210 protein-coding genes and 2 pseudogenes (2 of these 212 only partly in view) are annotated in these 227,783 nt (G+C 70.5%); 78 read left to right on the forward strand and 134 right to left on the reverse strand.

The annotated features are described in order from the left end of the window. Positions 1–586, forward strand: partial view of a histidine kinase gene (locus AB0A65_RS02145; protein ID WP_359944806.1) — the 3' portion only. It extends 428 nt beyond the left edge of the window; only the last 586 of its 1,014 coding nucleotides appear in the window; the start codon falls outside the window, past its left edge; the stop codon is at positions 584–586. Further along, positions 583–1,233 (forward strand): response regulator transcription factor, encoded by a 651-nt coding sequence (locus AB0A65_RS02150; RefSeq protein WP_359944809.1) that lies wholly within the window; start codon positions 583–585, stop codon positions 1,231–1,233. Before AB0A65_RS02145 ends, AB0A65_RS02150 begins: the two co-directional genes overlap by 4 nt. Positions 1,234–1,274: 41 nt before the next feature. On the opposite strand, the gene AB0A65_RS02155 is transcribed toward AB0A65_RS02150, so the two are convergent. Genes AB0A65_RS02155 through AB0A65_RS02175 form a run of 5 tightly spaced genes read right to left on the reverse strand, consistent with a single transcriptional unit; the run spans position 1,275 to position 3,710 of the window. Continuing rightward, positions 1,275–1,745 (reverse strand): hypothetical protein, encoded by a 471-nt coding sequence (locus AB0A65_RS02155; protein WP_359944812.1) that lies wholly within the window; start codon positions 1,743–1,745, stop codon positions 1,275–1,277. Beyond that, the gene (locus AB0A65_RS02160; protein WP_359944815.1) at positions 1,742–2,479 is read right to left on the reverse strand and encodes a hypothetical protein; all 738 of its coding nucleotides are present in this window, start codon (positions 2,477–2,479) and stop codon (positions 1,742–1,744) included. The genes AB0A65_RS02155 and AB0A65_RS02160 overlap by 4 nt, the downstream gene beginning before the upstream one ends. Next, a complete protein-coding gene (locus AB0A65_RS02165) occupies positions 2,469–2,966 on the reverse strand; it encodes a hypothetical protein (RefSeq protein WP_359944818.1) in 498 nt (165 codons plus the stop codon). The genes AB0A65_RS02160 and AB0A65_RS02165 overlap by 11 nt, the downstream gene beginning before the upstream one ends. A gap of 34 nt (positions 2,967–3,000) precedes the next feature. Beyond that, positions 3,001–3,327: a type VII secretion target gene (locus AB0A65_RS02170; protein ID WP_359944821.1), complete on the reverse strand. Its 327-nt coding sequence runs from the start codon at positions 3,325–3,327 to the stop codon at positions 3,001–3,003. Then, positions 3,324–3,710, reverse strand: a complete 387-nt coding sequence (locus AB0A65_RS02175; RefSeq protein ID WP_359944824.1) for a hypothetical protein — start codon at positions 3,708–3,710, stop codon at positions 3,324–3,326. The genes AB0A65_RS02170 and AB0A65_RS02175 overlap by 4 nt, the downstream gene beginning before the upstream one ends. 127 nt (positions 3,711–3,837) lie before the next feature. On the opposite strand from AB0A65_RS02175, the gene nucS reads away from it, so the two are divergent. Continuing rightward, positions 3,838–4,503: an endonuclease NucS gene (nucS, locus tag AB0A65_RS02180; RefSeq protein ID WP_359944827.1), complete on the forward strand. Its 666-nt coding sequence runs from the start codon at positions 3,838–3,840 to the stop codon at positions 4,501–4,503. A gap of 66 nt (positions 4,504–4,569) precedes the next feature. Here the strand turns inward: nucS and AB0A65_RS02185 are convergent, their stop codons facing one another. Continuing rightward, positions 4,570–4,983, reverse strand: a complete 414-nt coding sequence (locus AB0A65_RS02185) for a hypothetical protein (protein ID WP_359944830.1) — start codon at positions 4,981–4,983, stop codon at positions 4,570–4,572. A gap of 181 nt (positions 4,984–5,164) precedes the next feature. Further along, positions 5,165–7,240, reverse strand: coding sequence for an alpha-galactosidase (locus AB0A65_RS02190; RefSeq protein ID WP_359944833.1), 2,076 nt, complete (start codon positions 7,238–7,240; stop codon positions 5,165–5,167). A gap of 185 nt (positions 7,241–7,425) precedes the next feature. Between AB0A65_RS02190 and AB0A65_RS02195 the strand changes: the two genes are divergently transcribed. The 3 genes and pseudogenes from AB0A65_RS02195 to AB0A65_RS02205 form a co-directional block, all read left to right on the forward strand. After that, positions 7,426–8,514: a sugar phosphate nucleotidyltransferase gene (locus tag AB0A65_RS02195; RefSeq protein ID WP_359944836.1), complete on the forward strand. Its 1,089-nt coding sequence runs from the start codon at positions 7,426–7,428 to the stop codon at positions 8,512–8,514. Then, positions 8,514–9,026 (forward strand): hypothetical protein, encoded by a 513-nt coding sequence (locus tag AB0A65_RS02200; protein WP_359944839.1) that lies wholly within the window; start codon positions 8,514–8,516, stop codon positions 9,024–9,026. Before AB0A65_RS02195 ends, AB0A65_RS02200 begins: the two co-directional genes overlap by 1 nt. A gap of 335 nt (positions 9,027–9,361) precedes the next feature. Next, a pseudogene (locus AB0A65_RS02205) lies at positions 9,362–9,613 on the forward strand (WhiB family transcriptional regulator); the annotation flags it as partial. Positions 9,614–10,032: 419 nt separating this feature from the next. Here AB0A65_RS02205 and AB0A65_RS02210 read toward each other — a convergent pair. Continuing rightward, positions 10,033–10,464 carry a metallopeptidase family protein gene (locus tag AB0A65_RS02210; RefSeq protein WP_359944842.1) on the reverse strand — a complete coding sequence of 144 codons (432 nt, stop codon included), beginning with the start codon at positions 10,462–10,464 and terminating at the stop codon, positions 10,033–10,035. A gap of 121 nt (positions 10,465–10,585) precedes the next feature. Here AB0A65_RS02210 and AB0A65_RS02215 point away from each other — a divergent pair, with 121 nt between their 5' ends. From AB0A65_RS02215 to manA, 5 genes are all read left to right on the forward strand, one after another. Then, a complete protein-coding gene (locus AB0A65_RS02215; RefSeq protein ID WP_359944845.1) occupies positions 10,586–11,026 on the forward strand; it encodes a DUF3499 domain-containing protein in 441 nt (146 codons plus the stop codon). A gap of 102 nt (positions 11,027–11,128) precedes the next feature. Next, positions 11,129–12,508 (forward strand): phosphomannomutase/phosphoglucomutase, encoded by a 1,380-nt coding sequence (locus tag AB0A65_RS02220; RefSeq protein WP_359944847.1) that lies wholly within the window; start codon positions 11,129–11,131, stop codon positions 12,506–12,508. Between the two features lie 3 nt (positions 12,509–12,511). Beyond that, positions 12,512–12,688, forward strand: a complete 177-nt coding sequence (locus tag AB0A65_RS02225) for a Trm112 family protein (RefSeq protein WP_359944850.1) — start codon at positions 12,512–12,514, stop codon at positions 12,686–12,688. 111 nt (positions 12,689–12,799) lie between these two features. Further along, on the forward strand, positions 12,800–13,996 hold the full coding sequence (locus tag AB0A65_RS02230; protein WP_359944853.1) for an SIS domain-containing protein: 1,197 nt from the start codon (positions 12,800–12,802) through the stop codon (positions 13,994–13,996). A gap of 151 nt (positions 13,997–14,147) precedes the next feature. Next, a complete protein-coding gene (gene manA, locus AB0A65_RS02235; protein WP_359944856.1) occupies positions 14,148–15,296 on the forward strand; it encodes a mannose-6-phosphate isomerase, class I in 1,149 nt (382 codons plus the stop codon). A 68-nt stretch (positions 15,297–15,364) separates the two neighbouring features. On the opposite strand, the gene AB0A65_RS02240 is transcribed toward manA, so the two are convergent. Then, positions 15,365–16,399: a GNAT family N-acetyltransferase gene (locus tag AB0A65_RS02240; RefSeq protein WP_359944859.1), complete on the reverse strand. Its 1,035-nt coding sequence runs from the start codon at positions 16,397–16,399 to the stop codon at positions 15,365–15,367. Positions 16,400–16,764: 365 nt separating this feature from the next. On the opposite strand from AB0A65_RS02240, the gene ahcY reads away from it, so the two are divergent. Beyond that, a complete protein-coding gene (gene ahcY, locus AB0A65_RS02245; RefSeq protein WP_359944862.1) occupies positions 16,765–18,210 on the forward strand; it encodes an adenosylhomocysteinase in 1,446 nt (481 codons plus the stop codon). Between the two features lie 48 nt (positions 18,211–18,258). On the opposite strand, the gene AB0A65_RS02250 is transcribed toward ahcY, so the two are convergent. From AB0A65_RS02250 to AB0A65_RS02265, 4 genes are all read right to left on the reverse strand, one after another. After that, positions 18,259–19,140: a hypothetical protein gene (locus AB0A65_RS02250; protein WP_359944865.1), complete on the reverse strand. Its 882-nt coding sequence runs from the start codon at positions 19,138–19,140 to the stop codon at positions 18,259–18,261. Positions 19,141–19,152: 12 nt separating this feature from the next. Next, the gene (locus AB0A65_RS02255) at positions 19,153–20,043 is read right to left on the reverse strand and encodes a hypothetical protein (protein WP_359944868.1); all 891 of its coding nucleotides are present in this window, start codon (positions 20,041–20,043) and stop codon (positions 19,153–19,155) included. 153 nt (positions 20,044–20,196) lie between these two features. After that, positions 20,197–21,375, reverse strand: a complete 1,179-nt coding sequence (moeZ, locus tag AB0A65_RS02260) for an adenylyltransferase/sulfurtransferase MoeZ (protein ID WP_359944871.1) — start codon at positions 21,373–21,375, stop codon at positions 20,197–20,199. 119 nt (positions 21,376–21,494) lie between these two features. Then, entirely contained in the window at positions 21,495–22,337 is an 843-nt protein-coding gene (locus tag AB0A65_RS02265; protein ID WP_359944874.1) for a DUF3152 domain-containing protein, read from the reverse strand. An 84-nt stretch (positions 22,338–22,421) separates the two neighbouring features. On the opposite strand from AB0A65_RS02265, the gene AB0A65_RS02270 reads away from it, so the two are divergent. After that, positions 22,422–23,795: a transposase gene (locus AB0A65_RS02270; RefSeq protein WP_359944877.1), complete on the forward strand. Its 1,374-nt coding sequence runs from the start codon at positions 22,422–22,424 to the stop codon at positions 23,793–23,795. Positions 23,796–23,829: 34 nt separating this feature from the next. Here the strand turns inward: AB0A65_RS02270 and AB0A65_RS02275 are convergent, their stop codons facing one another. Both AB0A65_RS02275 and AB0A65_RS02280 read right to left on the reverse strand, forming a co-directional pair. Then, positions 23,830–24,819 (reverse strand): alpha/beta fold hydrolase, encoded by a 990-nt coding sequence (locus AB0A65_RS02275; RefSeq protein WP_359944880.1) that lies wholly within the window; start codon positions 24,817–24,819, stop codon positions 23,830–23,832. Between the two features lie 5 nt (positions 24,820–24,824). Beyond that, complete coding sequence (locus tag AB0A65_RS02280; protein WP_359944883.1) at positions 24,825–26,600, reverse strand: hypothetical protein; 1,776 nt, start codon at positions 26,598–26,600, stop codon at positions 24,825–24,827. Positions 26,601–26,912: 312 nt separating this feature from the next. Between AB0A65_RS02280 and AB0A65_RS02285 the strand changes: the two genes are divergently transcribed. Beyond that, positions 26,913–27,530 (forward strand): TetR/AcrR family transcriptional regulator, encoded by a 618-nt coding sequence (locus tag AB0A65_RS02285; RefSeq protein WP_359944886.1) that lies wholly within the window; start codon positions 26,913–26,915, stop codon positions 27,528–27,530. A 139-nt stretch (positions 27,531–27,669) separates the two neighbouring features. Beyond that, positions 27,670–27,897: a DUF3107 domain-containing protein gene (locus AB0A65_RS02290; RefSeq protein ID WP_359944889.1), complete on the forward strand. Its 228-nt coding sequence runs from the start codon at positions 27,670–27,672 to the stop codon at positions 27,895–27,897. A 57-nt stretch (positions 27,898–27,954) separates the two neighbouring features. Here the strand turns inward: AB0A65_RS02290 and AB0A65_RS02295 are convergent, their stop codons facing one another. The 17 genes from AB0A65_RS02295 to pruA all read right to left on the reverse strand — a co-directional run bounded on the left by AB0A65_RS02295 (position 27,955) and on the right by pruA (position 47,045). Beyond that, entirely contained in the window at positions 27,955–29,682 is a 1,728-nt protein-coding gene (locus AB0A65_RS02295; RefSeq protein WP_359944892.1) for an LpqB family beta-propeller domain-containing protein, read from the reverse strand. After that, complete coding sequence (gene mtrB, locus AB0A65_RS02300) at positions 29,666–31,309, reverse strand: MtrAB system histidine kinase MtrB (RefSeq protein ID WP_359944895.1); 1,644 nt, start codon at positions 31,307–31,309, stop codon at positions 29,666–29,668. Before mtrB ends, AB0A65_RS02295 begins: the two co-directional genes overlap by 17 nt. 3 nt (positions 31,310–31,312) lie before the next feature. Further along, on the reverse strand, positions 31,313–32,002 hold the full coding sequence (gene mtrA, locus AB0A65_RS02305; RefSeq protein ID WP_153026654.1) for an MtrAB system response regulator MtrA: 690 nt from the start codon (positions 32,000–32,002) through the stop codon (positions 31,313–31,315). Positions 32,003–32,075: 73 nt separating this feature from the next. After that, on the reverse strand, positions 32,076–33,461 hold the full coding sequence (locus AB0A65_RS02310; protein WP_359945564.1) for an FAD-dependent oxidoreductase: 1,386 nt from the start codon (positions 33,459–33,461) through the stop codon (positions 32,076–32,078). Between the two features lie 11 nt (positions 33,462–33,472). Next, positions 33,473–34,090 (reverse strand): hypothetical protein, encoded by a 618-nt coding sequence (locus AB0A65_RS02315; protein ID WP_359944899.1) that lies wholly within the window; start codon positions 34,088–34,090, stop codon positions 33,473–33,475. Positions 34,091–34,118: 28 nt separating this feature from the next. Next, positions 34,119–35,483, reverse strand: a complete 1,365-nt coding sequence (locus AB0A65_RS02320; protein ID WP_359944902.1) for a DUF58 domain-containing protein — start codon at positions 35,481–35,483, stop codon at positions 34,119–34,121. Then, complete coding sequence (locus AB0A65_RS02325; protein ID WP_359944905.1) at positions 35,480–36,478, reverse strand: MoxR family ATPase; 999 nt, start codon at positions 36,476–36,478, stop codon at positions 35,480–35,482. Before AB0A65_RS02325 ends, AB0A65_RS02320 begins: the two co-directional genes overlap by 4 nt. Next, a complete protein-coding gene (locus AB0A65_RS02330; protein ID WP_359944908.1) occupies positions 36,479–37,018 on the reverse strand; it encodes a hypothetical protein in 540 nt (179 codons plus the stop codon). After that, positions 37,015–37,734, reverse strand: a complete 720-nt coding sequence (locus tag AB0A65_RS02335) for a DUF4129 domain-containing protein (protein ID WP_359944910.1) — start codon at positions 37,732–37,734, stop codon at positions 37,015–37,017. Before AB0A65_RS02335 ends, AB0A65_RS02330 begins: the two co-directional genes overlap by 4 nt. A gap of 87 nt (positions 37,735–37,821) precedes the next feature. Then, complete coding sequence (locus tag AB0A65_RS02340) at positions 37,822–38,247, reverse strand: protein-tyrosine phosphatase family protein (protein WP_359944913.1); 426 nt, start codon at positions 38,245–38,247, stop codon at positions 37,822–37,824. Between the two features lie 25 nt (positions 38,248–38,272). Next, entirely contained in the window at positions 38,273–39,511 is a 1,239-nt protein-coding gene (locus tag AB0A65_RS02345; protein ID WP_359944916.1) for an MFS transporter, read from the reverse strand. Between the two features lie 38 nt (positions 39,512–39,549). Then, a complete protein-coding gene (locus AB0A65_RS02350) occupies positions 39,550–41,886 on the reverse strand; it encodes a CHAT domain-containing tetratricopeptide repeat protein (RefSeq protein WP_359944919.1) in 2,337 nt (778 codons plus the stop codon). A 187-nt stretch (positions 41,887–42,073) separates the two neighbouring features. Next, on the reverse strand, positions 42,074–42,604 hold the full coding sequence (locus AB0A65_RS02355) for a carboxypeptidase regulatory-like domain-containing protein (protein WP_359944922.1): 531 nt from the start codon (positions 42,602–42,604) through the stop codon (positions 42,074–42,076). Beyond that, a complete protein-coding gene (locus tag AB0A65_RS02360; RefSeq protein ID WP_359944924.1) occupies positions 42,594–43,208 on the reverse strand; it encodes a sigma-70 family RNA polymerase sigma factor in 615 nt (204 codons plus the stop codon). Before AB0A65_RS02360 ends, AB0A65_RS02355 begins: the two co-directional genes overlap by 11 nt. A gap of 9 nt (positions 43,209–43,217) precedes the next feature. Beyond that, complete coding sequence (locus AB0A65_RS02365; RefSeq protein WP_359944927.1) at positions 43,218–44,762, reverse strand: S8/S53 family peptidase; 1,545 nt, start codon at positions 44,760–44,762, stop codon at positions 43,218–43,220. 307 nt (positions 44,763–45,069) lie between these two features. Continuing rightward, a complete protein-coding gene (locus AB0A65_RS02370; RefSeq protein WP_359944930.1) occupies positions 45,070–45,363 on the reverse strand; it encodes a DUF397 domain-containing protein in 294 nt (97 codons plus the stop codon). Positions 45,364–45,419: 56 nt separating this feature from the next. Beyond that, positions 45,420–47,045: an L-glutamate gamma-semialdehyde dehydrogenase gene (gene pruA, locus AB0A65_RS02375; protein WP_359944933.1), complete on the reverse strand. Its 1,626-nt coding sequence runs from the start codon at positions 47,043–47,045 to the stop codon at positions 45,420–45,422. 203 nt (positions 47,046–47,248) lie between these two features. On the opposite strand from pruA, the gene AB0A65_RS02380 reads away from it, so the two are divergent. Further along, the gene (locus tag AB0A65_RS02380) at positions 47,249–48,169 is read left to right on the forward strand and encodes a hypothetical protein (protein ID WP_359944936.1); all 921 of its coding nucleotides are present in this window, start codon (positions 47,249–47,251) and stop codon (positions 48,167–48,169) included. Here the strand turns inward: AB0A65_RS02380 and AB0A65_RS02385 are convergent. The 3 genes from AB0A65_RS02385 to AB0A65_RS02395 are packed head-to-tail and all read right to left on the reverse strand — an operon-like array spanning position 48,142 to position 52,893. Next, entirely contained in the window at positions 48,142–48,597 is a 456-nt protein-coding gene (locus AB0A65_RS02385) for a hypothetical protein (RefSeq protein WP_359944939.1), read from the reverse strand. The two genes, AB0A65_RS02380 and AB0A65_RS02385, sit on opposite strands and share 28 nt — an antisense overlap. A gap of 4 nt (positions 48,598–48,601) precedes the next feature. Further along, positions 48,602–51,508: a preprotein translocase subunit SecA gene (secA, locus tag AB0A65_RS02390; RefSeq protein WP_359944942.1), complete on the reverse strand. Its 2,907-nt coding sequence runs from the start codon at positions 51,506–51,508 to the stop codon at positions 48,602–48,604. A 56-nt stretch (positions 51,509–51,564) separates the two neighbouring features. Further along, complete coding sequence (locus AB0A65_RS02395; protein ID WP_359944945.1) at positions 51,565–52,893, reverse strand: transposase; 1,329 nt, start codon at positions 52,891–52,893, stop codon at positions 51,565–51,567. Between the two features lie 28 nt (positions 52,894–52,921). Between AB0A65_RS02395 and AB0A65_RS02400 the strand changes: the two genes are divergently transcribed. The 4 genes from AB0A65_RS02400 to AB0A65_RS02415 all read left to right on the forward strand — a co-directional run bounded on the left by AB0A65_RS02400 (position 52,922) and on the right by AB0A65_RS02415 (position 56,527). After that, positions 52,922–53,074, forward strand: a complete 153-nt coding sequence (locus AB0A65_RS02400; RefSeq protein WP_359944948.1) for an Arc family DNA-binding protein — start codon at positions 52,922–52,924, stop codon at positions 53,072–53,074. Between the two features lie 62 nt (positions 53,075–53,136). Next, positions 53,137–54,258 (forward strand): GNAT family N-acetyltransferase, encoded by a 1,122-nt coding sequence (locus AB0A65_RS02405; RefSeq protein ID WP_359944951.1) that lies wholly within the window; start codon positions 53,137–53,139, stop codon positions 54,256–54,258. Positions 54,259–54,331: 73 nt separating this feature from the next. Then, positions 54,332–55,300 carry a GNAT family N-acetyltransferase gene (locus tag AB0A65_RS02410; protein ID WP_359944954.1) on the forward strand — a complete coding sequence of 323 codons (969 nt, stop codon included), beginning with the start codon at positions 54,332–54,334 and terminating at the stop codon, positions 55,298–55,300. A gap of 75 nt (positions 55,301–55,375) precedes the next feature. After that, positions 55,376–56,527: an Ig-like domain-containing protein gene (locus AB0A65_RS02415; RefSeq protein ID WP_359944957.1), complete on the forward strand. Its 1,152-nt coding sequence runs from the start codon at positions 55,376–55,378 to the stop codon at positions 56,525–56,527. A gap of 55 nt (positions 56,528–56,582) precedes the next feature. Here AB0A65_RS02415 and raiA read toward each other — a convergent pair whose 3' ends face one another. The 5 genes from raiA to AB0A65_RS02440 form a co-directional block, all read right to left on the reverse strand. Beyond that, on the reverse strand, positions 56,583–57,257 hold the full coding sequence (raiA, locus tag AB0A65_RS02420) for a ribosome-associated translation inhibitor RaiA (RefSeq protein WP_359944960.1): 675 nt from the start codon (positions 57,255–57,257) through the stop codon (positions 56,583–56,585). Positions 57,258–57,651: 394 nt separating this feature from the next. Next, positions 57,652–58,299 carry a ComF family protein gene (locus tag AB0A65_RS02425; protein WP_359944962.1) on the reverse strand — a complete coding sequence of 216 codons (648 nt, stop codon included), beginning with the start codon at positions 58,297–58,299 and terminating at the stop codon, positions 57,652–57,654. 17 nt (positions 58,300–58,316) lie between these two features. Beyond that, positions 58,317–59,681, reverse strand: coding sequence for an ABC transporter permease (locus AB0A65_RS02430; protein ID WP_359944965.1), 1,365 nt, complete (start codon positions 59,679–59,681; stop codon positions 58,317–58,319). Then, positions 59,681–60,946 carry a hypothetical protein gene (locus AB0A65_RS02435; protein ID WP_359944967.1) on the reverse strand — a complete coding sequence of 422 codons (1,266 nt, stop codon included), beginning with the start codon at positions 60,944–60,946 and terminating at the stop codon, positions 59,681–59,683. Before AB0A65_RS02435 ends, AB0A65_RS02430 begins: the two co-directional genes overlap by 1 nt. Positions 60,947–61,059: 113 nt before the next feature. Continuing rightward, positions 61,060–61,743: a ferritin-like fold-containing protein gene (locus AB0A65_RS02440; RefSeq protein ID WP_359944970.1), complete on the reverse strand. Its 684-nt coding sequence runs from the start codon at positions 61,741–61,743 to the stop codon at positions 61,060–61,062. A 368-nt stretch (positions 61,744–62,111) separates the two neighbouring features. Here AB0A65_RS02440 and AB0A65_RS02445 point away from each other — a divergent pair, with 368 nt between their 5' ends. Beyond that, the gene (locus AB0A65_RS02445; RefSeq protein ID WP_359944973.1) at positions 62,112–63,794 is read left to right on the forward strand and encodes a DEAD/DEAH box helicase; all 1,683 of its coding nucleotides are present in this window, start codon (positions 62,112–62,114) and stop codon (positions 63,792–63,794) included. Between the two features lie 221 nt (positions 63,795–64,015). Next, positions 64,016–64,243: a hypothetical protein gene (locus AB0A65_RS02450; RefSeq protein ID WP_359944976.1), complete on the forward strand. Its 228-nt coding sequence runs from the start codon at positions 64,016–64,018 to the stop codon at positions 64,241–64,243. A 52-nt stretch (positions 64,244–64,295) separates the two neighbouring features. Here AB0A65_RS02450 and AB0A65_RS02455 read toward each other — a convergent pair whose 3' ends face one another. The 9 genes from AB0A65_RS02455 to AB0A65_RS02495 form a co-directional block, all read right to left on the reverse strand. Continuing rightward, entirely contained in the window at positions 64,296–64,850 is a 555-nt protein-coding gene (locus tag AB0A65_RS02455) for a hypothetical protein (RefSeq protein WP_359944979.1), read from the reverse strand. Positions 64,851–64,873: 23 nt separating this feature from the next. Next, complete coding sequence (locus tag AB0A65_RS02460; protein WP_359944981.1) at positions 64,874–65,506, reverse strand: MarC family protein; 633 nt, start codon at positions 65,504–65,506, stop codon at positions 64,874–64,876. A gap of 75 nt (positions 65,507–65,581) precedes the next feature. After that, positions 65,582–66,763, reverse strand: coding sequence for a hypothetical protein (locus AB0A65_RS02465; protein WP_359944983.1), 1,182 nt, complete (start codon positions 66,761–66,763; stop codon positions 65,582–65,584). Next, on the reverse strand, positions 66,760–67,305 hold the full coding sequence (locus AB0A65_RS02470; RefSeq protein WP_106363998.1) for a SigE family RNA polymerase sigma factor: 546 nt from the start codon (positions 67,303–67,305) through the stop codon (positions 66,760–66,762). Before AB0A65_RS02470 ends, AB0A65_RS02465 begins: the two co-directional genes overlap by 4 nt. A 244-nt stretch (positions 67,306–67,549) precedes the next feature. Then, positions 67,550–68,386, reverse strand: coding sequence for a PH domain-containing protein (locus AB0A65_RS02475; protein ID WP_359944986.1), 837 nt, complete (start codon positions 68,384–68,386; stop codon positions 67,550–67,552). A gap of 13 nt (positions 68,387–68,399) precedes the next feature. Continuing rightward, a complete protein-coding gene (locus AB0A65_RS02480; RefSeq protein ID WP_176953298.1) occupies positions 68,400–68,558 on the reverse strand; it encodes a hypothetical protein in 159 nt (52 codons plus the stop codon). Between the two features lie 323 nt (positions 68,559–68,881). After that, positions 68,882–69,517: an RNA methyltransferase gene (locus AB0A65_RS02485; RefSeq protein ID WP_359944989.1), complete on the reverse strand. Its 636-nt coding sequence runs from the start codon at positions 69,515–69,517 to the stop codon at positions 68,882–68,884. Positions 69,518–69,741: 224 nt separating this feature from the next. Continuing rightward, a complete protein-coding gene (locus AB0A65_RS02490; protein ID WP_359944992.1) occupies positions 69,742–71,670 on the reverse strand; it encodes an acetoacetate--CoA ligase in 1,929 nt (642 codons plus the stop codon). Positions 71,671–71,768: 98 nt separating this feature from the next. Next, complete coding sequence (locus AB0A65_RS02495; protein WP_359944995.1) at positions 71,769–73,088, reverse strand: MFS transporter; 1,320 nt, start codon at positions 73,086–73,088, stop codon at positions 71,769–71,771. Between the two features lie 301 nt (positions 73,089–73,389). Here AB0A65_RS02495 and AB0A65_RS02500 point away from each other — a divergent pair, with 301 nt between their 5' ends. From AB0A65_RS02500 to AB0A65_RS02510, 3 genes are all read left to right on the forward strand, one after another. Continuing rightward, positions 73,390–74,058 (forward strand): FadR/GntR family transcriptional regulator, encoded by a 669-nt coding sequence (locus tag AB0A65_RS02500; RefSeq protein ID WP_359944998.1) that lies wholly within the window; start codon positions 73,390–73,392, stop codon positions 74,056–74,058. A gap of 101 nt (positions 74,059–74,159) precedes the next feature. Beyond that, entirely contained in the window at positions 74,160–74,618 is a 459-nt protein-coding gene (locus tag AB0A65_RS02505) for an Rrf2 family transcriptional regulator (protein ID WP_359945001.1), read from the forward strand. A gap of 37 nt (positions 74,619–74,655) precedes the next feature. Next, on the forward strand, positions 74,656–75,579 hold the full coding sequence (locus AB0A65_RS02510; RefSeq protein WP_359945004.1) for a YihY/virulence factor BrkB family protein: 924 nt from the start codon (positions 74,656–74,658) through the stop codon (positions 75,577–75,579). Between the two features lie 38 nt (positions 75,580–75,617). Here AB0A65_RS02510 and AB0A65_RS02515 read toward each other — a convergent pair whose 3' ends face one another. The 4 genes from AB0A65_RS02515 to AB0A65_RS02530 form a co-directional block, all read right to left on the reverse strand. Next, a complete protein-coding gene (locus AB0A65_RS02515; RefSeq protein WP_359945007.1) occupies positions 75,618–79,340 on the reverse strand; it encodes a cellulose binding domain-containing protein in 3,723 nt (1,240 codons plus the stop codon). A gap of 239 nt (positions 79,341–79,579) precedes the next feature. After that, complete coding sequence (locus AB0A65_RS02520; protein ID WP_359945010.1) at positions 79,580–80,827, reverse strand: RICIN domain-containing protein; 1,248 nt, start codon at positions 80,825–80,827, stop codon at positions 79,580–79,582. A gap of 171 nt (positions 80,828–80,998) precedes the next feature. Beyond that, a complete protein-coding gene (locus tag AB0A65_RS02525) occupies positions 80,999–82,066 on the reverse strand; it encodes a PLP-dependent cysteine synthase family protein (RefSeq protein WP_359945013.1) in 1,068 nt (355 codons plus the stop codon). Next, on the reverse strand, positions 82,053–82,526 hold the full coding sequence (locus AB0A65_RS02530; protein WP_359945016.1) for an Lrp/AsnC family transcriptional regulator: 474 nt from the start codon (positions 82,524–82,526) through the stop codon (positions 82,053–82,055). The genes AB0A65_RS02525 and AB0A65_RS02530 overlap by 14 nt, the downstream gene beginning before the upstream one ends. A 226-nt stretch (positions 82,527–82,752) precedes the next feature. Between AB0A65_RS02530 and AB0A65_RS02535 the strand changes: the two genes are divergently transcribed. The 3 genes from AB0A65_RS02535 (at position 82,753) to AB0A65_RS02545 (ending at position 86,887) form a co-directional block, all read left to right on the forward strand. Next, positions 82,753–82,968 carry a BldC family transcriptional regulator gene (locus AB0A65_RS02535; protein ID WP_359945019.1) on the forward strand — a complete coding sequence of 72 codons (216 nt, stop codon included), beginning with the start codon at positions 82,753–82,755 and terminating at the stop codon, positions 82,966–82,968. A 386-nt stretch (positions 82,969–83,354) separates the two neighbouring features. Continuing rightward, positions 83,355–84,794, forward strand: a complete 1,440-nt coding sequence (locus AB0A65_RS02540; protein ID WP_359945022.1) for a glycoside hydrolase family 6 protein — start codon at positions 83,355–83,357, stop codon at positions 84,792–84,794. 332 nt (positions 84,795–85,126) lie between these two features. Next, positions 85,127–86,887, forward strand: a complete 1,761-nt coding sequence (locus tag AB0A65_RS02545; RefSeq protein WP_359945025.1) for a glycoside hydrolase family 6 protein — start codon at positions 85,127–85,129, stop codon at positions 86,885–86,887. A gap of 180 nt (positions 86,888–87,067) precedes the next feature. On the opposite strand, the gene AB0A65_RS02550 is transcribed toward AB0A65_RS02545, so the two are convergent. Both AB0A65_RS02550 and AB0A65_RS02555 read right to left on the reverse strand, forming a co-directional pair. Continuing rightward, positions 87,068–87,724 (reverse strand): TetR/AcrR family transcriptional regulator, encoded by a 657-nt coding sequence (locus AB0A65_RS02550; protein WP_359945028.1) that lies wholly within the window; start codon positions 87,722–87,724, stop codon positions 87,068–87,070. 14 nt (positions 87,725–87,738) lie between these two features. Further along, positions 87,739–89,343, reverse strand: coding sequence for an MFS transporter (locus AB0A65_RS02555; RefSeq protein WP_359945031.1), 1,605 nt, complete (start codon positions 89,341–89,343; stop codon positions 87,739–87,741). Between the two features lie 333 nt (positions 89,344–89,676). Between AB0A65_RS02555 and AB0A65_RS02560 the strand changes: the two genes are divergently transcribed. Beyond that, positions 89,677–91,146, forward strand: a complete 1,470-nt coding sequence (locus AB0A65_RS02560) for a menaquinone biosynthesis decarboxylase (RefSeq protein ID WP_359945034.1) — start codon at positions 89,677–89,679, stop codon at positions 91,144–91,146. After that, positions 91,139–92,023, forward strand: coding sequence for a menaquinone biosynthesis prenyltransferase MqnP (gene mqnP, locus AB0A65_RS02565; RefSeq protein WP_359945037.1), 885 nt, complete (start codon positions 91,139–91,141; stop codon positions 92,021–92,023). The genes AB0A65_RS02560 and mqnP overlap by 8 nt, the downstream gene beginning before the upstream one ends. Here the strand turns inward: mqnP and AB0A65_RS02570 are convergent. Then, positions 92,020–92,736, reverse strand: a complete 717-nt coding sequence (locus tag AB0A65_RS02570; protein ID WP_359945040.1) for an NAD(P)H-binding protein — start codon at positions 92,734–92,736, stop codon at positions 92,020–92,022. The two genes, mqnP and AB0A65_RS02570, sit on opposite strands and share 4 nt — an antisense overlap. 106 nt (positions 92,737–92,842) lie before the next feature. On the opposite strand from AB0A65_RS02570, the gene AB0A65_RS02575 reads away from it, so the two are divergent. From AB0A65_RS02575 to htpX, 6 genes are all read left to right on the forward strand, one after another. After that, positions 92,843–93,517 carry a TetR/AcrR family transcriptional regulator C-terminal domain-containing protein gene (locus AB0A65_RS02575; RefSeq protein WP_359945043.1) on the forward strand — a complete coding sequence of 225 codons (675 nt, stop codon included), beginning with the start codon at positions 92,843–92,845 and terminating at the stop codon, positions 93,515–93,517. Positions 93,518–93,698: 181 nt separating this feature from the next. Continuing rightward, positions 93,699–94,031, forward strand: a complete 333-nt coding sequence (nuoK, locus tag AB0A65_RS02580; RefSeq protein WP_359945046.1) for an NADH-quinone oxidoreductase subunit NuoK — start codon at positions 93,699–93,701, stop codon at positions 94,029–94,031. Beyond that, positions 94,028–95,812, forward strand: a complete 1,785-nt coding sequence (locus tag AB0A65_RS02585) for an NADH-quinone oxidoreductase subunit L (RefSeq protein WP_359945049.1) — start codon at positions 94,028–94,030, stop codon at positions 95,810–95,812. The genes nuoK and AB0A65_RS02585 overlap by 4 nt, the downstream gene beginning before the upstream one ends. A gap of 202 nt (positions 95,813–96,014) precedes the next feature. Next, entirely contained in the window at positions 96,015–97,769 is a 1,755-nt protein-coding gene (locus tag AB0A65_RS02590) for an NADH-quinone oxidoreductase subunit M (protein WP_359945567.1), read from the forward strand. Next, entirely contained in the window at positions 97,766–99,157 is a 1,392-nt protein-coding gene (locus AB0A65_RS02595; RefSeq protein ID WP_359945570.1) for a proton-conducting transporter membrane subunit, read from the forward strand. The genes AB0A65_RS02590 and AB0A65_RS02595 overlap by 4 nt, the downstream gene beginning before the upstream one ends. Before the next feature lie 73 nt (positions 99,158–99,230). Then, positions 99,231–100,094 (forward strand): zinc metalloprotease HtpX, encoded by an 864-nt coding sequence (gene htpX / locus AB0A65_RS02600; protein ID WP_359945052.1) that lies wholly within the window; start codon positions 99,231–99,233, stop codon positions 100,092–100,094. A gap of 101 nt (positions 100,095–100,195) precedes the next feature. Here the strand turns inward: htpX and AB0A65_RS02605 are convergent, their stop codons facing one another. The 10 genes from AB0A65_RS02605 to AB0A65_RS02650 form a co-directional block, all read right to left on the reverse strand. Then, complete coding sequence (locus AB0A65_RS02605; protein WP_359945055.1) at positions 100,196–100,510, reverse strand: DUF2516 family protein; 315 nt, start codon at positions 100,508–100,510, stop codon at positions 100,196–100,198. A gap of 44 nt (positions 100,511–100,554) precedes the next feature. Next, positions 100,555–100,656 (reverse strand): AURKAIP1/COX24 domain-containing protein, encoded by a 102-nt coding sequence (locus AB0A65_RS02610; protein ID WP_081687713.1) that lies wholly within the window; start codon positions 100,654–100,656, stop codon positions 100,555–100,557. A gap of 145 nt (positions 100,657–100,801) precedes the next feature. Beyond that, complete coding sequence (locus AB0A65_RS02615; RefSeq protein WP_091031906.1) at positions 100,802–101,005, reverse strand: helix-turn-helix domain-containing protein; 204 nt, start codon at positions 101,003–101,005, stop codon at positions 100,802–100,804. 203 nt (positions 101,006–101,208) lie between these two features. Continuing rightward, positions 101,209–102,969, reverse strand: coding sequence for a hypothetical protein (locus AB0A65_RS02620; RefSeq protein ID WP_359945059.1), 1,761 nt, complete (start codon positions 102,967–102,969; stop codon positions 101,209–101,211). Between the two features lie 133 nt (positions 102,970–103,102). Next, positions 103,103–104,023 carry a proline dehydrogenase family protein gene (locus AB0A65_RS02625; RefSeq protein WP_359945062.1) on the reverse strand — a complete coding sequence of 307 codons (921 nt, stop codon included), beginning with the start codon at positions 104,021–104,023 and terminating at the stop codon, positions 103,103–103,105. 159 nt (positions 104,024–104,182) lie between these two features. Beyond that, on the reverse strand, positions 104,183–104,803 hold the full coding sequence (locus AB0A65_RS02630; protein WP_359945065.1) for a hypothetical protein: 621 nt from the start codon (positions 104,801–104,803) through the stop codon (positions 104,183–104,185). Further along, complete coding sequence (locus AB0A65_RS02635) at positions 104,800–106,134, reverse strand: glycosyltransferase (RefSeq protein WP_359945067.1); 1,335 nt, start codon at positions 106,132–106,134, stop codon at positions 104,800–104,802. The genes AB0A65_RS02630 and AB0A65_RS02635 overlap by 4 nt, the downstream gene beginning before the upstream one ends. Next, a complete protein-coding gene (locus AB0A65_RS02640) occupies positions 106,124–106,654 on the reverse strand; it encodes a hypothetical protein (protein ID WP_359945070.1) in 531 nt (176 codons plus the stop codon). Before AB0A65_RS02640 ends, AB0A65_RS02635 begins: the two co-directional genes overlap by 11 nt. Before the next feature lie 5 nt (positions 106,655–106,659). Then, the gene (locus AB0A65_RS02645) at positions 106,660–107,868 is read right to left on the reverse strand and encodes a glycosyltransferase (RefSeq protein ID WP_359945073.1); all 1,209 of its coding nucleotides are present in this window, start codon (positions 107,866–107,868) and stop codon (positions 106,660–106,662) included. 19 nt (positions 107,869–107,887) lie between these two features. Further along, positions 107,888–109,375, reverse strand: coding sequence for a glycosyltransferase family 4 protein (locus AB0A65_RS02650; RefSeq protein ID WP_359945076.1), 1,488 nt, complete (start codon positions 109,373–109,375; stop codon positions 107,888–107,890). Between the two features lie 267 nt (positions 109,376–109,642). On the opposite strand from AB0A65_RS02650, the gene AB0A65_RS02655 reads away from it, so the two are divergent. From AB0A65_RS02655 to wecB, 3 genes are all read left to right on the forward strand, one after another. Beyond that, positions 109,643–111,235, forward strand: a complete 1,593-nt coding sequence (locus AB0A65_RS02655; protein WP_359945079.1) for a glycosyltransferase family 4 protein — start codon at positions 109,643–109,645, stop codon at positions 111,233–111,235. 73 nt (positions 111,236–111,308) lie between these two features. Beyond that, positions 111,309–111,908, forward strand: coding sequence for an acyltransferase (locus AB0A65_RS02660; RefSeq protein ID WP_359945081.1), 600 nt, complete (start codon positions 111,309–111,311; stop codon positions 111,906–111,908). Continuing rightward, complete coding sequence (gene wecB, locus AB0A65_RS02665; RefSeq protein ID WP_359945084.1) at positions 111,905–112,990, forward strand: UDP-N-acetylglucosamine 2-epimerase (non-hydrolyzing); 1,086 nt, start codon at positions 111,905–111,907, stop codon at positions 112,988–112,990. Before AB0A65_RS02660 ends, wecB begins: the two co-directional genes overlap by 4 nt. 3 nt (positions 112,991–112,993) lie before the next feature. Here wecB and AB0A65_RS02670 read toward each other — a convergent pair whose 3' ends face one another. The 7 genes from AB0A65_RS02670 to AB0A65_RS02700 form a co-directional block, all read right to left on the reverse strand. Next, positions 112,994–116,062, reverse strand: coding sequence for a glycosyltransferase (locus AB0A65_RS02670; protein ID WP_359945087.1), 3,069 nt, complete (start codon positions 116,060–116,062; stop codon positions 112,994–112,996). A gap of 29 nt (positions 116,063–116,091) precedes the next feature. Beyond that, positions 116,092–117,375 carry a nucleotide sugar dehydrogenase gene (locus AB0A65_RS02675; protein ID WP_359945090.1) on the reverse strand — a complete coding sequence of 428 codons (1,284 nt, stop codon included), beginning with the start codon at positions 117,373–117,375 and terminating at the stop codon, positions 116,092–116,094. A gap of 135 nt (positions 117,376–117,510) precedes the next feature. Then, positions 117,511–118,977: a glycosyltransferase gene (locus AB0A65_RS02680; protein ID WP_359945093.1), complete on the reverse strand. Its 1,467-nt coding sequence runs from the start codon at positions 118,975–118,977 to the stop codon at positions 117,511–117,513. Continuing rightward, positions 118,974–119,978 (reverse strand): Gfo/Idh/MocA family oxidoreductase, encoded by a 1,005-nt coding sequence (locus AB0A65_RS02685; RefSeq protein WP_359945096.1) that lies wholly within the window; start codon positions 119,976–119,978, stop codon positions 118,974–118,976. Before AB0A65_RS02685 ends, AB0A65_RS02680 begins: the two co-directional genes overlap by 4 nt. 3 nt (positions 119,979–119,981) lie before the next feature. After that, positions 119,982–121,070 (reverse strand): DegT/DnrJ/EryC1/StrS family aminotransferase, encoded by a 1,089-nt coding sequence (locus AB0A65_RS02690; RefSeq protein WP_359945099.1) that lies wholly within the window; start codon positions 121,068–121,070, stop codon positions 119,982–119,984. A 132-nt stretch (positions 121,071–121,202) separates the two neighbouring features. Further along, entirely contained in the window at positions 121,203–122,921 is a 1,719-nt protein-coding gene (locus AB0A65_RS02695) for a stealth family protein (protein ID WP_359945102.1), read from the reverse strand. Positions 122,922–123,067: 146 nt separating this feature from the next. Beyond that, complete coding sequence (locus AB0A65_RS02700) at positions 123,068–123,862, reverse strand: sugar phosphate isomerase/epimerase (protein WP_359945105.1); 795 nt, start codon at positions 123,860–123,862, stop codon at positions 123,068–123,070. Positions 123,863–123,959: 97 nt separating this feature from the next. On the opposite strand from AB0A65_RS02700, the gene AB0A65_RS02705 reads away from it, so the two are divergent. After that, positions 123,960–124,799 carry a hypothetical protein gene (locus AB0A65_RS02705; protein WP_359945108.1) on the forward strand — a complete coding sequence of 280 codons (840 nt, stop codon included), beginning with the start codon at positions 123,960–123,962 and terminating at the stop codon, positions 124,797–124,799. A 48-nt stretch (positions 124,800–124,847) separates the two neighbouring features. Here AB0A65_RS02705 and AB0A65_RS02710 read toward each other — a convergent pair whose 3' ends face one another. The 9 genes from AB0A65_RS02710 to AB0A65_RS02750 all read right to left on the reverse strand — a co-directional run bounded on the left by AB0A65_RS02710 (position 124,848) and on the right by AB0A65_RS02750 (position 137,981). Then, a complete protein-coding gene (locus AB0A65_RS02710) occupies positions 124,848–126,578 on the reverse strand; it encodes a stealth family protein (RefSeq protein WP_359945111.1) in 1,731 nt (576 codons plus the stop codon). Positions 126,579–126,702: 124 nt separating this feature from the next. Next, on the reverse strand, positions 126,703–128,445 hold the full coding sequence (locus tag AB0A65_RS02715; protein ID WP_359945113.1) for a CDP-glycerol glycerophosphotransferase family protein: 1,743 nt from the start codon (positions 128,443–128,445) through the stop codon (positions 126,703–126,705). Between the two features lie 109 nt (positions 128,446–128,554). Continuing rightward, positions 128,555–129,250 carry a phosphocholine cytidylyltransferase family protein gene (locus tag AB0A65_RS02720; RefSeq protein WP_359945116.1) on the reverse strand — a complete coding sequence of 232 codons (696 nt, stop codon included), beginning with the start codon at positions 129,248–129,250 and terminating at the stop codon, positions 128,555–128,557. A gap of 179 nt (positions 129,251–129,429) precedes the next feature. Further along, positions 129,430–130,137 (reverse strand): IspD/TarI family cytidylyltransferase, encoded by a 708-nt coding sequence (locus AB0A65_RS02725; RefSeq protein ID WP_359945119.1) that lies wholly within the window; start codon positions 130,135–130,137, stop codon positions 129,430–129,432. A gap of 61 nt (positions 130,138–130,198) precedes the next feature. Further along, positions 130,199–131,368 carry a glycosyltransferase family 4 protein gene (locus AB0A65_RS02730; protein WP_359945122.1) on the reverse strand — a complete coding sequence of 390 codons (1,170 nt, stop codon included), beginning with the start codon at positions 131,366–131,368 and terminating at the stop codon, positions 130,199–130,201. Between the two features lie 287 nt (positions 131,369–131,655). Next, complete coding sequence (topA, locus tag AB0A65_RS02735; protein ID WP_359945125.1) at positions 131,656–134,421, reverse strand: type I DNA topoisomerase; 2,766 nt, start codon at positions 134,419–134,421, stop codon at positions 131,656–131,658. A gap of 132 nt (positions 134,422–134,553) precedes the next feature. Then, positions 134,554–136,887 carry a sodium-translocating pyrophosphatase gene (locus AB0A65_RS02740; protein ID WP_359945128.1) on the reverse strand — a complete coding sequence of 778 codons (2,334 nt, stop codon included), beginning with the start codon at positions 136,885–136,887 and terminating at the stop codon, positions 134,554–134,556. 216 nt (positions 136,888–137,103) lie between these two features. Then, entirely contained in the window at positions 137,104–137,625 is a 522-nt protein-coding gene (locus AB0A65_RS02745; RefSeq protein ID WP_359945131.1) for an ATP-binding protein, read from the reverse strand. After that, positions 137,622–137,981: an STAS domain-containing protein gene (locus AB0A65_RS02750; protein ID WP_232014141.1), complete on the reverse strand. Its 360-nt coding sequence runs from the start codon at positions 137,979–137,981 to the stop codon at positions 137,622–137,624. The genes AB0A65_RS02745 and AB0A65_RS02750 overlap by 4 nt, the downstream gene beginning before the upstream one ends. Before the next feature lie 146 nt (positions 137,982–138,127). Here AB0A65_RS02750 and AB0A65_RS02755 point away from each other — a divergent pair, with 146 nt between their 5' ends. Then, positions 138,128–140,446, forward strand: a complete 2,319-nt coding sequence (locus tag AB0A65_RS02755) for a DEAD/DEAH box helicase (RefSeq protein WP_359945135.1) — start codon at positions 138,128–138,130, stop codon at positions 140,444–140,446. 5 nt (positions 140,447–140,451) lie between these two features. Here the strand turns inward: AB0A65_RS02755 and AB0A65_RS02760 are convergent, their stop codons facing one another. Beyond that, the gene (locus tag AB0A65_RS02760) at positions 140,452–141,042 is read right to left on the reverse strand and encodes an FABP family protein (RefSeq protein WP_359945138.1); all 591 of its coding nucleotides are present in this window, start codon (positions 141,040–141,042) and stop codon (positions 140,452–140,454) included. A 151-nt stretch (positions 141,043–141,193) separates the two neighbouring features. On the opposite strand from AB0A65_RS02760, the gene AB0A65_RS02765 reads away from it, so the two are divergent. After that, positions 141,194–141,979, forward strand: a complete 786-nt coding sequence (locus AB0A65_RS02765) for an HAD-IIA family hydrolase (protein WP_359945141.1) — start codon at positions 141,194–141,196, stop codon at positions 141,977–141,979. Between the two features lie 23 nt (positions 141,980–142,002). Beyond that, positions 142,003–142,395: a DUF3263 domain-containing protein gene (locus AB0A65_RS02770; RefSeq protein WP_359945144.1), complete on the forward strand. Its 393-nt coding sequence runs from the start codon at positions 142,003–142,005 to the stop codon at positions 142,393–142,395. On the opposite strand, the gene AB0A65_RS02775 is transcribed toward AB0A65_RS02770, so the two are convergent. The 3 genes from AB0A65_RS02775 to mdh form a co-directional block, all read right to left on the reverse strand. After that, positions 142,392–143,639 carry an APC family permease gene (locus tag AB0A65_RS02775; protein ID WP_359945147.1) on the reverse strand — a complete coding sequence of 416 codons (1,248 nt, stop codon included), beginning with the start codon at positions 143,637–143,639 and terminating at the stop codon, positions 142,392–142,394. The two genes, AB0A65_RS02770 and AB0A65_RS02775, sit on opposite strands and share 4 nt — an antisense overlap. Positions 143,640–143,669: 30 nt before the next feature. Continuing rightward, complete coding sequence (locus AB0A65_RS02780; RefSeq protein WP_359945150.1) at positions 143,670–144,449, reverse strand: phosphatase PAP2 family protein; 780 nt, start codon at positions 144,447–144,449, stop codon at positions 143,670–143,672. A gap of 95 nt (positions 144,450–144,544) precedes the next feature. Beyond that, positions 144,545–145,495, reverse strand: a complete 951-nt coding sequence (gene mdh, locus AB0A65_RS02785) for a malate dehydrogenase (protein ID WP_359945153.1) — start codon at positions 145,493–145,495, stop codon at positions 144,545–144,547. Positions 145,496–145,762: 267 nt separating this feature from the next. Here mdh and AB0A65_RS02790 point away from each other — a divergent pair, with 267 nt between their 5' ends. Further along, entirely contained in the window at positions 145,763–146,674 is a 912-nt protein-coding gene (locus AB0A65_RS02790; RefSeq protein WP_359945156.1) for a sulfite exporter TauE/SafE family protein, read from the forward strand. Positions 146,675–146,740: 66 nt separating this feature from the next. Then, positions 146,741–147,334, forward strand: a complete 594-nt coding sequence (locus AB0A65_RS02795; RefSeq protein WP_359945159.1) for an N-acetyltransferase — start codon at positions 146,741–146,743, stop codon at positions 147,332–147,334. A 58-nt stretch (positions 147,335–147,392) separates the two neighbouring features. On the opposite strand, the gene AB0A65_RS02800 is transcribed toward AB0A65_RS02795, so the two are convergent. Beyond that, on the reverse strand, positions 147,393–148,559 hold the full coding sequence (locus AB0A65_RS02800) for an acyl-CoA dehydrogenase family protein (protein WP_359945162.1): 1,167 nt from the start codon (positions 148,557–148,559) through the stop codon (positions 147,393–147,395). A gap of 305 nt (positions 148,560–148,864) precedes the next feature. Between AB0A65_RS02800 and AB0A65_RS02805 the strand changes: the two genes are divergently transcribed. Further along, entirely contained in the window at positions 148,865–150,259 is a 1,395-nt protein-coding gene (locus tag AB0A65_RS02805; RefSeq protein ID WP_359945165.1) for a UDP-glucose/GDP-mannose dehydrogenase family protein, read from the forward strand. Here AB0A65_RS02805 and AB0A65_RS02810 read toward each other — a convergent pair. Then, entirely contained in the window at positions 150,256–150,507 is a 252-nt protein-coding gene (locus AB0A65_RS02810) for a hypothetical protein (RefSeq protein WP_359945168.1), read from the reverse strand. The genes AB0A65_RS02805 and AB0A65_RS02810 overlap by 4 nt on opposite strands. 3 nt (positions 150,508–150,510) lie before the next feature. Then, positions 150,511–151,107, reverse strand: a complete 597-nt coding sequence (locus AB0A65_RS02815) for a UbiX family flavin prenyltransferase (RefSeq protein ID WP_359945171.1) — start codon at positions 151,105–151,107, stop codon at positions 150,511–150,513. 52 nt (positions 151,108–151,159) lie between these two features. Between AB0A65_RS02815 and AB0A65_RS02820 the strand changes: the two genes are divergently transcribed. Further along, entirely contained in the window at positions 151,160–152,065 is a 906-nt protein-coding gene (locus AB0A65_RS02820; protein WP_359945174.1) for a polysaccharide deacetylase family protein, read from the forward strand. A gap of 11 nt (positions 152,066–152,076) precedes the next feature. On the opposite strand, the gene AB0A65_RS02825 is transcribed toward AB0A65_RS02820, so the two are convergent. From AB0A65_RS02825 to AB0A65_RS02845, 5 genes are all read right to left on the reverse strand, one after another. After that, entirely contained in the window at positions 152,077–152,517 is a 441-nt protein-coding gene (locus tag AB0A65_RS02825) for a hypothetical protein (protein ID WP_359945177.1), read from the reverse strand. Between the two features lie 107 nt (positions 152,518–152,624). After that, entirely contained in the window at positions 152,625–154,607 is a 1,983-nt protein-coding gene (locus AB0A65_RS02830) for a CDP-alcohol phosphatidyltransferase family protein (RefSeq protein ID WP_359945180.1), read from the reverse strand. After that, the gene (locus AB0A65_RS02835) at positions 154,604–155,464 is read right to left on the reverse strand and encodes an ABC transporter ATP-binding protein (RefSeq protein WP_359945183.1); all 861 of its coding nucleotides are present in this window, start codon (positions 155,462–155,464) and stop codon (positions 154,604–154,606) included. Before AB0A65_RS02835 ends, AB0A65_RS02830 begins: the two co-directional genes overlap by 4 nt. A gap of 120 nt (positions 155,465–155,584) precedes the next feature. Then, positions 155,585–155,914 carry a hypothetical protein gene (locus AB0A65_RS02840; RefSeq protein WP_359945186.1) on the reverse strand — a complete coding sequence of 110 codons (330 nt, stop codon included), beginning with the start codon at positions 155,912–155,914 and terminating at the stop codon, positions 155,585–155,587. A 14-nt stretch (positions 155,915–155,928) separates the two neighbouring features. Further along, a complete protein-coding gene (locus AB0A65_RS02845) occupies positions 155,929–158,391 on the reverse strand; it encodes a glycosyltransferase (RefSeq protein ID WP_359945189.1) in 2,463 nt (820 codons plus the stop codon). Positions 158,392–158,554: 163 nt separating this feature from the next. Between AB0A65_RS02845 and AB0A65_RS02850 the strand changes: the two genes are divergently transcribed. Together AB0A65_RS02850 and AB0A65_RS02855 are read left to right on the forward strand one after the other, a co-directional pair. Then, positions 158,555–160,054 carry a glycosyltransferase gene (locus AB0A65_RS02850; RefSeq protein ID WP_359945192.1) on the forward strand — a complete coding sequence of 500 codons (1,500 nt, stop codon included), beginning with the start codon at positions 158,555–158,557 and terminating at the stop codon, positions 160,052–160,054. 9 nt (positions 160,055–160,063) lie between these two features. Beyond that, on the forward strand, positions 160,064–161,488 hold the full coding sequence (locus AB0A65_RS02855; RefSeq protein ID WP_359945195.1) for a glycosyltransferase family A protein: 1,425 nt from the start codon (positions 160,064–160,066) through the stop codon (positions 161,486–161,488). On the opposite strand, the gene AB0A65_RS02860 is transcribed toward AB0A65_RS02855, so the two are convergent. Then, a complete protein-coding gene (locus tag AB0A65_RS02860; RefSeq protein WP_359945198.1) occupies positions 161,405–162,508 on the reverse strand; it encodes a glycosyltransferase family 2 protein in 1,104 nt (367 codons plus the stop codon). The two genes, AB0A65_RS02855 and AB0A65_RS02860, sit on opposite strands and share 84 nt — an antisense overlap. Positions 162,509–162,846: 338 nt before the next feature. Here AB0A65_RS02860 and AB0A65_RS02865 point away from each other — a divergent pair, with 338 nt between their 5' ends. Beyond that, positions 162,847–164,133, forward strand: coding sequence for a nucleotide sugar dehydrogenase (locus AB0A65_RS02865; RefSeq protein ID WP_359945201.1), 1,287 nt, complete (start codon positions 162,847–162,849; stop codon positions 164,131–164,133). 59 nt (positions 164,134–164,192) lie between these two features. Here AB0A65_RS02865 and AB0A65_RS02870 read toward each other — a convergent pair whose 3' ends face one another. Beyond that, positions 164,193–164,954, reverse strand: a complete 762-nt coding sequence (locus AB0A65_RS02870) for an ABC transporter permease (RefSeq protein ID WP_359945204.1) — start codon at positions 164,952–164,954, stop codon at positions 164,193–164,195. Between the two features lies 1 nt (position 164,955). Further along, positions 164,956–165,924, reverse strand: coding sequence for an ATP-binding cassette domain-containing protein (locus AB0A65_RS02875; RefSeq protein ID WP_359945207.1), 969 nt, complete (start codon positions 165,922–165,924; stop codon positions 164,956–164,958). Positions 165,925–166,091: 167 nt separating this feature from the next. Between AB0A65_RS02875 and AB0A65_RS02880 the strand changes: the two genes are divergently transcribed. The 3 genes from AB0A65_RS02880 to AB0A65_RS02890 all read left to right on the forward strand — a co-directional run bounded on the left by AB0A65_RS02880 (position 166,092) and on the right by AB0A65_RS02890 (position 170,283). Beyond that, positions 166,092–166,766, forward strand: a complete 675-nt coding sequence (locus tag AB0A65_RS02880; protein ID WP_359945210.1) for a PadR family transcriptional regulator — start codon at positions 166,092–166,094, stop codon at positions 166,764–166,766. A gap of 153 nt (positions 166,767–166,919) precedes the next feature. Continuing rightward, positions 166,920–168,662, forward strand: coding sequence for a biotin carboxylase N-terminal domain-containing protein (locus tag AB0A65_RS02885; RefSeq protein WP_359945213.1), 1,743 nt, complete (start codon positions 166,920–166,922; stop codon positions 168,660–168,662). A 184-nt stretch (positions 168,663–168,846) separates the two neighbouring features. Next, on the forward strand, positions 168,847–170,283 hold the full coding sequence (locus AB0A65_RS02890) for a GuaB1 family IMP dehydrogenase-related protein (RefSeq protein WP_359945216.1): 1,437 nt from the start codon (positions 168,847–168,849) through the stop codon (positions 170,281–170,283). Here the strand turns inward: AB0A65_RS02890 and AB0A65_RS02895 are convergent, their stop codons facing one another. After that, positions 170,284–170,958 (reverse strand): response regulator transcription factor, encoded by a 675-nt coding sequence (locus AB0A65_RS02895; protein WP_359945219.1) that lies wholly within the window; start codon positions 170,956–170,958, stop codon positions 170,284–170,286. Further along, positions 170,955–171,971 carry a histidine kinase gene (locus tag AB0A65_RS02900; RefSeq protein ID WP_359945222.1) on the reverse strand — a complete coding sequence of 339 codons (1,017 nt, stop codon included), beginning with the start codon at positions 171,969–171,971 and terminating at the stop codon, positions 170,955–170,957. Before AB0A65_RS02900 ends, AB0A65_RS02895 begins: the two co-directional genes overlap by 4 nt. A gap of 109 nt (positions 171,972–172,080) precedes the next feature. Between AB0A65_RS02900 and AB0A65_RS02905 the strand changes: the two genes are divergently transcribed. The 3 genes from AB0A65_RS02905 (at position 172,081) to AB0A65_RS02915 (ending at position 174,729) form a co-directional block, all read left to right on the forward strand. After that, entirely contained in the window at positions 172,081–172,812 is a 732-nt protein-coding gene (locus AB0A65_RS02905; RefSeq protein WP_359945225.1) for an ATP-binding cassette domain-containing protein, read from the forward strand. Beyond that, a complete protein-coding gene (locus AB0A65_RS02910) occupies positions 172,809–173,564 on the forward strand; it encodes an ABC transporter permease (protein ID WP_359945228.1) in 756 nt (251 codons plus the stop codon). Before AB0A65_RS02905 ends, AB0A65_RS02910 begins: the two co-directional genes overlap by 4 nt. 157 nt (positions 173,565–173,721) lie before the next feature. Then, complete coding sequence (locus AB0A65_RS02915) at positions 173,722–174,729, forward strand: hypothetical protein (protein ID WP_359945231.1); 1,008 nt, start codon at positions 173,722–173,724, stop codon at positions 174,727–174,729. Between the two features lie 60 nt (positions 174,730–174,789). On the opposite strand, the gene AB0A65_RS02920 is transcribed toward AB0A65_RS02915, so the two are convergent. After that, on the reverse strand, positions 174,790–176,175 hold the full coding sequence (locus tag AB0A65_RS02920; RefSeq protein ID WP_359945234.1) for an NAD(P)H-quinone dehydrogenase: 1,386 nt from the start codon (positions 176,173–176,175) through the stop codon (positions 174,790–174,792). A gap of 63 nt (positions 176,176–176,238) precedes the next feature. Here AB0A65_RS02920 and AB0A65_RS02925 point away from each other — a divergent pair, with 63 nt between their 5' ends. Then, positions 176,239–176,682 carry a gamma-glutamylcyclotransferase family protein gene (locus AB0A65_RS02925; RefSeq protein ID WP_359945237.1) on the forward strand — a complete coding sequence of 148 codons (444 nt, stop codon included), beginning with the start codon at positions 176,239–176,241 and terminating at the stop codon, positions 176,680–176,682. Positions 176,683–176,828: 146 nt separating this feature from the next. Here AB0A65_RS02925 and AB0A65_RS02930 read toward each other — a convergent pair whose 3' ends face one another. Together AB0A65_RS02930 and AB0A65_RS02935 are read right to left on the reverse strand one after the other, a co-directional pair. Then, a complete protein-coding gene (locus AB0A65_RS02930; protein WP_359945240.1) occupies positions 176,829–178,019 on the reverse strand; it encodes an amidohydrolase in 1,191 nt (396 codons plus the stop codon). A gap of 536 nt (positions 178,020–178,555) precedes the next feature. Beyond that, entirely contained in the window at positions 178,556–180,142 is a 1,587-nt protein-coding gene (locus AB0A65_RS02935; RefSeq protein WP_359945243.1) for a methylmalonyl-CoA mutase family protein, read from the reverse strand. A gap of 182 nt (positions 180,143–180,324) precedes the next feature. On the opposite strand from AB0A65_RS02935, the gene AB0A65_RS02940 reads away from it, so the two are divergent. Beyond that, complete coding sequence (locus AB0A65_RS02940; RefSeq protein WP_359945246.1) at positions 180,325–182,274, forward strand: protein kinase; 1,950 nt, start codon at positions 180,325–180,327, stop codon at positions 182,272–182,274. A gap of 56 nt (positions 182,275–182,330) precedes the next feature. Beyond that, entirely contained in the window at positions 182,331–184,004 is a 1,674-nt protein-coding gene (locus AB0A65_RS02945; protein WP_359945249.1) for a phospho-sugar mutase, read from the forward strand. Positions 184,005–184,052: 48 nt separating this feature from the next. On the opposite strand, the gene upp is transcribed toward AB0A65_RS02945, so the two are convergent. Next, complete coding sequence (gene upp / locus AB0A65_RS02950) at positions 184,053–184,685, reverse strand: uracil phosphoribosyltransferase (protein WP_359945252.1); 633 nt, start codon at positions 184,683–184,685, stop codon at positions 184,053–184,055. A 94-nt stretch (positions 184,686–184,779) separates the two neighbouring features. On the opposite strand from upp, the gene deoC reads away from it, so the two are divergent. From deoC to AB0A65_RS02990, 8 genes are all read left to right on the forward strand, one after another. Beyond that, positions 184,780–185,694: a deoxyribose-phosphate aldolase gene (gene deoC, locus AB0A65_RS02955; protein ID WP_359945255.1), complete on the forward strand. Its 915-nt coding sequence runs from the start codon at positions 184,780–184,782 to the stop codon at positions 185,692–185,694. Positions 185,695–185,696: 2 nt separating this feature from the next. Beyond that, positions 185,697–187,115 carry an aldehyde dehydrogenase family protein gene (locus AB0A65_RS02960; RefSeq protein ID WP_359945258.1) on the forward strand — a complete coding sequence of 473 codons (1,419 nt, stop codon included), beginning with the start codon at positions 185,697–185,699 and terminating at the stop codon, positions 187,113–187,115. Next, the gene (locus AB0A65_RS02965; RefSeq protein WP_359945261.1) at positions 187,108–187,980 is read left to right on the forward strand and encodes an aldehyde dehydrogenase family protein; all 873 of its coding nucleotides are present in this window, start codon (positions 187,108–187,110) and stop codon (positions 187,978–187,980) included. Before AB0A65_RS02960 ends, AB0A65_RS02965 begins: the two co-directional genes overlap by 8 nt. A 141-nt stretch (positions 187,981–188,121) precedes the next feature. Beyond that, on the forward strand, positions 188,122–188,931 hold the full coding sequence (locus tag AB0A65_RS02970; protein WP_359945264.1) for a DNA primase: 810 nt from the start codon (positions 188,122–188,124) through the stop codon (positions 188,929–188,931). 311 nt (positions 188,932–189,242) lie between these two features. After that, the gene (locus AB0A65_RS02975; RefSeq protein WP_359945267.1) at positions 189,243–190,778 is read left to right on the forward strand and encodes a hypothetical protein; all 1,536 of its coding nucleotides are present in this window, start codon (positions 189,243–189,245) and stop codon (positions 190,776–190,778) included. Continuing rightward, positions 190,775–191,200 (forward strand): roadblock/LC7 domain-containing protein, encoded by a 426-nt coding sequence (locus AB0A65_RS02980; protein ID WP_091048495.1) that lies wholly within the window; start codon positions 190,775–190,777, stop codon positions 191,198–191,200. The genes AB0A65_RS02975 and AB0A65_RS02980 overlap by 4 nt, the downstream gene beginning before the upstream one ends. 295 nt (positions 191,201–191,495) lie before the next feature. After that, a complete protein-coding gene (locus AB0A65_RS02985) occupies positions 191,496–192,590 on the forward strand; it encodes a DUF222 domain-containing protein (protein ID WP_359945270.1) in 1,095 nt (364 codons plus the stop codon). 90 nt (positions 192,591–192,680) lie between these two features. Continuing rightward, positions 192,681–194,282, forward strand: a complete 1,602-nt coding sequence (locus tag AB0A65_RS02990; protein WP_359945273.1) for a recombinase family protein — start codon at positions 192,681–192,683, stop codon at positions 194,280–194,282. Positions 194,283–194,388: 106 nt separating this feature from the next. Here the strand turns inward: AB0A65_RS02990 and AB0A65_RS02995 are convergent, their stop codons facing one another. The 18 genes from AB0A65_RS02995 to AB0A65_RS03080 all read right to left on the reverse strand — a co-directional run bounded on the left by AB0A65_RS02995 (position 194,389) and on the right by AB0A65_RS03080 (position 206,924). Beyond that, on the reverse strand, positions 194,389–194,535 hold the full coding sequence (locus tag AB0A65_RS02995; RefSeq protein WP_359945276.1) for a hypothetical protein: 147 nt from the start codon (positions 194,533–194,535) through the stop codon (positions 194,389–194,391). Positions 194,536–194,973: 438 nt separating this feature from the next. After that, positions 194,974–195,210, reverse strand: a complete 237-nt coding sequence (locus AB0A65_RS03000) for a holin (protein ID WP_359945279.1) — start codon at positions 195,208–195,210, stop codon at positions 194,974–194,976. 32 nt (positions 195,211–195,242) lie between these two features. After that, on the reverse strand, positions 195,243–195,776 hold the full coding sequence (locus AB0A65_RS03005) for a hypothetical protein (protein WP_359945282.1): 534 nt from the start codon (positions 195,774–195,776) through the stop codon (positions 195,243–195,245). Positions 195,777–195,798: 22 nt separating this feature from the next. Next, positions 195,799–196,338 (reverse strand): hypothetical protein, encoded by a 540-nt coding sequence (locus tag AB0A65_RS03010; protein WP_359945285.1) that lies wholly within the window; start codon positions 196,336–196,338, stop codon positions 195,799–195,801. Continuing rightward, a complete protein-coding gene (locus AB0A65_RS03015) occupies positions 196,331–196,906 on the reverse strand; it encodes a hypothetical protein (RefSeq protein WP_359945288.1) in 576 nt (191 codons plus the stop codon). The genes AB0A65_RS03010 and AB0A65_RS03015 overlap by 8 nt, the downstream gene beginning before the upstream one ends. After that, positions 196,906–197,157 carry a hypothetical protein gene (locus tag AB0A65_RS03020; RefSeq protein ID WP_359945290.1) on the reverse strand — a complete coding sequence of 84 codons (252 nt, stop codon included), beginning with the start codon at positions 197,155–197,157 and terminating at the stop codon, positions 196,906–196,908. The genes AB0A65_RS03015 and AB0A65_RS03020 overlap by 1 nt, the downstream gene beginning before the upstream one ends. Then, positions 197,147–198,280 carry a hypothetical protein gene (locus AB0A65_RS03025; protein WP_359945292.1) on the reverse strand — a complete coding sequence of 378 codons (1,134 nt, stop codon included), beginning with the start codon at positions 198,278–198,280 and terminating at the stop codon, positions 197,147–197,149. Before AB0A65_RS03025 ends, AB0A65_RS03020 begins: the two co-directional genes overlap by 11 nt. Beyond that, positions 198,267–199,124: a hypothetical protein gene (locus tag AB0A65_RS03030; protein WP_359945295.1), complete on the reverse strand. Its 858-nt coding sequence runs from the start codon at positions 199,122–199,124 to the stop codon at positions 198,267–198,269. The genes AB0A65_RS03025 and AB0A65_RS03030 overlap by 14 nt, the downstream gene beginning before the upstream one ends. Further along, positions 199,125–202,217 (reverse strand): tape measure protein, encoded by a 3,093-nt coding sequence (locus AB0A65_RS03035; protein WP_359945298.1) that lies wholly within the window; start codon positions 202,215–202,217, stop codon positions 199,125–199,127. Further along, on the reverse strand, positions 202,217–202,624 hold the full coding sequence (locus tag AB0A65_RS03040; protein WP_359945301.1) for a hypothetical protein: 408 nt from the start codon (positions 202,622–202,624) through the stop codon (positions 202,217–202,219). The genes AB0A65_RS03035 and AB0A65_RS03040 overlap by 1 nt, the downstream gene beginning before the upstream one ends. Further along, a complete protein-coding gene (locus tag AB0A65_RS03045; RefSeq protein WP_359945304.1) occupies positions 202,621–203,001 on the reverse strand; it encodes a hypothetical protein in 381 nt (126 codons plus the stop codon). Before AB0A65_RS03045 ends, AB0A65_RS03040 begins: the two co-directional genes overlap by 4 nt. A gap of 26 nt (positions 203,002–203,027) precedes the next feature. Next, positions 203,028–203,714 (reverse strand): hypothetical protein, encoded by a 687-nt coding sequence (locus tag AB0A65_RS03050; protein WP_359945307.1) that lies wholly within the window; start codon positions 203,712–203,714, stop codon positions 203,028–203,030. A 48-nt stretch (positions 203,715–203,762) separates the two neighbouring features. Further along, positions 203,763–204,182 carry a hypothetical protein gene (locus AB0A65_RS03055; RefSeq protein ID WP_359945310.1) on the reverse strand — a complete coding sequence of 140 codons (420 nt, stop codon included), beginning with the start codon at positions 204,180–204,182 and terminating at the stop codon, positions 203,763–203,765. Then, entirely contained in the window at positions 204,179–204,496 is a 318-nt protein-coding gene (locus tag AB0A65_RS03060; RefSeq protein WP_359945313.1) for a hypothetical protein, read from the reverse strand. Before AB0A65_RS03060 ends, AB0A65_RS03055 begins: the two co-directional genes overlap by 4 nt. Further along, positions 204,496–204,831, reverse strand: a complete 336-nt coding sequence (locus AB0A65_RS03065; RefSeq protein WP_359945316.1) for a hypothetical protein — start codon at positions 204,829–204,831, stop codon at positions 204,496–204,498. Before AB0A65_RS03065 ends, AB0A65_RS03060 begins: the two co-directional genes overlap by 1 nt. Further along, on the reverse strand, positions 204,828–205,259 hold the full coding sequence (locus AB0A65_RS03070; RefSeq protein ID WP_359945319.1) for a hypothetical protein: 432 nt from the start codon (positions 205,257–205,259) through the stop codon (positions 204,828–204,830). Before AB0A65_RS03070 ends, AB0A65_RS03065 begins: the two co-directional genes overlap by 4 nt. A 4-nt stretch (positions 205,260–205,263) precedes the next feature. Continuing rightward, complete coding sequence (locus AB0A65_RS03075; protein WP_359945322.1) at positions 205,264–206,328, reverse strand: hypothetical protein; 1,065 nt, start codon at positions 206,326–206,328, stop codon at positions 205,264–205,266. Positions 206,329–206,396: 68 nt separating this feature from the next. After that, on the reverse strand, positions 206,397–206,924 hold the full coding sequence (locus tag AB0A65_RS03080; RefSeq protein ID WP_359945325.1) for a hypothetical protein: 528 nt from the start codon (positions 206,922–206,924) through the stop codon (positions 206,397–206,399). A gap of 93 nt (positions 206,925–207,017) precedes the next feature. Between AB0A65_RS03080 and AB0A65_RS03085 the strand changes: the two genes are divergently transcribed. Beyond that, positions 207,018–207,647, forward strand: coding sequence for an HNH endonuclease signature motif containing protein (locus tag AB0A65_RS03085; RefSeq protein ID WP_359945328.1), 630 nt, complete (start codon positions 207,018–207,020; stop codon positions 207,645–207,647). On the opposite strand, the gene AB0A65_RS03090 is transcribed toward AB0A65_RS03085, so the two are convergent. The 11 genes and pseudogenes from AB0A65_RS03090 to AB0A65_RS03140 form a co-directional block, all read right to left on the reverse strand. After that, positions 207,623–208,354, reverse strand: a complete 732-nt coding sequence (locus AB0A65_RS03090) for a hypothetical protein (RefSeq protein ID WP_359945331.1) — start codon at positions 208,352–208,354, stop codon at positions 207,623–207,625. The two genes, AB0A65_RS03085 and AB0A65_RS03090, sit on opposite strands and share 25 nt — an antisense overlap. Continuing rightward, positions 208,351–209,850, reverse strand: a complete 1,500-nt coding sequence (locus AB0A65_RS03095) for a phage portal protein (RefSeq protein WP_359945334.1) — start codon at positions 209,848–209,850, stop codon at positions 208,351–208,353. The genes AB0A65_RS03090 and AB0A65_RS03095 overlap by 4 nt, the downstream gene beginning before the upstream one ends. A 503-nt stretch (positions 209,851–210,353) precedes the next feature. Next, positions 210,354–211,994 carry a terminase gene (locus AB0A65_RS03100; protein WP_359945337.1) on the reverse strand — a complete coding sequence of 547 codons (1,641 nt, stop codon included), beginning with the start codon at positions 211,992–211,994 and terminating at the stop codon, positions 210,354–210,356. Positions 211,995–212,015: 21 nt separating this feature from the next. Continuing rightward, positions 212,016–212,441, reverse strand: coding sequence for a hypothetical protein (locus tag AB0A65_RS03105; RefSeq protein ID WP_359945340.1), 426 nt, complete (start codon positions 212,439–212,441; stop codon positions 212,016–212,018). Further along, entirely contained in the window at positions 212,438–212,698 is a 261-nt protein-coding gene (locus AB0A65_RS03110; RefSeq protein WP_359945342.1) for a hypothetical protein, read from the reverse strand. The genes AB0A65_RS03105 and AB0A65_RS03110 overlap by 4 nt, the downstream gene beginning before the upstream one ends. Positions 212,699–212,703: 5 nt before the next feature. Next, on the reverse strand, positions 212,704–213,411 hold the full coding sequence (locus tag AB0A65_RS03115; RefSeq protein WP_359945345.1) for a peptidoglycan-binding domain-containing protein: 708 nt from the start codon (positions 213,409–213,411) through the stop codon (positions 212,704–212,706). Positions 213,412–213,632: 221 nt separating this feature from the next. After that, positions 213,633–213,824 (reverse strand): hypothetical protein, encoded by a 192-nt coding sequence (locus AB0A65_RS03120; protein ID WP_359945573.1) that lies wholly within the window; start codon positions 213,822–213,824, stop codon positions 213,633–213,635. Positions 213,825–213,874: 50 nt separating this feature from the next. Next, positions 213,875–214,225, reverse strand: coding sequence for a hypothetical protein (locus tag AB0A65_RS03125; RefSeq protein WP_359945575.1), 351 nt, complete (start codon positions 214,223–214,225; stop codon positions 213,875–213,877). A 163-nt stretch (positions 214,226–214,388) separates the two neighbouring features. Next, a pseudogene (locus AB0A65_RS03130) lies at positions 214,389–215,108 on the reverse strand (DNA cytosine methyltransferase); the annotation flags it as partial. Beyond that, positions 215,056–215,568, reverse strand: coding sequence for a hypothetical protein (locus AB0A65_RS03135; RefSeq protein WP_359945348.1), 513 nt, complete (start codon positions 215,566–215,568; stop codon positions 215,056–215,058). The gene AB0A65_RS03135 and the pseudogene AB0A65_RS03130, both read right to left, overlap by 53 nt. Before the next feature lie 724 nt (positions 215,569–216,292). Continuing rightward, entirely contained in the window at positions 216,293–216,565 is a 273-nt protein-coding gene (locus tag AB0A65_RS03140) for a hypothetical protein (protein ID WP_359945351.1), read from the reverse strand. 2,586 nt (positions 216,566–219,151) lie between these two features. Between AB0A65_RS03140 and AB0A65_RS03145 the strand changes: the two genes are divergently transcribed. From AB0A65_RS03145 to AB0A65_RS03185, 9 genes are all read left to right on the forward strand, one after another. Further along, positions 219,152–219,526 (forward strand): hypothetical protein, encoded by a 375-nt coding sequence (locus AB0A65_RS03145; protein ID WP_359945354.1) that lies wholly within the window; start codon positions 219,152–219,154, stop codon positions 219,524–219,526. 389 nt (positions 219,527–219,915) lie between these two features. Beyond that, complete coding sequence (locus AB0A65_RS03150; protein ID WP_359945357.1) at positions 219,916–220,245, forward strand: hypothetical protein; 330 nt, start codon at positions 219,916–219,918, stop codon at positions 220,243–220,245. 71 nt (positions 220,246–220,316) lie between these two features. Next, complete coding sequence (locus AB0A65_RS03155; RefSeq protein WP_359945360.1) at positions 220,317–220,757, forward strand: hypothetical protein; 441 nt, start codon at positions 220,317–220,319, stop codon at positions 220,755–220,757. A 72-nt stretch (positions 220,758–220,829) separates the two neighbouring features. Continuing rightward, a complete protein-coding gene (locus AB0A65_RS03160) occupies positions 220,830–221,417 on the forward strand; it encodes a hypothetical protein (RefSeq protein WP_359945362.1) in 588 nt (195 codons plus the stop codon). A gap of 68 nt (positions 221,418–221,485) precedes the next feature. Further along, a complete protein-coding gene (locus tag AB0A65_RS03165; protein WP_359945364.1) occupies positions 221,486–221,995 on the forward strand; it encodes a hypothetical protein in 510 nt (169 codons plus the stop codon). Between the two features lie 1,411 nt (positions 221,996–223,406). After that, positions 223,407–223,925: a hypothetical protein gene (locus tag AB0A65_RS03170; protein ID WP_359945366.1), complete on the forward strand. Its 519-nt coding sequence runs from the start codon at positions 223,407–223,409 to the stop codon at positions 223,923–223,925. 76 nt (positions 223,926–224,001) lie between these two features. After that, on the forward strand, positions 224,002–224,610 hold the full coding sequence (locus AB0A65_RS03175; RefSeq protein ID WP_359945368.1) for a hypothetical protein: 609 nt from the start codon (positions 224,002–224,004) through the stop codon (positions 224,608–224,610). A gap of 18 nt (positions 224,611–224,628) precedes the next feature. Further along, complete coding sequence (locus AB0A65_RS03180) at positions 224,629–225,207, forward strand: hypothetical protein (RefSeq protein ID WP_359945371.1); 579 nt, start codon at positions 224,629–224,631, stop codon at positions 225,205–225,207. 141 nt (positions 225,208–225,348) lie between these two features. Beyond that, entirely contained in the window at positions 225,349–225,855 is a 507-nt protein-coding gene (locus tag AB0A65_RS03185; RefSeq protein ID WP_359945374.1) for a hypothetical protein, read from the forward strand. A 115-nt stretch (positions 225,856–225,970) separates the two neighbouring features. Here the strand turns inward: AB0A65_RS03185 and AB0A65_RS03190 are convergent, their stop codons facing one another. Further along, a complete protein-coding gene (locus tag AB0A65_RS03190) occupies positions 225,971–226,204 on the reverse strand; it encodes a DUF397 domain-containing protein (RefSeq protein ID WP_359945376.1) in 234 nt (77 codons plus the stop codon). Beyond that, entirely contained in the window at positions 226,201–227,172 is a 972-nt protein-coding gene (locus AB0A65_RS03195) for a helix-turn-helix transcriptional regulator (protein WP_359945379.1), read from the reverse strand. Before AB0A65_RS03195 ends, AB0A65_RS03190 begins: the two co-directional genes overlap by 4 nt. Positions 227,173–227,518: 346 nt before the next feature. Between AB0A65_RS03195 and AB0A65_RS03200 the strand changes: the two genes are divergently transcribed. Next, on the forward strand, positions 227,519–227,783 hold the 5' portion of the coding sequence (locus AB0A65_RS03200) for a hypothetical protein (RefSeq protein WP_359945382.1). The gene runs 173 nt beyond the window's last position; the window shows 265 of its 438 coding nt (coding positions 1–265); its start codon is at positions 227,519–227,521; the stop codon falls past the right edge of the window.

A 227,783-nucleotide genomic window follows, 5' to 3' on the forward strand; every position in this document is an offset into this window, starting at 1 on the left:
GCACGACGTCACCGGCATCGTCCTCGACGCCCAGGCCACCCGCGCCGAGGGCGGCGGCGGGGACGCGGCCCTGGAGCGGATCGAGCGGGCCGGGCTGGAGGCGCTCGCGGCGATGGACCGGACCGTGGGGATGCTCCGCGGCGAGGGCACCGGGTCGCCGAGCGCGCGGACCTACGGGGTCGCGGACCTGCCGGAGCTCGCGGACCGGTTCGCCGAGACCGCGCGCGTCCCGGTCCGGTGCGACCTCGATCCCGATGCGGCCGAACGGGTGCCGCGTGAGACGGGCGAGGCGGTGTACCGGCTGGTGGCCGAGGCGCTGACGAACGTCAGGAGGCACGCGCCCGACGCGGCGGGCGTCGCCGTCTCGGTGACGGCCGGGCCCGCGGGCCTGGTGGCGCGCGTGTCCGACACGGGCGCACTGCGATCGGGTCGTTCGCTGCCGCGTTCGGGGGGCCGCGGCGGGACCGGCCTGATCGGCCTGGCCGCGCGGGTCGAGGCGCTGGGCGGCGAGTTCCGCGCGGGCCCGGACGGCGCGGGCTGGCTCGTGGAGGCGACGCTCCCGGTCACCGCGCTGGTGGCCGAGTGAGCATCCGGGTGCTGGTGGCCGACGACCAGGACCGCGTGCGCCGCGGCCTGGCCAGGCTCATCGACGCGCAGCCGAACATGGCGGTCGTCGGCGAGGCCGCCGACGGCGCGCGGGCCGTGTCGCTCGCGCGTTCGCTCCGGCCCGACGTGGCGCTGGTGGACATCCGGATGCCGCGCCTCGACGGCCTCGACGTGACGCGGCTGCTCGCCGCGCCGGACGCCGATCCGCAGGTGCGCGTGGTCATCGTGACGACGTTCGACGCCGACGAGTACGTGCACGCGGCGCTGCGCGCGGGTGCGTGCGGGTTCGTCCTGAAGCGCTCGGGCCCGGCGCTCCTCGCGGAGGCCGTGCGGGCGGCGATGGCCGGGGAATCGCTGATCAGCCCGGCGATCACCGTGAAGCTCCTGCGGCACCTCGCCCCGGAGGCGCACCGCCCGCCGCCGAACCCGCTGACGCCGCGGGAGACCGAGCTCGCGCGCCTGGTCGCCCGCGGGCTCTCGAACGCCGACATCGCCGCGGAGCTGTTCATCTCCGTCGGCACCGTCAAGACGCATCTCGCCAGCATCCAGGCGAAGCTGAACGCCGCCAACCGCGTCGGCATCGCGGCGTGGTGCTGGCAGACGGGACGCGCCGACCCGGTCGCGTGAGGAGCCCGGTCGGGCGCGGCCGGGCGGCGCCCGTCGGGGCCTCAGTGCTTGGAGAGGTCCGCGGCGTCCTCGGGACCGCGCAGCGGCCGGTACTCGCGCTTGCTTTCGAGGATGCCGATCAGTTCTCGCTGCCCGTGGACGGGCTCGGGGTACTCGGTCTCCAGGGGGGTGGTGCCGTCGAAGTCGAAGCGCACGATCCAGATCGGGTACCCGAACCGGTAGCCGGTGGCCTTCGCCAGGGTGCCGTCGTGGCGGAACTCGCGGGTGATCCCGTACAGGTGGTTCCCCTGGTACCACTCCTCCTCGATGAGGTCGCCGTCGGCCGTGACCTGGCCGCTGGGGCCGTCGAGCCAGCCGTCCTTGAAGCTCTGGAACTCGTAGACGCCGTCGTCGAGCTCCTCCCCGGTGAACCCGGTGAACCGCTCCGAGCCGCGCCAGTAGGACTGGTTCCCGTCGATGCGGATCTCCTCGTCGGGCACGGACAGCGCGACGGGGTCGTAACTCGGTCTCATACGGAGAAATCACCGTTCCAGCTCGTGTCCTCGGTGTACCCGCCGGAGCCGTCCGACTTCCAGCCGGCCTTGGAGCCGTGGGTGCCGTCGCACATCTGCGTGCAGTTGCCGCACGAGCGCATGGACTCCTTGGACTTGGGGTTGCCGTTGTGGATCATGAAGTCTTCCATCCACGGCTCGCGGCCGTCAGCGCGGGCGTCCTTGAGCGCCCGGTTCAGCGCCCGGGTCTCCGAGTGCGTGCCGGGCGCGCCGTGCCGGTCCTGGTCGGGGGGCTGGAGTTTCCAGAAGTCGCCGTCCCGGTCCAGGGACTTGTTGTACCGCTCGCGCAGGATCGGGTCGAGCTCGTCGGGGTCCATGTTCCACTTGTCGCGCTTGTTCACGTTGTGGTCGTAGTAGACCCGCCCCGACTCGCGGTCCCACACGGCGGAGACGCACGGCTGCCGCTTCTTGTTGCTCCAGCCGTCGGGGTTCTCGTCGATGTACTCGTTCCAGCGGTCCTTGAGCTTGTCGTGGTCCTTCTTCTTGTCGCCGGTGGAGTCCATCGAGCCCCAGTCCCGGGGCTTGTCCTCGCGCTTGATGTCGTCGATCTTGTTGTCGAGGTTGCGCACGTCCGGATCGGGGTGGTTCGAGCGGCCGCGCGGCTCGGGCGTGCGGAACGTGCCGTCGACGTTGAGCACCTTGTTGACGATCGTGCTCTTGGCCTTCGAGCCCGACTTCGGTCCCTTAGGCGGCATTGAGCACCGCGTTCACGGCCTGGTCGATGACCTGGTCGATGATCATCCCGGCGATCTGCTTGAAGATCGGGATCTGCGCCATCGACGCCCCGAACGTGACCGGCGCCGTCGCGATCGCCCACGCGATCTGCACCGCGAGCACCGCCAACTGGATGATCACCGCGATCTTCAGCGCCAGGATGATCCCGGCGGCGATCGTCAGGCCGATGTTGATCTCGTTCGACGGGTCGCCGACGTCGGCGATGTTCTTCATCGCCGACTCCTCGTCCTCCCAGTGGGCCTGGAAGGCGTCGATGTCGCCGCCGGCGTTGTTCTCGATCAGCGTCCGGGAGGCCGCGCTCAGCGACTCGACCCGGCCGGAGATCTGGTCCGCCATGCCGGTCCACTCGCCGGCGAGGTTGAAGATCTTCTCCTCGTCCGACTCGGGCCACTCGTAGCCGAGCATCCCGAGCAGGGTGATCAACTCGCCGGGCAGTTGCATGCCCATCTGGGGCTCCTTCTCGCCTGGGGTGCTTGCCCGGTCAGGGCTTCATCTCGCCGTGGAGGGTCTTGAACGACTCGGCGACCCTGCCGTCGGCCGCCTCGTGCTCGTCCGCCATCTCGCGGATGTCCTTCGCGTACTCGGTGAGCGCCTCGATGTTGGAGGTGAAGCACTCGGTCGCGGTCGACACGCACTCCTCGTGCGCCGGGCCCGCGAGCGAACCGATCATGTCGCCGCCGAAACCGTCCGTGAACTGCTCCAGGGCGCTCGTGAACTGGTCGAGGAGCGACTGGATGTCGTCGCGGGCCGCCTCGATCTCGTCGGCCGACTTCCGCATCGTCTCGGGGTCGATGTTCAGACCGGTCATGCTCGCCTGCCTCTGCTGATTCGGTCCATGAGATCACCGATCTCACCGCGCATCTGCGCGAACTGCTGAAGGGAGGCGTCCTGGATGCGCGCCATCCGCTCGTTCATCTCGGCCTGGTCGGGCACGGGACCGGTGTACGTCGTCTCCTCCGCGTGCCGGTCGAGCGCCTCGTTCGCGGCCCGCTTCAGCTCCTCGACGAGCACGTCGGGCCCGTCCTTCAGCGCACTGAGCGTCATCTTGATCCGCTCGAACCGCCCGTCGGCGCCCAGCGTCACCTTGATGCGCCCCTCGGCCGCCTCGGCCGTGATCGGCTCAGCCTGCGCCCCAGTACCACCGGGACCCCCGGCCACCGCATCGCGCGCCTGCGACAGCTGCTGCGCCACCAGATCTTCTCCGAACATCCGGACCTCCTATTCGGGCACGATACCGGAGAAAACCGAACGATACTCAACGGGTGCTCGCCCCGTCCAGCCCAGGATCAACCGACCCCCGGACGGTAGGGTGCTGGGCATGCGTTTGGTTGTGGCCCGGTGTTCGGTCGATTACACGGGGCGGTTGTCCGCCCATCTGCCCATGGCTCCCCGGCTGATCATGCTGAAGGCGGACGGGAGTGTGCTGGTGCATGCCGACGGGGGGTCGTACAAGCCGTTGAACTGGATGACGCCGCCGTGCACAGTGGTGGAGGGGGCGACGGAGTGGACGGTCACTTCGAAGAAGACCGGGGACCAGCTGAAGATCTCGATCGAGGAAGTGCTGCACGACTCCAGCCATGAGCTGGGGGTGGACCCCGGGCTCCAGAAGGACGGGGTCGAGGCGCACCTCCAGGAGCTGCTGGCGGCGGACACGGCGCCGCTGGGGAAGGGGTGGAGCCTGGTGCGGCGGGAGTACCCGACCGCGATCGGGCCCGTGGACCTCATGTGCCGCAACGCGGACGGGAAGCACGTGGCCGTGGAGATCAAGCGGCAGGGCGGGATCGACGGCGTCGAGCAGCTCACCCGCTACCTGGAGCTGCTCAACCGCGACCCGCTGCTCGCACCCGTCGACGGCGTCTTCGCCGCGCAGGCCATCAAGCCGCAGGCCCGGGTCCTCGCCGAGGACCGCGGCATCCGCTGCGTCGTCCTGGACTACGACGACCTCCGCGGCGCCGTGGACGAGAGCCAGCCGCGCCTGTTCTGAGGCATAAGGAAAGGGCCGCAGCGAGACCGCTGCGGCCCTGAGTCGTTCACCTTGGGGGGCTTCAGGTTAGCCCAGGTCCATGGTGTCGTCCCAGATCTGCTGGCACTCCTCCTCGGAGAGCAGACCGTCGGCGGTGCAGTCCTCCATGTAGGAGTCGTACTCGCCGTCGACGTATTCGGAGGCGGCGTTGAAGACCACGACGTTCATGACGATCGCGGCGCCGATGGCGAGGATGCTGAGGATCAGGCCGGTGGCGCCGGTCCCCTTGCCCTTGCCGGCGCGCTTGCCGGCGACGACCAGCGCGACGATGGCGAAGATGATGCCGATGACGGCGATGACGATGCTGACGACGTTGACGATCGGGATCCAGGCGCCGGCGATCGCGACGATGCCCAGGACAAGAGCGGTCACGCCGAAGCCGTTGCCCTGCTTCACGGGGGCGGGCTGAGGGACGGGCGCCGGGGCAGGCGGGTAAGCCACGAGGGAACTCCAAATGTTCTCGTTCTTGGGATGGGCGGAACTGCGGTGAGTCTAAGGGGTCGGTGCAAGTCGGGGGCATTCGGTAACCGGGGTATAGCAGAGATACTACGCACTTCGGCCATATACACCAGGGCGATCACTGTCAGTGATCGTCCTGTGTGTATTCGGCGACTTGAACGTCTTATTCAACTCTCCGCAGTCTGATGATAGCGGAGTCCCAGTCCGCAGGGGTCCACCGCAGGGGCAGTCCCAGTGCGTTGAGCGCCGCGCCCCAATGGGTCTCGCCGGTGTCCTCGTCGATCCACCGCGAATCGGACGGGACGCCCGCGGGCCGCAGCGGCGCGAGCGGGCGGTTGCAGTGCCACGGGGTCTTGAACGCCAGCACCGCGATCCGGTCGCCGAGCACGTACTGGACGCCCGTCAGCGCGGTGGCCTCCGGGTCCCCGAGCCGGTACTGCGCGCCGTGCTGCACGACCGGCCGCAGCTCCTTGTACAGCGCGATGTGCGCGGCGGCCTCGTCGAGTTCGGCCTCCGACCACTCCGAGAGGTCCCCGCCCACGGCGAGCACCCCGGCGCTCGCGACCTGGAAGCGGAAGCGGAGGGAAGTGGTGCGGTGGTTGAAGCCGCTGGGTTCGTCGGTGATCCAAGCGCCCATGGCCCGCGCCGGGTACGCCTGGCTGAAGCCGTACTGGATGTTGACGCGGTCGCCCGCGTCGGTGTTGTCCGAGGTCCAGACCTGGTCGACGTAGCGGAGGATGCCCGGGTCGACGCGGGCGGCGCCCCCGGCGCAGCCCTCGATGCGCACGCCCGGGTGGGCGCGGCGCAGGCGGTCCTTGAGGTCGTAGACGGCCTGCACGTGCTCGAAGTATGCGCGGTCGGGGTCGTCGGAACCGGGGCGGCCGACCTCGGTGAGGGGCCGGTTGTGGTCCCACTTGACGTAGTCGATCGGGTTCTCGCCCAGGAGCTTGTCGAGCCAGGTGAACGCCCATTCGGCGACTTCGGGGCGGCCGTAGTCGAGGACCATCTGCTGGCGCAGCTCGGTCCGGTCGCGGCCGGCCTGGTGCAGGACCCAGTCGGGGTGGGCGCGGTGGAGGTCGGAGTCGGCGTTGACCATCTCGGGCTCGACCCAGATGCCGAACTTCATGCCCGCCTTGTGGACGGCGTCGGCGAGGGGCGTGAGGCCCTGGGGGAACCGCTCGGGGTTGTGCCACCAGTCGCCGAGGCCGGCGTTGTCGGTGGTGCGGCGCCCGAACCAGCCGTCGTCCACGACGAACTGCTCGCAGCCGATGCGCGCGGCGAGGTCAACGAGCGGGAGCTGCTTCTCCTCGGAGACCTCGAAGAACACGGCCTCCCAGGAGTTGAAGAGGACGGGCGCGTCCTCGTCGGCGGTGGGCATGACGTGGCGTCGCAGGTGCTCGTGCCAGGCGCGGGAGGCCCCGCCGAAGCCCTCGCCGCTGAACAGCCCGGAGTAGACCGGGGTCGTCCAGGTCTCGCCCTCGCGCAGGGTCCAGCGCAGGCCCTCCTGCCCGGCGCCGCCGGTGACGGAGACGCGGCCCTGCGCGGAGCGGCGCAGCTGGACGCGCCAGGACCCGGACCACGCGAGGTTCGCGGAGTACACGGTCCCGGTGGTCTCGGTGGCGGTGCCGTCGTCGAGGGCGATCCAGGGGTTGGCCTGGTGGCTGGTGTTGCCGCGGCGCGAGCCGAGGACGATCTCGCCGACGGGAAGGTCGACGCGCCGCAGCTGCCACTCCCCGGCCCACTCGCCGGAGAGGTGGGAGAGCCGGTAGCCGTCCCAGTGCGGGAGCGTCCAGGCCGCGGAGTCGAAGCGCGAGACCTCGACCGGCGCGCCGGCCTCGATCGCGGCCCACCGGTCGAGGACCCCGGTGTCCCACAGGCGGTAGTGGAGGGTGAGGACGAGGTCCCGGTCGGTGAAGGAGATCGCGAGGTGGTCCCCCTCGATCGAGTGATCGCGGTAGTTCCACGCGAAGCCCTTGGCGCCGTCGGGGTGCCGCAGCTGGAGGGACGGGGTCGCGAACTGGGGTCCGAGCTCGCCGAGGAGTTCGGCGCCGGTGTGGAGGCGGTCGTCGAAGGAGTATGCCTCGTTCCACTCCTGCACCAGGGACGGGACGGCCCCGTCGGGGATCGCCGGGCCCCAGTACAGCTGGCGGGGCAGTCCGTCGCCTAGGCCGACGACGTAGGACAGGCCGGCCCCGGACAGGTGCCAGGTGCGGGCGGCTTCGTCGAAGCGGATGGACATGCGGGCTCCTCTGCGGTCGGATCGGCACCAGTCTGCACGGCCCGCACACCGACGGCAAGCGGTATCCCCGCCCGTGGGCGGGGGACGTTGCCCGATCCTTCACCCGGCCGCAACGCCCGCGTCACCGCGCGCGGCCCGCCGCAGGGGTGAACGGGCACGTGGGAGGGGCGTGCAAGACTATTGGCATGCTTCACGCGGTGGTCCCCGCAGGCGGTTCCGGAACCCGGCTCTGGCCCCTGTCTCGCGCGCAACGACCCAAGTTCCTGCTGCCTCTCACGGGCACCGACTCGTCGCTGCTCCAGTCGACCGTCGAGCGGGTGCGGCTGCTGTCGCGGCCCGACCACGTCTACGTCGTCACCGGCGCCGCGCACGCGGTCGACGTGGCCCGCCAGCTCCCCGAGGTGCCCGGCGACAACATCCTCGTCGAGCCCTCCCCCAGGGACTCCGCCGCCGCGATCAGCCTGGCCGCGGCCGTCATCGCCGAGCGGGAGCCGACCGCGGTCATGGGCGCGTTCGCCGCCGACCACCTGGTGCCCGACGGCGAGGCGTTCGCCAAGACCGTCGAGCGCGCGATGGAGCTGGCCGCCACGGGCCTGCTCATGACCATCGGCATCAACCCGACCGGCCCCGACACCGGCATGGGCTACCTGCGCATCGGCGCGCCCGTGGGCCCGGGGTACCAGCTCGAAGCGTTCGTGGAGAAGCCCGACCAGGTCTCCGCGGTCGAGTACGTCTCCTCCGGGAACTACCTGTGGAACGCCGGGATGTTCGTGTGGCGCGTGGACGTGTTCCTCGCCGAGCTCGCCCGCCACCGCCCGGCCCTGCACGACGCGGTGCGCACCCTCGCGAAGGCGTGGGACTCCACGGGCCGCGAGGCGCTGTTCTCGCAGCTGTGGCCGACGCTGGAGAAGATCTCGATCGACTACGCCGTCATGGAGCCCGCGGCCGCGGCCGGGCGCGTCGGCGTCGTCCCCGGCGACTTCGACTGGCACGACGTGGGCGACTACAACACGCTCGGGCAGGTCCTCAAGGCCGCCGACAAGGTCGGCAACGTTGTGGTGGAGCCGCGCGGCTCCGGCGAGGCGCTGCTGACGGAGTCGAAGCGGAACGTCGTCGTCCCCGCGGCCGGGCGCCTCGTCGCCACCGTCGGCGTGGACGACCTCATCATCGTGGACACGCCCGACGCGCTCCTGGTGTGCCCCAGGGACCGCGCGCAGGAAGTGAAGGGACTGGTCGAGGAGTTGAAGCAGTCGCAGAGGGACGACCTGATCTGATGCCGACCCTGCAGCTCGCGACGCGCACCCGCACCGCCGTCGCCGCCGTCCTCCTCGCGTGCGCCGTCCTCGTCATCCTGGTCGCCCTGTCCCAGTGGCTGTTCGGCGCCGGGCTCGACCCGCGCGACGACACCATGAGCCGCGCCGCCGGGATCGGCTTCACCGACGAGGCCCGCGGCACGCTCTTCTCCGTCCTGCCCGTGGCGCTGCCGCTGCTCGCGGTCCTCCTGGCGCCCCCGACGAAACCCGGACGGGTGATCGGACGCCTGACCCGTCTCGTCTACGCCGCCTACATCGTTATCGGAGTGCTGCTGGCTTTGACGGCGGCACGGTACGGATTCGACGAGGCCGGGCAACTGGCGAAGGAAGGACAGGTCTTCATCGACACGAGGGCGACGGTCGAAAGGCTGCTGCTCGACGTCGTGTGGCTCGTGCTGGCCGCCATCGGCCTCGCATTCGCACAGAAGGCCGGAAAAGGCGAGCGAACCTCCACTGCGGAGCCTGTCAAGTAAGGTCCCCCGCAAGCGTGAGTCTGAGGGGTCCTTCCATCGTTCGGATCACTGTGCGCTATCGTCTGATATCGAACCGTTATCGAATAGCGATGAGCACTCATCGTCCATAGAGATGAGTCAGGCGGTGCGGCCCCATCTTCAGGCCGCCCGCGGGGCATCGGAACCTATTGCAGGACTTGACCACACCAGCGGGCGACCGGCGCGCCCGCCGCAGGCCCGTACGCGTTTCAGGGGAGGGGACGCGTGCACGCCTCAAGTCCGCATTCCGGTGCCGTGCAAGTGATTGCAAGGGGGGAGCACCGGATTCCGGTGCGCGAACGAGGAGGCGGACGTATATGGACGGCCGTGACTACTTGGCCGACCTGTTGGGTAACGTTCCGGAGTGGCAGGTTCGCGCATTGTGCGCGCAGACCGACCCGGAGGCGTTCTTCCCCGAAAAAGGGGGCTCCACACGCGATGCGAAACGCATCTGCGCGCGGTGCGAGGTCAAAGAGAACTGTCTGAACTACGCACTCGACCACGACGAGCGATTCGGCATCTGGGGCGGGCTCTCGGAGCGGGAGCGCCGCAAGATCAAACGCCAGGCCCGGGAGGCGGCGCGCCGCAGGCACGAACGACTGCCGGTGGTGGTGTGCATGCCGACCCCGATGATCAACCCCGCGCTCGCGTCGGAGTTCGCCTTCACGGCCGAGGCTCCGCACGCGGAGCCCGTCCTGCTGGGCGGCTGCCGCAGCGAGGCGCTGATGGACGAACTGGTCGGACCTCGCCGAGGCGAGCCGGCCGCACCGCGGGCAACGGAGCCCGCGCCCGAACCCCGCGTGCCGGTGGCGGCGTAAGGGACATCCCTACGAGCGGATGGAGGGGCGGGACGAATCGGTTCCGCCCCTTCGCCGCTCCCGGCGGAACATGAAACCGGATATTCCCGATATGTCCGCCCGGGGGACCCCTTGTTTTCAGTGTATGCCGCAGGTCCGACATTCCCACTCGAACAAGGCATGAGCACCGCTCAGAACTCCAGGTCCTCCGGCGGGAGGTTCAGCAGCGACGCGAGCTGCTCCACCAGGACCGAGCGCACCAGCGACTCCATGTCCGCCTTGCCCTCGCCCCGCAGCTCGATCGGCCTGCGGTACAGGACGATCCGCGGCGAGGCCGCCGCGGTCCCCGGCTGGGCCGGGTACAGCTTCGAGAGGGGCACGCCCCGGTCCTCGACGATGTCCGCGTCGTACGACTGCGGCTCCGGCGGGACCTCGTCCACCGCGAACTCGATGTGGCGCAGGTCGGTGAACTTCGCGCCCAGCGTCTCCGAGAGGCGCCGCTCGATCGTCACCACCGATTCCATGACCAGCGCGTCGAACTCCTCCACCGGGGTGCGCCGCAGCGGCAGCGAGCCGGGCGCCAGCGGGCCCCGCATCCCCCGTCCGTGTCGATCTCTGCGCATGGGGCCACCTTAGCGTCCGGGTCGGACGAAACCGGCCCCCGCGAGCCCCCGCGGCGCGAATCCATCCGCGGCCACAGGTCAGCAACACCGACTTCGACACCGCGAGTGGTAGTTTCGTGGGGTGAGGTCGGATCGGCGTTGCTCCCGGAACGGCTGCCGCCAGCCTGCGGTGGCCACTTTGACATATATCTACTCGGATTCGACGGCTGTGGTCGGCCCGCTCTCCACGACGAGAGAACCCCACAGCTACGACCTGTGTGATGCGCACGCCCGGCGCCTCACCGTGCCCCACGGCTGGGAGCTCGTCAGGCACCAGGGCGACTACGCCGTGCCCATGCCCACCGACGACGACCTGGTCGCACTGGCCAACGCCGTGCGCGAGGCCGCGGTCGGCGAGCGCCACGAGGACCCGGGCGAGCCCGACGACGCCGCGACGCTCGCGAGCCGCCGCCTGGCCGAGGCCGAACCGGCTCCGCGCCAGGGCTTCCGCCCCGCGAACCCCGGATTCGGTGCCCGGCGTCACCTCCGGGTGGTGTCCGGCGATGAGGACATGCAGGGTTAGTCTCGTGTGCGGGGGCGGCCCCTCCGCAGCGGCGCGGCGGGTCCGCGGAGGCTCCCTCCCCCGATCGGCCCCGCATGCACACCCGAAAGGCGGCAGCAGCCCGTGGCTCCCAAGCTCACTGAATTCGTGAAGGCCTACGACGTCCGCGGACTCGTCGGCTCGCAGCTCACGTCCTCTGTCTTCGAGGCGATCGGCGCGGCCGCCGTCGCCGTCACCGGGGAGAAAACCTGGGCCGTCGGCCACGACATGCGCGACTCGGGCCCCGGCTTCGCCGAAGCCTTCGCGCGCGGCGCCACCCGCGCCGGCGCCGACGTCCTCGACGCCGGGCTGTGCTCCACCGACATGCTCTACTTCATCGCAGGGCTCCGGAACGTCGCCGGCGCGATGTTCACCGCCAGCCACAACCCCGCCGAGTACAACGGCCTCAAGATGTGCCTGCCCGCCGCGCGGCCCATCGGCCTCGACACCGGACTCGCCGACATCCGCGACAAGGCCCAGGCGATCCTCGACGGCGAGCCCGCCCCCGAGGCCGAGAAGCCCGGCACCGTCACGCACGAGGACTTCCTCGCCGCGTACGCCGAGCACCTGCGCGGCCTGGTCGACCTCTCCCAGATCCGCCCGCTCAAGATCGTCGTCGACGCGGGCAACGGCATGGGCGGGTACACCGTCCCCGCCGTCCTCGGCGACCGCCTGCTCCCCGGTCTCCCCCTGGAGATCGACCCGCTCTACTTCGAGCTCGACGGGTCCTTCCCCAACCACGAGGCCAACCCGCTCGAACCGGCGAACATCGTGGACCTCCAGGCCCGCGTCAAAGAGGTCGGGGCCGACCTCGGCCTGGCCTTCGACGGCGACGCCGACCGCTGCTTCGTCGTGGACGCCGACGGCGAGCCCGTCACCCCCTCCGCAATCACCGCGCTCATCGCCACCCGCGAACTCGCCAAGCACCCCGGCTCCGCGGTGTGCCACAACCTGATCACCTCGAAGGCCGTCCCCGAGATCATCGGCGAGCACGGCGGCCGCCCCCTGCGCACCCGCGTCGGCCACTCCTACATCAAGGCCGTCATGGCCGAGGAGGACGCGGTCTTCGGCGGCGAGCACTCCGGGCACTACTACTTCAAGGACTTCTGGTTCGCCGACACCGGCATGCTCGCGGCCATGCACGTCCTCGCCGCCGTCGGCGGCTCGGACCAGACGCTCGCCGAACTGTCGAAGGACTACGTGCGCTACACCGCCTCCGGCGAGATCAACTCCAAGGTGGACGACCCGCACGCGAAGATCGAAGAGGTCGCCGCCCACTTCGACGCCGAAGACGGCGTCACCACCGACCGCCTCGACGGCCTGACCGTCTCCTTCGCAGACGGCTCCTGGGCCAACCTGCGCCCCTCCAACACCGAACCGCTGCTGCGGCTGAACGCCGAAGGCCCCGACACGGCCTCGATGGAACGGCTGCGCGACGACATCCTCCGCATCGTAAGGAAATAGGCCATGCCCGCCACCGCGCCCAAACCAGTGCTCCTCGAACTGCTGCGCTGCCCCGAACCGCACCACGCCCCGCTCGCCTACGACCGCGAGGAGAACGCCCTGCGGTGCTCCGAGTGCGCGAAGGTCTTCCGCGTCGAGGACGGCATCCCCGTGATGCTCCTCGACGGCGCCACCGAGTAGGGCCGCCGAGCAGGGCACTTCGAGCAGCGCCGAGGGCGCGGCGGGCATCCCCCGAGCGATCCCACCCGGCAACCCGAACGCGACGGCCGCGACAGGCCAAGGAGGAACAGCATGGGTCTTGAGGACGACGGCATCGCCGGCATCACCGGCGACCGGCTCCCTGACGAACGGCGCATCGAAGGCGACCTGAGCGACGCGATCCGCCCCGGCGGGGCCCTCTGGGCGCTCGCCTCGGCCGGGCCGCAGCTGCGCGAGTCGGCGGCGCTGGCCGCCGACGCCGGGCTGGCCGCCCTCGCCGAGGAGGGCCGCCCCCGCGCGGTCGTCGTCGCGGGCGTCGGCACCGCGGCCCGCACCGGCGACATCCTCGCCACGGTCGCCGGGCCCCGCTGCCCGGTCCCGATCCTCGGGCACCGCTCCGCGGGCGTCCCCGGCTGGGTCGGCGCCGCCGACGTCGTCATCGCCGTGTCCGCGTCCGGCCGCAGCCCCGAGGCCCTCGCGGCCGCCGAGGCCGCCGCCCGGCGCGGCGCCCGCCTCGTCGCGATCGGCGCCCCCGACTCCGAACTCCAGTCGCTCGCCGAGCGCGCCCGCGCCTCGTTCGTCGCGGTCCCGCGCCGCGCCCCCGCCAGGCTCAGCCTGTGGGCGCTCACCGTGCCGGTCCTCATGGCCGCCAGGGAGCTCGGGCTCGTGAACCTCGTGGAGGCGGACATCGCCGAGACCGCGCGTCGCCTCGACGAGGACGCCGAGCGGTGCCGCCCCGACGCGGACGCGTACGTCAACCCGGCGAAGGAGCTGGCGATGAACCTCGCCGGGTCCATCCCCGTGGTGTGGGGCTCCAGCCCGCTCGCGGGCGTCGCGGCCCGCCGCTTCGGCGACATGCTCGCCGCGAACTCCCGCTACCCGGTGGTCTCCGGCGAGCTGGGCGAGGTCGGCCGCGGCCGCGTCGGCCTCCTCGACGGCGTGTTCGGGTCGCTCGCCGAGGGCCAGAAGGACATCTTCGCGGACCCCGACGACACCGACGAGCTGACGCGGCTGCGGATCGTGCTCATGCGCGACGACGGCCTCGACGGCGACGACACCAACCCGAAGCCCGACACGCGCCGCGCCGACGCCGTGGCCGACCTGGCCGGGCGCCGCGGCGTCCGCTGCGACGTGCTCCCCGCCGAGGGCGGCTGCGCGCTGGAGCGGCTCGCGTCGCTCATCGCCGTGCCCGACTTCGCGTCGGTGTACCTGGCGCTCGCGCACGGCCTCGACCCGATGCGCGTCCCCGCGGTCTCGGAGATGAAGGACTTCACGCTCGGCAGCGAGTGACCGAGGCGTCGCGGGCCGCGGACGGTGTCGCCGTCCGCGGCCCGCGCCGTGCAGGTGCCCCGCGTCATCCGCGCGAGGGCTCGGGCTACGGTACGCAAGGGCCCAACGGATAGAGTTGTGGTCTCCGGATCGAGATGAGTGAGGAGCGGCGGTGCAGGGGCTCTACGGCGTCATCCGCAACTACGCGTGGGGATCGCAGATCGACATCGCCAGGCTCCAGGACCGCGAGGTCCCGGCCGACCTGCCCGAGGCAGAGGAGTGGTTCGGCGCCCACCACAGCGCGCCCTCGACCCTCCACGACGGGCGGCCCCTCGACGCGGCGATCGCCTCCGACCCGGCCGGGATGCTCGGCGAACGCGCCCACGAGCGCTTCGGCCCGAAGCTCCCGTTCCTGCTCAAGCTGCTCGCCGCCGCGAAGCCGCTGTCGCTCCAGGCGCACCCGAACGCCCGCCAGGCCCACTCGGGCCACCAGCGGGAGATGCGCATCGGCATCGACATGGCCTACCGCAACTACGTGGACGACAACCACAAGCCCGAGATGCTGGTGGCGCTCACCGAGTTCCGCGCGATGTGCGGCTTCCGCGACCCCCTTGAGGCCGCCGCCGACATCGAGGCGCTCGGCGTCCCCGAGCTCGAAGGGCTCGCGGCCACGCTGCGCGATAAGAAGGCAGGGCTCCGCAAGGCCGTCCCGGACCTCCTCGGACTCGCCCGCGACGAGTGCCGCGCGATCATCGACGCCGCCGCGAAGGCCGCCTCGGAGCTCGCGACCGACGACGGCGCCGACCTGGTGTCCCTCGCCCGGTCCTACCCCGACGACCCGGGCGTCCTGGTCAGCCTGCTGCTCAACCACATCACGCTCCAGCCGGGCGAGGCCGTGTACATGCCCGCGGGGAACCTGCACGCGTACCTGCACGGCTTCGGCGTCGAGATCATGGCCGCCAGCGACAACGTGCTCCGCGGCGGCCTCACCAACAAGCGCGTGGACGTCCCCGAGCTGCTGCGCGTCCTCGACTTCCAGGCCATGGCCGACCCGCGCACCGCCCCCGAGGACGACGGCCCGGTCCGCACCTGGCCGGTCCCCATCGACGACTTCCGGCTCCGCCGCGTCGAACTCACCGGCGAGCCGCTGACGATCGACGTCGACGGCCCCCGCATCTGCATCTCCACCGGCGGCAAGGTCACCGTCGCCGACGACCAGGGCTCGACGGCCCTGGCCCCCGGCCGCGCCGCGTTCTCCGCGGGCACCGCCGGACCGGTCGTCGCGAGCGGTGAGGGCGAGCTCTTCATCGCCAGCGCCTAGAAGACGGAAGAACGGCCCGGCCACATCGTGGCCGGGCCGTTTCCCATTGCAACGCGGGAATCTGCGTACTACGCGAGCTTCTTCTGGACGTCGAGGTCGCGGCACAGGGCCCGGTAGCCCATGGCCTCGTTGATCGAGATCATGTGGTCGTTCACCTCGGCGTTCCAGGTGTGGACGTACCGGATCTGCGGCCGGTAGCGGCGCATGAGGCGCTGGTTGGCGATCTTGAGGATCATGCCGAGGCGGTGGCCGCGGTGCTTCTGCTCGACGATCGTGTCCTGCTGCCAGGCGTGCAGTTCCTCGCCGGGGGTGACCCCGAGGCCGGACATGCCGGCGACCTCGCCGGACTCGACGTGGACGACGGCGCTGACGAACTGGGTCTGGCCGCGCTCCTTCGTGGTCCATTCGAGGTTGCGGATGCGTGCGGCGTCGTAGACGGCGGGGCGGATGTCGAGCTCCTCGCCCATGGGAGGGTCGGTGTACATGCGCTCGTTCAGGGCCGCGTAGCCGTCGATGACGTCGTCGGGGCAGTCGTTGATCCACTGCACCAGCTCGTATCCGGCGGCCTTCTCCCAGGCGTCGACGTAGAGCTGCGCGAGCTCGTCCTCGCCGACGACGGTGAGGTCGTTGCGGCGGTGGATCTCCTGGTCGACGGTCTTGTAGCCGCGGGCCTGGGCGAACTCCTGGCCGGAGCGGTCGAACTGCGGGCCGTCGGGAAGCGGGTCGACGGCGAAGGCCAGGATCGTGTCGCGGCCGAGTTCGGCGGCGCGCCGCTCGGTGAACTCCACGAGCGCCGTGCCGACTCCGGCGCGGCGGCGGTCGGGGCGGACGTCGAGTTCGAGTTCCAGCAGGTGCTGGTTGTCCTGGACCGGCATCGAGTACTGGAGGGAGCCGATCACCTCGCCGTCCTGGACGGCGACGTAGCGCTCGACGGCGAGGGCGTCGGGCCACAGCAGCAGGCGCAGGCGCTGGAACGAGGGACTCGGCAGGGGCTCGCCCGGCAGGTCGTGCTCGGTGACGGCGCGCTGGTTCCGGATCCAGCCGCTGACCTGGTCGCGGTTCAGCGGGTCGATCGGGACGATCTCGATGTCAGGGTTGCTCACGCTCCGACGATCCCGCAGATGGGGGGTGCCGCGCAATCGAATTTCAGGACAGCGCTTGCCAATCGGGGCAAAAAATGTGCCCGGCAGCCACCCCAGACTGCCGGGCACTCCCCCCGGTTTGGTTTCCCCGTGGCGCCTGCGGAAATGGTCTGGAACCCTGTGGATTCCCGCATCTCCGTGACGCTGCGTATCTGCAATATTACCCACCGCCTCAGCAGTGTCAAGCAGAAACAGCGGTTGCGGCAAATTTTTTTCCGTGTCGCCAGCCACGGGCGCCCCACGGGCCCCGCGCCGGGCGTGTCGCGGTGCGCCGCGCCACGGTCCCGTTCGGCCGGGCCGACGGGGGCGGCGCGTAGCATTTGGGCATGACGAACACGCTGCGTGCCGACGACTACAAGGTCGCCGATCTCAAGCTGGCCGACTTCGGCCGCCACGAGATCCGCCTGGCCGAACACGAGATGCCGGGCCTGATGGCCCTGCGCGAGCGCTACGGCGCGGACCGCCCGCTGGAGGGCGCGCGGATCACCGGGTCGCTGCACATGACGATCCAGACCGCGGTGCTCATCGAGACGCTCACGGCCCTCGGCGCGCGCGTGCGCTGGGCCTCGTGCAACATCTTCTCGACGCAGGACCACGCGGCCGCGGCCATCGCCGTCGGACAGGGCACGCCGGAGGCCCCGCAGGGCGTCCCGGTGTTCGCGTGGAAGGGCGAGACGCTCGAAGAGTACTGGTGGTGCACCGAGCGCGCCCTCGACTGGGGCACCGAGGAGCCGAACCTGATCCTCGACGACGGCGGGGACGCGACGATGCTCGTCGTCAACGGCGCGAAGTTCGAGGCCGCCGGGGCCGTCCCCGAGGCGTCGACCGCCGACAGCGAGGAGGAGGCCGTGGTGCTCGCGCTGCTGGCCCGCTCGCTCAAGGACGACCCGACCCGCTTCACCCGCAAGGAGGGCGAGCTCAAGGGGGTCACCGAGGAGACCACCACGGGCGTGCACCGCCTGTACGAGCTGGAGCGCGAGGGGCGCCTGCCGTTCCCGGCGATCAACGTGAACGACTCGGTCACGAAGTCGAAGTTCGACAACAAGTACGGCGTGCGGCACTCGCTGGTCGACGGGATCAACCGGGCCACCGACGTGCTCGTCGGCGGCAAGGTCGCCGTGGTGTGCGGCTACGGCGACGTCGGCAAGGGATCGGCGGAGTCGCTGCGCGGCCAGGGCGCTCGCGTCATCGTCACCGAGGTCGACCCGATCTGCGCGCTCCAGGCCGCGATGGACGGCTACCAGGTGCTCACCCTTGAGGACGCCGTCGAGTACGCGGACATCTTCGTGACGACCACCGGCAACCGCGACATCATCTCGATCGAGCACATGCGCCGGATGAAGCACCAGGCGATCGTCGGGAACATCGGCCACTTCGACAACGAGATCGACATGGCCGGCCTCGCCGCCGAGCCGGGCGTCAAGAAGCTCGAAGTGAAGCCGCAGGTCCACGAGTGGCAGTTCGCCGACGGGCACTCGATCATCGTGCTCTCCGAAGGGCGCCTGCTGAACCTGGGCAACGCGACCGGCCACCCGAGCTTCGTGATGAGCAACAGCTTCACGAACCAGGTGCTCGCGCAGATGGAGCTGCACACCAAGCTGGAGGAGTACCCGGTCGGCGTGTACACGCTGCCGAAGCACCTCGACGAGGAGGTGGCGCGCCTGCACCTCGACTCGCTCGGCGTCAGGCTGACGACCCTGACCAAGGGCCAGGCCGACTACATCGGCGTCCCGGTCGAGGGGCCGTACAAGCCGGACCACTACCGGTACTAGGGGATTGCGAACGGCCCGGTCCATCTCGGACCGGGCCGTTCCGCGTCCCTAGATGACGGCCTTCATGATGACCGAGCGGGCGATCTTCGCGAGCTGCTCGACGATCGTGACGCCGGTGGCGTAGTTCGGGGCCTTGCTGGTGAGGATCGACATCCGCACGTCGTGCTTGTTGGGGATGGAGATGTACCCGACGGAGTGGACGACCCACAGGCCCCCGAGGGAGGAGCGGGAGTCCCAGCCGTTCTTGAGCCACACGGTCTCCCCGGTGCCCGCGGCGGCCTTGACGCCCCAGTCCTGGGAGTCGATGACCTTGGCCATGAGCGAGCGCGCGTAGTCGACCTTCTCCTGGTTGAAGTAGCCCTTGACGGTGAGCATGTTCAGCACGCGGAGCTGGTCGGGCGCGGTGGTGGTGGTCAGGCCCCAGCGGCAGTCAGCGGACGCCTTCGTGTTCTTGAGGCCGTACCGCACGTGCGCGGCCGAGAGGGCCGAGCAGCCGCCGAGGAAGTTGTAGAGCTTCGTGGCGTTGTCGTTGTGCGACTGGGTGATCATCGTGCGCGCCCACTCCTTCTTCTCGGCGGGGATCGCCGAGACGGTGGAGTACTTCTCCAGGAGCATCGCGAGGATCTCCATCTTCACGAGCGAGGCCGTGTCGTGGATGCGGCTCTTGTTGGTGGTGATGACGCGGTTCTCGCGGCCGACGACCACCGACGCCTGCGTCTGCGTGCTCGTCGTGGCGAGGTACGCCTTGGTGCGGTCGGTGAGCTCGACGGCGAGTTCGGTGTCGGACGGGCCCGCGGCCCAGGCCGCGGTGCCGATCCAGGCGGTGCCGCCGGCGAGGGCGACGGCGGCGGGGACCGCGGCGCGGATGAGGGTCCGCCGCGAGGGGCGCTTCCGAGACTGCGGATCGCGCTGGGGGGCTTCGAGAGTCATGCGGTTCCTGGTTTATTCGTACTGGATGACGTCGCGGGAGATCTTCGCGATCTCCTCGACGACGGGGATCCCTTCGACGTCGTCGACCGCGCCGCTGGTGAGGACCGCCAGCTTGACAGGGTCGCCGTCGCCGTCGAGGACGCCGATGGAGTTGACCACCCACAGGCCGCCGAGCTGGGACTCGACGTCCCAGCCGTTCTTGAGCCAGACGGTCTCGCCGTCCTTCGCGGCGGCGGAGACCCCCCATGCCTGCTCCTCGATCACGGAGCCCATGAGCTCGCGGCCGAGGTCGACCTGCTCGGCGTCGAGGACCCCTTCGAAGAGGTTGAGGCCCAAGAGGATGAGCTGGTCGGAGGCGGAGGACCATCCGACGCCCCAGCGGCCCTGGGGATCGGGGGTGGTGTCCTGGAGACCGTACCTCGCGTGCGCGGCGACGAGCGCGTCGACGCCGCCCAGGTAGTTGTAGAGCGTGGACGTGGAGTCGTTGTGGGACTCGCGGATCATGCGGTTCAGGAGTTCGAGGTGGTCCGCGGGGATCGCCTCGACCGAGCCCCAATACTCCTGGACCATCGCGAGGATCTCGACCTTGACGATGGAGGCGGTGATGTGCGTCTGGTCGGGGTTGTAGTCCAGGCGCATGTCCCCGCGCTCGACCGCGACCGACGCCTCGACCTGCGTGCCGGTGGAGGCCAGGTACTCGTCGATCCGGGTCTTGAGGTCCGCTTCGAGCTCCTCGCGGGACGGCCCGAATATGGCTTCGAGGCCGTTCTCCGACGCGTTGGCGGCCACCGTTGCCACGGCTCCGGCCCCGACCAGGGCGGCCGCGGCGGGCACGCCGAACCGCAGGAGGTTGCGGCGGGAGGGACGGAGCAGACGGGAGGAAGGTTCGCTTCTGCGGATCATGGCCCCAAGGCTAGGGAACCGGTCGAACCGGAGTCAACGCGCCCTCAACGGAATCCTCTGAGCAAGGGTGTCTGAAAAGTCATACCGAGGCGAAGCAACCCAAAGCATGCCGAAGGGCGTCCGGCCATCGGCCGGACGCCCTTCGAAGCGCTGCTAGTACGTGGGCAGGCTCGGGTCGACCTGGTTGATCCAGCCGAGCACGCCGCCCTGGACGTGGACCGCGTTCTTCAGCCCGGCGGCCTTCGCCGCGGCGAGCGCCTCGGCCGAGCGCACGCCGGCCTTGCAGTAGAACACCGCCTGCTTCTCGGTGGGCAGTTCCGCGAGGGCGGCACCGGACACGATGTCGCCCTTGGGGATCAGCCGCGAACCGGGGATGCGCACGATCTCGTACTCGGCGGGCTCGCGCACGTCGATGAGGTCGATGTCGCGTCCCTCCTTGATCCACTCGGCCAGTTCGCGGGCCGTGATCGTGGAGCCGACGACGGCCTCGGCGGCCTCGTCGGTGACCGAGCCGCAGAAGTCCTCGTAGTCGATGAGCTCCTTGACCGTGGCGTTCGGACCGCACACCGCGCAGTTCGGGTCCTTGCGGACCTTGATCTTGCGGTAGGTCATCTCCAGCGCGTCGTAGACCATGAGCGAGCCCACGAGCGGGTCGCCGATCCCGGTGAGCAGCTTGATGGCCTCGGTGACCTGGATCGAGCCGATCGAGGCGCACAGGACGCCCAGGACGCCGCCCTCGGCGCAGCTCGGGACCATGCCCGGCGGCGGGGGCTCGGGGTAGAGGCAGCGGTAGCACGGGCCCTGGTCGGCCCAGAAGACGCTGGCCTGGCCGTCGAAGCGGTAGATCGAGCCCCACACGTAGGGCTTGCCCGAGAGGACCGCGGCGTCGTTGACCATGTAGCGCGTCGCGAAGTTGTCGGTGCCGTCGACGATGAGGTCGTACGGCTCGAAGATCTCGAAGACGTTGTCGTTGTCGAGCACCGTGTTGTGGACGACGACGTTCACGTAGGGGTTGATCTCGCGGATCGACTCGGCCGCGGACTCGGCCTTGGTGCGGCCGATGTCGGACTGGCCGTGGATGATCTGGCGCTGGAGGTTCGACTCGTCGACCGTGTCGAACTCGACGATGCCGATCGTGCCGACCCCGGCCGCGGCCAGGTACATCAGCGCGGGGGACCCGAGGCCGCCCGCGCCCACGCAGAGCACCTTGGCGTTCTTGAGTCGTTTCTGACCGTCCATGGCGACATCGGGGATGATGAGGTGGCGCGAATAGCGGCGCACCTCGTCGACCGACAGCTCGGAGGCTGGTTCGACCAGCGGCGGCAAACTCATATCACCAATAATGCATGTCCACGCTGTGGATATTCCACCGCCCGGGGCGGTGTGCCGACTTTCACTCCGCGAGATTCGTTGTCCCGCATGGCGGGACAGGACTTGCGGTGAGCCTGCGGCTACTGGTCGATGAAGTCGTCCGGCGGCAGGTCGGGGCCGTTGTAGTCCCCCGCCGGGCCCGACACGTACGTCTCGCCGTCCGGGAACGGCCACGCGTTCCCCGTGCACCCGGCCAGCTGGTACGTCTGCTGCGCCATCACCGGCGACAGCTCCCCGTCCCCCGGGCACACCTCGTGCCCGTGCCCGAGCCGGTGCCCGACCTCGTGGTTCACCGCGTACTCGCGGTAGGTGTCGAGCGTGCCGTCCCAGTGCTCGACCCCGGTGATCCACCGCGCCGAGTTGATGACCACCGCGTCGCCGTTGCGGCACGAGACCGTCGTGTTCTGGGAGCCGCACAGGTACGAGCGCTGCTCGGGGCTCGCCAGGTAGATCGTGAAGTCCGCGTCCCCGCCGCCGACCTGCTGGAACCGCCACGCCCCGCCCGCGGTCCACGACCGCTCGTCGGCGAGCGTCGTATGGACGAAGTCGCTGAACTCGTCGGCGTTGAGCCCGATGCCGTTCTCCACGGCCACGTTGTACGTCATGAGCGTGCCCGCGTCGCCGAACACGGCGGTGTCCACCGGTTCGGCGTACGTCCAGGTCCCCGTGCCCGAGAAGTACAGCGGCACGTTCGCGACCTCCGGGGACGGCGAGGGCGACGGCGGCACGGCCTCGTCGGCCTCCGCCTCCGCGCTGGTGGGGACCACCTGCTCGTCCTCGTCGAGGGCCTGCGGCTTCTCCGTGTCGACGGCGCCGAACGCGAAGTACAGCCCCGCGCCCGCCATGACGACGAGGACCGCGAACAGCACGAAGCGCCGCCGTCTGCGGAGCCTGCGGTTGCGATCCAGCCGTCCCTCAGTCACACCGGCGAGTCTAGGACAGTTGACGCCCCGCGGGGCCGACCCCCGATCATTGTGTGAACCGGTTCCGGTTCACAATGCGGACCGATGTCCGAGCCGGATTCATGCTGGACATTTCATCAATTCGTACATGTGTGTGACTACAGCCATATCAACGAGGCCGTTTCAGTTGCCCTGCCCGGTCGTTGTCCAGTCGTGCATCTGCGTTACACCTTCCGGGTCTACCCGACCGCGCCGCAGCGCTCGGCGCTGGCGCGAGTGTTCGGGTGCGTCCGCACGGTGTACAACGACGCGGTCGCGGCCCGCAGGGCCGCGCACGCGGCAGGTCTCCCCTATCCCTCCACGGCGGCGCTCGACAAACAGCTCATCACCGCCGCCAAGCGGACTCCCGAGCGATCCTGGCTCGCAGAAGTGTCGACCGTGCCGCTCCAGCAGGCACTACGCGACTGCCACGCGGCCTACCGGAACTTCTTCGACTCGCGCACCGGCACACGGGCCGGCGGCCGAGTCGGCCCGCCGCGGTTCAAGCGGCGCTCGCACCGGCAGACGGCACGGTACACACGCAACGGGTTCAGTCTCAAGCCAACCGGTCGTCTGTACCTGGCGAAGGTCGGGGAGTTGAAGGTCGCCTGGTCCAGGGAGCTCCCGGCCGAAGCCAGCTCGGTCACCGTGGTCAAGAGCGCGACGGGCAAGTACTTCGCCTCCTTCGTAGTAGCGGTCGATGGCAGCGCGGACCTGCTGGAGCCGCCGCCCGACCCCGACGCGATGACCGGAGTCGACCTCGGCCTCAAGCACTTCGCGGTGCTGCGCGGGGGCAGAGTGATCGAGTCGCCGAAGTTCTTCCGAAAGCTGGAACGCAGGCTCAAGAAGTCCCAGCGCGAGCTGTCACGCAAGGTGAAGGGCAGTGCGAACCGGGCGAAGGCCCGAGTGCGGGTCGCGAAGGTCCACGAGCGGATCGCGGACCGCCGGGACGACTGGCTCCACAAGCAGGTCGCGATGATCGTCGCCGAGAACCAAGGCATCTTCGTCGAAGACCTGAACACCAAGGGGCTGGCCAGGGGACGCGCCGCCAAGTCCGTGCACGACGCGGCACTGGGCAGGTTCCTCGGCCTCCTCGAATCGAAGGCGGCCCGGGCAGGCCGCACCTTCGCCAAGGTGGACCGGTTCTTCCCCTCCACACGGCTGTGCTCGGCCTGCGGGGTCCTGTCCGGGCCCAAGGGCCTGGCAGGGCTCAGCGTCCGGACCTGGGAGTGCGGCTGCGGCGCGGTCCACGACCGCGACGCGAACGCCGAGATCAACATCAGGCGCGAAGGACAGCGCCTCGTCGCCGCCGGGCCGGCGGAGACGCGAAACGCCTGTGGACAGGACATCAGACCGGGCGAGCCCGGCAGACCTGGAAATCCCCGTCAAGGGAAGAAGCAGGAACCCGTCCGTACCCTCGCCGTGCAAGCGGCGAGCTAGCCGGGAATCGCCTTCCTGCGGGAAGCCGAGGAGGTCAAAATGCGGACAAAGCGTTCTCGGGGTCGGCGGGGGTGGCGTTGCGGACCTCGTCGAGCATTGCGGTCATCGCGCGGGCCACGGCCTGGGGGCGCTCCATCATCGCGACGTGGCCCGTGCGGTCCAGGATCAGCAGGCGCGAGTCGGGGATCGCCAGGGCCGTCGGCGGCGCTTGGCGGACGTCGATGACGCGGTCCTGCTTGCCCCACACGACGAGCGTGGGGCACTGGATCTCCCGGGCGAGGCGCCAGAGGGAGTGCGTGCCGGGCACGAGGGCCTGCATGAACGAGGCCATCAGGCCCCGGTAGGTCTGGAAGTACGCCTGGTTGTTCCACGGGACGGCGAGGCGGTGGCGGGCCTCGGCGATCGCCTCGCGGCGGCGCTGCGGGTCGATCGAGGACGGGTCGGCCCACGTGCCGCGGATGATGTCGTCCACGACCTGCTGCGGGGTCCGCCCGCGCATGGCCCGGTCGGCGAGCCACGCGATGTTCGGGACCGCGAGCATCGGCAGGTACCGGGACTGGTGCGAGCGCCGCGGGTTCCCGAACGGCATCGCGGGCGAGATGAGCGTCAGCGTGCGGACCAGGTTCGGGCGGGTCGAGGCGAGGTACACCGCGACCGCACCGCCGAGCGAGTGCCCCACGAGGTGCACCGGGCCGCGCCCGGACTCGGAGATCCACGCGGCCACGTCCTGCGCCAGCAGCGGGATCGTGGTCCGCGGGGCGGGCGCCGAGTGGCCGAAGCCGGGCAGGTCCACGGCGTCCACGCGGAGCCGATCGGAGAGCGCGTCGGCGAGGTCGGTCCAATTCTGCGCCGAACCGCCGAGGCCGTGGACGAACACGGCCGGCTCGGCGCCCGGCGCGGTCGCCGGGGTGTGGCGGATGAAGAGCCTGCGGCGGCTGACCTGGTGCTCGATCCCGGGCCACGGCGAGTGCGGTCGCCGAGGAGTGCGGACCTCCCCGGCGTCGACAAGCCGCGCCCGTTTCATGGAAGCTAGTGTGCCACTTCGGCTGCGAGCGCGCCCAAAGTAGCCGAAACCACCGCCCGGGCGCGTTCGGCGGTCACGACCGAGGCGCCGGAGAGGCGCCGCACGGACCGGCCGTCGAGCCACAGGATGACCACGACCGCGGTCTTCACCGGCCCGGTCGGGACGATCGAGGCGTGCTCGACCTCGACGCGCACGTCCCCCGCGCCGAGGCGGGGGCGCAGGGCCTCCACAGTGGCCGCGGCGGCTGCGTGCTGGATGTGCCAGTCGATCGGCGGGACCGCCACCTTGCCGGTGGACTCGGTGCCGCCGAGGGCGAGCGTGACGCTCACTTCGGCTTCGAGACCGGCGGACTCGATCTCGACGCGGCGCAGCTCGACCGGGCCGACCGAGGCGACCTCGATGTCGGTGGACGCGGACTCGACGTGGCCGCGGATCTCGGCCTCGTCGCCGGACTGCGGGCCGGGCTCGACCGCGCGCTGCTCGTTGACGACCGCCGAGACCACCGCGTGGACCTCGTCGGGGTCGACGCCCTCTTCGAGTTCGAGGCGGAGGCTGGAGGCGCCGTCGGGGGCCGTCACGTGGAAGGCGTCGCGGACGCCGGGGACCTGGCGGACGGCGTCGACGAGGCGGGCGGATTCGGTGTCCTGCACTTGGGCGCTGGCGGATCCGGGCATGGGTCCTGTGTTCTCCACGGTGGCGGGCGGTGTCGGCTCGGCGATGGGCGGGCGGGGCGGCGTGCGCAGCAGCGGGGCCTGCTCGGTGACGGGCGGGCTGGGGACGGCCGCGGGCGAGACCTCGGTGAGCGGCGGCGGCACGATCGGGAACTGGTCGGTGCGCTGCTCCACGACCGGGACGGACGGGGCCGGGGGCGGCGGGGTCGCGGGCGCGGGCGGCGCGCTGGGCGCCCGCGGGGCCTCGGCGGCCGGGGCGGGCGCCGCGGGGGCGGCCATGGGCACCGCGGGGTGCTCCTGGGTGGCCTCCGGTTCGGCGGGCGCGAGCCGGACCGGGCTCGGCGGTGCGGTCTGCTGGGGCAGTGCGGCCTGGGGAGGTGCGGGCGGGGCGCTCTGGGCCTGCGGGACCTCGATGGGGCCGGTGTGCCGGGGCTGCGCGGGGGCGCTGTAGTGCTGCTGCGGCGCTTGGGGTTCAGGTGCCGGGGGGTGGACGAACTCCTGGTTGGGGCCGGGCGCGGCGGGGGACGGCTGCGGGGCCGCGGGACTGGGCGCGTAGTCGCCGGGCAGCGGCGGGGCGCTGTAGCCGGGGTGCTGCTGGGGGACGCCGAAGTCCTGCTGTGCGGGGGCGCTGTAGAACTGCTGGGCGGGCTGGCTCTGCTGCGGCGGCGCGGGGGCCGCGGGCGGCGGCGGGGTGTGGTGCTGCGGGGGGACGGGCGGCTCGGGGTGCGGGGCGGGCGGCGCGTACTCCTGGCTCGCGCCCGGCAGCGGGACGGCGGGCGGCGGGGCGTACTCCTGGACGGGCGGCGGGGCGAACTCGCGCGGGGCCGGGGGCGCGCTGAACTGCTGGTTCGGCTGCGGCGCACCGAACTCCTGGTTCGCGGCGGGCGGGGCGAAGGGGTTGACCGGGACCTGCTCCTGGGGGGCCTGGGGAACGGCGGGGATCGGCTCGAACTGCTCTCCGGGCGCGGGGCGGCGGGTCGCGGGGACCATGGGCCCGGTCTCGGTCATCTCGACCGGGACGTTCGGGACCTGTCCGGTGGGGTCCTCGCTGTAGCGGTGGCGCCGTCCCCGGTCCGGGTCGAACCGGTACTGCTCGGGCGCCTGCCCCATCCCCTGACGGGCCGCGTCGGCGGTCTCGGCGCCCTCCTCGGCCGGCGGTCCCCAGGACCTCCCGATCCGCCTCCGGGCTGCCCGTTCCTCCCCGGTCGGACGCTGCTCATCCGGTCGGTTCTGGTCATACACCACTAGACAACTCCTTCATATTCCCGCCCTCAAGGTACCGTGGCGCGCCCAGTGACTCGAACCCGCGTTTGTCGCCCCCGTACGCTGGGAGACTGTATTCAAGGTTTCCGTAGACTCGGTCCGGGCCGCAAGCGACCGCGGGTGACGGATGGGCGACATGAGCCGGGAAGAGGTGGCGGCGTGAACAGCGCTGGTGAGGGGCGGGTCCGCCTGCCCAGGAGCGAACGCCGCGCGCAGCTGCTGCGTGCCGCACAGGACGTCTTCGTCTCCAAGGGCTACCACAGCACCTCCATGGACGACATCGCCGAGAACGCAGGGGTGTCGAAACCCGTGCTGTACCAGCACTTCACGTCGAAGCTGGAGTTGTACCTGGCGCTGCTCGACGGCCGGGCGGCCGAGCTGGTGGGCCAGGTGCGCGACGCCTTGCAGTCCACTGAGGACAACAAGGAGCGGGTGAACCGCGCCATGCGCGCGTACTTCGACTTCGTGGACGCGCAGGGCGAGGCGTTCCGGCTCGTCTTCGAGTCCGACCAGCGCAACGACCCCGAGGTGTCCGAGCGGGTGCTGAAGATGGAGGCCGAGTGCGTCCAGGCGATGGCCGAGACGATCATGGCCGACACGCACGTGGACAAGGCCCGCGCCGAGCTGCTCGCCACGGGCCTGCTCGGGAACGCCGAGGTCTCGGCCCGCAAGTGGATCGCCTCCGGCCGCGCGATCCCCAAGGACGAGGCGGTGCAGCTCATGAGCACCCTCGCCTGGCGCGGCATCTCGCACTTCCCGCGCGACGGCGAAGCCTGAGCCGCCTTCCCCCCGGAAGGTGAATTCTCGGGGCGGCGCCGTTCGCTCTCGGCGCAGCGCTCCGTGCAGTGGACCGGAGGTCGCCGCGAGTAGTGTTGCTTCGGACCGAAGGTCAGAGCATTTCGATTGAGGAGGGCCCGTGGAGGTCAAGATCGGTGTCCAGTACGCCCCGCGCGAGCTGGTGCTGGAGAGCAAGCTTTCTCCGCAGGACCTGTCCGACACGATCGAGCAGGCCGTGAAGGACGGCGGGGTCCTGCGCCTGGAGGACGACAAGGGGCGCCAGGTGATCGTCCCGGTCGACAAGATCGCCTACATCGAGACCGCCGCCACCAACGTGCGGTCCGTCGGGTTCACGGTCGACAAGTAAGCGGACGCGACTTCGGGCCCGGGGCTTCGGCTCCGGGCCTTCGCTCTGCCCGCCGACTTACTGGAGGACCGTGAAGGGCGCGGTGCCGCCCACGGCGTGGCTGCCGTTGCGCACGCCCTCGGGGCCGCTCGTGTGGACCCGGTACAGCGTGTCGTTCGCGACCACCAGCACCGGGTCGCCGCGGTTGAGGTTCGACTCCACCGGGTCCGCGGGATTGGCCGCGACCTCGGAGAACACCAGCCCGGCCGTGCCGGCCTGGACGTCGGTCCGGGAGTTGTCGATCGCGACCCTGAACAGCGTGTCGTCGTCGCGCTTGCCGGTCACCCACAGGTAGTTCTCGGAGCTCCACGCGATGTCGGTGACGTCCTCGATGTCCGTGCCGATCCGCCGCGGCTCCCCCGCCTGGAGGTTCCCGTCGGCGTCCACGTTCAGCGGCGCGACCCACGCGTGGCCGCCCTCGACGTACGCCAGGCGCCGCCCGTCCGCCGCCAGCGCCATCGCCGTGACCGCCTCCCCCACGGTGAGCGGCTGGATCACCGCCCGCGAGTTCGGGTTGACCACCGTGGGGACGCCGTCGGAGACGACGAGGATCGCGCTCGCGGGGTGCCACTGCGGGTCGGCCAGGACCGTCCCCAGGCCGCCGACCGCGCCCATCGCGGAGTCGGTGGGGCCCACGGTGAGCACGTCACCGGCGGTCCCGGCGGTGATCGCGGCGAGCTGGTCGGCCGGGCCGACCGCGACCTGCCGGAGGCCGTCGGCCTGGAAGCCCACCCAGGAGTGGTCGGGGGCCTCGGTGGTGACCTCCTCGGCCGTGTACTGCCAGACCGTCTCCTCGAACAGGAAGTACGCGGTCTGCGGGAGGTCCACGGGGATCGCGTTCCACTCGCGCCAGTCCGCGAGCGTGCCCTCCCCGATGGTGTCGCCGTCGGCGGTGAGCACGAACCCGTCCGAGAGGCTCAGGGTCCAGGCGATCTGCGCGGTGATCGCGTCCTGGACGGACCGGTCGTCGACGGGCTCGCCGAGCGTCAGGTCCACTTCGACGACGCCGTCGCGCGGCGAGGTCTTCGCGGTGGTGGAGGTGGGGATCGCGCTGCGCGCCGACTGGCTGGCGAACTCGGAGGGGCCGCGCAGGAGCCAGTCGAGCAGGAGGCGGCGGTCGGTCTCGGCGTCGAGGTCGGCGTAGATCCAGCGCAGGTCGGGGACGAGGAGCTGCGGCGCGTCGGCCTGGAAGTACAGCGGCGAGGCCCGGTAGGAGTCGAGGAACTGCCGGTAGTCCAGGGACACCTGCGAAGGCTGGCTCTCGATCGACCAGACGTCTTGGAGGCCGCCGTCGCGTCCGAGCATGAACGTCTCCTCGTAGGCGCTCGGCGAGGAGCTCATGCGCACCGAGCCGTCTTCGAGGTAGACGCCGACGACCGCGGCCGTGACGGTGACGTTCGCGGACTCGATGGGGTTGCCGCCGCCCACGGACACCTGGATGTCGTCGAGGAGGCGGATGCCAGTGGCCGCGTCGGAGAACTGCTCGGTGCCCGAGGCGGTGAACTTGTTCAGGCGGTCGTCGCGGCTCGCGGGGTCCCCGGCGGCGGCCTTGAGGAAGTTCTGGACGGTGGCGTCGGCCTCGGTGGTCGGTTCGAACGTCTCGGCGGCCGTCCCGGAGGACTCCCCGAAGTTCGTGGGGGCGTCGTCGACGACCTCCGGGTCGCGGCCGGTGGGGATGCCGCAGGCCGATGCGGCCCAGGCGGTCCCGAGGGCGAGCGCCGCGGCGAGGCTAGTCCTGCGTCGCACGGGTGGCCTCCTTCCCCGCGCCGGGGCGCGGGCCGTCGAGCCGCAGGGGGATCGGCGAGGTGATGACCCGGTTCCCGGCCTGGAGCGGCAGCGTGAGCACGAACAGCGTGCCCCGGCCGGGCTCTCCCACGGCCTGGAGGGTCCCGGAGTGCAGCTTCGCGTCCTCCAGGCTGATCGCCAGGCCCAGGCCCGTGCCGCCGGTGCGGCGGTTGCGGGACGGGTCGGCCCGCCAGAACCGGTCGAAGACCCGGTCGGCGTGGCCGGGCTTGAGGCCCACGCCGCGGTCGCGGACCGCGACGGCCACGGCCGTCTCGGACTCGGCGACGGTGATCACGACCGGCTTGCCTTCGGCGTGCTCGATCGCGTTCGAGACGAGGTTGCGCAGGATGCGCTGGACCCGGCGCGGGTCGACCTCGGCGATGACGCGCCGCCGCGGCTTGCGCACGGTGACCTGCACGCCGCAGTCCTCCGCGAGGTGCGAGAGGCCCTCGACCACGTCGTCGGCGATGCGGCCCACGTCCACGGCGTCCACTTCCAGGGACGCGAACCCGGAGTCGAAGCGGGAGATCTCCAGCAGCTCCTGGAGCAGCTCCTCGAAGCGGTCGATCTCGTGCTGGAGCAGCTCCGTGGACCGCTTGGTGACCGGGTCGAAGTCGTCGCGGTTGTCGTAGAGCAGGTCGGCGGCCATGCGGATGGTCGCGAGCGGCGTGCGCAGCTCGTGCGACACGTCGGAGGTGAAGCGCCGCTGCATCATCGACATCTCCTCCAGGCGCCTGATCTGGCTCTGGAGGTTCTCGGCCATGAGGTTGAACGAGCCCGCGAGCCGCGCGAGGTCGTCGGAGCCGCGGACCTCCATCCGCTCGTGGAGCAGCCCGGCCGCGAGGCGCTGGGAGGTGCGGGCGGCCTCGCGCACCGGCGTCACGACCAGGCGCGTGACGAGCGCGGCGATGACGCCGAGGAGCAGGACCAGCGCGACCCCGGCGAGCGCGAGGTTGGTGCGCAGGAGGCTGATGGCGTCCTGCTGCGATTCGAGCGGGTAGAACGCGTACAGCTCGAAGTCCAGGCTCAGGTCGATGTAGGAGCCGACGACCAGGTAGGGCATGGTGCCCTCCTCGTCCAGCGCGAAGTTCTCGTACTGGATGGCGGTCTTGCGCTCGGCGACGTCGGCCTGGAGCTCCTCGGAGGGCTCGGCCTCCGAGGACGCCGGGTGCGAGCGGGTGACCTGCCCGTCGTCGGTGCGCAGGACGATGACCGGCGCGTACACCGGGTCCTCGGCGAGCTCGTTGACGATCCGCTGCATGGTCGTGGCGAGCGCGGAGTCGGAGGAGGACGTGTAGGTGCCGAGCTGCTCGGCGGCCCGCTCGACGGCGTTGAGGGTCTCCTCGACGGCGGTCTCCTGGCGCTCGGTGAGGAGCCCGGAGGTGACCGAGCCGGCCACGACGAACGAGAAGATGAGGACGAGGACCGTGGAGGCGATGAGCGTCGAGGAGACGACGCGCAGCTGGAGCGAGGCCCGGAAGCGGTCGATCAGGGGCCGTGCGGCCCGGCCCGCCCAGCGGGCGGCGCTCCCCCATGCCCGTCGCAGCCACACCGGGCGCTCGCGCGCCCGGTCCTCCCCCGCGGTCATGGTCTAACCGAGTCCGGCTTTGTACCCGACGCCGCGCACGGTCTGGATGAGCTGGGGGCGCTCGGGGTCGGGCTCGATCTTGGCGCGCAGGCGCTGCACGTGGACGTTCACCAGGCGCGTGTCGGCGGAGTGGCGGTAGCCCCACACCTGTTCGAGCAGGACCTGCCGGGTGAAGACCTGGCGGGGCTTGCGGGCGAGCGCCACGAGCAGGTCGAACTCCAGCGGGGTCAGTTTGACCTCGGCGCCGTTGAGGGTGACCTGGTGGGCGGGCACGTCGATCTGGACCTGGAGGCCGGGCTTGCCGATCTCCAGGCGCTCGGGCGTGACGTCGTCGCCGCGGCGCAGGCGGGCGCGGATGCGGGCCACCAGCTCCTTGGGCTTGAAGGGCTTCACTATGTAGTCGTCGGCGCCCGATTCGAGGCCCAGGACCACGTCGACGGTGTCGGACTTGGCGGTGAGCATGACGATCGGCACGCCGGACTCGCCGCGGATCGCCTTCGCGACGTCTATCCCGCTCATGCCCGGGAGCATGAGGTCGAGGAGGACGATGTCGGGGCGGTGCTCCTTGAACGCGGCGAGGGCCTTCTCGCCGTCGACGACGAACGTGGGGGTGAAGCCTTCGGTCCGGAGGATGATGCCGAGCATCTCCGCCAGCGCCGGGTCGTCGTCGACGACGAGTACACGTGCTCTCATGGACACCAGTTTTCCACCTCGCAAAAGGCCGGAGCACCACGGGTGTGTCCCCGTGGTGCTCCAACTGTAACGACTATCCGACGGACTTGGCGGCCCGTGCGGGGTCGGTGCCTGCGGCGATGGCCTCGAACGGTTCGCGGCCGGCCTGGATCTCGCCGAGCTGGACCATCTCGCGCTTCGTGAAGAAGCCGACGATCCAGTCAGCGAGGACGCGGCCCTTGCGGCCGGTCCCGGGCACGCGCGACAGGTGGTAGCCGCGGTGCATGAGCCAGGCGAGGAGGCCCTTGGCCTTGAAGCCGTAGGTGTTCGCCACGCCCTTGTACAGGCCGAGGCCCGCGACGGAGCCGATGTACTTGTGCTCGTACTGCGTCAGTTCGCGGCCGACGTGGCTGCGGTAGACGTTGTCGGCGAGCGTGCGCGCCTGGCGGACGGCGTGCTGCGCGGACGGGGTGCACCAGTCCATCGGGAAGTCCGAGGTGTCGGGGACCTGGGTGGAGTCGCCCGCGCCCCAGGCGCCTTCGACGACCTCGCCGACGGTGTGCTTCCCGGCCTCGACGCCGGTGGCGACCTGGAGGCGCGTGTTGCACTCCAGGTGGCCGCGGGGGCCGATCGGGAGGTCCGTCTGCTTGAGCAGCGGGTGGGGCATGACGCCGGCGGTCCAGATGATGGTGTCGGAGTCGAACTCCTCGCCGTCGGTGAGGACGACGTGGCCGCCCTCGCAGGACTTCAGGGTCGTGCCGAGGCGGATGTCGACGCCGCGCTTGGTGAGCTCGCGGGCCGCGTAGGCGCCCATCTCGGGGCCGACCTCGGGGAGGATCTTGTTCGCGTACTCGACGAGGTACCACTTGATCTCGGACGCGTCGAGCATCGGGTAGTTCTTCACGATGTTCGCGGTGAGGTCTTCGAGCTCGCCGAGGGTCTCGGCGCCGGCGAAGCCGCCGCCGACGGTGAGGAACGTGAGGGCCTTGCGGCGCACGTCGGGGTCCTCGGTGGTAGCGGCGATGTCGAAGCGCTGGAGCACGTGGTTGCGCAGCCAGATGGCCTCGCCCATCGACTTGATGCCGATGGCGGTGTCCGCCAGGCCGGGGATGGGGAGCGGGCGGGAGACGGAGCCGGGGGCGACGATGACCTCGTCGTACTCGACCTCGCGGGCGGGGCCGACGTAAGGCTGCACCATGAGCTTGCGCTCGGCGTGCTTGATCTCGGTGACCGCACCGGTGAGGATGGTGCAGTGCTTGAGGGCCTGTCGGAGCGGCACAACGCCGTGTCGCGGGGAGATGGAACCAGCGGCCGCCTCGGGCAGGAACGGCTGGTAGGTCATGTGCTGGTTGGGGTCGATGACCATCAGTTCTACTTGACCGCGCTTGATGTCGCCCTTCAGCAGCTTGCTCAAGCGTTCGGCAACGTAAAAACCGACGTGACCGGCACCAATCACGACTATACGTTTCACGTGTTCAATTCTGGCCCGGTTCAGGTGGCCTTGTGTAGTGAACGCGCGAGGACGTAGATCACGGTGACAGCGGCCACGATGCCCGCGCCGACGGCGAGACCTGCGGTGAGACCGGTGAAATACGCGGTGAACAGCGCCAGGGTGAGGGCGATGGCCACAGTCGACGCCAGGACGAGTCCGAGGTGCTTGGCCCAGGTGAGGATGATCTCACCGTCCATTGCGGTAGTCGTTCGGAAACGCTGCGCCACGGCGGCGGCGGAGTGGCCGGTGTACAGCAGGCAGGCGAGCCCGGCGGCCGTCCACAATGTGGGAGAGCCGTCGCCGTCGAGGGCGTCGGAGACGAGCCACGCGGCGATGGTGAACCCGATGGCGACCAGGGGCGCGGCCCCGGCGGGGGCGAGGGCCGCGATGAGCGCGAGGAGGGCCGCGACCGCGACGTAGAACCCGGCGCCGGCCCATTCGGGCGGCACCGCGAGTTCACTGGCGGTGAACAGGGTGAGGGCCGTGAGCAGGCGCAGCAGGACCGGGGCGGGGGCGACGCGGCGGGCCCACGAGACGCCGCCGGCGCGTCCGGCCTTGGCGCGCTCGCGGGCGCCGTCGCGGAGGGCCTGGAGGAGGCCGCGCTGGATGTCGCTCATGTTCGACTCGCAAGCGTCGTCAAGGGGCTCATCGGTACCGCCTCCGGGTCAGCTGGGCCAGGACGGCGTCGAGGGAGGCCGCGCCCTGCCAGGGCTCGACGGCGACGCCGAGGTCGCGCAGCTCCATGAGGGTGTTGTCGCGGGAGAGGCGCCACAGCCGCTCCGCGTACGGGGTCCAATGTGTCCTCCGCGGCGGGGAGACGTGCGGTGGGAGGGTGTCGACGCACAGGACGGGGCGCCCGGCGCGGGCGAGGGCCGCGATGAGCGCGATCGACCGGTCGGTGAGCAGCGGCGTGAACACGACGTTGAGGCTGCGCTGCCCGGCGAGCTGGCGGCGGAGCATCTCCGGCGAGGGCGGGACGGGGTCCTGCGGGATCTCCACGGCGGCGAGCCAGCGCAGGGTGGCGGCGGCGTGGCGGCGCCCGGCCCCGGCCCGCATGCGGCGCCCGCGGGCGCCGAACTCGACGCACGCGGTGCGGTCGCCCTGGAGCGCGTAGTGGGACGCGACGGCCCCGGCGGCGCGGACGGTGAGGTCGGCGATCGACGCGGCGCCGTCGAGGCCCCCGGACACGCCCGCCTCCACTTGGAGGTCGAGGACGAGGGTGACGTCGGTGTCGCGTTCGGAGAGCGTGGCGTTGACGTACAGGTCCCTGGTGCGCATGGAGGTGCGCCAGTCGATGCGGCGGAGCCGGTCGCCGGGCTGGTACAGCCGGACCTCGGCGAGCTCGCCTGAGTCGCCGCCGCGGCGGGACCGGTGGACGCCGGTGACGCCCTCGGCGAACGGCAGGGACTCGGCCGAGTCGAACCAGTCGGGCACGGGCACGACCCACGCGGTCAGGCCCGGGAGGCGCTGCACGGTGGTCTCCAGGAGGCCCCCGCAGGCGACGGAGCGGACGTGGACCGGGCCGAGACGGTGCTCGCCCCAGCGGCGGGCCGTCCCGGCGACGACGAGGTCGCGCCCGGACTGCGGCGCCAGCGCGGACGCGAAGTCGCCCTTGCCGGTGTGGAGGTCGATCCATGGGTCGGCGACGGCGGTGACCACGGTGGTGACGGGGACCGGCTCAGGGTTGGCGACGATGACGCGCGCCGCGGCGGTGGCGCCTTCGGCGCAGGTGAGGTCGGTGCCGGTGCCTTCGAGAGGCGCCATGCGGACCTCGGGCGGGCGGTGGGGGCGGCGCTGGAGGAGCACGGCGGTGCCGATCGCGAACGGCGCGGCGATGAGCACGAGGTCGACGCGGCCGAAGGCGACGGCCGCGAGCAGGCACACCGCGGCGACGGCGACGGCCCGCGACAGGGCCTTGGTCCGCCGCCACGTCACGGGCGGTTCGACCTGGGCCGCGCGCACCTCGCGGGGGTTGTCGGTGCGCAGGCTCAGGACCGGGTCCATCGTCATCGCGGCTGCGCGGTGTACGCCGGGGCCTGGGCGGTCTGCGGGGCCGGGACGCCGCGGCAGATGTCGGCGACGACCGCGGCGGGGTCGATGCGGCGCATCCACAGCTCGGGCTTGAGCGTGATCCGGTGCGCGAGCGCGGCCCCGGCGACGCCCTTGACGTCGTCGGGGGTCACGAAATCGCGCCCGGCGAGCACGGCGAGCGCGCGGGAGGCCAGCAGCAGCGCGAGCGAGCCGCGCGGGGAGGCGCCGACCTGGACCTGCGCGTGGGCGCGGGTGGCGGTGGTGACGGCGACGATATAGCGGCCCACGGAGTCCTCGACGGTGACGTCTTCGAGGGCGCGCTGCATGGCGACGAGGGTGGGCGCGTCGATGACGGGGTCGAGTTCGACGCTCTCGGTGCGGCGGCCGATGCGCCGCTGGAGGACCTCCCACTCCTCTTCCGGCGTGGGGTAGCCGAAGGAGACGCGCAGGAGGAACCGGTCGAGCTGGGCCTCGGGGAGCTGGTAGGTGCCCTCGAACTCGACGGGGTTGGAGGTGGCGAGGACGGTGAACGGCTCGGGGAGGAGGTGGGTCTCGCCCTCGACGGACACCTGGCGCTCCTGCATCGCTTCGAGGAGCGCGGACTGCGTCTTCGGGGGCGTCCGGTTGATCTCGTCGGCGAGCAGGAGGTTGGTGTGGACCGGGCCCTTGCGGTAGACGAACTCGCCGGTCTTCTGGTTGTAGAGCAGGGAGCCGGTGACGTCGGCGGGCAGCAGGTCGGGCGTGAACTGGAGGCGCCGGAAGTCGAGGCCGAGGCTCTGCGCGAAGCACCGGGCGGTGAGGGTCTTGCCCAGGCCCGGGAGGTCTTCGAGGAGGATGTGGCCGCCGGCGAGGATCCCGGCGAGGACCAGGCGCAGCGGCTCGTCCTTGCCGACGATGACCGAGCGGACCGACTTCAGGACCGCTTCGGCGTGGTGCGCGACCTGGTCGAGGCTGATGCGCGGGGTCTCGTTCATTCAGATCTCCTCGATGGCTTTCAGATAGGCGCCGAGCTGCTGCGGCGAGGGGCAGTCCGGCACCGGGCCGGTCAGGAACAGGTACGCGCTCTCGCCGAGGGCGGCCCGGCACTCGGCGGGCTGCGCGGCGAGCGAGAGGCCGCGGCGCAGCCGCAGGCGCTCAGCGGCGAGCTCGGTGAGCTGCTGCTTCGCGTTGGTGGTGGCGAACCGGCCGGGCTTGGCCTCGGCGAAGATGAACCGGTCCTCCCAGCGGTTGACGTCCGCGAAGGGGCGCCAGGACGGCTCGTTGACGGTGTGGGCGCGCAGTTCGGGCGCGGGCTCGGTGTCGGCGCGCATACCCGAGACCACGGAGTGGACGAGGAGCGAGGCGACGGCGAGGAGCACGAGCTGCCAGATCGCGAAGTCGACGCCGCCGATGTAGGCGAGGGCCCACGCGAGCACGGCGAGCGCGACGGCCCCGACGGCGGGCCACAGCCGCACGCGCCCGAACGGCGAGAGGAGTTCCTTCACGGAGGTGCCTTGCGGCGCTTGGTCACTCACTGCGCCTCCCTGACGCCGAGCTGGGCCCGGAGTGCGACGAGGGCGTCGCGGGCGCGGTCGCGGTCGGCCTCGCCGACGTCGTGCGGCGAGTAGCGGGCCCGCAGGTACGCCTCGGTGAGCCGGTTCAGGGCCGCGCCGTCGAGGTCGTGGCGCAGCAGGAGCTTGCGGACCAGGTCCGCGGGCGTGTCGGAGGCGTCGCGTTCGATGCCGACGCCTTCGGCGGCGCGCTCGAAGTGGATCCAGCAGGCCATGATCGCCGACCTGGCGTCCGTGCCGAGGTCCATCTCCTGGAGCGCCGAGGCGATGGCGTCGTCCACGAGCGCGAAGTCGCGGACCAGGTGCTCGGGTTCGGGTTCGGGCACGCCGGTGGACTCGGGCGCGTCGGCGACCCACCTGAGGAGGCGCCTGACGAGGAGCAGCAGGACCAGCAGCAGCGGGACGCCCGCGAGGACGCCGAGGATGAGCCAGCTGATCCACGACGGGAACGAGCCGCCCTCCCGGCCCCCGTCGCCGAGCCCCAGCGACGGCTCTCCATAGGTCGGCATCGACGGCGCGACCTCGACGCCGCCGCCCCCGTCGAACGGCATCCGCGCCTCGTCCCACTGGAGCCCGGTGCCCTGCGCGGCGATCCCGACGATCAGCAGCGCGGCCGCGACCGCGACGACCGGCAGCCACCGGCGCAGCGTCGGGCGCTCTGGCGGTGCGGGTGGGGTCATGTGCGGCCTCTTGGGGTGTGCGGTGCGGCGGTGGGGGTGATGCGCGTCCCCACCTTATGCCAACGCCGCTGCAAACGCCTACCCGTCTCAGGACCCGAAACGCGACGCGAAGCGGCGCTGCCAGGGGGTCTCGACGGCTCTCGGGGAGTATCCGGCGCGCACGAATGCGACGGCCTCCGCGGCGGGGACGCCGTCGAGGACGGCCATGCACGCGAGGGCGGTGCCGGTGCGGCCGTTCCCGCCGTGGCAGGCGAGTTCGACGCGCTCGGTCTCCGCGCGCCGCCACGCTTCGCGGAGGGCCGCGGTGAAGGCGTCCTTGTCGGCGGGGAGCCGGAAGTCGGGCCACCGGACCCACGTCGCGTCCCAGGCGACCGCGGGCGGCTCCTTGCCGAGCAGGTACAGCGCGAACTGCGGCTCCGGCCCTTCGGGGAGGGGCCGGGCGAGGCCGCGGCCGCGCACGAGGCGACCGGACGGGAGGCGCAGCACGCCGGGGGCGTCAGGGTCCCAAGTCATCGTCCGATGCTACTGCGGCGCAGCGCTAGTGGACCTCTCTGAGCCCGGAGCCCTCCTCGGGGAGCTCCTTGAGGGTCCGGATCGGGGTCTTCAGGAGCACGAGGCACCCGGCGAAGAGCATCCCGGCGGCGATGAGGAGGACGGACTTCGCGCCGATCGCCTCGCCGACGAACCCGCCCGCGATCGACCCGAGGGCCATCGAACCCCACGTGATCACCCGCTGCGTGGCGTTCACGCGGCCCTGGATCGTGTCGGGCGTGACCGCCTGCCGGTAGCTCACGACGTTCACGTTGAACACCACGATCGACCCCACGAACAGCGCCTGCCCGAGGAACGCGGCCACCGCGCCCCACCCAGGCCCCGAGAGCGCCACGACCGCCATGCCCGGCCCCGAGAGCGCCAGCGCCACAAGCGCAGTACGGCCCATCCCCGCCTTCGCGGAGATCTTCCCGACGAGCATCGCCCCGAGCACCCCGCCGACCCCGGACCCGGCGAGGACGAGGCCGACGACCGCGCTGGGCTGGCCCGTGTCGCGGATCAGGAACACCACGAGCATGGCCTGGAACGCGCCCACGGACAGGTTGCACCAGGCGCTGGAGAACGCCACGGTGCGGATGATCGGGTCCTTGAGGATGAACTTGACGCCCTGCGCGATCTCGGCGCGCAGATGCGGCTTCTCCCGGCGCACCGGTTCGGCCTCGGTGAACTTGATGCGCCACATGCTGAACGCCGACACCGCGAAGCCCGCGACGGCGACGGCGACCGCGACGGGCGCGGTCAGCAGCGTCACGAGCGGCCCGGCGACGAGCGGTCCACCCGTGTCGGACGCCGACCGGAGCCCCTGGATGCGCGAGTTCGCCCCGGCGAGGCGGTCGTTGTCGATGAGCATCGGCACGTAGCTGCCCTGCGCCACGTCGAAGAACACCGAGACCAGGCCGAGCCCGAACATGACGGCGTACAGCTGCCACATCGCGAGCGCGTCGAGCGCCCACGCGACGGGGACGGTCAGCATCACGACCGCCCGCAGCACCTCGCTGACGACGATGATCGGCTTGCGCCGCATCCGGTCCACCCACGCGCCGACCAGCAGCCCGAACATGACCAGGGCGATCTGGTCCATGGCGTTGAGGACGCCGATCTGGGCCTCGCTGAGGTCGAGCACGACCACGGCGATGATCGAGACCGAGAAGTACGCGATCTGGAGTCCGACTTGGCTCGCGGCCACGGAGATGAGCAGGAGGCGGTGGTCGGGGTTGCGGAACATCGGTTCGGGGAAGCCTTTCCGGGGGGTATCCGGGCAGCCTACGCCCCGAACGCGACAAATGGGTGCCACGGACGCTGCTCCCCCACGGCCGCAAGCGCTTCGGCGGGGCTCGCACCTGCGGCGCAGCGGCGGTGGTAGTCGACCATCATCTCCGCGGCCATCGCGTCGGGCACCTTCGCGAGGCTGGAGACGACGGTGGAAGTCCCCGCGTGCAGGAGCGCCGCGGTGAACCCGAGCGTCTCGTTCCCGACCTCGACGGTGGACCGGCCGAGGTCGCACGCGGACAGGACCACGTGCTGCGGCGGCTGGTCGAGGCCCAGCAGCTCGTACGCGTTCAGCGGCCCGAGCCCGAAGTCCAAGCGGGAGAACAGGACGTTGTCCGGTTCGTGGTGCCCGTGCGCGGCCAGGTGGGCGACGGACGCGCCGTCGAGGGCCTTGAGCACGGCCTCCGGGTCGGACTCGTCGGCGTGGATGAGGACCGGGTCGCGGTAGAGCTTCGCGATCGCCTCGATCTCCTCCCCGGCCCGCCCGAGCCCGGGCCCGGCCGCGGCCAGCGCCGGCCCGGTCGCGGCGGGCTTCTGCACTGCGCGCCACCAGGCTTCGGCCGAGGGCGACACGGTGAGCGGCCGCCCGCGCAGCAGCGGCAGCATGGGCCAGGGGACCCACGCGAGCTTGCTGTGCGGGACGAGGACTACCTGGCGGTCGCCCACGTAGTCCGCGATCGGGTCGAGGAGCCCCGCTGACATCGCGGAGGCGTTGCGCCGCATGGACCCCACGACGCTCTGCCGCAGGCGCTCCGGGTGGTGGAAGGTCCGCCGCAGGGCGTCGAGGTCGGCCCCCAGTCGGCTGCCGAGTTCCGCGGCTTCGTCGAGCGGCATCACCTCGACGTGCCGGATGCCGTTGCCGCCCACGAGGACGGCGCGGGCATTGCCGCCTGCTTCGAACAGGCTGACCACCACCGTCTCACGCGACTGCGCCAGTTCATGGATCGCCTCGGGCGCGATCCGCTCCGCCTGCTCGCCGGGGCCCGGCTTGGCGCGGTCGTAGTCGCGGATCTGCGCTTCGAGTTCCCCGACGCGCGCGAGCGACTCGGTAGCATCTTTGCCTTCGACCTGGAGGTCCCAGACTTCTTGGCGGGCTTGGCGAAGGCGACCGAGCGCCTCTCGGGCGGCCGGTGTGCCCGACGACTTCACGGGCGGCACGCGCAACACCTGCGCCCGACTGCGCTCGGCCCAGCGGAGCATGTCGGAGGGGGTGCCGTGGTTCGTGGTGTAGCCCAGCCCCGTTTGGGACAACTGGACGCCGAGCGCGGAGACCCCCGCCTGGAACTCGACGGAGCCGAAGGTGGTCCGGTAGTCGTCCAGGAGATCCAGCCCGGCACGCAGCTCCGGCATCGGGTCCTGCCCTCGCGCGATCGCGAGTTCGGCCTTCGCGAGGTACCGCGCGAGGTCCTCGGCGAGCGCATCGTGGCCGGGCCCGCCGGACCCGCCGTTGAGCAGCTCCTCGACGCCTTCGAACGTCTTGGCCTTGATCTTGGCGCGGGCGGCGAGGATCTTGGCCTGTTCGAGCCGCAGGGTCCATCCCCGCTGCTCCAGCGCATCGCAGAGCCGGGCGACCTTCTCGGCGAACTCCGGGCCCGTCTCTCCGGACTCGAAGCGGCCCTGGAGGATCAGCAGGCGCGCGAGGAAGGCCATCGGTTCGTTGCCCTGCTCGTACAGGGAGTCCATCGCCTGGCGGGCCCATTGCTCGGCGAGTCCGAACCGGTTGACCTCGAATGCCGCGACCGCGCGCCAGAACTCGTAGATCGCGGCGGTCCTGCGGTTCCCGGCAAGGCGCAGCGCCGCGGTCGCCTCCGCCCAGCGGTCGGCCGCTTGTCGGTACATGCCGACCGAGAACAGGGCTTCCGCATATGAGGCGTCGATGAACGATTCGAGGTCGGGCGCGTACCGGCGGAACTGCTCCCGTACTTCGTCGAAGGTCAGGAGCGCCTTGGTGACGTCGCCGAGATCGAGCCACACCAAGGCTTCAGCGAGAATCGCCTTCGCCCGATTGAGCGGGATGTCGACTCGCTCGTACACGGTCAGGGCCCGCTGGATGCTCTCCATCGCCTTGTGCAGCTCGCCCAGGTCGCGCCAGACCGCGGCCCGGTTGTGGAACAGTGCGGCGTACATGTAGTCGGGGCCGTTCGCGGCCAGATGGGGCTCGGCCTCCGCGAACCAGTGAAGCGCGTCGTTGAGCCGACCGCGCTGCCACAGAATGAACGCGCGCTGGTGCAGGAGCAGGCCGAGGTCGTCAGGGAACACGCAGAGGTCGGCGTAGTCGAGCATCCGCTGGCCACGGCTGGCATCGCCAAGAGCGGTATAGCTGATCGCCAACTGCGTCAGGACTTTCCCGATGAGACGGGCCCGAGCGGTGCCGGAATCCGGAATCCGCTGCGGATCCCAGTCCAGCAGTGAAAGCGCCTCTTCAAGCGCCTCGGCGGCTTCGATGGTCCGGCCGCGGCGGTTCAGACGCTGGCCTTGTGAGAACAGTCGCCAAGCGCTTTGAAGCATTCTTCATATGTTACAGACGAACCGCCGGGGTCACGACCACCGCTGGAAGCCCTTCCCGCTGAAGGGCCTCGTCCGGTCGGATGACCAATTGGAACATCTCATCGCCCGGGAGCCCTTCGAGCACGAATCGGCCGGTCTCGTCGGTCTTCGCGCGCCGCGTTCCCTGCGGACTCCTGAGTTCGACGACATAAGTGCCCTCGGGGCCGATCCAGCCGTCGAGTCGGATCTCCTGCACTGCGGAAGGCCGGGGCGTGACCATGACGGTGACGGTCTCGCAGTCGAAGGTGATCGATGCGGGATCACCCTGGTTCACTGCGAGTTCCGCATCCCCTCGGACGAGCGTCAGTTCCTTGGGCCGGTATACCGACGCGACTCTGGCGTCGAGCGCCGCTTCGAGTTCGAGTACGAATTCGACCCGCTCGTTGAGATCGGTCGGCATCGGGTCGTCCCGATGGTGGAGCTCGTTGATGACGGCGAGAATCCGCTCGTCGCAGGAGTCCAACGGTTCGAACTCGCCCTGGTCCCGCTTGTCAGGTTCCATCTGCATACCGCTCCTCACCTGCGCCCCAGGACGGGTCGTCCAGCAGGGTCTTCCTCATCTTGTCCAAGCACCGGCCCCGAGTGGGCCCGATGCTCCCCCTTTTCATCCCGAGTTCCTCGGAGATGACGTCATAGTCGGGCCGGGAGAACGCCGCCACGTAGGCGAGCAGCGCCCGGCACTTGTCGTCCTGTGCAAGGAAGGCACGGCGTACCGCCTCCCGCTCGTCATCGCGGACGAACTCGTCCTCGATGCCGTCCACGATCGGCTCCTTGATGTCGAGCGGGTCGGAGGCGACCTCGCGCCTCGCGTGCCCGGCGACGTTCCACGCCTCGCGGCTGACCGTGGTGCGCAGCCACTTGGTCAGCGCGCGAGGCTTGTCCAGCCCGTCCTTGGTGCGCCACAGGCGAAGCCATGCGGTCTGCACCACGTCGGCGGCGCTCTCCCGGTCGAGGCCGGCCCGCCGCGCCACTCGCCAGAGCGGCTCGGTGAGCTCCTCGATCAGGGTCCGCTGCGCAACGCGGTCCCCGGCACGCGCGGCGACGTAGAGCCGCGCGTACCGGTCGTAGTCGACCGCCGCCACCGATTGAGCCGGAATCGTGTTCATGTCTTCAGGCTAGCGACTCTTCAGCCGGGCGAGGGCCGCGTGAGCGCGCTCCGCGGCCTTGACCGGGTCCTGGATCTCCTCGACACCGGATTCGGCGATGGCGTTCAGGAGGTACGCCGCCGCGACCGGGGCCGCGAACGAGGTGCCGCTCCAGACCGCGTACCCCGACGAGAAGTCGTCGAAGTCGTAGCTCTCGCGGAAGCGGTTGCGCATCGTGGACTTGGCGCGGCGCTCGGGTTCGAGCGAACCGGCCGCCTCGCACGGGTACGTGCTCACCAACCCGGCCCCGGTGGCGTAGCACGAGACCCACGGGCCCTCGTTCGAGAACATCGCGATCTCCAGGTTGGGGTTCAGGGCCCCGACGCTCATGATCGGCGCGGCGTTCTCCGGCTGGTCGTGCGCGGCGAACGCCGCGGGGTAGAACGGCCGGTCGGAGGACTGGTTCCCGGCGGCGGCCACCACCGGGATGCCGAGCTTGGTCAGCCGCTTCACGGCTTCGCCCATCCAGCCGCCCCCCGGGATGTCGTCGGCGGCCTCGTCCACGTAACCGGATGCGAGGACGACCACGTCGACGCCGAACGCCTCGGCGTCGCCGCCGCGGGCGGCCTCGATCTGGTCCGCCACATGGTGGAGCGCGCCGATGATCTCGTGCTCGTAGGTGAGGCCGTCGTTGTGGACCACCCGCAGCGAGTACACCTGGACGTCCGGGGACATCTGGCGCAGCAGCCCGGTGATGAAGGTGCCGTGGCCGAAGTGGCTGGCCACCTCGCCGAGGAGGGTCGGCTCGTGGACCGGGCCGTCCCAGGGGTCGTCGAGCGGAGGTGCGGGCGAGTCGTTGTGCTGCCCGAGCTTGGTCTGGAAGGCGTGGTCGACGACGACGAACGTGTCCTTGCCTTCACTGCGGTCGGAGATGTCGAAGGCCGGGTGGCCGGACGGGACACCGGTGTCGAGGACCGCGACCCGCAGGCGGCGGTCGAGCTTCTTGCGCTCGGGCATCGGCGCGACCATGTCCACGGGGATTCGACCGATGGAGTGCTTGCGCGGCCCGGGCAGGGGCGGTTCACCGCTGCCCACGCCGATGGTGCCCTTGGAGCAGATCATCAGGTGCTCCAGGCGGACCTTCGCCAGCAGCTCCTTCGGGAGGCTCGCGTCGCTCGTGTCGGTCTTCAGCCGCTGGAGCAGCGACCAGGCGTCGACCGCGGCCTGGTCGCCGTGAGTGCTCACCACCGGGACTCGGAACGGGCCGCCGCCTGCGACGACCGGGTTGGCGGCCTGGCTCTTCAGGGACAGACCCGTCGAGGTGATGGCCCCCTCCAGCTTGCGGCGCGCCGCGTCGTCGTTGAGGACCGACTCGTCGACGAGCAGGCGGTCGTAGCGGTAGATGGTCCCGACCGGGGCCGAGCTGCCCGCGGTCCGGACGACCTGGCCGGGCAGGAGGACGCGGCCGCCGTGCCGGTCCAGAGTGGAGTAGGCGAGTTCGGGGACGCCGGACATGTGGTCGCGGCGCGGGTTGGGCTTCAGATGGGGTTCGTTCTCGGCGAACACCAATCGCATGGGAGCTCCTCTAGGTCGTCTTCGGGGTCTATGCGGTTGTCGGGCGAGGAGGGGGATCTCTTCGAGATCGATTCTCCTCACCTTCTGCCGGACGTGGGGTCCACGGCCGGTCCGATAGGTCGAACGGCACTCAAGCCCGGAATGCCGCGAACGCCACGGGCTGGACGGTTATCGCGGCTTTCACCAGGGAAGAGGTTCCTGAGACCGGTGGGATACACACTGGAACGCGGTTTCTGAAGTTGGCACTTTCGAGGGATGCAGAACGCCCCGGAGGACGGGCCTCCGGGGCGTTCAAAAGAAGTCGGTACTACGGCTTGGCGGGCTCGTCGTCGTCCTCGATGATCTCGACGATCGGCTCGTCGTCCCACGTGGGGAGGTCGAACTCGCCGTCGCGGACGCCCTCGACGAACGCCTCCCACTCGGACGGGGTGTAGATCAGGATGTCGCCTTCGGGGTCCTCGGCCATGCGCAGGGCCACGAGCCCGTTGTCGGCGTACCCGATCTCCAGTGCGGCCGGGGTGCCGTCCTCGTGGGTCGTGCGCTCCCAGCGGGCCTCGCCGGTGTCGAACTCGCCCTTCAGCGGATGCTCACGCTTCGTCATGGGGCAAGCATAGAAAGGGGGCCCGGACCGTGCGGTCCGGGCCCCTCGGCGTGCTGTTAACCCTGGTGCGGGTAGCGGTACTCCGTGGGGGGGACGAAGTTCTCCTTGATGGAGCGCGGGCTGACCCAGCGGACGAGGTTCTGCCAGGAGCCGGCCTTGTCGTTGGTGCCCGAGCCGCGGGCGCCGCCGAAGGGCTGCTGGCCGACGACCGCGCCGGTGGGCTTGTCGTTGATGTAGTAGTTGCCGGCCGCGAAGCGGAGGGATTCGCTCGCGCGGGCGATGGCGCCGCGGTCGGTGGCGAAGACCGCGCCGGTGAGCGCGTACGGGGCGATGTCGGCGGCCTGGCCCATGACGGTGTCGAAGTCGGCGTCGTCGTAGACGTGGACGGCGTTGATCGGCCCGAAGTACTCCTCGGTGAACAGCTCGTGGGTCGGGTCCGCGGACTCGATGAGCGTGGGCTGCACGAAGAAGCCCTGGGAGTCGTCGGCGGTGCCGCCGGTGACGACGGTGGCCTTCGCGTCGCCTTGCAGGCGCTCGAAGAGCGCGGTGTGCTTGGCGTAGGCGCGGGCGTCGATGACGGCGCCGCCGAAGTTCGCGAAGTCGGTGACGTCGCCGTACGCGATGTCCTCGGTCATGCCGACGACGGCGTCGCGCAGCCCGTTCTTCCACAGCGAGGCCGGGACGTAGGTCCGCGAGAGCGCGGAGCACTTCTGGCCCTGGTACTCGTAGGCGCCGCGGACCATCGCGACGGCCAGCGCGTGGGGGTCGGCGCTGGGGTGGGCGATGATGAAGTCCTTGCCGCCGGTCTCGCCGACCAGGCGCGGGTAGGTGCGGTAGCCGCCGATGTTCTGGCCCACGGTGGACCACAGGTGCTGGAAGGTCCGGGTGGAGCCGGTAAAGTGGATGCCGCCGAGGTCGGGGTCCAGGAGCGCGGTCTCGGAGTGCTCGCCGACGCCGGTGACCATGTTGATGACCCCGTGGGGCAGTCCGGCCTCGGTGAGCACCTGCATGACGAAGTGCGCGGCGAACTGCTGGGTGACCGAGGGCTTCCACACCACGGTGTTGCCCATGAGGGCGGGGGCGGTGGGGAGGTTCCCGGCGATGGCGGTGAAGTTGAACGGGGTGATCGCGAGGACGAACCCGTCGAGGGGGCGGTGGTCCATGCGGTTCCACAGGCCCTTGGAGGAGATCGGCTGCTGCCGGTAGATGCCCTCGGCGAAGCTGACGTTGAAGCGCAGGAAGTCGATGAGCTCGCACGCGGCGTCGATCTCGGCCTGCGCGGCGGTCTTGGACTGGCCGAGCATGGTGGCGGCGTTGAGGACGTCGCGGTAGGGGCCGGAGATGAGTTCGGCGGCGCGCAGGAAGACGGCGGCGCGGTCGGCGAAGTCGGTGCGGATCCAGTCGTGGCGGGCGGCCTTGGCGGCGGCGACCGCGTCGGCCCACTCGCCGGCGGTGGCCTCGCGGGTGGTGCCGAGGACGTGGTGGCGGTTGTGGGGCTGGACGACGTCGATCTCGGCGCCGGTACCGCGGCGCCACTGGCCGCCGATGTGGTGGTCGAGGTCGAGGCGGGTGGCGGCGAGTTCGGCGAGCTTCTTCTGGAGGCTCTCGCGCTCGGGCGTCCCGGGCGCGTACGAGTTGATCGGTTCGTTCTCCGGTGTGGGTACCGTAAACAAGGCGTCCATCGCACACTCCCGTTGATTCGACGGCTTTAACGTTCACTGAGCTTTGAACACGAGGTTACTAGACCGGTGACGCTACCGCCATCCTCGCACAGTCCGGCCCCTGTGAACTGGTGCGATGCGAACAAAAGCAGGGCTCGGGGGCGCCGGGCCACACCCGCCCGACCGCGGCATGCGGCACGGCGCCGCATCCGTACTCTGGGGTCGTGACCAACACGCAGGAGCAGCAAGCCGCCACCGCCGAGTCCGCCCCCGCCGCAGCCGGTCCCCGGCCGGGCCGGGTCGCACTGTGGGTCCTCGGCGCCGCCGCCGTCGCCTCCCTGGCAGGCGTCTTCTACTCCCTATACCGCCTCACCGGAATGGCCGACGGCCTCGACGACACCGGCGTCGTGATCCTCGCGAACAGCCTGTTCTCACCAATTATCGTCGCCATGTTCGCGGGCGCAGTCGCCAGTGTGATCGCCGTTCGGCTGTTCAAGGGGCCACGCCAGGCCCGTGTACTCTTCGGCGCGCTCGCAACCGGCATTGCCACCGGGGTCGCCGGCTATCTCAGTTTCAGTGCCGACTCGGACATCGCGCTCGTCATCGGGCTCATCATGCTCGGCTCTGCGCTGGTCGGCGGCTTGTTCGCGCTTCCGAAGAACGCAGTCATGGTCACGGCCGGACTGAGCGCTACCCTGCTGCTCCTGCTGCTCATGTACACACGCGGAATCCTGCAAGCCGCCTCGATGAAGAGCCTGTTCTCAGACCCGCTCGACGAATACGGGACACTCGGCACGGCCGTCCCGTTCATCGCGGGGATTGCCTGCGGCATCTGCGCATTCCTGTACCTGCGCCAGAAGAAGGCGGGTGTCAAGCTCCTCGGGCACCTGCTCGCCGGGGCACTCGCTGGCGCGATCTGGCTCGTGTCCACAATCATCGCGCAGATCGGCGTCGAGGTCCTCCTCAGCGTCGGCGTCGAAGCAATCGATCCATTCGATGTCGCAACCTTGGCCCTGGGCTTCCAGTGGCAGTACAACGGGTCGATGACCGCGATGTTCGCCGGAGCGCTCTGCGCGGTCTTCGCCTACGGGTTCCTGCTCCCCAAGCCCGCGAAGGCTCAGTCCAAGGCCGCCAAGAAGTCCTGAACCTCGGAGGGGGCGTACCAGTCCAGGACGTGCGCCTCCACCGCGTCCAGGTCCGGCTCCTCCGCGGCGAGCGCCCGCGCGACCTCCTCGGCCGCGTCCGCGTCGTCCGCGTGCACCGCCGCGACCCGCTTCAGCTTCACGTCCCCGTCGAAGTCCGCGCCCGTGCCCTCGGCGTGCTCCGCGACCCGGTCGTCCGGGACGTCCGCCGAGACCACGATCCGCCGCGGCACCCCGCCCGCCAGGAGCGGCAGCGCCGCCAGCGCCGCATCCGCGAACGCCGTGTACTCCAGGTCCTCCTCGTCGGCCCCCGGCGCCTCGCGCCGCAGCCACGAGGTGACCGTGTGGACGGCCGACACCGGCTTGAGTTCACCGGTGCCGACCAGCTCCCGCAGCATCGAGACGGATGCGGGTACGTAGATTCGCGCCATGCCCTTAGTCTGCGGTGCCGCCGGGCGCGCCGTGGCAGCGCTTGTACTTCTTGCCCGAACCGCACGGGCACGGGGCGTTCGGACCGGTCTTGTCGGCGTGCCGCTGCCCCGGGTTCGCCTGCTGCGCGGGCGGCGCCGTGGCCGCCTTGCGCGGCCCGGCCGAACGCGCCGACTTCGGGGCGACCTTCGCGGCGCCCTTCTGGCCCGCGCCCGGCGTGCGCTTCACGTCCCGCTTCTGGCCCGCGACGGGCTTCGGCGGGCGCTTGAACACCGCGCCGTCCTCGGTCGTGGCCTCCTCCTGGACGCCGCTCGCGGAGTCCATCGACGGCGCCGACTGGAGCAGCATCTCCGGCTTGCGCAGCGGCTCCAGGCCCCGGATCGTCGCCTCCGGCTCGGCCGCGGCCCCGCCCTCGGCGGGCTTGGCCTTCAGCTCGGCGTTCATCAGGAAGCGGACCGTGTCCTCCTTGATGCCGTCGAGCATCGTCTGGAACATGTCGAACGCCTCGCGCTGGTACTCGATGACCGGGTCGCGCTGCGCGTACGCCCGCAGGCTGATGCCCTGCTTGAGGTAGTCCACCTCGTACAGGTGCTCGCGCCACTTCCGGTCGATCGTCTGGAGCAGCACCCGCCGCTCCAGCTTCCGCAGCACCTCTTCGCCGAACTCGTCCTCGCGCGCGCCGTAGACCTCGTGCGCGTCCTCCTTGACGGCCTTCAGCAGCGACTCGGCGTCGAGCTCGTCGATCCCGCCCGCCTGCTTCACGACCTCCTTGTGCGACAAGGCGATCGGATACAGCTGCTTGAACGCCGACCACAGCTCGTCGAGGTCCCAGTCCTCGCCGTAGCCCTCGCTCGTGGCCCCCGCGACGTACGCCTCAAGGACGTCGTCGATGAAGTGCCCGATCTGCTCCGACACGTCCTCGCCGTCGAGCACCTTGCGCCGCTCGTCGTAGATGACCGTGCGCTGGTTGTTCATGACCTCGTCGTACTTGAGGACGTTCTTGCGGATCTCCGCGTTGTGGCCCTCGATCTGCGACTGCGCCGACTCGATCTGGCGGGTCACGAGCTTCGACACGATCGGCACGTCGTCGGGGACGCGCATCCGGTTCATCATGGCGCGCACCGCGTCCGCGTTGAACCGCTTCATCAGGTCGTCGGAGAGCGACAGGTAGAACCGGGACTCGCCCGGGTCGCCCTGGCGGCCCGCGCGGCCGCGCAGCTGGTTGTCGATGCGGCGGGACTCGTGGCGCTCCGTGCCGAGCACGTACAGGCCGCCCGCGTCCTTGACGTCCTCGGCCTCCGCCTTCGCCGTCTCCTCGAACTTCTCGATCGCGTCGGCCCACGCGGACGAGTACGTCTCCTCGTCGGCGTCGTCCACACCGCGCGCGCGCAGGTCGGAGGCCGCGAGGTACTCGGGGTTGCCGCCGAGCATGATGTCCGTGCCGCGCCCGGCCATGTTCGTGGCGACGGTGACGGCGCCGCGCTGGCCCGCCTGCGCGATGTACTCGGCTTCCTTCGCGTGGTTCTTCGCGTTGAGCACGTTGTGCGGGATGCCGCGCTTCTTCAGCAGGCGCGCGAGCATCTCGGACTTGTCGACCGAGACGGTGCCGACCAGGACCGGCTGGCCGGTCTCGTGGCGCTCGGCGATGTCGTCGACGACGGCCTGGTACTTCGCCTCTTCGGTCTTGTAGATGACGTCGGGCTGGTCGCGGCGGATCATCGGCTTGTTCGTGGGGATCGGGATGACGCCCATGCCGTAGACGTTGTTGAACTCCGACGCCTCGGTCTGCGCGGTGCCGGTGATGCCCGCGAGCTTCTCGTACAGGCGGAAGTAGTTCTGGAGGGTGGTGGTGGCGAACGTCTGGTTCTCCTGCTTGATCTCCACCTTCTCCTTGGCCTCGATGGCCTGGTGGATGCCCTCGTTGAAGCGGCGGCCCGGCAGCACGCGGCCGGTGAACTCGTCCACGATGAGCACCTCGTCGTCCTCGGAGACGATGTACTCGCGGTTGCGCTCGAACAGCTCCTGCGCCTTGATGGCGTTGTTCAGGTAGCCCACGAGCGGCGTGTTCACCGAGTCGTAGAGGTTCTCGATGCCGAGGCGGTCCTCGACGCGGGCGACGCCCGACTCCGAGATCGCGATGGTGCGCTTGCCCTCGTCCACCTCGTAGTGCTCGTCGCGCTTCATCGAGCGGACGATGTTCGCGAACTCGGTGTACCAGCGCTTGGAGTGCTCGGCGGGGCCCGAGATGATGATCGGCGTGCGGGCCTCGTCCACGAGGATCGAGTCGACCTCGTCGACGAGCGCGAAGTGGTGGCCGCGCTGCACGAGGTTGTCGGCGGAGCCGGTCATGTTGTCGCGCAGGTAGTCGAAGGCCAGCTCGTTGTTCGTGGAGTACGTGACGTCGGCGAGGTACGCCTCGCGGTGCTTCTCCGAGCCCTCGCCCGGGAGCACGATGCCGACGGACAGGCCCAGGAAGCGGTGGATCTCGCCCATCCACTCGGCGTCGCGTCGGACCAGGTAGTCGTTGACCGTGACCTGGTGGACGCCCTTGCCGGTGAGCCCGTTGAGGTAGACGGGGAGGGTCGAGACGAGGGTCTTGCCCTCGCCGGTCTTCATCTCGGAGATGTTGCCCTGGTGCAGCGCGGCGCCGCCCATGAGCTGCACGTGGTAGTGGCGCATCCCGCGCACGCGCCAGGCCGCCTCGCGGACTGTGGCGAACGCCTCGGGCATGAGGTCGTCGGTGGTCTCGCCGTCCTTCAGACGCTCCCTGTACTCGTCGGTGAGCGCGCGCAGCTCGGCGTCGGTGAGCGCCTTGTACTCGTCTTCCAAGGAGTCGACCGCATCGGCGATCGCGTTGAGTCGCTTGAGCGCGCGGCCCTCACCGGCCCGCAGTACCTTCTCGAACAACGACACGGAAGATCAGCCCCCAGCAACGTCTTGACCAGATCGGGTGGATTTCCCGGTCAATACTACGCGTCGCCGGTAACCGCTCCCGATGCCCGCCGCCGAGGGGACACAATCGGAGCCTTTGACATCCTCCCCTGCTGGAAGCCGGGGATTCCAGCCGTTGCCGGCTGAGGTTCACGGGCACTCACCCGCTGCCGCGGGGTCGCCCCTCCGGCATGTCCTGCCGCGATGTTGATGGCTGCGTTGAGGTCGGCGTTGCACGCGAATCCGCAGGAAACACAGGAGAACTCGGCTTGGCTCTTGCGCGAGTGCTTCTCGATCCAACCGCAGGCAGAGCAGCGCTGACTGGTGTAGGGGGCTGGGACGTCTTCGACCCGGCCCGGGGCCTTCTGTTCCGTTCGGCACCTCAGCGCGCCCCAGCCTTGGGCCAGGATCGCCCGATTGAGACCGGACTTGGCCGCGACATTGCGACCGGGTTCGGACAGCGTGCCCTTGGCGGAAGCGGTCAAGTTCTTGATGTCGAGCTTTTCGAACCGGATCACGTCGAACTCGGTTGCGAGCATCGTTGAAGTCTTTTCGACCCAGTCTTTCCGCCTGGCGGCCTCTTTGACCTTGATCTTCGCGGCTTTGGCGTACTCGGCGGCACGCCGGTCCGACCCTTTCGGGGCGCGGGCAGCGCGGCGCTGGTGTTTGCGGTGCCGAGCACGCTCCGCACTCGTGAGCTGGGGACAGTTGAGGATGCGGCCATCCGATAGGGCGGCGGTAATGGTCACGCCCCGATCGACACCCACGACCGCGGCATTCCCTGGCGCAGGTTTCGGATCCGGCAGGATCGCGAAAGCCGCATGCCACTGACCGTTGCGAAAGGTGACGCGGAAAGTCTTCGCCACCGGCAGGCTCCGACCCTTGGAGAGGCGTATCCGGACCTGGCCGCAGCCCGGAACGCTCACTCGCGCCCAGCGGCGATTGAGTTTCTCGACTCGGACCGACCGGGACATGACCTGCTTACCGCTTGTATTGAGCTTCGGGGTGCCGTCGACCTCAAAAGCAGGAACCCTGTCGGTCCCCACAACGCGAAAGCCCTCGTTCCGGTGCCGCTTCCGCCAAGTGGGCTCCCCGGATTCTCCAGCGAACCGGCGGGCGAGGGCCTGGTCAAAGTCGCGAAGCGCCTGCTGCTGCACCTCCGCATTGCCCGTTCGCAACCACTCATTCGCCGCCCGGGCCTCGGTCAACTGCCTTGCAAGCTCAACGTACCGGGGCGTGAAGCCCTTATGCCGGGCCCGGTAGGAGCGTTGCTCGACGGCGAGATTCCACACATACCGCGCCTGCGCGCAATGCAGCAGCATCTGATGCTCCTGGCGCGGCGTCGGGTACATGCGAAATCTTGCCATGCAACCATTTTAACACCATAATGGTTACATGGCGACCTTCACAGTTCGTATCCCGGATGATCTGCACCAGCGCGTCAAGCACATTGCCGCGGCAGAAGACCGATCGATGAATGCTCAGCTGGTGCACCTGTTGAAGCGCGCCGTGTCTGAATACGAGCGGGACAGGGCACCAAAGGGATAGTCGCGCCCTAGAACTCACGTTCCCCAGTCCCGCCGAAACGAGCCTCCTGCGAGAATCGACGGATGGAACCCGTCACCCTCGACGCCGACGGCCTGCGGCTCGTCGCCTGGGAGCAGCGGCACCTGCCGGATCTGGCCCGGATCTACGCCGACCCGCTCATCGAGCGCTTCCTCGTCATGCCCCTGCCCTGGACCGGGTCCGCGCGGGACCGGTACGTGGAGGTGCAGCGGCGCCACTGGGGCGGGGAGAACCCGCGGTGGGCCGTCGAGGAGGACGGCGTCCTCGTCGGGTCGATGGCCCTCACGAAGTCCTTCCCCGGCGAGATGACCATCACGTACGTGACCGCGCCGTGGGCGCGGGGCCGCGGCGTCGCCCAGCGCGGCATCCGCGCGGCCGTCGCGTTCGGGTTCGACCGGCTCGGGGCCCGCCGCATCGCGTGGGACGCGATCGTCGGCAACCACGCCTCCCGCCTCGCGGCCCTGCGCACCGGGTTCACCGTCGAAGGGGTCTCCCGAGGCGGCGTCAACCAGCGCGGCGCCACCCGCGACTGCTGGATCGGCGGGATGCTGCCCGGGGACCTCCGCACCCCCGACGACCCGCCCGCGCACTACGGGATCATGAAGCGCCAGGCCGCGTTCTTCACCGCCCCGCAGCCGGACCTGGAGACGGGCGCCGCGGGCCTGCGGCTGCGGCCCGTCAGCGAAGCGGACCTCGACGGCATCGCCGCCGCGTGCGCCGACCCCGACGTGCAGCGGTTCACCCCCATGCCCCGCGACTACGGCCGCGCCGACGCCGAGCAGTTCCTCAAGGACAAGCGCCGCGCCTGGGACCTCGGCGACCGCGTCCTGTACGTCCTCGCCGACGAGGACGACCGGTACTGCGGGTCCGTGGAGCTCATGCTCCGCGAGCCCGGCGAGTCCGAGGTCGGGTACCTGACGGCGCCGTGGGCGCGCGGGCGCGGCTGGATGACCGCCGCCGTCAAGCGCCTGTGCCGCCTCGGGTTCGACGCGCTCGCACTGGAGCGGATCGAGTGGCGGGCCGACCCTGAGAACGAGGCGTCGCTGCGCGTCGCCCAGAAGGCCGGGTTCACCGTGGAGGGCGTACGGCGGCGCATGCGCAGCGGCCCGCTGGGGCGCCGCGACTCCGTGATCGCCAGCCTGTTCCCCGAGGAACTGGCGCGCTGAATCGGGGACATCCGGTGCAGATCAGACTCCCCAAACGGTTGACGCACCGCGCCGGGGCTGCTTTTCTGAGGACGTGAAATTCTTCGGACCCGTCGCGACGACGGCGTTCGTGCTGCGGCTGGCCGACCCCGGGACCACCGTGGACTGCGGGTTCGAGCCCGACGCCGTGGCGGTGTCCCCCGAAGGCGAGGCGGTCTGGGGCGCGCTCGCCGTCGAAGGCTCCGGCGTCGCGAACGTCCGGTACTGGGTCGCCCCCGAGCGGCGCGGCAAGAGGCTCGCCTCGGCGATGCTCCGCACGCTCGCACCGATCGTGTTCGAGGCCGGGGCGCACCGGCTCGAAGCGCGCCCGCCCGTGCGCGACCACGCCGCGATCCGGTCCGCGCTCGGCGCGGGCTTCCGGCCCGACGGCGGCGTCGCCCGCGGCGCGGCCTGGGACGGGACCTCCGCGCTCACCCTCGGCCTGCTCCCCGGCGACGGCACCGGCCCGTCCCCGCGGGTCCTGCCCGACCTGCCCGGCGGGACGCTCTCCGACGGGGTCGTGACGCTCCGGCCGCTCGGTTCCGGGGACTTCGAGGCCCACCTGCGCCACCGCTCCAGCCCCGACGTGTACGCGGGGGCCGCGCTGCCGCTGCCGCCGAGCGCCGCGGAGGCCCGCGAGGTGTGCGAGTGGCGCGCGGCCGTCGAGTGGCTGCGCGGGCGCAGCGCGCTCATGGTCATCGACGACGGCGAGGGCTACCAGGGGACGATCGGCCTGTACGACGTGGCGCGGATCGTGGGCACCGGCATGATCGGGTACGACCTGCGCGCGTCCGTGCGCGGCCGCGGGTACGCCACGCGCGCGGTGAACCTGGTGCGGCGCTGGGCGTTCCGCGAGGTCGGGCTCGACCGCGTGTGGGCCGGCACGGACCTCCACAACACCGCCTCGCAGGCGGTGCTGCGCCGCGCGGGCTTCCGTTTGGAGGGCGTGGAGCGCGGCGGACTGCCGACGCTGGCGGGCCGCAGGCGCGACACGTTGGTGTGGGCTGTGTTGAGCAGCGACTAACGTGCAACCCAACGGGTGGGGCCGGGCGTCGGAGATATAGTTATCGCGTCGCTTCGCTTTGTGGAGGAACCCCCTTTGAAACGCCGGTCCTTCGTCGCCGCTGCCTCGGCGACGTCGCTGCTCTCGCTTACCGCGTGCGCCGAACCCCAGCAGGGGACGTTCACGCCGGCCCCGATCGTGCCCGTCGTGTCGCTCGACGCCGTCGACGACCATGATCCGTCCCAGCCGTTCAACATCTCCGTGGTGGACGGCATCCTCGAAGAGGTCAACGTGACCTCCGACCGGTCCAAGACCATCGAAGGCGACTTCACCGAGGACCTGACCTCCTGGACCTCGAACGGCGTGATGGACGCCGGCTCGGTGCACACCGTCGCCGCGAAGGCCGTCAGCTCCGACGGCACCGTCACCGAGTTCGAGCAGACCTTCACCACCCAGCGCCGGGACGGCACCGGCTTCGGGGTGGCCGACGTGACCCCGATCGTGGAGGGCGAGACGGTCGGCGTCGGCGCACCGATCATCGTGTTCTTCACCGAGGACGCCCCCGACCGCGCGGAGGTCGAGAAGAACCTCGTCGTCGAGTCGGAGCTGGGCCACGAGGGGGCGTGGAACTGGATCAGCGACTCGCAGGCGATCTACCGGACCAAGGAGTACTGGCAGCCGTACCAGAAGGTCACCTTCACGGCGAACTTCGACGGCGTGTTCCTCGGCGGGGACACCTGGGGCGACGAGAACTTCGAGGCGGTCATGGAGATCGGCCGCTCGCAGACCTCCCACGCGGACCTGGAGACCCACACCATGACCGTCAAGTTCGACGGCGAGGTGGAGAAGGAGATCCCGATCAGCGGCGGCAACGGCGAGGAGTGGGAGTACTACACCGCCACCGGCGTCCACCTGGTCATGGAGAAGTTCGCGGACAAGGTCATGGTCTCGCCCGGGCGCGAGGAGGGCGACGAGGGCTACTACTCGACGCCCGTCAAGTGGGCCACCCGCATCAACGCCTCCGGCGAGTTCGTCCACGGCGCGCCCTGGAACGGGAGCCTCGGCTCCGCGAACCTCTCGCACGGCTGCCTGAACGCGAGCGACGGGAACGCCGAGTGGTTCTACGGGATCGCCCAGCGCGGCGACCCGGTCGACGTCACCGGCTCCCCGCGCGAGATGCCGTGGAACAACGGCTGGGGCTTCTGGATCCAGTCCTTCGACGACTGGAAGTCCGGCTCGGCCCTGTAATCGGACACGGGAAGCGGGCCCCGGCATCCGCCGGGGCCCGCTTCCGCGTTCGGTCCTAGAGGTCGAGCTTGAGCAGGCCGTAGTCGAACGCCCTACGGCGGTAGACCACGGACGGGCGGCCGGTCTCCTTGTCGTGGAACAGGTAGAAGTCGTGGCCGACGAGCTCCATGTTCTGGAGGGCGTCGTCGACGGTCATCGGCTCGCCCGGGTGGATCTTCTCGCGGACGATCCGGCCCGGCAGGTGGTCCTCGACGAGGCCGTCGAAGTGGTCGACGTCCTCGGAGATGAAGCGGGCGCGCGCGGCGCGCTCCTTCGCGTCGGGCTCCGCCACGAGGGTCGCGCCCTCGGGGATGCGGCCGCCGCCGTTCGCGGTCGCCTCGGCCACTGAGATCGGTGCCTTGGCGCCGCTGCGCGAGACGCGCTTGCGGTCGGAGGTCTTGCGGAGCTGGTGGCCGAGCTTGGTCGCCGCGAGCTCGAACGCGGACCTGAAGTCCCCGGCGCACGCCTCGGCGCGGATGACCGCGCCCTTGGGACGGCAGGTGATCTCGACTCGCTGCGCGTGGTCGGCCTGGCGGGGATTGGGCTCGTGATAGAGCTCGACGTCGATCTTGATCGCCTCCCCGTCGTAACGGGCGAGGTACTTGGCGATCTTGCCTTCGATCTTCTCTTCGACGAGCTCGCGGTAGTGGTCGGGGACCTCTACGTTCCGGCCCTTGACGACGATGTCCACCTCTGAACCTCCCAGGTGCGCCGCCCGCTGCGGCGGCGCTGACGTAGTTGTGCGTGCTGGGTCCGGAGCCGAAGTTCCGGTACGGCGGATGGCGTGTCCTCCCTTCACGGTCAGGACGTATGAGAACACCTCTACACAAGGGGGCGTTCACCTTTGGGCCAACTGGCCTCTGCCGTCTCGTTACCGATCTGAGATTTCGAGACTAACCCCTCGGTCACCGAAAGTCGACCCTTCGGCTACCGGAATTCTCCAATGGTGCGGGGGTGCGCGCACGGATTCCGGCGGAACCGAGATAACTCTTCGCATTCACGGTCGAACCCTCCGATCGGGATGTCGGCTTCACGACAGGGACAGGGTTGCCGGACTCGCGTCCCTTAAACCCCGGGAGTTCACTTCAGGCCGCGGCGGCGACGACCGCCGCGGAGACCGCGACGCCCGCGTCCCGCAGCACCCGGGCCGCGGCGCCGAGCGTGGCGCCGGTGGTGACCACGTCGTCGACGAGGACCGCGGGGCGCCCGGAGGCGGCCAGCGCCCGCACGGCGCGGGTGGCGCGCAGGCTGCGCCTGGCGGCGTCTTCGCGCTGGGCGGGGGTGAGGCCGACGGAGTCGGGGCGCGGGCGGGCCCGCAGGCACCGGTGGAGGTCGCCGAGTCCGGCGGCCATACCGAGGACGTGGTCGAAGCCGCGGGCGCGGAGGGCGGCGGCGGTGGGCGGGACGGGGACGAGCACGGCCCCGGGGACCTCGGCGGCGACGGCGGCGAGGGCCCGGCCGAGGAGCGCGCCGAGCGCGGACGCGAGTTCGCGGCGGGACCGCTCCTTGTACTCGTTGAGCGCTTCGGCGAGGACGCCTGAATAGGGTCCGGCGGCGACCGTGGGCGGGGCCTCGTGCAACGGGGTGGCGAGCCGCGGGCGCAGGTCGCGGAGTTCGGCGGCGCAGTCGGGGCACAGGCCCCTCCAGACGCCGCCGCCCGCCGCCCGGGCGCTCCGGCAGGAGGCGCAGGCGGCGGGCAGGAACAGGTCCCGGGCGTCCTCGATGAGGTTCACGCGGGGTCTAACGAGCGTCAGGTCCTCAGGGTGACCGCGGGCGGGATGCGGCTGGCGCGCCAGGCCGGGTAGACCCCGGCGACGATGCCGACGACGGCGCCGATGACGGGCCCGGCGGCGAACAGTCCGGGGTCGAAGACGATCTGCCAGTCGCGGTAGAGGGAGACGAACGCGGTGACGTTCACGCCCAGGACCGTGCCGACGAGGCCGCCGATGAGGCCGATGAGCGTGGACTCCCAGACGAACTGCATCGCCACCGCCCGCCGGGCGGCGCCCACGGCGCGGCGCAGGCCGATCTCCGAGCGGCGCTCCATGACCGAGACGAGCGCGGTGTTGGAGACCGAGACGGCGCCGATGACGAGCGAGACGGCCGCGAGGCCGAGCAGGAGCGCCTGCATCTCGTTCTCCACGCCCTTGCGGAAGGAGCGGAGGTCGGAGGGCTTGGAGACCGACAGGTTGTCGGGGCCCTCGGGGAACACGGCGGTCGGGGCGGTGTCGGCGACCTTGTCGGCGGCGCCGAGGTCGGTGCGGATGAAGACCTGCGCGGCCGCGAACTCGGCGTCGGCTTCGAGGCAGGGCGTCGGGGGCACGATGACCGCGCCGGTGAGCTTGGCCTCGCCCTCGGGCGCCTGGTAGACGCCGATGAGGGCGTACTCGCGGCCGTCGACGTAGATCATCGGCCCGCCCGCGAGGGACGTGTAGCCGAGGTCGCGGGCGGCGGACTCGTCGATGACGGCGACCTGGTCGCCGCGGGCGACGTGGCCCTCGTCGAAGGCCGCGCCCTTGGTGAACTCGAACCCGTACGCGTCCATCGCGCCCGGCTCCATGCCGAACACGGGGACCTCTCGCACGTAGTCGCCGGCCTCGGTGCGGGAGGCGGCGAGGTCGTCGTTGGAGCCGCAGACGATCCCGGCGTCGGCGACGCCGTTGATCTCGCGGACCCGCTGGGACGCTTCGAGGGTCGGGGCGTACCCGGCGTCCCTCATGTTGTCGGAGAACGACACGGTGACCTGGGTGGCCTCGGTCGCGTCGAAGCGCTCGGCGATGGCGGCGGCCGAGGTTGACGAGAGGCCGACGGTGGCCACGGTGGCGGCGATGCCCAGGGCGATGCCGATCGCGGTCATCCAGGTCCGCATGGAGCGTCCGCGCAGCGACTGGATCGCCTCGTACGCGATGCCCATCGAGCGGACGCCGAAGCGGCCGGGGGCCTTGGGGATCTCGTCCTTCGCGGCGCGCTTCTCGGCCTTGGCGGCCTGCTTCGCGGCGCGGCGGGCCTTGCGCCCCTTGGGTTCTGGCTCGGCGTCGCCGTCCCCGCCACCGTCAGGGACGACGTACTCCAGGAGCTCGGTGTCGGTCTCGGGTTCGCGCCGGCGGCGGGCCATCAGCCGTTGCCCCGGTCGCGCCAGGCGATCACGACCTCGTCTCCGGCGGCGAGCTCGCCCTCGACGGGGACGACCACGCCGCGGCCCTCGTGGCGCAGGGACACGTCCACTTCGACGTGCCGCTCGGTGGTGCCGTCGGCTTCGAGCACGGTGATCATGGTCCGGTCCTCGGAGTCGGTCCACAGCGCCGAGAGCGGCACGATGAGCGCGTCCTCGGCGGAGCGGGCGCGGATGAGCGTGACCTCCTGCTCCTCGCCGGGGGCGAGGTCCTCGATGCCCTCGACGGCCTCGGCGTCGAACTCGAAGACCGCGAAGGTCTTCTCGACCGTCTCGGTCTCGCCCTCGAACGACTCCTCGCCCTCGACCTCGCGGGTCTCCAGCTCGAAGCCGCCGACCTCCTGGCCCTCCAGGGGCCCGCTGCCGTATTCGAGCTCGGCGCCGTCGCCGAGCTTGGACAGCTCGGAGCCGACCTCCTCATCGAGTTCGGCCTCCAGCTTCCAGTCGCCGGAGGCGAGCACCAGGACGGTGCCCTCCACGGGCGCGGACTGCTTGGCGTTGACCTTGGAGACCTGCATGGGCACGTCGGGCAGGAACACGACCTCGGACGCGGGCAGCGCCACGCGGTCCACAGTGGTCGTCTGGGCGCCGCCGGTGTTCTCGTCCCCGCCTTCGGGGGCCTCGTCGCCGGTGTCGGTCTCGGAATCGTCGGTCTCGGTCTGGACCTCTTCGGACACGGTCGCGTGGTCGTAGCCCGCGTGGTCGTAGAGCTTCTTCAGGTCCGAGGCGGTGCGCGAGTCGAACGTCCCGGTCTTGGGGGTGCCGTAGATCTGCTGGAGCGCCAGCTGCAGCTGCTCCACGTCGGGGCCGGTGTCGCCCTCCTGGAGATCGCGGTAGGCGGGCACGTCGCCTTCGAGGGCGATCATGGGGCGGCCGGACACCTCCAGGAGCACGGTCCCGGCCTTGACCTCGTCGCCGACCTCCACGGGGAGCTTCGAGGCCAGCGCGGTCTCGATCCCCTCGGGGGCGGTGGGCGCCGGGACCTCGAAGTCCCCGGTCCGGTCCAGGACCGCCTCGAATTCGAGGGTGTCGATCAGCTGCTCCTGGTCGACCTTGACGGTGATGACGCTGTCGTCGGGTTCGGCCGTCTCCTCGGCCCTCTGGGCCGGGGTCCGCGCCTGCGCAGCGAAGTACCAGGCGGTGGCCGTCGCGCCGAGCAGCGCGACGGCGAGCACCCCGCTGACGACATGGCTTTTCGTGAGCCGCATGTTGAAGTCCTCCTCCGCCCCGAAGACGCGTGCAGAGGAGGCCGGGGTTGCGGCCGTTCCGTCTCGATTCGGTAACGGCACCCTCAGTGGCGTGCCGAAACGGTGACGCGGCCTCAGTTGTTGAGGCCCACGGACTTCATGCGGTCCTGGTGGGCGCGGGTGAGGCGGCGCAGGAGCGCGTCGAGGGTGCCGCCGTCGCCGACGATGATCCCGGTGAGGCGCTCGTTGGCGGCGGCCACGCCCTGGGCGCGGTTGATGCCCTCGCCGACGAGGCGCCGGGCCCACAGGGACAGGCGGCCGGTGACCGACTCGTCCGCTTCGACGGCGGCGCGGATCTCGGCGGCGGCGAGGTCGGCGGCGCCGGACTCGGCGAGGACGGTCTCGATGACGGTGCGGTCGGCGTCCTCCAGGCTCGACGAGACGGCGCGGAAGAAGTCGTCGGCGACGGCGTCGCCGAGGTAGACCTTCACCAGGGCTTCGAGCCAGTCGCGGGGCGAGGTGGACGCGTCGAAGGAGCGGAACGCCTCGCGGAACGGGGCCATGGCCTCGGCGGGGTCCGCCCCGAGGGCGTGCAGGCGGTCGGCGATGAGCCGGTAGTTGCGAATCTCACCGACGGCCGCCTCCGAGAGGGCCGCGCGCCGGCCGAGGTCGGGGGCGAGGCGGGCGTCGAAGACCATGCGCTCGAACGCGAGCAGCTCGCCGAGGGCAAGCAGCCCAAGGAGTTCGACGACGGCCTCGCGGCCGGGGGGCTCGGTCGCCGGGGCGGCGGTCGGGGCGGGATCTGAAGTCTCGGACACCGGGGCAGGTTACCACTGGGCCGTTGCGGCCTTCGCCTTCACGGGGGTGTCGCCGATCGGACCGTCCGGTGCGTCTTCGCAGGCCAGAAGGGCCGGATCGGGCGCCGGGGAGCGAAGGCGCGCCTCGCCCGGGAACGGCGCACCGAGACGATGGTGCCGGGAGAGCGTACGATGGACGGAAGGGACCGCGGCCCCGACGGGGCATCCCTGTACCAGGCGGTCCTCAAGCGGTACCGGTTTCTTCACCGGGCCGCTCCTGCGAAGCGGCGACTCACCGAATCCGGCGGTCGTCGCCGCTGTGTAAAACGACATGATGTGGCGCCGAGTTCCCCGGATCTGGTGACGTCCTCCGCCACGAGGTGAACAGAGTGAACGAATTGAACAACGACCGGCCCGTGAACGACGGGCCGACGTTCGCGGCCCTGGGAATTAGGGAAGAGACCGTCGAAGCGCTTGCAGCGCTTGGTATCGAGCGGGCCTTCGCGATCCAGGAGTACGCGATCCCGATCGCCCTGCGCGGTTCGGACATCATCGGGCGAGCCCCCACGGGCACCGGCAAGACCTTCGGGTTCGGCCTCCCGATCATCGACCGGATCACGTCCGCCGGCGAAGGCTCCGACGGCCGCCCGCAGGCGCTGATCCTCGTCCCCACGCGCGAGCTGGGCCTCCAGGTGGCCCGCGACCTTGAGGACGCGGGCAAGACCCGCTCCATCCGGGTCCTGCCGATCTACGGCGGCCGCGCGTACGAACCGCAGGTCGAGGCCCTGAAGGCGGGCGTCGACATCATCGTCGGCACCCCGGGCCGCCTGCTCGACCTCTACAAGTCGAAGCACATCAAGCTCGACGGCATCCGCCACTGCGTCCTCGACGAGGCCGACCGGATGCTCGACCTCGGGTTCTCCGAGGACGTCGAGAAGATCCTCAAGCTCCTGCCCGAGCAGCGCCAGACCATGCTGTTCTCGGCGACGATGCCCGACACGATCATGTCGCTGTCGCGCCGCCACATGAACCGCCCGATCACGGTCGCCGCGGACGTCAAGGGCCCCGACGACGAGGCCGTGTCCCGGACCCGGCAGCTCGTGTACATGACCCACGCGCTCAACAAGATCGAGGTGACGGCCCGGATCCTCCAGGCCAACGGCCGCGGCCTCACGATCCTGTTCTGCCGCACCAAGCGCGCCGCGCAGAAGCTCGCCGACGAACTGGACTTCCGCGGCTTCGCGGTCGGCTCGGTCCACGGCGACCTCGGCCAGAACGCGCGCGAGCGGGCCCTGCGGGCGTTCCGCTCGGGGAAGATCGACGTGCTCGTGGCGACCGACGTGGCCGCCCGCGGCATCGACGTCCCCGACATCACGCACGTCATCAACTTCGACGCGCCCGAGGAGGCCGAGACCTACGTGCACCGCATCGGCCGCACCGGCCGCGCGGGCGCGACGGGCATCGCCGTCACGTTCCTGACGTGGGAGGACCTCCCCCGCTGGAAGATCATCGTCAAGGCCAACGGCCTCGACCTCGGTGAGCCGCAGGAGACCTACCACACCTCCGACCACCTGTACACCGACCTCGACATCCCCGAGGGCGCCCCGCCGGCGCTCCCGAGCGAGCTCCGCAAGCGCGACGGCCTCTCCGCCGAGCGCGAGGAGAACGTCGAGGGCGAGCCCCGCAAGAAGGGCCGCTCCCGCGGCCCGCGCGGGCGCGGCCGCGAGGGCGGCCGGGGCCAGAGCGACCGTCGCGGAGGCGGCCGCGACGGCGGTTCCCGCGAGGGCGGCTCGCGTGGCGGTTCGACCCGCGACAACGCCCCCCGCGGCGGTGCCTCACGTGACGACAGCGAGCGTCCCGAGCGCCGCTCGGACGCCGAGGGCGACGCCCCGCGCAGCCGCCAGCGCCGACGCATCCGCACCGACGAGGACGCCGCCCCGCGCGAGTCCAAGCCGCAGACGGACGCCCCGGCCGCATCCGCCGACGCCGAAGGCGACGCCCCCGCGCGCCGCCGACGCCGTCGCCGCCGCCCGACCGGAGGCAACGACCGCCAGGCCCCGAGCGAGGACTAGGCCGTAAGCGAACGCCGTGGGCGGTGTCCCCTTTCGGGGGACACCGCCCACGGCGTTTCGTCATACCCATCCGGCACCCTCGTACCGGGGGCCCGCAGAACGGCCGCCCACGGCGCCCCGCGCTGCCCTCGAACTGTCACACCCCACAGGCACCCTTGTGCCGGGGGCCCAACGCAGCGCCGTCCGCGGCGCCGCATGCTGCCCGGCGTTAGGCTTGCCCCATGAGCGACGAGACCGCCTACGAAGGCCCGCCGGTGAACGTGCCGCCGCCTCCCGGGTGGCGGGTCGAGTCGGTGGCGCTGCCCGGGGAGCCGCGGCGGATGCCGCCGCAGGACCACGCGGCGATCGACGCGGCCGAGCAGCGGGCCCGCCTGGTGACCCAGTGGCTCACCCTCGTCTCCGTGGCGCTCATGTTCACGGTCCTCATCATCGGACTCGTCGAGTTCTAGACGCACGCGAGCCCCCGTCCCGATCCGGGACGGGGGCTCGCGCACGCACAGGCTACTGCTGGACCACGCCGCCCCACACCATCTCGGCCCCGGTGTGCCCGGTCTGGAACAGCCACCAGGCCGCCAGGCCCAGCAGCGCCAGGGCGATCAGGCCGATGACGAACATGATGACCTTGCGCCCGCCCGCGGCCGGGTCGTCCGAGCCCGAGGCGGTCTCGCCGTCCTCCGACGGGGCGGGCTTCGGGGCGTCCCCGTTGCGCAGCAGCGCGGCGCGGCGCCCGCGGTCCAGGCCCGCGAACAGGAACCACACGGGGATGAGCGCGAGGAGCGTCCACAGGAGCCAGTAGGCGTTGTCGTGGTGCTGCTGCACCTCGTCGGGCCACTTGCCCGCACCGTACGTGAAGTCGGCGAACTGCTGTCCGGTGAGGATCGAGCCGTACACGGTCGCGGGCGCGACGAACACGAGGATCGCCGCGGCCCAGCCGACGCGCTGGCGCAGCGGCGGGATAAGCAGGTATGCGGCGCCGAGGAGCACGAGCAGCGCCACGAAGATGATCGGCGCGTGCACCGCCAGGGGGTGCAGGGGCAGGTCGAGAATCGTCGTCATGGGTTCATTGAACCCTAAAGTGATCACCAACCGGTAGCGCCGGCTGAACTTTCGAAGTGGGCGGCGTAGCTCATGACGGCGTCGGCGATGAGTTGGACGGCGATCGCGGCCAGGAGGACGCCGGCGATGCGGGTGAGGACCTCGATGCCGCCGCGGCGGAGGATCTTCACGAGGACGCCGGAGAAGCGCATCACCAGGTAGATGAGGAAGTGGATCACGATGATGGCCAGGGCGATCCACAGGTAGTCGGTGCTCGATGGCGCCTGCTGCACGAACAGGATGACCGCGACGATCGCGCCGGGGCCCGCCAGGAGCGGGGTGCCGAGCGGGACGAGGGCGATGTTCGAGGTGGCGGCCTCGTTCGGGTCGTCGGCCTTCCCGGTGAGGAGCTGGAGGGCGACGAGGAGCAGCAGGAGCCCGCCCGCGCCCTGGAGCGCGGCGAGGTCGATGTGGAGGTAGCTGATGATCTGCTGCCCGAGCAGCGCGAACAGCGAGATCACCCCGAGCGACAGCAGTGTCGCCTGGAGTGCCGCCCGGTTGCGCTGCCGCTTGTCCATGGTCCCCGTGAGGGCCAGGTAGATCGGCACGATCCCGGGCGGGTCCATGATGACGAAGAGGGTCACCATGACGGTCAGCAAGTATTCGAGTCCACCCACGCAGCGAGTATGGCAAGTCCGCCGGGTCACGGCCGCGGATTCCGACCCTTGTGTTACGTGGGGCTCAGCCCCGGGTCACTCCGACCGGACGTAGTCCATGACCGGGAACACCGCGCCCGAGGGCGGGGTGAGCAGCGACATGACCGGGGTCTCGCCGGTGTAGTCGACCATCATCCAGGTGGCGTCGCCCGGGTCGTACGAGATCTCCCACCGGTTGTACGGGTCCGCGAACAGCATGCTGGAGGTGTAGAACTGGTCCTGGTAGTCCCCCAGGTCGACGCTGTCCATGGGGAAGTACACCTCGCCGCCGACGCGGTCCACCGTGTCGGTGACGGTCGCAAGCGCGCCGTCGGTCCCGGCGGTCGCCACGAGGTCGTCCTTCATCCGCTCCGTCTCGAACGGCCCGCACTCCTCGCCTTCGCGGGCGACGCCGCCGAAGGCGTCGAGGTCCGCGACGCACACGTAACCGGTGTTGCTGGAGTCGATGACGGCGACGGACTCGAACCCGGCCGCGGCGACCGAGGCGAGGTTCCAGTCGTTCTGGTCGTTGAAGTAGTAGGTGCTCTCGGAGCCGCCGGTGGTGGACCACACGTCGGCGGTGAACACCGCGGTCGAGGAGTCCCAGTTCACCAGGGTCAGGTCGTAGCTGACCGAGAACGTGGTCGCGTCGGCGACCGCGGCGAGGGTGACGTCGTTGAGCGCGTAGGACTCCTCGGTCATCTCCGCGTTCGGGGTGACCATCGCGTACTCGGTGGCCGGGATGTTGACGGTGCCGTACGTCTCCGGCGCGGGCGAGGCGAAGGACGCGCTCATGGAGCCGTCGAGGCTGTAGAGGTCCGTCTTGTCCCGGTCGGGGTCCTGGAGGACGTACGCGTCCTGGAGGCGCAGCACGCTCTCGGGCTCGTCCGCGCCGACGGGGATGGTCTTGCCGTCCTCGTTGACGATCGCGTAGCCGTCGTCGTCCTCGACGAGGAACTCCATGCCGAGGTCGCTGCGGACCTCTTCGGTGCTGGAGGAGTCGGCCGCGATGGTGCCCTGGTCCTGCATGTCCATGAGCGGCTGGAACGCGAACACGCCCGCGCCGAGGACGAGGAGGCCCGCGCCGCCCGCGGCCGCGCCGACGCGGCGGCGGCGCCGGATGCGGTGGGCCCCGGCTATGGCGAGGTCGGCCAGGGCCGGGTCCTCGACCGCCCTGGGCGCGCGCTCGGCCTGCTCGGCCAGCCCGCTGCGCAGGAGGGCCTCGATGTCCCCGTTCACGCCGCCTCCCTCGGTTCCATGGCCACGCCGAGCGCGGCGGCGGGCGTGCCGAGGCGCTTGCGCATGCCCGCGAGGGCCCGGGACGCCTGGCTCTTGACGGTGCCGATCGAGATGCCGAGGATCTCGGCGATCTGGGCGTCGGAGCGGTTCTCGTAGTAGCGGAGGACGAGGACCGCGCGCTGGCGCTTGGGGAGGGCGGCGATGTGGCGCCACATGGCGTCGCGGACGGCGCCGTGCTCGGTGAAGTCGCGGGAGAGGTCGGCCCGGTCCTCGAACACCTCGGTGGGCTTCTCGCGGTTGGAGCGCTTGCGCCACCAGGAGGCGTTGGTGTTGTAGAGGATGCGGCGGGCGTAGGCGTCGACCGAATCAGTCGTCCTGATCCGGCTCCACGCCAGGTAGGTCTTCGTCAACGTCGTCTGCACCAGGTCCTCCGCTGTCGCCCAGTTCCCCGTGAGGAGATACGCCGCACGGTGCAGCGCGGCCGAGCGCGCCGCCACGTACTCGCGGAACTCCTCGTCCTGAGACGATTTGACCTCGCTCACGCGTCTCCCTGGGGGGGTCGAACAACAGACGACGTACCCCCGGTGGAAAGTTGCCCCGCAGGGCGGAATTCTGCCAAAAGATGGGTGTCATCGGCAACCGAGGGTTGGTACGAAAGCGAGTATACGAAGTAGGTGCCAAGGGCCGCCTCCCGGATTCATGCCACGAGTCCCCCGTCATGCCGTGACGCGGAACGCCCGCTGGCGGGTGCCGGCGGGCGTGCTCGTGATCGGTGTCGGGGGGCGGTCAGGTGCCGTCGCCGCTCTTGCTGGGGACGGCGGCCTCCTCTTCGGGGATGAGGTCCTCCTCGGGCTCGGCCATGCGCTCGTCGACCGCTTCGGGCTCGTACATCTCCTCGCACATCTGGAGGTAGAGCTCGTTGGGGTTCGGCAGGTGCGGGACGTTTCGCAGCGCCTGGTCCTGGCCCGCGGACTCGATGATGAACTCGCCGTAGTTGAGCATGCGGCCCATCGGCGTCTGCGAGTACTTCATGTCGGTGACGCGCCCGAGCGGCATCATGGCGACCGAGCGGGTGATGACCCCCTGGATCAGCATGATCCGCTTGTTGGTGAGGATGAACCGGTCCATGTACCAGTCGAGGATCTTCCAGCCGACGAAGCCGAGGATCAGCAGCCACACGATGACGGTGACGGACAGGGCGGTGTCGCGGTTCGCGTTGTCCCACTTCGTGAGCATGCCGGAGGCGAGGCCCATGATGAAGGTCGAGAGGGTGCCGATGACGTACCAGGGCATGAGGTGGACCCAGTGGCGGCGCCACTCGCCGCGGTACTTCTCGGTGGGGAACAGGTAGCGCGCCGAGATCGGCGACGGGACGTCGGGGACGGCCGGGGCGCGCACGCCGGAGAGCAGCCCCCCTGCGGGGCTGTCGTCGAAGCGGACGCCGTCGATGTCGGCGGCCGCGGTGGCGGGGGCGCCGGGCGAGACGCCCGGAGGGAACTGGAACTCGCGCGTGGGGGACTCGGCTCCCGGGGCGGGGCCGTCGGAGGGGGCGCGGGGACTGGGGGGTTCCAGCGGCTCGGTGTCCTTCATGTCCCCCGAGCCGCCTGCACCGGAATCGGTCATGGCGTCGCCGTGATCAGGTCACGAGGTTCGTGAAGAACGCTGCGAAGCCGTTGGCGGCATCGAGGATGCCTCCCGCGAGTGATCCGACGACACCGCTGGCTTCGTCCGGCCTGAAGGCTACAAAGAACACCAGGAACGCAAGTCCGCCCCAGGTCAGAATCTTCTTCAACATCCTCACCCCTCCCGTCAAAGGGTCCTGGCCGATCGTTCGTCTGGCGCAGGCTGGCACGAGTCTACCGTACGAGCATGACTCGGCTTTCAGTTTTCTGATGGGCCCGGACGGTGTGAGCCGAGGGGCCGATCGACGGGCTACAGCGTAACAACATCGTTCCACTTTTGCCCGACTCCGCCTATCTACCAGCGGAATAACCTATTCGGTTGTGCCACGGGCGAGCTTACCCCAAGTCACGTTCAGTTGGCTCAATGTAGGCGCATCGCCCCCGTGAACCCCAGGGAAGCGTCAGGTATCCGACACTGCTCCTTGCAGATGCACCTTCATGAGCGCTGCTCGAACACGTGTTCCCTCACCCACGCGTGCATGGCGATCCCGCTCGCGACGCCCGCGTTGATCGAGCGCGTCGATCCGAACTGGGTGATCGAGCAGACCATCGCGCAGGCGTCGCGGACCGGTTCGGACAGTCCCGGGCCCTCCTGACCGAACACGAGGACCGCGTTGCGCGGCAAGGAGGCCGTTTCGATGGGGACGGAGCCGGGGAGGTTGTCGACGCCCACGACCGCGAGGCCCTCCGCGGCGGCCCAGGCGGTGAACTCCTCCACGGTGGCGTGGTGCTCGACGTGCTGGTACCGGTCGGTGACCATGGCGCCGCGGCGGTTCCAGCGGCGCTTGCCGACGATGTGGACGGTCTTCGCGAGAAATGCGTTCGCGTTGCGCACGACGGTGCCGATGTTGAAGTCGTGCTGCCAGTTCTCGATCGCCACGTGGAAGTCGTGGCGGCGGGCGTCGAGGTCGGCGACGATCGCCTCGCGGGTCCAGTACCGGTAGGCGTCGACCACGTTCCGGCGGTCGCCGCCGCGCAGCAGCTCCGGGTCGTACCGGTCGCCTTCGGGGAGCGGCCCCTCCCAGGGCCCGACCCCGACCTCCATCGCGTCCTCATCAGTCACGCGGACCATTGGAGCACAGCGCCCGCGGGGGCGCCGGGGAGCGGAGGGCATAGCGCCGCCCCGGCGGCTACGGGGGAAACCGACCGGGGCGACACGAAACATACTAACGACCGCACGTCTGCGACTGGGCACACACCCAATTGAATTCCCTTGCCGCAGAAGGAAATCGGGTTACCAGTGACCCCACGTCACTCCGATTTCCACTCGTCTCAGACGTGCGGGAGCGGGCGGGCTCACGAGGGCAGGAACCAGCGCAGCGCATCGGGGTTGGCGAGCGCGTCGCGGGCGACGGCCTCCTCGGGCCTGACGCCTTTGAGGATCTTCTTCACCGGCACCTCCACCTTCTTCCCGCTGAGCGTGCGCGGGACCTCGGGGACCTGCCGCACCTCGTCGGGGACGTGCCGCGGCGACAGCTGCTCGCGCAGGGCCGCGGTGATCCGGCGGCGCAGGTCGTCGTCCAGCTCCACGCCGTCCTTGAGTGCCACGTAGAGCAGGAGCCGGTCCCGGTCGTCGTCGTCGAGGTGGACCACGAGGGAGTCGGCGACGCCGTCCACGGCCTCCACGACCGCGTAGAACTCCGAGGTGCCCATGCGGACCCCGCCGCGGTTGAGCGTGGCGTCGCTGCGCCCGGAGATGACCGCGGAGCCGCGGTCGGTGATGGTGATCCAGTCGCCGTGGCGCCAGATCCCGGGGAAGTCGGTGAGGTAGGTGTCCCGGTAGCGGTGCTTGAGCGGGTCGCCCCACAGGCCCACGGGCATCGACGGCATCGGGGAGGCGATGACCAGCTCCCCTTCGCGCCCGATCCCGGGGTGGCCCTCGGGGTCGAAGGACTGCACGTCGGCGCCGAGGCACCGGCACGACAGCTCGCCGCGCCACACGGGCACCGTGGGCGCGCCGCCGATGAACCCGGTGCACAGGTCCGTGCCGCCGGAGAGGGACTGGAGCTGGGCCGTCGCGGAGACCGACTCGTACACGTAGTCGAAGCCGACCGCCGGGAGCGGGGCGCCCGTGGAGCCGATGCCCTTGAGGCGCGAGAGGTCGGCCTCTTCGGACGGTTTGACGCCGCGCGAGCGGCAGGCCATGAGGAACGGCGCGCTCGTGCCGAAGAACGTCGTCCCCGACTCCTCGGCGAGGCGCCACATCCCGGCCGGGTCCGGCATCCCGTCGAACAGGACGATCCCGGCGCCCACGATCGGCGCCGACACCAGGTAGTTCCACATCATCCACCCCGTGGTGGAGTACCAGAAGAACCGGTCGCCGGGGCCGAGGTCGTGGTGGAGCGAGTGCATCTTGGCGTGCTCGATCGCCATGCCGCCGTGCGAGTGGACGATCGCCTTCGGCAGGCCCGTCGTGCCCGAGGAGTACAGGATGTAGAGCGGGTGGTCGAACGTGAGCGGCTCGAACGCGACGCCCTCGTCGTAGGCGCAGAACCGGTCCCAGGTCTCGCCCTCGACGGCCGCGCCCGGGTTCAGGTACGGGAGGGTCACGACCGAGCCGAGCCCTTCGAGGCCGCGCACGACGCGGCGCACGTCCTCGGTCCGGTCCACCGACTTCGGCCCGTACTTGTACCCGTCGACGGCCACGAGGATCTTCGGCTCGATCTGCGCGAACCGGTCGAGCACGGCCTTCGCGCCGAACTCGGGGGCGCAGCTGGAGAACACCGCGCCGAGGCTCGCCGAGGCGAGCATGAGCGCGAACGTCTCCGGGATGTTCGGCATCCACGCCGCGACGCGGTCGCCGCGGCGCACCCCGTGGGCCACGAGCCCCGCGCGGGCGCGGGCCACGGCCTCGCGCAGGTCCGCGAGGGTCCACTCCACCGGCCCGCGCGTGTCGGAGTAGGCGCGCACGAGCACGTCGTCCTCGGCGACGCCGGGCGCCGTGAGCACCGCGCGCGCGTAGTTGAACGTCTCGTCGGGGAACCACACCGTGTCGGGCATGGCCTCGTCGGCCAGGACCCGGTGCTCGGGGACCGTGGAGCCGAGGCCGAAGTACTCCCACACCGCGCCCCAGAACGGGCGCAGGCGCTCGACCGAGTACTGCCACAGCGCGGGATAAGAGGTGAGGTCGCGCTCCTCCCGCCGCGACAGCCACTGGCCGAAGCGGCCGATGTTCGTCGTCTCCACCGCGTCAGGGCGCGGCAGCCACAAGACCTCGCTGGTCACGATCGCCTCCCGGTCTCCACAGCACTGTGGTCCACAGCACTATCGTGGCACGGCCCGGGCGCGGCGCCGCCTGCGGGGGATCGTTTGGGCGCTTTTGTCTAGCCGACCGGTTTCGCCTGGGACAGTTCGTCCTCGATGTACCGCTCGCGCGTCACGTACAGGCCCGTGGCGAACAGCAGCACGGCCAGGACCGACAGCAGCGTGAACGGCACGGTCCAGGAGAACGTGAGCCCGTAGACCCACCCGACCGCGAGCGGCCCCGACCCGGCCAGCAGGTACCCGCCCGACTGCGCGAACGACGACAGCGCGCTCGTCCCCGCGGGCGTGCGCGCCCGCAGCCCGAACAGGGTCAGGATCAGCGGGAACACCGAGGTCGCGACCCCGAACAGCGCCATCCACAGCCACGTCAGCGCCCCGCCGCCCCCGAGCCACAGGCCCGCGATCGCGGGCGGGTAGCAGGCCATGAGCACCAGGAACGTCGGCCGCGGACCCCACCGGACGGTGAGGATCGGCACGACCACCGACACGGGGATCTGCACGATCGTGAGCACCCCGAGCATCGACCCGGCCGCGGCCGCCGACATCCCGTCGGCCGCGAGGATCGTCGTCGTCCACCCCATGAGGATGTACGCGATCGCCGACTGGGCGCCGAACAGCAGCAGCATCATCCACGCCAGGCGCGAGCGGTGCGCCCCGGGCAGGTGCGACACCGGCGCCGTCCCCGGCGCGGCCGGGGCCGGGCGCCACAGCAGCCACGGCACGATCGCGATCACGGCCGGGAGCGCCCACGCGGCCAGCGCGAACCGCCAGTCCCCCGCCAGGTGCTCGATCGGGGCCGTGGAGGCGGCCGCGACGGCGGTGCCGACCGCGAGGGTCGTCGAGTACAGGGTGGTCATGACCCCGATGCGGTCGGGGAAGTACCGCTTGACGATCACCGGGATCGCCACGTTCCCTATCGCGCCCGCGGCGAGCGCGAACAGGCTGAACAGCAGGAACAGGGCCGTGTTGGGGGCGTAGGCGCGGGCGACGAGCCCGGCGCTCATCGCCAGGAGCGCGCCGGTGAGCAGCATCCGGGGGCCGAAGCGGCGGGCGAGGCGGGGCGCGAACGCGCCGAGCCCGGCGAACGCGAGGACCGGGAGGGTGGTGAGGAGGCCGGCGACGGTCTCGGACATGCCGAGGCCGCCGCGGACCTCGGCGAGGATCGCGCCGACGCTGGTGACGGCGGTGCGGAAGTTGAAGGCGGCGAGGACGACGCCGGCGACGAGCATCCAGCCCGCGGCGGCCACGACGCGGCCTGGCGGCGGGTCGGCGATCTCCGCGGCGGGCGGCGGGACGGGGTGCTCCAGGGCTGCGTGGTCTGGGGCGGTGTCGCTGTCGGGCGCGTCAGAGGGCGCGCTGGCAGTGGCATCGGTCGTCACGAGGACGTCTCCTTCCGAGGCCGGGGTGTTCGCGGCAGGTAGGTCGGGCGGTGCCGGCAATCGCTGTCCGCGCCCTCGGGAGGAGTGCCGGGGGATCGTGACTGAACCGATTCACGGCGAGCGGGCTGGGTCGCGGGCGGCCGGGATAGAATCGAGTCAATTCATGGGATGAATTGACGGCCTGTCAACGGTATCGCGACGGCTGTCTGCTTTAATCCTTCTAGTGTCAGGAAACACGCACACCCCCCATGGCGGGCCCCCCGCAAGCCATGGCCCCGATCCGGGAAGGTCAGGTCCGCCAGTGGCATTGCAGTCGACGCGCAAGTCCGCCCTCGTCGATCAGGTGATCGACCAGCTGCGGCAGCAGATCAGCGACGGCGAGTGGGGCCTCGGATCGCGCATCCCCACCGAGAGCGAGCTGGCCGAGCTCCTCGGCGTCGGCCGCAACACCATCCGCGAGGGCGTGCGTGCGCTCGCCCACGCCGGGCTGCTGGAGATCCGCCAGGGCGCCGGGACGTTCGTGGTCGGCCGCAGCGAGGTCACCGCCGCCGTGCGGCGCCGCATCGCCGCGAGCCCCGCGTCGGACGCCATGGAGGTCCGCCGCGGCCTGGAGGTCGAGGCCGCGCGTCTGGCCGCCCACCGCCGCGACGAAGCCGACATCACCCGCCTGCGCATCCTCCTCGCCGAGCGCGAGGCGACCCACGAGGTCGGCGACACCGAGTCGTTCGTGGCCGCGGACATCGCGCTGCACCAGGCCGTGGCCGAGGCGAGCCACAACAAGCTCCTCGCGGAGCTGTACTCCGAGCTGGCCGAGTCGCTGCGCGAGACCGTGCGCGCCGGACTGGGGCCGGTCCTCGCCGAGGAGCCGCACATAGACCACTCGGTGGCGATCGAGGCGATCATCGCCGGTGACGCCGACCTGGCCGCGGCCGAGACCGCCGCGTACCTGCGCCTGCTCGTCGACGACTGAACCGGGCGCCTCACAGCGTCCCTGCGAACCTCGGGAGCGCGGCGCCCCTAGAGATAGAGTCGGAAGCACCGCTCGTCCGAGCGGCACCGAGAGGAGTCCTCATGCGCCTGTCCGCCCGCGTCGACTACGCACTGCGCGCCGCCGTGGCCCTGGCCGGGTACGGGGACCGCTGGGTGTCGGCCGAGCAGATCGCCGAGGACCAGGCCATCCCCCGCAAGTTCCTGGAGTCGATCCTGCTCCAGCTGCGCCGCGGCGGCATCGCCGCCTCCAAGCGCGGCTCCGAGGGCGGGCACCAGCTCGCGCGGCCCGGCGACCAGATCAGCCTCGCCGACGTCATCCGCGCCGTCGACGGCCCCCTCGTGGGCGTCCGGGGCGAGCGCCCCGAGCAGGTCGCCTACAGCGGCACCGCGACGGCCCTGACGAACGTGTGGATCGCCCTGCGCGTCTCCGAGCGGAACATCCTCGAATCCGTGTCCCTCGCGTCGGTCGCCGGGGACGACCTCCCGACCTCGGTCACGAAGCTCCTCGAAGACCCGGACGCCTGGGTCATCCGCGACTGAACGCCCCCGGGCCGCCGGGCTCTGCCAGAATCGGCACGTGAGATTCCCTGACCTGGGCGCCTGGTGGGACCGGATCGTCGACGCCTCCCGCAGGCGGTCCAACCTGGTCGACCACGCCTGGCGCGCCGGCGAGCGGTACGGCGAGGTCCACTGCGGGCAGCTGGCGGCCGCGATCTCGTACTACGCGTTCTTCGCGGCGTTCTCGATGTCGCTGCTGGCGCTCGCGATCTTCGGGTACCTGCTGAACTTCCCCGACATCTACGACTCGGTCGAGAAGTGGCTGTCCACGAACCTGCCGGTGATCGACATCGGGGTCCTGGAGTCCTCCCGCAAGTCCGTGACGATCTTCGCGGCGGTGGCCCTGGTGGTGGCCGGGGTGGCGTGGGTGCAGTCGGTGCGGGCGGCGATCCGGATCGTGTGGGGCCTGGACGCGCAGCCGGGGAACCCGTTCCTGCGCTGGGCGATCGACCTGGGCATCCTCCTGGGGATCGCGGTGCTGCTGCTCATCACGATCGGCGCCACGGCGGGCGCGGAGTTCGTGATCGGGTGGCTCGACTGGGACGAGGTGACCGGGAACCTCGCGTGGCTGGTCCGCGCCGTCTCGGTGGTGGTGGGGCTGATTGCGAACGCGCTGCTGGCGGCGGTGCTGCTCCAGGCGCTCCCCCGCGTCGTGATGCTGCCGCGGCGGGTCGTGTGGGCCTCGCTCGCGGTGTCGATCGGCATGGAGCTGCTCAAGACCGCCGGGCGCATCTACGTGCTGCACGTCTCGGACCGCCCGGCCTACCAGGCGGTGACGACCGCGGTGGGCCTCCTGGTGTTCCTGTACCTGTTCAACGTGATGCTGCTGGCCGCCGCGTCGTGGACGGCGACCTCGCTGCGCGGCAAGGCGATCGACCTGTACGACCGGGAGTCGATCCCGAACGGGCACGGCCGCCTGTACAAGCCGCCGGGGGCGTTCTGACGGCCCGGACGCGAACGCCCGGGCCGTCCCTATTCAAGTTATGCGGTCGCGCAGACCTGGCCGTTCATCAGGAACATCCCCGGGTCGTCCGGGTCGCCGGTGCCCTGGAAGCCGATCTGCTTCGTGTGGCCGGGCTTGAGCGGGAAGTTCCAGAACGCCGGGTCGGCGGCCATGGCGTCCCCGTCGATCGCGATCTCCCCGCCCCAGTCGTACTCGACCGTCTCGACCCCGCCGGACTTCCAGCGGAGGTCCCACTCGTCGATCGCGGTGTCACCGGTGTTGGTGACCTTGATCTGGACGACGAAGCCGGAGCCCCAGTCGGCCGCGACCCGGTAGTCCACCTCGCACGAGCCGGACGCGTACGGCGCGGCGGCGGCGTCGCGGGTGGACTCCGCGGCGATCGGGCGCCACTCGGGGTCCTCCATGTCGAAGCCGATGAAGAAGCTCGGCCACGGCGGCTGGTTGTACGAGATGTTCTGCCAGGCGACGCCGAGGCGGTACTGCGGGTCCTGCATGAGCGTCGGGATCGCGTACTCGGTCGGGATCGTCGTGGTGAAGATCCGCACCCCGTCGTTCGACTCCTTGCGGAGCACGACCTCCTCGCGCCAGTCGCCGAACAGGTCGCCCGTGAGGACCGCGTTGCCCTTGGTCCCGTTGTTCGTCTGCACCCCTTCGGGGGTGAAGATCTCCTCCTGGGTGCCGGTCTCGGCGTCCCACTCGGCGATGTACGGGTAGATCGGCGTGTACGACGGCTCGTCGAACTCGTGGTCGAAGATCTCGCGGCCCAGGTCGCCGTCCCACCAGACCATCGAGTTCGCGGACGGGATGGTCGTCCCGATCAGCGTCCCGTCGGCGGCGTGCAGCTCCCCTTCGCGCGAGTTCCAGGCGCCCGTCGCGGACACGGCCCAGCACTCGGCCCCGGGGTAGTCCGGGTCGATGTCGCCGCAGGCGCCGCGGCCGGTGTCGCGCACGCCCGGGATGTCCCACAGGACCTCGCCGGTCTCGGCGTCGCGGAACGCCGCGGCGCGGCTCCCCGAGGCGCTCATGGACTCGAAGGGGCTGAAGACCTCCAGGCCCTCGCGGGACGGGTCGAAGTCCGAGACGTGCAGCGCGTCGCCGTGGCCCAGGCCCGCCGACTGGAGGATCGTCCCGTCGTCGTTGAGCGTCAGCGACCCGTACACGATCTCGTCGCGCCCGTCGGCGTCCACGTCGGCCACCGACAGGTTGTGGTTGCCCTGCCCGGAGTACTGCGCGCCCCAGTCCTGCGAGCGGAACGCCCAGCGCTGCTCCAGCTGCGAGCCGTCCCAGTCCCAGGCGGTGAGCTCCATCTTGGTGTAGATGCCGCGGGTGGTCACCAGCGACGGCGTGTTCCCGTCGAGGTACGCGATCGTCGCCATGATGCGGTCGACGCGGTTGCCGTAGCCGTCGCCCCAGTCGGTGACGTTCCCGCGGTCGGGCTGGAAGTCCACGGACTGGATCGCCGCGCCGGTCTGCCCGTCGAACACGGTCAGGAACTCGGGCCCGGACAGGATGTACCCGCCGGAGTTGCGGTAGTCCGCGTCCGCGTCGCCGATGACGGCGCCCGTCCCGTCGACGGTGCCGTCCGCGGTCTTCAGCGCGACCTCGGCCTTCCCGTCGCCGTTCAGGTCGTACGCCATGAGGAACGTGTAGTGGGCGCCCGCGCGGATGTTCACGCCGAGGTCGATGCGCCACAGCAGCTCGCCGTCGAGCGAGTACGCGTCCACGTAGACGTTCCCGGTGTAGCCCGACTGCGAGTTGTCCTTCGCGTTCGTCGGGTCCCACTTCTGGATCAGCTCGTACGTGCCGTCCCCGTCGAGGTCGGCGACCGTCGCGTCGTTCGGCTTGTACTCGTACGCGACGCCGTCGGGCGTGGTGCCGCCCGCGGGGCGCTGCATGTCCACGTCCACGTACTGGTCGCCCCACACCCCGAACTCGGCGGTGTACCCGGTCTCGACCCCGTCCTCCACGGTGGCGATCCAGTAGGTCGCGTTCGCGGTGCCGCCCTGGTCGGTGAGGTTCGTCAGCTCCGTCGGCTCGGCGGTGATGAGCCGGCCGTCGCGGTAGACGTTGAACGCCGTGCCCTCGGGGTCGGTCGCGAGGCTGCGCCAGGACAGGTAGTTCCCGTCCTCGGCGGCCACGGCGACCGGCGCGCGGTCGACGTCCTCGATCACGGCCGCGCAGTCCGCGCACGGCTCGTCGGGGCCCTCGTTCCCGGAACCCGGCACGTCGCCGATCCTGGTGAGCTCCAGGCCGTTCAGGTGCCCGGTCTGGCCGGAGACGTTGACGTTGAGCTGGCCGTCCTCGACGATGATGCCCTCGAAGTCCTTGATGAGGATCGACTTCGACCCGGCGTTCGCCGCCCCGTAGTCGATGCCCTCGAACTTCAGGTTCGTGCGCGCCGAGCCGAGGTAGTCGCCGGTGATGACGCGGGCGGTGTACAGGCCGTCGGCCACGTCCACGGCGAAGTCGTACGAGCCGCCGAACCAGGCCACGAAGTCGGAGCCGAGCGGGTCGTCGGCGTTGCCGCGGTCGCGGTCGATCGCGCTGGTCATGTCGGTGGTGAAGCCGTAGCCCTTGGCCGCGTCGTAGGCGGTGCCGCGGTTGACCTCGGTGTACCCGGGGGCCACGGTCTGGCTCGCGGGGCCGAAGTCGTACTTGAACCCGGCGGTCGCGGTCGTGGCCGCGAGGACGTCCGAGTAGGACGACTCGCCCTTGCCGTTGACGGCGGCCACCGCGAACTCGTACGCGGTGTCCTCTTCGAGCCCGGAGACGCGGCCGACGCCGACGGTGGCCGTGGTGCCGAGGCGCCACTCGCCGCCCGGTTCGCGCACGTAGACGCGGTAGATGTCGGCGTCGTCCTGGTCGGCCCAGTTGAGGGTGATGCTGGCGTTCGCCACGGTGGCCGCGACCACGCCGGTCGGGGCCGCGGGGACCGCGTCCGGCGGCGCGACGTCCACCACGTGCTCGCTCAGCGGGAGTCCGAGCGTGGCGGTCTCCTCGGCGACCAGGCGGGCCATCTGGATGGCGCCGTACTCCTGGAAGTGGGTGTCGTCCGTGGTCCCGTTGGGCCGGTTCGGGTAGACCCCGGCGGGGACGTGCAGGAACACCGACTTGGCCTCTTCGGGGCCGATCTCGTTCAGGTAGGCGCGCGAGGAGGCCGAGAGGTCGACCATGGCGACGCCGGTCTCCTCGTGCAGCTCGTAGACCTTCTCCACGTACTCGGGGAACGAGGTGTTGAACTCGCCGGTGTCGGCGTTGAAGCTGCGGCGCGACACCGGGGTCACGAGGACCGGGATGGCGCCCTTCTCGATCGCGCCCGCGATGTAGTAGTCCCGCAGGTACATCTTGTAGTCGTCGGGCGAGGTGTACCGCTCGGGGACCGAGACCGTGGCGTCGTTGTGCCCGAACTGGACGAACAGGTAGTCGCCCGGCTGGATCTCGTTCAGGATCGCGTCGAGGCGGCCCTGCTCGACGAAGGACCGGGAGGAGCGGCCGCCGATGGCGTGGTTCGCGATGGTGACGTTCTCGTCGAAGTACCGGTCGATCACCTGGCCCCACCCGGCCTGCGGCTCGTAGTAGGGGTCGTAGGTCTGGACGGTGGAGTCGGACGCGAGGTAGACGGTGATGCCGTCGTCGTCCTGGGCCTGCGCCGGGGCGCCCGCGGAGAGGACGCCCGCGAGCGCGGTGGCCCCGGCCAGGGCGGCCGCGAGGGCGCGGCGCCAGGGGGGTCGAGGAGTCATGGACCTCATGGTCACTTCCGTAGTGAGAGGAGGGTGCTCGCCGGGCAAACATGAATGAAACGATTCAATCGTGCTGGAGACTGCGGGGCAAGCGGTTGCTACTTTCGGGACGGTACCGAGTGGATCTCCGAAAGTCAATACATGTCGATACATGTTGGAAACGGTGACGGTTTCGCGGTGGTTTGCGGGGGCCGCGGGATCGTGCATCCTATAGGAAACAGGATGCACGATCCGGTGCGCTAGCGGACGTGCGCGGCGATCGGGCGGCTCAGCGCCTTCGCGCCCTCGGACACCAGGCGCGCCATCTGGTTCGCGCCGTACTCCTGGAAGTGCGTCGAGTCGGCCAGCCCGTCCGGGTAGGCCGGGTAGGCCCCCGCCGCGAGGTGCATGAACACCTGGGTCTGGGCCCGCGCGGGCGTGATCGCGTTGAGGTACGCGCGCGAGCGGGCGCCGAGGTCGATGAAGGACACCCCGGTCTCGCTCACCAGCTCGCGGACCTTCGCGCCGTACGTCGCGAACGACTCGTTGAACTGCCCCGAGGAGTTGTAGTCGAGCCGGTTGACCGGCGTGAGCAGCACCGGGATCGCTCCCTTGGCCGTGGCCCCGGCCATGTAGTGGTCCCGGAGGTACATCTTGTAGTCGGCCGGCGAGGTGTACCGCTCGGGGTTGCCGGTGCTCGCGTCGTTGTGCCCGAACTGGACGAACAGGTAGTCCCCCGGCTGGATCGCGTTCAGGATCGTCGTCAGCCGCCCCTGCTCGATGAACGACCGCGAGGAGCGCCCGCCGATGGCGTGGTTGGCGATCCGCGTGTTCGCGTCCATCCAGCCGCCGAGCTTCTGGCCCCAGCCGGTCATCGGGTACACCGACGAGTTGTAGGTCTGGGCCGTGGAGTCCGAGGCGATGTAGATCGTCGGAACGCCCGAGGCGGGCGCCGCGTCCGCAGGGACGAGCTTCCACTGCTGGTTGATCCCGCCGGCCGAGTCGTACTGCGACAGGCGCGAGCCGAGGGCGATGTTCCACTCCCAGACGTCGAGGGCCTTGCCGGAGTTGCGGTTGACGAACCGCAGCCAGGTGCCGTCGTCGATGACCTGCCACTGCTGGTTCGTCTGGCCGTTGGAGGGGTACTGGATGACGTCGGCGCCGTTGGCGGTGGACTTGCCGTAGACGTCGAGGACCTGCCCCGAGTGGCGGACCTCGATCCGGTAGTAGCCGCTGTCGGCGGCGACGAAGCGGAACTGCTGGCTCGTCGCGTAGGTGCGGTTGCCCTGGACGAGCTTGGCGGCGTTGGCGGTCGAGGCCCCGGCGATCTCCAGGACCAGCCCGGAGTAGCGGGACTGGAGGTGGTACCAGGTGCCGGGGGTGAACGCCGCGCTCGCGGCGCCCGCGCCGAGGACTCCCCCGGCGGCCGCGCCGGCGCCGAGGCCCGCGAGGAGGCCGAGCGAGCGGCGGCTCAGCTTGGCGCCGAGCGGGTTCGGAAGGTCGGACATGTGCGCTCCAGTGCGTCGAAGGTCGAGGGCCGCGGCGCGCACCGGCGCCGCGGCCCCTGTGAGAGGCGGGGATCGCATGAAACGATTCAAGAAATATCTACGTACTGATGACTATCGATTTGTTTTGCCGGGTATCGTAACCCGATGTAAGCGCTCACACAAGTGCTGCCGTCAGGGCAGGATCGGGGCCAGCCGCATCGCGGCCGCGTCGAGGTCGATGCCCTGCTCGGCGATCCACTCGTCGCTGAAGTAGGTGGTGGCGTAGCGCTGGCCGGAGTCGCACAGGAGCGTGACGACGCTGCCGCCGCGCCCGGCCTCGCGCATCTCGGCGATGAGTGAGAGCGCGGCCACGAGGTTGGTGCCGGTGGAGCCGCCGAGGGGGCGGCCGAGGTGCTTGGAGGCCCAGCGCATGCAGGCGACCGACTCCGCGTCGTCCACTTTGACCATGCGGTCGACCAGTCCCGGGATGAACGAGGGCTCCACGCGGGGGCGCCCGATGCCCTCGATGCGCGAGCCGCGGGACACCGTGGCCTCCGGGTCGCGGTCGCGCCAGCCGGAGTAGAACGCCGAGTGCTCGGGGTCGGCGACGCACAGGTTCGTCTCGTGGCGCCGGTAGCGCACGTACCGGCCGATGGTGGCCGAGGTCCCGCCGGTGCCCGCGCCGACGACGATCCAGGCCGGGACCGGGTGGCGCTCCAGGCGCATCTGCTCGAAGACCGACTCGGCGATGTTGTTGTTCCCGCGCCAGTCGGTGGCCCGCTCGGCGTACGTGAACTGGTCCATGAAGTGCCCGCCGGTCTCGGCCGCGAGCCGCTCGGCCTCGGCGCAGACCTCGGACGCCTCGCGCACGAGGTGGGCCTTGCCGCCGTAGAACTCGATCTGCGCGATCTTCGCGCGGCTGGTGGACTCGGGCATGACGGCGGTGAACGGCAGGCCGAGCATCCGCGCGAAGTACGCCTCGCTCACGGCCGTGGAGCCGCTCGACGCCTCGATGACGGGCGTGCCCTCGTCGATCCAGCCGTTGCAGATCGCGTACAGGAACAGCGAGCGGGCGAGGCGGTGCTTGAGCGAGCCGGTCGGGTGGGCCGACTCGTCCTTGAGGTACAGGTCCACGCCCCACTCGGGCGGCAGCGGGAACGGGAGGAGGTGGGTGTCGGCGGAGCGGTTCGCGTCGGCCTCGACGGCGGTGATCGCCCAGTTGACCCAGAGGCGGTCGCGGGTGCGGTCAGCCGACTCCATCGAGGTCCCCGTCCTCGGGGATCGGCTGCGGCCGGTCCTCCCATTTCGTGGAGAGCGTGATCGTCGTGCGCGTCTGGGCCACACCGGGAATCGCGCCGACCCGATGGATCAGCTGTTCGAGGTCCGCCATCTTCGGGACGCGCACCTTCAGCTGGTAGCACTCGACACCGGCGAGGAAATAGCACGACTCGATCTCCGGAATGGCGCGGAGGCGTTCGCAGATGTCCAGGTGGTCCGCCGAATTGTCGGGAATGATGCCTATGAGCGCGGTGATCCCGAGTCCGATCGCCTCGGAGTCGATCACGGCCTTGTAGCCTGCGATGACGCCGTTGCGCTCCAGTTTCACGACGCGGTCCTGCACCGAGGGCGCGGTGAGTCCGACCCTGCGCGCCAGTTCGGCGTAAGAGGTCCGCCCGTCGGTCCGCAGGAGGTTCACGATGGTCCGGTCGATCTCGTCCACTCCATGAGGATAACGGGAGTTGCATCTTGGGTCCTGTGCCTACCTCATACCCGGGAACTCCTAGAGCGAAGGAAACAGCTCAGAGCGCCGTTGACATACGCGTGGTACGTTCAGGCAATACCTACCGACCGAAAGTATGTCCAAGAACTCATGGCAGGTTTGACTGAATAGTGGTGTAATGGGTTTAACGCACGAAGTGAGTCTTCATCACGGGGAGGAAGAAATCATGGAGACCGAGGACCGCCTACTCACACCCGGCGAAGTCGCCTCGCTGTTCCGCGTGGATCCGAAAACGGTCACGCGATGGGCCGCGGCGGGCAGGATCGGGAGCATTCGCACACCGGGCGGCCACCGTCGGTTCCGCGAGTCAGAGGTCCGGGCCCTGCTCGAAGGGGATGCCGGAGCACAGGCCACGTTCGAATCGGGGAGCACCCAGTCCTAGCGCGGCACCCGCCGCCGGGCCGCCGCAGCGGCCGCCAATCAGAAGACCTGCCTGGCACAAGCCGGTCCAGCGCAGCGCACCACGTCCTCCGGGACGATGGGGGACGCGCGAGCGGACCGGCTTTTCGCATGCCCGGAATCGGGAGCCCGAATCCACATCGGAGTAGATTTGTTCCATTTAGGGCAATTGCCCACTCTGTGAAGTCGGATCAATACCCTGAGTCGCCATCTATGCCGCCAATCTGACTTTTCCGGATTCTCCGGTCGTGAACCCCTTGACATCACTGTGATACATAGGCAAACTTCGATGTGATGTTGGGAGCGCTTCCGTGGACACCCGGTACACGCGGAGCCGTTCCCCAGCCCCGACCAGCAAAGGGAAGGCACATGACGCTCAACCGAAGCAGACACCACAGCGGCCGCAGGAGAATCGTCGCACTCGGCGCGGCGGCGGCCGCCGCCGCGACCGTCAGCGCCCTGGCGGTGACCACCGCCGGCGCCGAGGAGAACACGGTCGAAGAAAGCCCTGTCGAGGCACAGCAGGCGAAGGTCGACAACCCCTACGAGGGCGCGCAGGTCTACGTCAACCCCATCTGGTCGGCCAACGCCGCGGCCGAGCCGGGCGGCTCCGCCGTCGCGGACGAGCCCACCGGCGTGTGGCTCGACCGCACCAGCGCCATCGAGGGGAACGACTCCCCCACCACCGGCTCCATGGGGCTGCGCGACCACCTCGACGAGGCCCTGGTGCAGGGCTCCGACGTCGTCCAGATCGTCATCTACAACCTGCCGGGCCGCGACTGCGCGGCGCTCGCCTCCAACGGCGAGCTGCCCGCGGACGCGATCGACCGGTACAAGACCGAGTACATCGACCCGATCGCCGAGATCCAGGCGGACCCGGCGTACGCGTCGCTGCGGATCGTCAACGTCATCGAGATCGACTCGCTGCCGAACCTGGTCACCAACGTGACGCCCCGCGCCACCGCGACCCCCAACTGCGACACCATGCTCGCGAACGGGAACTACCAGGACGGCATCTCCTACGCCGCCGCCGAGCTCGGCGCGCTGCCGAACACCTACAACTACCTGGACGCCGGCCACCACGGCTGGATCGGCTGGGGCGACACCAACCCGCAGTACGACAACTTCTTCGCGTCCGCGGAGATGTTCGGCTCGCTCATCGGCCAGAACGGCATGACGGCCGACGACGTCCACGGCTTCATCACGAACACCGCGAACTACTCGGCGCTCGAAGAGCCGTACTGGGAGGTCGACCAGAACGTCGGCGGGCAGCCGCTCAACCAGAACCCGAACCTGCCGTGGGTGGACTGGAACGACTTCAACGGCGAGATCGACTTCGCCACGGCGTTCCGCGACGAGCTTGTGAGCAGCGGTTTCAACAGCAATGTGGGCATGCTCATCGACACCAGCCGCAACGGCTGGGGCGGCGCGGACCGGCCCACCGGCCCCTCCTCCTCGACCGACGCGGTGACCTTCGTCGACGAGTCGCGCATCGACCAGCGCATCCAGAAGGGCAACTGGTGCAACCAGGCCGGAGCCGGCCTCGGCGAGCGCCCGCAGGCGAGCCCGGAGGCGGGCATCGACGCCTACGTCTGGATCAAGCCCCCGGGGGAGTCGGACGGCGCCTCCGAGGAGATCCCGAACGACGAGGGCAAGGGCTTCGACCAGATGTGCGACCCCGACTACCAGGGGAACCCGCGCAACGGGAACAACCCCTCGGGCGCCCGGGACGACATGCCGCTGTCGGGCCACTGGTCCTCGGAGCAGTTCCAGGAGCTGCTGGAGAACGCGTACCCGCCGGTGAGCTAGGCGGGGACACGGGCGGACCGGCACTCCGCCCACCGGAAGACGGCGGGGCCGCGCAGGACGCGCGGCCCCGCCGCCGTGCCCCGAACTTTTTCTAAGCAGCCCTTCTGGTTTCCGCGGGAGCGTTTTCACTGATTCAAGCGCTTGCCGGGCGGCCGGTCGGGCGTGAAACGGGTGGCTCCAGCGCTCCCATGCGCGAAATATCCAGCCGGACCTCTTGACAGCCCATCTATATATCGGAGATTATCAATGCACATCTTGGGAGCGCTTCCCTCGATGGACACCCGTTCCGGGCCGCCCGCGCGCGGCCCTTCAACCCCGAAGGACATCGAAACATGCAAGTACCTAAGAAACGAAGGAGATTGGCCATCATCGGCGTCGCGGTCGCCGCGCTCGCCGCCACCGGGCTCACCTTCGCTTCGGCGAACCAGGCACTCGCCGAAGAAGGCTGCAAGGTCGACTACAAGGTCGTCAGCAGCTGGGGCTCCGGTTTCCAGGCCAACGTCACGATCACCGCGCAGGAGGCGATCAACGGCTGGGAGCTGAAGTGGAACTTCCCCTCGGGCACCACCGTCTCCAGCGCGTGGAACGTCAGCTACACCCAGAGCGGCACCGCCTTCACCGGTAAGGACGTCGGCTGGAACGGCTCCATTGCCTCGGGCCAGAGCAAGGAGGTGTTCGGCTTCATCGGTTCGGGCTCCTCGACCACGCCGGCGCAGTTCACCATCAACGGCGACGTCTGCAACGGGACCACCCAGCCGCCGACCAGCAACCCGCCGACCACTGAGGACCCGGGCAACCCGGGCGGCGGCGACAAGGTCGACAACCCCTACACCGGTTCGCAGGTCTACGTGAACCCGCAGTGGTCCGACCGCGCCGCGGCCGAGCCCGGCGGCTCCGCCGTGGCCGACGAGCCCACCGGCGTGTGGCTGGACCAGACCTCCGCGATCTACGGCAACGGCTCCCCGACCACCGGGTCGATGGGCCTGGAGGACCACCTGGACGAGGCGCTCGCGCAGGGCGCGGACGTCATCCAGATCGTCATCTACAACCTGCCGGGCCGCGACTGCGCGGCGCTCGCCTCGAACGGCCAGCTCGGCGCGACCGAGATCGGCCGCTACAAGAGCGAGTACATCGACCCGATCGTCGACATCATGGGCCAGGCGAAGTACGCCGACCTGAAGATCGTCAACGTGATCGAGATCGACTCGCTGCCGAACCTGGTCACCAACGTGACGCCGCGCGCGACCGCGACCGCGAACTGCGACACGATGAAGGCCAACGGCAACTACGTGAACGGCGTCTCGTACGCGACGGCGGAGCTGGGCTCCCTGCCGAACACGTACAACTACATCGACGCCGGCCACCACGGCTGGATCGGCTGGGGCGACACGAACGCGCAGTACGACAACTTCCACGCCGCGGCGGCCCTGTTCGGCTCGCTGATCGGTGAGAACGGGATGACCGCGGACGACGTCCACGGCTTCATCTCGAACACCGCGAACTACTCGGTGCTGGAGGAGCCCTACTGGGCGGTCGACCAGGTCGTCGGCGGCCAGGCGCTGAACCAGAACCCGAACCTCCCGTGGGTCGACTGGAACGACTTCAACAACGAGAAGGACTTCACCGAGGCGTTCCGCGAGGAGCTCATCGACAACGGGTTCAACTCCGACATCGGCATGCTGATCGACACCAGCCGCAACGGCTGGGGCGGCGACTACCGCCCGACCGGCCCGTCGACCTCGACGAACCCGGTGACCTTCGTTGACGAGTCCCGCATCGACCAGCGCTTCCAGAAGGGCAACTGGTGCAACCAGGCCGGAGCCGGCCTGGGCGAGCGCCCGCAGGCCGACCCGGAGTCCTGGATCGACGCCTACGTCTGGATCAAGCCCCCGGGCGAGTCCGACGGCGCGTCCGAGGCCATCCCGAACGACGAGGGCAAGGGCTTCGACCAGATGTGCGACCCGGACTACGGCGGCAACATCCGCAACGGCAACAACCCCTCCGGGGCGCGTGACGACATGCCGCTGTCGGGCCACTGGTCGTCCGAGCAGTTCCAGGAGCTCCTGGAGAACGCCTACCCGCCCGTCAACTAGGGCGGCAGTACCGGGCCCGGCGTTCCGGGAGGCGGATCGCCGGGCCCCCTGACCACATCCTCGGTTCCTTCCGGAGACCGGGCCCCGCGGGACGGCGGGGCCCGGTCGCAAACCTGAGTGCGACGCAGTGCGGCCCCGGCCGGTCGGTGACCGGTCGGGGCCGCAGTGCGCTTGCGCCGCTTACGGGTTGCGGGTCTCGCAGAGCGGGCCGCCGAGCCCCCGCAAGAGGTTGTCGACGAAGCGCTCGACGGTGTCGTCGCCTTGGAGGTGCGGGTACTGCCCGTAGACGAAGATCGTCAGGAGCGGGCTGGTGAACATCGCGACCGCCAGGTCGAGGTCGAGGTCCGCGGCGACCTCGCCGCGTTCGGCCCAGTACGCGAACGTGTCGCGCACGTACTTGCGCCGCAGCTCCACGAGCCGGTCGTGGTGGCGCTTGTACTCGGGGTCCTCGTGGAAGACGGTCATCATGCACCGCACGACCTTCATGTCGCGGGGGCCGTAGGTGCGGCGCATGTTGTTGCCGAGGTACACGAGGTCGTCGCGCAGCGAGGTGTGCGGGATGCCCTCGGGAGCGGGGGCCTTGATGCTCTCGAAGGCCGCGGCGACGAGCTCCTCCTTGGAGGACCAGCGCCGGTAGATGGTGGCCTTCGAGACGCCCGACAGCTCCGCGACGCCCTCGACGCTGACGTCGGTGACGTTCCCGTGCTCCGCGATGAGGTCCAGCACCGCTTCCAGGATGGACTCGCTCACCGCCTGGCTGCGTGGGCGGCCCTTGGCGGGGGTCGTCGGCGCAGGGGCCCGGTGGTGGGCGGTCGCATCGCGGAGCTCGGGTCGCATGACTCGATTGTCCCTCAGACCTCGACGAGCGCGGGCTCGGCCGCTTCGGCGGGGGTCTCGGTCCCTTCGGCGCGGCGCTTCCCGGGGAAGAACAGCGCGATGATGACGAGGCCGACCACGCCGACGCCGACCGCGGCGAGCGCGGTGGTGTGGAGGGCGTGGATGAAGGAGTCGTTCGCGGCCTGCGCGACCTGGGCGGCCGCGTCGGCCGGGATCGCCCCGGACTCCAGGGCGCCGTAGGTGGACGCGTAGGACTCGCGGGCGGCGTCCGGCAGCTGCGGGGCCGCGTCGGTGATCTGGGTCCGGTAGACCTGGGCCATGATCGTGCCGAGCACGGCCACGCCGAGGGCGCCGCCGACCTGGCGGAGCGTGTTGGCGAGGGCGGAGCCGACGCCGGCCTTCTCCCTGGGGACCGAGGACATCAGCGTGTTCATCGCGGGCGGCATGAGGTTGGCCATGCCGGCGCCGGTGATGAGGAACAGGACGATGACGACCCACACGGAGGTGTCGGCCTCGAAGACGAACGCGGTCACCGCGAAGTTGGTGATGACCAGGAGCATCGCGACGATGCCGACGGTCTTGGCGCCGAACTTGTTGACGAGCGTGTTCGACAGCGGCGCGAAGACGAGCATCGCGGCGCCGAACGGCAGGAACAGCAGGCCGGTCTCCAGCGGCGAGTAGCCCTTCAGGATCTGGAGGTAGAAGGTCATGAAGAACATCAGGCCCATCATCCCGAAGAACGTCAGGGTGATGATCGCCGAGGACGCGGAGAAGCGGGTGTTCTTGAACAGCTTCATGTCCAGGGAGGCGTGCGGGATGCGCCGCTCCCAGAGGACGAACCCGATCAGGACGAGGACGCCGAGGGCGATGGTGCCCCAGACCTCGACGCCGGCCCACGAGCCGGCGTCGCCGGCCTCGATGATGCCGTAGGTGAGGCTGACGAGGCCGATCATGGACAGGGCCATGCCGACGAAGTCGGCCTTGGCCTGGCTGCCCTTGGACTCGGGCGCGAGGATCGTGATGGCGATGAGGCCGAACACGACGATCGGGACGTTGATGAGGAAGACCGAGCCCCACCAGAAGTGGTCGAGGAGCGCGCCGCCGACGATCGGGCCGATGGCGCCGCCGATGCCGACCGCGCCGGTCCAGATGCCGAGGGCCTTCGGGAACTCCTTGGCGGGGAAGACGTTGCGCAGGAGTGACAGCGTCGAGGGCATCATGACCGCGGCGCCGGCGCCCATGAGGGCGCGGTACCAGATGAGCTGGTCGGGCGTGGTGGCGTAGGCGGAGAGCAGGGAGGCGATGCCGAAGACGACGAGGCCGGCCAGGAGCATCCGCTTGCGGCCGATGCGGTCGCCGATGATGCCGGACGCGAACAGGAGGCCCGCGAAGACGAGCGTGTACGAGTTGATCATCCAGGCGAGGTCGCTCTGGGTGGCGCCGACGCCGACGGGGTCGGGCTCTGCCAGGGTCTTCATGGCGACGTTGAGGACGGTGTTGTCGAGGACGACCACGATGAGGCTGAGCACGAGGACGCTCAGGATGGCCCACCTGCGGGGGTGGCCGTGGTCGTCGTCGGTTCCCGCCGCTGGGGCCGGAACGGAACGGGTTTCGCTCACAGGGTTTCCATTTCTGCGATCGCACCTGGTGGTGCGGAGATGTCGCCGCGGCGCCGATACCGCGGGTGGTGTCTTGTCGTCTATGACGTTCCGCGGGCGGGATTCGTGACGTCCCGGGCGCGGGCGGCGCGTGCTCGTGAGCCTGGGGCTTCGCAGGGCGCGGCCTGGTGTTGCCCGGAACTCTACGGCATTTCGAAACGATACGGTACCGTATCGTTAAGTAGATCACAGGGAATCGTACCGCCGGGGTGCGACAGGACCGTGAACTCCGTGCGAAGGACCGTGTTCACTCCGCATCGGCCTCGCCGGGCGCTCCCGGCCCCGGGTGGTTGAATGGGCTCCGTGGCACCCAAGTTCCCTTACGACGACCTCCAGTCGTTCCTGGCCGCCCTCGAAGCCGACGGCGACCTGAAGCGGATCACTGCCGAGGTCGACCCGCACCTGGAGATCTCCGAGATCGTGCAGCGGGTGGTCCGCGACGGCGGGCCCGCGCTCCTGTTCGAGCGGCCCGCGGGCAGCGACATCCCCCTCGCAATCAACCTGTTCGGCACCACCGAGCGCACCGCGAAGGCCCTCGGCGTCGGCGACCTCGACGAGATCGGCCAGCGCATCGGCGAGCTCGCCAAGCCCGAGCTGCCCGTCGGCTGGGCGGGCATCCGCGACGGCCTCGGCAAGCTCATGCAGCTCAAGTCGGTGCCGCCCAAGCGCGTGAAGAAGGCGCCGTGCCAGGAGGTCGTCTTCACCGGCGACGACGTGGACCTCAACATGCTCCCGGGCCTCCAGGTGTGGCCCGGCGACGGCGGGGTCTTCCACAACTTCGGGCTCACCCACACCAAGCACCCGGAGACCGGGAAGCGGAACGTGGGCCTGTACCGGCTCCAGCAGCACGACGAGCGCACGATCGGCCTCCACTGGCAGATCCACAAGAACTCGACCTCCCACTACGCCGAGGCCGAGAAGCGCGGCGAGCGCCTCCCGGTGGCGATCGCGATCGGCGCGGACCCGGTGATGGCGTACGCGGCGACCGCGCCGCTCCCGCCGGACATCGACGAGTACCTGTTCGCGGGCTTCCTGCGGGGCGAGCGGGTCGAGATGGCCGACTGCCTGAGCGTGCCGCTCCAGGTCCCGGCGAACTCGCAGATCGTCCTGGAGGGCTGGGCCGAGCCGGGCGAGCGGATGCCGGAGGGGCCCTTCGGGGACCACACGGGCTTCTACACGCCGGTGGAGCCGTTCCCGGTGATGCACGTCGAGACCATGACGATGCGGCAGAAGCCGGTCTACCACACGATCATCACCTCGGCCCCGCCCCAGGAGGACCACGGGCTGGGGAAGGCCACGGAGCGGACGTTCCTGCCGCTGGTCAAGATCATGATCCCGGAGATCGTGGACTACGACATGCCGGCCGCAGGGGTGTTCCACAACTGCGTGATCGTCTCGATCGACAAGAAGTTCCCGAAGCAGGCGCAGAAGGTGATGAGCGCGATCTGGGGCCTCCAGATGATGAGCCTGACGAAGCTCATCGTGGTGGTGGACGCGGACTGCGACGTGCACGACTACCGCGAGGTCGCCTGGCGCGCACTGGGGAACGTGGACTACTCGCGGGACCTGCTGCTCACCGAGGGCCCGGTGGACCACCTCGACCACGCCTCGTACCACCAGTTCTGGGGCGGCAAGGCCGGGATCGACGCGACCGCGAAGTGGCCCGAGGAGGGCTACACGCGCGGCTGGCCCGAGGCGATGCGCATGAGCGCGTCCGTGAAGGCCACCGTGGACCGACGCTGGAAAGAATACGGAATTGACTGACACCGCCTCCAGACCCAATCACGTCAAGGACTTCCTGAAGCTCGTCGCCTTCGAGCACTCGGTGTTCGCGCTGCCCTTCGCGTACCTCTCGACGCTCACCGTCATGACCCTGGAGGACGCGTTCTCCTGGTGGGACCTGGTCCTGGTCACCCTCGCGATGGTCGCCGCCCGCACCCTCGCCATGGCCGCCAACCGGATCATCGACCGGAGGATCGACGCGCAGAACCCCCGCACGGCCCAGCGCGAGCTCGTCACCGGCAAGGTCTCGCTCAAGACCGCGTACACCGGCTGCGCCGTCAGCCTCGTCGTACTGCTCGCCTCGGCGTCCCTGCTCAACCCGCTGTGCCTCTACCTGAGCCCCCTCGCCGTGGCGCCGCTGATCGTCTACCCGTACGCGAAGCGGTTCACGAACTACCCGCACGCCGTGCTCGGCCTCGCGCAGATGGTCGCCCCCGTGGGCGCCTGGCTGGCCGTCACCGGGACGTTCGCGGGCTCGGGCCCGGCGATCGTCCTCGGTGCGGCCGTGGGCCTCTGGATCGGCGCGTTCGACCTGATCTACGCGTGCCAGGACGTGGCGATCGACCGCGAGATCGGCGTCCGCTCGACCCCGGCCCGCTGGGGCGTGAAGGCCGCGCTCCACGCCTCCTCCGTCGCGCACGTGGTCACCGTGGCCCTGTTCGCGTGGTTCGGACTGCTCACCGGCTTCGGGCTCCTGTACTGGATCGGGCTCGCGCTGGTCTCGGCCGCGCTGGTCTACGAGCACTCGATCGTGCGGCCCGGCGACCTGTCGAAGGTCAACCGGGCCTTCTTCACCGCCAACGGCTTCGTGGCCGTGGCGCTGTTCGCGTTCGCGCTGGCGGACCTGCTGCTGCGCTAGGCGGCGTCCGCCGCGTGGGCGAGCGCCGACGGGGTGAGGCGGCCGTTGATGGCGGGCGCCTCGCGCACGAGCGCGTCGTCCTCGATGGCGGCGACCATGAACAGCGCGAAGTCGGTGCGGCGGGTCAGGTTGCTCTCCAGGACCGGGTCGCCGACGTGGCGGCTCCAGACCGGGAGGCCCTGGCTCTCGCCCTCTTCGAGGTCGGAGCCGCGCACGACGGTCCAGCGGGTGTCGCTGTTGAAGATCATGTCCGTGGCCCGGTACTGGTCGGCGATGTCCACCAGGCGCGTGATCTTCATGAACCTGGCGAACGCGACGGCCGCCTTGATGCCGCGCTTGTACTTGTCCTCGCCGTCGCGGGTGATGTGCCAGCCGCACGAGAAGACCAGGCGCGCACCGGGCTTCGCGAAGTCCATGACGGCCTTGGCCGTGCCGGACGCGTAGTCGTGGACGCCCCAGGGGACGAGGACGGAGAGGACGGCGTCGCAGCCGTCGACGGCGCCGGCGATGGCGTCGCGGTCGTTCGTGAAGGCGCCGACGACGGTGATCCGGCCGGCGTAGTCGGCGAGTTTGGGGACGCTCTTCTCGCGGCAGACGCCGACGACCTCGTAGCCGCGGTCGAGCGCGTGCCGCACCATGTAGCGGCCGAGCTTGCCTGAGGCGCCGACGATGCAGACCTTCTTGCCGACGCCGGTCTGCGGGATGGGTTCCATGACGTGCTCCTGGGTTGAAGAGTGCTCTGCTGAAGGGTACTTCCTCCTTTACACTGTACAGGAAAACTGTACGGTGTACAGTACGGCGGACGGACAGGAGCGCCACGTGACCGACGAACCCGCCAACGGCACCGCCCGCGGCACGCTGACCAGGGAGAAGGTCCTGCACGCCGCCGTCGGCATGGCCGACGCCGCGGGCGGCGAGGTCCCCAGCACGCGCAAGCTCGCCGAACGCCTCGGCGTGCGGGCCATGGCCCTCTACCACCACTTCAAGAACAAGGACGAGCTCCTCGACGGCATGGTCGACCTCGTGTTCGCCGAGGTGGAGCTCCCCGCGAAGGGCGAGCCCTGGCGCGAGGGCATGCGACGCCGCGCCGGATCGATGCGCGCGGCCCTCGGCCGCCACCCCTGGGCCGTCGGCCTCATGGACTCGCGGCTCAACGCGGGCCCCGCGACCCTCCGCCACCACGACGCCGTCCTCGGATGCCTGCGCGCCGACGGCTTCACCGTCGCCGGTGCGGCCCACTCCATCTCGCTCCTCGACAGCTACGTCTACGGCTTCGCCATCCAGGAGGCCGCCCTCCCCTTCGACTCCGCGGGCGGCGACGACATGCAGGCCCTCACCGAGGGCATGATGGCCCAGGCCGCGGACCACTTCCCCCACCTCTTCGAGATCGCCGTGGACCACGCCATGAAGCCCGGCTACGCCTACGCCGACGAGTTCGCGATCGGCCTCGACCTCATCCTCGACGGCATGGAGCACCGCCGCCCCGACTGGTGACGCCCCGGCCGGTCCGGCGTGGACCGTGGGGCCGGTGGTGACCGGGGGGCGCGCCGGGCCCGCGGCCCGGCGTTCCGGCCGGATCGACACGGCCCCGGGTCTGGACTTTCACGACCCCCGTGGTCCAAGATGGGGCCATGTGGCCCCGATCGACCGATCCCCTCCCCGCCGGGAGGTCCCGGTGCATCCGCTGATCGGGTACCTGATCGCCGTGGGCCTCTTCGCCTTCGGCCTCTACGGCGTCCTCACGCGACGCAACGCCGTCCTCCAGCTCGCCGCCGCCGAACTCATGCTCGGCGGCGTCCACCTCGTCCTCGTCACCACCGACCTCGTCGTCCGCTCCCACACCGGGCAGAGCTTCGCACTGTTCATCGTGGTCATCGCCGCCGCCGAAGTCGGCGTCGGGCTCGCGCTCGTGCTCAACCTCTGGCGCGAGCGCGCCTCCATCGACACCGACGGCCTCCCCGAAGACGACGCCGCCGATGACGCCGCGGACCGGCGGGTGCCCCGGTGACCGCCCTCGCCTGGCTCCTCATCGCCGCCCCCGCCGCCGCAGGGCTCGCCGGACTCCTGGTGCGCCGCAGGGACCTCGCGGTGGTCCTCGCCTACGCGGGCCCTGGGATCGCCCTCGTCTGCGCCGCGGCCGTCTCGTTCGCCAACCCGCACGCGTCCTATGCGCTCGCCGACTTCGGCTCGATCGAAGTCGTTGCGGCCCTGGACCTCTCCCCCGGCGCGTGCGCCGTCGCGCTCGCCACCGGGTTCGTGTCCTTCCTCGTGCAGCTCTACTCGGCCGCCTACCTGCGCGACGACCCCCGCTACGCGCCCTTCGCCGCCCAGGTGAACCTGTTCTGCGCCGCGATGCTCCTCGTCGTCGCCGCCGACGACCTCGTGCTCCTCCTCATCGGATGGGAGGTCATGGGCGCCTGCTCGTACCTGCTCATCGCCCACTACGCGAAGCTCCCGGAGGCGCCGGGCGCCGCGGCGAAGGCGTTCCTGGTGACGCGCTTCGGCGACGTGGCGTTCGTCCTCGGCGTCATGATGCTCGGCGTCGCCTCGGGCACCTTCCGGATCGGCGAGGTCCACGACGCCCCGGCGCTCGCGATGCTCCTGATCCTGTTCGGCTGCATCGGGAAGTCCGCGCAGTTCCCCCTCCAGATCTGGCTCCCCCCGGCCATGGCCGGCCCGACCCCGGTGTCCGCGCTCATCCACGCCGCGACGATGGTCGCGGCGGGCGCGTACGTGCTCACCCGGCTCCTCCCGGCCTGGCCCGCGGACCTGCTGCTCGTTGTCGCCGTCGTGGCGGCCGTGACGATGGTCGGCGCGGGGCTGTGCGCGCTGGCGGCGCGGGACGTCAAGGGCGTGCTCGCGTGGTCGACGGTCTCGCAGGTCGGGTTCATGTTCGCTGCCGTGGCGGTCGCGGCCGGTGGCGCGGCGCTGTTCCACCTTGTCGCGCACGCGGCGTTCAAGGGACTGCTGTTCCTGACCGCTGGCGTCGTGATCGCCCTGGCGGGCACGGACGGGTCGCTGCGGGCGACGCGGCTGCGGCCGGGCGATTCGCGGCTCGCGTTCTGGGCCATGACGATCGGGCTCGCGGCGATGGCGGGCCTGCCGCCGCTGGGCGGGTTCTACTCGAAGGAGACCGTGCTCGGCGCGGCCTACGAGGCCGGGACCCCGGCGGGGGTCGTGGTGTTCTGGGCGGGGGTCGGCGCGAGCATCCTGACCGCGGCGTACGCGACGCGGCTGTGGCTGCTGCTGTTCTGGCGCGGCGCCGGGCCTTCGGCGCTGCCGGCGGTGCCGCGCGCCGAGTCGTTCAGCCTGTGGGCGCTGACCGCGGCCACGGTTCTTGTCGGTGCCCTCTACTACGCTGGGCCGTTCGAGGTGCCCGCGCTCCACGGGGACCTGATGGCGCTGCTGCTGCTCGCCACGCTCGGCGGCATCGCCGTGGTCGCCGACTCCTGGTGGCGCGACGGCCGCGCCCGCGAACCGGTCCCCGACCGCGACCCGGCGCGCGTGCTGGGCCGCGCCCGCGGCCCGCTCGCCGAGGGCCTGTACGCGGAACGCCTGGCGTCCAAGGCGACCCGCGGCGCAGCGGCGGCGCTCAGCGCCGCCGCGACGGCCCTCGACGTGCGCCTGGTCGACGGCGGAGCCGTCGAGGGCTCGGCACGAGCCACGGTCGTAGCGGCCGAGCACACCGCGGCGGGCCACCGGGGCGGCCTGGTCCGCTACCTCCGCCTGAGTGCTGCCGGAACCCTCGTGGTCGCGGCGGTCGCGATCGGGGTGAGCCTGTGGACGTGACCGGAGAACTCGCCGCGCCCGCAGCGCGGGCGTGCGGGGGCCGCGCAGCGGCTCCCGGCGACAGGCAGGACCGCGCGGAGCGCGGTCCCGGTTCGCGCGGCGGCGGGCGGAGCCGCCAGCGCCGCGGGGTGAGGCGGTCTGACCGAAGAGGACTGTCGGGCACAGCGGGCGCATGCCGAAGTGGGGTGGGACTGTGGAGTTGATGCTGGTGGTGGCCGCGGCGCTGCCCGCGGTCGGGGCCCTCGCGGTCTGGGGGCTGCGGCGGAAGCCGTACGCGCACTGGATCGGGGCCGGGGCGGCGGCGCTCGCTTTCGCCGCGGTGGCGCTGCTGCCGGTCGGGCGGGACACCGGGGCGCTCATCGCCGGGGACGGGGCGACCTGGTGGCACCGGCTCGCGATCCCCTGGGCCCCTTCACTGCACCTCGAATTCGCGCTCGCGGTCGACGGCATCTCCTGGACCCTCGCCCTCCTCACCGCGCTCCTCGGCGTCCTCTGCTGCCTCCACAACGCCGTCGGCGCCGAGCAGCGCGCCACCGACCTCTACGGCGCCGACCGGGCGAGCGCTTCAGCCTCCCTTCAGCCCGCTTCAGCTCCCCTTCAGGAACCCGCAGGTAGCGTTGAAAACGGGGGGTCCCCGAGCGGCGGGGGGCCGGTGCTTGGGGTGCGCGCGGCGAGTCCGGCGACTTCAGGTCACCTTCAGGTTGCATCGGGCGCTTCAGGTTCCCTTCAGGACGGCGCGGGTAGCGTTGAAATCGGGGGGCCTCCCCTGGCGGCGGCGCCGGTGCACGGGGTGCCCGCCGGAGCCTGGGGTGAGGAGCGGGACGGGTGGCAGTCGCCCGTGCTGACCGCGCTGCTGCTGGCCGTGCAGGCCGCGTCGACGCTCGTGTTCCTCGCCGACAACCTCGTGCTGTTCTTCATCGCGTTCGAAGCGGTGCTGCTGCCGATGTGGGGCATCGTGCACCGGTTCGGGGACCCGGCCACCCGGCGGCGGGCCGCCGCGAAGTTCGCGCTCTTCACCATCGCCGGGTCGCTGCTCATGGCCACCGGCCTCTTTGTCGCCATCGCCGATACCGGGACCGCCGACCTCGGCGCGATCATCGCCGCGGGCGGGGTAAGCGGAGACGTCTCACTGCTCGTGTTCTCGCTCCTGGCGATCGGGTTCGCCGTCAAGGCGCCGCTCTGGCCGCTTCATTCCTGGCTCCCCGATGCGCATACGGCCGCGCCCACCGTGGGGTCGGTACTGCTCGCGGGCGTGCTCCTCAAGCTCGGCACCTACGGCCTCATCCGCGTCGCCGGGGGCCTCGCCCCCGAAGGCGCGGCCGACGCCGCGCCCGTGCTCGCGGTGCTCGCCGCGCTCGGGATCGTCGTCGCGGGCCTCGTGTGCCTGCGCCTGCCCGAGATCAAGCGCCTCATTGCCTACTCCTCCGTGGGCCACATGGGATTCGTGGTCCTCGCGTTCGCCGCCGGGACCGAAGCGGGCGTGCGCGCCGCCCTGTTCGGGAACCTCGCGCACGGCCTCGTCACCCCCCTCCTCTTCTTCCTCGCCGGAGCCCTCAAGGCCCGCACCCACACCGGCAGCCTCACCGCCCTCGGCGGCCTGCGCCTCGCCGCACCCGCGCTCGCCGGGCTCCTCGGGTTCGCCGCCCTCGCCTCGCTCGGCCTGCCCGGCCTCGCCGGGTTCTGGGGCGAGGCGTTCACCGTGTACGCCGCCGCGGAACGGGGCGGCGCCTGGCTCCTCCTCGCCGCGGCCGCCGCGTTCGGCGCGTTCCTCGCCGCCGCCTACCTGCTGCGGATGCTCAGGCACGTCAGCCACGGCCCCGTCGCGCCCGCGACCTTCGGCATCGGGGACGTCTCCGCCGCCGAAGCCGCCGTCTGGTCCCCGCTCGTCGCCGGGACGCTCCTCCTCGGGCTCGTCCCCGGCCCGCTCCTCACCCTATTCTCGGAGGGCCTCCTCTGATGCGCGCCCAAGCGATCGACCACGCCGCGATGCTGCCGCTCTACCTCGCCGCGGCCACCGCCGTCATCGCGCTGTTCGCGGGGCGGTTCGCCAAGGCCGCCACCATGACCGGCCTCGGCCTGACCACTGCGGCGGCCGTGTGGATCGGCATCGGGCCCGACCGGGCGACGTTCGCCGTCGGCGAGTGGCACTCCTACGTCGCCGACGACGCCGCCATGGGCGCCGCCGCCCTGTTCGCCGCCCTCGCCCTCCTCGTCGCCGCGGTCAGCGGAAATCAGCCCGGCGAGTACTGGTTCCTCCTCACCGCCTCCGCCGCAGGCGGCGTCGCGCTCGCCGGGGCCCGCGACCTCGTCACCCTCGTCGTCGCCGTCGAGACCCTCACGCTCCCCCTGTACGTCCTCGTCACCCGCCCCGGCCGCGACGGCGCCGAAGCCGGGACGACCTTCCTCATCGCCTCCGTGACCTCCTCCGCGACCGCCCTCATGGGCGCCGCGCTCCTCTACGCCGCCACCGGGACCGTCCACTTGGAAGGACTCGCGGCCACCGCCGAGGGCGCCCACGCGGGTCTCACCGCCGCCGGGACCGCGCTCCTGCTCGCCGGGCTCGCCTTCAAACTCGCCGCCGCGCCCCTCCACGCCTGGGCGCCGCTCGTCCTCGAACGCGCCCCGCTCCCCGTCGCCACCTACCTCGCGAGCGCCTCCAAGCTCGGCGGCGCCGTCGCGATCGTCTGGGTCGTCGGGTTCGGGCTGCCGCACGTGCCGAGCGCCGGGGCCGTCGTCGCGGTCCTCGCGGTCGCCTCGATCGCGGTCGGGAACCTCGGGGCGCTCGTGCAGCGCCGCACCGTGCCGCTCCTCGCCTGGTCGGGGATCGCCCACGCCGGGTACGCCCTCGCGCCGCTCGCCGTCATCGCCACCGCGGCCGGGAGGGAGCACGCCGGTGCGGCGGCCTCGGCCGCGTTCGCGTACGCGGTGTTCTTCGTGCTCCTGGAGGCCGGGGTCTTCGCGGCCCTGACCGCGGTGCGCTCGGAGGACGGCGGGGCCGTCGCCGACCTCGGCGGGCTGTGGAAGGCCGCGCCGGTGCCCGCCTCGGTGTTCCTGTTCGCGGTGATCGGCCTGGCCGGGCTGCCACCCGCGCTCGCTGGCACCGTGGCCAAGGTCGCGGTCCTCGAAGTGCTCGCGTCGTCGGCGGTATGGCTGGCCGTGGTCGTCGCGGCCGGGGCGGTCGTCGGACTCGCGTACTACCTGCCGCTCGCCCGCGCAGTGCTCACCGGCAGGTCAGGACCCGTTCCGCGCCGGTACACCGCCGCACTGGTCATCGCGGCCGTCGCGCTCCTGGCCGTGTCGCTCGCGCCGCAGCTCGTGTTGGACTTCACGTCCGTTTCCCGGTGAATTCCCAGTTCGTCCAGAAATACTGGGCGTAACCAGGACGTTGCTTTTCCCACCAGGAGGGAAACCAACCACCATGAAGCACCACAACGGCCTCAAGACGGCGGTGCTGCTCGGCGCGATGTCGGCGATCGTCATCGCCATCGGCTACGCCTTCGGCGGCTCCACGGGCGTGCTCATCGCCGCGGTGATCGCGGTCGGCATGAACGCCTACGCCTACTTCAACTCCGACAAGATCGCCCTGCGCGCGATGCGGGCCCAGCCCGTGTCCGAGGCGCAGGCGCCGCAGCTGTACGCGACGGTCCGCGAGCTCTCGCAGCGCGCCGGGCAGCCGATGCCGCGGCTGTACGTCGCCCCGACCATGCAGCCGAACGCGTTCGCCACGGGCCGCAACCCGCAGAACGCCGCCGTCGCGGTCACCGAGGGGATCGTGCGGCTGCTGACGCCCGCCGAGCTGCGGGCCGTCATCGGCCACGAGCTGTCGCACGTGTACAACCGCGACATCCTCATCTCCTCGGTCGCGGGCGCGCTCGCCTCGATCATCACGATGATCGCGAACCTCGCGATCTTCATCCCGCTCGGCTCCTCGGACGGGAACCGGCCGAACCCGCTCGTGCTGCTGCTGACGATGATCCTCGGCCCCGTCGCGGCCGGGATGATCCAGATGGCCGTCTCGCGCTCGCGCGAGTACGAGGCCGACGCCGACGGGGCGCGCCTCACCGGCGACCCGCTGGCGCTCGCGAGCGCCCTGGAGAAGATCTCCGCGGGCATCGACCGGATGCCCGCGCGGGCCGACAGCCGGATCGCGGAGCAGTCGCACCTGATGATCGAGTCGCCGCTGCGCGGCGGCGGGCTGGCGAGCCTGTTCTCGACCCACCCGCCCACGGCGCAGCGCGTCGCGCGGCTGCGGGAGATGGCCCGCGGCGTCGTCAAGTACTAGGCCGTATACCGATTCGAGCACTCACGGGCACACCGAAAGCCGCGCCAGCATGGGCTGGCGCGGCTTTCCGCAAGTCAGTTCGCTCCGGCGCGAGGTGGCACCTAGTAGGTGCTGCCGCCGATGTCTTTGATGCCCGTGCGCACGTCCAGGAGGTACACCAGTGCCGCCGCCATGGCGACGAGTGCGAACAGGTTGAGCCGGCCGTAGCCGCCGAAGAGGAGCGCCAGCACCATGCTCACGACGAGGAGCCCGATCCAGGTGCCCTTCGAGAGGGTGCCGACGGCGTTGAACGCCTCGGGCTTCTGCACTGCGCAGTGGATGACGGCGATCAGGGACAGGAGCGCGGCCCCGTATCCGATGATCTGCGAGATCACGCCCCGGACATCGAAGGCGAACACGGCATCGAACTCTGGCATGTGGCCCAGCCTACCCGCAGGCGCTCGGAAGCCGGTCGCCTCGGTTACTTGCCGAGCTTGCGACGCTGAACGCGGGTCTTGCGGAGCAGCTTGCGGTGCTTCTTCTTCGCCATGCGCTTGCGCCGCTTCTTGATGACCGAGCCCATAGAGCTTCCTCACAGGTGTTGACTAGACGATAGTTAGAGCCCGACCAGCCTAGCCCGTCCCCCCGGCGGCCCCCTCGCCGGGCGAGTTCGAGCGAAGGCCCCGTCACAGCTCGCGCGTGGCGGGGCCCGGACTGGCCGAGCGGGGTCACTCGTCCGTCTGGAGGGCCTCGGAGAGGTAGGTCTTCACGGCGCTCTCGGGGACGCGGAAGGAGCGCCCCACCCGCACCGCCGCGATCTCACCGTTGTGGACGAGGCGGTACACCGTCATCTTCGAGACGCGCATCAACTCGGCCACTTCCGTCACCGTCAAGAACTTGACCTCGTCGAGGAGGTCCCCGGGTTCGCTCATGTGTCTCACCGTTCTGTCGAGGGCTGTTGCGAGCACTATTGCCTGTGCAAGGACGTGGGGTTGTGTGATGTGTTAGAGGTGCGGTGGACGCGAATGCCCTATGAACCGAAACAAGTCGGTCGTCACGAAGCGTGACGTTGATGTCTTTCGATTGGGATGTTGCTCATGTTACGGCAGTCCGGGCCACCCGGCAACACCCGATCTCACACCGTCTGGGCAATGAAGGCCGTAATCTCCTCCATCAGCGCGGCGTAGTCCTTGCCGTAGACGGTCTGCGCGGCGTCGACCGCGGGGGTGCCCTCGCGCGCGGTCATCCCGAAGAACTCGGCGAACGCGTCGACCCCGTAGGTCTCGATCATGTAGTGCACGCCGAGGAACCCGCAGCCGTACTTGCCCGAGCCCGCGAGGGTGTCGTCGTCCTCGTCCGGCGGGAGGATGTCGGTGGCGCAGCCGCCCTGGTCGACGTAGTCGCGCACGTCCCACATGCGGTCGTAGTCCTCAAGGGCCCGGTCGCCGTGGTCGATGTACTCGGCGACGCCCTCGACCATCCACCAGGTGTCGTCGGCGTACCGCTCGGACGGCGCGGCCCACAGGGTCACGGCGTGGCCGAGCTCGTGGCGGATCACCGAGGTGAGGCCCTCGCCCCAGCCGGTGCGGTCGACGCCCATGACGGTGGCGTACGTGGACGGCTGGCGCTCGCCGTCGTTGGTGCCGTTGAGCGGCAGGGCGAAGCCGAGGACGTCCTCGGAGTCCCACATGCCGCCGAACCAGGTGTCGAACTCCTCGTCGGAGGCGATGTAGATGACGTACCGGTCGGGCTTCTCCCAGTACGCCCACTGGTCGGCGTTCTCGGCCGCGGCCTCGGAGATCTGGAGCGCCTCGTCGAGACGGGCCTCCATCGAGGCGGGGACGGCGGTGACGGTGCGCTCGCCGACCGCGGCGACGAGGTCGGTGACCTCCCACGGGTGGGGGCCCTGGCCGAACTCGGAGTTCTGGACCTCGATCATGCGCATGCCGTCGTCGTCGGCGCGCCAGCGCGTGTCGAAGACGATGTCGGCGGCCTTGCAGGTCTCGGCGGGCTCGACGAAGCAGTAGGAGAGGGCGATGGAGATGTCGTAGAGAGGGACGGCGCCGGAGGCGTCCTCGATGGGGCCGGACGCGATCTGGTAATCGAAGCGGGAGACCTGCATGGAGGTGAGCGACTCGTACCGGCCGGTCATCTGGGTGTGCAGGGTCGGGTCGTAGCCGGCGAGCCAGCCGTCGATGCTGCCGTTGAGGAGCGACTCGGACTGGGCGTCGAGGACGAGTTGGGCCTGTTCGCGCAGGTAGGCGAGGATCTCGGACGCGGAGGCGTCGGGGCCGGGGCTGGGGACGGTGCCTTCGCCGGGTTCGACGGCGAGGCCGTCGATGGTGCCGGTGGGGTCGTCGGCGAAGCCGGGGCGCCAGCCGTTGACGAGGGCGCCGGCGAAGACCGAGGAGGCGACGAGGGCGACGACGACGAGGAGGGTGGCGAGGCGGTTGCGCTTGGGTTCGGGGCGGGGCGCGTAGTAGCCGGCGGGGCCGCCGGGCCAGGGGGGCATGGCGCTGACGGGGATCGGGCCGGGCCCGATGCCGGGCGGTACCTGGCCGGGGTGGGCGCCGTAGCCGGGCGGGGGGCCGGGGGGCGGCATGTGGCCGGGGGGCACGGCTCCGGGCGGGACGGCGCCGGGGGGCATCATGCCGGGGATCGCCATGTCGACCGGGAGCGCGGAGGGCGGCTGCGTGGGTTCGATCATGGGGGGCATGGGTGCGGCCTGGGGGATCCCGAGGTCGCCTTCGGCCTGCGGCAGGACGGGGCGCGGCGCGTCGGAGGCGCTGCGCTGTCCGGGCACGAGCGGCGCGGGCCCGGGCGGGTTCGCCGCCGGGGGTTGTGCGGCGGGCTGCTCGGGGGAGGCCGGGGGGAAGTCCTCGGGGGCTTGAGTCACGTTCGCAACTGTAGTCGCCGTTCGCTAGTCGCGCGAGCCGCGAATGCGGGGCGTGCGCTGGGCGTCCACGGGTCGCGGCGCAGCTCACCCGGGCCGGGGCGGGGTCGGCCGCCGCGGCCCGGATGGGAATCCTCTAAGACTTGGTCCACAGTGAGCGCAGGAACACGGCGAGGTTCGCGGGGCGCTCGGCCATGCGGCGCATGAGGTACCCGTACCACTGGTCGCCGTAGGGGACGTAGACGCGCATCCGGTAGCCCTCGGAGGCGAGGCGCAGCTGCTCGGAGGAGCGGATGCCGTAGAGCATCTGGAACTCGAAGGAGTCCTTGTCGCGGTCGTACCAGCGGGCGCGGTCGATGCCGATCTCGATGAGGCGCGGGTCGTGGGTGGCGAGCATCGGGTAGCCGTCGCCGGCCATGAGGGCGTTGATGCACCGCACGTAGGAGCGGTCGACGTCGAGGCTGCGCTGGTAGGCGACGGACTCGGGCTCCTTGTAGGCGCCCTTGCAGAGGCGGATGCGGGAGTCGGCGACGGCGTGGGCCTTGCAGTCGTCCTCGGTGCGGCGCAGGTACGCCTGGAGGACGGCGCCGGTGAGGTGGAACTCGCCGCGGAGGCGCTGCACGATCTCCAGGGTGGAGTCGGTGACCGTGTGGTCCTCCATGTCGACGGTGACGGTGGTCCCGGCGTCGGCGGCGGCGGTGCAGATCTCGCGGGCGCGGTCGTAGGCGAGTTCGGCGTCGAGGCGCTGGCCGAGGGCGGAGAGCTTGACGGAGACCTCGGCGGCCTTGGAGAGCCCTTCGCCCTTGAGGGCGGCGAGGAGGCTGAGGTACTCGTCGCGGGTGGCGTCGGCCTGCTCGACGACGACGGTGTCCTCGCCGAGGTAGTCGAGGGTCACGAGGAGCCCGTCGGCGGCGAGCGCGCGGGTGGTGGCGACCGCCTCGGCCGTCGTCTCGCCCGCGACGTAGCGGCGCACGAGCGACCGGGACACGGGCGCGGTGCCGACGAGGCGCTCGATCTTCGAGGACCTGGCGGCGGCGAGGATGACAGAACGCATCATGTGTGCAGCGTAGCCTCCCGTTATGCGGGATCAGGTCACGGTGCCATAACACGTGTGCCGCAACATTGGAAACCAAGCCCTGGAAGGGAAGGAACGCTCCTCTTCCAAGGCTCAGTCTCGGTGCGGCCTCGGTTCGCAGTGGCCTCGCGCGGCCCCGGATCAGACCTGCGCGTAGGGCCGCTCCGCTTCGGCGGGGTCGGAGCCCAGGTCAGGGGCGGGGTCGGTGACGGGGAGGGCCTCGAAGTCGCTCACGTCCATTGCGCGCGTCACTTCCAGGCCGGGGCGGCGGCGGGCGAGCGTCCACCCGAAGGGGACGGCCGCGGTGTCGGCGACGACGACGCGGCGCACCCCGTCGAGGCGCAGCGGCTCCAGGCGGCGCAGGGCGATCCGGCGCAGGCTGTGGCCGCGCACGGCCTGGTAGCCGCGCCAGAAGAACCACTTGCGGATCTTGCGGACGGCCTTGACGTGGACGCGGCCGAGTCTCCTGCCGGCGCCGCCGACGGGGCCGGGGGCGTTCCCGAGGCGGCGGAAGAGGCCGCCGGGGGCGCGCTCGACGAGCATCGTGTACGTCCACACGAACGGCTGCCGGTTCTCGCGGTCGCCGATGGAGAGGACCTCGGCGCGCGGGTCGAAGCGCGGCGCCTGCTTCCAGCCCTGCCCGTCGGCGACGAGCACGGTGACGGGCACGCCGCGCGAGAGCAGGTGGTCGAGGTAGGAGTTGACGCGCTGCACGGCGGCCTTCCTGAAGGCCACCACCAGGACGCGGTCGGGGGTCGTCACGGTCGTGCCGCCTTCCGGGCGACGAGCTCGCGCGCCCACTGCTCGAACGGGGCGAGCGCCGCCTCCCTGGTGAAGGAGCGGGCGTACTCGCGGGCGCGGGCCGCGAGGTCGGCGTCGCCCTTGCGGGCGGCGTCCCCGGCCTCGGCCATCGACGCGGCCACGTCGGCGGGGTCGAGGCTCGCGGGCTCGAACCACAGCGGGTAGTCGCGGAGGAGCTCCTCGGCGGCGCAGCCCTTCTCGTGGACCGAGACGATCGGCTTGCCGGTCGCCATGTACTCGAAGACCTTCCCGGTGGTGACGTACTTGGAGCCGCCGTTGAGGAACACGAGGACGTCGCTGGCGGCGTACGCGGTGCCGATCTCCGACTTGGGGACCGGGCCGCGGTAGGCGACGCCGGGCCGCTCGCGGTCGAGGCCCAGTTCGGCGCGGAGCTTCATCTCCTGGGAGGAGAAGAACCCGATGTGGCCGTACAGGTCCAGGCCCGCGCCGGGGTGGGCGCCGGACTCGGCCATGATCCGGTGGCCCTCCAGGAGCGACTCGATCGGCTGCACGTGGGTGAGCGTCCCGATGAACGCGAACGACAGCGGCCGGGCCTCGTCCGGGACCGACGCGATGGACTCGGCGTCCATGATGTCGGGGTCCCAGCCGTTGAGGACGACCTGCATGCGGTCGGCCGCGAACGGGTACTTGGCGGCGTGCCAGGCCCGCATCGCGTCGTTGACGTGGACCGTCGCGCTCGCGGTGCGGTGGATGGCGTCCTCCCACTTCCAGGCGGCGTGCCCGGGCGGGAACTTGTCGGAGTTGTCGAACTGGTTGAGCGTCCACGAGTCGCGGTAGTCGATGACGAACGGGACCTTGGTGCGCCGCTCCAGCTCCCATGCGGCCCAGAACGACGCGAACGGGTTCCCGGTGGCGATCACCAGGTCGAAGGGGCGCTCGCGGTGGAGGCGGCGGCCGGTCTTGACGGCGCTCTCGGCCCACGTGACGTAGTGCTCGGGGAAGGTCCGGTCCAGGCGCTTCTGGTACCGCTTCTGGGCGAGGACGGGGAAGTTCCCGCGCCAGAAGGAGTAGTCGCGCAGGTCGTTCTCCCACGCGAAGAAGTCCATCTCGGGCTGGAGGACCTCCACTCGCGGGTCGATCGTCTCCACGAGGGCCTCGTCCACGGAGCGGACGATGTCGTAGAAGAACTTGTCGGGGGCGCGCAGCACCGTGACGTCCCAGCCCTGCTCCGCGAAGTGGTTCGCGGTGGCGCGGGCGCGGAAGACGCCGCTGGCGCGCGAGGGCGGGAAGTAGTACGCCAGGTACAGCAGGCGCGGGCGTTCAGCGGCCACGTGCGGCCTCCGCTCGGGGCTCGAAGGAGAAGGTGGTGACGAGCTCGGGGCGCTCGTCGAGGAGCCGCGGCAGCCAGTCGACGCCCAGCTCCACGGCCTGCGGCTCGTGGAGGACCAGCCAGTCGAACTCCGCCTCCGCGACGGCGGCGGCCACGGCGGTGCGCCGGTGCGCCTCGCGCAGCCGCTTCGTCTCGGGCCAGCGGCGGCGCTTGAGCGGGCCGAGGACGGTGCGCCGCCACCAGCGCGACAGCCCGTCCGCGGGCCCGCGCAGCGGCCCCCGGCCGACCACCCGCAGGGCCCCCAGGGGGATCTTGCGCAGGAACAGCGCCGTGGCCTTCGGTTCGGGGGCGCTGATCCGGCTCGACCCGGTCCAGCGGACCTGGACCCGCGGGTCGATCGGGGTGGCGTCCCACTCGGGGGACTCCTCCGCGATGACGCTCACGGCGTGCCCGGCGTCGGCGGCGGCGCGCGACTCGGCCGCGAGGGCCTGGCGCCACGCGCTCTTGGGTGCTACGAACACGATCCTCATCGGCGGCCTTCCCGGTCCCAGACCTCGAAGTGGCGGGCGGCCACGGTCTCGTAGGAGTACTTGGCGCGCAGGTGCTCCCGCGCGGCGTCCACGTCGGTCTTCTCCGGGTGCCGCTCGCGCAGCTCCAGGTACGCGGCCACGAGCACGTCGGGGTCGTCGTCCACGTCGTACAGCTGCCCGGCCTCCGACTCGATGCCGCGCAGCACCTGGTCGGAGCCGCCGCAGCGGCTCACCAGGACCGGCGTGCCCGCCGCGAGGGCCTCGACCACGACGACGCCGAACGTCTCGTGGCGGCTGGTGTGGACGAACAGGTCGTGCGAGGCCATGAGGCCCGGGACCTCCGCGGGGTCCACCGAGCCGAGGAACTCCACGGCGTCGGCCACTCCGAGGTCCTCCGCGAGGGACTCCAGGACCGGGCGCAGCTTCCCGTCCCCGGCGAGCGTGAGCCGGAGCCCGGGGTCGGCTTCGCGGCAGCGCCGGAACGCCTCCAGCAGGTAGTCGATCCGCTTGCGCTCGTTCAGGGCCGCCACCGACAGCCAGCGGCGCAGCGCCCGCGGGGCCTCGGCGCGGGCGGTCCCGAAGTCGATCGGGTTCGCGATGTACTCCAGCTTGTCCGCGAACCGCGGAAACGTGGCCGCGATCAGGTCGTGCAGCGGCTCGCCGACGACGAAGAACCCGTCCGCGCGCTCCAGGATCCGCTCGTACCGGGCGCGGGCCGCGGGCTGCTCCAGCAGCTCCGCGAGGAACGAGGAGTGCTCGGTCATGTAGACGCGCGCGTCCGGCCGGGCGTTCTCCAGGGCCGCCCAGCCGCCGGTGACCGGCACGTGCGCGTGGACGATCGGCGCGTCGAGCGGCCGCCCGCCGAGGAACGTCCGCAGCCACCGCGATGAAGCGTCCGAGTGCGTGATCCACGCCGTGTCCCGCGGCGTCAGCGTCGGGACCCGGTGCAGGACCGCGCCGCCCGCGGTCGCCAGCGGCGCGTCCGCGCGCGCCAGCAGCCGGGCGTGCAGGTCCAGGACCTCGGGGTCCGCGTCCAGGGGGGCGCCGGCGGCGCCGACCGGCCAGCTCTTCAGGTGGTACACGTCCAGTTCCGCGCACCCCCCGGAGACGGCCTCCACCTGGGCCCTGACGAAGGCCCCCGCGTAGGTCACCTGCGGGTCCGGGTACCAGGGCGTCACCACGGCGACGTGCCGGTCTGCGTTCACAGTCTCGGGTGTTCCTCTCCTACGTGGCGGCGCCGAGGAGGCGCCCGTACAGGTCGGTGAGCCGCTTCGCCTGGGCGTCCCAGGTCCACTCGCCGAGGGGGACGCGCTCGGCGTACGCCTTGCGGTACGTCTCCGGGTCGTCGAGGACGGCCCGCACGGCGCGCGTGAAGTCGGCGGTGTCCTCGGCGGTGAAGACCTCCCCCTGGCCGGTGCGGTGCACCAGCCCCGACATGGTCTTCACGTCCGAGACGACCACGGGGATGCGCGCGTGCGAGTACTCGAAGAACTTCGTGATGAGGGAGATCTCGTGGTTCCCCCAGTGGTGGATGGGGATCACGCCCAGGTCGGCCTCGGAGAGGAACGGGACCACCTGGCGGTGCGGCACGTATTCGAGGACGTGGACGCGGTCGGCGACGCCGAGCTCCGCGGCCCGCTCCTGCGTCCGCTTGACGTACCGCCACTGCGGGTACGACACGATGAGCGCCGCGTGGACGCCCGGCAGGTCCGGGAGTGCCTCCACGAGGATGTGCAGGCCGCGCTGTTCAAGGGGCGCGCCGGAGTAGACCATGAGCGGGACGCCCGGTCCGATCCCGCACCGCTCGCGCAGGCCCGGCACCGGCTGCTCCACGCTCCCGGACGTGTCCGGGACGTTCATGACGACCTCGGGCAGCTCCGCGAGGCCGTGCCGGTCGCGGAGCATCTCGGCGAGCAGCTCCGAGACCGTGACCACCGCGTCGGCGTACGGCGCGAACTCGCGCTCGTGCCCGAGCTGCGCGTCCTTCCACCACGGGTGGCTCTTCCACGACTTCATGCCCGGCAGGAACTCGTGCGCGTCCCACACCAGCTTCACGTCCCGGCCCGCGGCCTCCGCGCGCAGCTTCGCGCGGGCCCCGACGCCGAGCATCTGGAAGTCGTTGGCGTGGATCAGGTCCGGGCGCAGCTCGTCCACCACCGGACCGAACGACAGCTCCAGGTCCCACAGGGCCGGGTCCAGGCGCCGCCACGCCCGGTCCCCCATCGTCGCCTTCCAGAACCCCGCGGCCAGGCGGTCGGCGCCGCCCTTCGCCGCGGCCCGGTCCGCCTCCAGCTTCCGGGTCGCCTTGCGGCGCAGGCCCGTCCAGCCCCAGAACGCCCGGTACGCGGCCTCGCGCGGCGCCAGCGCCAGCGGCGAGGACCCCTGCGCGCGGGCGGTGTCCAGATCGGTGCGCCACGCCCGCGCCTGCCGCTGCCGGTACGCGGCGAGCGGCCCGGGCGGGTACGCGAGCGGGGAGCGGAGCCAGCCGCGGCGCATCTCGTGGCGGCGGCGGTCGAACACGCGGTTGACGGGGACGAGGCGCACCGTCGCCTCCCCGAGCGTCCACTCCTCCGCCTTGCCGGACGGCGACGCGCCGAGCAGGACGACCTCGTAGCCCGCCGCGGCGGCCGACTCGGCCTCCTTCTGCACGCGCGAGTCGCCGGTGACGCCGTTCTGGACCAGCATCACGATCCGCCGGGGGTGCTCAGCCATCGTTCCTCCGTGTTCAACGTACGCCCGCCGGGCAAACTGGGGGTCCCGGCGCGCACATCGTACGAAACGAACTGCTTCACCTGGCGTTTCCCTAAACTTGGGCGTTTGTACCCGGCCCATTCGGCCGCCGTTCGGGGGGCCGCGCCGCGCCGGACACCGTCCCCGCGGACCCGCAGGTCCGTACGCTAGCGTTGGACGGCCGCCCGCCTCTCGGTGCGCGAACACAGCAGCGGCGCCCACCCCCCCGAACCGACTCCGAGGAGACCAGTGAGCAATCCCCGGCCGCGCATCGTCATGCTGGTGCACAACAACGTCAAAGGCGACTCCCGCGTACAGAAGCAGGCGCGGTCCGTCGCCGCCCTCGGATGGGACGTGACGCTCCTGGGCGTCTCCGCGGGGCGCCGCCGCTTCACCGGCGACCTCGGCGGCGCGAAGGTCGAGCTGATCCCCCTCGAGCCGGGCCTGCACCAGCGCCCCCACGAGCTGCGCACCAGCTTCCCCCGCGACCCCCTCGCCTACGGCAACGCCCTCAAGGCCCGCTGGAAGGACCAGCACCTCCAGGCCCGCCGCGCCGACCTCGGCGCCGCCAAGGCCGAGTACAAGCTGTACGGCCACCGCCTCCCCGCGCCCCGCCGCGCCCTCGCCTGGACCACGCTCCAGGCCCGCCGCGTCGGCTTCAAGCTCGACGCGAAGTGGACGAAGCTGCGCGTCAGGCACACCGACGCGCTCCTGGAGCGGCGCCTGCTCGGCACCGCGCCCTTCGACATGGCGATCACGAAGTTCTGGATCAAGACCATGGGCGACCGCGCCTGGCGGCGCCTCGACCCCGACCTGTGGCGCTACGAGCTCGCGTTCGGCAAGGTCATCGACAAGCTCGAACCGGACGTCATCCACGCCAACGACTTCCCCGTCCTCGGCGTCGGCGCCCGCGCGAAGCTCCGCGCCCTCGCCAAGGGCCGCAATGTGAAGCTCGTGTGGGACGCCCACGAGTACCTCGCCGGGATCAAGCCGTGGCGGCCCCACCCGCGCTGGCACCCCGCGCAGCTCGCGCACCAGGCCGAGTACGCGCCGTACGCCGACGCCGTCGTGACCGTCTCCGCCGAGCTCGGCGAGCTCCTCGTGCGCGACTTCCACTTGAGCGAGCCGCCCGCGGTGGTCCTCAACGCCCCCGGCGACCCGGCGCGGGCCGGGCACGAGCACGAGTTCGCGGTCGTCGACGTGAAGGGCCGCCCGGGGTGGCCCGCCGCCGAGTCCGACGCCGCTGCCGAGGTGCCGAGCCTGCGCGGGCGCTGCGGCATCGGCCACGACGTGCCGCTCATGGTCTACTCCGGCGCGGGCGCCCCGCAGCGGGGCCTCGACACGATGGTCGAGGCGCTCCCGGATCTGCCGGGCGTGCACGCGGCGTTCATCGTGCCCAAGCCCGAGGGCCAGTACGCGATGTCGCTCCTGGCCCGCGCCGCCGAGCTCGGCGCCGCCGACCGGGTCCACCTCCTGCCGTACGTCGAGCACTACCAGGTCGTGGAGCACCTCGCCGAGGCCGACTTCGGGGTCATCCCGATCCACCACTGGCCCAACCACGAGATCGCGCTCATCACGAAGTTCTTCGAGTACGCGCACGCGCGGCTGCCGATCGTCGTCTCCGACGTCGAGGCCATGGGGAACACGGTCCGCGCCACCGGGCAGGGCGAGGTGTTCACCGCCGAGGACACCGCGGACTTCACGCGCGCCGCGCGGGCCGTCCTCGCCGACCCGGGCCGCTACCGCAAGGCGTACGACGGGCCCGTGGACCTGGACGCGTGGACGTGGGAGCGGCAGGCCGAGGTCCTCGCGGGGGTCTACCGGCGCCTGCTCGGGTCCTGACGGCCCGTCCGTAGAATCGGCCCCGTCCCCGGCGGCCGCCAGCGGCCGAACCAGTACGCGAGGAAAGCAGCAGATGTCTTACAGGGTCCAGGAAACCGCGCAGGTCCACGAGTCCGCGAAGGTCGGCGACGGCAGCTCCGTGTGGGAGCTCGCCCAGATCCGCGAGCACGCCGAGCTCGGCGTCAACTGCGTGATCGGGCGCGGCGCCTACATCGGCACCGGCGTGCGCATCGGCGACAACGTGAAGATCCAGAACTACGCGCTCGTGTACGAGCCCGCGCGCCTCGCCGACGGCGTGTTCGTCGGCCCCGCCGCGGTGTTCACCAACGACCACAACCCGCGCGCGGTCGCCGTCGACGGGTCGCTCAAGAGCGCCCACGACTGGGAGGCCGTGGGCGTGGACGTCGCCGAGGGCGCCTCCATCGGGGCGCGCGCGGTCTGCGTCGCGCCCGTGCGCATCGGCCGCTGGTCCATGGTCGCCGCCGGCGCGGTCGTCACCAAGGACGTGCCGGACTTCGCGCTCGTCATGGGCGTGCCCGCGCGCCGGGCCGGGTGGGTCGGGCGCACCGGGGAGCGCCTCCGGGACCTCGGCGACGGCGCGTGGGAGGACCCGAAGAACGGGGACCGCTTCCGCGAGGCCGACGGGGTGCTCGCGGAGGACGCGGGCGCGTGAAGGTCCTCAGCATCGTCGGCGCCCGGCCGCAGCTGGTGAAGCTCGGCGCGGTCGCCGCCGCGTTCGCGGGCACCGGGCACCGGCACGTCGTCGTCCACACCGGCCAGCACTACGACCCGGGCCTGTCCGACGTGTTCTTCCGCGAGTTCGGCATCCCCGAACCGGACTACCACCTCGGCATCGGCTCGGGCGGCCACGGCGCCCAGACCGGCGCGATGCTCGCCGCGATCGACCCGGTCGTCGCCGCCGAGCGGCCCGACTGGGTCCTCGTCTACGGCGACACGAACTCCACGATCGCCGGTGCCCTCGCCGCCGTGAAGCTGCACGTCAAGGTCGCGCACCTGGAGGCGGGCCTGCGCTCGTTCAACCGGCGCATGCCCGAGGAGCACAACCGGGTCCTCACCGACCACTGCGCGGACCTGCTGCTGGCGCCCACCGAGGAGGCCATGCGGCACCTCGCCGCCGAGGGCCTCGCCGACCGCGCCGTGAACGTCGGGGACGTCATGGTCGACGTGTGCCTGCGCACCAGGGACGCCGTCCTCGCCGAGGGCCTGCGGCCCGCGCTGCCCGCCGGGGTCGACGCCGACGCGCCGTTCCTCGTCGCGACCCTGCACCGGGCCGAGAACACCGACGACCCGGAGCTGCTCGCCGCGCTCGTCGGCGCGCTCGCCGACCTGCCGGTGCCCGTGGCGCTCCTGGCGCACCCGCGCCTGCGCGCCAAGGCCGACGGGTTCGGGATCAAGCTGGACCAGGGCGCGCTCGCCGTCGGCGACCCGCTCCCGTACCGGGACCTCGTGGCCGCCGTCCTCGCGTCCTCGGGCGTCGTCACCGACTCCGGGGGCCTCCAGAAGGAGGCGTACCTGCTGGGCCGCGCCTGCACGACGCTGCGCACCGAGACCGAGTGGGTCGAGACCCTCGAAGGCGGCTGGAACGTCCTCGCGCCCCGGCCCGACCGGCTCCCGGCCGCCGAGTGGCACGCGACCGCGACCCGCCCGGCTCCCGCCGTGCGCCTCGCCGACCCGTACGGGGACGGCAGGGCGGGCGAGGCGGTCGTGCGGACCCTGGCGTCGCGCCTCGGCTGAGCCTCAGCTCTCCAGGAAGGGCCGCAGCGTCTCCGCGGCGGCCCTGCCGTCATGCATGCGGCGCGCGAACCGCAGCGACTCCGCGCCGATCGCGCGGGCCCGGTCGCGGTCCTCGCACAGCGACACGACGACCTCTTCGAGGGTCGGGACGGTGGCGTGGACGACCGGCGGCTCCTCCCCCATGCGCTCGGCCGTGGCCTCGTGGAGGTACGCGAGCGCGGGCCTCCCCGCGGCCATGGCCTCGACCGCGACGGTCGAGTAGCAGCCCAGGGCGATCTGGTCCACGACCAGGTCGGCGCCGCGCACGAGGTCGCGCATCTCCTTGGGCGGCAGGCCCTCCACGAGGCGGAACTCGATCTTCCCGGCCGCGTCGAGGCGCTCCAGGACCGGCAGGATCTCGTCGCTGCCCTTGGTCCACCGCTTCGACGGCGCGTGGAGCACGACCGGGCGGGCCCGCTCCATCACCGGCAGGTCGGAGTACCAGCGGTCGACGTCCACGGTGAGCGGCACCCAGGTCGCCTCCGGCAGGTCGTCGAGCAGGTCCAGTGTGGTGACGAACAGCGGGAGGCCCGACTCGCGGGCGACCTCGCGGTTGCGCGGCGCGGTGGTGCGCAGCCGCTCCAGGACGTCCTCGGGGGCGTTGCGGTACGCGGAGTGCTCGTGGCGGGCGAGGTGCCCGTCGGGGTCGCGGACGTCGCTGCCGTGGAACAGCAGCGCGGTGCGGACCCCGGCGCGCCGGAGCGAGGGCAGGTCGCCGAGGACGTCCCTGCCGCTGCGGCGCCCGAGCACGGGTCCGGCCCAGTCCGACAGGACGTGCGTGTACCCGCCGAGGACCTGCGCGGCCCGGCCGCGCTGGAACTCCGGGTCGTCGAGCTTCGCGGGCGCGAAGTGCTCGTCGGCCGGGTAGTCGAACACGCCGCGCGAGTCGAGCGCGACGACCTCGACGCCGGTGTCCGGGTAGTGCCAGGCCACGGCCTTCGCGAGGGCCGAGAGCTGCCCGGCGCTGTTGACCGGGCCCAGGCCCAGCCGCACGGCGTCGTCGGGCGAGATCCGCGGCCACGGCGTGGCCGAGCCGATGCGCGCGCGGGCGCGGGCGTGGCGGACCCGGTCGGGGTCGGCGAGGAGCTGCTTGACGGCGGCGGCCACGGACGCCGGGTCGTCGGCGCGCGCGGTCTGCCCGACCCGGCGGGCCTCGCAGAACCGCTCGGCCGCGGGGGTCGCGGGGAGCACGGCGGGGACGCCCGCGTCGAGCGCGAGCGCCAGGTGCGGGGGCAGGACCTCCTCGCGGCCGGGGCCGGGGAGGACCACGGCGGCGGCGGTGGACAGGAACGCGGCGACCGGGCCGGTCGGGACGACCGCGTCGGCGAACGCCGCGGTGCGGTCGGGGTCGGTGCAGACGACGACGGTGCGCGCCTCGGTGAGCGAGGCGAGGCCGCGGACGGCGGTCGCGGTCCACTCGTCGTCCGGCCCGCCGTCGAGGACGGCGACCACGGGCGTCTCCGCGTCCGCGCCGGAGCGCTCGCGCAGCACGTCGCGGGCGGCCGGGGGCGCCGCGGCGCGGCTCGGGGCCGGGCCCAGGAGCTCCTCGTAGACCGCGGTGTACTGGCGGGCCTGGTGCTCCCACGAGTACTCGGCGAGCAGCGCCGGGTCGCGGTAGGCGCGGCGGTACCGGTCCTTGCCCGCGACGACCTTGCGGATCGCCTCGGCGAGGCTCGCGGCGTCGCCGGAGGCGAACACCTCGCCGTTGCCGAGGCGGCGGACCTCGGCCGACATGGTCGCCACGTCGGAGACGATGAGCGGCAGGCGCGCGTGGCTGTACTCGAAGAACTTGTTCGGCAGCGCGATCTCGTGGTTGACCGGCCCGGTCTGCATCGGGTGGATGCCCATGTCGGCGGTGGACAGGAACCGCGGCAGGTCGGAGTAGTGGACGTAGCCGCGGAAGTGGACGCGCCCGGCCATGCCGTACTGCTTCGCGAGCGCCTTGAGCGACTGCACGTACGGGTTCTTGTGGCGGCTGACGATGAGCGCGAGGTGCAGTTCGGGGACCGCGCGGGCGGCCTCGATGATGACCTCGATCTGCCGCTCGGGCGAGGCCCACCCGGAGTAGACGGCCAGCGGGACGTCGTCGGGGATGCCGCAGGAGGTGCGGATGTCGCCGGGGTCGGGGCGGGTCGCGTCCGGGGCGAGCGGGGCGTTGAGGACCACCGACGGCTCGCGGTCGAGGCCGTGGCGCTCCTGGAGGAGCTTCGCGAGCGGGCGGGAGACGGTCACGACGGCGTCGGCGCCGGGCAGGTACCGGCGCTCGTAGCGGGTGAGCGCTTCGAGCCGGTCGGGGCCGAGGGCGTCGAAGCCGGGCACGTACTCATGCGCGTCGTAGACGATCTTCACGTCGCTGCCCTTGGCCTTCATGCGGGCGGCGGCGCGCACGCAGATACCGAGCGGGTACGGGTCGTGGGCGTGCATGAGGTCGGGTTTGAGCTTGAGGATCCTCATGCGGAGTGCGAGTTCGATGCGGGTCGCGTTCAGGTCCAGGCGCTTCCAGGCGCGGTCGCCGAGGAGCGTCGTCCACCAGCGCCGCTCCAGGCGTTCGAGGTCGCCCTCCTCGATGCCGGTGAACTGGACGCGCTTCTCGGTGGACGCGGCGCGGCGCTCCAGCCACTTGCGCTCGACCTTCCGGCCGAGGCGGCGGACCTTCCGCGGGGTGCGCAGGATGCCGTCGTCGCGGCTGCGGGACCGCTCCCGGTCGTCCGCTTCGAGGTCGATGCGGGCGGCGCGGACGCGGTGCGGCACCTCTTCGGCGCGCTCGGCGTCCGCGTAGGCGAGGGGGAACCGGAGCCGGGCGACGCGTTCGCGCAGCCCGGGCGGCTCGGCGAGGTCGGGCAGGGGGCAGCGGTGGACCGTGTAGTCGCCCTGGCGGTACCGCTCCTCCTTGCCCGAGACGGAGAACCCGACGAGATGGACGTCCCAGCCGTCCTCGGCCATGGACTGCGCGGCCTTCTGGACCCGCGAGTCGCCGTCGATCCGGTTGGCGACCACCATCACGACACGGGGAGGACGGGTCTGGGGCTCCATGCTCGGGCGGGTCCTTCCAGGCGCTCGGCCTAACTGCCGAGGACGATGTGGCGCCGACCTTCCCATGCGTCGGGGTCGGTGACGCGGCGGCCGTCGAGGAGGACCGTCACCCCGGGCAGGTCGGAGGGGGTCAGACCACGGTACTCGTCGTGGTCGGCCTGGACGACGGCGGCCGTCACCTCTTCGCCCCTATGGGCGGGGAGTCCCTCGGATTCGAGTTCCGCGGGCGTGTACATCGGGTCGGACACGTACGGCACGGCGCCGTGCTCGCGCAGCGACTCCACGAGCGGGAACACGCCGGAGAACGCGGTCTCCTTGACGCCGCCGCGGTAGGCCGCGCCGAGGACGAGGACGCCTCGCCCGGTGAGGTCGCCGCACGCGGCCGCGAGCACGTCGACCGAGTAGGACGGCATGGCGCGGTTGGCGGCGCGGGCGGCGCGCACGACCGTGGCCTCGGGGTCGTTCCACAGGTACATCTGCGGGTAGATCGGGATGCAGTGGCCGCCGACGGCGATGCCGGGGCGGTGGATGTGGCTGTACGGCTGCGAGTTGCAGGCTTCGATGACCTTCATGACGTCGAGGCCCTGCTTGTCGGCGAACCGCGCGAACTGGTTCGCGAGGCCGATGTTGACGTCGCGGTAGGTGGTCTCGGCGAGCTTCGCCATCTCGGACGCCTCGGCGGTGCCGAGGTCCCACACGCCGTTGGGCCGGGGCAGGTCCGGGCGCTCGTCGAAGTCGAGGACGTCCTCGTAGAACGCGACGCCCGCGGCGGTCGAGGCCGCGTCGACGCCGCCGACGAGCTTCGGGTAGCGGCGCAGGTCGGCGAAGACCCGGCCGGTGAGGACCCGCTCGGGGCTGAACACGAGGTGGAAGTCCGAACCGACGGTGAGGCCCGAACCGGCCTCCAGCATCGGGCCGAAGCGGTCGCGGGTGGTGCCCACGGGCAGGGTCGTCTCGTAGGACACGAGCGTGCCGGGCTTGAGGCCCTTGGCGACGGCCTCGGTGGCGGCGTCCATCCACCCGAAGTCGGGGACGCCCTCGGCGTCCACGAACAGCGGGACGACGACCACGACGGCGTCGGCTTCGGCGACGGCGGCGGTCGTGTCGGCGGTCGCGCGCAGGCGGCCCGCGGCCACGTTCTCCTTGAGCAGCTCGGCGAGCCGGTGCTCGCCCGGGAAGGGCTCGACCCCGTCGTTGACGGACTGGACGGTCCGGGCGTTGACGTCGGCGCCGACGACCCGGTGCCCCTTCGAGGCGAACTGGACCGCCAGCGGCAGTCCGATCTTCCCCAGAGCGACCACACAGATGTTCATGGGTTCTCTTTCTGACGAGTTGCGTTGAAGCTATAGCTACGCAGCCGAGAATGAACGGCACCCGAACGCCGGGGGACGTGTCGATGACGGCTCAGCGCACCGATGGTGCACGGGGCCGTTCCGGGGCCGTCCGATTCACCTGTCGGACAGGAAGCCGAGCAGCCGGGAGGCCCCGTGCCGGGTCGCACGCTGGCGGACCTTCACGACGGTGCTCCGCTTCCGGCCCCACTCTACAGAGACCCCGCGGAGCTCCCCCTCCCGCCGGACGTACCCCTGGGGGGCCTTCAGCGGCAGGTCGTACACGTGCGCGCCGAGGCGCACGGAGGCGCGCAGCGCCCACTTGCCGACCTCGCCGGCGAGCGCTTCGAGCGGCAGGCGGGCCGTGACGACGGTGGCGGTCCCGTCGGGGCCGGTCTCGGCCGCGGCGGCGGTCTCCCGCTCGGGGAAGTCGGCGACGGCCGCGGCGGGCTCGGGCTCGGCGCCGTCGGGGAGGCGGACCGCCCCGACCCGCACGGCGTCCGCGTCCAGGCCCTCGACGGGCAGGAAGCACGAGTATTCGAGGTGGAAGTCGCTGCGGCGCACGCCGGTCCACACCAGGTAGCGGGGTTCGACGCCGCGCGCGAACGCCTCGGTGAGGGGTTCCCCGTCGGCGGCGAACCACTCGTCGGGGAGGTCGGCGGCGGTGCGGAACCCGGGGTAGCGGGCGTAGAGGCGCCCGTCCTCGGCGAGGTAGCGGGGGGCGGTCTGGGCGAGGGCGGCTTCGAGGAGTTCGAGGTCGCGGTGCTGGGCGAGGGACACGCGGACGCGCAGGGCCACGGGCAGTCCCGCGCGGAGGCCCTCGGTGAGGTGCGCGTCGGCGAAGTCGGCGGCGGCCCGCCAGGCCTCGGCGCGCGCGAACGCGTCGAGGGCCAGGAACCGGGGGTCGAGGGCGGCGGCGATCTCGCGGGTGAAGACCCCGGAGAGGAGCGCGGCGCGGGGTTCGGGGTCGAGGTCTTCTGCGGCTTCGGCGAGGCGCTCGGCGGCCGCGACGTGGTCGAGGGGCGATCCGGTGGGGGCCGTGCGGGGGGCGTCGTCCTCGCAGACGGCGACCGCGGCGGCCTTCGCGAGGGCCCGCAGCGCGAACAGCTCGGCGGCGGCGGGGCCGTCGGGGTAGTCGAGGCCGTCGAGGAGGTCCCGGCGGTAGAGGCGCGCGGCCCCGAGGGCGGCGAGCGCGGCGGTCCCCGCCGCGCCGCCGAGGTCCGCGGGCGCGCCGCACAGCAGCACGTCGGCGTCCCCGGCGGCGGACAGGAGCCGTTCCAGCCGTTCGGGTGCGGGCGTTTCGGCGTGGTCGACGAAGACCACGTAGCGCCCGCGGGCCGCCGCGAGGGCGGCGGCGCGGGAGGCCCCGCCGGTGGCGGCGGCGCGGACGACGCGGACCAGGCCCGGGTGCTTCTCGGCGAACCGGTCGAGGTCCTCGGCGTCCCCGTCGCCGGCCGCACCTTCGAGGACCGCGACGACTTCGAGGCGGCCGGGGGCGAGGGTCTGCGCGGCGAGCGCCGCCAGGCAGTCCAGGCTCCCTCGGTGCACCGTCACCGCGGTGAGGTCCGGCGGGGCGTCGGTCATGCGGACGGGGCCAGGGAGACGGTCTCGCCCGTGGCGGCGGAGTGGAGGATCGACTCGGAGACGGCCACGGTGGCGGCGCCCATGCGCAGGTCGACGATGTCGTTCGACTTGCCGAGGATCGCGTCGCGGAACTGCTCGTGCTCGACCAGGAGCGGTTCGCGCTTGCGGATCGCGTACCGGATCATGTCGCCCTCGGAGACGCCGCGGAAGTTGCTCAGGGCCTCCCACTCGTTGGCCTCGATGCCGTTCGCGTAGAACGTCAGGTCGGCGGTGAGCGTGTCGGCGATGAAGCAGCCGCGGTCGCCGGTGACGACGGTGGTGCGCTCCTTGAAGGGGCTGAGCCAGTTCACGGAGTGGTTCGCGATGACGCCGTTCTCCAGGACGCCGACCGCGGAGACCATGTCCTCGTGGGGGCGGCCGGAGCGGGAGACGGTGCGCGCGGAGACCGACGTGTACCGCTGCCCGGTGACGAACCCGGTGAGGTCGATGTCGTGGGTGGCGAGGTCCTTGACGACGCCGACGTCGGCGATGCGGCCGGGGAACGGGCCCTGGCGGCGGGTGACGACCTGGAGGATCTCGCCCAGCTCGCCCGCGGAGAGCCGCTCGCGCAGGCTCGCGATCGCCGGGTTGAACCGCTCGATGTGGCCGACGGCGCCGACGAGGCCCTTGGCCTCGAACGCGTCCGCGAGGCGGGTCGACGCCTCGGCGGTGTGCGCGAGGGGCTTCTCGATGAGCGCGTGGACGCCCGCGTCGGCGAGCGCGAGGCCGATCGGCTCGTGGTGCACCGTGGGGCAGGCGACGACGGCGTAGTCGAGGCCCAGTTCGATGAGCTGCTCGACGGTCTCGACGAGGCGGACCCCGGACGGGAGCGAGGAGGCGGCGGCGACCGGGTCGGCCACGGCCACGAGCTCGACGCCTTCGAGGGCGTGGAGGACGCGGGCGTGGTTGCGGCCCATGGCGCCGAGGCCGATGAGGCCCGCGCGCAGCTGGGTGTCGGTCATGGCTCAGACCTCCAGGGCGTTGACGGCGTCGACGATGCGGTCGAGCTGGTCGTCGGTGAGCGACGGGTGGACGGGGATCGAGAGGACCTCGGCCGCGGCCTTGTCGGTCTCGGGGAGCTCGACGTCCATGTGCTTGAACGGGATCAGCTTGTGGATCGGCGTCGGGTAGTACACGGCAGAGCCGACGCCCGCGGCCTTGAGCTGCTCCAGGGCGCCGTCGCGGTCGCCCTCGACGCGCACGGTGTACTGGTGGTAGATGTGGCGCGCGCCCGCGGCGACCGGCGGGGTCGTCACGGTCTTGATCGCGGCGTCGAAGCGCGCGGCGTTGGAGCGGCGCTTCTCGGTCCACTGCTCCAGGCTGCGGAGCTGGACGCGGCCGATCGCGGCGGCGACGTCGGTCATGCGCATGTTCGCGCCGACGATCTCGTTGGCGTACCGCTGCTCCATGCCCTGGTTGCGCAGGAGGCGGAGGGTGCGCGCGAACTGGGCGTCGTCGGTGGAGACCATGCCGCCTTCGAGCGAGTGCATGTTCTTCGTCGGGTAGAAGGAGAACGTGCCGCCGATGCCGAAGGACCCGACGGGCTTGCCGTTCACCTGGGCGCCGTGCGCCTGGCAGGCGTCTTCGAGGATCGCCAGGTTGTGGCGCTCGGCGATCTGGACGAGGCGGGTCATGTCCGCGGGGTGCCCGTACAGGTGCACCGGCATGATCGCGACGGTCTTGGGGCCGACGAGGGCCTCGACGTGCGCGGGGTCGATGCAGAACGAGCCGGGCTCGATGTCGGCGAACACGGGGTCGGCGCCGACGAGGCGGACCGCGTTCGCGGAGGCCGCGAAGGAGAACGACGGGACGATGACCTCGTCGCCGGGGCCGACGCCCATGGCCATGAGCGCGAGCTGGAGGGCGGAGGTGCCGGAGTTGACCGCGACGCAGTGCGCGGTGCCGGAGACGGCGGTGAACTCCTCCTCGAACGCCGCGACCTCGGGCCCCTGCACGACCATGCCGCTGCGCAGCACCGCTACCGCGGCTTCGATCTCTTCCTCGCCGATGTGCGGCTTGGCGGGGGGGATGAACCCCTGGTTGTCCGTTGGCACTGGGCCCCCTGTACTGGTGGATCGGTGATGGTGGATGCGCGGCCGGGGTGCGGACGCGTGACGATGGTACCGACGCGCCGGGCCGCGGCTGCCGCCACGTCGCGCGCGCTATGGCGCCGCCGTCCGGACCCTTCAGGTCTTCTCGTAGGGCGAGGGGAACGGGAAGTAGTGGTCGAGGAAGCGGCGGACCATCGTGCTGATGGCCTGTTCCCGCTCGGGCGGGGTGTCGACGTCGTTGAGGCAGAAGTACTCGGCGTCGCGGCCCTCGGCGAGCTCCGCGAGCTGCTTCGGGGCGTCGCGGTGGCCGATATCGACGTAGTGGAGCTTGGAGGCGCCGGGGACGGCCCGGCCGGTGAGCATCGAGTAGTGGTGGAGCATCCCCACGAACTCGATGTCGGCGGGGTCGCGGAAGCGCGAGCGGGCCGTGGCGCCGACGGCGGGCGCGTACCGGCCGGCCATCTCGGCGGCGGCTTCGCGCAGCTGCGGGTGCGGCAGGTGCTTGAACTTGCTCACGGTCTGGCGCCCGAAGTCGGCTTCGAGCAGCGCCCGCACGTTGCGGCCCGCGGAATTCGGCGCGGAGTCCTCGGCGCGGGCGGCGCCGACGCCGATCTGGAGCGGCGAGAACGGCAGCTGCGCGACCCCGGAGGCGTGGAAGAACTTCTCGGCGCGGCTGGGCACGCCGAAGAACACGTCGTCGTTCATGACCAGGTAGTGGTCGGCGAGCCCGGGGATGCGGTGCAGCTGCGTGGCGATGGCGTGCGAGGAGAACACGGGGAGCGCCGAGGGGTCGGCGAAGATGTCCGCGTGGTCCACGACCTTGACGTTCGGGGCGTCGGTGTCGAGCCAGGCCGGGACCTGCCCGGCGGTCACCAGGTACACGTTGCGGATGAACGGCGCGAACGTGTGGAGCGAGCGCAGCGAGTACTTCAGCTCGTCGCGGCTGACGTACCTGGACGCGCCCGTCAGGTGCGTGTGGTCGGCGGCGCCACCGCCGAGGTAGCGGGCGCGCTGCGCGGCCCACTCGGGGTCGGAGCCGTCGACCCACATGTAGACGGCGTCCACGGGGAAGTCCACGTCGTCGGCGAGGCGGTGCGTGAACGCCCGGTACGTGGGGTGCTTGTGGTCGCCGACGTCGGTGCTCGCCGGGACCAGCTCCTCGGCGGGCAGCACGTCCGAGACGCGGTTGGGCCGCGGTGCGACCAGGCCGCCCGCGAGCATCGCGGCCGGGACCTGGACCTTCAGGCGGGCGTTGCGCCGCTCGAAGTCCGGTTCGGCGGCGAAGTCGTCCCCGTCGCGCCAGAACTCCACGTCGCAGCCGTAGTCCAGGCCCGACAGGACCTGGCCCTGCGGGCCGAGCGTGAACCGGCCGAAGCGGATGACCTGCGCGAACTTGACGGCCTTCGGCAGGGCCCCTTCGGCGTAGAGGGCCACGGACTGGTTCGCGGCGCTGATCTTCGCGGCGTACACCTCGGTGTCGCCGTAGCGCCCGCGCATCGCGTCGAGCAGGGTCTTCTTGTCCGCGCGGCGCACGCCCACGGCGTGGCGCAGGTGCGACCTGGCGGGGACGAGGAAGTACGGGACGCCTGCGGCGTCGGCGGCGTCGGTGACGATCCGCAGGTTCGCCTCCGCGGCGTCCGCGGCCGTGAAGTCGGCGGCGAGGCGCCCGGCGACCTGGTGCCCGTCGAGGCGGAACGCCCGCATCCCCGAGTCGGCGGCGACCAGCGCGTCCACCCGGCGGCGGCCCGCGCGGCGGCGGCGCCGCTCCTGGACCCGCTCGCGCAGCCCGGCGGGGAGCACCAGCCCGGCCAGGTGCCGTACGGCGGCACCGGGGCTCCGCTGCTGACCGGGCATGCATCCTCCTTCGGGATTCGCACGAAATGAGGGTCCGTGCGAGGTTGATAATACCGCGGCAACGCGCAGGCAATATCCGGTGAACGTACAGGAAAGAGACGGCTCGGACCCCGCATACGGTTGCGCCCCGGGCGCTGTGATGCTCGTCAGGCTCCCGAGCCGAGCGCGTCGCGCGCGAACTTCAGCGACTCGTGCAGGTCGTCGGCCCGGCGGGACCGGTTGCCGCTCTTGCGCGTCGACACCTCGACGGTGATCGACCCGTCCCAGCCGGCCTTCCCCAGCGACCCCAGCAGCTCCCCGCACGGCTGCGTCCCGCGGCCGGGCACGAGGTGCTGGTCCGCGCCAGGCGCGGTCCCATCGCACAGGTGGATGTGCCTGAGGCCCTTGCCCATCCGCTCGGCCATCGCGAGCGCGTCGGCCCCGGAGGCCGCGCAGTGCGACAGGTCGAGGGTGTACGAGTCGTACCCGTGCCGGGTCGGGTCCCAGTGCGGCCGGTACGGCACCAGGTTCCGCTTGCCGACCTTGAGCGGGAACATGTTCTCCACCGCGATCGTCACCCCCGGGTACCGGGCCTTCAGCCCGTCGAGGACCGTCGAGAACTTCGCCGCGTACTCCCGCTGCCACGAGAACGGCGGGTGGATCACCACCGTGGGCGAGTCGAGGTACTCCGCGGCCTGCACCGACCGGCGCAGCCGCGTCCACGGGTCGGCGCTCCACACCCGCTGCGTCACGAGCAGGCACGGGGCGTGGACGGCGCCGATCTTGACGCCGTAGTGCTTCGCGAGGCTGGCCGCGGCCGACGGGTCCTGGGAGACCCGGTCGGTGAAGACCATCAGCTCGACCCCGTCGTAGCCGAGCTCGGCGGCGAGCTCGAACCCCACCGCGGTGGGCTCGGGGTACACGGACGTGGTCGACAGCAGAACCGGGACGGACTGGGTCACGCCCACCAGGGTACGCCGTGCCCGAAACACCTTGACGGCTTCGTGGTCAGCGCGGCGTGAACCGGTCCTGAACGTGCAGTGCAGGTACCGTTGGAGGATGACCGACGAGGTGCCCGCGGGCTTCGACCGCGAGTGGGTCGAGTTCTTCGACCCCGCTGACTCCGACACGATGGTCCGCGCGGACCTGACCTGGCTCCTGTCCCGCTGGGGCTGCATCTTCGGGAAGCACCCCGACCAGGGGGGCTGTCCCGGGATCGAGGCGAAGCAGCCCGCCGACGGGTGCTGCCTCCACGGCGCGTTCTACACCGACGAGGCCGACATCCGCCGCACCAGGGAGATCGTCAAGAAGCTCACGCCCGAGACCTGGCAGCTCCACCGCAAGTGGAAGCACACCATCGTCGACGACACCCTGGAGAACGACGAGGGCGAAGAAGAACCCGCGAAGAAGACCGCCGTCGTGGACGGCGCCTGCGTCTTCCACAACCGCGAGGGCTTCCCCGCGGGCGCCGGGTGCGCCCTCCACCAGCAGGCGATGCGCGACGGCGTCCACCCCATGGAGTACAAGCCCGAGGTGTGCTGGCAGCTGCCCGTCAAGCGCGACTTCAAGACCGAGCACCGCGCCGACGGCACCGACGTGTCCGTCACCCTCATCACCGAGTTCGACCGCGCCTCCTGGGGCCCCGGCGGCCACGACTTCGACTGGTGGTGCACGAGCTCGCCGCTCGCCCACACCGCCGTCGAGCCCGTCTACCTCTCCTACGCGGTGGAGCTGACCGAGCTGCTCGGCGCCGCCGCCTACGAGAAGCTCGCGGACCTGTGCGACGAGCGCGACCGCCGCGGCCTCGTCGCCCCGCACCCCGCGACCGCCGCCAACGGCCCGACCCCGCTGCCCCCGCCGGTGCGGCTCGTCCCCAGCCCCGCCGAACGCGCGCGCTAGACACGGAAGAAGCCCGGCGGGTCACCGCCGGGCTTCCCCTTTGCCTTCTTAAGACCGCTTCTCCCAAGGCGACGGGAACGGGAACATCCGCTCCAGGAACCCGCGCACGAGCGCGTCGATCCGCGCCGCGTTGCCCTCGTTCGTGTCCACGTCGTTGAGGCAGAACGTGTCCGTGCCCCGGTCCGCCTCCAGGTCCGCGAGCCGCTCGGGCGCGCCCGGCGCCGTCACGTCGATGTACTGGAGCCGGAACGCCCCCGGCACGGCCTTCCCGGTGAACAGCGCGTAGTGGTGGTGCAGCGCCGTCGCGAAGTTGATGTTGTCGGGCGCGCGGAACCGCGACGCCGTCGTCGTGCGCACCTCGTCCGCGTACCGCTCCTCCAGTTCCTCCGCGAGGGTCCGGATCTGCGGGTGCGGCACGTGCTTGAACTTCGAGGCGATGAACCGGTCGAAGTCCGCCTCCAGCAGCGCCCGCACGTTCTTCCCCGCCGAGCTCGGCGCGGCCTCCTCGGCCTGCGGGCGGCCCAGGCCGATCTGCGCGGGCGAGAACGGCAGCCGGATGATCCCGTTGGCGTGGAAGAAGTTCGACGCCGTCGAGGGGCGCCGGAAGAACGTGTCGTCGTTGAGCACCAGGTACCGGTCCGACAGGTCCGGGATGCGGTGCAGCTGCGCCTCGATGGCCTGCGAGTTGAACACCGGGAGCACCGACGGGTCCGCGAAGATCTCCGAGTGGTCCACGATCCGCACGCCCTCGGCCTCCGGGTCGAGCCAGTGCGGGGTCTGCCCGGCGGTCACGATGTACACGTTCCTGATGTACGGCGCGAACGCGTGCAGCGAGCGCAGCGAGTACTTCAGCTCGTCGCGGCTGACGAAGTTCGAGGCGGCGCTGGCGATCTTGGAGACGCCCTCGCCGAGGTACTCGGCGCGCTTGGCGGCCCACACGGGGTCGTCGCCGTCGACCCACATGTAGACGGCGTCCACGGGGAAGTCGACTTCGTCGACGAGCTTGCGGTTGAACGGCTCGAACGTGTCGAACTTGCGCTCGCCGACGACGCGGTGCGCGGGGACGCGGGCCTCGGCGGGCAGCACGTCGGCGACCTCGTTGGCGCGCGGGGCGACCCAGGCCCCGGCGAACATCGCCGGGGGGATGCGGACCTTGAGCTTCTCCTGGCGCGCCAGGAACTTCGGGTCGTTGGCGAGCGCGTCGGCCTCGTCCCAGAACTCGACGTCGCAGCCGAGTTCGAGCCCGGACAGGAGCTGGCCCTGGGGGCCGAGGAGCAGGCGCCCGAAGCGCAGGACCTTCGCGTTGGCGACGCGGCTCGGCAGGTCGCCCGCGAACGGGAACGGGCCCGCCGCGAACTCGTTGGAGACCCCGCCCTCGGGGCGGCCCACGTAGTACTCGGTGGTCCCGAGGCGGGCGCGCATCGCGGCGAGGAACGCGGCGCGGTCGCCGCCGCGGATGCCGACGACGTGGCGCAGGTGGGTCTTGCCGCGGACGAGGAAGTACCCGATCCCGGCGGCCTCGGCCGCGCCGACGACGTCGATGAGGTGCGCTTCGGCCGCGTCGGCGCCGGTGAAGGCGTCCACGACGCGCCCGACCATCGGCAGGCCGTCGGCCTGGACGGCGCGCAGGCCGGGGTCGGCGGCGAGGAGCCGGTCCTGGCTGCGGGCGGCCGCGCGGGCCTCCCGTCTGCCGCGCGATCCCGTCTTCAGCGACCGGCGGAGCACGCGCAGCCGCTCCCACAGCGGCGCGGGGACCGCGCGCTTGACAAGCCCTTTCACCGAACCGGCTACCACAGTTCTCCGTCCGATCGTCTACTGGAAGTCGACCATCAGGTTAACCGCTCACGGCGCGCACGAGGACGGCCCGGGGGCGCGTCGGCCCTGGATCACGCCTGCGTGTCGCTCAGGCCACTCCAGACCCTTGCGCCTCTTTGCGGGCCATCGACGGGATCGCGGACTCGCCGAGCGCGGTCTTGCGGACCGGTTCGGCGTACGTGGCCTTCACCTCGTCGGCGAACACGCCGATGAGCTCGCCGGGCGCGAAGTCCCCGAGGTAGTACTCGCGGACCTCGGCGCGCAGGGCGGCCTTCGTGTCGTGCAGCAGCAGCTCGTCGAGGACCTCCTCGACGTTCCCGGCCTTCGGGTCGAGCAGGTACGCGGCCTTCGCGAGCGGGAACTCGTCGAGGTACTTCTCGCGGTAGCCCTTCGGGTCGGTCATCGCGAACGGGCGGCCGCTGTAGAGCCAGTCGGAGGCGGTCCCGGAGATGTCGGAGATCGCGACGTCGGCGGCGTTGATGCAGTCGGTGAGCGACACGCGCGACTCGGCCTGCGCGCCCCACAGGTGCGGGCGGCCGGTCTTCGCGGCGTCGGCGGCGATGAGCGCCTTGATCTCCGCGGCGAGCGCGAGGTAGGCGGCGTTGGTCTTGGTGTACGGGTGGGTGCGGAACACGAGGGTCACGTCCCGCTCCAGGAGCGCCTGCACGATCTTCTTGCCCTGCTTGAGGGACGAGTAGTTGACGTCGGCGGTGAGGCCGGTCCAGGTGGGCGTGTACAGCACCACCTTGCGGTCGCCCTCGGCCTTCTCGCGGTCGCCGACGCGCAGGTCGTGCAGTTGCGGGCGGCCGATCTTCTTGAACTTGTAGTTCGGGATGTCCACGCCGTACCGGTGGTACCGGTCGACCCCGGCCTGCCCGGCCACGAACACCCGGTCGTACATGAGCGAGACGGGGCTGCGGCTGATGGCCTTGTCGGAGTCGCCGTGCATGAGCTGCACGTGGAGGTACTTGTCGAGCTTGATGAGCTGCGCGTTCTTGATCGCGTGGTTGACGTAGTAGCAGGCGCGCACGCTCTCGGGGAGGATCGTGTCGAGCACCGACTGGGCCGGGACGAGCACCACGGGCGCGTTCGTGCGGGCCACGATGCCGTCGTAGAGGTAGCGGTCGCGGATGAGGATCAGGTACGGGTCGCCGACCTGCTCGAAGTACGGCAGCCACATGTTCAGCTGGTACTCCGAGGCGCGGGCGCCCGCGAAGTAGACGACGTACTTCGGCTGGAGCCGGGTCACGGCGGTCATGACGCGCCCGTCGACCGGGTGCGACTCGCGGCGCCGGTGGAAGTACCCGGACAGGAACGCCAGGCCCGTCCACGCGAACGAGGCGAGCGCGAGCACCAGGAACACGACGTCCACGGTCCCGGAGTAGTCGGCGGGGACGGCTGCGGCGGCGACGTACGCGAGGCCCAGGGCGCTCATGATGCGGACGATCACCGGCGGCGTGGACCACCGCTCGCGGGTGCTGCGCTCGACGTCGAGGTTGACCGAGAGCAGGTAGCCGACGTTCAGCGCCCGGTCCACGATGTCGGAGGAGACGGCGAACAGGGCGATGAGCACCCCGGCCGCCAGCAGGGGCCACCGCTCGAACCCGCTGACCTGCCACACCGCGACGAGCACGGCGGTGGAGGCGACGATGCGGGCGGCCCGGAGGTTCGCGATGTTCTCGGTGGTCCGGCGGGCCACGCCCGCGAACGCGACGAGCGCGAGGAGGAGCGTCGGCCACGGCGCCTGCCACGCGGTGAGGGCCAGGGCCAGCGCCGCGGCCCCCGACGCGGTGGGCAGGAACGTCCGTGACTTGAGCAGCTTCTTCAACAACTTGGCGTGCCTTTGCTCGAATGGTCGGTGTCGTGGTGATGCTGGGGGGCGTCGGCGACGGTGCCACGCGGGATCGGGGCGGCCTTCGAGGGTGGGACGGGTGCGGGGGCTACTTGAACGCCCGGTTGACGCTGTTGAGGTCTTCGGCGAAGTCGACTTCGATGACGTTGTGCGCGGAGATGTCGACGGCCTCGAACTTGACGCCGTCCTTCTCGATGGCGAGCTCGATGCCGCCCTCGAAGTAGTCCTGGTCGTCGACCTCGGCGAGGCGCTTGGCGACGAGCGCGCGGTCGTCGGCGGAGACGTAGTTGATGCCCACGGCCTCGCCGAGGGCGCCGTCGTGGACCTGCTTGGAGAGCTTCGCGATGTAGCCGTCGGCGCCGAGCGTGTACTTGACCTCCTCGTCGGAGGTCTTCGCGGTGTTCACGGCGACGAACGAGTGGTCCATGGCGATGTGCGGGAGGAGCACGTCGAGGACCTGCGGGTCGAAGACCACGTCGCCGTTGAGCCACAGGACCCCGCCGGGGCCGAGGATGCTGAACGCCTTGAGGAGGCTCTTGGAGGTGTTGGTGTCGCCGTACGCCTGGTTGTAGATGAAGCCGACGTCGGGCACCTCCTCCATGATCATCTCCTTCTTGAAGCCGACGACGAGGTGGATGGAGTGGCGGCTGAACCGGGAGGTGAGCAGGCGCAGCGAGCGGCCGAGGATCGTCTCCCCGGTGTTCAGGGGCGTCAGGGGCTTGGGGTGCGGTTTGCCGAGCCGGGAGCCGACGCCGGCCGCGAGGATCACGATGTTCGTGGACATGTCGAGTGCCACCTCGTTCGGTTTAGGTGCTGGATCGGTGAAGTTTACCTAGCTGAACGGCCGGTGACGCAGTCGCCAACGCAAGGTTTACGTGACCGTCACATGAGAATCCGCTGATCATGCGGCCCGTGACCAGTGCCCGACCGCCGGTGACCGCACCGGCGTTTCCGCGCCCGGCCTCACGGCGCCGCCAGGAGCGCCGCGGCGATCCGGAGGTCCTCCGGACCGGTCACCTTGAGGTTCCGCTCGGCGCCCGGGACGGTGCGGACAGGCACGTCAGGGCGGTAGCGCAGGACCACGGAGCAGTCGTCGGTGGGCGTGAACGCGGGGTCCGCGGCGGCCGCTTCGTGCGCGGCGGCGATGAGGCCGAGCCGGAACCCCTGCGGGGTCTGGACGCGGGCGAGCCGGGCCCGGTCGGGAACCGCGGTGATGCGCCCGCCCTCGGTCTCCACGACGGTGTCGGAGGACGGGACCGCCGCGGTCACCGCCTCCCATTCGTCAAGGGCCGCAGCGACATCGGCGATGATCCCACCGGTGACGAGCATCCTCGCGGCGTCGTGCACGAGGAGCTTCGCGCGCGGTCCGGCGACCCCCTGGACCCACCGGATCGCCGCCACCGACGAGTCGGCGCGGGTCGCCCCGCCGCCGATCACCGCCGAGAGTTTTGTCACATTTGCGGCTTTGGCAATGTTCCAGGCCGCTTCGTGGTGCCCCTCGGCCATGACGAGCACGATCCGGTCCACCGCCCCACTCGCCTCGAACGCCTCCAGGGTGTGCCGCAGCACGGGCTTCCCGGCGACGTCGAGGAGCTGCTTGGGCAGGCCGGCGCCCATGCGGGCGCCGGTCCCCCCGGCGAGCACGGCCGCGATCGTCGGTTCACTCGGCACAGCGCGTCTCCTGGGTCCTCGGGGGCGGGTCGCCGCTCAATCTACAAGCGCCCGCTCCGGCTCAGCCGCGGGCGCGCGCGACCTTCTCGAACACGGCCACGTGGAGCCCGACGACCTCGCCCGGCTCGTACCGCTTCGCGGTGGTCCGGCCCGCGTCGGCGAGCTTGCGGCGCAGCCGCGGGTCGCCCATGAGCCGCCGCAGCGCGTTCGCGAGCGCGGTCGGCTTCATCGGCGGCACGAGCAGGCCGTTCTCCTCGGACTGGATGATCTCCAGCGGCCCGTGCTTGACGGCGCTGCACACCACCGGCAGCCCGGCGGCCATCGCCTCGACGATGACGAGCCCGAACGGCTCGAACCGCGACGGGATCGCCGCGATCGACGCCTTCTCCCACTCCTCGTCCAGGGGCGTCACCGGCCCCGGCAGCTCCACCCGGCCGTCCAGGCCCAGGTCCGCGATCATCGCGACGAGCTTCTCCTTGTTCGGCCCGCGCCCGAAGATCCGCAGCTTCCACTCCGGGAACTCCTCGGCGACCTGCGAGAACGCCTTGACGAGCGTGTCGAAGCCCTTCATGCCGGTGAGCCGCCCGGCGGTCATGATGAGCGGCTCGGTGAGCTCGGCGGCGGGCCGGGAGCTCGGCGGGATCGAGTTGGGGATGCACCAGATCTTCTCGCCCAGGCCCGGGAACGCCTCGTGGTAGACGGCGGCGTCGGCCTCGGTGATGGTGACGATCGCGTCGAGCTTCGGGTACTCGGCCTCGATGCGCTTGCGGACCTCGGGCCGGTAGTGGTCGAGGTACATGTGCTCCTGGGCGACCATCGCGTACTTCTCGGGGCGGCCGTACTCGGCCATGTACAGGTTCACCGACACCTGCGTGCCCACCACGACATCGGCGTCGGCGCGTTCGAGATAGCGCTTGACCCGCAGGTCGAGGAGTTTCGAGGACTCGCCCTGGTTGTTCACTTTATCGACGTCCAGGAATGAATGGCGCTTAGCCTGCCAGCGCTCGACGAATGAAAGGCGCTCGCCGCCTTTCTCCGGTGCGCGGGTGTCCCAGAGATTGACCACTGTGATGCGTGGGTCGATGGTGAAGTCGGATTTCTTCTTGTGCCTCACGAATGATGCGATCGTCACGTCGTGACCGAGGTCTACCAGGGCTTCCGCGGTGTTGAGGGTGGTCTTGATGGTGCCGCCGATGCCCCAGATGTTACGGACCAGAAATGTGATTCGCATGTACTCGAAACCCGCTTTCGAAGAATTGCCGTCTTCAGCCACATCGGACGATCGTCGCTCCGCATCGAGCGGTGTCCGCAAAGCCTTGACGCGCCGGACCCTTGACGAGGTTGCATCCAAGCAGAAATTAGTTTACGAACGGTTGAACCGTAGGGGGACGCGCCGAGGCGGGACGTGGTCGGGCGCATTCGGGTGTCAGACATGCCACATATCGGTGAAAGCAGACCACTCGGGCAAAGCGGAGGCCCGGCCCCCGAACCGGGGGCCGGGCCTGTGGTCCGGTGCCGCTACTCGCCCGAGGCGGGCTTCTTCGCGGCCTTCTTGACCGCCTTCTTCACGGTGGTCGTCTTCTTGGCCGCGGTCTTCTTCACGGCGGTCTTCTTCACGGTCTTCTTGGCGGCCGTCTTCTTCGCGGCGGTCTTCTTGGCCGCCTTCTTCGCGGTCTTCTTCGCCGGGACGGCCCCCGAGGCGACCTTCTCGCGCCGCTCGGCGAGCAGCTCGGCCGCGCGGTCGATCGTCAGGTCCTCGACGGAGTCGGTCTTGCGGATCGACGCGTTCGTCTCCCCGTCGGTCACGTACGGCCCGAAGCGCCCGTCCTTGAGCGAGACCTCCTTGCCGGTGACCGGGTCGGGCCCCAGCTCCTTCAGGAGCGTCTGGGCGCGCTGCTGGCGCCCGCGGGTCTTCGGCTGCGCGAGCAGCTTCTCGGCCTCTTCGAGGGTGAGCGAGAACAGCTGCTCCTCCCGGTCGAGCGACCGGTAGTCGCGGCCCTTCTTCACGTACGGCCCGTGCGGGCCCAGGCCCGTGCGGATCTCCTCGCCCTCGGAGTCCTTGCCGACCAGGCGCGGCAGCGTCAAGAGCTGCACGGCGTCGTCGAGCGTCAGCTCCGAGAGCTTCTGGCCCGTCAAGAGCGACGAGGACTTCTCCCCCGACGTCACGTACGGCCCGTACCGGCCGCTCTTGGCGAACACCGGCTCCCCGGTCTCGGGGTGCGTCCCCAGCTCGCCCTCGGCGGACCCGAGCTCGTACAGCTCCTCCACCTTCGCCTCGGTCAGCTCGTCCGGGGCCAGCGACTCGGGCACCGAGACGCGCTCGCCGGGCTCCCCGGCCTCGGCCTGCGCGGGCGTGGTCCGCTCCAGGTACGGCCCGTACCGGCCGACCCGCGCCACGACCTGCCGCTGCTGGGCGTCGGTGTACAGCGGGATCGAGTTGACCTGGCGCGCGTCGATCTTCGCCAGCTCCTCCTCGACCATGTGCCGGAGCCCGCCGGACGCCGCGACCGTGCCTTCCTTGTCCTTGCCGCCGAAGTAGAACTTCCGCAGGAACCCCTCGCGGGACTCCTGCCCGGCGGCCACGCCGTCGAGCTCGTCCTCCATCCCGGCGGTGAAGTCGTAGTCCACGAGCCGCGGGAAGTGGCGCTCCAGGAGGCCCACGACCGCGAACGCCCGGAACGCGGGCACGAGGGCCTGGCCCTTCTTGAACACGTACTCGCGGTCCTGGATGGTCTGCATGATCGACGCGTACGTCGACGGCCGCCCGATCCCCCGCTCCTCCAGGGCCTTCACGAGGCTCGCCTCGGTGTACCTGGCGGGCGGCTGCGTGGTGTGCCCGGCCGCTTCGAGGCCCTTCTCGGCGAGGTGCTGGCGCTCGGCCAGCTCGGGGAGGCGCTTCTCCGCGTCGTCCGCGTCGCCCTCCTCGATGGACTCGACGTAGGCGAGCAGGAAGCCCGGGTTGGTGATGGTCTTGCCGGAGGCCCCGAAGTCGGCCTCCTCGCCCGAGGCGGTGACGGCGCGGGTGCGCACCGACGTGGAGTTCCCGGTGGCGTCGACCATCTGCGACGCGAGCGTGCGCCGCCAGATGAGCTCGTAGACCCGGTACTCCTCGGCCGACAGCTGCGACTTGATCTGGTTCGGGGTCTTGAACACGTCCCCGGCGGGCCGGATCGCCTCGTGCGCCTCCTGCGCGTTCTTCACCTTCCGCGCGTAGTGGCGCGGCTCGGCGGGCACGTACTGCGCGCCGTACAGCTCGGCGGCCTGCGCGCGGGCGGCGTTGATCGCCGTCGCCGACAGGTTCGTCGAGTCGGTTCGCATATAGGTGATGTGGCCGTTCTCGTAGAGCCGCTGGGCGACCCGCATGACCTGCGCGCTGGAGAGCCGCAGCTTGCGCCCGGCCTCCTGCTGGAGCGTCGAGGTGATGAACGGCGGGTACGGGCGGCGCCGGTACGGCTTCTTGTCGACCTTGAGGACGGTGAAGTCGCGCCCCTCCAGGCGCCCGGCCAGGCCGCGCGCGCCCGCCTCGTCGAGGTGGACGACGTTCCCCCGGGCCTTGCCGGTGGCGGCGTCGAAGTCCTTGCCGGAGGCGACCCGGTCGCCGTCCACGGCGATCAGGGTGGCCTTGAACCGCTGGTCGTCGGCGGTGGACAGGTTCGCGGTGACGTCCCAGTAGTCCGCGGAGCGGAACGCCATGCGGGCCCGCTCGCGCTCGACCACGAGCCGCGTCGCCACGGACTGCACGCGCCCGGCCGACAGCCGCGGCATGACCTTCTTCCACAGGACCGGGCTGACCTCGTACCCGTACAGCCGGTCGAGGATGCGCCGCGCCTCCTGCGCGTCCACGAGGTCCTGGTTCAGCTCCCGCGGGTTCGCGGCCGCCTCGGCGATCGCCTGCGGCGTGATCTCGTGGAAGACCATCCGCTTCACCGGGATCTTCGGCTTCAGCGTCTCCAGGAGGTGCCACGCGATGGCCTCCCCCTCGCGGTCCTCATCGGTGGCGAGGAAGAGCTCGTCGACCTCCGCGAGGTAGCCCTTGAGCTTCTTCACGTGCGCCGAGCGGTCGGGGTTGACGATGTACAGCGGCGCGAAGTCGTTGTCGACGTCCACGCCGAGCCGCGACCAGGCCTTGTCCTTGTACTTCGCCGGGATCTCCTTCGCGCTGCGCGGGAGGTCGCGGATGTGCCCGAGGGAGGAGTCGACGATGTAGCCGGCACCGAGGTACGACGCGATCGTCTTCGCCTTCGCCGGGGACTCGACGATGACCAGGCGTTTGATGTCCGGCACTGCTCCCACCGTTCACTCGGAAAATGCACTCGAATCGTTACGGTAGCTCACGCTTCCGCACTGCGTCCCCTGAGTATGGGTGTGCCCCGTTCCGATGGAACGGGGCACACGCCGGATAAGTGACCCGGAAAGCTAGCCGACCTCGACCGACTCACGCTGCTCCGGGGTGCGGGCTTCCCCCGCCTCCACCACCGAGGAACGGCGCTTGGAGACGACGATCGCGGTCACGAGGGCGGCGACGGCCAGGCCCGCGATGATCCAGCGGATCGGGCCGCCGGCCTCGTCGCCGACGCCGTCGACCGTGTAGACCACGACTGCGGGGGCGATGATGAGGCTCACCAGGTTCATGACCTTCAGGAGCGGGTTGATGGCCGGGCCCGCGGTGTCCTTGAACGGGTCGCCGACGGTGTCGCCGATGACCGCCGCGGCGTGGGCCTCGGAGCCCTTGCCGCCGTGCGCGCCGTCCTCGACGTCCTTCTTCGCGTTGTCCCAGGCGCCGCCCGAGTTCGCGAGCATGACGGCCATGAGGACGCCGCACGCGATCGCACCGGCGAGGTACGCGGCGAGCGGGCCGACACCGAGGCCGAAGCCGACGGCGATGGGCGCGGTGATCGCGAGCAGACCCGGGGTGACCAGCTCGCGCTGGGCGTCGCGGGTGCAGATGTCGACGACGCGGCCGTACTCGGGCCGCTGCGTGCCCTCCATGATCCCGGGGAAGCGCGCGAACTGGTCGCGGACCTCGTTGACGACGGACCCGGCGGAGCGGGCGACGGCGTTGACGGCGAGGCCGGAGAACAGGAACACGACGCTCGCGCCGATGATGAAGCCCACGATGTTGACCGGGTCGGCGATGTTCAGCGTCTCGAACAGCGCGCCGCCCGCGAGGCCCTCGGAGGCCACCGCGTCGGTGTAGGACCCGAACAGGGCGGTCGCGGCCAGGACCGCGGTCGCGATCGCGATGCCCTTGGTGATGGCCTTGGTGGTGTTGCCCACCGCGTCCAGGTCGGTCAGGGTGCGCGCGGCGTCGCCCTCGACGTCGCCGGACATCTCCGCGACGCCCTGCGCGTTGTCGCTGATGGGCCCGAAGGTGTCCATGGCGACGATGACGCCGACGGTGGTGAGCAGGCCGCAGCCCGCGAGCGCCACCGCGAACAGGGAGACGAGGAAGACCCCGCCGCCGAGCAGGTACGCGCCGAGGACGGCCGCGGCGATGGTGAGCGCCGTGTAGACCGCGGACTCCAGGCCGAGCGAGAAGCCCGACAGGATGTTCGTGGCCGCACCCGTGCGGGTGGAGGCCGAGACGGTCTTGGTGGGCTTGTAGCGGGTGTCGGTGTAGTACCCGGTGAGCGCCAGGATCGCGGCCGCGAGGGCGATGCCGATGAGGACCGCGACGATCGCGAGGACCTGCGGGTTCACCGGGATGTCCGCGATGTCCTCGGCGGAGATCTTGCCGCCGAGGTCGGACCAGGACGACGGGACGTACCAGAACACGGCCGCCGCGGTGAGGACCGCGGACACGACCGCGGAGATATAGAACGCGCGGTTGATCGCGGTCAGGCCCGAGGCGTCGGAGGCGCGCATGCGCGTGATGATGACGCCGAGGATCGCGACGACGATGCCAACGGAGGCCACCAGCAGCGGCAGGATCAGCCCGGTCTCGCCGAACGCGGCGCGGCCGAGGATGAGGCTCGCGACGAGCACGACGGCGTAGGACTCGAAGAGGTCCGCGGCCATGCCGGCGCAGTCGCCGACGTTGTCGCCCACGTTGTCGGCGATGGTCGCCGGGTTGCGCGGGTCGTCCTCGGGGATGCCCTGCTCGACCTTGCCGACGAGGTCGGCGCCGACGTCGGCGGCCTTGGTGAAGATGCCGCCGCCGACGCGCATGAACATGGCGAGGAGCGCGGCGCCGAAACCGAAGCCCTCCAGGACCACGGGCGCGTCGGCGTTGTAGATGAAGACCACGACCGAGGCGCCGAGCAGGCCCAGGCCCACGGTCATGAACCCGACCACGCCGCCGGTGCGGAAGGCCAGGTGCATCGCGGTGGTGGGCTTGCCGTCGCGGGCGGCCGCGGCGACGCGCACGTTCGCGCGGGTCGCCATGCTCATGCCCGCCCAGCCGATGAACGAGCTGAACACGGCGCCGACGATGAAGAACACGCTCCGTCCGATGCGGACGTCCGTGCCGCCTTCGGCCGGGAGCAGGAACAGCAGGACCACGGCGATGACGACGAAGATCCCCAGGGCCTTGAACTGGCGGTTCAGGTAGGCGGAGGCGCCTTCCTGGACGGCTCCGGAGATCTCGCGCATCTTGTCGGTGCCGGTGCCGGCTCCCAGGATGCTCTTGACGAGCGCCGCGGCGCCGCCGAGCGCGATGAGCGCCAGCACGGCCGCGAGCACGACGAGGCTGAGGTTCGCGCCTTCCAGCGCGCCTACGCTCTCGTCGCCGTTGGCGAGCAACGTATGCATGTAGTTCCTCCATAGAACAAAGAAGCAGCGCAGGCAGGGCGCGCCCCTTCGCAGACACGTAGGGGGCCGCTCCGGGGAAGCGGGCGGCCGGTGCCGCGCCCGGGGTTGCCCGCGGGCAACGCTCGGCTACGCGGCTGACTTAACGTGCGGAGTGTAACGAGATGAGGGCTTTCGGAGTGGGTTCGGTCACGCGGGTCCGCGGGGGTGTGCAGGGCCTCAGTGGTCGGTCGCGGAGCCCGACCCGGGCAGGGGCCACGACATGCTGACGGTGGTGCCCCCGTCGGCGTCGGGACCGGTCACCACCAGGTCTTCGACCAGCCCGCCGAGGACGATGAGGGTGATCTCCTCGGAGAGGGTGTCCTCTTCGAGCGCGTCGTGATCGTTCGCTCGCGCATCGCCGCCGACGGCGCCCGCGCCGACCCGGTCCCCGGAGCGTGCGCGCAGATCCTGCGCGTTGTCGGTGATTTTCGCAACAAAACGATCACCGATCGAAAACTCTACGCGCACGAGGTCGCGCAGACCGCGGTCCCTGTGCCGCAGGACCGCGCGCGTGCACGCCTCGCCGACCGCCTGGCGGACCTCGTCGAGGAGCCCCGTGGCCACCCCCGAGCGGGCCGCGACGTCCGCGGCGACGAGCCGCGCGGCGCGCACGTAGGCGGCGGCGGGGGTGAAGGCGAACCTGACCGTCGCGGGCTCCGGCCGCCTTCCACCGGTGCGGTCGTGCCTGGAGCCGTTCACTCGCCGGGCACCGCTTCCCTCACGTCGAGGACCTTGTCCAGCCCGGTCAGGTCGAGGAGCTTGCGGATGCGGGGGTTGGCGCACACGACGACGAGGCTGCCCCCGGCGTCGGAGAGGCGGCGGCGGGCGCCGATGAGGACGCCCAGGCCGGTGGAGTCGCAGAACTCGGTGGGCGTCAGGTCGATGGCGACCCGCATGCGCCCCTCGGAGGAGAGCTGGCGGACGGCTTCGCGCAGCTGCGGCGCGGTGTACATGTCGATCTCGCCGGTGACGCTGATGACCGCGTAGTCGCCGACGGTCGAAAGGCCCAGCCCCAGTTCGGGCTCGGGCGCCCCGTCGCCTGAAGTTCCCCTCACGCCGTCTCTCCTACCTGGCTGGAGTGTGTCTTGGCCCATAAGCGTACTGCGTTCCGAGTGGACAGGAGCCGGGAGCGTATGACCGATATGCGGGCGGGCACTGTCGCCGGAGGCCGGATGTCGGCCCGTTGCGGCATCATTGCAGGATGTCAGCCGACCAGCTCATCGCCGCCCTCGACTCCGAGGACGGCGGGGTGCGCCACCTCCGGAGGCTCCCCGCCCGGGCCTCCGTGCGCGCCGCGTGGCCCGAGTGGGTCCCCGACGAGGTCCGCAAAGCCTTGGGGGACACCGGGATCACGCTCCCCTGGCCGCACCAGGCCGAGGCCGCCACGCACGCCTTCGAGGGCCGCGACACCGTCATCGCCACCGGCACCGCCTCCGGGAAGTCCCTCGCGTACCTGCTGCCGCTGCTCACCGAGGCCGCCGCCGACGGGCCCGGCCGCACCCTCTACCTCGCCCCCACCAAGGCCCTCGCGGCCGACCAGGCCCGCGCCGTCGCCGAGTTCGACGTCCCCGGGCTCATCCCCGCGATCGTCGACGGCGACACCCCGTTCGAGCACCGCCAGTGGGCGCAGCGCTTCGCGAACCTCGTCCTCTCCAACCCCGACCTCCTCCACCACTCGCTCCTCCCCCGCCACCGCATGTGGCGCTCGCTCCTCAAGGACCTCAAGTACGTCGTCGTCGACGAGTGCCACGTCTACCGCGGCGTCTTCGGCGCCCATGTGGCCCTGACGCTCCGGCGCCTCCTGCGCCTCGCCGCGCACTACGGCGCCAGCCCCGTCGTCATCGCCGCCAGCGCCACCGCCGCCGACCCGGCCGCGTCACTGTCGGTCCTCACCGGACGCCCCGCGACCGCCGTCACCGTCGACTCCTCGCCCTCGCCGGGCGCCACCGTGGCCCTGTGGGAGCCGGTGACGTACGAGGTCGAAGGGGAACCGCAGCAGGCGTCCACGCTCTCGGAGACCGCAAGGATGCTCGCGCAGCTGGTGCGCCGCGGGGTGCGCACGCTCGCGTTCGTGCCGTCCCGGCGGGGCGCGGAGATCGTTGCGGCCGAAGCGAAGTCACGCCTCGGCGCCGACCCTTCAGCCGGGCGCATCGCCGCGTACCGGGCCGGGTACCTGCGCGAGCACCGCCGCGACCTGGAGGCGGACCTGCGGGAAGGGCGCCTGCTCGGGGTGGCGACGACGAACGCCCTGGAACTCGGCATCGACGTGACGGGCCTGGACGCGGTACTCCTGTGCGGGTACCCGGGGCGCCTCGCGTCGTTCTGGCAGCAGATCGGGCGCGCGGGCCGCGGGGACACCGAGGCCCTCGCCGTGATGCTCGCGAAGGACGATCCGCTCGACACGTTCCTGGTGCACCACCCGGAGGCGATCTTCGACCGGCCGGTGGAGGCGTCGGTGTGCGACCCGTCGAACCCGTACGTGCTCGCGGGGCACCTGTGCCTGGCGGCGGAGGAGCTGCCGCTCAAGGAGTCCGACCTCGCGTCGATCCCCGGGAGCAGGGCCGTGGCCGACGAGCTGTGCGAGCAGAAGCTGCTGCGCAAACGGGCCGGGGGCCGGTACTACTGGATCGGTTCGGAGCGCCCGGAGGTGACGCTGCGCGGGTCGGGGCCGATGGGCGTGGACATCGCGGAGACGAGCACGGGCCGGCTGATCGGCACGATCGACGCCGCCGCGTCGCACCGCCTCGTCCACCGCGGGGCCATCTATCTGCACCAGGGCGAGTCGTACCTCGTGGACGACCTCGACCTGGAGGAGGGGCTGGCGCTGGTCCACGCGGCGAAGCCGCCGTGGACGACGAGCTCGCAGGAGATCACGCACCTGGAGATCCTCGCGGAGCGCGAGCGGCTGGAGATGGGGGACGTGACGCTGAGCCTCGGGGAGGTGGAGGTGACGTCGTGCGTCATCTCGTACCAGCGCCGCCGCCTGCCCTCGGGCGAGGTGATCGACACGCAGCAGCTGGACCTGCCGCCGCAGACGCTGCGCACCGTGGCGGTGTGGTGGACGGTGGACCCGGAGTCCCTCGACGGCCTGAAGGACCTCGCGGGGTCGCTGCACGCCGCCGAGCACGCGTCGATCGGGCTGCTGCCCTTGATCGCGACGTGCGACCGGTGGGACATCGGGGGCCTCTCGACGGCCGCGCACATGGACACCGAACTGCCCACGGTGTTCGTGTACGACGGCCATCCGGGCGGCGCGGGCTTCGCCGAGCAGGCGTTCCGCAAGTGGACGGACTGGCTCGGCGCGACCCGCGAGGCCATCGCCGGGTGCGACTGCACCTCCGGCTGCCCCTCGTGCATCCAGAGCCCCAAGTGCGGCAACGGCAACGAGCCGTTGAGCAAGCCCGGGGCGCTGACGCTGCTGAAGAAGGTGCTCGCCGCGGCGGAGGGCCCGGTGACCGCGAAGTCCTTCGCCGACAAGCCGGTGAAGGAAGAGGACGACCTCTGGCCGGGGGACTTCTGAGCGTCCTACCCGGCGACGCGGTTGAGGCTGGCGCTCAGGTGCGGGCTCATCGGGTGGCCCTCGGCGGCCATCTCCTGCGCGTACATGAGGGCGCCTTCGACGATGCCGTAGAGGCGCTTGCCCGCGGTGACCTCCTTGGCCTGCGGGCTGCGGACCACGGCGTCGGTGGCGATCTCGATGCGCGTGCCATCGACGTGCCCGTAGTACAGGTCGAGCACCCCGGTCGGGTGCGCGAGGAGCACTTCGATCTCGGGCTTCTTCGGGTCCTCGCCCTTGACGACGCGCCACCAGCCGGTCTCCTGCGCGGCGGGCCGGACCGGCTTCCCGTCGGGGTCGACGATCCAGGAGCGCGAGTGGTAGCGCAGGAACGGGCGGCCGTCGTGGACGAACGACGCCTCCTGCGCGAACAGGAAGTCCTCGGCCCCCGGGTACCCGCCCTGCCCGCGGCCGCGCCAGCGCCCGACGAGCGGGAGGAGCGGCAGCAGGTCGTCGTGCAGGTTCGGGCCCTGCCGGAGGTCGTCGGTCTCCTCGAACGGGTAGGGCTCGACCTTGTCGAAGGTCGAGGCGAACTCCGCCGGTACTTCGCGCTCGCTCATTTGTTCCTCGCGGTTCGGATGGTCCAGTAGCCGAGCGCGCCCGCCATGGCGCCCGCGGCGATGACGAGCGCGGCTGTCAATGCCGTCTCCACGGCCACCACTTTACGTCCGCACCTCGCCGTTCGGCCGATGCGATGGCAAGATGTTGTCCATGACTACACCTGGACCCTTCGACAACTGGCTCTCGGACATGGACGGCGTGCTCGTCCACGAGGGGGTGCCCGTCCCCGGCGCCAACACGCTCATCGAGAAGCTCCAGTCGGCGGGGAGGGGGTTCCTCGTCCTCACCAACAACTCGATCTACACGCCGAACGACCTCCATGCGCGCCTGAAGAAGTCGGGTCTGGACGTGCCGGCGGGGAACATCTACACCTCGGCGATGGCGACGGCGGACTTCCTGCACTCGCAGCGCCCGAAGGGCTCGGCGTACGTCATCGGCGAGTCGGGGCTGACGACCGCGCTGCACGAGATCGGGTACGTGCTCACCGACTTCCGCCCGGACTACGTGGTCCTCGGCGAGACCCGCCGCTACGACTTCGGGGCGCTGACGACCGCGGTGCGGCTCATCAAGGCCGGGTCGCGGTTCATCTGCACGAACCCGGACACGACCGGCCCGTCGCTGGAGGGCATCCTCCCCGCGTGCGGCGCGATGGCGGCGATGATCACAGCGGCGACCGGCTCGGAGCCGTACTTCGTGGGCAAGCCGAACCCCTTGATGATGCGGAACGCGTTGCGGCGCATCGGGGCCCACTCGGAGTCGACGGTGATGATCGGCGACCGCATGGACACCGACGTGCTGTCGGGCCTGGAAGCGGGCCTCGAAACGGTGCTCGTTCTGTCGGGGGTCACTGACAGTATGGAAGAGGTCGAGCGCTACCCGTTCCGGCCCAACCACGTCAAGGACTCGGTCGCCGACCTCATCGACTGGATCGAGTGAGCCGAGCCAGCAAGGAGCGCCCCATGCCTCCCGGTCAACGCCCCACCACCAGCAGCACCCGCGCCCGCCGGGAGGACGACGCGGCGCCCGCGCCCCAGCGGGCCCAGCGCGACACCCCGGTCCGGGAGGCCCCGCAGGCCCAGCCCGCCCCCCGCCAGCCGGCCGCGCCGCGCACCGCGCGCGACGCGGAGTCGAAGCTCTCCGGCCCGGAGTCGCGCATCCTGGAGTTCGAGGCGCGCTGGTGGCGCGCCTCGGGCGCGAAGACGCAGGCCATCGCCGACGAGCTGGACCTCACCCCCGAGCGGTACTACCAGCAGCTCGCCCGCCTCATCGACCACCCGGAGGCCGCCGCCGAGCAGCCGGCGGTCGTGCGGCGGCTGCGGGCGGCCCGGGACGCGAGGCGCGCCGCCCGCTAGACGTCGCTCCGTGAAGCGTTGCGCCGCTCGGTGACCCAGAACCAGAGGGCCCCGACGGCGAACACCGCGAGGCCGCCGAGCACGGACGCGAGCGGGAGGCTCGCGGCCACGAGCAGGCACCCGGCCAGCCCCAGCCACGGCAAAGGGGCCCGGGTGTCCAGCGTGGCCGCGGCGGCGTTCGCCACCGCGTAGTAGATCAGCACGCAGAACCCCGAGAACCCGATCGCCCCCGCCAGGTCCATCGTGGACACCATGACGAGGACGACGACGCTCGCGGCGATCTCGGCCGCCCACGGGACCCCGAACCGCTCCGAGACCGCCGACAGCGGCCCCGGCAGGCGCCCGTCGCGGGCCATCGCCAGCGCCGTGCGCCCGATCCCCGCCAGCAGGCTCAGCAGCACGCCCGCGGTCGCGATCCCCGCGCCGACCGCCACCAGGGGCTTCACCGCGGGCGCGGCGGCGCCCGCGAGGTCCGCGAGCGGCGCAGTCGACTCGGCGAGCGTCCCGGCGCCGAGGACGCTCAGTGCGGTCACGGCGACGGCGGCGTACACGATCACCGTGGCGCCCAAGGCGATCGCGACGGCCCGCGGGATGGTCTTCTCGGGTCGCGACACCTCTTCCCCCAGGGTCGCGATGCGCGCGTACCCGGCGAACGCGAAGAACACGAACCCGGCGGCCGTGAGCACGCCCCACGGGTGCGTGTCCCCCAGGGGCCGGGCCGCGACCGGGCCGGTGAGCCCGGCGGTGACGACCGCGGCGAGGACCGCGACGGTGATCGCCGCGAACACGGCGGAGGCGAGCGCGGTCCGCTTGACGCCCAGCAGGTTCACGGCGCAGAACGCGACGACCGCGGCGGCCGCGAGCGCCCGCGGGTGGTCCGGGAGCAGGTACGTGCCGAGCGTGAGGGCCATCGCGGCGCCGGAGGCGGTCTTGCCGACCAGGAAGCCCCAGCCCGCGGCGAACCCGGCGGCGGGGTGCAGGCGCACCGTCCCGTACACGTAGGCCCCTCCGGACTGCGGGTGCAGTGCGGCGAGGCGGGCCGAGGACCGGGCGTTGCAGTACGCGATGACCGCGGCGATCCCTAGGGCCGCAAGGAGTCCGGGCCCTGATCCGGCGGCGCGTGCGGCGGGCGCCCAGACGGTGAAGACCCCGGCGCCGAGCATCGAGGCGAGGCCGATCGCGACGGCTGAGGGGAGGCCGAGGCGGCGCTGGAGGGGCGGCCGCGCTCGCGGCGGAGTGGGCATGCCGAGACGATACCGCGCACGGGTTTCCGCTCAGGGGCGGCGATATCGCCGCTCGGGTTCGAGCCAGAGCGGCAGCGGGACGGTGGCCCAGTGGACGCGCTGCATGAGCCTGATGAGGACCAGTCCCATGAAGAGCCCGGCGAGGGAGTCGGTGAGCCAGTGGAACCCGAGGTACGTGGTGGAGAAGAACACGATGGCGACGGGGGCGGTGAGCAGGAGCCGCCGCTGCCAGGTCTTGAGGACCGCGCCGGTGAGCATGATGAGCAGCCCGTACCAGATGAGGGTGTTCACGACGTGGCCCGAGGGGTAGGCGCCGACCGCGGTGTCCCCGAGGTCGCCGAGCTCGGACCGGTCGGGGTAGTAGAGGAGGGACTGCGCGGCGTCGGCGTACGGCCCGGGTTCGGGGCGCGGCCAGTGCGGGTAGATCCGCGGGAACGCGAGCTTGAGGACCAGGACCAGGGCGGTCAGCATGTACGCGCCGAAGAATGCGACCACGGGCCGGATCGTCTGCTTGAAGTAGCCGATGAGCGCGGCGATGCCGAGCGCCAGCCCGGAGAGGAACCCGCCCTGGCCGAGCTTGTTGGTCTGCACCAGGAACCAGTCGAACCACGGGGGCCGGTGCGCGTCGGAGAAGTCGCGGATCCAGATGTCGAGGTCGATCAGGGGGCTGTGGAACGTCGCGAGCACGGTGCACAGGGCGAACGCGGCGGTCAGGAGGACCTCCGGCCACCACGAGACCGGTCGCCGCACGACGAACGGCTCCCAGCCCCCTGGGGCGATTCGACCGATGCGCTGCCTGATGCCCGTCACGGGCGTAAGCCTAGCGACGCCGGATCGGGGCCCGGCCCGGTATCCGAACGCGTGAGGGGCGCCCGCGGTCCGCGGGCGCCCCTCATGCGGCGTGCTTACAGTTCGGCGACGTCGGCCTGCTTGGCGCGGACGGCCTCGGCGGCCTCCTTGAGGTTCGCCAGCTCGGTGTCGGTGAGCGGGGTCTCGACGACCTGCTGGACGCCCTCGGCGCCGATCTTGGCGTTGACGCCCAGGTAGACGCCGGAGATCCCGTACTCGCCGTCGACCCACGCGCACACCGGGAGCACCGCGCCGGAGTCCTCGGCGACGGCCTTCGCCATGCGGGCGGCGGCGGCGGACGGGGCGTAGTACGCGGAGCCGGTCTTGAGCAGGGCCACGATCTCGGCGCCGCCGTTGCGGGTCTTGGTCACCAGCTCCTCGACCTTGTCGGCCGGGAGGAGCTCGGCGAGCGGCTTGCCGTCGACCGAGGACTGCGAGGGGACGGGCACCATGGTGTCGCCGTGGGAGCCGAGCGTCAGGGTCGTCACGGACTTGACGGGGACCTGGAGCTCCTCGGCCACGAAGTTCGTGAAGCGGGCGGTGTCGAGCATGCCCGCCTGGCCCAGGACCCGGTTCTTGGGGAAGCCGGAGGCGAGCTGGGCGAGGGCGGTCATCTCGTCGAGCGGGTTCGAGACGACGATGATGACGGCGTTCGGGGAGTGCTTGACCAGGTTCTCGGTGACGCCGCGGACGATGCGGGCGTTCACTTCGAGGAGGTCCATGCGGCTCATGCCGGGCTTGCGGGGCAGGCCCGCGGTGATGACGATGACGTCGGACCCGGCGGTCTTCTCGTAGCCGTTGCCGTCGTTGTCGGTCGTGGCCCCGACGACCTTGGTCTCGAAGCCCTCGATGGTGCGGGACTGGTTCATGTCCAGGGCGATGCCCTCGGGCTTGCCCTCGACGATGTCGGTGAGGACGACCTCGTCGAAGACGTCGTACTCGGCCAGGCGCTGGGCGGTGGTGGAGCCGTAGAAACCGGCGCCGACGACCGTGACCTTCTTACCCATCGAATGCTCCTCTGCATTGCTCGAAAGCCTGTGTGCTGCCGCAGGCTGGTTGCCGGTAGGGGCTACGCGAGCGTAACCAGGACCGTTCCCCCACGCTATGACCCTGGTCTCGCCCACCGCATCCGGCCCCTCACCGGGTGGCGGGCGCCTCTGAACGGGCCCGCCGCGGGCGTGCGGGCGCGGGGCCGCCGCTCCGCCCGACGTCGTGCGGGGGCCGCTCGCGGTGCCGTTCTATCCTGGTGCCGTCCGAACCGGAGGGAGCCGCACGTGTCCGTCTCGATCGCCGTCGTCTCCGCCGCCGCCGCGGGCCTGGTCGCCCAGCTCGTGGACGGCGCCCTCGGCATGGGCTTCGGCACCGTCGCGGCCTCGCTCCTGACCGGGATCGGCCTCGCGCCCGTCGTGGCCGCCGCCGCGCTCGCGACCGCGTCGCTGGTCACCGGGGTCATGGCCGCGGCCTCGCACACGCGCTTCGGGAACGTCCACTGGCCCACCGCGACCCGCCTCGCCGCCGCGGGCGCTGTCGGCGGCTTCGCCGGGGCCTGGGCCCTCGCGTCGCTCGCCGGACTCGACGGCGCCACCCCGGTCGCCAGCGCCGCATTGATCGCGGTCGGCGCGGTCCTCGCCTGGCGCGGCTACCGCGGACGCCTCTCTCTCGGGGCGGCCCGCACCGGCTTCACGCTCCCCACCGGCCTCGTCGGCGGCTTCGCCGGGGCCGTCGCGGGCGGCTGGGGCCCGGTCACGGTGCCCGTGCTCATGGCGGTCTCACGACTCGAACCGCGCCGCGCCGTCGGCTCGGCCGCTGTCGGCCAGGCGGCCGCCGCCGCGGGCGCGCTCCTCGGCTTCTGGATCTTCGCCCCGCAAGCCCTCGCGGTCGGCATGCCCCTCGCGGAGGGCCTCGCGATCGGCGGCGCCCTCGCGGCCCCGTTCGCCGCGTGGCTCACCGGCCGCGTCCCGGCCGCGAAGCTGACGGCCACAGTCGGGATGCTCGCCGTCGCCCTCCACCTCCGCTCGCTCGTCGCCGACGTCGCGCTCCCGTGGCCCGCCGTCGCGGGCGCCTACCTGGCCCTCGCCGCCCTCTGGGCCCTCGCCCTCACCGGCCCCCGCGACCGCCCCGCCCCCGCGGTCCCCGAACAGCGCACCGAACGCGTCGAAGCCGGGGCCGACGCCCCCGCGACGTGAAACCCGGCTGACAGCCGGGGCGGGCGCCCGTAGCGTGGGCCGGAGCCGATCAGAAGGTGGGCGACCATGCCTTTCACGACGATGGACTCCGGCGCCCCCGCCGGATTCGCGACGGACGACTTCCTCCTCCGGCCGATCAGGGCCGCCGACGCCGAGCTCGACTACGCCGCGGTCATGGAGAGCAGGGACTACCTGCTGGGGTGGGAGCAGACGGGGTGGCCCGCGGAGGACTTCACCGTCGAGGCCAACCGCGAGGACCTGGAGAAGCTCGAACGGTGGCACGAGGACGGCGCCGGTTTCACGTACACGGTGATGGACCCGGCCGAGACCGAGTGCCTCGGCTGCGTCTACCTCAGGTCGACCACCGCCCGCGCCTACGCCGGGGCCCGCATCACCCCGGTCGGCGACCACCGGTGGGACGCCTACGAAGCGACCGTCTCCTTCTGGGTCCGCAGGTCCCGCCTCGGCACCCCCACCGATACCGGCCTCCTCGCCCGCCTGCGAACCTGGCTGGCCCGGGACTGGAGCCTCCGCGGCCACCTCTTCACCACCAGCGAGCTGTTCACGCAGCAGGTCGACCTGATCGGCCGCACCGACCTCCGGCACCGCTTCACCATCGAGAAGCCGGACACGCCGGGCCGCTACCTCGCCTACGAGTAGGCGCCCGGCGGAACACGGAAAAGGCGGGCCCCGCGGGGCCCGCCTCCCTCAATGCCTTCTAGAACGCGTTGCCGCGGGAGAGCTCCCGCGCGATGACGATGCGCTGGACCTGGTTGGTGCCCTCGTAGATCTGGGTGATCTTGGCGTCGCGCATCATGCGCTCCACGGGGAAGTCGCGGGTGTAGCCGTAGCCGCCGAGGACCTGGACCATGTCGGTGGTGATCTGCATGGCGGCGTCGGAGGCGAAGCACTTGGCGGCCGCACCGAAGTAGGTGAGGTCGCCGTCGCCGCGCTCGGAGCGGGCGGCGGCGGCGTAGGTGAGCTCGCGGGCGGCGCTGATCTTCATGGCGGCGTCGGCGAGGAGGAACTGGACGCCTTGGAACGCGGCGATCGGCTTGCCGAACTGCTCGCGCTCGGCGGCGTAGGCGGTCGCGGCGTCGAGCGCGCCCTGGGCGATGCCGAGGGCCTGCGCGGCGATGGTGACGCGGGTGTGGTCGAGGGTGCGCATGGCGAGCGAGAAGCCCTGGCCCTCTTCGCCGATGAGCCGGTCGGCGGGCAGGCGCACGCCGTCGAAGTAGACCTCGGCGGTCGGTGAGCCCTTGATGCCGAGCTTCTTCTCGGGCTTGCCGAAGGAGACGCCCGCATCGTTCTTCTCCACGACGAACGCCGAGATCCCCTTGGGGCCCTTGCCGGGCTCGGTGACGGCGAAGACCGTGTAGTACTCGCTGACGCCCGCGTTGGTGATCCACCGCTTGACGCCGTTGAGGACCCACTCGTCGCCTTCGCGCACGGCCCGGGTCGTCATCGAGGCGGCGTCGGAGCCCGCCTCGGGTTCGGAGAGGCAGTAGGAGAACATCGCGTCCCCGGCGGCGACGGGCGGCAGGTAGCGGCGCTTGAGCGCCTCGGAGCCGTCGAGGAGGACCGGGAGGGACCCGAGCTTGTTGACCGCGGGGATGAGCGAGGAGGACGCGCACGCGCGGGCGACCTCTTCGATGACGATGGCGGTGCCGAGCGCGTCGATGCCGGCGCCGCCGTACTCGGCGGGGATGTGCGGGGCGTGGAGGTCGGCGGACTTGAGCGCCTCGTAGGACTGCTCGGGGAACGTCGCGGTCTCGTCGGCCTCGGCGGCGTGCGGGGCGACCCCGGCGTCGCAGACCGAGCGGGTCGCGGCGCGGATGTCGTCGTACTCTTCTGGCAGCTGGTACGGGGTGAACCCGGTGGACATCGATGGCTCCCGGCAGTGAGGCTCGAGCAGTGCGCTGAATGATTGTTACTCGTCGGTAATACAGGGCGAGTGTAGCCCATGCGGTGGCCGTCCGGTGACGGCCGACACCGTGAATTATCCGCGGCTTCCCCGCAACGTCATCTGAAGTTCAAGCGTGGAGCTGAATATACGATGGCGCAGGCCATAGGGACGTTCACGTACAATTCGAGGTCGCCGCGCGATGCGGGATCATGTGTACGGGCGCCGCAGCACCCCGGACCCGCACGACCAGCACTGCACCGATCTACAGACAGGGCACGCATCTGATGGCCAACGCGAACCAGACCCCCTCGCAGAACCCCACGACCCGGCCCCGCATCTCGTTCCTGGGCTGCGGCTACCTCGGGGCGACCTACGCGATCTGCTTCGCGGAGCTGGGCTACGAGGTGATCGGGTACGACGTCGACACCGCGAAGATCGAGTCGTTCGCGTCCGGCACCGTCCCCTTCCACGAGCCGGGCCTGCCCGAGCTGCTGAAGAAGAACCTCGAATCGGGCCGCCTGCGGTTCACCACCGACGTCGCCGCGGTCGCCGACTTCGCCGACGTCCACTTCATCTGCGTGGGCACCCCCCAGCGCAAGGGCGAGCACGGCGCGGACCTCTCCTACATCGAGGCGGCCGTGGTCGACCTCGCGCAGCACCTGACGCGCAAGGTCCTCATCGTCGGCAAGTCCACCGTGCCCGTGGGCACCGCCTCCTGGGTCCAGGAGCTGGTCGACCGCCACGCCCCCGAGGGCCTGGGCGTCGAGGTCGGGTGGAGCCCGGAGTTCCTCCAGGAGTCGAACGCGATGCACGACGTGCTGCGCCCCAACCGGATCGTCTACGCCGCCCAGTCCGAGTGGGCCTCGCAGCTGCTCAAGGACGTCCACCGCGGCATCCTGGAGCTCGCCGCCGTCGAGGACCGCGAGGTGCCCGTCGTGGAGACCGACCTGGCGACCGCGGAGCTCGTCAAGGTCGCGGCGAACGCATTCCTGTCCACCAAGATCTCCTTCATCAACGCGATGGCCGACCTGAGCGAGGCCGCCGGGGCCGACGTGGTCGACCTGGCGCGGGCCATCGGCTACGACCAGCGCATCGGCAACAAGTTCCTGCGCGCGGGCATCGGCTTCGGCGGCGGCTGCCTGCCGAAGGACATCCGGGCGCTCTCGGCGCGCGCCGGCGAGCTGGGCGTGGGCGAGTCGTTCCGCTTCCTCGACGAGGTCGACGCCGTGAACACCCGCCGCCGCACCCACACCGTGCGCTCCGTCGCGAACCTGGTGGGGCGCACCCCGGGCCCGAACGGGCCGGACCTGTCGGGCGTGCGCGTGGCCTACCTGGGCGCGACGTTCAAGCCCGACACCGACGACATCCGCGACTCCCCCGCCCTCGACATCGCCCGCCGCCTGCGCGCGGCGCGCGCCGACGTCGTGGTCTACGACCCGGAGGGCCTGGAGAACGCGAAGGCGTACGCGCCGGAGCTGTCGTTCGTGAAGACCCTCGCCGAGGCCGTGGCGGGCGCCGACGTGGTGTGCGCGATGGTCCCGTGGGAGGAGTTCCGCATCCTCGACCCCGAGGCCCTCGGCCGCCAGGTCGCCGAGCGCCGCCTCCTCGACGGCATGAACGCCTACGACCCTGAGCAGTGGCGCAAGCACGGCTGGACCTACCAGGGCATCGGCCGCTAAGTCGCGGCGTTCACCCGCGTGAACGGCCACGCGTGCGGGGGCCTCGCGATGAGCTCCTCCGGCGGGTCCGGGAGCCGCCGCGGCGGCTCGTCGGCCACCGCGATCACGACGACGCGGTCGCCCGAGACGAACACCTCGGTGCGCACCGCCGAGTCGGCGATCGCGCGGACGCCTTCGTCGAGGACCCAGCGCAGCAGTGCCGCGCCGCGGCCCTCGGCGGCCTTGGCCTCCCACATCAGGGTGTCCACCGGCTACTCCTCGTCCAAGGGGGCATTGGAGCCATTGTCCCCCAAGCCGTCCCAGCGCCGCGCCTTGGCGTGGTCGAGCCCGAACTGGTCCAGGGTGCGGGCCACCACGTGGTCCACGATGTCCTCGATGGTCTCGGGCCGGTTGTAGAACGCGGGCACCGGCGGGAGCACGACCGCGCCCATCCGCGACAGCGCGAGCAGGTTCTCCAAATGGATCTCCGAGAGCGGCGACTCGCGCGCCAGAAGCACCAGGCGCCGCCGCTCCTTCAGCGTCACGTCCGCGGCCCGCCCGATCAGGCCCTCCGTGTACCCGGTGCGCACCGCCGCGACGGTCTTCATCGAGCACGGCGCGATGATCATCCCGTCGGTGCGGAACGACCCCGAGGAGATCGGCGCGGCCTGCTCCGAGGCGCCCCACGTGAAGTCCGCGAGCGCCGACACCTCGGCGGGCGAGTACGGGGTCTCCAGCCGGAGCGTCGTGCGCGCCCAGCGGCTCATCACCAGGTGCGTCTCGACCGTCCCGGTCGCGCGGAGCGCTTCGAGCAGGCGCACCCCGAACACCGCACCCGTCGCACCCGTCATTCCCACGACCAGTCGCATCGCCACTCCTCGAATCACCGGACAGATGGCCCGGGACACCTACAATCACGGCATGGGACGCCACAAGTTCGGCATTGCGGCCGCGCTGCTCGCGCTGCTCCTGCTCGCCTGGATGTGGCCCGAGGGCGACGCGCCGCCCGCGGGGACCCTGACCGCGACCGAGCCTACCGGGAGCGAGGCCCCCTCGTCCTCCGCCGAGGACGCCGGGGAGTCCGCGGACACCGGGAGCGACGGCGCGCAGGACCCCGGGACCACGGGCACTGAGGAGCCCGCCGAGACCAGCGGGTCGCCGTCGCCGTCCTCCGAGGCCCCCGACCCGCCGTCGTCCGCGCCCGCCGTCGAGCAGGCCGCGAACACGTACGACGGCCCCCTGGGCACCCGCAACCACACCGGGGACGACTCGGTCGCGCTGACCTTCGACGACGGCCCGTCCCCGGAGTGGACGCCGCAGGTCCTCGACATGCTCCGCGAGCGCGGCATCAAGGCCACGTTCTGCGTCATCGGCGCCTACGCGGAGGCGTACCCGGAGCTGGTCGCCGACATCGTCCGCGAGGGCCACACGCTGTGCAACCACTCCTGGTACCACGAGTTCGACCTCGGGACCTGGAGCGAGGCGGAGATCCGCGCGAACCTCCAGCGCACCAACGACGCCATCACCAAGGCCGCCCCCGGCGCGACGGTCGAGTACTTCCGCCACCCGGGCGGGCAGTGGACCGACCGGGCCATCGCGGTGGCCGCCGACATGGGCATGGAGTCGCTGCACTGGGCCGTGGACCCCTCGGACTGGGACAACGCGACGACCGAGTCGCAGATCAAGGACCGGGTGCTCGACGCCACGAAGCCCGGCGCGATCATCCTGCTGCACGACGGGGCGTCGAACCAGAAGGACATGTGCGGGGCGCTGGGGTCGATCCTCGCCGAGTTCGAGCGCCGCGGCTACACGTACTCCGCGCTGTGAGCCCTGAGGGCTCAGCGGAGGTTCGCGGGCATCCTGCGGCCCGGCAGGAGCGCCAGGAACGCGAGCGCGAGGAGGCCGACGCTCATGCCGGCCTGCACGGGGAACGAGAGGCCGAGGAGGCCGCTGCGCTTCGTGCCGCCGGAGCCGCCGTCCACGGGGCCCGAGCCGGGCTCGCCCGCCTCCCCCGTGGGGCCGTCGTCCCCCGGTTCGCCGTCACCGTCGGTGCCGTCATCGTCGCCGTCGGCCGTGCCGTCGCCGTCGTAGCTGGGGCTCTCGGTGAGGTCGGTGCCGGGCGGCCACGGGTTGGTCTCGTCGGCGTTCACCCAGTCCACATGGGATATGGACGCGCCGTCGGTCCCGGTTCCGGCGCCGTACCAGGGCAGGGAGAGCAGGCCCACCGCCCCGATCACGGACGCGACGAGCACCAGACGCCGGAGCCCACACTTGCGCACACGTACACCTTAGTCGCGCAAAGCGAGCGGCGCCCGCCCGTCCGGGCATGTACGCCGAACGAGTTCGCTTGGACGTCAAGAGGACGCGGACCCCGGAAGGGTTCGCTTCAGGCGGCCGCCGCGCGCGAGGCGCGGACCGTCCCTGCCACGACCGCGCCGACGAACACCGACGCCACGTACACCGCGAGCACCCCGTAGACCACAGTGGCCACCGCGGGCGCGGTCGCGACGGCGACCGCCGCCGCGGCGAGCGCGATGAGGCTGCGCACCGGCCAGCCCAGGCCCAGGTCCCGGCGGGCCACCGGCGAGGCGGCCTTGTCGAGGCCCGCGGCCAGGTCGTAGAAGTACAGCGCGATCACGGTGAGCAGCAGGTACAGGACCGGCCAGGCGACCTCTGCGGCGATCCCGGCGGCGAGGATCGCGCCGAGCTCGACGGCGCGCAGCCCGGCCGGGATGTACCAGTCGAGGATGCCCTCGTGGTCGGTGCGGGCCACCGACCCGGCCAGGACCAGCGCGAGCGCGGCCAGGCCGAACGTGATCCACGGCGGCGTCCCGAGGGACGCGGCGAGCACGGCCCCGCCCGCGGCGAGGACCGCTGCGGCGGTCGCGGCGAACGGCGTCATGTCGCCGCCGAAGCGGGCGCGCGGGGCGAGGCGGGCGATCGGCCCGTCGTCGCGGTGCGCGGACCGGTCGGGGCGGCGCAGGGCCGCGGTCCGGGCCGCGAGCGACCGGAGCGTGCGGCCCGCGGTCGTGTACGCGAGCGCGAGGAGCTGCCAGCACAGGAGCGCGGCCAGCGCGACCTGCGGCCCGAACGCGACGGCGGCGACGGCGAGGAGCAGCCAGCGCTCGCCGACGGGGGCGACGACTGTGCGCTTGGCCCAGTACAGGAACGAGCGGTGGGAGCCCATGACCTGCTCGGACGCGGAGCCGAGGCGTTCGCCGAGGTGCGCGGCGCGGCCCGAGGGCGGCGCCGACTCGCGCTTGCGGGCCTGGCGGACCACGGCGGTGTCGAGGAGCACGGCGTACCAGGTGTCGGCGGTGTGCCTGACGGTCTGGGTGGCCATGGCGGCGATGGCGAGGCCCCACGCAGCGGGCGCGGACGCACCGCCCGCGACGGCGCCCGCGGCGAGCCCCGCGTAGATGAGGAACTCCTTCGAGCGGTCGGCCATCATGTCGAGCCAGCCGCCGAAGGACGAGAAGTTCTGGGTGTACCGGGCCAGCTGGCCGTCGACGCAGTCGAAGACGAAGCTGAAGTACATGAGGGCCGCGGCGGCGACGTACCACCAGGACCAGCCGGTCGCGAAGATCCCGGCTGCGGCGACCGCGAGCGTGATCGACACCCACGTGATCGGGGTGGGGGTCCAGCCGAGTCGCGCGGAGAGCTTCACGAGCTTCGGGGACCAGGTGGAGACGGCGTAGGTCGCGAAGAAGTCGTCGTCGTGCTTGACGGCGTTCTTGAGCCGCCACGCGTCCATGTCGACGGCCTCGAACGCGGCGATGACCTCGCGGGCCTCGTCGCCGGTCCCGGCCTGGCGGTGCTCCAGGCCCGGCGTCCGGTACGCGTTGACGGGGACGGCGCGGGCGTGGAGGGCCGCGAGGACGCCGTCGAAGGCGTCCCCCTGGGTCTGGCGCGGCCAGTGCCGCTCCAGGCGGGCGAGGTGCGCCGCGGAGACCTTCGCGAGGCCGCCGAGGCGGGTCGGGCCGGGCCCGGGGCCGGTGACGAGGCCGCGTTCGACCTGCACGGGCGCGGCGGCGGGGTCGTCGCCACCGACGAGCACGCCGGAGCGGCGCGAGGAGTCGGAGAGGACGGCGGCCACGGTGGTCTGCGAGGCGACGAGGTCGGCGCACGCGACGAACAGGGGCCCGTCCCCGGAGAACGCGATCTCCCCGAGGTGGGCCAGGTCGGCGTCCGCGTCCGCGGACGGGAGCTGGGTCGCCTTGACGGGCCGGTCCGTGCCGGGCCTGGTGAGGACGGTGACGTCGTCGCAGCCGGCCTCGCGGATCTGGGCGATGAGCCGGTCGAGGACCGTGCGGTCGTCATCGATCTCGGCGAAGCCGCCCGGGGCCGGCAGGATGACGGCTCGGCTCACGCGCCCGCCTCGGCCGCTCCAGGTACGAGGGCGGGAACGGGTGCGGCCTGCTCGGCGGCCTTCGCCGCGGCGGCGGCGCGGCGGGCCTTGCGCTCCTCTTTGGCCTTGGCGTCGCGGGCCTCGGCCTCCTTGTATGCGGCGAGGGCTTCGGCGACGGTGCCGTCGGTCTCCAGGGTCCCGGCGTCGAGGAAGATGCCGCGCTCGCAGTACTTCTTCAGGTCGCCTTCGGAGTGGGACACGAACACGAGGGTCCGGCCCTGGTCGAGCAGGCCCTTGATGACCTGCTGGCACTTGCGCTTGAACGCGGCGTCGCCGACGGCGAGGGCCTCGTCGACCAGGAGGATCGGGTGCGGGAGCTGCGTGATGACGCCGAAGCCGAGGCGGACCTTCATGCCCGAGGAGTAGTACTTGACGGGCGTGTCGATGAAGTCCTCAAGCTCGGAGAAGTCGACGATCTCGTCGAACTTCGCCTTGATCTCCTTGGTGGTCATGCCGTGGAGGGCGGCCACCAGGTTGACGTTCTCGCGGCCCGTGAGGTCGCCGGAGAACCCGGCGGACAGGGCGATGAGCGGCGCGACGCGGCCTTCGCGGCGGACGTACCCCTCGTCGGGGATGAGGACCCCGGTGATGAGGCGCAGCAGCGTGGACTTGCCGGTGCCGTTGCGGCCGATGATGCCCACGGCGTCGCCGGGGAAGATGTCGAAGTTGACGTGACGCAGCGGCCAGAAGTCCTGTGCTTGGGCACCCTGCTTGTTGGCGGCGCGCCGCACGAACAGGTCCTTGACCCGGCCTTTCTTCTGCTTGCCCTTCGCAAAGCAGATGCCGAGGTCACGAGCCTGAATGATCGGCTCCTCCATGGGGGCGGCCCTCCGGAACAGATGGTGGCTGTGCAGCCTTTCGATGGCGCGCCAATACTACCGCCCGGTCATCGGGGCCGGTCCACGGCCGATCCGAGAGGAATATCGCAGGTCCGGGGCTCAGGCGGCGCGGTCGGTGCCGGCGCGGCGGCGCTCGGCGGCCAGGCGCTCGACCTCGAACGCGGCGAGGATGCGGCGGTAGGTGACCTCGGCGCGCTCGGCGGACGCGCGGGCTTCGAGCCGGGCCTGCCTCGCCTCGCGCCACACCAATGCCAGTGCGGCGAGCGTGATGAGGCTCATCGCGAATGACGCGGCCCACACGAGCCGCTGCGGTCCGAGGAGCGCGACCAGCATGAGCCCGGCGGCGGCCAGGACGGCGAGCACGGCCCCGGCCCTGGCGGGCGAGGGGCGGCCGAGGCGGCGGTGGACGGCCTTGAGCAGTTTCTTCATTGAGGCACTCTCGGTCAGGCTGACGCGGTTCGGACGGGGCTGTCGGCCAGCAGGTCCGACACGAGCTTTCGGTAGGAGTCGTGACTGAACCGCTCGCGCACCCGCTGCTGGGCGAGGGCGCTGCGGGCCAGGTACCGCTCGGGGTCGGCGTACAGGCCGTCCACCAATGGGACCACTTCGGAGGGCTCGCAGTACAGGGCCGCGTCGCCGAAGACGGGCTCGAACCGGGGCGGGAGGACGGTGACGCACCCGGCGGCGAGCGCTTCGAGGACGGCGCGGCCGAACGCCTCGTACTGCATCGGGTGGGGGAAGTAGATCCAGAAGTCCAGCTGGTACAGGAACGAGTCGACGTCGGTCTCGTTGAAGCCGTAGCAGGTCCACTCGGGCGGGACGGGCTCGCCGGTGATCTGCGGGATGGCCTTGACGCCGCCCATGATGCGCACGTCCCAGCGGCCGTCGCCGGGGTAGACGAGCGGCAGCTCCTCGGCGGCGGGCCATTTGGTGCGGTCGTCGCGGGAGTGGCGCCCGACGACGGGGAGCACGGACCGGAACCCGGTGCGGGCGGGCGCGATGTCGGCGGTGTCGAGGATGCCGGGCATGTCGAACCCGGCGAGGCGGCCCGCAGTCAATTCCGAGAGGGCTTCGCGCACTTGCGGCCCTTGGGGGACCCACAGCGGCTCGGTGCCGAACATGTCGGTCGCGTTGGCGTGGCAGCCGTCCGGGTCGTACCGGACGTCGGTGCCGTCGCGTTCGGCCGGGGCCTGGTTGGCGAGGACGATCATCCGGTCGGGGCGCACGTTCGACCGCTCGCCGGACCGGAACTGGAGGATCGGCGGGTAGCGCAGGACGAGGAGCTCGCACGTCACGTCGTCAGTGGGGAGCACCTGGTCGACGGTGCCGTCGTTGACCATGCGCTGGATCTGCTCGCACATGGGCCGGTCCTCGGTGGTCATGTGCCGCCACGACTCCAGGTGCATGATCGCGATCGACATGCCCTCGGCCCGCAGCGCTTTGATCTCCTCGATGGTGGACTTCTGGGGGCCGCCGAAGGGCCGCCAGTCGAGGCAGTAGACGACGTCGAAGCGGCGCGTCCGCTGGTCGGCGCGGGCGACGGCCGCGTGGTACGGGGCCCAGAACGGGCGCGGCTCGGGGCTGCGAGGCAGGTACGGGTCGGCCTCGCCCGCGATGATCTTGTTGTGCCACAAGGGGTACGCGGACTGGTAGGCGCGGCGGGAGGGGTGCTTCCAGCCGGGCCCGAACTCCTCGCGCGAGAGCGACCCGGGCGCTTGGCGCATGAGCGTGTCGGTGACGCGGAGGCGTTCGACCGAGTCCTTGCCGTACGCGGCCGCGAAGCGGTGCAGGAGTTCGGTGTCGGCGCCCTTGCGGATCTCGTCGTAGTAGCCGAGGCAGTCGAGTGCGCTGCGGCGGAACGTCATCGACGCGGTGGACGCGGTGGTGAGGACCCGCCCGGGGCGGGTCGCGGTGAGGTCCTCGTTGAACAGGAACGCCTCGCCGTAGGTCAGTTGCAGCGCCGGGTCGGCGAGGAGCGGGGCGAGCGAGCGGGCGATGCGGCCGGGCGCGGCCCAGTCGTCGGAGTCGAGGCCGGTGATGAACTCGCCTGTCGCGGCGTCAAAGGCGGTGTTCCGGGCGGCGAACGTGCCGCCGTTGACGTCCTTGCGGATCACCCGGACCCGGTCGTCCAGCGCGGCCGCGGCGTCCAGGACGGCGCCGTACTCGTCCCCCGAGGCGTCGTCCACGACGAGCACTTCGAGGTTCCCCCAGGTGCCTTCGAGGAGCGACCTGACGGCGGTGAGCAGCGCCCGGTCCGGCCGGTACGCGGTCATGACGACCGAGACCTTCGGGCCGTCGACGCTCGCGGGCTTCGCCTCCGCGCGCAGCCGGTCGAACCACGGCAGCGACGCGTCAGGGTCCAAGCGGAGTTCCGGGTGCCCGCACAGCGCCCCGAGGCGCTTGATCCACGCCCGCTCGTCGCCGCCCGCGCCCGGGTGGTCCAGGTCCGCGAGGAGCGCGTCGCGCTCCAGGTCCGGCAGGTGCTTGTAGCGGCGCATGAGCCGCCGGACGCGCTCGGCGTCGCCGGTGGCGTACGCGAGCTGCGCGTGGACCGCGGCGTTCCGGGCGGCGATCCGCTTCGGGCCGCCCAGTTCCAGCGCCAGGTCGAACAAGGCGAGTGCGTCCGCGCGGTCCTCACCGGTGCCGAACTGGAGTCCCACGACGCGCGCGAGGTCCGCCACGGCCGACGGGTCCGCCTCGACACGGCGCCCCTCCCGGGCCGCCTCGATCAACCCGTGCAGGGTCAGCGACCTGGTCGCGGCCGCGGCGAGCAGGTACCGGCCGCCCGGGGAGCGCGTCCGCAGCGCCGTGGACACGAGGGAGCCGCGCCTGCGGGCCTTCGACTGCTGCAGCTGGTCGTCGATCAGGCGGGCGGGGTAGCGGGCGTCCTCGCTAACTGGAGTCATCTCGTCCGTTCATCTCTGCGTCGCTTTCGACTGAGATCCTCGCGTGCCGAATGGCCGCCAAGTTGAATTGAAAACGAACGGTCTCCCTCACCTGCGTAAACAGATGTTGAACTGGGAAGCCGGTCAATGTCCTCCGCCGCTGCCGGGATATCGTGGGCGCGAAATGAGCGACTCACCGAAACGCCCGCGCATCGTCCGCAACGACTATAGGGCCCTCCACCCGCCGCAAGGCGAAACCTGGAAGCCGAGTCTCGCGGTGAGCGTCGTCATCCCAGCTTACGGGGCCCAGGAGAAGCTGGACCTCACCCTGGCCGCCCTCGCCGCCCAGACCTACCCGGCCGAGCTGACCGAGGTCGTCGTCGTGGACGACAACTCGGCGCCGCCCCTGCGCCTCCCCGAGCTGCGCCCCGAGCACACCCGCCTCGTCACCACCACCCCCGACTCGTGGGGCTCGGCGCACGGCGTCAACACCGGCGTCGCCCACGCCGACGGGCAGGTCGTGCTGCGCCTCGACTCCGACATGGTCGCCTACCGCGACCACGTCGAGCAGCAGATGCGCTGGCACCACACCGCCGACTACCTGGCCGTGCTGGGCCACAAGCGGTTCACCGCGTGGGAGCCCGGCCGCCTCACCCCCGAGCAGGTCCACGAGAAGGTCCTCGTCGGCGAAGGGGAGGCCCTGTTCGCGGTCGAGCACTCGACCTCGCACTGGATCGAGAAGGTCATCGCCGACACCGACGACCTGACCGCGCACCACCCCACGAACTACCGCGTGTTCATCGGCGCCACCGGCTCCCTGCACCGCGACTTCTTCAAGACCGTCGGCGGCCTCGACACCGACCTGCGCCTGGGCTCGGACACCGAGTTCGCGTACCGGCTCGCGCAGGCCGGGGCCGTGTTCGTCCCCGAGACCCTGTCCTCCGCCTGGCACCTGGGCATGCCGCAGATGCTGGAGCGCCAGGACGAGGGCCGCCAGCAGCGCGTCCCCTACATCGCGCAGCGCGTCCCGCTCCACGGCTGGCGCCGCACCGCCGCGCCCCGCGCGTGGCGGGTCCCCTTGGTGGACATGGTCATCGAGATCGGCGATGCGACCGCGGCCGAAGTGGACGCGGCCGTCGCGCCCGTCCTCGGCGGCCCCGGCGGGGACGTGCGGATCACGCTCGTCACCGGCCAGGGCCCGGCCCCGCAGGACCGCGCGTCGATCCTCGCCGGGGACGGCGCGCAGCTGCGCCTCGTCGAGGAGCTGTACGACGCCGAGGCCCGCGTGCGGATCGCCTCCCAGGCCCCCGAGGCCGACCCGGCCGTCCCCTACCGGCTCCTCCTTCCCAGGCCCGTGCCGATGCGCGCCAAAGGCCTCGGACGTATGCTGCACCTCATCGAACGCGTCGACGCCGGGCTCGTGCTCGCCGAACTCCCCGACGGGCCCCCCGCCCGCCTGGAGCGCACCGCCGCGTTCGCGCGCGCCCGCCACATCACCGGCGGCACCGGCCTCGACCAGGTCGTCGCCGGGATCTGGGGCGCCACCACCTTCGAGGGCCTCGTCGCCCCCGAACCCGAAGGCACCGTGTTCAACCCGCCCCCGGCGGACATCGCGCGCCGCTTCGCCCGCAAATACTTCGACGCCCGCCAGCGCGCTCGGCTGCGGGCCCTGCTCAAACGCTAGGAGCCAGCAGTGACCGTCCTGCGCCGCAACGACTACGGTCCCCTCGACAGACCGGGCGCGGACTGGCGGCCCAGACTCACCGTGAGCGTGGTGATCCCCGCCCACGGTCACCAGGACAAACTGGACGTCACGCTCGCTTCGCTTGCGGCGCAGTCGTACCCGTCGTCGCTGGTGGAAGTGGTCGTGGTGGACGACGGCACGGAGCCGCCGCTGCGCCTGCCGGACCTGCGGCCCGAGTCCACGCGGATCGTCGCGCCGCTCCCGGGCGGCTGGGCCTCGGCGCACGCCACGAACTCCGGTGTCGCGCAGTCGGACGGCGAGGTGGTCCTGCGCCTGGACTCGGACATGCTGGTCTACGACGACCACGTGGAGTCGCAGCTGCGGTGGCACCACGCCGCCGACTACCTGGCGGTGCTGGGCCACAAGCGGTTCGTGGACTACCGGGCCGGCGACCTGGACCCGGTGGACGTGTTCGAGGCGGTGCGCGCCGGGAAGGCCGCGTCGCTGTACGACCGGGCCGAGCCGCAGTGGATCGAGCAGATCATCGACGCCACGGCGGGCCTGCGCGAAGCGGACCACCGGGCGTTCCGGGTCCTCGTGGGCGCGTCGTTCTCGGTGCACCGCAGCATGTTCGATGCATCCGGCGGGATGGACGCGGACGTGCTGCTCGGCTCGGACACGGTCTTCGGGTACCGGCTGCACCAGGCCGGCGCCCTGTTCGTGCCCGATGAGGACTCGTCGGCGTGGCACCTCGGCCCGCGCCAGATCGCCTCGCGCGGCGACCTGGCGAAGGCGTACCGGAGGCCCCGGATCGCGAACCGGGTCCCGGAACTGGACCTGAAGCGGCCCAGGGCGAACCGGAGCTGGGACACCCCGCTCGCGGACGTCGTGGTCGCCTCCGGCGACGGCGTCGAGTCCTGCGTGGACGGCCTCCTCACCGGTTCGGTGCGGGACGTGCGCGTCACCGTGACCGGCGACTGGCCCGAGCAGCACACGGGCCGCCATGCGCCCCTTGACGACCCGCACTTCTCGGCGCGGAACCTCCAGGAGGCGTTCGAGGGCGAGGCCCGCGTCAGGTTCGCGGCCGAGGCCGAACCGGACCGGGGCGTGCCGTACCGGATCGACGTCCCCGCCGGGGCCGAGCCCGGCCCAGAGGCCGTCAGGACCCTCGTGGACTACGCCAACGAGCACCGGCTCGGACTGCTGGAAGTGGAACTCCCCCAAGGGGTCGTGCGCCTCGAACGCGCCGCTGCGGCGGCCCGTGCGGCGCACCTGGAAGCGTCCGTCGCGGACGTGTGGGGTGCGGAGAGCGTGAGCGAAGGCCCGCTGGTGGCGGCGTTCGCGCCGGACTCAGGTGCCGGTGACGCGGGTGGCGGTCGGGAGCGTGGTCTCGGACCGCTGCGCCGGGCCGTCAGGCGCGGCCTCGGCCGCTGAGTCCCGTTCGCCCGCATCGGTGTTCTTAAGGCGCTGCGCGAGGCGGTACACCTGGCGCAGGGCCTCGTACCCGAGGTAGGCGCGGGCGGCGAGGAGCCGCTGCTTGAGGCCGGTGACGCCCTCGGCGGGGTGCCACGCGTCCGTCCCCGGGTGGTAGCGGCGGTAGAGCCCGGAGGTGCGGCGGAAGAACTCGCGGCGCTTCTTCGGGTCGACGCGCTCGGTGTTCCCGATGACGAGCAGCAGGTGCCACACCATGTGGTTGAACAGGGCCACGCGCACGCCCTGGTCCTCGACGCCCTCGAAGTCGTCCCAGACCCGCTGCCACTGCGTGAACACGTCGAAGTGGCGGTCGTCGCGGGTCCGCGTGATCGAGGACCCGGCCCTCTGGCGCCACTGGTAGCAGCACTCGGTGACGACGCTGATCCGCTCGGCGCGGCGCAGCAGGCCGTACGTCCACGGGATGTCGGTGTACCAGCCCGCGGGGAAGCCCAGGTCGATGCCGGTGAGGAACTCGCGGCGGGAGACCTTCGTCCACGGGGTGTGCGTGTAGTCGACGATCTGCGGCCACTCGGCGAGCGTGAAGGACGCCGGGTCGGCGGGGCTCTGCGCGGCCAGGTCGGCGAGTTCGCCGATCTCGACCACGCCGGTGTCGCGGACCTTCTCGTGCTGCACGAGGACCACGTCGGGCCGCTCGGGCGCGTCGATGGCGGCGAGCACGCGTTCGACGGCGCCGGGCTTGAGCTCGTCGTCGCCGTCGACGAACCACACGTATTCGCCCTTCGCCTGCGTCAGGCCGAAGTTCCGGGCCGGGCCCGAGCCCGCGTTCTGCGGGGTCGAGACGACGCGGATGCGGGGGTCCTCGGCGGCGAAGGACTCGGCGACGGCGCGGGAGCCGTCGGGCGAGCAGTCGTCGACGACGACCACTTCGAGCCGGTCGCCCCCGCCGGTGATCGTCCGGAGGCAGCCGGCGAGGTACGCCTCGGCCTCGTAGACGGGGATGACGATGCTCAGTGCGGGCATGCACCGATGGTAGCCCTCGGAGGACACCCGGATCGTCCGGAGAATGGGGTCGGGGTCACGCCGCGCACCGGGCGAAATCGCATGTGAACCGTAGAATTCAGGTACCGGTTCCCGCTGGTCGGCGAGGCTGCGGGCGCCCCCGGGGAATGGTGAACATTCGCCTATCAATCGGTGAACAGATCCCCGGATCGACGATTACGCGCACATTACATGACGAATGAATGAACGAATAGCCAACTCGAATTGACGTTTGCCCTGGTTGGACCCCTGGGCGTTGCCGTTGCTAATCTCGATTCACCCCCGAGCACCCACCCTGCCGATTCGCAAAGGACTCCACTGTGGTTAACGACGCGGCACCGAACGAGCCGGCCCCGGACGTCGACCTGGTCGTGGTCGGCCAGGGCTATGTGGGCCTGCCCCTCGCGCAGGCGGCGACCGCCAAGGGCCTGAAAGTGGTCGGCCTCGACCGCTCCCAGGGCGTGGTCGACGCCCTCAACGCGGGCACGAGCCACATCGACGACATCGCGGACGCCGAACTGGCCGTCATGATCGGCCAGGGCTACACCGCGACCACCGACGCCTCGGTCCAGTCGCGCGCCAGGGCCGTCGTCATCTGCGTGCCCACGCCCCTCGGCGAGGCGGGCGGCCCCGACCTGGCCGCCGTCATCGGCGCGTCCCGCTCCGCGGGGCAATACCTTCAGCGCGGCGCGCTCGTCGTCCTGGAGTCCACCACCTACCCGGGCACCACCGAGGAGGTCGTGGCCCCGATCCTCCGGGAGGAGTCGGGCCTGGAGCCGGGCGCGGACTTCCGCCTCGCGTTCTCCCCCGAGCGCGTCGACCCGGGCAACCCGGTCTACGGGATCGTCAACACCCCCAAGGTCGTCGGCGGCCTCACCCCCGAGTGCACCGCCGCCGCGACGGCCCTGTACTCGCGGTTCATCGATACGATCGTGGAGGCCAAGGGCCCGCGCGAGGCCGAGATGGCGAAGCTCCTGGAGAACACCTACCGGCACGTGAACATCGCGCTCGTGAACGAGATGGCGGTGTTCTGCCGCGAGCTGGGCGTGGACCTGTGGGACGCGATCGGCCTCGCCAAGACCAAGCCGTTCGGCTACCAGGCGTTCTACCCGGGGCCGGGCGTCGGCGGGCACTGCATCCCGATCGACCCGAACTACCTGTCCTACAAGGTGCGGACCCTCGGGTACCCGTTCCGGTTCGTGGAGCTGGCGCAGGAGATCAACAACCGGATGCCCGAGTACGTGGTCAACCGGGCCATGGCGAAGCTCAACGGCAACGGCATCGCGCTCTCGCGCGCCCGCGTCCTCCTCCTCGGCGTCACCTACAAGCCCGACATCGCCGACCAGCGCGAGTCCCCCGCGACCCCGGTGGGCCGCAAGCTCATCGAGGCCGGGGCCGAGGTCGCCTACCACGACCCGCACGTGACGACCTGGAACGTCGGCGGCCACGAGGTCGAGCGCGTCGCCGATCTCGCGACCGCCAAGGCGGACCTGATCGTCCTCCTCACCAACCACGCCGAGTACGCCCCCGACACCCTCCCCGCGGGCGTCCCGGTCCTCGACACGAGGGGCGCGCTCCGCGGCGCCGACGGCGTCGAGACGCTTTAAGGCATGACGAAAAACCGCCGCGAACCTCTCGGTTCGCGGCGGTTTCCGGTTTCCTGGTGTCAAGCCACGGCGCGGGCGAACTTGCGGGTCGCCCACCAGACGAGCACGATGGCGAGGGCGCCGATGTAGGCGGCGGCCTGCCAGATGGCGTTGGCGCCCATGTCGCCCTCGAAGAGGGAGCGGGCGGCCTCGACCGCGTAGTAGAACGGGTTGAAGTCGGCCACGTTCTGGAGCCACTGCGGAGCGAGGGCCATCGGGAGCATGATGCCCGAGAGCAGCATGATCGGCTGGACGAACGTGTTGAGGACCGGCGCGAGGGTGTCCTCGCTCTTGAGGACGATCGCCACCCCGTAGGAGAGCGCGCCGAGCATGAACGAGGTCAGGATGATGATCCCGAACATGAGGAACACGCCGGGCCAGTAGATCGTCAGGCCGCCGATCGGGGCGGCGAGGACGACGAGCAGCAGTGCCTGGATGAGCGTGGTCGTCACCGTCGCGAGGGTCCGGCCGATGAGGAGCGCCGCGCGGCTGACGGGCGTGACCCGCATCCGCTCGATGACGCCCGCCCGCAGCTCGGCGATGAGGCCGAAGCCGACGAAGGTGGAGCCGAACAGGGCCATCATGATGATCAGCCCGGGCACGAAGGTCTCCATGGCGCCGGACTCGAATCCGGGGGCGCCGTCGAGGCCGTTGAGCAGCGGGGCGAAGAAGATCAGGAAGTACAGCGGCTGGATGAGCATGACGACCAGCCACACGGGCTGCTTCAGGTTGAGCTTCATGGCCCGCGAGTAGACGAGCCAGGTGTCGCGCAGTGCCTTCATGTCAGTTCTCCTCCCGCAGCGAGCGGCCGGTCTGCTTGAGGAACACGTCGTCGAGGCTGGGCCGGTGCAGCTCGATGGACGCGGGCGCGATGTCCTTGGCGTCGAGGGCGCGCAGGAGCTCGGGGACGGCGGCGGCGCCGTCGTCGACGTACATGCGCAGGGTCGAGATCCGGGTGGCCGGGTCGGGTTCGCCCGCTTCGATCTCGCGGACGAAGTCCTTGGCGCCGAGGAGGTCGAGCGCTTCGGTGGCGAGGCCGACGACGCCGATCGCGACCACGTCGCCCGCCACTTCCTTCTTGAGTTCGAGGGGCGTGCCCTCGGCGACGACCTCGCCGTTGTCGATGATGGCGAGCCGGTCGCACAGGGCGTCGGCCTCGTCGAGGTAGTGCGTGGTGAGGAAGACCGCGGTGCCGCGTTCGCGCAGGGCCCGGACCTCGTCCCACATGTGGGCGCGCGACTGCGGGTCCAGGCCCGTGGTCGGCTCGTCCAGGAACAGGAGCTTCGGCTCGTGCATGATGCCGAGCGCGATGTCGAGGCGGCGCTTCTGGCCGCCGGAGTAGGTCTTGACGTTGCGGTCGGCGAACTCGGTGAGGTCGAAGGACCCCAGGACCGACTCGGCGCGCTCGGCGGCGCGCTTCTTGGACATGCCGTACAGGCGGCCCTGCATGACCAGTTCCTCGCGGGCGGTGACCTCGCCCCAGGTGCCGCCCTCCTGGCCGACGTAGCCGATGTCGCGGCGGACGGCGGCGGCGTCCTTGGCGAGGTCGTGGCCGCAGACCTTCGCGGCGCCCTCGGTGGGCTCGATGAGGGTGGAGAGCATCCGCATCGTGGTGGTCTTGCCGGCGCCGTTGGGGCCGAGGAGTCCGAAGATCTCCCCTTCCTTCACGGACAGGTCGACGCCGCGCACGGCCTCGACCGATTTGCCGCGGGACTTGAAGGTCTTCTTCAGCCCCTTGGTCTCGATGAGCATTGGTACCTCACGGGTGGATCGGTTCAGTGGACGGTGTTGCTGTGAACCTGGGTTTCTGCGAACCTGTTTCCTTGTTCAAGTTTGACTATAACCACTTCCCTGAGACGCCCGCAACTCGGTTTCCGTGTCCTTGGCGCCATAGTCAACGTTGAAGTAATATTGGCGGCATGTGGAGCACGCGCTTGCTTGTCCTCGGCCTGGTCAGGTGGCTCGGCCCCGTCCACGGCTACCTCGTCCGCCGGGAGCTCGACTCCTGGCGACTGCCGGGGGTGTCCGAGATCGGCGCGGGCTCGATCTACCACGCCCTCAAGCGGCTCACCGCCGACGGGAGCATCGAGGTCACCGGCACCGAGTCGGTCGACGCGCGACCCGCGCGCACCATGTACAAGGTCACCGCCAAGGGCGAGGCGGAGTTCCAGCGGACCCTGCGCGAGAGGCTGTGGGAGGTCTCCTCGGCCGACGACCCGTTCCAGACCGCGTGGACGTTCGCGCAGGTCCTCACCCCCGCCGAGAACACCGCGATGCTCAGGCAGCGGGCCGAGACGCTCTACGGGCGCGTCGAGATGGTGACCCAGGTGCTCGCCTCCACGACCTCCGACTTCAAGGAGGCGAACGCCGAGGCGTTCATCCCCGCCCACGCGCGGGCGATGATCAAGCGCCAGGCCGACCTGTGGGCGGTGGACGCCGAGTGGTGCGAGGCCACCGCGGAGCGGATCGAGTCCGGGGACCTCCAGATCGGCCCGGACCTCGATGCGGCGCAGGCGAAGTACTGGCGCGAGTCGATCCAGACCGACAAGTTCGTGGAGCAGGTCGCGATGTGGCGCGAGGGGCTCGGCGAGTAGCGCCCTGAACGATCGTTTAATGGATCACTCTAAAAAATGGACAACCCGTCTTATGGAGACCCTCCAAAAACAGTCCGGTTCGTGCCGGTTCTTCCGGGCCTTGACTCTCGCCGTGCTCCCGGGGCCGGATACCCGGCAACTACACTGCGGGACGTGCGCAAGGTTTTGATCGCCAACCGCGGCGAGATCGCAGTGAGAGTCATCCGGGCCTGCCGTGACGCCGGCTTCGAGTCCGTCGCCGTCTACGCCGACGGGGATCGCGATGCCCCCCACACCCTCCTGGCCGACGAGGCGTTCGCCCTCGACGGCCTCACGGCCGCCGACACCTACCTGCGGATCGACAAGCTGCTGAAGATCGCGCAGCGGTCCGAGGCGGATGCCGTGCACCCGGGGTACGGGTTCCTCTCGGAGAACGCCGAGTTCGCCCAGGCCGTCATCGACGCCGGGCTGACCTGGATCGGCCCCACCCCGCAGTCCATCAGGGACCTCGGCGACAAGGTCACCGCCAGGCACCTCGCCATGAAGGCGGACGTGCCCCTGGTGCCCGGCACCAAGGACCCGGTGGCGGACGCCTCCGAGATCCTCGCGTTCGCCGACGAGCACGGCCTGCCCGTCGCGATCAAGGCCGCCTTCGGCGGCGGCGGGCGCGGCCTCAAGGTCGCCCGCGAGCGCGACGAGATCCCCGACCTGTTCGAGTCCGCGGTCCGCGAGGCCGAGGCCGCGTTCGGGCGCGGCGAGTGCTTCGTCGAGCGGTACCTCGACCGGCCCCGCCACGTCGAGGCCCAGGTCCTCGCCGACACGCACGGGAACGTCATCGTCGTGGGCACCCGCGACTGCTCCCTCCAGCGCCGCCACCAGAAGCTCGTGGAGGAGGCCCCCGCGCCGTTCCTCACCGACGAGCAGCGCGCGATCATCCACAGCGCCGCCAAGGCCATCTGCAAGGAGGCCGAGTACCACGGCGCCGGCACGGTCGAATTCCTCGTGGCCGTCGACGGCACCATCTCCTTCCTCGAAGTGAACACCCGCCTCCAGGTCGAGCACCCCGTCTCCGAGGAGACCAGCGGCCTCGACCTGGTCCGCGAGCAGTTCCGCATCGCCTCCGGCGAGAAGGTCCCCGTCACCGAGGACCCCGAGCCGCGCGGCCACTCCATCGAGTTCCGCATCAACGGCGAGGACCCCGGCCGCGGGTTCCTGCCCGCCCCGGGCGCCGTCACGAAGCTGCGCCTCCCGGCCGGGCCGGGCGTGCGCGTCGACACCGGCATCGAGGAGGGCTCCGTCATCGACGGGAACTTCGACTCGCTGCTCGCGAAGGTCATCGTCACCGGCGCCACCCGCGAGGAGGCCCTGCGCCGCTCCGCGCGCGCCCTCGCCGAGATGGAGGTCGAGGGCATCGCCACGGTGCTCCCGTTCCACCGCCTCGTCGTCGAGGACCCGGCGTTCGCCGAGGACTTCACCGTCCACACCCGGTGGATCGAGACCGAGTGGGACAACACGCTGGAGCCGTACACCGCGGGCGGCGCCGGGAACGGCGACGCCGAGGAGCGCACCAGCCTCGTCGTCGAGGTCGGCGGCAAGCGCCTCGAAGTGTCGATCCCGGCCGGGCTCCTCAACCCGGTGGCGTCCAGCAAGCCGAAGAAGCGCGCCGCGAAGAAGCAGGCCGACGGCGGACCCGCCATCGGCGGCGACGCGCTCCCCTCGCCGATGCAGGGCACCATCGTGAAGGTCGCCGTGTCCGAGGGCCAGTCCGTGGTCAAGGGCGACACGATCGTGGTCCTGGAGGCCATGAAGATGGAGCAGCCCATCGAGGCGCACAAGTCCGGGACGGTCTCCGGCCTGGAGATCGGCATCGGCGACGTCGTCGCCGCGGGCGCCCCGATCTGCCGGATCTCCGAGTAGCGCCACGAGACCGTAACGGATCTGTCGGGTCCAAGACTTACAACCCGGCATCCCGCGGGGGACAATGGTCAGTGCTGTGCGTAGCACCACAAGCACTGCACCACACGACCGGAAACGGGTTAGGGTACCCGGCGGCGGTTACTCTGCCGCCGGACCTCGACCACTCCCTACAGGGGGCCTCGCCATGCGCTTCATCGACCGCCAGCCCGAGCACGACCTCACCTACTCCGACGTGTTCATGGTCCCCAACCGGTCGAACGTGGCGTCCCGCCTCGACGTCGACCTGTCCACCGGCGACGGCACCGGCAACTCGATCCCGATCATCGCGGCCAACATGACCGCGGTCTCGGGGCGGCGCATGGCCGAGACGCTCGCCCGCCGCGGCGCGCTCGCCGTGATCCCCCAGGACATCCCCGTGGACGTCGTCGCCGACGTCATCGCCCGCGTCAAGTCCCGCCCCCTCGACTGCGACGCGGCCCTGACCCTCCCGCCCACGGCCACCGTCGCCGAGGCCATCGCGCTGTTCCCCAAGCGCGCGCACGGCGCGGTCATCGTCACCGACTCCGAGCGCCGCCCGCTCGGCGTGGTCACCGAGGCCGACTGCCGCGGCGTCGACCGGTTCACGCAGCTGGAGCAGGTCGCCTCCGACCGCCTCGTGACCCTCCCGATCGGCACCACCGAGGCCGAGGCGTTCCGGGTCCTCGAAGAGACCAACGTGAAGCTCGCGCCGGTCCTCGACGCCGACGGGCGCCTCCACGGCGTCATCACCCGCGCCGGGGCCCTGCGCAACACCATCTACCGGCCCAACACCGACGCCGACGGGAAGCTCCGCGTCGCCGTCGCCATCGGCATCAACGGCGACGTCACCGGCAAGGCCGCGCAGCTCGTCGAGGCGGGCGCCGACGTCATCGTCGTCGACACCGCCCACGGCCACCAGGAGAAGATGCTCGACGCGCTCAAGCTCGTGCGCGACGCCGCCCCGCACCTGCCCGTCGCCGCCGGGAACGTCGTCACCGCCGAAGGGGCCATGGACCTCATCAACGCGGGCGCCGACATCGTCAAGGTCGGCGTCGGCCCCGGCGCCATGTGCACCACCCGCATGATGACCGGCGTGGGCCGCCCCCAGTTCTCCGCGGTCCTCGAATGCGCCGCCACCGCGCGCCGCATGGGCCGCCACGTGTGGGCCGACGGCGGGGTCCGCCACCCCCGCGACGTCGCCCTCGCGCTCGCCGCGGGCGCCTCCAACGTCATGATCGGCTCCTGGTTCGCCGGGACCCACGAGTCCCCCGGCGACATGCACTACGACGCCAACGGCAAGCCGTACAAGGAGTCCTTCGGCATGGCCTCGGCCCGCGCCGTCAAGGCCCGCAGCGCCGGCGAGACCTCCTTCGACCAGGCCCGCAAGGCCCTGTTCGAGGAGGGCATCTCCACCGGCCGCATGTACCTCGACCCGCAGCGCCCCGGCGTCGAGGACCTCCTCGACTCCATCGTCGCGGGCATCCGCTCCGCCGCCACCTACGCGGGCGCCACCACCCTGGAGGAGTTCCACGAGCGGGCCGCCGTCGGCGTCCAGTCCGCCGCGGGCTACACCGAGGGCGCCCCGGTCCCCAGCAGCTGGTAGTCAGCTCCGGGCGTCCCTCGCGAGGAGGGCCGCCTGGACCCGGTTGGCGCAGCCGAGCTTGGCGAGGACGCGGCTGACGTAGGTCTTCACCGTGGCCTCGCTCATGTGGGCGCGGGCGGCGATCTCGGCGTTCGGGAGGCCCTCGGCGAGGAGGTCGAGGACCTCTCGCTCGCGGGCAGCGAGGCGGTCGACGCGGGCGAGGGCGTCCCTGCGGCGCGGGGCCGCTTCGGGGGCCACGAGGCCCAGGACCATGCGCGTGACCGCGGGCGAGAGGTACGCCTCCCCTGCCGCGACCGCGCGGACCGCGGTCACCAGTTCCTCAGGGGTGCACGACTTCAGCACGAATCCGGCCGCGCCGCGCTCCACGGCGGCGAGGACGTTCGCCTGGTCGCCGAACGAGGTGAGCACGAGCGCCCGCGTCAGCGGGGACGCCGCGGCGAGCCGCTCGGCGACCGCGAGGCCCCCGAGGCCCGGCATGTGCAGGTCGAGGAGCGCCACGTCGGGGCGGTGCCGTTCGGCGGCGGCGACGGCCGCGCGGCCGTCGTGCGCGGTGGCGGCGACGTGGAACCCGGCCGCTTCGAGGACCGTGCGGACCCCTTCGACCACCAGGGGCTCGTCGTCGGCGATGAGGACCGAGGTCGCGGGCGTCATCGGGCCCGCGGCGGGCGCCGTCATCCCTGGACCCCCGCGACCGACGTGAGCGGCACGAGCACCAGCAGGAGCACCAGCGTCGCGAACGCGGCCGCCTTGACCCTTCGCGCCACCTTCGGCTCCCGCACGCGGGGCAGCATGGCGCTCAAGCGGAACCGGCCGTCCTCGGCCCGGTGGTCGAGCAGGCCCCCGGCGGCGTCCACGCGTTCGCGCAGGCCCGTCAGGCCGTGCCCGCCCGCGAGCGGCGGGAGCGGCGGGTCTGCGACGGGGACGGCGCCGACGGCCGCGCCGTCGACCGAGCCGGAGACTCCGGCCGCGGCGTCCGCACCCGAGCCGGCGCCAGCGGCGACATACGAGCCGGAACCGGAGGCGATGTCAGAAGCGGGAGCCGAAGCGGCCCCCGGGAGCGGGTTCTCCACCGTCACCAGCAGCGCGTCCTCCTCCCATGCCACCGTCGCCACCGCGAGCGTCCCGGGCGCGTGCTTCGCCGCGTTCGCCAGGCCCTCCTCCAGGACCGCGTAGGCCGCGCGCGACCCGGCCGCGGTGAACGGGCCGGGTTCGCCGCGCTGGCGCAGTTCGACGCGGGCGCCGGCCTCGATGAAGCGGGCCGCGAGGGACGCGGCGGCGGCGTGGTCGAAGTCGGCGTACTCGGCGTCGGCGGCCTCCTCCGCGCCCCGCAGGACCGCGACGAGGCCGTGGAGGTCCTCGACGGCGCCGCGGAGCGAGTCGCCGACGCGGCGGGCCTCGGCGCGCCGCTCGGGGTCGGTCTCGCGGACTTCGAGGGCCGCGGCCTGGACCGCGGCGAGGCCGAGGCGGCGGCCGATGCGGTCGTGCATGTCGCGGGCGAGGCGCAGCCGCTCCTGGTTGACGGCGGCCTCCTGCTCGCGCTCCGCGCGCCGGTACCGCTGCCACAGGGCCACGACGACCGCGGCGGCGAGGAGCGCGAGGACGCCCGCGGGGACGGGCCCGGTCGGGAGCATGGCGAACACCGCGAACTCGACCAGGACGACCGCGACCGCCGCGAGGAGACCTCTCATGCGGCCAGGGTACGCACCCGGCGCCGGGCCCGGCCGTCCGCTTTCGTCGCGTCAAGGGGCGACTTTCGGGGACTCCCCTGCCGCCCTTCGGCGTCCGTACGTTGGCGGCGTGATCGAAGTCCACAACCTGACCAAGCGGTACCGCGGCGGCACGGCCGTCGACGGTCTCACCTTCACCGTGGAGCCGGGCCGCGTCACCGGCTTCCTCGGACCCAACGGCGCGGGCAAGTCCACCACCATCCGCATGATCCTCGGCCTCGACCGGCCGACGGCCGGGACCGCGCTCGTCGGCGGCCGTCCGTACACCGCCCTGGAGCGTCCCGTCACAGTAGTCGGGGCGCTGCTGGAGGCGGGCGACCTGCACCCGGCCCGTTCGGCCCGCGAGCACCTGACGTGGATCGCGAGGTCCAACGGCCTCGGCCGCGCCCGGGTCGCCGAAGTCCTGGAGGAGACCGGGCTGACCGAGGTCGCCGGCAAGGCGGCCCGCACGTTCTCCCTGGGCATGAAGCAGCGCCTCGGGATCGCCGCGGCCCTGCTCGGCGACCCGGAGGTGCTCATCCTCGACGAGCCGGTGAACGGCCTCGACCCTGAGGGCGTCATCTGGATCCGCACGCTCGCGAAGCGCCTCGCGGGCGAGGGCCGCACAGTCCTCGTCTCCAGCCACCTCATGTCGGAGATGGCGGTGACGGCCTCGCACCTGGTCGTCATCGGCCGCGGGCGCCTGCTCGCCGACCTGCCCACCGAGGAGTTCGTGGCCGCGCACTCCGGATCGAACCTGGAGGAGGCGTTCATGCGCCTGACGAGCGACGCGGTCCAGTACCGCGCGGGAGGGACCCGATGACCGCGTTCACGCAGGCCACGGCCGCCGAGTGGGTGAAGATCCGCTCCGTGCGGTCCACCGCGATCACCCTGGGCCTGTTCGCGCTCGTCGCACTGGGCCTGGCGCTCCTGATCGCCCGCGGCTTCTCGCCGGGCGGCCCGAGGGAGGACGCGGTCCTCCCGATCTTCTTCGGGCTGCTCACCGGTCAGCTCGTGCTCGTGACGTTCGCGGTCGCGACCGTCGGTTCGGAGTTCTCCACCGGCACGATCCGCACCTCGCTCGCGGCGGTGCCCTCGCGCGGCCGGTTCTACGCGGCGAAGATGACCGTCATCGGCCTGACCCTCGCCGCCGCGGCCCTCCTCGTGGAGGCCGTCTCGTACACCCTCGTGCGCCTCGTCATCGGCGACGCGGCCGCGCCGCTGAACGAGTGGTGGACGATCCAGGCGCTCCTCGGCGGCTGGCTCCACCTGACGCTGCTGAGCCTGTTCACCGCGGCGGTCGCGGTGATGCTGCGCAGCACGGTGGTCGCGCTGTCGGTGCTGCTGCCGATCCTGTTCCTGGGCTCGCAGGGCCTGGGGAACCTTCCGGCGATCCAGCCGGTCGTGCAGTACTTCCCCGACCAGGTCGGCATGGTCATCATGCACCTGACGGTGCCGGGCGACGACCGCTTCGGCCGCGACTACGGCCCCTGGGAGGGCATCGCGATCCTCGTCCTGTGGACCGCGGCTGCGCTCGTCGGCGGGTGGATCGCCATGCGCCGCAGGGACGCCTGACCCGCAAGGGCGCGGGGCGGCCCCCGGACCGCGCCGCGCCCTTGTGGACCGTCCCCAATTGAGGGAAGATCCCCACTTCGCGGACCGTTCTCATATAACTTCGCTCTGTAGTCGGCCCGTCACTTCGAGGTCGCGCGACAGGAACGAAGGAGCACCAGTGAAACGCATTGCCATCCTCGGCGCAGGCTCGATGCTGCTCGCCGCCGCCCTGGCCGCGATCCCCGCGACCGCCGGAGCCCAGGACGCCACCGAACTCACCAAGAAGATGCTGGTCGACGCCCCCATGACCGGCGACGGCTCGAACTTCTCGAAGGACGCGATCTCGCTCGACGCGTGCCTCACCGGCGCCACCGAGATCCTCGGCACGAACTACTTCGACTCCTGCGCCGACCAGGCCGTCGGCCCGGTCCCGGAGTCGGGGAAGCAGCCCGGGTACCTCCAGCTCACCGACGCCAGCGAGTACAACGACGGCGCCGCGATCCTCAACCGGGCGCTCCCGAACAAGGGCGGCATCGAGGTCACGTTCGCGCAGTACCAGTACGGCGGCACCGGCGCCGACGGCATCTCGTTCTTCCTCGTGGACGGCGGCACCGACCTCACCGAGCCCGGCGCCCTCGGCGGCAGCCTCGGCTACGCGCAGAACAAGAACTTCGACGGCGTCGACGGCGGCTACCTGGGCCTCGGCCTCGACGCCTGGGGCAACTTCTCGGCCGACACCGAGGGCCGCGGCCAGGGCTGCCCCGAGGACTACCGGGCCCCGTCCTACCTGAGCGTCAATACGAACAAGGCTCCCGACAACGTCGCGCTGCGCGGCCCCGGCGAGGGCCGGAACGGCTACTGCCTGCTCGCCACGACCGCCACGGACGAGAAGATCGGCGAGTACACCGGCGGCGACGTCTACGGCACCAACTTCCCCGAGAGCCTTCGCTCCGAGACCCTCGCGGACGCCAAGCGCCTCGTGAAGCTCAAGGTCGGCGGCGGCGAGAACCCGAAGGTCACCGTGGACCTCGACTTCCTGAACGGCGCCGGCTGGGAGCGGGTCCTGGAGACCACCGTGCCGTTCGCGGCGCCCGACACGTTCAAGATCGGGTTCGCCTCGTCCACGGGCAGCCACACCGACGTCCACCTGATCCGCCACCTGCGCGTCGAGACCTTCGTGGAGTAAGGGAACCGGGAAAAAAGGGGCCCGCGCCGATACGGCGCGGGCCCCTTCCACGTCTGCGGGCTAGAACTCCATGAGCTGGCGGGCGGCCTCGGCGACCGAGCCCGACAGCGACGGGTAGATCGTGAACGTGCGCGCGACCTGCTCCACGGTGAGCCGCTGCTCCACCGCGAGCGCGATCGGCGTGATCAGCTCGGAGGCGCGCGAGCCGACGACGACGCCGCCCGCGACGATCCCGGAGGACTTCCACGCGAACAGCTTCACGAAGCCCTCGGTGCGGTCGAGCATCTTCGCGCGCGGGTTCGACGCGAACGGCAGCATGACGCCGCGGCAGTCCACCTTCCCGGAGTCCACATCGGCCTGGGTGACGCCGACGGAGGCGAGCTCCGGGTCGGTGAACACGTTCGCGGCGACGTGGGCGAGCTTGATGGGGCGCACGGCCTCGCCGAGCGCGTGCCAGATCGCGATGCGGCCCTGCATGGCCGCGACGGAGGCGAGCGCGTGGACGCCGGTGACGTCGCCCGCGGCGTACACGCCGGGGACGTTGGTGCGGGACACCTTGTCGACGGGGATGAACCCGCGCTCGTCCACGGTGATCCCGTAGGCGTGCAGGCCGAGGTTGTCGGAGTTGGGGATCGAGCCGACGCAGATGAGCGCGTGCGAGCCCTGGATGACGGTGCCGTCGTCGAGTTCGACCTCGACGCCGTCGTCGGTGCGGCGGGCGGCGGCGGCGCGGGAGTGGTTGCGCACGTCCATGCCGCGGCGCACGAACACGCGGCCGACGGTCTCGGCGGCCTCGGCGTCCTCGTGGGGCATGACGCGGTCGCGGGAGGAGATGAGGGTGACCTCGGAGCCCATGGCGAGGTACGCGGAGGCGAACTCGGCGCCGGTGACGCCGGAGCCGACGACGATGAGGTGCTCGGGGAGCTCCTTGAGGTCGTACAGCTGGCGCCAGGTGAGGATGCGCTCGCCGTCGACGGGGGCGGAGGTGAGGGTGCGGGGGGTGGCGCCGGTGGCGATGAGGACGACGTCGGCGTCGGCGTCGAACGGCTCGCCTTCGAGGGGGACCACGTGGAGTTCGTGGACGTAGTTGTAGCCCTTGTCGACGCGGAGGGCGCCGCGGCCGTAGACGATGTTGACGCCCTGGTTGACGAGCTTCTGGGCGATGTCGGCGGACTGCTGGGTGGCGAGGCGGCGCACCCGGCCGTTGACCGCGACGGGGTCGGTCGTGGCCTCCTTGGCCGCCACGCCGAGCTCGGCGGATTCGTGGATCTCGGTGAGCACGTTGGAGGCCGCGATGAACGTCTTCGAGGGGACGCAGTCGGAGAGGACGCAGGCCCCGCCTGCGCCCGTGGCCTCGATGAGGGTGACGTCGGCGCCGAGCTGGGCCGCCACGAGGGCGGCCTCGTACCCGGCCGGGCCTCCGCCGATGATCGCTACTCGTGCCACGGGGCGCGCCTTTCGGTGTTCGGGATGCTTCAGTGCGGGCAGGTTTAAGGGTATCTTCGAGTCGTGCATCTCTATGCCGCGTATGGCTCGAATCTCGACCCTGCCCGCATGCGCGCGACCTGCCCGCGGTCGCCGCTGGTGGGCACGGGCTGGCTGGAAGGCTGGCGCCTGACCTTCGGCAATGCGGACCTCGGAACGGAATCCGCGGTCGCCACCGTGGTCGAAGCGCCCGGCGAGCGGGTCTTCGTGTCGCTCTACGACCTCGACCCGGCGGACAAGCAGGTCCTCGACGAGCTGGAGGGCTTCAACTCCAAGCTCTACCGCAAGATGCACTCCCAGGCCGCGACCCTGGAGGCGAACCGCCAGGTGTGGCTGTACGTCTTCGAGGGCTTCGAGGGCGGCCTGCCGTCCCAGTGGTACCTGGACGAGATCCTCCGCGCCGCCGAGGCGGCCGGTGCCCCGCAGGACTACGTCGAGGCCCTGCGCAAGCGCCCGACCGCTGAGTAGTCCCAGCTCACGACTCCTTGTCGCCCCTACCGGATACGGTTCGGATAGGGGCGCTTCGGATGTCCGTTTTGCCCGGACTCTCCGTTCACATTCCGCAAGCACGGCCGCGGGGCGGACGCGATGCGCCCGCCCCGCTCCGCCTGTGTCTAGAACGCCGGGCTCTGGGCCGCGGCCAGGACCGTGTGGATCATGACGCGCACGCCGTGCGAGAGGGCGTCCTCGTCGATGTCGAAGTTGCCCTGGTGGATGTCGAGCCGCTCCCCCGGGCGCCCGACCCCGAGGCGCGCCATGGCGCCGGGGATCTGCTCCAGGTAGTACGCGAAGTCCTCGCCGCCCATGGACATCGGGGCCTCGACGACGGCGTCCGGTCCGAGCGCGGCGGCCGCAGCGCCGGCGAACATCGCGGAGGCGGCGCGGTCGTTGACGACCGGCGGCACGCCGCGGCGGTAGTCGATCTCGCACTCCACGCCGGAGGCGCGGGCGACCGAGCGGGTGATCTCCTGGACCAGGTCCGGGATCATGTCCCAGGTCTCGCGGCCGTGGACGCGGACCGTGGCCCGCGCGAGGGCCTCCTGCGGGATCGCGTTGGCGGCCTCCCCGGCCTGGACCGCGCCGAAGACGATCGCGACGGACTGCCGCGGGTCGAGGCGGCGGTTGACCAGCGCGGGGACGTCGACGACGACGCGGCCGATGGCGTTCACCAGGTCGTGCGTGAGGTGCGGGCGGGACGTGTGGCCGCCGCGGCCCTTCATGCGGACTTCCATGACATCGCACGCGGCCGTCAGGGGCCCGTTGCGCACGCCGATCTTCCCGGCCTGGAACTGCGGGTCGCAGTGGAACGCGAAGATCGCGTCGACGTCGGTGAGCGCCCCGTACTTGATCATCGTGGGCGCCCCGGACGGGAACTGCTCCTCGGACGGCTGGAACACCAGGCGGAAGCGCCCGGGCAGGCCCTCGCGGGCCTCCAGCTCGTGGAGGACCCGGCCGACGCCGAGGAGCATCGCGGTGTGCGCGTCGTGGCCGCACGCGTGGCAGACGCCGTCGACGGTGGACCGGTACGGGACCTGCTTCGGGTCGTGGATGGGCAGGGCGTCCATGTCGGCGCGGATCGCGATGACCCGGTCGCCGGTGCCGATGTCGCAGGTCAGGCCCGTGCCGTCGGGGATGATCTGGGGCTGGAGCCCGGCTTCGAGGAGCCGCGCGGCCACGTAGTCGGCGGTGTCGTGCTCCTGGCGCGACAGGCGCGGGTTCGCGTGGATGTGGCGGCGGGCCGCGACGACCTCGTGCGCGTGGGCGTCGAGCCAGGCGTCGAGGAAGTCCGGCAGCGATGTGGACATGACCTGCTCCGAAGCGGTGGTGCCGGAAGTGGCGCTCCCGGCTGCGGTGTCGAACGAGGGCAAGGCGGCGGGTACCACGAGACAGGACTCCGGTGCGACGGCACTCGGCAGCGGCTCATTGGACTTGGTGGCGGTACCCATCTCGACGACTTTCTCCGCAGTGAGCGTGTACATTTCCTTCGCGCCTCGCAATTCGCGTTCGAGGATCAAAGCCATTGGAGTGCGATCCGGCAAGCTTAATCCGATCGCGCTCCGTTGCGGCTAGCGCCGTGATTTGCGACGCCCGGCGGCCGCTTCCGGGCGCATCGTGGCGAGCCCGGGGTCACGGCCGCGCGACAGCCGGTCACGGCCCTGTGGGCCGAACCTGCCGTCATAAGGCATAACGCTTGCCGAGCCGATAAGTTACGGCCGAGATCCGACTTTTGAACAGACGGCGGACGCGTCGCCGTTCGATGACGCGTCCGCATCGAGTCTTTCCCCGCGAGGGCTTTCCGGCGACAGACGCTATGTGCGTTCACCGGTCCGGGTCCATTCGGTCACCAGTTGTCGGCGGGGACGTGGCGGCCCCATTCGGCGGCGAGCGCCGTGCACACCTCGCCCACGGTGGCCCCGGCCCTCAAGGCGCGCTTGAGCGGGTAGAGCACGTTCGCGGTCCCCGCGGCGGCGCTCTTCACCTCTGCGAGAGCCGCTTCCAGCTCCGCGGCGTCGCGTCCGGCGCGGTGGGCGGCGAGCCGCTCGACCTGCGCCGCCTCGATCGCGGGGTCCACTTTGAGCGGTGAATAGGGCGCTTCGTCCCCGTTGAGGATGTATTTGTTGACGCCGACGACGGTCTGCTCCCCGGAGTCGATGCGCTTGGCCGTCTCGTAGGCGCTGCGCTCGATCTCGCTTTTCTGGAAGCCCTCTTCGATGGCGGCGACGGCGGAGCCGTGCGCGAAGACCGCGTCGATGAGGCGCAGGGCCTCGGCCTCGACCTCGTCGGTGAGGGCCTCGACGGCGTAGGACCCGGCGAACGGGTCGACGGTGTCGGTCAGGTCCGTCTCGGCGGCGATGACCTGCTGGGTGCGCAGGGCCAGGCGCGCGGAGGTGTCGGTGGGCAGCGCGATGGCCTCGTCGTACGCGTTCGTGTGGAGCGACTGGGTGCCGCCGAGGACGGCGGCGATCGCCTGGACGGTGACGCGTGCGAGGTTCACCTCCGGCTGCTGCGCGGTGAGCTCGACCCCGGCGGTCTGGGTGTGGAACCGCAGCCGCATCGAGCGGGGGTCCTTGGCATTGAAGCGGTCGCGCATGACGTGGGCCCAGATGCGGCGCGCGGCCCGGAACTTCGCGACCTCGGTGAGGAGCGTGGACCGGGCGACGAAGAAGAAGGACAGGCGCGGCGCGAACGCGTCGACGTCGAGTCCGGCGGCGAGCGCGCAGTTGACGTACTCGATGCCGTCGGCGAGCGTGAACGCGAGCTCCTGCGCGGGGGTCGCCCCGGCCTCGGCCATGTGGTAGCCGGAGATGGAGATCGTGTTCCACTGCGGGAGTTCGGCGGCGCAGTACGCGAACGTGTCGGCGACGAGCCGCAGGGACGGCGCGGGCGGGAAGATGTACGTCCCGCGGGCGATGTACTCCTTGAGGATGTCGTTCTGGATCGTCCCGCGCAGCGCGGCGGGGTCGACGCCCTGCTCCTCGGCGACCAGCTGGTACAGGAGCAGCAGGACGGCGGCGGGCGCGTTGATCGTCATCGACGTGGAGACCTCGCCGAGGGGGATGTCCGCGAAGAGGGTCCGCATGTCGGCCACGGAGTCGACGGCGACGCCGACCTTGCCGACCTCTCCGGCGGCCTCGGGGGCGTCGGAGTCGTAGCCCATCTGGGTGGGCAGGTCGAACGCGACGGACAGGCCGGTCGTGCCCGCGGCCAGGAGGTCCCGGTAGCGGCGGTTCGACTCGGCGGCCGTGGCGAAGCCCGCGTACTGGCGCATCGTCCAGGGGCGGGACGTGTACATGGTCGGGTGGACGCCGCGCGTGTAGGGGAAGGACCCGGGTTCGCCGAGCCGCTCCGCCAGATCGTCCGCGGCGTCGGCGGGGCCGTAGACGGGTCGGATCTCGATCCCCTCGCGGCCTTGCGGTGACGACTGCATGGCTGCCATCCTAGGTGGTGAACCGCGCCTCCGGGAAGCAGTGCGCCCCCCGGCGGCGCCTTCGCGCACCTGGCCCCGCGCCCCGCCCGCGCCGTGACCGAGGATCACTTGTGTATCCCCGGTCCCGCACCGGTGGCCGGGACGCGGCAGACTAGGAGGGATCCCTCGCGAGGAGTGGTTGCATGACGTACTCATCTGACTACGGTCGCGGTGGTCCCGGCGCCTATGAGGACCCCCGATCCGGCGCGGTGCCGTCCCCTCGGTACTCCCCGGAGTCCGAAGGCGCCCAAGGCGACCCGTACGGCTCGGAGCCGCGGCGCGACCCGCACCCGTCCCTGGGCGGGAGGTTCACGGGCTCGGACCCGCACCCCTCCGGCCAGCAGGGCTACAACCGCGACCCGTACGGCGGGGACTCCTACGGCGACTCCTCGTACCGGCACAGCTCCTCGTACGGCAACTACGGGAACCTCGGGCAGTCCTTCGCCGTCGGCGGCGAGCCGGGGCAGCGCCCGGGCCCCGGCGGCCCCGCGAACCGGGCCCGCCCCGGCGACCTGGTGGGCGACCGGTACCGGCTCGAAGACCTCGTCGGCAAGGGCGGCAACGGGTCCGTGTGGCGCGCCACCGACACCGTGCTGCGCCGCGAGGTGGCCCTCAAAGAGGTGTTCCTGCCCCCGGACCTCCCGCCGCAGGAGCGCGTCCAGCTCATCGACCGGTCCCGGCGCGAGGCCCAGATCGCCGCGGGGCTCTCGCACCCGTCGGTGATCCGCGTGTTCGACGTCGTCGAGCACGGCGGCCTGCCGTGGATCGTCATGGAGCTGCTCCAGTCCCGGAGCCTCGCCGAGATCCTCTCGCAGGACGGGCCGCTCCAGCCGCGCGTCGCCGCGAAGATCGGCCTCGCGCTCGTGGGCGCCCTCCAGGCGGCGCACGACGCGGGGATCATCCACCGCGACGTCAAGCCCGGGAACGTCCTCATCTCCACCGACGGGCGCTGCGTCCTCTCCGACTTCGGTGCGGCCCAGCTGCACCAGGTCTCGGGCGGCACCACCCCCGGCAAAGTGCTCGGCTCGGCGCACTACATCGCGCCCGAGCGGGCCGTCGGCCACCCGGCCGAGCCCGCCTCCGACGTGTTCAGCCTCGGCGTGACCCTGTACGCCGCGGTCGAGGGGCGCCCGCCCTTCGACCGCGGCGACGCCGTCTCCACGATGCGCGCGGTCGTCCAGGAGCCCCCGGAGAGCCCCCGCAACGCCGGGCCGCTCACGCCGCTCCTCGGCGGGATGCTCGCCAAGGACCCGGCCCAGCGCATGCAGCTCCCCGAAGTGCGCCACGAACTCCAGACCCTCCTCTCCGGGCAGTTCGCCGGCCCCGGCGGGCCCGGCCACCAGTCCCCGCCCTACCGCCCCGACCAGGGCTACCAGGAGGGGCCGCCGTCCCAGACGGGCCCGCGCCCGCGGGTGCGCGACGTCGAGCCCGAACCGGAGCGCGGCAACCCGTGGAAGTCCGGGGCCGTCATCGCGATCTGCATCCTCCTCGCGCTCGTCCTCGGATGGGGCGCCTACAAGGTCCTCACCGGCGAGGACGGCGGCGGATCGGGCGCCGAGGACCCGGGCACCAGCGGCGACGCGTCCGACGGCGGCGAGTCCACCGAAGGCGGGGGCGAGTCCCCCGAGGGCGACGACGGCGCCGCGCCGTTCGAGACCGCCACCTACGAGGGCGACGGCTTCACCGTCGCGTACCCGAAGGACTGGTCCGAGGGCGAGGGCGGCGACGACTCCGTGTCGTTCTTCAACCCCGACGACGACACCCAGTGGGTGCGGTTCTACTCCGGTTCCGACCGCGGCGCGGGCGACCCCGAGGGCTACCTCTCGGAGTACTTCGACGGCCTCGGCGCCGAGATGACCGACCTGGAGCAGGTCCGCCTGGAGGCGACCGAGATCGGCGGCATGAGCGGCGCGGTCCTGGAGTACACCGGCACGAACCTCGACGACACCGGCGCGCAGCGGCACTCGGTGTGGGCGATCGTGGACGCCGGCGACGGCACCACGTTCGGCGTCTTCGTCTCCGGCGACGCGGATACATGGGACCTATCACAAGGGGTGTACGACACCGCCGCCTCCTCGTTCGCTACCGGCTGAGGCCACACCGTCCGCAACACCGGTCTCCCAGGCTGCGGATATGCGACCATTTCCCCATGACCGACTCTGCGCCAGCCATCGACGCGAACCTTGATGCGCTGCGAGCCGAAGCGCTCCAGTGGATCACCGACGACCCCGACAAGGCCGGCCGCGACGAGCTCTACCGGCTCCTCGACGGCCTCCCCGGGACCGCCGCCGAACTCGCCGACCGGTTCTCCGGCCGCCTGAAGTTCGGGACCGCGGGTCTGCGCGGCCCGCTCCGCGCGGGCCCCAACGGGATGAACCTCGCCGTCGTCCGCGCCGCCGCCGCAGGGCTCGCGAACTGGCTGGACGCCAAGGGCGCCGAAGGACCCGTCGTCATCGGCTACGACGCCCGCCACGGCTCCCGCGACTTCGCCGTCGAGACCGCCCGCGTCGTCACCGGCTCCGGCCGCCGGGCCCTGCTCATGCCCGGCCCGCTGCCGACCCCGGTGACCGCGTTCGCCGTCACCCACCTCGACGGCGCCGCCGCCGTGCAGGTCACCGCCAGCCACAACCCGCCGCAGGACAACGGCTACAAGGTGTACCTGGGCCGCGAGCTCGGCGGGGACCTCGGCGCGGGCGCGCAGATCGTCCCGCCCGCCGACACCGAGATCGAGGCCGCGATCGAAGCGCTCGGGCCGCTCTCGGAGATCCCCCTCGGCGACGAGGGCGAGACCCTCGACGGGACGGTCCTCGACGAGTACCTGGCCGCCATCGCCTCGGTGGTCGACCCCGACGACCCCAAGCGCCTCGCCTCCGTGGCGACCCCGATGCACGGCGTCGGCGGCTCCACCTTGGTGAAGGCCATGGAGAAGGCCGGGTTCCCGGCCCCGGCGCTCGTGCCCGAGCAGGCCGAGCCCGACGCGGACTTCCCCACCGTCGCGTTCCCGAACCCGGAGGAGCCCGGCGCGATCGACCTGCTCAAGGCCCTCGCGGCCGAAGAGGGCGCGGACGTGGCGCTGGCGCTCGACCCGGACGCCGACCGCTGCTCGGTCGCCGTCCCCACCGGCGACGGCGGCTGGCGCCAGCTCTCCGGCAACGAAGTGGGCGTGCTCCTCGCGGACCACTGGATGCGCAAGGGCCGCACCGGGACCTACGCGACCACGATCGTGTCGACCACGCAGCTCAAGGCCATGTGCGAGAAGCGCGGCCACGCCTACATGGAGACCCTCACCGGCTTCAAGTGGCTGGCCCGCACCAGCCCCGACCTGGCGTTCGCGTTCGAGGAGGCCCTCGGGTACTGCGTCGCGCCGGAGTTCCTGCGCGACAAGGACGGCATCTCCGCGTCCCTCGTGGTCGCCGAGATCGCCGCCGGGCAGGCCGCCCGGTTCGCGACGCTCCAGGACCGCCTGGACGAGCTCGCCGAGGAGTTCGGCGTGTACGAGACCGGGCAGCTGTCGGTGCGCGTGGAGGACCTGAGTGAGATCGCCGCGTGCATGAAGCGCCTGCGCGCCAACAAGCCCGCGTCGCTGCTGGACGAACCGGTCACCGACTACCTCGACCGGCTCCCCGAGGCCGACGTGGTCACGCTGACGACGGCGAACGCCCGCGTCGTGTGCCGCCCGTCCGGGACCGAGCCGAAGCTCAAGGCGTACCTGGAGGTCCGCGAGGACACCGGCGGCGACCTGACCGCGGCCCGCGAGCGCGCCCGCGCGGGCGTCGAGGCGCTGCGCGCGGAGGTCGCCGGCATCCTCGGCGTCCCGCACTAGAGGACGTGCAGAAGGGGGCCGCGGGATGCGGCCCCCTTTCCTTTTCGGCTAGAAGCGGCGGTAGGCGCCGAACTGGCGGTCGCCCGCGTCGCCGAGGCCGGGGACGATGTAGGCCTTCTCGTTGAGCTCCGGGTCCACCGCGGCGGTGGTCATGCGCATCGCGATCCCCGAGTGCTCCAGTTTCGCGATCCCGTCGGGCGCGCAGAGCACGCTGACCAGGTCGATGTGCGTGCAGCCGCGGGCGGCGATCATCTCGCAGCAGCGCAGGAGCGAGCCGCCGGTGGCGACCATGGGGTCGAGGACGATGACGTGGCGTCCGGCCAGGTCGTCCGGGAGGGATTCCATGTAGGCGTAGGGCTCGTGCGTCTCCTCGTCGCGGGCGAGGCCGACGAAGCCCATGGAGGCGTCGGGGATCATGGCCTGCGCGGCGTCGGCCATGCCGAGCCCCGCGCGCAGCACCGGGACCAGGAGCGGCGGGTTCCCCAGCCGGAAGCCCTTCGCCGTGGCGACGGGGGTCCTGATCTCGTATTCGGCGACGGCCACGTCGCGCGTGGCCTCGTAGACGAGCATCATGGTGAGCTCGTGCAGGGCGGCCCGGAACCTCGGTGAGTCCGAGCGCTCGTCGCGCATGGCGGTGAGCCGTTCGGCGGCGAGCGGGTGTTCGACGATCTTGACATCCACGGTTCATAACCTTAACGCCCAGTTCGCCGCGCTAATGTGAGCTGGTCACCACAGTCTGATTCAGCGGTCACAGAGATACGGATACGATCGGGTCATGGGATCAATTCTGAGCGGCGCCGAGGCCGCGTCCCTCGTCCGCGCCCTTCCGGGCGTCGACGCGGTCGGCCTCGAAGCGCGCGCGGCGGGGCTCTCCACCCGCTCGGTCAAGACGACGTCGAAGGCGCACGCCATCGACCTCGCGATCAGCATGATCGACCTCACCACCCTCGAAGGGGCCGACACCCCGGGCAAGGTCCGCTCGCTCGCCGCGAAGGCCCGCCGCCCCGACGGCGACGCGCCCGCCACCGCGGCCGTCTGCGTCTACCCGTCGATGGTCGCCACCGCGAAGGAGGCGCTCGAAGGCAGCGGCGTGCTCGTCGCCTCCGTCGCCACGGGCTTCCCCGCCGGGCAGGTCCCGCTCGACGTGCGGCTCGCCGACACCGAGTCCGCGGTGCGGGCCGGGGCCGACGAGATCGACATGGTCATCAACCGCGGCGCGTTCCTCGCCGGGGACCTCGAACGGGTCTTCCACGAGATCAAGGCCGTCAAGGCCGCGTCCGGCGACGCCCGGCTCAAGGTGATCCTGGAGACCGGCGAGCTCGCCACCTACGACGCGGTGCGCCGGGCGTCGTGGCTCGCGATGTACGCCGGCGCCGACTTCATCAAGACCTCCACGGGCAAGGTGGGCGTCAACGCGACCCTGCCCGTGACGCTGCTGATGATGCAGGCCGTGCGCGACTACCGGGCCGCCACCGGCGTCCAGGTCGGCGTCAAGCCCGCGGGCGGCATCCGCAACACCAAGGACGCGATCAAGTACCTCGTCACCGTGAACGAGGTCCTCGGCGACGACTGGCTCTCGAACCACTGGTTCCGCTTCGGCGCGTCCAGCCTCCTCAACGACCTGCTCATGCAGCGCCAGAAGCTCAAGACCGGCCACTACTCCGGCCCCGACTACGTGACGGTGGACTAGCCATGTTCGAGTACGCCCCCGCACCCGAGTCGGTGCGGCCCGACATCAAAGAGCACTACGGGCTCTTCATCGACGGCGAGTTCACCGACGGCGAATCCGTCTTCAAGTCGGTGAACCCCGCGACCGAGGAAGTCCTGTTCACCGTCGCCGAGGCGGGCGAAGCGGACGTCGCGCGCGCCGTCGCCGCGGCCCGCCGCGCGCAGGAGGCCGTGTGGGGACCGATGAGCGGCGCCGAGCGCGGCAAGTACCTGTTCCGCATCGCCCGGCTCCTCCAGGAGCGGGCCCGCGAGTTCGCCGTGGCCGAGTCCCTCGACAACGGCAAGCCCATCAAGGAGACCCGCGACTTCGACGTCCCGACCGCCGCGCAGCACTTCTTCTACCACGCCGGATGGGCCGACAAGCTCTCCTACGCGGGGCTCGGCGCCGACCCGAAGCCGCTCGGCGTCGTCGGCCAGGTCATCCCGTGGAACTTCCCGCTGCTCATGCTCGCGTGGAAGATCGCGCCCGCGCTCGCGTGCGGGAACACGGTGGTGCTCAAGCCCGCCGAGACCACGCCGCTCACCGCGCTCATGTTCGCCGAGCTGTGCCAGGAGGCCGACCTGCCCGCGGGCGTCGTCAACATCCTCCCCGGCGCCGGTGCCGCGGGCGCCGCGGTCGTCAACAGCCCTGTGGACAAAGTCGCCTTCACCGGCTCCACGGCCGTGGGCCGCGCCATCGCGAAGGCCGTCGCGGGCTCCAAGAAGAAGGTCACCCTGGAGCTGGGCGGCAAGGCCGCGAACATCGTCTTCGACGACGCCCCCGTCGACCAGGCCGTCGAGGGCATCGTCAACGGCATCTTCTTCAACCAGGGGCACGTGTGCTGCGCCGGTTCGCGGCTCCTCGTGCAGGAGTCCGTGGCCGATGAGGTGCTCGCGCGCCTCAAGGAGCGCGTGTCGACCCTGAGGGTCGGCGACCCGCTCGACAAGAACACCGACATCGGCGCCATCAACTCCGCCGAGCAGCTCGCCCGCATCACCGCCCTCACCGAGGCCGGGCGCGGCGAGGGCGCCGACGTGTGGCAGCCCGCCTGCGACCTGCCCGAGAACGGCTTCTGGTTCCGCCCCACCGTGTTCACCGGGGTGCAGCAGTCCATGCGGATCGCGCAGGAGGAGATCTTCGGGCCCGTGCTCAGCGTCCTCACGTTCCGCACGCCCGACGAGGCGATCGCCAAGGCCAACAACACGCCCTACGGCCTCTCGGCCGGGGTGTGGACCGAGAAGGGCTCCAAGATCCTGTGGGCGGCCGAGCGGCTGCGCGCGGGCGTGGTGTGGGCCAACACGTTCAACCAGTTCGACGCCGCCAGCCCCTTCGGCGGCCTGAAGGAGTCCGGATACGGCCGCGAAGGCGGCCGCCAGGGACTGGAGGCGTACCTCGATGTCTGATCGACTCCAGGTCAAGAAGACCTACAAGCTGTACGTCGGCGGGAAGTTCCCCCGCTCCGAGTCCGGAAGGAGCTACCCGGTGAGCAGCCCCGACGGGACCGAGCTGGCCAACGCCGCGCTCGCCAGCCGCAAGGACGCCCGCGACGCCGTCGCCGCCGCGCGCAAGGCCCAGCGGTCCTGGGCCGGGCAGACCGCGTACCTGCGCGGGCAGATCCTGTACCGCGCCGCCGAGATGCTCGAAGGCCGCGCCGGGCAGTTCGCCGAAGAGCTCGCCGACGCCACCGGGGCCGAACCGCACGAGGCGCTCGGCACCGTCGAGGCCGCGATCGACCGGCTCGTCCACTACGCGGGCTGGACCGACAAGTACACGTCCGTCCTCGGCGGCGCGAACCCCGTGGCCGGGCCGTACTTCAACCACACCACGCCCGAACCGCTCGGCGTCGTCGCCGCGATCGCCCCGCAGGACGACCCGCTGCTGGGCCTCATCGAGGTCATCGCGCCCGCCATCGCCTCCGGGAACACCGTGGTCGTGCTCGCGAGCGAGGCGAAGCCCCTGCCCGCGTTGAGCTTCGGTGAGGTCCTGGCGACCTCCGACCTGCCCGGCGGGGTGGTGAACCTGTTGAGCGGCAAGGCCACCGAGGTCGCGCCGCACCTGGCGTCCCACGCCGACGTCAACGGGCTCGATCTCACGGGCGCCGACGCGGACCTGGCGGCCTCCCTGGAGGCCGCGGCCGCCGAGACCCTCAAGGTCGTGCGCCGCCCCGGGAAGGGCGGCAACGCGCTCGACCTGCTGCGGCAGTGGACCGAGTACAAGACCGTGTGGCACCCGGCCGGGATGGCCGCGGGCGCCGGAGGCGCGTACTAGTGATCGATCCGGGGCCCTTTCCGCTACCGCGGAAAGGGCCCCGTCGCTATCCACAAAGAAAAGCGCACACCGGATGCGATGGGGCGCGCCCTTGCGTCGTAGGCTGTTCCCCAGCTAGACGACTTACGGGAGGGACGCGACATGGCGGCCGAATCTGACGCGCCGGAGCGCGGTGCCGACACCGAGAAGCTCTGGAACGAGACCGGGGTGGACCCGGTGGAACTCCACCTGGGCAAGGACTCGGGGTACACCCTCCGCGCCTACCGGATGTCGGACACCCTGCCCGGGCCCGAGGCGAAGAAAGACGACGAGGAGCCCGAGGAGGACCCCGACGAGGACGAGGTCCTCGACGAGGCCGTCCCCGAGGACCCCGACGCCGACGAGCCCGACCCGGCCGACTTCGAGGACGACGAGCCCGAGGACGCCGAGGAGGACGACGACGAGGACGCCCTCGACGCCGCCCCCGAGGAGGTCCCGGTCTTCCTGACGCGCAAGGGGAAGCTCCTGGTCTTCCGCGAGCCCGCCGCGCTCGTCGCGTACGTCAAGGACAACGACGACCACGACCTCGCGGCCATCGACGAGTGGGACGACCTCAAGGACCGCGTGTCCGAGGACGACATCGCCTGTGACGAAGCCGACACCTACGAGCTCGACCTCGTCGTCGCGAACCTCCGCGGCGGCCAGGAGGCGTGGGAGCCCGAGCTGCTCATCAAGGCCGCCGAGGTCGGCCGCGACCTCGGGTACGCCCTCAAGAACGACTCCGTGATCACCGCGCTCGCACCGGGATCGCCCCTCGACGACCTCGACGAGACGTTCCGCGTCGTCGTCGACGGCGGCCTCAAGGGGAAGTTCGCGAAGCGGCGCCTCAAGCGCAACGACGCGCAGCAGGCGGCCATCGCCTGGCGCGGCGTCATCGCCAAGATCAACGACCATGTGGAATGGCGCGGATAGGACGCGTCCCACTCAGCCGAACGGCCAATCCCCGATGGGCCGCCGAGTCCGATTTCACGAGCCGCCGCGGCAGTCCCGCGGCGGCTCCGCTGCGTTATTCCACAAGGGAATGAGCAGGTCGCGGCTGCCAGTGAATTGACGGTTATGTGTGCTATGGCCTTCGCTCCGTAGGCGAACCCGCACAGGCAGTCCGCTTGCAGAACCGAGTATTCTGCGGAAAACTGATAACGGACTGGTAAAAACGGGCCGGGCACCAGCCCCGGCGACAGGGGACAGCGCCGGCTGCGCGCCCTACGAGAGGAGCTCCGCGGGTGCAAGTGTTCTGCGGCATCACCACCGACCAGCAGGCGTCCGGGACCGGGCACGGCGACACCGCGTGCGCCGTCGCCCTCGTGGCCGCCGGCGGCGGACTCATCGCCACCGACACCTTCGGCGACGACCCCCGCGGCTGGGTCCGCTTCAACGGGCTCCTCGCCAGGTCGGCCCCCGGCCAGTCCGTCTCCATCTCCGTCGCCGGAGACGTCGTCCAGCTCGCCGAGTTCGCGGCCGCCGCAGGACAGCTCGTCGTCCGCGCCGACTCCCGCGCCCTCCGCTCCAAGGACGCCCTCGACGACGCCATCGCCATCGCCCGCGGACTCGCCACCGGCGAGGTCGCCGGGCAGCCCCTCGCCGCACGCCCTGAGGTCGCCGCTCTGCGCCCGATCCTGGACACCGTGGCATCGGCCGCCCGCGCGCGCCACGACGCGGCAGAGGCCCTCACGTGCCTCCTGCGGGCCGTGTTCCCGGCGGCGCTGGCCGCCTGGGACGACCCGAGCGAGGCCAACGCCGTCGCGATCCTCACCCGGCTCCCCCAGCCCGGCGCCCTCCAGTCGATCTCGACCGAGGAGCTCGCCGCCGACCTTGCGACCGTGGCCGACCCGGGGCAGGTCGCGGCCATGGCCGGCGCGCTGACCGAGGCCATCAGGGAGATCGGCGGCGGCGACGACCCGTCCGTCGCCCCCTCGGTGTCCGCCACCGCGGAGGCCGTCTCGGCCTGGGACCGCTCGCTCGAAGGGCTCATCGGGCTCCTCCAGGCCAAGCGCCCCAAGCCCGAGTCCGCGCTCCCGCACGTCTCCGCGCCGCCGCTCCAGGAGGACGACCGCGCGTCCCGCCGCCGCGGCCGCGGGCACGACTCCGACACGCACCGGACCGTGCGCCTCCCCGGTGACCTCCCGGACCGCCAGAGCCTGCGCGCGCTCGACCCGCTCTCCCAGCTGCACTCCGTCATCCCCCCGGACCTCGAAGCGACGCAGGTCCTCCCGGACTCGTTCTCCTCGCCGTCCATGCAGCAGCCGGTCGACAGCGAAGGCAGCCAGACGCGGTCGATCCGGCGCCGCCGGGCCGAGCCGGCCGAGCTCCCCCACACTGAGGAGCCGCGCCGCCATCCCTGGCAGCCCCGGGAGGACGTCGCCATGGTCGACGTCGCGGCCCTCGCGGCCGACGACGACGGCCTCCTGATCTTCGGCCAGGCCAAGAGCGCTTGGTTCAAGCGGCCCGAAAGCGAAGAGCCCGAGTCGGAGTCGTGGAACCTCCCCGGAGACGACGGCTGGCGCACCGCCCGCAGCGCGACCGAGACCCCCGCGACCGAGGAGCCCACGACGGCGGCCGGCCTGCCGCGCCGCAAGCCACAGGCGAACCTCGTCCCGGGCGCCGTGGTCGCCGACGAGCACCCGCGCTTCGACGAGCCCATCGACCGCGACCCCGAACTGTTGGCGCAGAACACCGCCGGTTACTTCCGAGGCTGGGGCCGCGCTCGCGGCGGCCGCCCCGGCAGTCCCGCCAGGACGGAGAGGATGGCCGCCCGATGAGCGCCAATCTCGGCGTCTACGAGCGCTCCCTGAGCATGCTCCTCGGGTCGCTCGTCGCCCGCACTCCCGGTCTGTCCCATGCGGTGTTGGTGAGTGTCGACGGTCTGCCGCTGGCGGTCTCGGCCGGGCTTCCCAAGGAGCGCGCCGACCAGCTGGCGGGCATCGGCTCCGGTCTGCTCTCGATCGGCGAGGGCGCGGGACGGTCCATGGACCACGGCCCGGCGCAGCAGGTCATTGTTGAGATGGCAGAGGGTGTACTTCTGGCGGCTCCGGTGGGGCCGCAGATCTGCCTGACGCTTCTGGCTGTGTCGCAGTGCGATCGGGAACAGCTCGGGTACGAACTCGGGCAGTTCACGATGCAGGTGGGGCCGCTGTTGAACGAGGCCCTGACCAATACCGGTTCGATCCCGAAGGTCGTCTGAGCAAGCGCTGACACGGCCCTGAGGCAGTTCTGCTGCCTTGGGGCCGTTTTGTTTTGGGTTAGTGCGGGCAGCGACGAAGAGGTGATCTTCTTTCCCGGGTGGGATTGGCGGCCATGGGGTCCGTGGTGGGGGCTTAGTGGGGGTGGGGTGGGGCGGGATGAAACTTCCTCACCAAAGATCACCCTTCTGGGTGTTGGCAACGTATCGCACACAGAGTCACAATTGAAGCACGAACATCGAACAGGCACACGGAAACAGGCAACACATTCGAGAACAGCGACAGGGGGTGATCCCGATGGCAGCCACAGCGACAATCCACAGCCGGACCAGCACCAGCGAACAAGCCCAGACCATCCGATCCGCCCTCGAAGACGCCGCCGCACTGGTCAACTCCCAGTACGCCCAGGTCCTCGCCTCGGTCATCGCGATGAAGGAGCAGAACCTCCACCGCACCGCCTTCGGCTACTCCGCCCTGCGGGATCTCCTGTTGTCCCAGTTCGACTTCACCCACCGCACTGCTTCGGACATCGCCGCCATCGCCCGCCTCTCCTCGAAGTTCCGGGCGCTGGTGGAAGCGGCTGTCTCAGGACAGGCGAGGATCGACCAGGTCGCCTACGCGGTCCGCCAGTTGGACCGGACCCCGGCAATGCGCCTGTTCACCCTCACCCCCTTCCGCGAGCCCGTGGCCTCCCCCTTCGATGCCGAGGTCCTGTGTGCGACACCCGAGCAGCTGATCGCCCAGTACTGCCAGCACGCCCCCTTCAAAGACCTCCAAAGGCACCTCGATGAACTGGCCGCCCACCTGGCCGAGGAGTCCGAACTCCTCGACTCACTCGGCGAGCAGTCGCTCCAATGGATCGAACTGGCGGAACAGGACAACGGCATGTGGGCCCTCTCCGGCGAACTGTCGGGTGACACCGGGCGGCTGCTGGACAAGTACCTGAAGACCGCCTGCCCGCCACCCCGCCAGGACGAGACCGACCCCGAGGGTGTCCTCCCGGCCCAGCCGAACCGGCATGCCGAAGCCCTCCACCAGCTCCTCGCCGGATACGGCACCAGCCCCGACGCGGTCAAGCGCCACGGCCACACTGCCACCCTGGACTTGATGGTCGACATCGAGACGTTGCAGGGCAAAGACACCGGCCGGATCCCGCTCCTTGAGGGCCATCCGGTCAGTGTCACCAAGGCCCGCCACCTCGCCTGCGAAGCCGGTGTCATCCCCGGCGTCTTCGACTACGAGACCGGGGAAGCGATCGAACTGGGCAGGGCCGCCCGCCTCCCCAACCAAGCCCTCCGCCGCAAGCTGGAGCTTGAGCAGAGCGAAGGGTGCGCCTGGACAGGGTGCTCCAGGCCGGTCGCCTGGACCGAAGCCCACCACATCCAGCATTGATGGAACGGAACGGTTTTACGGCCTTCAGAGCTAAACTTGGTTGATCGCAACGGAGTACGAACTTAGGCCCTCTGAACTAGGAGTTCCTCCGTGGATCTGAATGAATATCTGCTCAATCTGGGCAAAGCGATCAAAGAAGAGCCCTCCCCGAACGTCTTCACCAAGAAGAAGCTCCGCATCCTCGGAGTGATTCGCCTCTCCCACGAAACCGATGTCACGACCTCCCCCGAGCGCCAGAAGGAAGCGATCGAGCTGTGGGCCGATCGCCACGATCACGAGATCATCGGGTGGGCGGTCGACCTCGACCTCTCGGGCGGCGTCGACCCGTTCGAGCGCGACGAGCTTGGCGACTGGCTCAACAACCGCGCCGACGAGTTCGACGGCATGTGCGCCTGGGTGATCGACCGCTACTCGCGGTCGCTCCCGCAGTGGGCGAGCTTCCTCCAGTGGACGGACGCCAACAAGAAGACCCTCGCGACCTCCGATGACGTGCTGGACACGTCCACGATGACCGGTCGGATGATGGCGTACGTGTTCGTCATGTGCGCGCAGTGGGAACGCGAGATGGCCTCAGTGCGCGCCAAGTCGAAGAACGAGAAGGCCCGCAAGGACGGCCGCTACGCCGGCGGCGCGCTCCAGTACGGGTACAAGGCCGAGCGCCAACCCGACGCCTCCCTCAAGATCGTCCACCACGTGGAGAAGCTCAAAGTCCTGCATCAGATCGTGGCGTGGCGCATCGACGGATGCTCACTGCGGTGGATCTGCCGCGAGCTGAAGAAGAGGAAGATCAAGGCCCCGCGCGGCGGCGAGGTGTGGCAGGAATCGAGCCTTCACCGCATCCTCACCTCTCCGACCCTGCTCGGGTACCAGCTCTACAAGGGCCGCGTCATCTGCGGGGACGACGGGATGCCGCGCCGGTTCGCCGAGGCGCTGATCAGTGAGGACGACTTCAAGAAGCTGTTGACGGCTCGACAAGCGACCAGCGAAAAGTACCGTGGCGGCAAGCCTTCCAAGGGGCTCGCGACGCCGTACCTGCTCAAGGACCTCGCCTGGTGCGGGAACTGCGCGCAGAAGCTCTACCGCTACACGCGAGTGCGGCCCCGCTACAAGGATGAGGAGATCTACCGGTGCGCTCGGCACCGCAAGCAGTGCGAGAAGGTGCCCGAGGTGTTCTTGCCGAAGCTGGAGCGGATCGTGGTCGAGGCGGTCATGGAGGACCTCCACGACCAAGAGGTCTACGGCAAGGAGTACGTCCCGGCCAATGATGTGTCGGCTCGTCTGGAGCAGGTGAACAAGGTGATCGATCAGAACCTCGGCGACCGCGCCGCCGGGGTCTGGGACGGGCGGGACGAGGAATTCCGCCAGATCATGGCCTTCCTCGTCGAGGAGCGCAAGCGCCTCGAAGTCCAACCGCAGATCAGGGCGCACTGGCGGAGCGTCCCGACCGGTGAGTCCTACGGGCATAAGTGGGTGGGCGCCGACATGGACACCAAGCGCGAGATGCTCGCGAACGCACAAGTCGAGGTCGTCTTGTGCGCCAATGAGACCGTGCCCGCTCCGGAGTGGTGGGACCCCGAAGGCGACTGCCAGCATCGCGAAAAGCTCCACTCGCGCGTCGTCTACGTGCGCTGGCACGCAGGCGAAGAAGCCGTCCATGTCGAGGGCGAGCGAGAGCTGGCCTCGGTCGCCTGACGGCCCCTAGATAGGAGGAAAGCCCCGGCCTCTCGCGGCCGGGGCTTCGCTGTGTTCGGGGTGCGCCAACCGTGCCCGACGCACTACTGCTCCTGCGCCTCGGCCATCAGAACTTCGAGCCGACTTCGCGTCGCTGGCCTCGGCCCAATCGCGCCTTCAGATGCCGCACGACGGCCTTCGACGCCAGAACCCCGAAGTACAGCAAGGTGACGATGTTGACGGCAACGGAGAGGAGGGCATTCCAAGCAATCATGGCCGTATGGAATCACGACGAACGCCCCTCGGCAATGCCAGGGGCAAATCACGAGTCCCATTATTTCGGGACCATTCTCGCTATTCGGGCTCCTGCGAACCGTTCACTGGAATGGCTACATACTACAGTAGGGGGCACACTACTTCGCCACTGGTGGCGGGGTGGTGTTGTCCACTTGAGGAATGACAGTATCGTTCGCCCACCAGGCAGTACACCTGAACTGGGCATCTGATGAATCGAGCCGTTGATCAGTCGTTACATCATAGTGTTGGCAATATTCGTGGAATGAAATACGTCACATCAATATCATTGCGCAATTTGAGACGAAAGGACGCCTATCGAGTGGTGCCGGTTCATGATATTCAGTCGCTCCACCCATGGAGTTCTCTTCACTCAGCGCCCCGGCCAATCGCGGCCGGGGCGTTGTGGTGTCCAAGGTCAGGCGGTGGCGGGCTCGGTGACGACGCTCGGGGTGCCGGTCGGGCCGACGCCGGAGGTCGCCACGGAGGTGAGGAGGCTCGCGAGGGTGGCGAGGCCGGTGATAGAGAGGGTGTCGGTCCACGCGATGTCGTCCAGGCCGAGTCCGGCGGTGGCGGTGACGAGGGCGAGGGCGGTCTGCGCGGCGGTGCGGGCGGCGCGTTCGATGGCGTCGGCCCAGAAGGCGCGAGAGAGCAAGGTGTTCTCCTTGATGAGGGGCGTTCGGGGGGTTACTGACGGGCGATGAGGGTGCCCTCCAGCCAGGTCTCCCGGGCGGAGCCGTAGACGGTGACGCCGACCGTGGAGGAGGCGATGGTGGCGCGGACCCAGGTCGTTCCGGCGATCATCGAGACACGCGCGGTGCATTGCACGTAGTTGGTGATGCCGCTGTAGCGCAGGCCGTGCTGTCCGGCGATGCGGGTGCCGGTGGAGTCGGTCGTGCCGGTGTAGAGGTTCGCGCGAACCGGGTTGCCGGAGGCGGGGTCGGCGGAGGTGCCGACCTGGAACGTCCATTCCCAGATGCCCGTGTAGGGCACGGTGATCCGCTCTGCCGGGAGGGTCACGGTGGCGTTGGAGAGGGAGGAGAGGTTCTGGGTCCAGGTGACGTTGTTGGCGCTGGCCCAGGTGACGTTGGCGCCGGGGTAGAGGTGGACCATCGGCGGGTCGGTGGCCCAGTCCGCATGGGACGCAAGCGTGTTCATCTTGGACGCGCTCACGCGCTCGCCGACCGTGAACACGGGCTTGACGGGGATGGCGGTCGCCATGGGGGTTGGCTCCCTTAGCTATTCAGTTGAGGATGGTGTTCAGGCCGAGCTGTTCGGCGGCGTCATCGAGGACCCAGTCCCCGGCTTCGGGGGCGCCGGAGGCGGCGTAGCGGGCCGAAGCGAGGTACATGGTCCCGGTCATGAGCGCGCCCGTGTTGCCGATGACGATCGAGGTCGGCGTGGCGGTGGTCTTGACCTGGTCTCCGGCGAACGTCCTCCCGTAGGCGATGGCGGGCGGGTAGTCCACGGGGGTCGGGAGGGTCATGGTCGCGGCCCAGAACGTATCGATGTAGACCCAGGAGTAGCGGACCAGCACAAACCCGTACGCCAGGCACACGGAAGACTGGACGTTCGCGGCGGTGGTTCCGGTCCCGGCGGCGTATTCGGCGGCGGTGCGGTGGACGACTATCCCGGGCGCATAGGACTCCCAGGCGGTCACGTCAGCGTCGTGGGCGTCCTCGACCGAGGCCGCCCAGGCTTCGGCGGTGTCGGCGATGGCGCCGAAGTCGGCGACGAAGTCTCGGCCCGCGGGGTCGGGGCGGGGGACGGTCCGGTCACTCACTCCCGGCCTCCCCGGGGAGGCCGTCGAGCATCTCCGTCTCGGCGGCCAGGGCCGCGGCCGAGGTCGGCTCGAACTCCGCAGAGATCAGGAGCGCGTCGCCCGCGGCGAACGGGACGTTGGGAACCGCGAGGCCGTTGACCTGTGTCCCGAATGTCGAAGGAGCGCATGAGACCGGGGTGAGAGTCCCGGCTGCCGTCTCGTGGAACGCCGAGGCGATGGTGAAGCCGTTCCAGGTGAGGCCGCCGCCTGGCACGAGGCGCAGGCGGGTGCGGCCGGTCCCGGTCGGGAGCGCGGCGGCGAACACTACGCGGGCGTTGAGATGGGCGAGGAGGTGATGGGCCCGCCACCGGCACAGAGTGCCCTCGGCGGTCTCGATCCCGGTGGAGGTGTCGTCGTCCCACAGCAGCAACGGGGGGATGTCGGCCCAGGGTTCGGCGGGCAGGCCGAGGGCTTCGACGGCGACGAGCGCGGTCTCCACGTCTTCGGCGAGCGCCGTCATGTCCGCGTGGGGCGCGAACAGGTCGGATCGGGTGGGGTGGCGGATCTGGTAGCGGGGGGTCGTCGCCATCAGGGCGCCCACCCCTCGACCACCGCACGGGAGGCGGTGAACCGCACCAGCGCCACGGTGTTCACGCCGGGGGCGGCAAGGTGGGCGGGGACGGTCGCGGTGATGGTCTCGCCCTCGGGGGCGGTGAGGTCGACGTACCCACCGGAAGGGGCGGCGGCGATGGGGAGGCGGTAGGTGTACTCGCGCAGCGGCCGGGGTTGGGCGGGCCGGACGCGGCGCGGGGGCGGGACGGGGCGGCGGCTACGCACCATATTCGGGCACCTCAAACTGTTCGATGTCGACGGATTCGAGTTCGAGCGCCATGTCCCCCAGACCGAGCGGTAGGGACACGGCGTTGATGACGTACCGCGGGGGTGCGGCGGCGGGCCCGGGGAGGGCGATGACGTTCCCAGCCTCGATCCACCAGTAGGGCGGGGCGGAGACGGCCAGGCGCCGGGCGGTGCTGGTGTAGTCCGGGAGCATCCCGGCGATGGCGTTCTCGGCGAGGGCGCGGGTGTGAAGCAGGTCCGAGGAGTAGAACTGGGGTTTGGCGCCGAACCTCGCGCCGTAGGCGTAGGGCCCGGTGGTGAGGGGCCGCCAGGAGTACCAGAAGTTCTCGTCCGACTCACCGGGCTGGATGACCAGCGCGTTGTACTGGTCTTCGCGGTTGAAGGCCACGTCATCGACCCTGAACGCCGCGGCGTCGGGGAGCCGGTAGTCGGCTCCGGTGCGGTTGGCGGCCTTGCGGTAGTAGACGGCCGGGTCGCACCGCATGGTCAAAACGCCCGTCTTGTCGAAGAGGGTTTGCGTGCCGATGCGCTGGTTGAGCAGCTCGAACAATTCGGCCCGTTCGCGGTCTTCGGTAAGGGGGACGCGGATCGCCGCGGTGGGGATGGGGCCCCATGTGGTGTCGGTGGCGATGGTGGCGAGGGTCTGTCCGGCGGGGGTGATACCGAGGATCGCCAGGACGCGGCGGATCGCCTCGAAATAGGTCATGCCCTTGCGCATCGTCACGGGGTACTTGAACCGGTCGTCCACGACTAGCGTCAGCTCGTCGGTGAGCTGCGCGGCGACGGCGGGAGCGCCGGGGTTCCACGAGGTGGAGATCGCCCTGAACCGCCCCAGGGGCACGGTGTGCGTCTCGGCACCCTGGCGGACCCTCACTTGGAGGTCGGCGGTCCATCCCGAGTCGAGCCCGGCGGCGAGGGCCTTGGGGGTGAGGGTCTGGAACGTGACGTCGGCGGTGCGGACGACCGTGGCGGGGCGGGCGAGGGTGAGGGTCCCGGTGACGGGGACGCCGGTCACGACGACGGTCCCGGTGTCGCGGATCGTCGCGGAGCACTCGATGTCGAGCTGGGTGCCGGTGATCCAGGTGTGGAGGTCAGGAGTAGCCAACGGGCACTCCGGACTCCCCCTCGGGCAGGGGCGGGCCGCCGTGGGCGACGGCGGCCATCTGCGCGTGCGTGTAGGTCTCCACGTCGGGGTCTGAGTCCATGTCCGCGTAGGAGGCCCACCCGCGGTCGTAGACGCTCTGGTAGGTCGCTGTGACCGAGGCGAACACGCCTTCGGTGGCGTGCACGGGAGCAGCGGTCCAGGTCCACTCGAACATCGCGTTCGCGGGCGGGCCGATCGCGGTCCGGGTGACGTCCTGGACCAGGTACCACGGGGCGATCATGAGGGCCTCGTCGGTCGTGCCCGGCCATTGGATGCACAGGGGGTTGTCCCGGATCAGGTCGCGGACCCGGGAGGCTTCGTCGGCGCTCCAGGTGTAGAACGTGAACTCCACGGCGCCGGGGTGGCGGACGCCTGCCTGCCCGTACCCCAGGCCCCGGGTCGCATCGGACAGGCCATAGAAGGTGTGGACCTCCGCGCCGAACGCGAAGGCGGGCGCGGTCTTGAGCAGCAGCCCGATCGGCTGGTCAGAGTACTTTTTGGACTTCACCCACACGTACTGGCCGTGGTCGTGGACGGCCGGAGCCGAGCGGGCGATCTCGGCCCCGGCGGTGGCCCGGTAGTACGTCGGGACGCCCAGGGGCGGGGTGTAGTCGATGACCTGGGCGCCGTCCGCGCCCACGGTGTAGGTCCCCAGGTCGGTCAGGACCGGGACGGACGGCCCGTACTCCGACAGGTCCGCGATCGAGGCCAGCGATACCGCGGGACTGTCGGGGAACGGGTTGACCAGGTGGACGATGTTCGCCCGCCGGGTGGGGTCGGTGGCGACGGTGATCTCCAGGGGCATCTAGCGGGCTCCAGCGGCGGCGAAGGCGCGGTCCTTCTCGTCAAGGACGCGGATCTCGGTGCGGACGAGGTCGGTCAGTTCGGTCTCGCCCAGGTAGACGCGGACGGCGACCTGCGGTGCGCCCGAACGCGCGTCGATCTCGATCGCGCCGAGGCTGTCCACGGCGGACGCGAACGACCCGGCATCGAACGTCTGTACTGAATCGATGGGGAGGTCGGCGGCCGAGAACGTCGCGGCGAGCGGCGCGAAGGCGCGCGTGACAGCGGACGTGTCGGCTGCTATGCTCACGGTGGCAGAATCGCTGGTAGAGAACGGGTTCAGGTCGATACTGGAGACCTTGTCGCTCACCCACGAGGAGACCGAGTCCCAAGCGGCCGACAGGCCGTCCTTGATGGCCTCGATCAAATCTCGGCCGAGCTGCTTGAACTCGCCGTAAGCTCCTGACCAGGCATCTTGGATCTGCGGCCACAGCTCCATGAAGGCGTCGACCGCCTCGGGGAGGGCCTCGACCAGCGCCGTCGCGATTTCGGGAATCATTTTCACGACAGACGTGACGATATCGGGTATAGCGCCCAAAATCGCGATGATGAGCTGCGGAATCAGGAGCAGGAGCGCCACGACGATCTGCGGCAGCATTGGAACAAGTGTACTAATAATCTCGGGGACCATCGACACTACTGATTCCACAATGGACGGAATGGCCTCCACGATCCCGAGGATGAGCTGCGGGACGGCAAGCAGGAAAGCGCTTACCAATCCAGGGAGGGCCTCCAGGATCGACGTCACCAAAATTGGGAAAAGTGAGATGAAACCGGACACCAGAACAGGAATCGCACTCACGATCGCCTGAAGGAGCGGCGGGACGAGCAGGCCGATCGCGCCGACGAGAGCGCCCGCGGCGGTGCCGATCCCGGCGACGATATCCGGAAAAATCGTCATGAAACCGTCAACGAGGACGGGGGCGTTCGTGGCGAGGTAGCTCGCGAGCTGGCCGATCAGCGAGACGGCGAGAGCGAGCAGGGTGGGAGCGGCCTGGACGGCGGCCTGGCCGAGCACGCCGAGGCTGTCGGTCACGGCCTGGAGGATGAGCGGGCCGCCCTCGGAGAGGCTGGCGACCAGCTCGGGGAGGACGAGGGCGAGGGTGGCGACGGCCTCGGTGATGATGCCCGGGAGCTGGGTCGCGAGCGCCTCGGCGAGGACCGGGAGGTTCTGGATCGCGGTGATGACCTGTGCGCCGGCGTCGGCGACGGCGGGGCCGATGGCGACACCGGAGACCAACAGCGCGCCGGCGGCGAGCGCGGCGCCCATGAGTCCGCCGCGCAGGGCGTTGAGCCCGCCGCGTGCGATGTTCCCGGCGTTGCGCCCGAGAGCGGCGATGCCGTCGCGGGCGACGCGGGCGGCGACCGTGCCGAGTTTGGAGAGCCCGAGGACGGTGGCGTTCGAGGCGCGCAGGACGCCGTTGAAGAGCGCGTTCTGCGTGGCGCGGAGCCCGCGCACGAATCCGGTGCCGAGGGCGACGGCGGCGTTGCGGGCTGCCTGGGCGGTGTCGGTGAGTCCCTGGCGGAGTGCGCGGTAGGCGACGCCCGCGCCGCGGGCGGCCGACAGGGCGGCGGCCTCCAGGGTGCCGCGCCAGTCGCGGACGGCCGCGACCGTGGTGCGGAACGCGGCGGCGGTGCGCTGCCCGGCGGTGACCGCGAGGTCCCGGATCGACCGGGCGGCCCCGGTGACCGCGCCGGGGACGCGGTGGAGGAAGTTGATCGCGGTGCCGAGGCCCTGGTAGGCGAGGCGGCCGAGCCCGGCTTGGAGGCGGTACGCCTGGTTGTAGAGGATCTTGAGGTTGTCGATCGGGTAGATGAGGACCGAGGCCAGGCGGCCCACGGTGCCGGACACGAGCTGCATCGCGATCACGGTGGCGCGGATGGGGACCGGCGTGGTCCGCCACGCGTTCACGAAGTACAGCAGCGAGCGCTTGAAGCCGCCCGTGATGGTCTTCGCGGTCTCGGTGACGCGGCCGTTGAAGCGGCCTACGGCCTCGGTGCCTTCGCCGAGGTGGGCGAACAGGCGGCCCGCGATGAGCAGGAGGGGCCCGATGACGGCGGCGAGGAGGGTGAGTCCGGCGATGAGCGCGAGCGTCCCGCCGTCCATGCCCGCGAGCCACTCAGCGAACACGGCGAAGCCGTTGATGACGGGGGTGAGGAATTCGGCGACAAAGCCCGAGTCAATGAGCGTCCCGAGCGCGACATTGAGGTTTTTGAATGCGGCGACGAGTTCGGTGTTCTTGTCGGCGAGTGCGCCGCCGACGAGGAATCCGAGCTGGTTCTGGAGGATCATCAACTGGCCCGACATCGTCTCGATACCGGCTGACGCCTTGCCCGCGAATTCGGGGTTTTCGTTCAGGTACTTGTAGACCTTGGGCATCACGTCTTCGGCGAGCGCTTCGCCCGCCGCGGTCATGTCGCGCAATTCCTGAGTGGAGATTCCGAGGGCTCGGGAGAACAGACCCCACGAGTCCACGCCCCACTCGGAGACCTGCAACATTTCTTCCGCCTGGACCTTCCCCTTCTGGGAGATCTGGACGAAAGCCCTCATCACGCCGTTGACGGCCTCGGCCGAGAGGTGGTACTTGCCGGTGACGTTGTAGAGACCCTCCATCGCGTAGCGGATCTCATCGACGTTGCCGCCGAAGGCAGGCCAAAGCTTGATACTCGCTTCGAGCATCGTGTTAAAGGACGTGCCCCACGCATTCGACTTGCCGTACAGCTCATCGACAAAGGCCGTCGCATCGGACGCCTCCATGCCGAACTGATGGAAAATGTTCCGCGCTGAAGAAACGGACTTCGCCATTTCCCAGCCGTCAGCGGCGATTTTCCCGACAGCGAGCGTGACGGGCGCGAACGCAATTGTCGCCTCCCCGCCAATGGAGGTGAGGCGGTCGCCGATCCGGTCGAAGGACGCGCCGAGGGAGCGGGTGATGTTCTGCTCGATGTCGCGCGCGACCATCGCCGTGAGGCTCTGGGCGCGCTTAAGCATCGACGAGTCGAGCAGCGTCAACTCGACGAAGCCGGTCGCGAACTTCGCGCCGCCGGTAGCCATCAGCCGATCGACCTCACATGCGTGCCGTAGGTGGAGAAGAGGGAGCGGAACCCGCGCTTCTTGCGGCCCTTGGCCTCAGCGCCGGGGCGCGGGACGGGGTCCGGCTTCGCGATGGGGTTCTTCTTCGCGCCGTGCGCGGTCAAGAGCGCGCCGAGCAGGTAATTCGTCTGCCGCGCGGTGTCGAGTTGCGCGGCGGCGAGGTGGGTGTCCGCGTTCCAGTCGTCGACCCGGCCGCTGATCGCGCGGAGGGACCGTGAGGTCGGGGGCAGGCGCACGAGGAGCCCCGCGAACCGCGCGTAGCGCAGCCGCGGGGTCCCGAGGTGGCCGAGGTCGAGGCCGTAGTGGGCGAGGAAATCGGCGTCAAGGTCAGGGGTGTGGGCTCGCACGATCCGTGCGAGCGCGGTCATTCCCCCGGCGTCACGCCCTGGTCGGCCGCGGCCCGGGTGATCGCCCGCCACACGTCCATCGCCCGCCCGCCGGAGGCGCGGAACCGCTCGTAATCAGCGCCGAGGAGGGCGCGCGCCATCGCGACAATCGTCTTGGGCGCGATGGCGTTCACGTTGTCGGGCATGACCTCGAAGACCTCGTCCGGCCATTCGTCGGCCGCCGGGATATAGAAGACCTCGCCGTTCTCGGCGCGGATCTGGACGCCGGGGCTCGACTCGGCGCGCAGCTCGGCCATGCCGTAGGTCGGCAGCGCCGGAGGGAGCGGTGCCGGAGGCGGGACGGGCACGGGGCGGGTGAACATCGAGGGCGCGGCCGGGGCGGTCTGGTTGGGGTGCAAGGGGAAGGCTCCTTCGAGGGGTGGGGCTACTCGGCTTCGCGGAGGGCGGTGATGGTGGTCAGCTCCTCGTCGCCGATGACCGAGGTCAGGGTGGTCACGCCTTCGCCCACCACAACGGGGTCGTTGGTGATGAGGGTGAGGAGGTCGTGGGAGGAGCCGAGGGCGGCGATGGTCACGCCCCAGGTCACAGCCGACGCCGAGGTGAACGCCGGGGACTCCAGCTCGGTCACCTGCGAGCTGGGCATGATGAGGCGGTAGACCTTCGGCGTGGTGCCGTCCGCGAGGGTCCCGTCCTGGAATTCGAGGACCGTGATCATCTTCTTGCGGGCCACATTGGACTGGACGCCGATGCGGCCGATGCCCGCCGCGGGAATCGACATGATCGCGCCGTAGAACAGCTCCAGCGCGGCCCTGTTCGTCTCCAGCGCCGCGAGCGTGAATGCCGCGGACCGCGAGGTGATGAGGGTGCGGACGATGCCCTTCTGCCAGGACATGATGTCCTCGGTCTCGTCGGCGAACTCGTGCTCCACCGCGTCCTCCGAGAGGAGCCCGAGCTGATTGAACGGTGCGGTCGTGATGGTGTCGATGGCGGTCGCAGGGGTCTCAAGCTGGGTCTTGACCGTGGGGTAGATGAGGCCAAGGTCGTCTTCGAGATAGAAGACCTGGCCCGTGGACGCCACGCGAACGGCGGCGTTATCGAACTCGTATGCCATGTGGAGGGGTCCTCTGGAGGGGGTGAGGAGGGCGGAAAAGGGGGCGCGTCAGCCGTCGAGGGAGCGCATGTACACCGCGACAGTGGAGATCCACCGTGGACAGTCGGTGGTTGCTTCGGGGAAGAACTGGGGGCCGGACTCGACGAAGGTGCGGACAATGCGCGGCAATGGGATGTCGCCCTTGGCGCGCGGTGTCGTGTCCACTCGCCCCGCGACGAGGAGCGCGCCAATGGCTTCCTGGAGGCGGGCGTGCGCGTCGAACCGGCTGGCGCCCCAGGATTCGAGCGACAGCCGCGCGTAGTCGATGGCGGGGGGCCGGTAGTTCCCGCCGTAGCGGCGGGCCACGATCCACGGCTGTTCGGGTGTGCCCGCGGGGAAGTCCGTGGAGCCCTGGAAGCTGTCGAGGTGGCGGGAGAGGTAGTCGAGGACGCTCAACTCGGCGTCGCCGAAGCGGGGAGCGCCGGTCACGGCAGCGCCGAGGCCCAGAACGCCGCCGCCATCGTGTGATGGGCGGGGGTCGAGCCGGTCAGGGAGTTCTGGGTGCCCCACTCGATGTGGGCGGCGGCCGGGTCGGTCGAGCCGACGTACGCGACGGCGTAGCCGCGCCGGTCGACGCCAGCGTGGGTGAAGAACGACCGGCGGTAGGCGCCGGTTCGGCCCACGGGCGCGGAGCCCGCCGCCCTGGCGCGGATGCGGTTCGCATGGCCTTCGAGCATGTCGAAGACCGCTTGCGAGGACATGAACGTCCTGATCTGGTCGCGGTGCATGACAACGCGCGCCATCAGTAGCCCTCCGTCTGGGTGAGGCGGACAGTGAGGTGGTGGACCGCGTGATGCCCCAGGCGCGGGAGGACCTCTTCCACGTCGTAGGAGCGGCCGTCGAAGCCGATACGGTCGTGGCTGGTGACCTCGGCGTCAGGCGGGAGGATCGCCCACCAGGTCTGGACGGGGAGGTCGTCGCGGTAGCGCTCGACCTCGCGGCCGGCGGTCATCCACACCCGCGCCCGGTACGTCTTCGGCTCGCCGGGGACCCGGATCGTGTTGCCGTACACGTCGACCTGGGCGAGGCCGGGGACCACGGTGACGGTGTGGCACAGGACGGCGGGGGTGGTCTTCACCGGTAGTCGCTCCAGCCGGGCCAGGCGTACGGGGACCAGGCGGCCTGGTCCTCGGCCGTGATGCCCGAGGTGACGCGGACCGAGGTGACCGGACTGCGCCCGGAGAGGCGCAGCAGCAGGAGCCGCTCGGCGTCGTTGAACGCCAGGCCCGTCATCTGGGAGCGGTCCAAGCGGTACGAGTAGTCGCCGATGACCTCGCTGGCGATGGCGTTCGGATTCGACCACCAGCGCGAGGCGACCGAGAGGGCGACCATGCGCAGCAGCGGCCAGCGGGGCTCCTCGACCTCTTCGGGCTCGGTCGCCCACTCAAGTTCCAGGAGCATGAGCGCCGAGACCTCGTCGAGGAGCACGCCCGCCCTTGCCGTCTCCTCCGGGGTGAAGGCGACGGCAAGGCGGTCGGCGAGTTCGGTCGCCGTAGCGAACGCCATCGCGCTACGCGCCCGCCGGGGTGTCGAAGTCGATCGTGGCCTTGACGCCGCGGTACTGCCTGAGCTTGGTTTCGTCGGCGGCGGTCTGCTCGGCGGCGGTGGCGTAGTCGACGATGTTGCCGATGCCGAAGTAGCAGTTCATCAGGGACCGGTCCATCGCCCACGCGTAGTCGTAGTCCCGGATCAGACGCAGCGAAAGCCCTTGCGCACCAAGGGACGCGGCGTAGGTGACGCCCTCGGGGGTGGCCGGGGCCATCGACACGAGGCGCAGCGCGGAGGGGTGCCACGCGAAGATCTCGTTCTCACCGATCGAGGACGAGGTGGCGACGTTGAACCCGTAGATCCTGCCCACCTGCGCCGAGCGCAGGGCGGCGTTGTCGCCCGCCCAGTCCGCGCGGATCAGGTTCGGGTCCTGGAGCATCAGGGACTCGACGGCGGAGCCGACGAGGAGGTGTCGCCCGGCGCCGTCCACGTTCCTGTCGTTGAGGACCTTACGCATGATGAGGATGACGCCGCGGACCTTGGCGGTGGCGGTGGCGAGGTCGTCGCCGCCGATGGCGACGGTGCCGGTCGCGCCCGCGCCCTCGGGGTAGTCGTAGACCTGGAAGTAGGTCCGCATCGCGGCGGCCACGATCGCCTCGTACTTCTCGGCGATGGCCCGGGTCTGCGGGTCGAGGACCTGGGCGGCGTAGGACGCGATGTCCAGCCGGAGCATCTCGTCGGTGAGCTTGAACGCGGAGTAGAGGTCCTTGTCCAGCTTGACAGGGATGGTGTACTCGTTGACCTTCGAGTCGATGTAGCCGACCGCCGAGCCCGAGGAGTTCACCGCGCCGGTCGGGTAGCCCGAGCGGTCCTTGCGCATCGGGAGGGGCTCCTGCCCCACGATCCAGGACGGGCGGCGGACGTTGACCATGTCGCCCATCGCGCCGATGAACTCGGCCTCGGCGTGGCGGTCGAACATGGCCGGCAGGATCAGCCGGGCCTGGAGCAGGGCAAGAGCGACGGCCGCGAACTTGTTCGCCTGGACGAGCACGCCAGGATCGCGGTAGCCGGGGTAGGAGACTGCCATATTCAGTTGAGTCCTTTATGGAGCTTTGAAGCGGGCGGGTTGCGGCGCCGGGCTCGCCTGGGGCCGGGCTAGTAGACCGAGGCGTCCCGCACCTGGCGGGCGATCTCGGCGGGGTCCCAGTCGTCGGCCTCGGCCGCGGGGGCGGAGCCGCCGGACTGGAGCGCGGCGACGGGCGCGGAGCGGAGCGAGGCGGCCCGCTGGTCGGTCGCGAGGCGCGTGAGCTTCTCGGCGGCGGCCCGCATGGCGGCCTCGTCGCCGGAGAGGAACTCGGCCATGTCGGCGTCGATCCCGAACTCGGTCATCACCTTCGAGCGGGTCAGCTCCGTCCGGGTGGTCGAGAGTTCGGTCTTGGACGCCTCCAGGGCGTCCAGGGCGCGCTGAAGCTCGGACTTCGACTCGTCTTCGAGCGCCTTCGCCTTGGTGCGGTATGAGGCCGACTCCTTGCGGAGCCCCTTGATCTCGGCCTGTGCCCAGTCGGGGAGGCCGGAGAGGTCGGCCGCCGGCGCGGGAGCGGGCGGCGCAGGGACCGCGGCCGGGGTTGCGGGTTCGGCGGTCGGGCCGGTGGTCTCGGGGGTGGTCTGGGGTTCGTCGCCCACGGGCTATCTCCTGGACAGGTGAGGGGGAAGGCCGCCGCCGGGGCGACCGGAAGAATGAGGTGAAATGTCGGACCCGGGTCGTACCCTCGGGGTATGTCACGACTGAATCCGCGTCCGCGCACTCCCGAAGAGGTTCGTCAGCGGTGCTTCGCGATCTGGGGCGAGGAGTGCCTGATCTGCGGCAGCTACGCGAAGGGGCTCATTCACGTGGCCCACATCGCGCCGTGGGACTACGTGATCGGGAACCCGGACTACAAGATGGACCTCGGGCGGTACGAGGCGTATTCCAATGAGTTCCACCGGATCAACAACGTGGTGCCGCTGTGCGAACCTCATCATGCCGCCTACGACGACTTCAAGACGCTGTCGAAGGAGGACATCGTGGGAGCAATGAAGCGTCTGCTCGCGGTACCCGCCATCGGGAACGCTGTGATCCGTGAGCTTGAAAAGCTCCTCGAAGGCAAGCGCCGACGCGTCCGGCTCGATCACGGTCGAAGCGTTCTCGGACCCGTCAAGCTCCCGGGCGGCGACGCCGAAGTTCAGGCGATGTGCAGGTGGCTCAAGTTCGCTTGGAATGCGGGTGCGTTTGAGGAGCGCAATCGAGTAGTGGTCATCGGCAGGGTGCAGCTCGACTTGTCGACCGGAAGGCCGACCAGGCGCGGCGGCGAGATTCCCACCGATCGGTGGTGGAGCCTGCGCTATGTGGCCCGATCTGCGGCGTAGTCGGCGCGGCGCATGGCGTTGAGGTCGCCGCCGGAGCCGTTCCATTCGGCGAGGTACTCGGCCTCGCGGTCGCGCTGCGCGGGCGTGCCCTGGTAAATGACGCGGGGAAGGCACCGACAGTGCTTGTGGGCCTTGAAACTCGCGGTCCGCTCGTTGAAGTACACGGGACCGCGGGAGATCAGCATCCGGCACCACGGGCACGGGCGCCGCGAGATCGAGAACCGCGCCCAGCGGGCCGTGCGCCCGGCCTCGTACTCGGCCTGGAGGTGCTGGAAGGCGCGTTCGCGCGCGAGGTCGGCCAGGATCTTCTGGATCGTCCCGAGGGACTCGACAAGGGCGAGTTCCACGGCGCGTTCGAGGGTCCATCCGGCCGCGAGGCCGGACTTGATCGCGACCGGGCCCGCCATGAGGAGGCGTTCAAGGAGTTCGTCGAGGCTCAGGCCGAGGGAGCGGGCGAGGGCGCCGAGGTCGTCGACCCCGGCCAGCTCGCGGAGCTGCGCGAGGTAGGCGTCCGCGGCGGCGATCATCGCGCCGGAGTGCTCAGCGATGACGAGCTGCGCGGCGGTCGCGTAGGAGGGGAATGCCGCGTCGAGGTCGCGGGTGTCCAGGAGCGGCCACACGTCGATGAGGTCGAGCTGCGCGGCGGCGCCCTCGCGGGCGATGATCCGGGAGAACTCGGTTTCGAGGTCCTCGACCGCGCTCGTCACGCCGCGGCCCTCGCGGGCTTGCGGCTCGGCGTGCCGTAACCGGACTTCGCGGTCGTCGCCTTGCCGGGCACGTTCGTGCCGCTCTTGGCGTTGTCGGCGCCCTTGGCCTCGGCAGTGGTCTTCTCGACGCCGGCGCGGCCCGCCTGCGCGGCCAGCATCCCGACCATGTTGCCGAAGGAGTCCGCCTCCTTCGCCATCTTCTTCCAGGCGGCCACGTCCGAGGAGTTGACGCCCGGAATCCGTTCCCACAGCGCCTCCGGGGGCACCTGGAGCATCTGGGAGAGCTTCCCGAGCGCATCGACCGTGCTCGCGAGCGAACGGGCTTCGGTGTCGCGCCAGACGATGCGGTTGAGGTGGGCGTCCTCTGGGATCGCGCGGCCGGTGGAGGCGGCGGTCGCCAGGCGCATCACCTGCGCCCAGGACTCGCCGTAGATGGTGCGCTTCTCGCCGCACTTGCGTTGCAGCCCAGCCTCAGCCGCAGCTAGGGCTTCCGCGGAGATGTTGACGATCTCGCCGAGGAGGTAGACCGGGGGCACCTGGGAGATCGCGGCGAGGTGCTTGATGGTCTCGCCGATGGCGGCGAGGATCTTGCCGATGTCGGACTCGGAGAACTCACCGAACTTCGCGTCCGTCGACTCGGTCACCCAGACGCGATTCACGGCGCTGTTGAACGACTCGATCGGCTCGCCGGTCTCGGGGTCGCGGGGAATGACCAGGCCCGACGCCCACCGCTGTCTGAAGGAGGCGAACTGGGCGATCAGCGAGGCGGTGAGGGTCAGCGAGTTGAGCCGGTCCTGTGTGGGGACGAGGGCCTCGATGTCGCCGCGCGGCGCGATGTTCGGGGAGGTCGAGAGCTGGTTGCGGAACCGGACGACCGGGCAGACGCCGAGGCCGTGCCGGCGGGACTCCTTGAGTGTGAAGGAGTCGAGGTCGGGGGCCTCGGTCCAGTTCTCGCCGAGGTACACGTGCTCGTACTCCTCGTCCAGGAGCGTGGCGCGGCACTTCTTCTGACCGGTCGAGTAGTCGAGGTCCACGTGCAGGGCGAACTGGGGCCACTCGTCGTGGATGGGGTCCTCGTACAGGGCCGACATCGACAGGGGCGAGACGGGCCGGATCTGCGGCACCTTCTTCTTGCCGGGCAGGACCCGGACGTACGCGACGCCGAAGGTGAGCGCGTCGCGGTGGACGGAGTGCTGCCAGGCGTCGAGCGAGTTCGCCGACCACCACTCCCATGCGCTGTCGTCGTCCGGTGAGTCGGGCTTGCGCCATCCCTCCACATAGAGCTGTTGCGCGACCGCGTCCACGATGAGGGGCAGAAAATTCAGTACCGCCTGCTTGGTGAGGGCGGCGTATTCGCGGTGGGCGTGCTTGGGCATGTACGGGGGGTCCTGGAGTCCTACGGCGTAGCGCTCCAGCCAGGCGTAGTGGGCCCGCTCGTCGGCGAAACGCGCGAGGGAGCGGTGGAGGACGTTCTTGAGGTCGCCCGATACGGGCATGAGCCCTCCGAGGGGGTGAGGGGGCGGGCGGCGCGGGGGGCGGGACGGGAATACGATCAACGACGCGGCTCCGGGCCGCCCCCAATCTGCCCCGCGCTGCGGGGATAAACCGAAGTCGAGCGCGCAGTTCACGCTGCGGTCGACCATGCTGTGCCCGGAGCCGCCTGTTCAGTTGAGTCCGAAGCCCGCCAAGGGGAAGGTGCGAGGCGAGGTCACGTTCAGCGATTGCGAGGGGCGCTGCGATTCGCTACAGTCCCCGGAACACCGACCGAGGAGGCGCCGTCGTGCAGAAGTGGGAATACCTATGGGTGCGACAGGTTTACTTCACAGCTGAAGCGGTGCCACTGTTCGCAAAGAAGGCTCTTGTCGGACGGGAGGCCGAGGAGCAGGGCCGCGATCTCAGCGAGTACGGCGCGGAAGGCTGGGAGGCGGTGTCGCATTCCTACACCACTTCGGGGTACCGCGGCGGAGAGCTTACGGTGCTGCTCAAGAGGCCAACGAGCTTAGTTGAGGCCGACGAGGACACCGGTCCGCTTGCGCCACTTGACGATCACGCCCTTTTCGAGGGCGAGGTGCTTGGCGTGCAGGGCGATGAGCATGGCGGCGGCGGCGTCGATTTTGTGCGCCGACTGCCGCGACTCCTTGCCGATCCCGATGCCATAGGCGTTGGGGCGGCGGCGGGCGTTCTTGAGGTGGCGGATCAGCGCGGGGTGGCGGGCGATGCGGATAGTGCCGGTCTCGAACGCCGAGGCGACCGCCTCGGCCTGGATTGTGAACTCGGCGATGCGCCGGGAGGAGCGCATGTCGAAGTTGAAGACGCCCTTCGAGCCGAGCGAGGTGAAGACCTCGTCCCGGTGCCGGTTGGCCCATATCTCGATGTAGGGCTCCCACCACGCCATGTCGCAGCCGAACGCCGCGACGCGGAAGCGACTGAACGCCCGGTCCACTGCGGCCGTGACTTCGGCCTTGGGCACCTGCCAGTCCTCCTGGCCGGGCATGTCCGGCCGTTCCCAGACGCCGAGGAGTTCGATCAATCCGGTCTCCACGTCGACCGCGACAAGCGCGGTCGCGTCCTGGCTCTTGGAGCCGTCGAAACCCAAAGCGACGATCCGGCCCTCGGCGATCTGCTCGTCGACCACCGCGCCGTCGACCTGATGCGGCTCGACCCACGAGTCACCATGTGCGACAACCTGATTGAGATAGAAGCGTCTTGCCTCGTCGACCGTGACCGTGAGGTCGTAGACCTCGGCCACGATGCGGTCGATGTCGAGCCAGGCGGCGTCCCCGCGGCAGTCGGCGAGGGCGGCACGAAGCTCGTCCTCGTCGCCGAGGTCGCGGACGAGGAAGCTCGATTCGATCGAGTCGAAGAGGATGCCCGTGGTGCGGGAGCGGCCCTCGTGCTGTGCCTGGAACGCGGCATGGTCGCGTTCGGCGACGCTGTCCATTCCGGGCATGTGGGCGTTGGTGGTGACGAGCATCCGGCCCATGCCGCCGCGGCTCTTGCCGAGGTTGCGCTTACAGACCCGGTCGAGCTTGTGTCCGCCATCGGAGGCGGTCCACAGGTGGGTTTCATCGCCGATGACCAGTGTGGGGCGCGAGCCCTCCAGGGTCTTCGCCTCGGAGGTGACCGGGAGGAGCTTCCGGGTCTTCGTGGGTCCGGCGAGGATGCGGGTCTGCCCGCAGTCGACGGGCATCCCGTCGATCTCGGTGCGGGCGCCGATCATGGCCCTGCACATGTCGAAGGTGTTGGCCGTCTGGTCGAAGCTGACCGCGGCGAGCTGAATCCAGGCGGCATCCGCGCGGACAGCGGTCCACTCGCGGGCCTTGCGGTTCCACTTCGGACGGCAGGGGCCGAGGAGTTCGATGAGGGAGACGGCCGCGGCCAGGGGCCCTTTCCCCCAGCCCTTCATGCGCTGGAGGATCGCCCGCCGCCACACCCAGCGGTGCGACTTGGCGGGGTCGGTCGCGTACCACCAGAGGAGAAACCGGAGCTGTTCGCCGGTGAAGCGCCACGGCTGGTCGGGGTCGTCGGGGTTCTTGAGGTGCTGGTGGGCCCAGCGGATCGCGGCGAGGCCGACCAGTTCGGAGTAGCCCTGGTCCCGGGGTCTGGCGGCGGGGAGGTTGCCCACCTGGACGGTAGCCACGGGGCGGGCTCCTTGAGGGGGTCAGGAGAAGGCCGCGTCCACCGCGCCGTCGTCGTCGGGCTCGGCCTTCTCGCCCTCGATCACCGGGGCGTACCTGATCCCCACCTTGGATCTGTCCACATGGGAGAACAGAAGGCTGTCTTCGAGGGGCTTGATGGTGCGGGCCAGCTTGATCAGCAGCTCGGGGTCGCCGCTGGCGGCGTAGTAGGCGTCCTTGAGCGGGAGGAGATCGCGGATGCGCTGGATGTCGGTGACCTGGTAGAGCGCGGCCTGCGGGCTCGACATGACGCTGATGAGCCACTGGCGGGTCTTGTGCTTCAACCTGCCGAGGTCACCGAAGTCCCAGTCCGAGCGGGCGTGGGGGATCGCGGCGAGGTCGACGGCCGCGGTCTCGGCGAGGCTCTTGTGGCGGCCGAGCTTGCCGTCTTCTGGCTTGGGGTGGGTCACCGGTTGACCAGGGCGATGATCGCGACGACGAGGGACCCGACTGCGAGGAGCGTTGCGGCCGTGGGAATCGCCCACAGCCGCCGCTCCATCTGGCGGAGACGGTCCTCGTGGTCGGCCAGGTTCTCCTGTGTGGTCTCGTCGGCATCGGAGATCCGGGAGAGTTCACCGCCGAAGCGGCCGAGGTCCCCGCGCATCGACACGACCTCGTCGTAGATTTCGCGAGCGCCGATGGTCACGGTGCCGAGGTCCTCGGGCATCGGCGTCAGCCCTTGACCAGACGGGACCAGGTCTTCGGGCCGATAATGCCGTCCTGGACGAGGTTCTTCGCCTTCTGGAAGAGCTTCACGGCGGCGACCGAGCCGGAGCCGAGAATGCCGTCGATGCCGCCGGCGGACTTCAGGCGCGCAGCGGGAGCGCCGCCGTAGGCCAGGATGAGGGCCTGGGCGCGGCGCACGGCCGAGCCGCGCGAGCCCTGCTTGATGGAGGGGAGTTCGGACACGAGCTTGGCAGTCCAATTCGTCGAGGGGGTCTGGGGCGTGGACGGCTTCGAGGGCGCGTCGTCGAGGTCGGCAATGCCCCACGGCGAGGCGTTGTCGTACGGGCCGGTCGAGCGGCCGTCCGGACCGGTACCCACCGAGACGTGGACGTGAGTGCGGTGGGGGTTCGAGCCGGTGTACTTCCGCCAGCCCTCGCCAGCGCGGGCCCTGGACCAGATCTGTCCGTTGTGGATGACGTACTTGACGGCGGGGTGCGGGTGGGCCGCGAGGTACCGCGCGAACACGTCGAGGTCGAGTCCCCGATCGCCGAGCACGTCGATCGCGCAGACGACGCCGGAGGCGTTGGGGTTGTGGTCGGAGTAGCCGTTCTGGTGGTCCTCGTCGCCGATGGACCACACGGTGGTCCCGGGGTGGACGGTGCGAATCTCGGTGGTGAGGACCTGGAGGGCACGGGCGAGACGCCAAGAGGCCAAGGGGATCTCCAGGAGGAGTGCAGAGGGGGGAGGCCCCGGCGCGGGTGAAAGGAGCGAAAGCCCCGCGCCGGGGTGTCCGGTTTCGCCTGCTCACTGGCAGGTAGTCACGCCCAGATCCGGACTGGCGCTAGCCGCGTGCGCTGGGCCCCGATGCCCCGAGGGGAGGAGGGCACCGGGGGCGCGGCAGAACGGGGCGGCGGTGTCGGGACGCCGCCCGGGAATCAGGAGGGGAGGGCGAATCGGTCAAGCAGCTGGGGCGGCGCGACCTTGAGCAGGCCCCGGATCGCCGAGGCCGCTTGCTGCGGGACGACGCCGTTGCCGAGGATGCGGAGTTCGGCGGTGCGCGCGAGTCCCCGGCCGGTCACGTGGCCGGGCTCCAGGCCCATCAGCCACTCGACGAAGCGCGGTGCCAATCGGGGGCCGTTGCGTCCGGGCTCGGTCGGTTCGGGTGGTCGACGGCCGGTCACGTCGGCCCATCGGGCGACTGCGGGCCCGTATTTCCCCCAATCGACCTCGCCGCGTCGGTCAGCGTCGGGCCGTGACCCCATGCCGGGTTCGAGCCGCTGGAGCTTTTCGCGTCGGTCGCGGTCGGCGTCGGCAGCAGTACCGCCGAGGGGAGCGTCAGGTCGCCCTTCGAGCCGCGCTGTCGAGGCGAGCCCTTCGCGCCGTCCGTCGCCCGCGGCGTCGGCAGGAGCGACAGCGAGCACAGCTCGGCCTGAAGGCTCTTGCCGTGCTTCCCGGCGAGCTGCGAGGGAGTCGGCTTGTACTGCCGGTCCTCGTTCGCCGAAGCCCGCGGCGTCGGCAGGAGCGTCACCGCTCCCGCTAGCAGCGGCGCGGTCCTCGTGGTCGTGCGGCCATGGGTCGCGTCCGGGGTCGGCAGGAGGCTGATCGCCGTCCGCAGATCCGGGCCGCCCGTCCCGTGGCGTCCGTGCCCATGAGCATCCGAGGTCGTCGGGGTCGGAAGGCCATGCCAGGGCGAACCACCTGTTCCGCTGGTGCGCCGCCCCGATGTCTGAAGCGCGTAGGCACGTCCATGCGAGGTCATAGCCTGCGTCGGCCAGCGAATCGGCGACGGGATCGAGCCCTCTCCGCAAGATGGCGGAGACGTTCTCCAGGACGATGAAGCTCGGTCGAAGGAGGCGAATTCCCTCCACAATGTGCGGCCAGATCCAGCGGTCATCCTCGGTTCCTCTTCGCTTGCCCGCGTTCGAGATCGGCTGGCAAGGGAAGCCCGCCGTCATCACGTCGACTGCTTCGACCGCGTCCCAAAATCCGGGGGCGGTCAGATCGCCGTGGTTGGGCGGTTCGGGCCAGTGGGCGGCGAGGACGGAGGCGGCGGCCTGGTCGGTCTCGGCGTGCCAGACGACCTGGCCGCCGAGCACGTCGAGGACGGCGAGGTCGAGGGCGCCGGAGCCGGAGCACAGGGAGCCGATGCGGAGCGGGCGCGGCGGGGACCGGGGGGTGGGGTGTGGGGAGTGTTGTTCCATGTCAGGGGGAAGGGGTGCGGAGCTATTCCGCACCCCTTTGCGGGGCCCGGCCGCCGCGCCCGTGGGGGCGGCGGCGAGGCGGCCGGGCGGGGTGCGCCCCGATGGGGCTGCGACAGCCCGAGCACGAGGGGTGTGCGCTCGGAGCCGGGCCGCGAAGTCACGCGCCGCAGTCGGCGCCGAGGACCTCGTCCGGGTCCTCAAGGGGTGCATCGGGGGCGGGTTCGAGGGGGCGGGAGCGCCACTCGCGGGAGCAGTGGCTGGCGGGGGCGAAGTGCGGGGGCAGGGCCAGGCGGGTCCACTTCTGGTCCTCGACCCAGCCGGGCACGAGGCCACCGATCGTGTAATCGGCCTCGATCGTGTCCACGTACAGCGCCCCGAACTTCAGAGTGCGGGCCAGGGCGGTCACGCCGGTCATGAGGTCCTGGGCGACGCCGGGCGTGCCGAGCGCGAGGACCGCGACGAGCTCGGCCGCCCGGTAGGTGGGCCGCTCGCCGAGGTCGCCCAAGAGCGCCATGCCGTGGATCGTGTCGGTCCTGTCAATCGCCGCGAGTGCGGCGACGAGCCTACGGCCCTCCAAGCGCGGGGCGAGGAACTCGCCGACGCCGCCGAGATCGGCGACCGGCACGGGAACGTACTCGATCGCAGGAGAATCAACGGCAGTGACAGTCATCAATACGCGAGCCCCTTCAGTGAGCCCCGGTGCGAAGAAGACGAACCGCGGAGCGGTTCGGATTCGAGCGCCGGGGCGAACATGACCCCGCAGCGAAGCGGAGGGGTCATACGACGACGGACAGAAACCGGAAGCACCGGAGTGAAAATCTCCTCCGGCGCAGGGCGCCGGAGCGAACGAGTACGTCGGCCAGAAGATCCCGACCGCCGAAGCGGTCGCCTCGCGCACACGCGCGTCACGGACCCGAGGAAGAGACTCGACCTGCAACGGAGAGAGTGGAACTCAACGGCTGTCCCTTTGAAGGGTCAGCCAGAGGAGTACCTGTTCAAGAGGTTCTCTTCTCTCCGGGAGGAGTCTCGTTCAGTTATTTTCAGTCACCAGCCTTCAAGGGCTGGTTCTGAAGAGAAGATCTGGAGAGCGAGGAGGTCGCTCGCGGGGCTCGCTCTAAGACCCCTACCCCCTGTATCCCCCTCCCCCGTTCTCTGCTCTCACCCCTTGATGGTGTGCGATGGCGCGGGCTTTCGACGCGCCGGGCGGAAATGTGGGTCGGTTCACCCTCGGGCGCATACGATCCCGATGTATGAGCAGCTCCATCACCCTTGAGTCCCTGTGCTTCCCCGGCGTCCACTCGGGGTGGGCGGGGCTCGACAACTGCCTCAAGCATCCGATGAGAGAGCCACGACCTCCGCGACTCGCACCTGTTCGCCCGTGGTGCCGAAATCCGCTAGCGCTCTGTGAACGGACGGCCCAAGATCTCACTGGCCTCACGCATGACCGCCTCGGCGACAGTGTGCGCGTCGGCCTCGGTGTAGTACAGCTCAGCGCGGTAGGGCCCGATCCCCGGGTGGTCGAGACGCTCAACGTACCAACGACCACGATCCTTAACCCGGCCGACGCGGACGATCGCGTGGTCCCAGTTGTAGAAGCCTTTCGACTCCCAGGCCCGTCCACCGGGAAGCTGGCCGAACAGGATCGCCGAATACGCTTCTTCAGACACCTGTACGAATTTACCTGATCCGCATCCAGTGGAGTACGCGGACCGCTTCACGTACTGGCGTTAGGATCGGCCGTTTGGGTCGAGCTGCCCTCGTTGGCCGACGGGGAATCAGATCGCGCAACCGGAAGGGAGCCCGGCAGTGCCCGGAGGATCTCCGCGCGCTCCCGAGGCTTCGTTCCCCTGAGAGCGATCGTTGTGATGTAGGCCCGGCCGAGTACCGGGAGCGCCGCAGTGGCGGCCACCCAAGCGCCGAAGTCCGAGAAGTCCATCCGTCAGTTGTATCCATGGATCTCGGATTCGACCGAGCCAAATTGGCCCGCCCGTGGATAACTCCCGCGGAGGCGGTCGCCGCCGCGGTCGAGGGCCGTCTACCGAGCGGCGGGCGAACAACGCAAGGGCGAGCACCGCAAGCGCCTTCAAGATCTCCGCCCGATGCTCAGGCTTCGCTCCGTGGAGCGCGAGTGCCGCAACAAAGGCAATCACGACAGCAGGAACAGCAACTATCAGCGCGATCCAAGAACCGAAAGTGGTGGGGGTCATACGACCATTGGACCGGGATAACCCTAGATCCGCCAGTCGTTCACGCGGTGCGCTTGATTACTTCCAGGCCAGCAATGTATTCCCTACATAACACAGAGTGGTCTGACGTTGGCGAGGAACTGCGAGCCAATCTAGCTCCCTTTTGGGTTTCGCACGCCCGCGAGCGCGTCATGGCGCCGGACCGACCGAGGCCGGACTCACCGCAGAGAGTTCCTGGGGGGTCGCCTCCCGCCGCCAGACCGGGATCAGACCCGGTAGCGCCCGAAGAATCTCAGGTCGCTCCTTCGGCTTTGTTCCGCGCAGGGCCATCCAGAAGATGAAGGCACGCACGAGGGCTGAGGACATGACGGCGAGGGCGATCCAGAGGCCAGTGGAGTGGAAGTCCATGCACCCAAGTAGAACCCCACCCTGTCTCCATCTGCGAGGGGTCCGAGATTTAGCCCGGGAGAAATACACCGGATTCAGAATCTATGAGTTTTACGACCGAAACGCGAACTTAGCTAGGCGCATTTTCAGTTGTACTTTTGAGAAACGAGGCTGGGGTCAACTAGTTACGGCTGCTGCTCGAAAATTTGGAGCCTCACGCGCGCCCGCGCGCGAGAGAGCGATGAATCCCCAGATAAAGACCCATAGAACTCTCCTCGGCGTGAAATAAAACACCAGGCACAGGGTGAATAGCTAGGCCGCTGCGGACGAGGTTTAGAGCGCGAAGGGGTTGTCCCCCTGGTCCATATATGCCCGATAGAGATCACTTTGACTCATTCACACATACATGTCCGTTGTGACGAGACATGTTGAGAGTGATGATTGATTCGTGAATGGTGAATGAGTTCAAGAGTGGAGAGATTAGTTTTATTTCTATTTCATGCTTGATTCTCATGATTGAATGCATTAATTATGTAATGCATGAATGAATATCTAATATGAATTAGATAATAGTTAGTGCGATCCTATGTGCATATGAACTATTGGGGGGATATGTTCTAGGGCCCTTGCAGTGAACCCCCTTGCACCCCCTTACGGACCCCCTTGCAGTCGAGCGGCGCCGCCGGCGCGCGCTCCCCTCGACCTGGCAGACGCCCCCGCCGGCGCGGCTACGCCGCTCCCCTGGTGACCCTGGGCGGGCCCGTAGCGCGCTGACTAGAGGGAGACATGGGCGCGACCTAGGCGCGCTCCCGTGGCGCATTGCGCCTACCCGCTGGATACCAGCCACGCATCATCCGTTCGGTGGATACCTACCTAGACATTCGGGCAAAACCACGCCTCATATGTTGCATACATGAGCGCTCATGTGTGAGCATCGAAAGGCGCGGGGCTCCCGAGTTTCGCGAGCTGTACGGGCCCGGTCTAGACGACGAACACGCGCGGCACGTTGTTTGAGAACTCCACAGGGTGTTTGACCAGCGAATACGCCACTTTCCTAGCCGTTCGAGTCGCACACGAGCCACGCGGCCTAGCCGCGCGTGTGCGCGCTCTTTCGGTTATGGACAGAGAGGAATACCCCTAATGGCTATGTCTCGTAAGCACTTCCGCGCTATCGCTTCGATCCTCGCGGGAGCGGACTTGACAGAAGATCAGCGTAAGGAGCTGATCGAAGAATTCGGAATCATGTGCAAGCGTGAGAACTCGAATTTCCAATGGTCCGTTTTCGAGGACGCGTGCCAGCCTGCGAAGTGACCCTAACGGGTGAGTGAGACACGGAACGGAATTCCGTTCCGTGTCTTTTCTCTCTCGGATTAGGAACACGAGAGGGAAAACGCAATGACATATGAAATGCGCGGGTATTCGACCACTTTTAGTGGATTCACTTTCAAATGGTGGCCGTATATCGGCAGAGGCAGGTATATCAACGTCTTTCACGGATCGAAGTTGCAGCCCGTAGCGGTTATCTCCGTTTGGGATAACGAGCGGGACCGAACTACGGTCACGTCTTACGACGAATTCATTAAGCCGTGCGTCGACTACGTCCGTAATGCCTAGTTGGTTATTGGCTCGCGTCTTGCACGTGAGCCGCTATCCGGATTAGGAACACGGAGAGGAGAGGGAATGAAGATTCCCGAGGGCTACCGTATGCGCGAATTTTGGATGCGGATTGCCTATAACGAGTCTCTTACCGAGACTACCCGCGCGTTCGCGATGCGGGAAATGAACCGATGCGCATACGAGAGCATGACTTATCGCGAGGCTGTGCTCATGGTATGGGCAGAGGAGCGGGAGCACTGGACTTACGAAGACGAAGACCCGCCGTCTCTCTGGCACGTGATTTACCACGTAACAAACACGGTTGTACTGGACTACGGAGTTCTGGGCGGGTACCCGTTTGAACATCACGGGGACGCGCTCAGCGACGCTTACCAGATTGTCTTGCGTCATTGGGCGGAACGACACGGATGGAATATTCACCCGGATTTTATGGACTAGCTCCAATCCAGTGAGTGAGGCACGGACCACGCAACGGTCCGTGCCTTTTCTCTCAGGATTAGGAACACACGATTTCACGAGCCCAATCAATGGTCAAGCGGTATTCCCGAGCGGGAAAATTGAGGGAGGATTCCCGATGCTCTATGAAGTACTGAAAGTTTGGTCCGATGGCACTCGCTACTTGGTAGCCGAATACGCCACAGCGCGACGCGCATTTGAGCGTGTCGACAAGCTGAATCGGGAACGCACACCGGAACAGCGTGAGCAAGGCGAGGACGGTACGCCTCAGCTTGAATACCTGATTCGGGTTCCCTAACCGTTCGCATGACTCGTGAGCCGCAAGGCTCACGAGTCGTGTCCTCGGATTAGGAACACGAGAGGAATCGAGAATGGAAACCAGCAAACGCGTCAAGCGAACCTATGACGCATATCTCGAAATGTACGGGCACGTCTATGGCAACATGTCGGACCCGATACGCCGCGCGGAAGTAGTCGCTTCCTTGCGGCAAAGGGACGCGCTCCAATTGGCGTCAGCGCGTCGCGAGTGCCGCGCGATCATCGGGAGAAAGTCGACACTGACGCTGATCTGTGATCGTCGCGTCAAGGTCTATCAGATTGAAAAGTGCGCGCATGTGCGACCGTGGAATGTTATTCGGTCGGATATCCATGATCTTCGGATGATCGATAACGAGCTGAAAAAGCGCGGCGTGTCCGCCTAGGCGAATGTTGGTGAACCCGAGGAATCGGGTTCGCTTTCACTCGGATTAGGAACACGAGGGAAGGCAATTCAATGGAATTCGACACTCGCGAAATCGTCGTAACCGAAGAATACGACGATATCCGCGAAATCATCAATGGCGACACGGTCACCGTGAGTGTGTGCGAGGTCTATCGGTCATTCGTCGACGAAACCGGGGAATGGATGGATGGGGACGCGCGCGACTTGCGTGCGCCCGTATGGCACGTCTGGGCTGTCGAACCCGCATCGGAAGGCGAACACGAATCGCTGAACGAAGCGGTTAACCAGATCATCCGTGACGCTGAGGTCGACTCGCAGGACGGACTAGAGCCATCGGGATACCCGATCTCACCGAAGGTCGGGGATCACAGTTGGGTTTCCGGCCACCACTGCGAGGACGGACACGAGACGTGTACCGAGTGGAGCATTCGGGTTCACGGCGTCTCAGAGAAAACCCGCGCTGACGTGTGGCGATACCTCTCACGCTGGTAGCGGCCTAGTCGGTTATTGGCTCGCGTCTCGCACGCGAGCCGCTATCCGGATTAGGAACGGAGGAATGCCGAAATGGCAAAGAAGATCGATACGCCGAAGTTGTGGGAGCTGTGGCGCGACCCGGAAGGCGTCGCGTTCGATCCGACGCAAACGGGCATGTTCGCAACCGACCGGTTCGCGCTCTGGGACTTGTCGCGACTGCCGTTGGCAGACGCGAAATTGGTTCCGGACCTGCGAGGTTTCTACTCGGTTGGGAAATCGCGTGTCGCGCTCCACACGGGGCGCAGGTTCAACGCGGTGCGCTCGGGACACATGGCGGACAAGTTCGCCATGTGGTCCGCCGAGAAACCGGGGCGCGTCTGGGAGCCGCTGACACACACCGTGTGGCGTCACCGCGAACACCGGGTCTGCCTGAGCGCGAGCGGGCCCGTCCTCGTGACGGATGCGTTCGTGACGCTCGCAGAGCGGTTCGGACCGCTCTGGCTGTCCGTCTGCCACACGGGCAAGGAATTCCCGAAAGTCAAGGTCACGTGGCTAACTGAGATTTCCGAAGCCCGGAGCGTGGAAACGGTGGTCGGGTTCATCGAACCGGGCAAGGTCCCGGATTCGGATGAGGTTCGGGCCGTCCTCGGTTCGATCGGGGAAGGCGTCAAGCTCTAGTCGGTTGTTGGCTCACCCGGGGGACCGGGTGGGCCTTCATCCGTTTAGGGACAAGGGAAGGGGTAACCGTGCCGTACATCTTGGAATTGGCACCGTTGCGCGGAAGTGCTGAGGCAGAGCAGGGACGCGAGCATGTCGACCTTGCAGCGGCTAAAGCGTTCGCGATCGATTACGCCGCCGGACGGATGCCGTTCCGGTCGGACGGGGAACGGGCGAACGTCTGTGAACCGCTGGAGTCGCTTTCGGAGGCGCACCCGGTCACGGTCGACGGGGTCCGGTACTCCGTTCGCCCCGTGGTCGCTACGTCAGTCCTCACGATCGATCACGAGCTGAGGACCGAAGGCGCGACCGTGTACTACCGGTGCCACGGATGCCGATACGACTACGTCCGAGGCAAGATCACGGCCGTTGAGTACCGTTTCGGCAGGTGGCACACCGACGTGATGTGCTCCCAGTGCAAGGAACCCACGCAAGGGCTGTACGCCGAAAACGCGCTCTGGGCGCGACGCTACCCGTCGCACTTCACCGGGGCGCACTTCGATATCAACCAGCGATGCAAGGCGTGCGGTTGGCTGTAGAGACGAACCCGCACGGCTGACGCCGTGCGGGTTTTTCTCTGCCCAGCGGGAGCCGCTGGGAGCCTCGCAGCGGCCCGAACGGGCCCGATCGCGAACCCTGGTCAGCCTCTCGGGATACGAGCGGCCTAGCACTCAGCTAGGCCGCTTTTTCGTTGCCTCACAGCGGAAGACGCCCGAGTGACACGTCATTTGAGGGCCCTAGCGTCGATTCTGAGGACCCTAAAGCGTTTCCCGGTAGGGCGGGAATAGTCCGAAACGGGAGAGAGGAACTGAGGCGGACAGCCTGAACGGGGCGGCGCCGTCGGCGGGAGCGATCGAGCCCGTCGAATGGAATCGTGCATTTGGGAAATATGCCATTAATCAGATTCGGACATATAGTGATATGAATGGCATATGCACTACATCATCCTAATAGTGACCTATGGCACTTATGTCACATAAAGGATCTGAGCTTGGGGGCGGGGTCGCGCGCACATAGGGACCCAGCAGCTTCTCTAGGTGCCTGGCAGGTTCCCAGGGTACCCGGCAGGTTTCCAAGTGCGCGAAGCCCTCATTCGACCAGCTCGGGCCAATGCCAAGACCCTCCGACTTTCTCGGTTTCATCATGCGGCACATGGTGATTGAAGGAGAGGCCGCCAGGGTTGAGGACGGCCGGGCTCAACGTCTCGGCCGCGGCGTCATCGACTCGCGTCACCGTCGCCGCCCGGCACTCCGAAGCGAATTCGCCGTCCGGCGTTCCGTACGAGACATAGCGGACCTGGCGGCTGATGCCCGGTCGCTGACTTCGATGCTCCGACAACGGGAAATCTCCTGAAATCGTGCGACATCGCGCCGCAGGATCAACTCCGACGATACCGAAGCTCTGGCTTCCCGGTCGCGTCAAGCGGTTCGAGATACGGTCACCCGTGCCCGGCTCCGGTCTGGCATTGCGGGGACCACCCCTCCCCTCGACACCCCACCCCGGACCCCTCCCCCAGGCACACCCCCCTACCCCGGGCACCCCACCCCGGACTCCATGACCTACCCGAGGAGCCCCGGGTGACGCGGCGCCGGCCGCGCCCGCGGCGGCCTCGCCCCCGCCGTCTCCCCGCCAGTCTTCCTTCGGTGGTGGAACTCGCAGAGCGCCTGCAAGTTGCTCAAGTCGTGGTTGTCGCCGGGGTCGATGTGGTCCACATCGGTCGCCGGGAGCCCGCACGCTTCCCCGGTGTCGGCGCGGCGCCACTGGCACCGCCGCCGGTCCCGCTCCATGGCGAGGCGGCACCGCAGCGGCCAGTCCGCCGGGAGCCGCTCCACGCGCCCTGAAGGGCGCTCTGACCAGCCTGAATACAAACATCTCACCCCTGAATTGCATACATGAGCGCTCATGTGTAATCTACGAAGACCGGATTAGGAACCGAGAGAAAGGACAGACATGTCTGCAATGCGAGTTTCAAAGGGCTGCATCGACATCCTCCTAACCGCGGCGATGTGGAAAGACTGGCGCCACGACCTCCACAGCACCGACCCGCTCGCCTGGGAGGTCAATGCGGAGGACGGCACGGTCACGCGCCACTACTTCGACAACTGGGAGCCCGAGCCGGTCGGGACGATGCTCGACCTGGCAAACCGCGCGACCTACGCAGGTCGCTACGGCAAGGCCGAGGTCGAGGGAGAGACGCCCTACCGCTTCACGCGCGTCAAGAGCTGCAACCCGGCCACCACCGACAAGGAGCTGATCCCGCTCCTCGTGGCCTCGGTCGCCAAGGAGATCCGGTTCTACGAGTACCAGAGCAACGAGGGCCGCGGATGGGAGGAATCCGAACCGTACGCCTTCTGCCAGGCCCTCCGCCAGCACGTCCTGTCGTTCCTGTGGGAAGGCGTCGACTCGATCCCGTGGGGCGGGTACCCCGCCTACTACGACCGTTTCACCAGGTCCGGACCGCTCTCCTAACCCGAGGTCGGCGCACCGCCTCACGCGGTGCGCCCTCCTCCGGATTAGGAACCGAAGAGAGAAGGAGCACAACCCGATGGGTTCTCCCGCACAGATGACGCTCAACTTCCCAGGGGAGAAGAGCACGCACTTCTACCTCCACTGGGGATCGCCGCACTACCAGATCCCCAACATGGCCGCCTTCGTGTTCGAGACCTGGTCCAACGGCCTGGCCTGGAGCCTCGATGGCTACCGCTCCTACGTCGAGGCCCTCAATATCCAGGACCTCCCGACCGAGGACGGCCCCGCCCGCAAGGACGCCCACAAGTGGGGCGTCGAACACAGCTACACCTACACGTTCACCGCAGACGGCCAGGTCTCGTTCTCCTACGCCCACCGCCCGATCGGCGGCGACGGCTTCGCCTCGGTCGACGGCGGCGCCGCCCGCCTCGACCTCTACCAGGCAGCGCTGCGATGGAGACGGGAGCTGCGCACGAACGTCTACGGACGATTCCTCCGTAGCGGGGAGCGGTCGAGCATCGAGGACTACGACCTCGCCCTCCTCGAATGCGAGTTCCGCATCGCCAGCGAGTCCCGGCCCGGCGTCACCGAGTCGATCTCGTCCCGGACGTATCACCGCAACCACCAGTGCATTGACGCCGGTTGCGGTCGGCCGATCACCCTCGACCCTGCCGACCAGTCCTAACCGAAGGAGCACCCTTCCATGATCAGCGAAGAGACCCGCGACCGCCTTACGCAGAGCGCCCTCGACCGTCTCAGCGTCAACGTCCACCACGAGCACGGCGTCACGCTCGCCGGCGTTGTCGTCCCTGGTGAGTTCACGATCCAGCTCACAGCCTTCGACATCGTCCCCAAGTCCGGCGAGATCAAGGCGCAGCGCGCGCTCGCGCAGCTCTGCCTCCTTGCTGACGCCCGCCAGTACAGCATCGAAGGTGGCGTGAACCAGTTGTTCCCCAGCTTCGAGGACCGGTACGAGCGCGTCTACACCGCGTTCGGCTTCACCGCGCCGGACGGCGGGCTCCGCCCGTTCGCATTCCGGAGGGAGCCGGACCCGAGTGGCACCCACGAGCACCGGACCCGGCGAGTTTCTGCCGTCGAGGTCAAGACCGGCGACATCGTCCGCCAGGTCGTCATCGACCGCCACGGCTCGGTCCAGTGGCACACCGTTAAGCGGACCTCGCACCACCCGTACGGCGTCGCGCACATCGAGTTCGAGTCGACGACCGGGTTCTACTGGACTCTCCCGGCGCAGCGAACCGTGACGATCGAGGACCTCAACTAGAGCACCGAGGGGCCCGCTCCGGCGGGTCCCTCCCCCCACCGGAAGGAGTCGACCGTGTCCGCGACCCCCACCATGACCGAAACCCTCATTCCCCTGCTCGGGTACCCTGAGTCCGAACTTGGACCAGGAGAGGGCACGTCAGTGAGCGAGGGCAAGCCGCGGATCACCGCCGAGGAACTCGCCGCGCTCGACGCCGGCACGCTCAACCGAAAGGACCTCGCCAAGCGCAAAGGCGTCTCGGTCCCGACCATCGGCCGATGGCTGAAGGACCCCGCAGCGCCCGTCGCTTCCAAGACCACGATCGGCCCCTACTGGCCGTGGAAGGTCGAGAAGCAGCACCAGAACTCGCAGCCCTACAACAAAGGCTTCGATCACTTGCGATACGTGATCGAGGGGCCGGACAGCCTCCCTGAGAAGCGGCTGCGAGAACTCCACCTCTGGTACGCGACCGTCAAGGAGAACCGTGAGGTCCTCGCCTACCGCCCCGACGCCCCGCCCACACCGTGGCGCGTCAAGCACGGCGGTTTCGAGTACCTCGAACGCGAGCCCGAGGACGAGGACCTCCTGATCCGGGTCCCCGACCCGGAGTGGTGGACTGAGGAGCGTCGGGCCGCCTGGCGGTTCCCGAAGGACCTCCCCGAGGAATAGATTGCCCCGGCTAAACGGCCGGGGCTTCGTCGTATCCAGAGGTCGACGTGGCTTCTGGGGGATGCACAAAGCGCGCTCCCCTACGGTGGGGAGCGCGCTCGAAGTCTTCGGGCGGCTAGGCGATCTCGCCGGACTTGATCCCGCTGAGCAGGTCATCAAAGGTGTTGGGGGACAGAGAAAAGCGCGGCGACTCGTCTCCGAGTTTGGAGTCACGAAGCTCGAAGCCATCGCGGATGCTTCGGGCCTCGACGCAGTTGTTGCCGTTGCCGTTGTTGCCGCTTCGACTGCTCTTACGCCATCCCTCGCCAGCCTGGAGCGCTCGTGTGCTCTCTGCGTTGTGGCTGGTCATTTCGTCACGTCCTTCAATTTAGCCTTGAGGAGGTTGGTGCTCTGGGCTTCGTCCAGGGCATCAGCATCCCAGAGGGTCTGGAAGTCCTCTGCCACCCAGTCTATGTCAGGGGATTCTGCGTAGACCGTTCCGGCCGGGCTGTCGGTCGCTACGACCGTAGGCCAGTCGTTCCGCATTTCAAACAGGGTATGACCTGTATCGAGGCCCATGCCGATATGCCTCCAGGCGCCGCGCGGGAGCACCCTCAGCTCAATCTGCGGCAGCTCGGCCGTTGAGATCAGGTGGCGGATCTGATCCGCCATAACAGCAATTCCGCCGACCTGATGGTCAAGCACGGTCTCCAGTATCAGGACCCTCACCGCTGGCCCTGCTGGCCCTTGAATCAGCTCGCCTCTGACCTGGCGAGTGTCAAGCCATCGTCTGACCTGATCCGGGTTCTCGTCCTCGGCTTTGACATCGAACAGGGCACGGGCGTAGCCAGAGGTTTGGAACAGGCCGTGAACGACGGTGGTGCTGAGGATCAGCATTCGATGGGCGTTCTCCTCCAGCCAGATCAGGTTCGCCAGCCCGCTTGCGACTCCATGACCATCTGCCCAGCCTCGCTGTGTAACCTCCTGCGCCAGCTTCAAGAGGCTGGCTCGCTTCTTGAGGTCGTTGAGACGATAGAGGTCAAGAAGACCGGGCAGTTCGTCGATCGATACAGGGAACTCGCCGCGCTCGAACCGGGAAACGACTCCGCGCTGTTTATCCAAGAACTCAGCCACGGCCTGAACTTCGACGCCCGACGCCTTCCGAAGTTCTTGCAGCTCCTTGCCAAGCCATCGAGCCCTGATGGTGGGAGTCTTTCCAACTGCTTCCACGAGCGACCCCTTCCGGTAGGTGGTCAGGATACCTAGGCCGAAGAGAATGGCCCGCGCCCCGGAGCCTACCCTAGGTGCTACACGAAGCAAAATCTTTTGATGTTTCATAGCCATGCTACGTTGCGCATCAGATAGTGATGTGCCATCATCAAGACGTGGCGCTAAGCACAGCATGAAGCATCCGCCACATGTGACATAGCCCTAGTCGGGCGCTGCTCGCGGTGCCGGAACCGCTTCCTTGGTGGGACGGGACGAGGCGGGCTCGGCACTTAGCGCCGACTGGCCCGCCCGAGGACCGGGATCGGCTCGGGCGGGCCGCCTAAAACTGAAGATCACGGACTTGTTCACGCCGCACAAAAAACGGCGGCCCACACCAGCGAGAATCCTCGGCAAAAGTTTTCCTAGCCTGGTGTGGGCCGTCCAGCGGCACATGACGAGAAATGGTCCTTCTCTCATGACCTGGGTTCAATCCTACGACGAGGAGCTGTGGGAGACCACAGCGATCCTCGCCAAGCACCAGCCCGTTCCGGTGTTCTTCGGGCTCTACTACCGGTGCGAGGCAAGCGACTGCCGCGAGGTTTGCGGCCGCCGTGGCTGCTCGACGCGCCTGGCGCACCTGGAGTTCTACGGCCGGAGGGCGACGCCCGCTGAGAAGTGGAAGGCGGTGGACGGCGGGTACCTGCTCAGCAAGACCGAGGCGCTTACCGTCTTGGCGCCTG

The organism is Glycomyces sp. NPDC047010 (assembly GCF_040644205.1).
In the GTDB taxonomy this organism is placed as follows: Bacteria; Actinomycetota; Actinomycetes; order Mycobacteriales; family Micromonosporaceae; genus Glycomyces.

Coding starts and splice junctions, on each gene's coding strand:
- AB0A65_RS02155 (WP_359944812.1), bottom strand. CDS start 1,745: ATGAGACCGAGTTACGACCCCGTCGCGCTGTCCGTGCCCGACGAGGAG.
- AB0A65_RS02160 (WP_359944815.1), bottom strand. CDS start 2,479: ATGCCGCCTAAGGGACCGAAGTCGGGCTCGAAGGCCAAGAGCACGATC.
- AB0A65_RS02165 (WP_359944818.1), bottom strand. CDS start 2,966: ATGGGCATGCAACTGCCCGGCGAGTTGATCACCCTGCTCGGGATGCTC.
- AB0A65_RS02170 (WP_359944821.1), bottom strand. CDS start 3,327: ATGACCGGTCTGAACATCGACCCCGAGACGATGCGGAAGTCGGCCGAC.
- nucS (WP_359944827.1), top strand. CDS start 3,838: ATGCGTTTGGTTGTGGCCCGGTGTTCGGTCGATTACACGGGGCGGTTG.
- AB0A65_RS02190 (WP_359944833.1), bottom strand. CDS start 7,240: ATGTCCATCCGCTTCGACGAAGCCGCCCGCACCTGGCACCTGTCCGGG.
- AB0A65_RS02195 (WP_359944836.1), top strand. CDS start 7,426: ATGCTTCACGCGGTGGTCCCCGCAGGCGGTTCCGGAACCCGGCTCTGG.
- AB0A65_RS02200 (WP_359944839.1), top strand. CDS start 8,514: ATGCCGACCCTGCAGCTCGCGACGCGCACCCGCACCGCCGTCGCCGCC.
- AB0A65_RS02210 (WP_359944842.1), bottom strand. CDS start 10,464: ATGCGCAGAGATCGACACGGACGGGGGATGCGGGGCCCGCTGGCGCCC.
- AB0A65_RS02225 (WP_359944850.1), top strand. CDS start 12,512: ATGCCCGCCACCGCGCCCAAACCAGTGCTCCTCGAACTGCTGCGCTGC.
- AB0A65_RS02230 (WP_359944853.1), top strand. CDS start 12,800: ATGGGTCTTGAGGACGACGGCATCGCCGGCATCACCGGCGACCGGCTC.
- ahcY (WP_359944862.1), top strand. CDS start 16,765: ATGACGAACACGCTGCGTGCCGACGACTACAAGGTCGCCGATCTCAAG.
- AB0A65_RS02250 (WP_359944865.1), bottom strand. CDS start 19,140: ATGACTCTCGAAGCCCCCCAGCGCGATCCGCAGTCTCGGAAGCGCCCC.
- AB0A65_RS02255 (WP_359944868.1), bottom strand. CDS start 20,043: ATGATCCGCAGAAGCGAACCTTCCTCCCGTCTGCTCCGTCCCTCCCGC.
- moeZ (WP_359944871.1), bottom strand. CDS start 21,375: ATGAGTTTGCCGCCGCTGGTCGAACCAGCCTCCGAGCTGTCGGTCGAC.
- AB0A65_RS02270 (WP_359944877.1), top strand. CDS start 22,422: ATGTCCGAGCCGGATTCATGCTGGACATTTCATCAATTCGTACATGTG.
- AB0A65_RS02275 (WP_359944880.1), bottom strand. CDS start 24,819: ATGAAACGGGCGCGGCTTGTCGACGCCGGGGAGGTCCGCACTCCTCGG.
- AB0A65_RS02280 (WP_359944883.1), bottom strand. CDS start 26,600: ATGGGGCAGGCGCCCGAGCAGTACCGGTTCGACCCGGACCGGGGACGG.
- mtrB (WP_359944895.1), bottom strand. CDS start 31,309: ATGACCGCGGGGGAGGACCGGGCGCGCGAGCGCCCGGTGTGGCTGCGA.
- mtrA (WP_153026654.1), bottom strand. CDS start 32,002: ATGAGAGCACGTGTACTCGTCGTCGACGACGACCCGGCGCTGGCGGAG.
- AB0A65_RS02315 (WP_359944899.1), bottom strand. CDS start 34,090: ATGAGCGACATCCAGCGCGGCCTCCTCCAGGCCCTCCGCGACGGCGCC.
- AB0A65_RS02320 (WP_359944902.1), bottom strand. CDS start 35,483: ATGACGATGGACCCGGTCCTGAGCCTGCGCACCGACAACCCCCGCGAG.
- AB0A65_RS02325 (WP_359944905.1), bottom strand. CDS start 36,478: ATGAACGAGACCCCGCGCATCAGCCTCGACCAGGTCGCGCACCACGCC.
- AB0A65_RS02335 (WP_359944910.1), bottom strand. CDS start 37,734: ATGACCCCACCCGCACCGCCAGAGCGCCCGACGCTGCGCCGGTGGCTG.
- AB0A65_RS02340 (WP_359944913.1), bottom strand. CDS start 38,247: ATGACTTGGGACCCTGACGCCCCCGGCGTGCTGCGCCTCCCGTCCGGT.
- AB0A65_RS02345 (WP_359944916.1), bottom strand. CDS start 39,511: ATGTTCCGCAACCCCGACCACCGCCTCCTGCTCATCTCCGTGGCCGCG.
- AB0A65_RS02355 (WP_359944922.1), bottom strand. CDS start 42,604: ATGGAACCTGACAAGCGGGACCAGGGCGAGTTCGAACCGTTGGACTCC.
- AB0A65_RS02360 (WP_359944924.1), bottom strand. CDS start 43,208: ATGAACACGATTCCGGCTCAATCGGTGGCGGCGGTCGACTACGACCGG.
- AB0A65_RS02365 (WP_359944927.1), bottom strand. CDS start 44,762: ATGCGATTGGTGTTCGCCGAGAACGAACCCCATCTGAAGCCCAACCCG.
- AB0A65_RS02370 (WP_359944930.1), bottom strand. CDS start 45,363: ATGACGAAGCGTGAGCATCCGCTGAAGGGCGAGTTCGACACCGGCGAG.
- pruA (WP_359944933.1), bottom strand. CDS start 47,045: ATGGACGCCTTGTTTACGGTACCCACACCGGAGAACGAACCGATCAAC.
- AB0A65_RS02385 (WP_359944939.1), bottom strand. CDS start 48,597: ATGGCGCGAATCTACGTACCCGCATCCGTCTCGATGCTGCGGGAGCTG.
- AB0A65_RS02395 (WP_359944945.1), bottom strand. CDS start 52,893: ATGGCAAGATTTCGCATGTACCCGACGCCGCGCCAGGAGCATCAGATG.
- AB0A65_RS02400 (WP_359944948.1), top strand. CDS start 52,922: ATGGCGACCTTCACAGTTCGTATCCCGGATGATCTGCACCAGCGCGTC.
- AB0A65_RS02405 (WP_359944951.1), top strand. CDS start 53,137: ATGGAACCCGTCACCCTCGACGCCGACGGCCTGCGGCTCGTCGCCTGG.
- AB0A65_RS02430 (WP_359944965.1), bottom strand. CDS start 59,681: ATGGCCCGCCGCCGGCGCGAACCCGAGACCGACACCGAGCTCCTGGAG.
- AB0A65_RS02435 (WP_359944967.1), bottom strand. CDS start 60,946: ATGCGGCTCACGAAAAGCCATGTCGTCAGCGGGGTGCTCGCCGTCGCG.
- AB0A65_RS02450 (WP_359944976.1), top strand. CDS start 64,016: ATGAGCGACGAGACCGCCTACGAAGGCCCGCCGGTGAACGTGCCGCCG.
- AB0A65_RS02455 (WP_359944979.1), bottom strand. CDS start 64,850: ATGACGACGATTCTCGACCTGCCCCTGCACCCCCTGGCGGTGCACGCG.
- AB0A65_RS02475 (WP_359944986.1), bottom strand. CDS start 68,386: ATGACCGATTCCGGTGCAGGCGGCTCGGGGGACATGAAGGACACCGAG.
- AB0A65_RS02480 (WP_176953298.1), bottom strand. CDS start 68,558: ATGTTGAAGAAGATTCTGACCTGGGGCGGACTTGCGTTCCTGGTGTTC.
- AB0A65_RS02485 (WP_359944989.1), bottom strand. CDS start 69,517: ATGGTCCGCGTGACTGATGAGGACGCGATGGAGGTCGGGGTCGGGCCC.
- AB0A65_RS02505 (WP_359945001.1), top strand. CDS start 74,160: ATGCGCCTGTCCGCCCGCGTCGACTACGCACTGCGCGCCGCCGTGGCC.
- AB0A65_RS02515 (WP_359945007.1), bottom strand. CDS start 79,340: ATGACTCCTCGACCCCCCTGGCGCCGCGCCCTCGCGGCCGCCCTGGCC.
- AB0A65_RS02520 (WP_359945010.1), bottom strand. CDS start 80,827: ATGTCCGACCTTCCGAACCCGCTCGGCGCCAAGCTGAGCCGCCGCTCG.
- AB0A65_RS02525 (WP_359945013.1), bottom strand. CDS start 82,066: ATGGAGTCGGCTGACCGCACCCGCGACCGCCTCTGGGTCAACTGGGCG.
- AB0A65_RS02535 (WP_359945019.1), top strand. CDS start 82,753: ATGGAGACCGAGGACCGCCTACTCACACCCGGCGAAGTCGCCTCGCTG.
- AB0A65_RS02540 (WP_359945022.1), top strand. CDS start 83,355: ATGACGCTCAACCGAAGCAGACACCACAGCGGCCGCAGGAGAATCGTC.
- AB0A65_RS02545 (WP_359945025.1), top strand. CDS start 85,127: ATGCAAGTACCTAAGAAACGAAGGAGATTGGCCATCATCGGCGTCGCG.
- AB0A65_RS02550 (WP_359945028.1), bottom strand. CDS start 87,724: ATGCGACCCGAGCTCCGCGATGCGACCGCCCACCACCGGGCCCCTGCG.
- AB0A65_RS02560 (WP_359945034.1), top strand. CDS start 89,677: ATGGGCTCCGTGGCACCCAAGTTCCCTTACGACGACCTCCAGTCGTTC.
- AB0A65_RS02570 (WP_359945040.1), bottom strand. CDS start 92,736: ATGGAACCCATCCCGCAGACCGGCGTCGGCAAGAAGGTCTGCATCGTC.
- AB0A65_RS02590 (WP_359945567.1), top strand. CDS start 96,015: ATGCTGGTGGTGGCCGCGGCGCTGCCCGCGGTCGGGGCCCTCGCGGTC.
- htpX (WP_359945052.1), top strand. CDS start 99,231: ATGAAGCACCACAACGGCCTCAAGACGGCGGTGCTGCTCGGCGCGATG.
- AB0A65_RS02605 (WP_359945055.1), bottom strand. CDS start 100,510: ATGCCAGAGTTCGATGCCGTGTTCGCCTTCGATGTCCGGGGCGTGATC.
- AB0A65_RS02610 (WP_081687713.1), bottom strand. CDS start 100,656: ATGGGCTCGGTCATCAAGAAGCGGCGCAAGCGCATGGCGAAGAAGAAG.
- AB0A65_RS02615 (WP_091031906.1), bottom strand. CDS start 101,005: ATGAGCGAACCCGGGGACCTCCTCGACGAGGTCAAGTTCTTGACGGTG.
- AB0A65_RS02625 (WP_359945062.1), bottom strand. CDS start 104,023: ATGATGCGTTCTGTCATCCTCGCCGCCGCCAGGTCCTCGAAGATCGAG.
- AB0A65_RS02650 (WP_359945076.1), bottom strand. CDS start 109,375: ATGGCTGAGCACCCCCGGCGGATCGTGATGCTGGTCCAGAACGGCGTC.
- AB0A65_RS02660 (WP_359945081.1), top strand. CDS start 111,309: ATGTCTTACAGGGTCCAGGAAACCGCGCAGGTCCACGAGTCCGCGAAG.
- AB0A65_RS02670 (WP_359945087.1), bottom strand. CDS start 116,062: ATGGAGCCCCAGACCCGTCCTCCCCGTGTCGTGATGGTGGTCGCCAAC.
- AB0A65_RS02675 (WP_359945090.1), bottom strand. CDS start 117,375: ATGAACATCTGTGTGGTCGCTCTGGGGAAGATCGGACTGCCGCTGGCG.
- AB0A65_RS02680 (WP_359945093.1), bottom strand. CDS start 118,977: ATGACCGACGCCCCGCCGGACCTCACCGCGGTGACGGTGCACCGAGGG.
- AB0A65_RS02685 (WP_359945096.1), bottom strand. CDS start 119,978: ATGACCGACACCCAGCTGCGCGCGGGCCTCATCGGCCTCGGCGCCATG.
- AB0A65_RS02695 (WP_359945102.1), bottom strand. CDS start 122,921: ATGCCCGGTCAGCAGCGGAGCCCCGGTGCCGCCGTACGGCACCTGGCC.
- AB0A65_RS02705 (WP_359945108.1), top strand. CDS start 123,960: ATGACCGACGAGGTGCCCGCGGGCTTCGACCGCGAGTGGGTCGAGTTC.
- AB0A65_RS02720 (WP_359945116.1), bottom strand. CDS start 129,250: ATGTCCACGAACATCGTGATCCTCGCGGCCGGCGTCGGCTCCCGGCTC.
- AB0A65_RS02730 (WP_359945122.1), bottom strand. CDS start 131,368: ATGCGAATCACATTTCTGGTCCGTAACATCTGGGGCATCGGCGGCACC.
- AB0A65_RS02740 (WP_359945128.1), bottom strand. CDS start 136,887: ATGCATACGTTGCTCGCCAACGGCGACGAGAGCGTAGGCGCGCTGGAA.
- AB0A65_RS02755 (WP_359945135.1), top strand. CDS start 138,128: ATGTCAGCCGACCAGCTCATCGCCGCCCTCGACTCCGAGGACGGCGGG.
- AB0A65_RS02760 (WP_359945138.1), bottom strand. CDS start 141,042: ATGAGCGAGCGCGAAGTACCGGCGGAGTTCGCCTCGACCTTCGACAAG.
- AB0A65_RS02765 (WP_359945141.1), top strand. CDS start 141,194: ATGACTACACCTGGACCCTTCGACAACTGGCTCTCGGACATGGACGGC.
- AB0A65_RS02770 (WP_359945144.1), top strand. CDS start 142,003: ATGCCTCCCGGTCAACGCCCCACCACCAGCAGCACCCGCGCCCGCCGG.
- AB0A65_RS02775 (WP_359945147.1), bottom strand. CDS start 143,639: ATGCCCACTCCGCCGCGAGCGCGGCCGCCCCTCCAGCGCCGCCTCGGC.
- mdh (WP_359945153.1), bottom strand. CDS start 145,495: ATGGGTAAGAAGGTCACGGTCGTCGGCGCCGGTTTCTACGGCTCCACC.
- AB0A65_RS02795 (WP_359945159.1), top strand. CDS start 146,741: ATGCCTTTCACGACGATGGACTCCGGCGCCCCCGCCGGATTCGCGACG.
- AB0A65_RS02800 (WP_359945162.1), bottom strand. CDS start 148,559: ATGTCCACCGGGTTCACCCCGTACCAGCTGCCAGAAGAGTACGACGAC.
- AB0A65_RS02805 (WP_359945165.1), top strand. CDS start 148,865: ATGGCCAACGCGAACCAGACCCCCTCGCAGAACCCCACGACCCGGCCC.
- AB0A65_RS02815 (WP_359945171.1), bottom strand. CDS start 151,107: ATGCGACTGGTCGTGGGAATGACGGGTGCGACGGGTGCGGTGTTCGGG.
- AB0A65_RS02820 (WP_359945174.1), top strand. CDS start 151,160: ATGGGACGCCACAAGTTCGGCATTGCGGCCGCGCTGCTCGCGCTGCTC.
- AB0A65_RS02835 (WP_359945183.1), bottom strand. CDS start 155,464: ATGGAGGAGCCGATCATTCAGGCTCGTGACCTCGGCATCTGCTTTGCG.
- AB0A65_RS02840 (WP_359945186.1), bottom strand. CDS start 155,914: ATGAAGAAACTGCTCAAGGCCGTCCACCGCCGCCTCGGCCGCCCCTCG.
- AB0A65_RS02845 (WP_359945189.1), bottom strand. CDS start 158,391: ATGACTCCAGTTAGCGAGGACGCCCGCTACCCCGCCCGCCTGATCGAC.
- AB0A65_RS02850 (WP_359945192.1), top strand. CDS start 158,555: ATGAGCGACTCACCGAAACGCCCGCGCATCGTCCGCAACGACTATAGG.
- AB0A65_RS02860 (WP_359945198.1), bottom strand. CDS start 162,508: ATGCCCGCACTGAGCATCGTCATCCCCGTCTACGAGGCCGAGGCGTAC.
- AB0A65_RS02870 (WP_359945204.1), bottom strand. CDS start 164,954: ATGAAGGCACTGCGCGACACCTGGCTCGTCTACTCGCGGGCCATGAAG.
- AB0A65_RS02875 (WP_359945207.1), bottom strand. CDS start 165,924: ATGCTCATCGAGACCAAGGGGCTGAAGAAGACCTTCAAGTCCCGCGGC.
- AB0A65_RS02880 (WP_359945210.1), top strand. CDS start 166,092: ATGTGGAGCACGCGCTTGCTTGTCCTCGGCCTGGTCAGGTGGCTCGGC.
- AB0A65_RS02890 (WP_359945216.1), top strand. CDS start 168,847: ATGCGCTTCATCGACCGCCAGCCCGAGCACGACCTCACCTACTCCGAC.
- AB0A65_RS02895 (WP_359945219.1), bottom strand. CDS start 170,958: ATGACGGCGCCCGCCGCGGGCCCGATGACGCCCGCGACCTCGGTCCTC.
- AB0A65_RS02900 (WP_359945222.1), bottom strand. CDS start 171,971: ATGAGAGGTCTCCTCGCGGCGGTCGCGGTCGTCCTGGTCGAGTTCGCG.
- AB0A65_RS02910 (WP_359945228.1), top strand. CDS start 172,809: ATGACCGCGTTCACGCAGGCCACGGCCGCCGAGTGGGTGAAGATCCGC.
- AB0A65_RS02930 (WP_359945240.1), bottom strand. CDS start 178,019: ATGTCCACATCGCTGCCGGACTTCCTCGACGCCTGGCTCGACGCCCAC.
- AB0A65_RS02935 (WP_359945243.1), bottom strand. CDS start 180,142: ATGCAGTCGTCACCGCAAGGCCGCGAGGGGATCGAGATCCGACCCGTC.
- AB0A65_RS02940 (WP_359945246.1), top strand. CDS start 180,325: ATGACGTACTCATCTGACTACGGTCGCGGTGGTCCCGGCGCCTATGAG.
- AB0A65_RS02945 (WP_359945249.1), top strand. CDS start 182,331: ATGACCGACTCTGCGCCAGCCATCGACGCGAACCTTGATGCGCTGCGA.
- deoC (WP_359945255.1), top strand. CDS start 184,780: ATGGGATCAATTCTGAGCGGCGCCGAGGCCGCGTCCCTCGTCCGCGCC.
- AB0A65_RS02960 (WP_359945258.1), top strand. CDS start 185,697: ATGTTCGAGTACGCCCCCGCACCCGAGTCGGTGCGGCCCGACATCAAA.
- AB0A65_RS02965 (WP_359945261.1), top strand. CDS start 187,108: ATGTCTGATCGACTCCAGGTCAAGAAGACCTACAAGCTGTACGTCGGC.
- AB0A65_RS02970 (WP_359945264.1), top strand. CDS start 188,122: ATGGCGGCCGAATCTGACGCGCCGGAGCGCGGTGCCGACACCGAGAAG.
- AB0A65_RS02980 (WP_091048495.1), top strand. CDS start 190,775: ATGAGCGCCAATCTCGGCGTCTACGAGCGCTCCCTGAGCATGCTCCTC.
- AB0A65_RS02985 (WP_359945270.1), top strand. CDS start 191,496: ATGGCAGCCACAGCGACAATCCACAGCCGGACCAGCACCAGCGAACAA.
- AB0A65_RS02995 (WP_359945276.1), bottom strand. CDS start 194,535: ATGATTGCTTGGAATGCCCTCCTCTCCGTTGCCGTCAACATCGTCACC.
- AB0A65_RS03005 (WP_359945282.1), bottom strand. CDS start 195,776: ATGGCGACCGCCATCCCCGTCAAGCCCGTGTTCACGGTCGGCGAGCGC.
- AB0A65_RS03015 (WP_359945288.1), bottom strand. CDS start 196,906: ATGGCGACGACCCCCCGCTACCAGATCCGCCACCCCACCCGATCCGAC.
- AB0A65_RS03020 (WP_359945290.1), bottom strand. CDS start 197,157: ATGGTGCGTAGCCGCCGCCCCGTCCCGCCCCCGCGCCGCGTCCGGCCC.
- AB0A65_RS03030 (WP_359945295.1), bottom strand. CDS start 199,124: ATGCCCCTGGAGATCACCGTCGCCACCGACCCCACCCGGCGGGCGAAC.
- AB0A65_RS03035 (WP_359945298.1), bottom strand. CDS start 202,217: ATGGCTACCGGCGGCGCGAAGTTCGCGACCGGCTTCGTCGAGTTGACG.
- AB0A65_RS03040 (WP_359945301.1), bottom strand. CDS start 202,624: ATGACCGCGCTCGCACGGATCGTGCGAGCCCACACCCCTGACCTTGAC.
- AB0A65_RS03050 (WP_359945307.1), bottom strand. CDS start 203,714: ATGGCATACGAGTTCGATAACGCCGCCGTTCGCGTGGCGTCCACGGGC.
- AB0A65_RS03060 (WP_359945313.1), bottom strand. CDS start 204,496: ATGGCGCGCGTTGTCATGCACCGCGACCAGATCAGGACGTTCATGTCC.
- AB0A65_RS03070 (WP_359945319.1), bottom strand. CDS start 205,259: ATGGCGTTCGCTACGGCGACCGAACTCGCCGACCGCCTTGCCGTCGCC.
- AB0A65_RS03075 (WP_359945322.1), bottom strand. CDS start 206,328: ATGGCAGTCTCCTACCCCGGCTACCGCGATCCTGGCGTGCTCGTCCAG.
- AB0A65_RS03085 (WP_359945328.1), top strand. CDS start 207,018: ATGTCACGACTGAATCCGCGTCCGCGCACTCCCGAAGAGGTTCGTCAG.
- AB0A65_RS03095 (WP_359945334.1), bottom strand. CDS start 209,850: ATGCCCGTATCGGGCGACCTCAAGAACGTCCTCCACCGCTCCCTCGCG.
- AB0A65_RS03110 (WP_359945342.1), bottom strand. CDS start 212,698: ATGCCCGAGGACCTCGGCACCGTGACCATCGGCGCTCGCGAAATCTAC.
- AB0A65_RS03135 (WP_359945348.1), bottom strand. CDS start 215,568: ATGACTGTCACTGCCGTTGATTCTCCTGCGATCGAGTACGTTCCCGTG.
- AB0A65_RS03145 (WP_359945354.1), top strand. CDS start 219,152: ATGAAGATTCCCGAGGGCTACCGTATGCGCGAATTTTGGATGCGGATT.
- AB0A65_RS03150 (WP_359945357.1), top strand. CDS start 219,916: ATGGAAACCAGCAAACGCGTCAAGCGAACCTATGACGCATATCTCGAA.
- AB0A65_RS03155 (WP_359945360.1), top strand. CDS start 220,317: ATGGAATTCGACACTCGCGAAATCGTCGTAACCGAAGAATACGACGAT.
- AB0A65_RS03160 (WP_359945362.1), top strand. CDS start 220,830: ATGGCAAAGAAGATCGATACGCCGAAGTTGTGGGAGCTGTGGCGCGAC.
- AB0A65_RS03170 (WP_359945366.1), top strand. CDS start 223,407: ATGTCTGCAATGCGAGTTTCAAAGGGCTGCATCGACATCCTCCTAACC.
- AB0A65_RS03175 (WP_359945368.1), top strand. CDS start 224,002: ATGGGTTCTCCCGCACAGATGACGCTCAACTTCCCAGGGGAGAAGAGC.
- AB0A65_RS03180 (WP_359945371.1), top strand. CDS start 224,629: ATGATCAGCGAAGAGACCCGCGACCGCCTTACGCAGAGCGCCCTCGAC.
- AB0A65_RS03190 (WP_359945376.1), bottom strand. CDS start 226,204: ATGACCAGCCACAACGCAGAGAGCACACGAGCGCTCCAGGCTGGCGAG.
- AB0A65_RS03195 (WP_359945379.1), bottom strand. CDS start 227,172: ATGAAACATCAAAAGATTTTGCTTCGTGTAGCACCTAGGGTAGGCTCC.